The 230,686-nt window shown below is 69.2% G+C and carries 200 protein-coding genes, 1 pseudogene and 1 riboswitch (1 of these 202 running past the window's edge); of the genes and pseudogenes, 115 read left to right on the top strand and 86 right to left on the bottom strand.

Annotated features, from left to right (window positions below):
- Both ACFYRH_RS21575 and ACFYRH_RS21570 read left to right on the top strand, forming a co-directional pair.
- On the top strand, positions 1-140 hold the final stretch of the coding sequence (locus tag ACFYRH_RS21575) for a hypothetical protein (RefSeq protein ID WP_387777822.1). 1,573 nt of this gene lie to the left of the window's left edge; only the last 140 of its 1,713 coding nucleotides appear in the window; its start codon lies beyond the left edge, outside the window; it ends in the stop codon at positions 138-140.
- Complete coding sequence (locus tag ACFYRH_RS21570; RefSeq protein ID WP_387777819.1) at positions 137-2,851, top strand: family 78 glycoside hydrolase catalytic domain; 2,715 nt, start codon at positions 137-139, stop codon at positions 2,849-2,851. Before ACFYRH_RS21575 ends, ACFYRH_RS21570 begins: the two co-directional genes overlap by 4 nt.
- Before the next feature lie 334 nt (positions 2,852-3,185).
- On the opposite strand, the gene ACFYRH_RS21565 is transcribed toward ACFYRH_RS21570, so the two are convergent.
- Positions 3,186-4,208: a LacI family DNA-binding transcriptional regulator gene (locus ACFYRH_RS21565; RefSeq protein ID WP_387777816.1), complete on the bottom strand. Its 1,023-nt coding sequence runs from the start codon at positions 4,206-4,208 to the stop codon at positions 3,186-3,188.
- A 190-nt stretch (positions 4,209-4,398) separates the two neighbouring features.
- On the opposite strand from ACFYRH_RS21565, the gene ACFYRH_RS21560 reads away from it, so the two are divergent.
- Together ACFYRH_RS21560 and ACFYRH_RS21555 are read left to right on the top strand one after the other, a co-directional pair.
- Complete coding sequence (locus ACFYRH_RS21560; protein ID WP_387777813.1) at positions 4,399-6,828, top strand: pectinesterase family protein; 2,430 nt, start codon at positions 4,399-4,401, stop codon at positions 6,826-6,828.
- 6 nt (positions 6,829-6,834) lie between these two features.
- The gene (locus ACFYRH_RS21555; RefSeq protein WP_387777810.1) at positions 6,835-8,058 is read left to right on the top strand and encodes a hypothetical protein; all 1,224 of its coding nucleotides are present in this window, start codon (positions 6,835-6,837) and stop codon (positions 8,056-8,058) included.
- A 3-nt stretch (positions 8,059-8,061) separates the two neighbouring features.
- On the opposite strand, the gene ACFYRH_RS21550 is transcribed toward ACFYRH_RS21555, so the two are convergent.
- Genes ACFYRH_RS21550 through ACFYRH_RS21540 form a run of 3 tightly spaced genes read right to left on the bottom strand, consistent with a single transcriptional unit; the run spans position 8,062 to position 12,226 of the window.
- Positions 8,062-9,342, bottom strand: a complete 1,281-nt coding sequence (locus ACFYRH_RS21550) for a glycoside hydrolase family 28 protein (RefSeq protein ID WP_387777807.1) — start codon at positions 9,340-9,342, stop codon at positions 8,062-8,064.
- Positions 9,339-10,778 carry a glycoside hydrolase family 28 protein gene (locus ACFYRH_RS21545; RefSeq protein ID WP_387777804.1) on the bottom strand — a complete coding sequence of 480 codons (1,440 nt, stop codon included), beginning with the start codon at positions 10,776-10,778 and terminating at the stop codon, positions 9,339-9,341. The genes ACFYRH_RS21550 and ACFYRH_RS21545 overlap by 4 nt, the downstream gene beginning before the upstream one ends.
- 11 nt (positions 10,779-10,789) lie before the next feature.
- On the bottom strand, positions 10,790-12,226 hold the full coding sequence (locus ACFYRH_RS21540) for a glycoside hydrolase family 28 protein (RefSeq protein WP_387777801.1): 1,437 nt from the start codon (positions 12,224-12,226) through the stop codon (positions 10,790-10,792).
- A 157-nt stretch (positions 12,227-12,383) separates the two neighbouring features.
- Between ACFYRH_RS21540 and ACFYRH_RS21535 the strand changes: the two genes are divergently transcribed.
- The 5 genes from ACFYRH_RS21535 to ACFYRH_RS21515 all read left to right on the top strand — a co-directional run bounded on the left by ACFYRH_RS21535 (position 12,384) and on the right by ACFYRH_RS21515 (position 22,525).
- Positions 12,384-13,772, top strand: a complete 1,389-nt coding sequence (locus tag ACFYRH_RS21535) for a glycoside hydrolase family 28 protein (protein WP_387777798.1) — start codon at positions 12,384-12,386, stop codon at positions 13,770-13,772.
- Between the two features lie 25 nt (positions 13,773-13,797).
- The gene (locus ACFYRH_RS21530; RefSeq protein WP_387777795.1) at positions 13,798-14,805 is read left to right on the top strand and encodes a LacI family DNA-binding transcriptional regulator; all 1,008 of its coding nucleotides are present in this window, start codon (positions 13,798-13,800) and stop codon (positions 14,803-14,805) included.
- A 393-nt stretch (positions 14,806-15,198) separates the two neighbouring features.
- Entirely contained in the window at positions 15,199-17,325 is a 2,127-nt protein-coding gene (locus tag ACFYRH_RS21525; RefSeq protein ID WP_387777792.1) for a beta-galactosidase, read from the top strand.
- Positions 17,322-20,189 (top strand): glycoside hydrolase family 2 TIM barrel-domain containing protein, encoded by a 2,868-nt coding sequence (locus tag ACFYRH_RS21520; protein WP_387777789.1) that lies wholly within the window; start codon positions 17,322-17,324, stop codon positions 20,187-20,189. The genes ACFYRH_RS21525 and ACFYRH_RS21520 overlap by 4 nt, the downstream gene beginning before the upstream one ends.
- 65 nt (positions 20,190-20,254) lie before the next feature.
- Positions 20,255-22,525, top strand: a complete 2,271-nt coding sequence (locus tag ACFYRH_RS21515) for a DUF222 domain-containing protein (RefSeq protein ID WP_387777786.1) — start codon at positions 20,255-20,257, stop codon at positions 22,523-22,525.
- Positions 22,526-23,273: 748 nt separating this feature from the next.
- Here the strand turns inward: ACFYRH_RS21515 and ACFYRH_RS21510 are convergent.
- The 5 genes from ACFYRH_RS21510 to ACFYRH_RS21490 form a co-directional block, all read right to left on the bottom strand.
- Positions 23,274-23,750 carry an HIT family protein gene (locus ACFYRH_RS21510; RefSeq protein ID WP_387777783.1) on the bottom strand — a complete coding sequence of 159 codons (477 nt, stop codon included), beginning with the start codon at positions 23,748-23,750 and terminating at the stop codon, positions 23,274-23,276.
- Between the two features lie 2 nt (positions 23,751-23,752).
- A complete protein-coding gene (locus ACFYRH_RS21505; RefSeq protein ID WP_387777780.1) occupies positions 23,753-26,356 on the bottom strand; it encodes a hypothetical protein in 2,604 nt (867 codons plus the stop codon).
- A 159-nt stretch (positions 26,357-26,515) separates the two neighbouring features.
- Positions 26,516-28,957: a glycoside hydrolase N-terminal domain-containing protein gene (locus tag ACFYRH_RS21500; protein WP_387777777.1), complete on the bottom strand. Its 2,442-nt coding sequence runs from the start codon at positions 28,955-28,957 to the stop codon at positions 26,516-26,518.
- Positions 28,926-29,963: an amidohydrolase family protein gene (locus tag ACFYRH_RS21495; RefSeq protein ID WP_387778329.1), complete on the bottom strand. Its 1,038-nt coding sequence runs from the start codon at positions 29,961-29,963 to the stop codon at positions 28,926-28,928. The genes ACFYRH_RS21500 and ACFYRH_RS21495 overlap by 32 nt, the downstream gene beginning before the upstream one ends.
- Positions 29,964-29,970: 7 nt before the next feature.
- Complete coding sequence (locus ACFYRH_RS21490; protein WP_387777774.1) at positions 29,971-31,083, bottom strand: GntR family transcriptional regulator; 1,113 nt, start codon at positions 31,081-31,083, stop codon at positions 29,971-29,973.
- A gap of 177 nt (positions 31,084-31,260) precedes the next feature.
- On the opposite strand from ACFYRH_RS21490, the gene ACFYRH_RS21485 reads away from it, so the two are divergent.
- From ACFYRH_RS21485 to ACFYRH_RS21415, 15 genes are all read left to right on the top strand, one after another.
- Positions 31,261-32,529 (top strand): ABC transporter substrate-binding protein, encoded by a 1,269-nt coding sequence (locus ACFYRH_RS21485; protein WP_387777771.1) that lies wholly within the window; start codon positions 31,261-31,263, stop codon positions 32,527-32,529.
- Positions 32,526-33,395: a carbohydrate ABC transporter permease gene (locus ACFYRH_RS21480; RefSeq protein ID WP_387777768.1), complete on the top strand. Its 870-nt coding sequence runs from the start codon at positions 32,526-32,528 to the stop codon at positions 33,393-33,395. The genes ACFYRH_RS21485 and ACFYRH_RS21480 overlap by 4 nt, the downstream gene beginning before the upstream one ends.
- Entirely contained in the window at positions 33,392-34,270 is an 879-nt protein-coding gene (locus tag ACFYRH_RS21475) for a carbohydrate ABC transporter permease (RefSeq protein ID WP_387777765.1), read from the top strand. The genes ACFYRH_RS21480 and ACFYRH_RS21475 overlap by 4 nt, the downstream gene beginning before the upstream one ends.
- Entirely contained in the window at positions 34,267-36,195 is a 1,929-nt protein-coding gene (locus ACFYRH_RS21470) for a hypothetical protein (protein WP_387777762.1), read from the top strand. The genes ACFYRH_RS21475 and ACFYRH_RS21470 overlap by 4 nt, the downstream gene beginning before the upstream one ends.
- A gap of 8 nt (positions 36,196-36,203) precedes the next feature.
- Positions 36,204-36,998, top strand: coding sequence for a hypothetical protein (locus ACFYRH_RS21465; RefSeq protein ID WP_387777759.1), 795 nt, complete (start codon positions 36,204-36,206; stop codon positions 36,996-36,998).
- Between the two features lie 27 nt (positions 36,999-37,025).
- The gene (locus tag ACFYRH_RS21460) at positions 37,026-38,885 is read left to right on the top strand and encodes a right-handed parallel beta-helix repeat-containing protein (protein WP_387777756.1); all 1,860 of its coding nucleotides are present in this window, start codon (positions 37,026-37,028) and stop codon (positions 38,883-38,885) included.
- A 5-nt stretch (positions 38,886-38,890) separates the two neighbouring features.
- Entirely contained in the window at positions 38,891-40,723 is a 1,833-nt protein-coding gene (locus ACFYRH_RS21455) for a right-handed parallel beta-helix repeat-containing protein (protein ID WP_387777753.1), read from the top strand.
- A 7-nt stretch (positions 40,724-40,730) separates the two neighbouring features.
- Complete coding sequence (locus ACFYRH_RS21450; protein WP_387777750.1) at positions 40,731-41,477, top strand: SDR family NAD(P)-dependent oxidoreductase; 747 nt, start codon at positions 40,731-40,733, stop codon at positions 41,475-41,477.
- Entirely contained in the window at positions 41,474-42,661 is a 1,188-nt protein-coding gene (locus tag ACFYRH_RS21445) for a CaiB/BaiF CoA transferase family protein (protein WP_387777747.1), read from the top strand. Before ACFYRH_RS21450 ends, ACFYRH_RS21445 begins: the two co-directional genes overlap by 4 nt.
- Positions 42,658-43,749: an extracellular solute-binding protein gene (locus ACFYRH_RS21440; protein ID WP_387777744.1), complete on the top strand. Its 1,092-nt coding sequence runs from the start codon at positions 42,658-42,660 to the stop codon at positions 43,747-43,749. The genes ACFYRH_RS21445 and ACFYRH_RS21440 overlap by 4 nt, the downstream gene beginning before the upstream one ends.
- The gene (locus ACFYRH_RS21435) at positions 43,742-44,527 is read left to right on the top strand and encodes an enoyl-CoA hydratase/isomerase family protein (RefSeq protein WP_387777741.1); all 786 of its coding nucleotides are present in this window, start codon (positions 43,742-43,744) and stop codon (positions 44,525-44,527) included. Before ACFYRH_RS21440 ends, ACFYRH_RS21435 begins: the two co-directional genes overlap by 8 nt.
- Positions 44,528-44,531: 4 nt before the next feature.
- Positions 44,532-45,470, top strand: a complete 939-nt coding sequence (locus ACFYRH_RS21430; protein ID WP_387777738.1) for an MBL fold metallo-hydrolase — start codon at positions 44,532-44,534, stop codon at positions 45,468-45,470.
- Between the two features lie 389 nt (positions 45,471-45,859).
- Complete coding sequence (locus ACFYRH_RS21425) at positions 45,860-46,723, top strand: ABC transporter permease (protein ID WP_387777735.1); 864 nt, start codon at positions 45,860-45,862, stop codon at positions 46,721-46,723.
- 121 nt (positions 46,724-46,844) lie between these two features.
- A complete protein-coding gene (locus ACFYRH_RS21420; RefSeq protein ID WP_387777732.1) occupies positions 46,845-47,765 on the top strand; it encodes a carbohydrate ABC transporter permease in 921 nt (306 codons plus the stop codon).
- Positions 47,762-49,372, top strand: a complete 1,611-nt coding sequence (locus ACFYRH_RS21415) for an ABC transporter substrate-binding protein (RefSeq protein ID WP_387777729.1) — start codon at positions 47,762-47,764, stop codon at positions 49,370-49,372. Before ACFYRH_RS21420 ends, ACFYRH_RS21415 begins: the two co-directional genes overlap by 4 nt.
- 45 nt (positions 49,373-49,417) lie before the next feature.
- Here the strand turns inward: ACFYRH_RS21415 and ACFYRH_RS21410 are convergent, their stop codons facing one another.
- A complete protein-coding gene (locus ACFYRH_RS21410; protein WP_387777726.1) occupies positions 49,418-50,650 on the bottom strand; it encodes an SGNH/GDSL hydrolase family protein in 1,233 nt (410 codons plus the stop codon).
- Between the two features lie 143 nt (positions 50,651-50,793).
- On the opposite strand from ACFYRH_RS21410, the gene ACFYRH_RS21405 reads away from it, so the two are divergent.
- Entirely contained in the window at positions 50,794-53,295 is a 2,502-nt protein-coding gene (locus tag ACFYRH_RS21405) for a DEAD/DEAH box helicase (protein WP_387777723.1), read from the top strand.
- Here the strand turns inward: ACFYRH_RS21405 and fabV are convergent.
- Both fabV and murA read right to left on the bottom strand, forming a co-directional pair.
- On the bottom strand, positions 53,282-54,454 hold the full coding sequence (gene fabV / locus ACFYRH_RS21400; protein ID WP_387777720.1) for an enoyl-[acyl-carrier-protein] reductase FabV: 1,173 nt from the start codon (positions 54,452-54,454) through the stop codon (positions 53,282-53,284). The two genes, ACFYRH_RS21405 and fabV, sit on opposite strands and share 14 nt — an antisense overlap.
- A gap of 93 nt (positions 54,455-54,547) precedes the next feature.
- Positions 54,548-55,834: a UDP-N-acetylglucosamine 1-carboxyvinyltransferase gene (gene murA / locus ACFYRH_RS21395; protein WP_387777717.1), complete on the bottom strand. Its 1,287-nt coding sequence runs from the start codon at positions 55,832-55,834 to the stop codon at positions 54,548-54,550.
- 49 nt (positions 55,835-55,883) lie between these two features.
- Between murA and ACFYRH_RS21390 the strand changes: the two genes are divergently transcribed.
- Positions 55,884-56,480, top strand: a complete 597-nt coding sequence (locus ACFYRH_RS21390) for a cob(I)yrinic acid a,c-diamide adenosyltransferase (RefSeq protein WP_387777714.1) — start codon at positions 55,884-55,886, stop codon at positions 56,478-56,480.
- A 53-nt stretch (positions 56,481-56,533) separates the two neighbouring features.
- Here ACFYRH_RS21390 and sppA read toward each other — a convergent pair whose 3' ends face one another.
- The 4 genes from sppA to ACFYRH_RS21370 all read right to left on the bottom strand — a co-directional run bounded on the left by sppA (position 56,534) and on the right by ACFYRH_RS21370 (position 60,441).
- Positions 56,534-58,186: a signal peptide peptidase SppA gene (gene sppA, locus ACFYRH_RS21385; RefSeq protein WP_387777711.1), complete on the bottom strand. Its 1,653-nt coding sequence runs from the start codon at positions 58,184-58,186 to the stop codon at positions 56,534-56,536.
- 39 nt (positions 58,187-58,225) lie between these two features.
- Positions 58,226-59,341, bottom strand: a complete 1,116-nt coding sequence (locus tag ACFYRH_RS21380; RefSeq protein WP_387777708.1) for a CU044_5270 family protein — start codon at positions 59,339-59,341, stop codon at positions 58,226-58,228.
- Positions 59,338-59,976 (bottom strand): RNA polymerase sigma factor, encoded by a 639-nt coding sequence (locus ACFYRH_RS21375; protein ID WP_387777705.1) that lies wholly within the window; start codon positions 59,974-59,976, stop codon positions 59,338-59,340. The genes ACFYRH_RS21380 and ACFYRH_RS21375 overlap by 4 nt, the downstream gene beginning before the upstream one ends.
- Positions 59,977-60,108: 132 nt before the next feature.
- The gene (locus ACFYRH_RS21370; RefSeq protein WP_387777702.1) at positions 60,109-60,441 is read right to left on the bottom strand and encodes a hypothetical protein; all 333 of its coding nucleotides are present in this window, start codon (positions 60,439-60,441) and stop codon (positions 60,109-60,111) included.
- 128 nt (positions 60,442-60,569) lie between these two features.
- Here ACFYRH_RS21370 and ACFYRH_RS21365 point away from each other — a divergent pair, with 128 nt between their 5' ends.
- From ACFYRH_RS21365 to ACFYRH_RS21345, 5 genes are all read left to right on the top strand, one after another.
- Positions 60,570-60,893: an STAS domain-containing protein gene (locus ACFYRH_RS21365; RefSeq protein WP_387777699.1), complete on the top strand. Its 324-nt coding sequence runs from the start codon at positions 60,570-60,572 to the stop codon at positions 60,891-60,893.
- A 174-nt stretch (positions 60,894-61,067) separates the two neighbouring features.
- Entirely contained in the window at positions 61,068-63,050 is a 1,983-nt protein-coding gene (locus ACFYRH_RS21360; protein WP_387777696.1) for a protein meaA, read from the top strand.
- 30 nt (positions 63,051-63,080) lie between these two features.
- Entirely contained in the window at positions 63,081-63,911 is an 831-nt protein-coding gene (locus ACFYRH_RS21355; RefSeq protein WP_387777693.1) for an aldo/keto reductase, read from the top strand.
- Between the two features lie 31 nt (positions 63,912-63,942).
- A complete protein-coding gene (locus ACFYRH_RS21350; RefSeq protein WP_387777690.1) occupies positions 63,943-64,971 on the top strand; it encodes a Dyp-type peroxidase in 1,029 nt (342 codons plus the stop codon).
- Positions 64,968-65,771 (top strand): family 1 encapsulin nanocompartment shell protein, encoded by an 804-nt coding sequence (locus ACFYRH_RS21345; RefSeq protein WP_387777687.1) that lies wholly within the window; start codon positions 64,968-64,970, stop codon positions 65,769-65,771. Before ACFYRH_RS21350 ends, ACFYRH_RS21345 begins: the two co-directional genes overlap by 4 nt.
- A 2-nt stretch (positions 65,772-65,773) precedes the next feature.
- Here ACFYRH_RS21345 and ACFYRH_RS21340 read toward each other — a convergent pair whose 3' ends face one another.
- The 6 genes from ACFYRH_RS21340 to ACFYRH_RS21315 all read right to left on the bottom strand — a co-directional run bounded on the left by ACFYRH_RS21340 (position 65,774) and on the right by ACFYRH_RS21315 (position 71,191).
- Entirely contained in the window at positions 65,774-66,634 is an 861-nt protein-coding gene (locus ACFYRH_RS21340) for a hypothetical protein (protein ID WP_387777684.1), read from the bottom strand.
- Positions 66,631-67,242, bottom strand: coding sequence for an RNA polymerase sigma factor (locus tag ACFYRH_RS21335; protein WP_387777681.1), 612 nt, complete (start codon positions 67,240-67,242; stop codon positions 66,631-66,633). The genes ACFYRH_RS21340 and ACFYRH_RS21335 overlap by 4 nt, the downstream gene beginning before the upstream one ends.
- A 189-nt stretch (positions 67,243-67,431) precedes the next feature.
- A complete protein-coding gene (locus tag ACFYRH_RS21330) occupies positions 67,432-68,673 on the bottom strand; it encodes an MFS transporter (RefSeq protein ID WP_387777678.1) in 1,242 nt (413 codons plus the stop codon).
- Positions 68,670-69,872, bottom strand: coding sequence for an amidohydrolase (locus tag ACFYRH_RS21325; protein ID WP_387777675.1), 1,203 nt, complete (start codon positions 69,870-69,872; stop codon positions 68,670-68,672). The genes ACFYRH_RS21330 and ACFYRH_RS21325 overlap by 4 nt, the downstream gene beginning before the upstream one ends.
- Before the next feature lie 96 nt (positions 69,873-69,968).
- Positions 69,969-70,607 (bottom strand): GntR family transcriptional regulator, encoded by a 639-nt coding sequence (locus ACFYRH_RS21320; protein ID WP_387777672.1) that lies wholly within the window; start codon positions 70,605-70,607, stop codon positions 69,969-69,971.
- Positions 70,608-70,699: 92 nt separating this feature from the next.
- A complete protein-coding gene (locus tag ACFYRH_RS21315) occupies positions 70,700-71,191 on the bottom strand; it encodes a pyridoxamine 5'-phosphate oxidase family protein (protein WP_387777669.1) in 492 nt (163 codons plus the stop codon).
- 107 nt (positions 71,192-71,298) lie between these two features.
- On the opposite strand from ACFYRH_RS21315, the gene ACFYRH_RS21310 reads away from it, so the two are divergent.
- The gene (locus tag ACFYRH_RS21310) at positions 71,299-73,200 is read left to right on the top strand and encodes a hypothetical protein (RefSeq protein ID WP_387777666.1); all 1,902 of its coding nucleotides are present in this window, start codon (positions 71,299-71,301) and stop codon (positions 73,198-73,200) included.
- On the opposite strand, the gene ACFYRH_RS21305 is transcribed toward ACFYRH_RS21310, so the two are convergent.
- Together ACFYRH_RS21305 and ACFYRH_RS21300 are read right to left on the bottom strand one after the other, a co-directional pair.
- On the bottom strand, positions 73,155-73,889 hold the full coding sequence (locus ACFYRH_RS21305) for an isocitrate lyase/phosphoenolpyruvate mutase family protein (RefSeq protein ID WP_387777663.1): 735 nt from the start codon (positions 73,887-73,889) through the stop codon (positions 73,155-73,157). The two genes, ACFYRH_RS21310 and ACFYRH_RS21305, sit on opposite strands and share 46 nt — an antisense overlap.
- Positions 73,886-74,350: a carboxymuconolactone decarboxylase family protein gene (locus ACFYRH_RS21300; protein ID WP_387777660.1), complete on the bottom strand. Its 465-nt coding sequence runs from the start codon at positions 74,348-74,350 to the stop codon at positions 73,886-73,888. The genes ACFYRH_RS21305 and ACFYRH_RS21300 overlap by 4 nt, the downstream gene beginning before the upstream one ends.
- Before the next feature lie 46 nt (positions 74,351-74,396).
- Here ACFYRH_RS21300 and ACFYRH_RS21295 point away from each other — a divergent pair, with 46 nt between their 5' ends.
- Positions 74,397-75,779, top strand: coding sequence for a PLP-dependent aminotransferase family protein (locus ACFYRH_RS21295; protein WP_387777657.1), 1,383 nt, complete (start codon positions 74,397-74,399; stop codon positions 75,777-75,779).
- On the opposite strand, the gene mmuM is transcribed toward ACFYRH_RS21295, so the two are convergent.
- The 9 genes from mmuM to ACFYRH_RS21250 all read right to left on the bottom strand — a co-directional run bounded on the left by mmuM (position 75,747) and on the right by ACFYRH_RS21250 (position 84,923).
- Positions 75,747-76,634 carry a homocysteine S-methyltransferase gene (mmuM, locus tag ACFYRH_RS21290; RefSeq protein WP_387777654.1) on the bottom strand — a complete coding sequence of 296 codons (888 nt, stop codon included), beginning with the start codon at positions 76,632-76,634 and terminating at the stop codon, positions 75,747-75,749. The two genes, ACFYRH_RS21295 and mmuM, sit on opposite strands and share 33 nt — an antisense overlap.
- Positions 76,618-77,544 (bottom strand): FAD-dependent oxidoreductase, encoded by a 927-nt coding sequence (locus ACFYRH_RS21285; RefSeq protein ID WP_387777651.1) that lies wholly within the window; start codon positions 77,542-77,544, stop codon positions 76,618-76,620. Before ACFYRH_RS21285 ends, mmuM begins: the two co-directional genes overlap by 17 nt.
- Before the next feature lie 263 nt (positions 77,545-77,807).
- The gene (locus tag ACFYRH_RS21280; RefSeq protein WP_387777648.1) at positions 77,808-78,890 is read right to left on the bottom strand and encodes an esterase-like activity of phytase family protein; all 1,083 of its coding nucleotides are present in this window, start codon (positions 78,888-78,890) and stop codon (positions 77,808-77,810) included.
- Positions 78,891-78,962: 72 nt separating this feature from the next.
- Positions 78,963-79,787: a M55 family metallopeptidase gene (locus ACFYRH_RS21275; protein WP_387777645.1), complete on the bottom strand. Its 825-nt coding sequence runs from the start codon at positions 79,785-79,787 to the stop codon at positions 78,963-78,965.
- Positions 79,787-81,121, bottom strand: a complete 1,335-nt coding sequence (locus tag ACFYRH_RS21270) for an enolase C-terminal domain-like protein (RefSeq protein WP_387777642.1) — start codon at positions 81,119-81,121, stop codon at positions 79,787-79,789. The genes ACFYRH_RS21275 and ACFYRH_RS21270 overlap by 1 nt, the downstream gene beginning before the upstream one ends.
- On the bottom strand, positions 81,118-82,032 hold the full coding sequence (gene kdgD, locus ACFYRH_RS21265) for a 5-dehydro-4-deoxyglucarate dehydratase (RefSeq protein ID WP_387777639.1): 915 nt from the start codon (positions 82,030-82,032) through the stop codon (positions 81,118-81,120). Before kdgD ends, ACFYRH_RS21270 begins: the two co-directional genes overlap by 4 nt.
- Before the next feature lie 52 nt (positions 82,033-82,084).
- Positions 82,085-82,963: a LysR substrate-binding domain-containing protein gene (locus ACFYRH_RS21260; RefSeq protein ID WP_387777636.1), complete on the bottom strand. Its 879-nt coding sequence runs from the start codon at positions 82,961-82,963 to the stop codon at positions 82,085-82,087.
- 161 nt (positions 82,964-83,124) lie between these two features.
- On the bottom strand, positions 83,125-83,823 hold the full coding sequence (locus ACFYRH_RS21255; protein WP_387777633.1) for a FadR/GntR family transcriptional regulator: 699 nt from the start codon (positions 83,821-83,823) through the stop codon (positions 83,125-83,127).
- Positions 83,808-84,923 carry a mandelate racemase/muconate lactonizing enzyme family protein gene (locus ACFYRH_RS21250; RefSeq protein WP_387777630.1) on the bottom strand — a complete coding sequence of 372 codons (1,116 nt, stop codon included), beginning with the start codon at positions 84,921-84,923 and terminating at the stop codon, positions 83,808-83,810. The genes ACFYRH_RS21255 and ACFYRH_RS21250 overlap by 16 nt, the downstream gene beginning before the upstream one ends.
- Before the next feature lie 185 nt (positions 84,924-85,108).
- Between ACFYRH_RS21250 and glsA the strand changes: the two genes are divergently transcribed.
- Together glsA and ACFYRH_RS21240 are read left to right on the top strand one after the other, a co-directional pair.
- Positions 85,109-86,545, top strand: coding sequence for a glutaminase A (glsA, locus tag ACFYRH_RS21245; RefSeq protein ID WP_387777627.1), 1,437 nt, complete (start codon positions 85,109-85,111; stop codon positions 86,543-86,545).
- 107 nt (positions 86,546-86,652) lie between these two features.
- Complete coding sequence (locus tag ACFYRH_RS21240) at positions 86,653-87,228, top strand: nucleotidyl transferase AbiEii/AbiGii toxin family protein (protein WP_387777624.1); 576 nt, start codon at positions 86,653-86,655, stop codon at positions 87,226-87,228.
- A 96-nt stretch (positions 87,229-87,324) separates the two neighbouring features.
- Here the strand turns inward: ACFYRH_RS21240 and glmS are convergent, their stop codons facing one another.
- The 3 genes from glmS to nucS form a co-directional block, all read right to left on the bottom strand.
- Positions 87,325-89,145 carry a glutamine--fructose-6-phosphate transaminase (isomerizing) gene (glmS, locus tag ACFYRH_RS21235; RefSeq protein WP_387777621.1) on the bottom strand — a complete coding sequence of 607 codons (1,821 nt, stop codon included), beginning with the start codon at positions 89,143-89,145 and terminating at the stop codon, positions 87,325-87,327.
- Between the two features lie 39 nt (positions 89,146-89,184).
- The gene (locus ACFYRH_RS21230) at positions 89,185-89,466 is read right to left on the bottom strand and encodes a hypothetical protein (protein ID WP_387778326.1); all 282 of its coding nucleotides are present in this window, start codon (positions 89,464-89,466) and stop codon (positions 89,185-89,187) included.
- Between the two features lie 118 nt (positions 89,467-89,584).
- The gene (gene nucS / locus ACFYRH_RS21225; RefSeq protein WP_387777618.1) at positions 89,585-90,244 is read right to left on the bottom strand and encodes an endonuclease NucS; all 660 of its coding nucleotides are present in this window, start codon (positions 90,242-90,244) and stop codon (positions 89,585-89,587) included.
- A 49-nt stretch (positions 90,245-90,293) separates the two neighbouring features.
- Here nucS and ACFYRH_RS21220 point away from each other — a divergent pair, with 49 nt between their 5' ends.
- The 5 genes from ACFYRH_RS21220 to ACFYRH_RS21200 all read left to right on the top strand — a co-directional run bounded on the left by ACFYRH_RS21220 (position 90,294) and on the right by ACFYRH_RS21200 (position 94,550).
- The gene (locus tag ACFYRH_RS21220; protein WP_387777615.1) at positions 90,294-90,617 is read left to right on the top strand and encodes a hypothetical protein; all 324 of its coding nucleotides are present in this window, start codon (positions 90,294-90,296) and stop codon (positions 90,615-90,617) included.
- Positions 90,614-91,495 (top strand): class I SAM-dependent methyltransferase, encoded by an 882-nt coding sequence (locus ACFYRH_RS21215; RefSeq protein WP_387777612.1) that lies wholly within the window; start codon positions 90,614-90,616, stop codon positions 91,493-91,495. Before ACFYRH_RS21220 ends, ACFYRH_RS21215 begins: the two co-directional genes overlap by 4 nt.
- A complete protein-coding gene (locus tag ACFYRH_RS21210; RefSeq protein ID WP_387777609.1) occupies positions 91,492-91,947 on the top strand; it encodes an NUDIX domain-containing protein in 456 nt (151 codons plus the stop codon). The genes ACFYRH_RS21215 and ACFYRH_RS21210 overlap by 4 nt, the downstream gene beginning before the upstream one ends.
- A 64-nt stretch (positions 91,948-92,011) precedes the next feature.
- Complete coding sequence (locus tag ACFYRH_RS21205; RefSeq protein ID WP_387777606.1) at positions 92,012-93,787, top strand: 3-hydroxyacyl-CoA dehydrogenase family protein; 1,776 nt, start codon at positions 92,012-92,014, stop codon at positions 93,785-93,787.
- A 70-nt stretch (positions 93,788-93,857) separates the two neighbouring features.
- A complete protein-coding gene (locus ACFYRH_RS21200; RefSeq protein ID WP_387777602.1) occupies positions 93,858-94,550 on the top strand; it encodes an ROK family protein in 693 nt (230 codons plus the stop codon).
- On the opposite strand, the gene ACFYRH_RS21195 is transcribed toward ACFYRH_RS21200, so the two are convergent.
- Entirely contained in the window at positions 94,529-95,311 is a 783-nt protein-coding gene (locus ACFYRH_RS21195; RefSeq protein WP_387777599.1) for a phytanoyl-CoA dioxygenase family protein, read from the bottom strand. The genes ACFYRH_RS21200 and ACFYRH_RS21195 overlap by 22 nt on opposite strands.
- An 88-nt stretch (positions 95,312-95,399) precedes the next feature.
- Between ACFYRH_RS21195 and ACFYRH_RS21190 the strand changes: the two genes are divergently transcribed.
- The 4 genes from ACFYRH_RS21190 to ACFYRH_RS21175 all read left to right on the top strand — a co-directional run bounded on the left by ACFYRH_RS21190 (position 95,400) and on the right by ACFYRH_RS21175 (position 98,712).
- A complete protein-coding gene (locus ACFYRH_RS21190; RefSeq protein ID WP_387777596.1) occupies positions 95,400-96,158 on the top strand; it encodes a helix-turn-helix domain-containing protein in 759 nt (252 codons plus the stop codon).
- Between the two features lie 10 nt (positions 96,159-96,168).
- Positions 96,169-97,026: an ABC transporter substrate-binding protein gene (locus ACFYRH_RS21185; protein ID WP_387777593.1), complete on the top strand. Its 858-nt coding sequence runs from the start codon at positions 96,169-96,171 to the stop codon at positions 97,024-97,026.
- A gap of 73 nt (positions 97,027-97,099) precedes the next feature.
- Positions 97,100-97,984: an amino acid ABC transporter permease gene (locus ACFYRH_RS21180; protein WP_387777590.1), complete on the top strand. Its 885-nt coding sequence runs from the start codon at positions 97,100-97,102 to the stop codon at positions 97,982-97,984.
- Positions 97,981-98,712, top strand: a complete 732-nt coding sequence (locus ACFYRH_RS21175) for an amino acid ABC transporter ATP-binding protein (RefSeq protein WP_387777587.1) — start codon at positions 97,981-97,983, stop codon at positions 98,710-98,712. The genes ACFYRH_RS21180 and ACFYRH_RS21175 overlap by 4 nt, the downstream gene beginning before the upstream one ends.
- A 4-nt stretch (positions 98,713-98,716) precedes the next feature.
- Here the strand turns inward: ACFYRH_RS21175 and ACFYRH_RS21170 are convergent, their stop codons facing one another.
- Complete coding sequence (locus ACFYRH_RS21170) at positions 98,717-99,364, bottom strand: response regulator (protein ID WP_387777584.1); 648 nt, start codon at positions 99,362-99,364, stop codon at positions 98,717-98,719.
- Positions 99,316-100,617, bottom strand: coding sequence for a sensor histidine kinase (locus ACFYRH_RS21165; protein WP_387777581.1), 1,302 nt, complete (start codon positions 100,615-100,617; stop codon positions 99,316-99,318). Before ACFYRH_RS21165 ends, ACFYRH_RS21170 begins: the two co-directional genes overlap by 49 nt.
- A 191-nt stretch (positions 100,618-100,808) precedes the next feature.
- On the opposite strand from ACFYRH_RS21165, the gene ACFYRH_RS21160 reads away from it, so the two are divergent.
- From ACFYRH_RS21160 to ACFYRH_RS21110, 11 genes are all read left to right on the top strand, one after another.
- Complete coding sequence (locus tag ACFYRH_RS21160; RefSeq protein WP_387777578.1) at positions 100,809-101,834, top strand: fatty acid desaturase family protein; 1,026 nt, start codon at positions 100,809-100,811, stop codon at positions 101,832-101,834.
- A gap of 89 nt (positions 101,835-101,923) precedes the next feature.
- Positions 101,924-103,315 carry a M28 family metallopeptidase gene (locus ACFYRH_RS21155; protein ID WP_387777575.1) on the top strand — a complete coding sequence of 464 codons (1,392 nt, stop codon included), beginning with the start codon at positions 101,924-101,926 and terminating at the stop codon, positions 103,313-103,315.
- A gap of 55 nt (positions 103,316-103,370) precedes the next feature.
- Positions 103,371-103,664, top strand: a complete 294-nt coding sequence (locus ACFYRH_RS21150) for a hypothetical protein (RefSeq protein ID WP_387777572.1) — start codon at positions 103,371-103,373, stop codon at positions 103,662-103,664.
- A gap of 11 nt (positions 103,665-103,675) precedes the next feature.
- Positions 103,676-104,443 carry an alpha/beta fold hydrolase gene (locus tag ACFYRH_RS21145; protein ID WP_387777569.1) on the top strand — a complete coding sequence of 256 codons (768 nt, stop codon included), beginning with the start codon at positions 103,676-103,678 and terminating at the stop codon, positions 104,441-104,443.
- A gap of 103 nt (positions 104,444-104,546) precedes the next feature.
- Entirely contained in the window at positions 104,547-105,650 is a 1,104-nt protein-coding gene (locus tag ACFYRH_RS21140) for an exo-beta-N-acetylmuramidase NamZ domain-containing protein (protein WP_387777566.1), read from the top strand.
- Positions 105,650-106,639 carry a GNAT family N-acetyltransferase gene (locus ACFYRH_RS21135; protein ID WP_387777563.1) on the top strand — a complete coding sequence of 330 codons (990 nt, stop codon included), beginning with the start codon at positions 105,650-105,652 and terminating at the stop codon, positions 106,637-106,639. The genes ACFYRH_RS21140 and ACFYRH_RS21135 overlap by 1 nt, the downstream gene beginning before the upstream one ends.
- Position 106,640: 1 nt before the next feature.
- Complete coding sequence (locus tag ACFYRH_RS21130; RefSeq protein ID WP_387777560.1) at positions 106,641-107,924, top strand: ABC transporter substrate-binding protein; 1,284 nt, start codon at positions 106,641-106,643, stop codon at positions 107,922-107,924.
- Positions 107,921-108,859 carry a carbohydrate ABC transporter permease gene (locus ACFYRH_RS21125; RefSeq protein WP_387777557.1) on the top strand — a complete coding sequence of 313 codons (939 nt, stop codon included), beginning with the start codon at positions 107,921-107,923 and terminating at the stop codon, positions 108,857-108,859. Before ACFYRH_RS21130 ends, ACFYRH_RS21125 begins: the two co-directional genes overlap by 4 nt.
- On the top strand, positions 108,856-109,731 hold the full coding sequence (locus ACFYRH_RS21120; protein ID WP_387777554.1) for a carbohydrate ABC transporter permease: 876 nt from the start codon (positions 108,856-108,858) through the stop codon (positions 109,729-109,731). Before ACFYRH_RS21125 ends, ACFYRH_RS21120 begins: the two co-directional genes overlap by 4 nt.
- A 10-nt stretch (positions 109,732-109,741) precedes the next feature.
- Positions 109,742-110,488 carry a PIG-L deacetylase family protein gene (locus tag ACFYRH_RS21115; protein WP_387777551.1) on the top strand — a complete coding sequence of 249 codons (747 nt, stop codon included), beginning with the start codon at positions 109,742-109,744 and terminating at the stop codon, positions 110,486-110,488.
- Positions 110,489-110,548: 60 nt separating this feature from the next.
- Positions 110,549-111,310, top strand: coding sequence for a carbohydrate deacetylase (locus ACFYRH_RS21110; RefSeq protein WP_387777548.1), 762 nt, complete (start codon positions 110,549-110,551; stop codon positions 111,308-111,310).
- A gap of 38 nt (positions 111,311-111,348) precedes the next feature.
- On the opposite strand, the gene ACFYRH_RS21105 is transcribed toward ACFYRH_RS21110, so the two are convergent.
- Together ACFYRH_RS21105 and ACFYRH_RS21100 are read right to left on the bottom strand one after the other, a co-directional pair.
- Positions 111,349-111,759, bottom strand: a complete 411-nt coding sequence (locus ACFYRH_RS21105; RefSeq protein ID WP_387777545.1) for a VOC family protein — start codon at positions 111,757-111,759, stop codon at positions 111,349-111,351.
- Between the two features lie 132 nt (positions 111,760-111,891).
- Entirely contained in the window at positions 111,892-112,662 is a 771-nt protein-coding gene (locus ACFYRH_RS21100) for a thioesterase family protein (RefSeq protein WP_387777542.1), read from the bottom strand.
- A gap of 77 nt (positions 112,663-112,739) precedes the next feature.
- Here ACFYRH_RS21100 and ACFYRH_RS21095 point away from each other — a divergent pair, with 77 nt between their 5' ends.
- Positions 112,740-113,261, top strand: coding sequence for a GNAT family N-acetyltransferase (locus tag ACFYRH_RS21095; RefSeq protein WP_387777539.1), 522 nt, complete (start codon positions 112,740-112,742; stop codon positions 113,259-113,261).
- On the opposite strand, the gene ACFYRH_RS21090 is transcribed toward ACFYRH_RS21095, so the two are convergent.
- Complete coding sequence (locus ACFYRH_RS21090; protein WP_387777536.1) at positions 113,258-113,992, bottom strand: helix-turn-helix domain-containing protein; 735 nt, start codon at positions 113,990-113,992, stop codon at positions 113,258-113,260. The two genes, ACFYRH_RS21095 and ACFYRH_RS21090, sit on opposite strands and share 4 nt — an antisense overlap.
- 85 nt (positions 113,993-114,077) lie before the next feature.
- Here ACFYRH_RS21090 and ACFYRH_RS21085 point away from each other — a divergent pair, with 85 nt between their 5' ends.
- A complete protein-coding gene (locus tag ACFYRH_RS21085) occupies positions 114,078-114,839 on the top strand; it encodes a phytanoyl-CoA dioxygenase family protein (protein ID WP_387777533.1) in 762 nt (253 codons plus the stop codon).
- Positions 114,840-114,911: 72 nt separating this feature from the next.
- Here ACFYRH_RS21085 and ACFYRH_RS21080 read toward each other — a convergent pair whose 3' ends face one another.
- From ACFYRH_RS21080 to mce, 5 genes are all read right to left on the bottom strand, one after another.
- Positions 114,912-116,474 carry an AI-2E family transporter gene (locus ACFYRH_RS21080; protein WP_387777530.1) on the bottom strand — a complete coding sequence of 521 codons (1,563 nt, stop codon included), beginning with the start codon at positions 116,472-116,474 and terminating at the stop codon, positions 114,912-114,914.
- Entirely contained in the window at positions 116,471-118,651 is a 2,181-nt protein-coding gene (locus tag ACFYRH_RS21075; RefSeq protein ID WP_387777527.1) for a transposase, read from the bottom strand. The genes ACFYRH_RS21080 and ACFYRH_RS21075 overlap by 4 nt, the downstream gene beginning before the upstream one ends.
- Before the next feature lie 87 nt (positions 118,652-118,738).
- A complete protein-coding gene (gene ccrA / locus ACFYRH_RS21070) occupies positions 118,739-120,070 on the bottom strand; it encodes a crotonyl-CoA carboxylase/reductase (RefSeq protein WP_387777524.1) in 1,332 nt (443 codons plus the stop codon).
- Positions 120,071-120,211: 141 nt separating this feature from the next.
- A complete protein-coding gene (locus ACFYRH_RS21065; protein WP_387777521.1) occupies positions 120,212-121,114 on the bottom strand; it encodes an anti-sigma factor RsbA family regulatory protein in 903 nt (300 codons plus the stop codon).
- A gap of 87 nt (positions 121,115-121,201) precedes the next feature.
- Positions 121,202-121,621, bottom strand: coding sequence for a methylmalonyl-CoA epimerase (mce, locus tag ACFYRH_RS21060; RefSeq protein WP_387777518.1), 420 nt, complete (start codon positions 121,619-121,621; stop codon positions 121,202-121,204).
- A gap of 136 nt (positions 121,622-121,757) precedes the next feature.
- Between mce and ACFYRH_RS21055 the strand changes: the two genes are divergently transcribed.
- From ACFYRH_RS21055 to ACFYRH_RS21040, 4 genes are all read left to right on the top strand, one after another.
- Complete coding sequence (locus ACFYRH_RS21055; RefSeq protein ID WP_387777515.1) at positions 121,758-122,960, top strand: acetyl-CoA C-acetyltransferase; 1,203 nt, start codon at positions 121,758-121,760, stop codon at positions 122,958-122,960.
- A gap of 46 nt (positions 122,961-123,006) precedes the next feature.
- Complete coding sequence (meaB, locus tag ACFYRH_RS21050) at positions 123,007-123,963, top strand: methylmalonyl Co-A mutase-associated GTPase MeaB (RefSeq protein WP_387777512.1); 957 nt, start codon at positions 123,007-123,009, stop codon at positions 123,961-123,963.
- Between the two features lie 296 nt (positions 123,964-124,259).
- Positions 124,260-124,418 (top strand): hypothetical protein, encoded by a 159-nt coding sequence (locus ACFYRH_RS21045; RefSeq protein WP_166678426.1) that lies wholly within the window; start codon positions 124,260-124,262, stop codon positions 124,416-124,418.
- A gap of 87 nt (positions 124,419-124,505) precedes the next feature.
- Positions 124,506-125,228 carry a PH domain-containing protein gene (locus ACFYRH_RS21040; protein WP_387777508.1) on the top strand — a complete coding sequence of 241 codons (723 nt, stop codon included), beginning with the start codon at positions 124,506-124,508 and terminating at the stop codon, positions 125,226-125,228.
- A gap of 18 nt (positions 125,229-125,246) precedes the next feature.
- Here ACFYRH_RS21040 and ACFYRH_RS21035 read toward each other — a convergent pair whose 3' ends face one another.
- From ACFYRH_RS21035 to ACFYRH_RS21020, 4 genes are all read right to left on the bottom strand, one after another.
- Complete coding sequence (locus ACFYRH_RS21035) at positions 125,247-126,515, bottom strand: RNA polymerase sigma factor (RefSeq protein WP_387777505.1); 1,269 nt, start codon at positions 126,513-126,515, stop codon at positions 125,247-125,249.
- A 15-nt stretch (positions 126,516-126,530) separates the two neighbouring features.
- Positions 126,531-126,878, bottom strand: a complete 348-nt coding sequence (locus ACFYRH_RS21030; RefSeq protein ID WP_387777502.1) for a YciI family protein — start codon at positions 126,876-126,878, stop codon at positions 126,531-126,533.
- Between the two features lie 89 nt (positions 126,879-126,967).
- On the bottom strand, positions 126,968-127,690 hold the full coding sequence (locus tag ACFYRH_RS21025; protein WP_387777499.1) for a maleylpyruvate isomerase family mycothiol-dependent enzyme: 723 nt from the start codon (positions 127,688-127,690) through the stop codon (positions 126,968-126,970).
- Between the two features lie 31 nt (positions 127,691-127,721).
- Positions 127,722-128,168: a DUF4231 domain-containing protein gene (locus ACFYRH_RS21020; protein ID WP_387777496.1), complete on the bottom strand. Its 447-nt coding sequence runs from the start codon at positions 128,166-128,168 to the stop codon at positions 127,722-127,724.
- A gap of 31 nt (positions 128,169-128,199) precedes the next feature.
- On the opposite strand from ACFYRH_RS21020, the gene ACFYRH_RS21015 reads away from it, so the two are divergent.
- The 11 genes from ACFYRH_RS21015 (at position 128,200) to ACFYRH_RS20965 (ending at position 141,721) form a co-directional block, all read left to right on the top strand.
- On the top strand, positions 128,200-128,703 hold the full coding sequence (locus tag ACFYRH_RS21015) for a MarR family winged helix-turn-helix transcriptional regulator (RefSeq protein WP_387777493.1): 504 nt from the start codon (positions 128,200-128,202) through the stop codon (positions 128,701-128,703).
- Positions 128,704-128,859: 156 nt separating this feature from the next.
- Entirely contained in the window at positions 128,860-130,449 is a 1,590-nt protein-coding gene (locus ACFYRH_RS21010; RefSeq protein ID WP_387777490.1) for an ABC transporter substrate-binding protein, read from the top strand.
- A 48-nt stretch (positions 130,450-130,497) separates the two neighbouring features.
- Positions 130,498-131,871 (top strand): M14 family zinc carboxypeptidase, encoded by a 1,374-nt coding sequence (locus tag ACFYRH_RS21005; protein WP_387777487.1) that lies wholly within the window; start codon positions 130,498-130,500, stop codon positions 131,869-131,871.
- Positions 131,871-132,797 carry an ABC transporter permease gene (locus ACFYRH_RS21000; protein WP_387777484.1) on the top strand — a complete coding sequence of 309 codons (927 nt, stop codon included), beginning with the start codon at positions 131,871-131,873 and terminating at the stop codon, positions 132,795-132,797. The genes ACFYRH_RS21005 and ACFYRH_RS21000 overlap by 1 nt, the downstream gene beginning before the upstream one ends.
- The gene (locus ACFYRH_RS20995) at positions 132,790-133,671 is read left to right on the top strand and encodes an ABC transporter permease (protein WP_387777481.1); all 882 of its coding nucleotides are present in this window, start codon (positions 132,790-132,792) and stop codon (positions 133,669-133,671) included. The genes ACFYRH_RS21000 and ACFYRH_RS20995 overlap by 8 nt, the downstream gene beginning before the upstream one ends.
- Positions 133,672-135,117 carry a serine hydrolase domain-containing protein gene (locus ACFYRH_RS20990; RefSeq protein ID WP_387777478.1) on the top strand — a complete coding sequence of 482 codons (1,446 nt, stop codon included), beginning with the start codon at positions 133,672-133,674 and terminating at the stop codon, positions 135,115-135,117. It begins immediately after the preceding gene.
- Positions 135,117-135,635, top strand: a complete 519-nt coding sequence (locus tag ACFYRH_RS20985; protein WP_387777475.1) for a GbsR/MarR family transcriptional regulator — start codon at positions 135,117-135,119, stop codon at positions 135,633-135,635. The genes ACFYRH_RS20990 and ACFYRH_RS20985 overlap by 1 nt, the downstream gene beginning before the upstream one ends.
- Positions 135,632-137,263, top strand: a complete 1,632-nt coding sequence (locus ACFYRH_RS20980; protein ID WP_387777472.1) for a dipeptide ABC transporter ATP-binding protein — start codon at positions 135,632-135,634, stop codon at positions 137,261-137,263. Before ACFYRH_RS20985 ends, ACFYRH_RS20980 begins: the two co-directional genes overlap by 4 nt.
- A gap of 73 nt (positions 137,264-137,336) precedes the next feature.
- Positions 137,337-139,010: a methylmalonyl-CoA mutase gene (locus tag ACFYRH_RS20975; protein WP_387777469.1), complete on the top strand. Its 1,674-nt coding sequence runs from the start codon at positions 137,337-137,339 to the stop codon at positions 139,008-139,010.
- Positions 138,931-140,733: an NAD-binding protein gene (locus ACFYRH_RS20970; RefSeq protein WP_387777466.1), complete on the top strand. Its 1,803-nt coding sequence runs from the start codon at positions 138,931-138,933 to the stop codon at positions 140,731-140,733. The genes ACFYRH_RS20975 and ACFYRH_RS20970 overlap by 80 nt, the downstream gene beginning before the upstream one ends.
- 49 nt (positions 140,734-140,782) lie before the next feature.
- Entirely contained in the window at positions 140,783-141,721 is a 939-nt protein-coding gene (locus ACFYRH_RS20965; protein ID WP_387777463.1) for a tetratricopeptide repeat protein, read from the top strand.
- Here ACFYRH_RS20965 and ACFYRH_RS20960 read toward each other — a convergent pair.
- Positions 141,718-142,164 carry a MarR family winged helix-turn-helix transcriptional regulator gene (locus tag ACFYRH_RS20960; RefSeq protein ID WP_387777460.1) on the bottom strand — a complete coding sequence of 149 codons (447 nt, stop codon included), beginning with the start codon at positions 142,162-142,164 and terminating at the stop codon, positions 141,718-141,720. The two genes, ACFYRH_RS20965 and ACFYRH_RS20960, sit on opposite strands and share 4 nt — an antisense overlap.
- Before the next feature lie 98 nt (positions 142,165-142,262).
- Here ACFYRH_RS20960 and ACFYRH_RS20955 point away from each other — a divergent pair, with 98 nt between their 5' ends.
- From ACFYRH_RS20955 to ACFYRH_RS20945, 3 genes are all read left to right on the top strand, one after another.
- Complete coding sequence (locus tag ACFYRH_RS20955) at positions 142,263-143,297, top strand: hypothetical protein (protein ID WP_387777457.1); 1,035 nt, start codon at positions 142,263-142,265, stop codon at positions 143,295-143,297.
- Positions 143,298-143,362: 65 nt separating this feature from the next.
- On the top strand, positions 143,363-144,244 hold the full coding sequence (locus ACFYRH_RS20950) for a MurR/RpiR family transcriptional regulator (protein WP_387777454.1): 882 nt from the start codon (positions 143,363-143,365) through the stop codon (positions 144,242-144,244).
- An 80-nt stretch (positions 144,245-144,324) separates the two neighbouring features.
- Positions 144,325-145,728, top strand: a complete 1,404-nt coding sequence (locus ACFYRH_RS20945) for a hypothetical protein (protein WP_387777451.1) — start codon at positions 144,325-144,327, stop codon at positions 145,726-145,728.
- 29 nt (positions 145,729-145,757) lie between these two features.
- Here ACFYRH_RS20945 and ACFYRH_RS20940 read toward each other — a convergent pair whose 3' ends face one another.
- The gene (locus ACFYRH_RS20940) at positions 145,758-146,942 is read right to left on the bottom strand and encodes a citrate/2-methylcitrate synthase (protein ID WP_387777448.1); all 1,185 of its coding nucleotides are present in this window, start codon (positions 146,940-146,942) and stop codon (positions 145,758-145,760) included.
- Between the two features lie 73 nt (positions 146,943-147,015).
- Between ACFYRH_RS20940 and ACFYRH_RS20935 the strand changes: the two genes are divergently transcribed.
- Positions 147,016-148,155 (top strand): citrate/2-methylcitrate synthase, encoded by a 1,140-nt coding sequence (locus ACFYRH_RS20935; RefSeq protein WP_387777445.1) that lies wholly within the window; start codon positions 147,016-147,018, stop codon positions 148,153-148,155.
- A gap of 133 nt (positions 148,156-148,288) precedes the next feature.
- Here the strand turns inward: ACFYRH_RS20935 and ACFYRH_RS20930 are convergent, their stop codons facing one another.
- The gene (locus ACFYRH_RS20930; protein WP_387777442.1) at positions 148,289-149,725 is read right to left on the bottom strand and encodes a flavin-containing monooxygenase; all 1,437 of its coding nucleotides are present in this window, start codon (positions 149,723-149,725) and stop codon (positions 148,289-148,291) included.
- A 125-nt stretch (positions 149,726-149,850) separates the two neighbouring features.
- Here ACFYRH_RS20930 and ACFYRH_RS20925 point away from each other — a divergent pair, with 125 nt between their 5' ends.
- Both ACFYRH_RS20925 and ACFYRH_RS20920 read left to right on the top strand, forming a co-directional pair.
- On the top strand, positions 149,851-150,219 hold the full coding sequence (locus ACFYRH_RS20925; RefSeq protein ID WP_387777439.1) for a YciI family protein: 369 nt from the start codon (positions 149,851-149,853) through the stop codon (positions 150,217-150,219).
- A gap of 106 nt (positions 150,220-150,325) precedes the next feature.
- Positions 150,326-151,540 (top strand): RNA polymerase sigma factor, encoded by a 1,215-nt coding sequence (locus tag ACFYRH_RS20920; RefSeq protein WP_387777436.1) that lies wholly within the window; start codon positions 150,326-150,328, stop codon positions 151,538-151,540.
- Here the strand turns inward: ACFYRH_RS20920 and ACFYRH_RS20915 are convergent.
- On the bottom strand, positions 151,516-151,932 hold the full coding sequence (locus ACFYRH_RS20915) for a MerR family transcriptional regulator (RefSeq protein ID WP_387777433.1): 417 nt from the start codon (positions 151,930-151,932) through the stop codon (positions 151,516-151,518). The two genes, ACFYRH_RS20920 and ACFYRH_RS20915, sit on opposite strands and share 25 nt — an antisense overlap.
- Before the next feature lie 24 nt (positions 151,933-151,956).
- On the opposite strand from ACFYRH_RS20915, the gene ACFYRH_RS20910 reads away from it, so the two are divergent.
- On the top strand, positions 151,957-153,360 hold the full coding sequence (locus ACFYRH_RS20910; RefSeq protein WP_387777430.1) for an MFS transporter: 1,404 nt from the start codon (positions 151,957-151,959) through the stop codon (positions 153,358-153,360).
- Here the strand turns inward: ACFYRH_RS20910 and ACFYRH_RS20905 are convergent.
- Both ACFYRH_RS20905 and ACFYRH_RS20900 read right to left on the bottom strand, forming a co-directional pair.
- Complete coding sequence (locus tag ACFYRH_RS20905; RefSeq protein ID WP_387777427.1) at positions 153,341-154,267, bottom strand: RNA polymerase subunit sigma-70; 927 nt, start codon at positions 154,265-154,267, stop codon at positions 153,341-153,343. The two genes, ACFYRH_RS20910 and ACFYRH_RS20905, sit on opposite strands and share 20 nt — an antisense overlap.
- 17 nt (positions 154,268-154,284) lie before the next feature.
- The gene (locus ACFYRH_RS20900; RefSeq protein ID WP_387777424.1) at positions 154,285-155,169 is read right to left on the bottom strand and encodes an alpha/beta hydrolase; all 885 of its coding nucleotides are present in this window, start codon (positions 155,167-155,169) and stop codon (positions 154,285-154,287) included.
- 75 nt (positions 155,170-155,244) lie between these two features.
- On the opposite strand from ACFYRH_RS20900, the gene ACFYRH_RS20895 reads away from it, so the two are divergent.
- Both ACFYRH_RS20895 and ACFYRH_RS20890 read left to right on the top strand, forming a co-directional pair.
- Positions 155,245-155,643 carry a DUF4870 domain-containing protein gene (locus ACFYRH_RS20895; RefSeq protein ID WP_387777421.1) on the top strand — a complete coding sequence of 133 codons (399 nt, stop codon included), beginning with the start codon at positions 155,245-155,247 and terminating at the stop codon, positions 155,641-155,643.
- Positions 155,644-155,652: 9 nt separating this feature from the next.
- Positions 155,653-156,468, top strand: a complete 816-nt coding sequence (locus ACFYRH_RS20890) for a phosphotransferase (RefSeq protein ID WP_387777418.1) — start codon at positions 155,653-155,655, stop codon at positions 156,466-156,468.
- Here the strand turns inward: ACFYRH_RS20890 and ACFYRH_RS20885 are convergent.
- From ACFYRH_RS20885 to ACFYRH_RS20850, 8 genes are all read right to left on the bottom strand, one after another.
- Positions 156,461-157,336 (bottom strand): GNAT family N-acetyltransferase, encoded by an 876-nt coding sequence (locus ACFYRH_RS20885; protein ID WP_387777415.1) that lies wholly within the window; start codon positions 157,334-157,336, stop codon positions 156,461-156,463. The two genes, ACFYRH_RS20890 and ACFYRH_RS20885, sit on opposite strands and share 8 nt — an antisense overlap.
- A 10-nt stretch (positions 157,337-157,346) precedes the next feature.
- Entirely contained in the window at positions 157,347-159,575 is a 2,229-nt protein-coding gene (glgB, locus tag ACFYRH_RS20880) for a 1,4-alpha-glucan branching protein GlgB (RefSeq protein ID WP_387777412.1), read from the bottom strand.
- Between the two features lie 15 nt (positions 159,576-159,590).
- The gene (locus ACFYRH_RS20875; RefSeq protein WP_387777409.1) at positions 159,591-161,003 is read right to left on the bottom strand and encodes an aminoglycoside phosphotransferase; all 1,413 of its coding nucleotides are present in this window, start codon (positions 161,001-161,003) and stop codon (positions 159,591-159,593) included.
- Positions 161,004-162,725 (bottom strand): maltose alpha-D-glucosyltransferase, encoded by a 1,722-nt coding sequence (gene treS / locus ACFYRH_RS20870; RefSeq protein WP_387777406.1) that lies wholly within the window; start codon positions 162,723-162,725, stop codon positions 161,004-161,006. It lies immediately after the preceding gene.
- Positions 162,726-163,010: 285 nt separating this feature from the next.
- Complete coding sequence (locus ACFYRH_RS20865; RefSeq protein ID WP_387777403.1) at positions 163,011-163,226, bottom strand: hypothetical protein; 216 nt, start codon at positions 163,224-163,226, stop codon at positions 163,011-163,013.
- Positions 163,227-163,337: 111 nt separating this feature from the next.
- Positions 163,338-163,547, bottom strand: coding sequence for a type II toxin-antitoxin system HicB family antitoxin (locus ACFYRH_RS20860; protein WP_387777400.1), 210 nt, complete (start codon positions 163,545-163,547; stop codon positions 163,338-163,340).
- 15 nt (positions 163,548-163,562) lie between these two features.
- The gene (locus tag ACFYRH_RS20855) at positions 163,563-164,192 is read right to left on the bottom strand and encodes a hypothetical protein (RefSeq protein ID WP_387777397.1); all 630 of its coding nucleotides are present in this window, start codon (positions 164,190-164,192) and stop codon (positions 163,563-163,565) included.
- 249 nt (positions 164,193-164,441) lie between these two features.
- Positions 164,442-165,581, bottom strand: coding sequence for an OmpA family protein (locus tag ACFYRH_RS20850; protein ID WP_387777394.1), 1,140 nt, complete (start codon positions 165,579-165,581; stop codon positions 164,442-164,444).
- A 229-nt stretch (positions 165,582-165,810) separates the two neighbouring features.
- Between ACFYRH_RS20850 and ACFYRH_RS20845 the strand changes: the two genes are divergently transcribed.
- Positions 165,811-166,446 (top strand): winged helix-turn-helix domain-containing protein, encoded by a 636-nt coding sequence (locus ACFYRH_RS20845; protein WP_387777391.1) that lies wholly within the window; start codon positions 165,811-165,813, stop codon positions 166,444-166,446.
- A 12-nt stretch (positions 166,447-166,458) separates the two neighbouring features.
- Here the strand turns inward: ACFYRH_RS20845 and ACFYRH_RS20840 are convergent, their stop codons facing one another.
- The 3 genes from ACFYRH_RS20840 to ACFYRH_RS20830 all read right to left on the bottom strand — a co-directional run bounded on the left by ACFYRH_RS20840 (position 166,459) and on the right by ACFYRH_RS20830 (position 172,062).
- On the bottom strand, positions 166,459-167,025 hold the full coding sequence (locus tag ACFYRH_RS20840; RefSeq protein ID WP_387777388.1) for a hypothetical protein: 567 nt from the start codon (positions 167,023-167,025) through the stop codon (positions 166,459-166,461).
- Positions 166,955-167,506: a type IV toxin-antitoxin system AbiEi family antitoxin domain-containing protein gene (locus ACFYRH_RS20835; protein ID WP_387777385.1), complete on the bottom strand. Its 552-nt coding sequence runs from the start codon at positions 167,504-167,506 to the stop codon at positions 166,955-166,957. Before ACFYRH_RS20835 ends, ACFYRH_RS20840 begins: the two co-directional genes overlap by 71 nt.
- Positions 167,507-167,688: 182 nt before the next feature.
- The gene (locus tag ACFYRH_RS20830; RefSeq protein WP_387777382.1) at positions 167,689-172,062 is read right to left on the bottom strand and encodes a S8 family serine peptidase; all 4,374 of its coding nucleotides are present in this window, start codon (positions 172,060-172,062) and stop codon (positions 167,689-167,691) included.
- Between the two features lie 299 nt (positions 172,063-172,361).
- Between ACFYRH_RS20830 and ACFYRH_RS20825 the strand changes: the two genes are divergently transcribed.
- Positions 172,362-172,976, top strand: coding sequence for a winged helix-turn-helix domain-containing protein (locus tag ACFYRH_RS20825; RefSeq protein ID WP_387777379.1), 615 nt, complete (start codon positions 172,362-172,364; stop codon positions 172,974-172,976).
- An 11-nt stretch (positions 172,977-172,987) separates the two neighbouring features.
- Positions 172,988-174,139 carry a threonine synthase gene (locus tag ACFYRH_RS20820; protein WP_387777376.1) on the top strand — a complete coding sequence of 384 codons (1,152 nt, stop codon included), beginning with the start codon at positions 172,988-172,990 and terminating at the stop codon, positions 174,137-174,139.
- Between the two features lie 175 nt (positions 174,140-174,314).
- Here ACFYRH_RS20820 and ACFYRH_RS20815 read toward each other — a convergent pair whose 3' ends face one another.
- Complete coding sequence (locus tag ACFYRH_RS20815) at positions 174,315-174,518, bottom strand: hypothetical protein (RefSeq protein WP_387778319.1); 204 nt, start codon at positions 174,516-174,518, stop codon at positions 174,315-174,317.
- A 194-nt stretch (positions 174,519-174,712) separates the two neighbouring features.
- Positions 174,713-176,701 carry an alpha-1,4-glucan--maltose-1-phosphate maltosyltransferase gene (locus ACFYRH_RS20810; protein ID WP_387777373.1) on the bottom strand — a complete coding sequence of 663 codons (1,989 nt, stop codon included), beginning with the start codon at positions 176,699-176,701 and terminating at the stop codon, positions 174,713-174,715.
- A 201-nt stretch (positions 176,702-176,902) separates the two neighbouring features.
- On the opposite strand from ACFYRH_RS20810, the gene glgP reads away from it, so the two are divergent.
- Positions 176,903-179,497, top strand: a complete 2,595-nt coding sequence (glgP, locus tag ACFYRH_RS20805; RefSeq protein ID WP_387777370.1) for an alpha-glucan family phosphorylase — start codon at positions 176,903-176,905, stop codon at positions 179,495-179,497.
- Positions 179,498-179,751: 254 nt separating this feature from the next.
- Here glgP and ACFYRH_RS20800 read toward each other — a convergent pair whose 3' ends face one another.
- Both ACFYRH_RS20800 and ACFYRH_RS20795 read right to left on the bottom strand, forming a co-directional pair.
- Positions 179,752-180,618 (bottom strand): transglutaminase domain-containing protein, encoded by an 867-nt coding sequence (locus ACFYRH_RS20800; RefSeq protein ID WP_387777367.1) that lies wholly within the window; start codon positions 180,616-180,618, stop codon positions 179,752-179,754.
- Positions 180,618-181,442: a MerR family transcriptional regulator gene (locus ACFYRH_RS20795; RefSeq protein WP_387777364.1), complete on the bottom strand. Its 825-nt coding sequence runs from the start codon at positions 181,440-181,442 to the stop codon at positions 180,618-180,620. Before ACFYRH_RS20795 ends, ACFYRH_RS20800 begins: the two co-directional genes overlap by 1 nt.
- 142 nt (positions 181,443-181,584) lie before the next feature.
- On the opposite strand from ACFYRH_RS20795, the gene ACFYRH_RS20790 reads away from it, so the two are divergent.
- From ACFYRH_RS20790 to ACFYRH_RS20775, 4 genes are all read left to right on the top strand, one after another.
- Complete coding sequence (locus ACFYRH_RS20790) at positions 181,585-182,229, top strand: PadR family transcriptional regulator (protein WP_387777361.1); 645 nt, start codon at positions 181,585-181,587, stop codon at positions 182,227-182,229.
- Between the two features lie 79 nt (positions 182,230-182,308).
- The gene (locus ACFYRH_RS20785; RefSeq protein WP_387777358.1) at positions 182,309-183,610 is read left to right on the top strand and encodes an alpha/beta fold hydrolase; all 1,302 of its coding nucleotides are present in this window, start codon (positions 182,309-182,311) and stop codon (positions 183,608-183,610) included.
- Positions 183,607-184,098 (top strand): RNA polymerase sigma factor, encoded by a 492-nt coding sequence (locus ACFYRH_RS20780; protein ID WP_387777354.1) that lies wholly within the window; start codon positions 183,607-183,609, stop codon positions 184,096-184,098. The genes ACFYRH_RS20785 and ACFYRH_RS20780 overlap by 4 nt, the downstream gene beginning before the upstream one ends.
- Entirely contained in the window at positions 184,095-184,547 is a 453-nt protein-coding gene (locus ACFYRH_RS20775; RefSeq protein ID WP_387777351.1) for a hypothetical protein, read from the top strand. Before ACFYRH_RS20780 ends, ACFYRH_RS20775 begins: the two co-directional genes overlap by 4 nt.
- On the opposite strand, the gene ACFYRH_RS20770 is transcribed toward ACFYRH_RS20775, so the two are convergent.
- Together ACFYRH_RS20770 and glgX are read right to left on the bottom strand one after the other, a co-directional pair.
- The gene (locus ACFYRH_RS20770) at positions 184,537-185,304 is read right to left on the bottom strand and encodes an SGNH/GDSL hydrolase family protein (RefSeq protein ID WP_387777348.1); all 768 of its coding nucleotides are present in this window, start codon (positions 185,302-185,304) and stop codon (positions 184,537-184,539) included. The genes ACFYRH_RS20775 and ACFYRH_RS20770 overlap by 11 nt on opposite strands.
- A gap of 61 nt (positions 185,305-185,365) precedes the next feature.
- Positions 185,366-187,393, bottom strand: coding sequence for a glycogen debranching protein GlgX (gene glgX, locus ACFYRH_RS20765; protein ID WP_387778316.1), 2,028 nt, complete (start codon positions 187,391-187,393; stop codon positions 185,366-185,368).
- 206 nt (positions 187,394-187,599) lie between these two features.
- Between glgX and ACFYRH_RS20760 the strand changes: the two genes are divergently transcribed.
- The 6 genes from ACFYRH_RS20760 (at position 187,600) to ACFYRH_RS20735 (ending at position 193,489) form a co-directional block, all read left to right on the top strand.
- Entirely contained in the window at positions 187,600-188,622 is a 1,023-nt protein-coding gene (locus tag ACFYRH_RS20760) for a Gfo/Idh/MocA family protein (protein WP_387777345.1), read from the top strand.
- A complete protein-coding gene (locus tag ACFYRH_RS20755) occupies positions 188,619-189,662 on the top strand; it encodes a Gfo/Idh/MocA family protein (RefSeq protein ID WP_387777342.1) in 1,044 nt (347 codons plus the stop codon). The genes ACFYRH_RS20760 and ACFYRH_RS20755 overlap by 4 nt, the downstream gene beginning before the upstream one ends.
- 156 nt (positions 189,663-189,818) lie before the next feature.
- Positions 189,819-190,598 (top strand): enoyl-CoA hydratase/isomerase family protein, encoded by a 780-nt coding sequence (locus tag ACFYRH_RS20750; RefSeq protein WP_387777339.1) that lies wholly within the window; start codon positions 189,819-189,821, stop codon positions 190,596-190,598.
- Entirely contained in the window at positions 190,598-191,542 is a 945-nt protein-coding gene (locus ACFYRH_RS20745; RefSeq protein ID WP_387777336.1) for a class I SAM-dependent methyltransferase, read from the top strand. The genes ACFYRH_RS20750 and ACFYRH_RS20745 overlap by 1 nt, the downstream gene beginning before the upstream one ends.
- Positions 191,543-191,551: 9 nt before the next feature.
- Positions 191,552-192,454 carry an acyltransferase gene (locus ACFYRH_RS20740; protein WP_387777333.1) on the top strand — a complete coding sequence of 301 codons (903 nt, stop codon included), beginning with the start codon at positions 191,552-191,554 and terminating at the stop codon, positions 192,452-192,454.
- Positions 192,455-192,757: 303 nt separating this feature from the next.
- Complete coding sequence (locus tag ACFYRH_RS20735) at positions 192,758-193,489, top strand: hypothetical protein (protein ID WP_387777330.1); 732 nt, start codon at positions 192,758-192,760, stop codon at positions 193,487-193,489.
- On the opposite strand, the gene ACFYRH_RS20730 is transcribed toward ACFYRH_RS20735, so the two are convergent.
- Positions 193,476-194,210, bottom strand: a complete 735-nt coding sequence (locus ACFYRH_RS20730; RefSeq protein WP_387777327.1) for a class I SAM-dependent methyltransferase — start codon at positions 194,208-194,210, stop codon at positions 193,476-193,478. The genes ACFYRH_RS20735 and ACFYRH_RS20730 overlap by 14 nt on opposite strands.
- 151 nt (positions 194,211-194,361) lie before the next feature.
- Here ACFYRH_RS20730 and ACFYRH_RS20725 point away from each other — a divergent pair, with 151 nt between their 5' ends.
- From ACFYRH_RS20725 to ACFYRH_RS20715, 3 genes are all read left to right on the top strand, one after another.
- A complete protein-coding gene (locus tag ACFYRH_RS20725; RefSeq protein ID WP_387777324.1) occupies positions 194,362-195,144 on the top strand; it encodes an electron transfer flavoprotein subunit beta/FixA family protein in 783 nt (260 codons plus the stop codon).
- A gap of 14 nt (positions 195,145-195,158) precedes the next feature.
- On the top strand, positions 195,159-196,127 hold the full coding sequence (locus ACFYRH_RS20720) for an electron transfer flavoprotein subunit alpha/FixB family protein (RefSeq protein WP_387777321.1): 969 nt from the start codon (positions 195,159-195,161) through the stop codon (positions 196,125-196,127).
- A 101-nt stretch (positions 196,128-196,228) separates the two neighbouring features.
- Complete coding sequence (locus tag ACFYRH_RS20715; RefSeq protein ID WP_387777318.1) at positions 196,229-197,047, top strand: NAD-dependent epimerase/dehydratase family protein; 819 nt, start codon at positions 196,229-196,231, stop codon at positions 197,045-197,047.
- Here ACFYRH_RS20715 and ACFYRH_RS20710 read toward each other — a convergent pair.
- The 3 genes from ACFYRH_RS20710 to ACFYRH_RS20700 form a co-directional block, all read right to left on the bottom strand.
- Positions 197,037-198,650 (bottom strand): hypothetical protein, encoded by a 1,614-nt coding sequence (locus ACFYRH_RS20710; protein ID WP_387777315.1) that lies wholly within the window; start codon positions 198,648-198,650, stop codon positions 197,037-197,039. The two genes, ACFYRH_RS20715 and ACFYRH_RS20710, sit on opposite strands and share 11 nt — an antisense overlap.
- 77 nt (positions 198,651-198,727) lie before the next feature.
- Positions 198,728-199,198: a pyridoxamine 5'-phosphate oxidase family protein gene (locus tag ACFYRH_RS20705; protein WP_387777312.1), complete on the bottom strand. Its 471-nt coding sequence runs from the start codon at positions 199,196-199,198 to the stop codon at positions 198,728-198,730.
- Positions 199,198-199,791, bottom strand: a complete 594-nt coding sequence (locus tag ACFYRH_RS20700) for a dihydrofolate reductase family protein (protein ID WP_387777309.1) — start codon at positions 199,789-199,791, stop codon at positions 199,198-199,200. Before ACFYRH_RS20700 ends, ACFYRH_RS20705 begins: the two co-directional genes overlap by 1 nt.
- 107 nt (positions 199,792-199,898) lie before the next feature.
- Here ACFYRH_RS20700 and ACFYRH_RS20695 point away from each other — a divergent pair, with 107 nt between their 5' ends.
- The 7 genes from ACFYRH_RS20695 (at position 199,899) to ACFYRH_RS20665 (ending at position 209,767) form a co-directional block, all read left to right on the top strand.
- Positions 199,899-202,469 (top strand): ATP-binding protein, encoded by a 2,571-nt coding sequence (locus ACFYRH_RS20695; RefSeq protein WP_387777306.1) that lies wholly within the window; start codon positions 199,899-199,901, stop codon positions 202,467-202,469.
- A gap of 48 nt (positions 202,470-202,517) precedes the next feature.
- Positions 202,518-203,720: a cysteine desulfurase family protein gene (locus ACFYRH_RS20690; RefSeq protein ID WP_387777303.1), complete on the top strand. Its 1,203-nt coding sequence runs from the start codon at positions 202,518-202,520 to the stop codon at positions 203,718-203,720.
- The gene (gene mnmA / locus ACFYRH_RS20685) at positions 203,720-204,808 is read left to right on the top strand and encodes a tRNA 2-thiouridine(34) synthase MnmA (RefSeq protein ID WP_387777300.1); all 1,089 of its coding nucleotides are present in this window, start codon (positions 203,720-203,722) and stop codon (positions 204,806-204,808) included. Before ACFYRH_RS20690 ends, mnmA begins: the two co-directional genes overlap by 1 nt.
- Positions 204,805-205,782, top strand: a complete 978-nt coding sequence (locus ACFYRH_RS20680) for a methionine synthase vitamin-B12 independent (protein WP_387777297.1) — start codon at positions 204,805-204,807, stop codon at positions 205,780-205,782. The genes mnmA and ACFYRH_RS20680 overlap by 4 nt, the downstream gene beginning before the upstream one ends.
- 35 nt (positions 205,783-205,817) lie before the next feature.
- Entirely contained in the window at positions 205,818-207,923 is a 2,106-nt protein-coding gene (gene ligA, locus ACFYRH_RS20675) for an NAD-dependent DNA ligase LigA (RefSeq protein ID WP_387777294.1), read from the top strand.
- Between the two features lie 105 nt (positions 207,924-208,028).
- Positions 208,029-209,525: a hypothetical protein gene (locus tag ACFYRH_RS20670; RefSeq protein WP_387777291.1), complete on the top strand. Its 1,497-nt coding sequence runs from the start codon at positions 208,029-208,031 to the stop codon at positions 209,523-209,525.
- A gap of 17 nt (positions 209,526-209,542) precedes the next feature.
- Positions 209,543-209,767 carry a hypothetical protein gene (locus tag ACFYRH_RS20665; RefSeq protein WP_387777288.1) on the top strand — a complete coding sequence of 75 codons (225 nt, stop codon included), beginning with the start codon at positions 209,543-209,545 and terminating at the stop codon, positions 209,765-209,767.
- Positions 209,768-210,092: 325 nt separating this feature from the next.
- On the opposite strand, the gene ACFYRH_RS20660 is transcribed toward ACFYRH_RS20665, so the two are convergent.
- A complete protein-coding gene (locus tag ACFYRH_RS20660) occupies positions 210,093-210,737 on the bottom strand; it encodes an amino acid-binding protein (RefSeq protein WP_387777285.1) in 645 nt (214 codons plus the stop codon).
- A 209-nt stretch (positions 210,738-210,946) separates the two neighbouring features.
- Here ACFYRH_RS20660 and gatC point away from each other — a divergent pair, with 209 nt between their 5' ends.
- Genes gatC through gatB form a run of 3 tightly spaced genes read left to right on the top strand, consistent with a single transcriptional unit; the run spans position 210,947 to position 214,244 of the window.
- Positions 210,947-211,243: an Asp-tRNA(Asn)/Glu-tRNA(Gln) amidotransferase subunit GatC gene (gene gatC, locus ACFYRH_RS20655; RefSeq protein WP_387777282.1), complete on the top strand. Its 297-nt coding sequence runs from the start codon at positions 210,947-210,949 to the stop codon at positions 211,241-211,243.
- A 2-nt stretch (positions 211,244-211,245) separates the two neighbouring features.
- Positions 211,246-212,751 carry an Asp-tRNA(Asn)/Glu-tRNA(Gln) amidotransferase subunit GatA gene (gene gatA, locus ACFYRH_RS20650; protein WP_387777279.1) on the top strand — a complete coding sequence of 502 codons (1,506 nt, stop codon included), beginning with the start codon at positions 211,246-211,248 and terminating at the stop codon, positions 212,749-212,751.
- The gene (gatB, locus tag ACFYRH_RS20645) at positions 212,748-214,244 is read left to right on the top strand and encodes an Asp-tRNA(Asn)/Glu-tRNA(Gln) amidotransferase subunit GatB (protein WP_387777276.1); all 1,497 of its coding nucleotides are present in this window, start codon (positions 212,748-212,750) and stop codon (positions 214,242-214,244) included. Before gatA ends, gatB begins: the two co-directional genes overlap by 4 nt.
- 167 nt (positions 214,245-214,411) lie before the next feature.
- On the opposite strand, the gene ACFYRH_RS20640 is transcribed toward gatB, so the two are convergent.
- From ACFYRH_RS20640 to ACFYRH_RS20625, 4 genes are all read right to left on the bottom strand, one after another.
- Positions 214,412-214,945 carry a general stress protein gene (locus ACFYRH_RS20640; protein ID WP_387777273.1) on the bottom strand — a complete coding sequence of 178 codons (534 nt, stop codon included), beginning with the start codon at positions 214,943-214,945 and terminating at the stop codon, positions 214,412-214,414.
- Between the two features lie 73 nt (positions 214,946-215,018).
- The gene (locus tag ACFYRH_RS20635; RefSeq protein ID WP_387777270.1) at positions 215,019-216,116 is read right to left on the bottom strand and encodes a PQQ-dependent sugar dehydrogenase; all 1,098 of its coding nucleotides are present in this window, start codon (positions 216,114-216,116) and stop codon (positions 215,019-215,021) included.
- 42 nt (positions 216,117-216,158) lie between these two features.
- The gene (locus ACFYRH_RS20630; protein ID WP_387777267.1) at positions 216,159-217,445 is read right to left on the bottom strand and encodes a class I SAM-dependent methyltransferase; all 1,287 of its coding nucleotides are present in this window, start codon (positions 217,443-217,445) and stop codon (positions 216,159-216,161) included.
- Positions 217,442-218,821, bottom strand: coding sequence for an FAD-binding oxidoreductase (locus tag ACFYRH_RS20625; protein ID WP_387777264.1), 1,380 nt, complete (start codon positions 218,819-218,821; stop codon positions 217,442-217,444). The genes ACFYRH_RS20630 and ACFYRH_RS20625 overlap by 4 nt, the downstream gene beginning before the upstream one ends.
- 76 nt (positions 218,822-218,897) lie before the next feature.
- Between ACFYRH_RS20625 and ACFYRH_RS20620 the strand changes: the two genes are divergently transcribed.
- From ACFYRH_RS20620 to ACFYRH_RS20600, 5 genes are all read left to right on the top strand, one after another.
- Positions 218,898-219,830 carry a 2-hydroxyacid dehydrogenase gene (locus ACFYRH_RS20620; RefSeq protein WP_387777261.1) on the top strand — a complete coding sequence of 311 codons (933 nt, stop codon included), beginning with the start codon at positions 218,898-218,900 and terminating at the stop codon, positions 219,828-219,830.
- 14 nt (positions 219,831-219,844) lie between these two features.
- Positions 219,845-220,939 (top strand): WD40/YVTN/BNR-like repeat-containing protein, encoded by a 1,095-nt coding sequence (locus ACFYRH_RS20615; RefSeq protein WP_387777258.1) that lies wholly within the window; start codon positions 219,845-219,847, stop codon positions 220,937-220,939.
- Entirely contained in the window at positions 220,936-221,217 is a 282-nt protein-coding gene (locus tag ACFYRH_RS20610; protein WP_387777255.1) for a ubiquitin-like small modifier protein 1, read from the top strand. Before ACFYRH_RS20615 ends, ACFYRH_RS20610 begins: the two co-directional genes overlap by 4 nt.
- 18 nt (positions 221,218-221,235) lie before the next feature.
- Positions 221,236-221,781, top strand: a complete 546-nt coding sequence (locus ACFYRH_RS20605) for an AAA family ATPase (protein WP_387777252.1) — start codon at positions 221,236-221,238, stop codon at positions 221,779-221,781.
- 119 nt (positions 221,782-221,900) lie between these two features.
- Positions 221,901-224,159 (top strand): MMPL family transporter, encoded by a 2,259-nt coding sequence (locus ACFYRH_RS20600; RefSeq protein WP_387777249.1) that lies wholly within the window; start codon positions 221,901-221,903, stop codon positions 224,157-224,159.
- 38 nt (positions 224,160-224,197) lie between these two features.
- On the opposite strand, the gene ACFYRH_RS20595 is transcribed toward ACFYRH_RS20600, so the two are convergent.
- The 3 genes from ACFYRH_RS20595 to ACFYRH_RS20585 all read right to left on the bottom strand — a co-directional run bounded on the left by ACFYRH_RS20595 (position 224,198) and on the right by ACFYRH_RS20585 (position 227,838).
- Entirely contained in the window at positions 224,198-225,076 is an 879-nt protein-coding gene (locus ACFYRH_RS20595) for a 5-aminoimidazole-4-carboxamide ribonucleotide transformylase (RefSeq protein WP_387777246.1), read from the bottom strand.
- A gap of 18 nt (positions 225,077-225,094) precedes the next feature.
- Positions 225,095-225,172: riboswitch (ZMP/ZTP riboswitch) on the bottom strand.
- 2 nt (positions 225,173-225,174) lie between these two features.
- A complete protein-coding gene (locus tag ACFYRH_RS20590; RefSeq protein WP_387777243.1) occupies positions 225,175-225,861 on the bottom strand; it encodes a class I SAM-dependent methyltransferase in 687 nt (228 codons plus the stop codon).
- Between the two features lie 1,452 nt (positions 225,862-227,313).
- Positions 227,314-227,838, bottom strand: coding sequence for a CHAP domain-containing protein (locus ACFYRH_RS20585; protein WP_387777240.1), 525 nt, complete (start codon positions 227,836-227,838; stop codon positions 227,314-227,316).
- Between the two features lie 408 nt (positions 227,839-228,246).
- Between ACFYRH_RS20585 and ACFYRH_RS20580 the strand changes: the two genes are divergently transcribed.
- Together ACFYRH_RS20580 and ilvN are read left to right on the top strand one after the other, a co-directional pair.
- Positions 228,247-229,995 (top strand): acetolactate synthase large subunit, encoded by a 1,749-nt coding sequence (locus ACFYRH_RS20580; RefSeq protein WP_387777237.1) that lies wholly within the window; start codon positions 228,247-228,249, stop codon positions 229,993-229,995.
- A 79-nt stretch (positions 229,996-230,074) separates the two neighbouring features.
- Positions 230,075-230,578: pseudogene (ilvN, locus tag ACFYRH_RS20575) on the top strand (acetolactate synthase small subunit); the annotation flags it as partial.
- Positions 230,579-230,686 lie beyond the last annotated feature (108 nt).

The following is a 230,686-nucleotide window of genomic DNA, read 5'->3' as shown; positions in this document are numbered from 1 at the left end:
GGACCACCTGGCGCGGCGACGACGTGGTCGCGATCGACCCGCCGGGCACGTCCCGCCCGATGTACGGCGACCGCCCGGAGCACGCCGGCGGCCTGCGTGAGTTCGAGCTCCACCGACCCGAGACGGAGTGGTCCTGGTGACAACTGGCTGGGTGCTGTCCGAAGCACAGACCGTGACCGCGCTGACGGCGTACGACCTGCGATGTGAGCACCGCGTCGACCCGCTCGGGATCGGTACGGCGCGGCCGCGACTGAGCTGGCGGCTGGCCTCAGCGACCCGTGGCGACCGCCAGGACGCGTTCCGGGTGCAGGTGTTGCGCAGCGGCGTACCGGTGTGGGACAGCGGGTGGCGGAGCGAGCGGACGACGTACGTCGACCACGGTGGCGCTCCGCTGACCTCACAGACCGACTACGTGTGGCAGCTCGAGGTCCGCGACGCGGCCGGTGACGTGTCGACGGCAGAGGCGACGTTCGCCACCGGCCTGTTCCACGACGACGAGTGGGCGGCGCACTGGATCGAGCACGACTACGAGACCGACCCATACTTCGAGCCGCCGGTGGACCGCGCGGAGCCGCGGACCGTTCGGCAGGCAACCATCGCCCCACCGCGGTACTACCGCCGGTCCTTCGAGCTCACGCAACCCGTGAGGCGGGCGCGCGTCTACGCGACGGCTCACGGTCTCTACCAACTCAGTGCGAACGGGCAACGCGTCGGAAACGACGAGCTGACCCCGGGCTGGACGGACTACCGCGAGCGCGTCGCCTACCAGACGTACGACGTCACGGACCTCCTCCACGAGGGCGAGAACGTGATCGGCGCGGTGCTCGGTGAGGGCTGGTGGTCCGGGTACGTCGGGTGGGACACGCGCAGTCACGCGCACCACTACGGCAAGAAGCCGCAACTGCTCGCGCAACTGGTCGTCGACCACCCGGACGGCTCGCGCACCGTGGTGGCGACGGACGGTCGATGGGTGGAGCGCGTCGGCTCGATCCGGTTCGCCGATCTGCTGATGGGGGAGTCGCACGACGCCCGGCACGAGCTGGGTGACTGGTCGAGCCCGGGGTACGACGCCGACGGATGGGCACCGGCCGGTGACCTCGGTGGTGACGTGTCGACGGTGATCGCGACGACGACCGATCCGGTGCGCGTGACCGAGGACGTCGCGGCGATCGCCGTCACGGCGCGGGAACCCGGGCGGTTCATCGTCGACCTCGGGCAGAACCTCGCCGGCCGGGTTCGGCTCCGGGTGCGTGGCGCCCAGGCCGGCGATCGGATCCGCCTGCGCCACGGCGAGATGCTCCAGGCGGACGGCGAGCTGTACACCGCGAACCTGCGGACGGCCGACGCGACGGACTACTTCGTCAGCGCCGGCGCCGCGGAGGAGTTCTTCGAGCCGATCTTCACCGTGCACGGCTTCCGGTACGTCGAGGTCGACGGGTACCCGGGTGAGTTGACGGCCGCGGACGTGACGGGCCGGGTGCTGCACTCGGACACGCCGGTCGCGGGGCGGTTCGACTGCTCCGACTCTGGAGTCAATCAGCTGCTCAGCAACATCAGGTGGGGTCAGCGCGGCAACTTCGTCAGCGTCCCGACCGACTGTCCGCAGCGTGACGAGCGACTCGGGTGGACGGCCGATGCGCAGATCTTCCTGCCGACGGCCGCGTACCAGGCCGACGTCCTGACGTTCTTCGAGAACTGGTTCGCCGACCTCGCCGTCGCGCAGACGGACGAGGGCGCGATCCCGGATGTGATCCCGCACGTCATCACCGGTCGGCACGGGACGCCGGCCTGGGCGGACGCGGCGACGATCGTGCCGTGGACGCTCTACCGGATCTACGGTGACGAGCGGGTGCTGCGGACGGCCTGGCCGGTGATGCGGCGCTGGGTCGACTACGTGCACCGCGCCAACCCGGACCTCATCTGGCGGAATCGCACGAGCGGTCACTACGGCGACTGGCTGCAGGTCGGCGTCCAGACCGACCGCGACGTGCTCGCGACGGCGTACTTCGCGCGCAGTGTGGAGTTCACGGCCGCGACCGCTCGGGTGCTTGGGCTGGCGGACGAGGCAGCGGCGTACGGCGAGCTGCGGGACCGGATCGCGGCGGCGTTCGTCGCGGAGTTCGTCGATGCCGAGGGCAAGGTCCGTGGGGAGACCCAGACCGGGTACCTGTTGCCGCTGGCGTTCGGGTTGCTGCCGGAGCAGGCCGAACAGGCGGCGGTGAAGCATCTCGTCGCGGACCTCGAGCGGCGCGGGCGATCGCTGACCACCGGGTTCGCCGGGGTCGCGCTGCTCTGCCCGATCCTGACCAAGTACGGGTACGCCGAGTTGGCGTACGAACTGCTGCACGACGATCGCTACCCGTCCTGGGGGTACTCGATCAAGCACGGCGCCACGACGATCTGGGAGCGCTGGGACGGCTGGACCGAGGAAAACGGCTTCGGCCCGGTCGCGATGAACTCCTTCAACCACTACTCGCTCGGCTCGGTCGGCGAGTGGCTGTACGCCGACGTGGCCGGCATCAGCCAGGCACCGGACTCGATCGGCTTCCGCGACCTGATCATCCACCCGCGGCCGGGTGGGCGGCTGACCTGGGCCGAAGCGTCGTACGACACCCCGACGGGCCGGGTCTCCACCCGCTGGCAGCTGACCGACGGCGAACTCGAACTCACCGTCACGGTGCCCCCGGGCGCCGAGGCAACAATCCACATCCCCACCGCCGACCCTGACACAGTCCAAGAATCCGGCCACCCCCTGGCGGAGGCGCAGGCCGTAACCCCGCTGACCCCCACCGCCGAAGCCGCCCGCTGCAGAACCCCTTCCGGCACCTACCGCTTCACCGCCCGCGCCTAACCCGCGCGCCCAGGCACAACCCACCACCCACCACCCGGCTCCCGCGATCCAGCCGCCCGGCATTCACCCGCCCACACGCCGCCCGTCCGCCCGCGCGCCGACCTCACAGGAACGGATGACCCCGCGTGTTGGGGGTTGTGCGTTGGTATGCGAGCAGAGAACCCCTCACGCGAGGGGATAACCGTGAGCGGGGTGGCCGGCACCGCGCGGCTGGTCTTGCGGGAACGGATGACCCCGCGTGTTGGGGGTTGTGCGTTGGTATGCGAGCAGAGAACCCCTCACGCCAGGGGATAACCGTCCGCGGGCGGCTGCTGGCGGGTTGCGGCCACGGGGACTAGCGGGGTGGGCGAGCTGTGGAGGCGCGGATCGTGAGCGTGCCTTGGATGTGGGTGGTGGCGGTGGTGGGGGTGGGAGCGAAGCGTTGCCAGGCTTGGCGGCCTAGCTCGACCGTGGAGACGGCGTACGTCGTCAGGCCGGGGTCGGTGTGGGCACTCATGGGGGCGTCATCGATGCCGGCGACCGAGATGTCGGCGGGGACGGAGAGGCCGAGTTCGCGGAGGCGGCTGAGGACGCCGACGGCTACGTGGTCGTTGAAGCAGATGATCGCGGTCGGCTTGTAGGTGAGCGCCTCGTCAACCGCCTCGCGCCCGTCGACGAGCGTCGAGCCGCAGGGGACGCGGATGATGGTGAGCCCGGAGGCTTCGGGGGAGCGGAAGCCGCGTTGCCGTTGCTGGTCGGACCACGCCGCGGTCGGGCCCTGCAGATACACGATCCGCTTGTGCCCGAGCGACGCCAGGTGTTCGCACAGAGCGCGGACGCCGAGGTGGTAGTCGACCACCACGGAGCCGACCGCGGGATGACGCAGTACCCGGTTGATCAGGACCAGCCGGCGGGCGGCTTCGGCGACTTCGCGGAGGCGGGGTGTACTCATGCGTGGCGCGCACAGCAGCAGGCCGTCGACCCAGCGAGCGAGCTCGAGCGCGGAGCGGTACTCCTGTTCCGGGTCTTCTTCGGTGCCGGCCACCAGCGTGTGGTGCTCGTCTGCGGCGGCTTCGGCGGCGACGCCCTTGAGGATCTCGGCGAAGTACGGGTTGCCGAGGTCCGGTACGACGACGCCGACCGTGCGACTGCTGCCGCGCAGAAGGGTTTGGGCCGCCGGGTTCGGCCGGTAGCCGACGTCGCGGGCGGCGGCGCGGACCCGGTCGGAGACCTCGGGCGACACGGCCTTGCCGCCGCTCAGCACCCGGGACACGGTCGCGGTCGACACCTCGGCAAGGCGGGCGACGTCATGGATCGTGGCGCGGGCGGCGGTCCCGGCGCGGTCCCCGGCCGGCTCTGCTGATTTGCGCGGTCTCACCGGGCCATTGGACCACGACCAGACCGGAAATCGCTGCCGATCCGGCCGGATCCACAGGTATGTAAAGCTTTTCCCGCTTTCTCGCCGCGAGCTCTTGACGCGACCGCGGCACGCTGCGACGGTAGCCAGGAAAAGGATTACCCGCCCACCGCCCCGGGCTTCTGTGCGGCGGTCCGCGCCAGGAGACGCCGTGCGAAATCGTCTGATCAGTCTGTGTCTGGTCGTGCTGGCAGGAGCCGGCTTGCTGACCGTGTCGGCGGGCACGGCGACCGCTGCGAACCCCGCGACGTACGGCCCGTTCGACCCGCGGATCGAGCTCGACGGGCACTGGGGGCGTGACGACGACGTCGCGATCACGGTGAACTCAGGCTCCTCGGTGCGCTTCCGGTTCACCGGCTCGCACCTCGGCGCCCTGTTCGACACCGCGTCGATCACCGTCCCGGCCCAGTTGTACGTCGCGATCGACGGCGGTACGCCCGCCGTGCAGAAGGTCGACGCGGACCACAAGGTCTTCGCCGACGATCTCGACCCGACGGTCGCGCACACCGCGGAGATCGGTGTCAAGGACGTCGACGAGTACGAGAACCGCTGGAACGTCCCGCTGCAGACCGGCGTCGTGCTGAAGAAGATCGAGCTCGCTCCGGACGCCAAGCTGATCCCGCTGCCGACGACCGCGGAGCACCGCATCGAGTTCTACGGTGACTCGATCACCCAGGGCGTGATGGCGCTCTGCCCGCAGCTCGGCACCGATTGCGCGGACGGCACGAAAGCGTACCCGCACCTCGTCGGTGAAGCGTTCGGCGCGGACACCAACCAGGTCGGGTTCGGCAAGCAGGGCATTCTGCAGCCCGGCCACGGCAACGTCGGTACGGCGATCGACTCCTTCGGCTGGAACCTCGCCGGCTTCCCGGCCACACCGTCCGACCCCGGCGTGATCGTCGTCAACTTCGGCACCAACGACGCCGCCTACGACAGCGCGCAGTTCACCCCGGCGTACCGCGCCTACCTCGGCAAGATCCGCGCGACCGACCCGAACGCGCTGATCGTTGCTCTCCGCCCGTTCAACGGCACCCACGCCGAGGACATCAAGGCAGCCGTCGCCGCGGCGAAGGACCGCAAGATCGTGTACGTCGACACGACCGGCTGGCTCGGCCCGGACGACTTCAACGGAAGCACCCACCCGAACGTCCAAGGCCACCAGGTCGCTGCCACCAAACTCACCTCGGTTCTCAAGCACCTCACCGGCTGGTCCACCGGCCCGATCGGTACGCCGAAACTCGCGCCGCAAGGCCCCGAGGACGCGACCTGTTCCGACACACCCCTCAGCCTCACGTTCCAGGGACCCGTGCGACTCGGTGTCACCGGCAAGCTCCAGATCCACAAGGCGAACGGTGACGTCGTCGACACGATCGACCTCGCGAGCCTCGCGTCGTACCAGCGGACCGTCGGTGGCGCGCGGACGGACTTCGATCAGGTCCACACCTGGGCGTACCAGGCCGTCGTGGTCGACGGGCGCACGGTCACCGTCTACCCGCACCAGCGACTGGCGGCCGGGCAGGTGTATTTCGTGACGGTCGATCCAGGATTCGTGGTCGGCGACCCCGGTGTCGGCAACTGGCGGTTCCGGACGCGGCAGGACCCGGAGAGCGACGGCAACCTGACGGTCGGGCGCGGCAAGGACTTCTGCACCGTGCAGAGCGCGATCGACTTCGTTGCTGAGGGCCACAAATCGACAATTGACGTCGCCCCCGGTCGGTACCGGGAGCTCGTCTGGGTGCCGCCGACCAAGCCCGGCCTCACGATCAGTGGCGCCGGCGCCGGCAAGACCGTCATCGGTTACCCGAACAACAACCTGCTGAACGGTGACTCCGCGATGGGCAGCGTCCCGCAGGAGCAGTCGTACTGTCAGCGCCGCGTGATCCCGCAGTCGGACCGGTTCAACTGCTGGCGCTCCGCGATGGCCGTCTTCGCCGACGACTTCACGATGACGGACGTGACGGTGCAGAACCTCACGCCGTACCGCGGGTCGCAGGCCGAGGCGTTCTTCGGGAACGGGAGCCGGATGGTGCTGGCGCGGGTGCGCATCCTCGGGTACCAGGACAGCCTGCGGTTGCAGGGCCAGGCCTTCGTGACGAACAGCTACGTCGAAGGTGACGTCGACTTCGTCTGGGGGACCGGCGGCGTCTTCCTGCAGGACTCCGAGCTGAAGGCGCTGCACGAGGGCTACTACAACCAGGTCCGGAACATCGACGACGGCCCCGGCAACATCTTCGTCCGCGTCCGGCTGACCGGCGGTCCCGAGGTGCCTGACGACAGCGTGTTCCTCGCGCGGGCCGAGCTCAGCCGGTTCCCGACCAGCCAGGTGGTCTTCATCGACTCCGCGATGGGCCCGCAGGTGAAGACGACCGGCTGGCAGATCACCAGCCCCAACGACTGCGCGGCCGCCGGTCAGCTCCGGTTCTGGGAGTACCACAGCACCGACCTGGCCGGCCGCCGGCTCGACACCACCGCACGACTGGCGTGCTCCCGGCAGCTCGGCGACGAGGAGGCCGCGCGGCTGCGCGACCCGGCGTCGGTGTTCGGCGGATGGCACCCGGTTGTTCCCCGCCCCGAAAGGTGATCCAAGATGAAGAACGTCAACCGTCGGACCGTCCTCGGAGGTGCCCTCGCCGTGAGCGCGACCGGATGGCCCCTGACAGCGTCCGCCACTGACACGCCGGCCGGCGGAGTGCAGCCACATCCGGCACCGCGCCCCGTCGCACCGGTGAACGCCGAGATCGCGGCCGCCCACGCCGCGACGTACAAGACCCTGCCGCAGGTTGTCGTCGGGGTCGACGTCGAGGATCTGATGAAGATCCACACGGCGGCCGACGCCGACGCGCTGCGGCCGCAGCTCGTCGCGCAGGTGTTCAAGGACACCGGCGTGCTGCCGACCGGCCTGCCGACGGTACGGCGGGATGTCGGGGTGCCGGTTGAGCTGCCCGCGTTCACCGGCGTACGGCGGTACGACAAGCTCGAGGTGGCGATGCGGTTCGGGTACGTCTCGACCGTCTTCGTGCTGGAGCCGACCCAGAGCACGCACCGGCGGGTCGCGTTCTACCACAACGGTCATGGTGAGGGTCTGGACACGATGCAGCGGGTCGCGCAGGGATTGCTCGACCACGGATACACGGTGCTGCTGTTCGCGATGCCGTTCTACCACTGGAACCCGAAGACGCTGCAGGACCCGGCCGACCCGAGCAAGCAGCTGCAGCCGTCGCACAACGACCTGCCACAGTGGGCCTCGGACACGTACTCGCCGCTCGCGCTGTTCCTGGAGCCGCTGTCCGTGGCGATGAACTACGTGCAGGCGACGTACCGGCCGTCGTCGGTGCAGATGGTCGGGCTGTCCGGCGGCGGCTGGGCGACGACGGTGTACCCCGCCCTGGACACGCGGATCACGCGCTCGTACCCGACGGCCGGGTCGCTGCCGTTCTTCGTGCGGCCGGGGTCGCCGAAGCCGAGCCCGACGCGCGGTGACTGGGAGCAGCGACTGGACATGCAGCCCGGGTTCTACGGGCCGGCGGATTTCCCGGACTTCTACGCGCTGGCGTCGGTCGGGAAGAACCGCCGGCAGATGCAGATCCTCAACCGGTTCGACGACTGCTGTTTCAACGGCGTCGGGCATCGGTCGTACGAGGCGGTGGTACGGCAGCGGATCGCGGTGATCGGGACGGATGCGGTCAGCAACGAGTCGAACGGGCACTGGGAGCTGCTCGAGGACGCCACCCATCAGGAGCACACGATCAGCCCGTACGCGCTGTCGGTGATCCTGTGGGACCTCGACGTACACTGCGCGCACCTGCCGTGACGATCAGCGGATCTGGTGGACGTCCTTCACCGGATGCCCGTTGACCGTGACGCCGTCGAAGCTCAGCGCCGTGTGCTGCACGGTGCTGGGCTGGGCGACCGTGAAGTCACAGTCCACCAGACGGAAGTCCTCGATCCGTGAGCGACGGTAACCGCGGAGCAGCAGCGCGTTCCGGGCCTGCTCGACCTTGACGTCGCGCAGTTCGACGTTGCGGACCCGCGGGGTGAGCGGGCCGGTGTCGCCCTCGCCGCGATGGAAGTTGCACTGGACAACTTCCTTCAGCACGTTCGTGACGGTGACGTCGCGGAGATACACGTTCTCCACGAATCCGCCGCGCACCGAGTTCGTCTTGATGTACAGGGCGAAGTACGGACCGCCGATCCGGCAGTTGCGCACGTAGACGTTCCGGATCCCGCCGGTCAGGTCCGAGCCGAGCGTGATCGCGCCGTACTTGACCCGCAGCTCGCAGTCCTCGATCAGCACGTCCTCCGTGGGTACGTCGACCCGCAGACCGTCGGCCTCGCGCCCGGACTTGAGCGCGATGCAGTCGTCGCCGGCGTCGATCACGCACCCGCTGACCACGACCGAACGGCACGACTCGAGGTCGATGCCGTCGTTGTTCGGGCCCTGGGAGTCGATCACGACGTCGCGGATGGTGACGTTGCGGCACAGCACCGGATGGATCTGCCAGAACGGCGAGCGGACGACGGTGACGCCCTCGATCAGCACGTTCGTGCAGTTGAACGGCTGGACGAAGCTCGAGCGCAGCCGCCGGCCGGCGATGCGGTCCGCGAGTGGTACGCCGAAGAAGCTCTGCTCCCGCAGGACCTTGAACTCCTCGTCGCACTCGTGGAACCACTGCCACCAGCTGTCCCACGAGCCCTGCCCGTCGAGCGTGCCGGTCCCGGTGATCGCGATGTCGGTGCAGCCGTCCGCGTAGATCATCGGGGAGTGGTTGAGGACTTCGAGCCCCTCGTAGCGGGTCTCGACCACCGGGAGGTAGTCCGCCGGATCGGTACTGAAGAGGAGCGTCGCACCCTCGGAGACATGGAGTTCGACAGACGATCGCAGGCGGATCGCGCCGGTATGCCAAGAACCCGGAGGCACGACGACACGGCCACCACCGGACGCGTTGCACGCTTCGACGGCGGCCGCGATCCCTGGACCGGCGTCGGCCGAGGTCGCGCCGTACGACGTGATCGGGAAGTCGACGGCGGGGAAGACAGGTGGCCGGACGTCGGCCCGGATACGGTCGGCGTCCGGCCAGCCGGGCGTATCCGTCACGTGAGCTGGCTCGCGTCGGTGATGACCTTGCCGTTGACGGTGAAGTTCCGGAACGTCAGGTCGGTGTCCTGGATCGAGCTGGCCGCGTCGATGCTGGTGTACGTGCAGTCGATCAGCCGGAAGTCCTGGATCGGTGAGCGCGGGTACCCGAAGATCGAGAACGCGTTCCGGGCGTGCCCGACGTTGACGTTCCGGAGCTCGACGTTCCGCACCCGCGGCGTCAGCGGCCCGACGTCACCCTCGCTGCGGTAGAAGTTGCAGGACACGACTTCCTTCGTGAGGTTCGAGATCTCCAGGTCACGGAGGTAGATGTTCTCCGCGAACCCGCCGCGCACCGAGTTCGTCTTGATGTACAGGCCGAAGTACAGGTTCGGGCTGCCGATCGTGCAGTTGCGGACGAACACGTTCCGGACACCGCCGGTCATCTCGCTGCCGATGGTGATCGCGCCGTACCGGATGTTCAGCGTGCAGTTCTCGATCAGGATGTTCTCCGACGGCACGTTGATCCGCAGGCCGTCGGCGCCGCGCCCGGACTTGATCGCGATGCAGTCGTCGCCGCAGTCCAGCGTGCAGTCCTGGATGTGCACGTACTGCGAGCTCTCGGGATCGATGCCGTCGTTGTTCGGCCCGCGGCTGTCGATGTGGATCCCGCGGACGGTGATGTTGCGGGACAGCACCGGGTGGATCTCCCAGAACGGCGACCGCAGGATCGTGACGTCCTCGATCAGCACGTTGCGGCAGGACTGGGTCTCGATGAACGCCGCACGCAGGTGGTGCCCGGCGCCGAATACTCGCTCGGTCACCGGTACGCCGTCGGCCGCCATCTGCTGCAGCGCCTGCGCGTCCGGGCCGGACGGGGTGACCCAGGACCACCAGTTGTCCCAGGTCGCGCCGCCGTCGAGGGTCCCGGAGCCGGTGACGGCGATGTTCTCGCAGTCGCGGGCGTAGATGAGCGGCGAGTAGTTCATGCACTCGGCGCCTTCGAACCGGGTCAGCACGACCGGGAGGAAGTCGTCGGGATTCGTGCTGAACAGCAGCGTCGCGCCGGCCGAGACGAACAGGTTGACGTTCGACTCGAGGTGGATCGCGCCGGTCAGGAAGGTTCCCGCCGGTACGACGACCCGCCCGCCGCCGGCGCGGTGACACGCGTCGATGGCCTTCGCGATCGCGTCGGTCGCCAGGGTCTTGCCGTCGGCGACCGCGCCGAAGCTGGTGATGGAGAAGTCGCGCGGGCGGAACTGCGGTGGGCGGGTGTTCGCGAGGATGTCACCGACCTTGCCCCAGCCCGGACCCGGATCGCCTGGCGCGGCCTCGGCCCAGGCGGTTTCGGCCGAGGTGACCGCCGAGGCGGTTTCGGGGAGCAGGGACGCGGCGGTCGGGGCGAGGGCGGCGCCGGCGCCGAGGCGCAGGAAGTTCTTGCGGCTCAGGTGGTCCATGACAGGCTCCTTCAGTTGTCGACGCGCGCGCCGTTGATCCAGACCTGGTCCAGGCGCAGACCCTCGACGTTCTGGATCACGTTGTCGTCGGTGATCGCGTCGAAGCGGCACTGGTGCAGCTGGATGTCGCGCAGCGGGTCGTCGGCGAGGCCGAGCAGGTTCAGGGCGCGTGGCGCGGACGCCACGGTGAGCTGGCTGATCGTGATGCCGTGCACGTCCGGCGGGTACGGGCCGGTCGTGACGTTGGCGTAGTTGAGCACGATCTCGATCGCCGAGTCCGCGGCCTGCCCGACCGTGACCCGGCGTACGTCGATGTTCGCGATCGTGCCGCCGCGGTCCGGGTTGGACTTGATCCGGATCGCCCGCTCGAGGTGCGGACTGCTCATCGTGCAGTCCCGGACGAAGATGTCCGTCACACCGCCGCTGGTCTCGCTGCCGGCCGTCACGCCGCCGTTCCCGTCGGCCATCTCGCAGTTCCGCACGACGGCGTACCGCGCGGGAACGTTCACCCGGCGGCCGTCCGCATCCTTGCCGGACTTGAACGCGATGCAGTCGTCACCGGTCGAGATCGTGCAGTTCTCGATCAGCACGTCGGTGCACGACTCCGGGTCGATGCCGTCGTTGTTCGGCCCGTCCGGGCTGTCGACGGTGACACCGCGGATCGTGACGTTTCGGCACAGCACCGGGTGGATGTTCCACATCGGCGAGTCCTTCACGGTCACACCGTCGAGCAGCACGTTCTCGCAGCGGTTGAACTGGAGCAGGTTCGGCCGCAGGTAGTGTCCGTCACCGAACACCCGCTCCTCGACCGGCACACCCGACGCGGCCATCTGGATCAGCAGCGTCTTGTCGGGGCCTTCGTTCGGCGGCGGTCCGCCGGTCCAGTCCCACCAGTGCGTCGCATCGGCCCTGCCGTCGAGCACTCCGGCGCCTGTGACCGCGATGTCGCGCTGACCGTACGCGTACACGAAAGCGGAGTAGTTGTAGCACTCCGTCCCCTCGTACCGCGTCGGCACGACCGGCAGGTACGCCGACGGCTCCTGACTGAACGCCAGCCGCGCACCGTCCTCGAGATGCAGGTCGACCTGGCTCAGCAGGTGTACCGCGCCAGTCCGGTAGTCACCCGCCGGTACGACGACATGCCCGCCGCCACGCCGGTGACAGGTCTCGATCGCTGCGCGGATGGCCGCCGTACAGTCCGTCGCGTCGTCGCCGACGGCACCGAAGTCGGTGATGTCGAACCAGCGGTCCGGGAACCGTGGCGGTGTGATCCGGCGGAGGATCGCTGCCACTTGCGCATCCGGGGCGGCGCTCGGAGCGGGGCCTGTCGCAGGGTCCGGTTCAGCGCCCGGCGCAGGGCCGGCGGCGGCCGGGGCGGTGCCGCCGCCGATCAGGGCGAGCGCTCCGCCGGCGAACAGGACAGTACGGCGACGAACAGGGGCGGTCATCCGCGACCTCCTAGCGTGCAAACGATTGCAACCGATCGTGCCCGCCGTGCGCCGGTGTGTCAACGGCTGATGCGGGCGAACTCTTGACCGGCCCGGAATCTCTTGGATACTTGCGGGCAAAGGTTTACCCAATCGTCCTCAGGAAGGGGCCCCGCCCATGCGTCCCAGCCGTCGTCTCCTGCTCGGTGCCGGCCTCGGTGGAGTGGTTGCTGCAGGCATCGGCCTGCCGGCGGCCGCCGATCCGGGTGCTGAAGGTTTGGTGCGGTCCCGGATCCGGCCGCCGCGGTTCCGCGACGCCTGGTTCCCGATCACCGCGTACGGCGCCACGCCCGACGACGCGACCGCTGGGATCGCGGCTGCGGTCGCTGCCTGCCACGACGCCGGCGGCGGGCATGTCGTCGTACCGGCCGGGCTGTGGCAGACCGGTGCGATCAACCTGCTGAGTCACGTCGATCTGCACCTGGAGGAGGGGGCGACGCTGCGGTTCAGCACCGACCCCGCGGCGTACCTGCCGGTGGTGCGAACGCGCTGGCAGAGCGTGGAGGTGTACAACTACTCCTCGCTGATCCGCGCCGAGGGCCAGACCGACATCGGCATCACCGGCAAGGGCGTGCTCGACGGTGCCGGCGACAACGAGCACTGGTGGTACCTCATCGGCAGCGGTCAGTACGGCTGGCACTCCGGTCTGCCGAACCAGCGCGCCGACTGGGCCGAACTCGAACGTCTGAACAACGAGCAGGTCCCGGTCGAGCAGCGGGTGTTCGGCGAGGGGCACTACCTGCGCCCGAGCTTCATCCAGCCGTTCCGCTGCACGAACGTGCTGATCGAGGGTGTGACCGTCAAGGACTCGCCGATGTGGACGATCCACCCGCTCGAGTGCCGCAACGTCACCGTGCAGGGCGTGACCGTGCACAACCTCGGCCCGAACGGTGACGGCTGCGACCCGGAGTCCTGCACCGACGTGCTGATCCGGGACTGCACCTTCGCGACGCACGACGACTGCATCGCGATCAAGTCCGGCCGGGACGCCGACGGCCGCCGGCTCGGACTGCCGTCGAAGGGGATCATCGTCGAGGACTGCACGTTCGTCAGCGGCGGTGCTGCGGTCGCGGTCGGCAGCGAGTTGAGCGGCGGTGTCGAGGACGTGTTCGTCCGCCGGTTGCGCGCGCCGGCCGACCCGGTGGCGGAGGAGGCGTACCTGCAGTGGCTGCTGTGTGTGAAGTCCACGTCGACACGCGGTGGCTATGTGCACAATGTCGATGTCCGCGACGTGGATTCGGGCGCCTGGATGTATCGTCCTTTGGAAATCACCTTCAGCTACCAGGGTGGTGGCGACCAGACGTTGTTCCCCGATGTGCGCGACATCCGTTTCGACCGGGTCCGGGTGGCCCGGGCCGAGCGGGCGTACCGCGTCGTGGGGGCGGAGACGCAGCATATTCGGGCCGTGGCGATCACCAACAGCCGGTTCGACGAGGTGGCGGCGGAAGCTGTCGTACAGTACGCCGACGACGTCACGGTCCGGAACGTGCGGATCGGCCAGACCTAGAGAAAATCGGGCTTAGGGGACGACAGTGGCGGAACGCGTTCGGTTGATCGACGTGGCGAAGCAGGCCGGCACCTCGGTCTCCACGGTGTCGCGAGCGCTGAACGGGTCCGACCTGATCTCGCCCGAGGTGGTCGCGCATGTGCGGGCCGTGGCCGGCCAGCTCGGGTACCGGGCGGACAAGCGCGCGCAGGAGTTCAAACTCGGCCGTCCGCTGACGGTCGGCGTCACGGTGCCCGACCTCACGAACCCGTTCTTCTCCGAGGTGCTGAAGGGGCTGAACGCGGCGGCGCGGGCGGGTGGTTACCGGCTGCTGATCGGTGAGAGCAGCGAGGATCCGGCGGAGGAGCTGCGGCTCGTCGACGAGCTCGTCGACTACTCAGGCGCGCTGGTGCTCTGCAGTTCGCGGCTCACCCGCGCCGGTCTGGAGAAGGCGCTCGCGCAGCCGGTGCCGGTGGTGTGCATCAACCGCACCGTGAAGAACGCGGGTGTGGTCGCGATCGACTACCGCGCCGCGAGCCGCCTGCTGCTGGAACACCTCACCGGTCTAGGCCACCGACGGGTGTTGTACGTCGGTGGTCCCGCGACCTCCTGGTCCGACGGCGAGCGGCGCCGGACCTTGCGGCGTACCGCGCGCTCGCTCGATGTCACGCTCGACGAGATCGACGGCGGCTGGTCCGGGAACCACGGGTACGATGCCGGGCCGACCGTGCTGCGCAGCCGGGCGACCGCCGTCATCACGTTCAACGACCTGGTGGGGATCGGACTGCTGAGCTGGATGTACGACAACGGCGTCGAGGTGCCGGCCGAGCTGTCGGTCGCGTCGTACGACGACATCCCGATCGCGGCGTACTCGCGGCCGCCGTTGACCTCCTTGCGGAACGAGCGCGCGAGGCTGGGCGAGCTGGCGTGGGAGCAGCTCACCGCGCGGCTCGGTGGTGCGGAGTGGCCGGCGCCCGATCTGCTCACACCGGAGCTGGTGCTGCGGGCGAGCACCGGGCCGGTCCGACGACGCGCACGCATCCGCGCCAGCTGAAGCCGCACACCAAAGAACCCACGCCGGCCACCCCGCGCCCCGACTCCACCACGAGCAGGTGTCCGCTTGTCTCCGCCATGAGCGGGTGTGCGCGTGTCTCGACCACGAGCGGGCGTGCGCCTCTACCACGAGAGGCCGTGCATCTGTCTCGACCACGAGCGGGTGTGCGCGGGTCTCGACCGCGAGCGGGTGTGCGCGTGTCTCCACCACCAACGGCCGTGCACCTGTCTCCACCACGAGCGGGTGTGTGCCTGTCTCCACCGCGAGCGGGCGTCCACCTCTCCACCACGAGCGGGCGTGCACCTCTCCACCACCAACGGAGCTGACTCGCGGTGAGAAGTCTCTGCGTGCAAACGATTGCACGAGTGATGTGGTGTCGGTTAGCGTTGGCGCATGCTGCCGCCACATGTCGTGCTGGGGACGGCCTACTACCCGGAGTACCTGCCGCGCCCGCTCGGTGACCGGACCAAGACCGACCTGGATCTGATGGTCGCGGCAGGGATCACCGCGATCCGTGTCGGTGAATCGGTCTGGTCGACCTGGGAACCGCGGGACGGTGTCTTCGACCTCGAGTGGATCCGCCCGGTACTCGATGGTGCGAAGGACCGCGGGATCGGCGTGCTCCTCGGGACCCCGACGTACGCCGTACCGCCGTGGCTGCAACGGGCACATCCCGAGATCGCCGCCGAGCGACGGACCGGTATACCAGTGCCGTGGGGGATCCGTCAGGAGATCGACTACGGTCAGCCCGCCTTCCGGTTCCACGCGGAGCGGGTGGTGCGGCGGATCGTGGAGCGGTACCGCGACCATCCGGCCGTCATCGGGTACCAGGTCGACAACGAGCCGGGTGTGCTGCTCGCGCACAACGCCGCTGCCTTCGGGTCTTTCGTTGCCGGTCTGCGACGTGAGTACGGCGATGTCGAGGCGCTGAACGAAGCGTGGGGGCTGACGTACTGGTCGCATCGGTTGAGCGACTGGTCGGAGTTGTGGCGGCCGGACGGGAACAGTACGCCGTCGTACGACCTGGCCTGGCGACGCTTCCAGGCCTCGCGGACCACCGAGTTCATCGGGTGGCAGGCGGAACTGGTGCGGACGTTGCAGCGGCCGGGGCAGTTCGTGACAACCTGTCTCGCGTACGACCGGCCCGCGGTGACCGACGTACCGCTGACATCCGGGTTGGACGTTGCGGCTGGCAACATTTATGTGGACGTGCAGGACGGACTGGCGCGGCCGGCGGCACCGTCGCGGTTGACGCACGGGTGGATCGGGCGGTCGGTGGCCGAGCTGTTCCTCGCGGCGGATCGGATGTACGGGTCGCGGGGCGAGCCGTTCCTGGTGACCGAGACGAATGCCACGTCGATCGGCGGATCCCACGAGAACCGGCCGCCGTACGACGGTCAGCTCCGGCAGCTCGCGTGGGCGATGGTCTCGCGGGGCGCGCGGATGGTCGAGTACTGGCACTGGCATTCGATTCACCACGGGGCGGAGACGTTCTGGGGCGGCATCCTCGGGCACGGTCTGCAGCCGGGGCGGGTATACCAAGAGATCGCCGGTCTCGGGGCTGAGCTGGCCGCGGCGGGGGACTCGATTGCCGGGTTGACGCCTGATGTCGACGTCGCGGTGCTGTGGTCGAACGAGAGCGACTGGGCGATGCAGTTCCAGCCGCCGCTGGCGACCGCGGGTGGTATACCGGACAAGGCGTCGTACCGGACGATCGTTGGTGCTTTCTACGCGGGGATTCTGGACGCCGGGTTACGACCTGCGGTGGTGCCGGTCGAGCGGCTCGAGGCGGCGTTGGATGCTCCGGTCGTTGTTGCCGCTGGGCTGTACGTCGCCTCGGATGCGGTGCTGGATCGGCTGGTCGAGTACGCGCGGGCAGGTGGGCACCTGATCGTCGGGCCGCGGACGGGATACGCCGACTTGGAGGCGCGGCCGCGCGTCGAGGACGGGCCGCCGCGCCTGCGGGAGGCGGCTGGATTGGTATACCAGGAATTCGAGAACCTGGGCGCGGATCTGCCGGTGAGCGGTTTGGCCGGCCGAGCGACCCGATGGGCCGAGACGCTCCTGGTCGACGACGCCGAGGTCCTCGCCAACTACGACCATCCCGGCGGCGAACAACGCCCGATCGTCACCACCAAGCCCTGCGGCGCCGGCCGGGTCACGTACGTCGGCACTGTCCCAGACGCGGAGCTCGCCGGAGCTCTGTACGGAGAATCCCGCCCTTGGTCTCCGTCGGTCACCGCCCTCTCAGCGGTCAACCCGGCGGGCGAACGCCTCTGGTTCCTCCATAACTGGTCCGCCATTCCGGTCTCGTTCACTCCGCCGATACCTCTCGAGCCACCGCAGGAGGCGGCGGCCGGTGCGCTTGGTGCAGTGGGTGCGATTGGTGCAGTGGGTGCAGTGGGTGCAGTGGGTGCAGTGGGCGAGGTGGGTGCGGTTGGTGCGGTGGGCGAGGTGGGTGAGGTGGGCGAGGTCGAGCTGGGGCCGTGGGATGTTCGGGTGTTCAAGGAGGCGCAGTGAGGTATTTCGAGGATCTGACGCCGAGCACCGGGGCGCGGGAGCCACGGGCCTGGTTGCGGTCGTCGCGGCCGCGGATCAGCCTGAATGGTCGCTGGAACTTCAAGCTCTGGGACAGCGCGCCGGATGGTATACCGGAGGCCGGCGATGATTGGGTCGACCTACAGGTTCCCGGGCACTGGGTCCTGCAGAGCCACGAGCGGCCCCGGTATACCAACACCGCGTTCCCGTTCCCGATCGATCCGCCGCACACCCCGGACGCGAATCCGACGGGCGATCACGTGCGCTGGTTCGACGTACCGGAGGACTGGCCGCGGGACGGCGCCGTACTGCGGTTCGAGGGTGTCGACTCGTGTTTCAAGGTATGGGTGAACGGGGTCGAGGCGGGGACTGCGAAGGGCAGCCGACTGCCGAGCGAGTTCGTGATCGGTGACCTGCTCCGCCCAGGACGCAATTCGCTGGCCGTGCGCGTACATCAGTGGTCTTCCGGTTCGTACCTCGAGGACCAGGACATGTGGTGGCTCCCGGGCATCTTCCGCGACGTGACGCTACTTGCCCGACCGCTGATCGACGACGTGTACGTGCACGCGTCGTACGACCACCGCACCGGATCCGGCACACTGCGGGTCGAGACGGTGCCGGACGCCGTGATCCGCGTGCCCGAGCTCGGGATCGTCGCGGAGCCCGAGGTGACCGTTCCGATCGCCGCGGTCGAGCCGTGGTCGGCCGAGGTACCTCGCCTGTACGACGCGACGGTCGAGGTGCCGGGGGAGACGGTCGAGCTGCGGATCGGGTTCCGGACCGTCGAGCTCGTGGACGGAGTGTTCACCGCGAACGGGCAACCGCTGTTCTTCCGCGGGGTGAACCGTCACGAGCACGACGAGCGCCGCGGCCGCGCGATGACGGTCGAGGCGATGCGGCAGGACGTCGTACTGATGAAGCAGTACAACATCAACGCCGTACGCACAGCCCACTATCCACCGCATCCGGCGTTCCTGGATCTCTGCGACGAGTTCGGGCTGTGGGTCATCGACGAGTGCGACATCGAGACCCACGGCTTCATCTACACCGACTGGCGCGGCAACCCGGCCGACGACCCGGACTGGGCGCCGATGATGCTGGACCGGATGCAGCGGATGGTCGAACGCGACAAGAACCATCCGAGTGTGGTCATCTGGTCGCTGGCCAACGAGAGCCACCGCGGGCAGAACTTCGGCCCGCTGGCAGCCTGGACGCGGCAGCGCGATCCGGAGCGGGCGGTGTTCTACGAGCGCGACCGGACGTACGAGTTCTCCGACTTCTACAGCCTGATGTATCCGCCGCTCGAGGACCTGGAGGCGATCGGGACCCGCACCGAGGACGTGCCGGAGGAGACCGCCGAGCACCCCGAGCTGGAGGCGCGCCGGCGGGCCTTGCCGTTCATCCTCGCCGAGTACGCGCATGCCATGGGCAACGGTCCCGGCGGGCTGGCGGAGTACCAGCGTGTGCTGGAGCACTATCCGCGGCTGCAGGGCGGTTTCCTCTGGGAGTGGATCGACCACGGCCTGCTGTTGCCCGGCGCAACGGATCACGTGTACGGCGGCGACTTCGGGGAGCGCCTGCACGGGACCAACTTCTGCATCGACGGCCTCCTCTTCCCCGATCGCACTCCGTCGCCCGGTCTGCTCGAGTACAAGAAGGTCCTGGAACCTGTCCGCATCACCGGACCCAGCCCGCTCACCATTCAGAACCGCAGAACCTTCGCCGGCCTGGACGACCTGGAGTTCCTCTGGTCGGTCACGGCCGACGGTGTCGAGGTGGAGTCCGGGCGGTTGGAGGTCCCTGCGCTGGCCCCGGAGCAGTCTGTCGAGCTGCCGTCACCAACAGACGAGACTGTTTCCACCTTTGAGCGGCTGTTGACTGTGCGCGCGGTGCTGGCGAAGGACACCGCCTGGGCAGTCGCGGGACATGAGGTGGCGTGGGGCCAGTTTGTGCTGTCGTCGCCCGCTGACTGTGCAGACGGCCCAGTGGACGTTGTGGTTGAGAACGGGGATGCGGTGCGACTAGGTGGCGCTGAGTTCGAGCGACGTACCGGCCGGCTGACTCAACTGTTCGGACAACCAGTGGACGGTCTACGGCTGGACCTCTGGCGCGCGCCCACAGACAATGACAACGGACAGGGCGGCCGCAACGGAGTCACCCAGGAGTGGCGCGCTGCCGGGCTGGACCGCTTGCTGGAACGTGTTGACGGCGTGGAGCTCACCGACAGCTCGGTGGTGGTGCACACGCGGGTCGCTCCTGAAGGCCTGGGCGTCAGCGTGCGCACGACGTACCGCTGGACTGCTGTCGACGCCGGCCTGCGCTTGACGGTCGACGTAGTGCCAGAGGGGGAATGGGGCGGTACGGCAGTCACTCCGCGATGCGGCAGCTGGCCGCGAGTCGGCGTACGGATGGTTCTGCCGAAGGCGCTGGAGAACGTGCAGTGGTACGGCGGCGGTCCGGGCGAGGCGTACTCCGACAGTCGGGAAGCTGCCCGGGTCGGCCGCTACGAACGCACCGTCGACGAACTGCAGACGCCGTACGTGGTCCCGCAGGAGAACGGCTCCCGCGCTGACGTCCGCTGGGCCGAGCTGACCGATGCTGAAGGCAACGGCCTACGCGTGACAGGTACGCCGTACTTCCAGCTCACCGCCCGCCGCTGGAGCACCGAGGACCTCGAACATGCCCGCCACCGCTCGGACCTCACCCCCCGCAACCATATCTATCTCAACCTCGATCTTGCCCAGAATGGCCTGGGGTCCGCCTCCTGCGGCCCCGCCGCCACCGCAGCGCACACGCTGGAAGTCGCGCCCTACACCTTTGGTCTGACCTTCCAGCAGGCGAAGTAATCCCTTTGGCTATAAGGGTTTCCCGTCCGTGAAAACTGTCGGTGGTGACGTCTACTGTTGTGGGTATGGATGATCTGGGTGTGCGGCCGACATGGTCGATGGGAGGCAGCGACCTCCTGTCGACCCTCGATGCGCTCGACACCCAGATCACCCAGCTCCAGACCTACCGTCTACAAGTAATAGCCCGCATAGAAGACACCGGCTACGCCGAGGAACTAGGCGCCCGCGACGCCGTGGACCTCCTAGCCTTCCGCTACCGCCTGGACCGCACCGAAGCCTGGCGAGACGTCCACCTCTCCCGAGCTCTCCCGAAGTACCCCACCCTCACCAACGCTCTACAAGGCGGCATCCCAACCCCTGCCGCACCGGACAACAACACCACCGACACCGACGGAGCTGCGGACACTTCCGCTGTCCCCGACACATCCGCCGACTCCGACGCAGGTGCCGGGCACGGTGTTCGACTAATGCGTCCGGCGCAGGCGGCCGCGATAGTCTCCGCACTGGAGCGAGTGCGATCGCGAGTGCCCGTCGAGGACCTGGACGTAGCCGAGCAGCAACTGGTATCCCTGGCCGGCCACCTCTCAGCCCGCGAACTTCGCACCGCAGCCCGAAAGATCTGCGACCTCCTGGACTCAGACGGCCCCGAACCCGAAGAACACAGGGCCTACGCGCGCGAGTCCCTCAGCCTCTCCACCGCCGACAACGGAGTGAAGTTCCGCGGCTACCTGGCCAACGAGAACGCCGAACTCCTCCGCGCGATCATCCACGCCGGCGCCCGCCCTCACAAAACCACCGACGGCGAACAAGACCCTCGCCCCCGCGAAAAGCGCCAAGCCGACGCCCTGACCACAGCCCTAACCACCGCCGCCACAACCTGGGACACCGGAACCCCACCGCCCCGCACCGCACCACCCGCCGGAACCGGCGCTGCACTCAACCGCACCAGCACTTCACAGATCCGACCCACGACCAACACCTTGCCGTACGACACCGATGTGCCGTCGACCGCAGCGCTCGGTGCATCGTCGGACGCGATGTCCAATCTGCCGTCCAACGCAGCGTCCGGTGCGTCGTCGCGTGGTGATGTGGCCCAGGTATCGTGCAGTACCGGTGGGCCGGGCCGCCGAGTGCCGGGGTACGGCGCAAAAGCCAACATCACCGTGACGATCGACCTCGAGGACCTGAAGGCCGCCACCGCGGGCGCCGTTGGTGATCTCGTGTACGGCGACGGGCTGTCGGCCGCCACGATTCGGCGCCTGGCCTGCGACGCCAACATCATTCCCCTGGTCCTCGGATCGAACTCCGAACCCCTGGACGTCGGCCGCTCGGAACGCCTGGTCACCCGATCCATGCGCAAAGCCCTGAACGCCCGCGACAAAGGCTGCGTAGTCTGCGGCTCCCCGCCGATCCAGTGCGACGCACACCACCTGCTCTCGTGGATCGACGGCGGCGAAACCAGCATCTCGAACCTGGCCCTCCTCTGCCGTCGCCACCACACAGACCTCCACGCCGGCCGCTGGACCATCACCATCACCAACGGCCAAGTAACCGTCACCCGCCCACCCTGGGCCACCCCACCACCCATCCACCCCGCCACCCGAACCACCCCACCCCCAACACGCCCCACCCCCTCACCCGCTACCGACCCACTCGCCAACCCAGCCCCCGCCCCACCCGCCAACCCAGCCACCGAGTCACGCGCCAACCCAGGCAACGAGTCACGCGCCTACCCAGGCAACGAGTCACGCGCCAATCCAGGCAACGAGTCACGCGCCAACGCACGGACGGGTCTGTGCGCGAACCCACCTACCGGTCTAGCCGCCGAGTCGCACGCCGACTCAGGCACCGACCCACGCCCCAATCCGGCCGCCGAGTCACGCGCCAACCCAGGCAACGAGTCACGCGCCAACACACGGACCGGTCTGTGCGCGGACTTGTGCGCCAACCCAGCCGCCGACTCAGCCGCCGACTCAGCCGCCGACTCAGCCGCCGACTCAGCCGCCGACTCAGGCACCGACCCACGCGCCAACCCGTGGACCGAGCCATGGGCGGACTCGTGCGCCAACGCACCCACCGATCCAAGCGCCGAGCCGTGCGCCGGGCCGTGCGTCGAGCCAGCTCTCGGCGCGTCTCCTGCCAGGCAGAACGAAGCGACGACCTCGGGTCGCACGAACGAACAGGTTGTGCGGACCGGCCGATGGTGTGCCGACGATGCGACCCGCGCGGAAGCAGCACGGTTTGCCTTGTGGGGTCCCACCCAACGTGCGTCGGGTGCACTGAATGCCGACCTAGCACGGTCTGCCGCAGATCCACCGCCCTTCGCAACAATCTGATCCGTCGCCGTGCGCCTGATGCGGGACCGGGCGGCCAGCACATCCACGATCCGCCAAGCGCCGCCGTACTCGCGCCTCCACAGGCGCGCGTACGGCGGCATGCGGTGAATGCCACGTCAGCGGTCAGGTGCCCGGATCAGGAGACACGCAGCTCGATCGACCGTGAGTTCCCGGGTTCTTGCGCCCGAACGGCGGGCTATCTGCCGCGCGCGATCGGCTGTGCCATTCGCCATGCACCACAGGCTGTGCCACCTGCTGTGCCACCGGCTGTGCGATGTGCTGTGCGGCCTGCTGTGCGAGGTGGGGTGCCACCTGTTGTGCGGCGCTGGGTTCTTGTGGCGCGGGGTTGGGGGCGGCCAGTGGTATTGGGGTGCTGCCACTGGGCTTCCCGCCGCGTGTCTGGGTCTACGTTCCCGCGACGCCTGCCAGGCGGTCGTGTGTGCGAGGGTGGGCTGGCCGGTTGCGGCGTGTTGGCGGGGTGCTCGGGTGGAGCGGTTGGGGCTGACTTGGGGTTTCTGCCGCTGGGCTTCCTGCCGCGTGTCTGGGTCTACGTTCCGCGAGGCCTGCCAGGCGGTTGTGTGTGCGTGGGGTGGGCTGGCTGGTTGCGGCGTGTTGGCGGGGTGCTCGGGTGGAGCGGTTGCGGCTGACGTGGGGCGGGACGGGGCGGTGGTGCGGGGTGGTGGTGCGGGGTGGTGGTGCGGGGTGGTGGTGCGGGGTGGTGGTTGTGCGGTGGATTGGTGGGTGGCTGTTATTGGGGTTTGGGGGTGGTGAAGTAGTTGAGTAGTTGGTGGATGTAGGGGGTTCGGGACTCGGGGGTGGCGGGGGTTGGGAGGGGGAGGTTGTTGTAGAGGTTGTCGGACTCGTAGCGGGGGAAGACGTGGACGTGGTAGTGCCACGCGTCTTGGTAGCCGGCGGGTTCGTTGTGTTGGCGGGTGGAGGTACCGGTGCAACCGTCATAGGTGGTGCGGATGGCTATGGCGATCTCGCGGACCAGGTCCTGTACGGCGTGACCGGATTCGGCGGTCAGGTCGTACAGATTCTCGTGGTGGGCGGTTGGCACGACCAGGACGTGACCCTGGTTGTTGGGCCACCACCGCGAGGCAACGAACGCGAGGGCGCCGTCGGTGCGGCGTACGACGTCGCGTTGCCTCGTCAGGTGGTCCTCTCCGCCGGCGGCGAGCCGGCAGAAGGGGCAGTCGTAGTCCTGGGGTGCGTGGTTGAACATGCTTAGCGTGGTATCACGAAGGTGATGTAGGTGGAGTTGCCCTTGCCTGGGACGCCGGAGTTGGGGCCGAGGGGTAGTTGGCCTGGGGGGACGTCGCGTTTGAAGAGGAGTAGGCGCTGGTCTGTGGTGCCTACGGTTTCGCCGGTTCGGGTGAAGGTGGACAGCCAGTTGGGCCACCAGACGTTCTCGCCGCGGGGGTCGAAGGCTACGTAGACGGTTGCCGGGCGGGTGAGGTTCAGCGTCAGGTAGTCGGCTGGAGTGGTTGCCTTGGAGTCGTCGTTCGCGCCCTGGACCAGGGCCTGTCCGTTCAACTGGTCAGGCAGGTCCGTGATCTTGTAGCTGCGGTCCACGTACGTTTGTGCGCCGGTCTGCGCCTTCGCCAGGTTGGACAGCTTGTCCGGCGACTGCACCGACACCAGATCGCTCACCAGCGGCGGCTCGCTCCGGGTGATCCCCAGCACTCGGTTGCCGACCGTCTTGACCGCAGACGCCGGCTGCCCGGTCAGCGGTGCGAAGTCGAACGACGACAGCGGTACGGCGACCCGCTCGAGCGTGTACGACGTATTCGGCGTCACCGCAACCGAGACGACATCGCTGGAGGTCGGTGGGACGACCACGCGACCGTGAGAGTCCACCACTCGCACCTGCTGACCAGGCCACGGGTTGGCGACCTTCAACGTCTCTCGGCTCCCGGCCTGGATCCCGACAACACTTGGTACGCCGTTGTGAACCTCAGTGCTGACCCGATGACCACCCTCGATCTGCACCGATCCAGAGACGTCCCAGTTCTTCGGCCACGCCGGCGCGACGCGCACGACCCCGTCGTACGACTGCACCAGCGCCTCCTGCAGCCCGGTTGTCAGTACTCCGCCCCACTCGTTGTAGAAGCTGTGGTTGCGGACCGCCTCCTGGCCGGTGCGGTGCACGGTGAACCCGTTGGGGTAGATCTGGAAGTCGGCGATCCCCTTGAGCAGCAGGCGTTTCACCTCGTCGGACAGCCCGAGCCGCGCGGCCCAGGTGGTGTCCATACCCCAGTCCTTGTCCTGCGGGTACACGCGCTGCCGGTACGTCGCCTGCATCAGCTCGGAGGTCTTGTCGAAGACGCCCCAGGGCCAGAGCGCCTCCATCTCCGGGTTCTGTGTGTTGTGTGACGCCTCGTCGGTACCGGACCACGCCAGCACCTCCTCGCCGCCACGCTGCACGGTCCGGAACGGTGGCAGCTTGGTGACGGCCTCGTGCAGTTGCTTGGCGAGCACAGTGTCGCCGTGCGACGTCGCCAGGTCGGCAACGAGCGGGAAGATGACCCGGATGGCTGCCATGTCCGGCACTGGGTCGCTGGTGTCCCACTGCACCTCCAGCGCGTTGACGTGCTCGAGATGCAGGTAGCCGTCGGTCCCAAGGGTCATCGCCGACAGGTAGAACCGAGCGACGTCCCGCATCAGCGGATAGCTGCGGTTCAGCAGCGCCGTGTCGCCGGTGTAGCGGTACTGCTGCCAGATGTTGTTCACCAACTCCGGACCGCTAGTCAGAATGCGTCTGGTCCAGCTGGGCTCGTTGATGTTGTCACAGCCGTCACCAGTCCCGTCGTACCGCATGAACTCTGGCAGGCAGAGTCCCTCGCCGCCGGTCCAGTGTGTCCGCGTCCACTCGCGCATCAGCTCGGCTCTGTCGAGGTAGAACTTGAAGTACGGCGCATTCAGCTCGCCGACGCCCGCACCGAGGTTCGCGGACACCAGCATGCGCAGGTTGAAGTGCCAGTACGAGTCCTGCGCCCAGTCCGCCTGGTCCCCGGACGAGGAGAACATCCGGACCACCGCGCCATGGGTACTAGGTACGTCGCCACGCATCGACGCGGCCATCGTGTAGAGCTGCAGCGTCCGCAGGTTCTCCACGTACTCACCCGAGCCGTCTGCCGACGTGATCCGCATCGGGGCCGCCTTGGCCCAGTACGAGTGCCACCACTGCAGATGGTGACTCGGCGTCTCAGCCACGGCCTTGCGAGCCGCAGTACGGAGCTCGCCGCCGCGGTACGACGGTACGCCGACCACCAACCGGAAACTCCCGTCAGCCCGAGGCCGGAACGACAACCGGACCGTCAGCGGGTCCACGACAGACGCAGTCACGCCAGCGGCCTGTGCGGTCAACGCGGCGACCGCACCGGTGATACTGCCGGACGCCTGGTCGTGGAACGTCTCCGCCAACGCAGCGATGCCATCTGCCGCATTGGCAGCCGGCGTGCGGCCGGCCCACAACTCGAGGTCAGCTGTCTGAGTCTTCGAAGGATCCGCGCCCGTCACCTCGAGCACGAACTGGTCAGCATCAGCTCGCACATAAGAGCGTGCGGTCATCCCACCGCCACTCTGCACGAGCTGACCGTCGTACAGCGCCAACCGCCCGCTGTAGTCGTCAGCACGCATCATCGAGTCCAGACCGGGTACGACGAGCCGCCCGGCGGACTTGAGATCGGGAAAGGTGTCAACGCGGTTCAGCTGGGCGCTGTAACCCTTCTCAGCCCAGACTGCGGCACCAAGCACGCCGTTCCCCAACGGCATCGCCTGATAGGTCTGCCACGCCGGCCCTTCCTGGACCAGGTCCGACCGCGACACCAGTCCGGCCGTGTCAGCTTGTAACGCGCCGTCGTGCCACGCAGTAGTTCCAGAATCGCCAACGTCAGCGCCGACAGCAGGCAACGCAGACGCGCCGACAGTCATCAGCGTTACTAGTAGAGGTAAGGCAAGTCGAAGCATTCGATGAACCTTTCGGAATCACGCGCGCGGCTCGATGAAGTAGTCGACGCCGGGACGGGTGCGGAACTCGACGACGCCGTCCTCCGGCCTGCCGAACGCCACCGGACCGGCAGACGAGTTCACGTCGACCGCGGTACCGGTCCGCAACCGCAGCCGGTTGCCCAGGAGCGATTTGATCCGCGCCTTCGACAGCTTCCCGTCCGACCAGGAGAACTCCAGGTCGAAGCCACCCCGCGCCCGCAGACCACGCACACTTCCGGTCGGGAAGGCCGAAGGCAGACACGGCAGCAGTGCGACCTCGCCGGAGTGGCTCTGCATGATCATCTCGGTGATCCCGGAGATGCCGCCGAAGTTGCCGTCGATCTGGAACGGCGGGTGCAGGTCGAACAGGTTGGGCGCCGTCCGGCCCGGGCCGAGCAGCTGCGTCAGGTGCTTGTACGCGTTGTCCGGCTCGAGCAGACGGGCCCGCAGGTTCAGCTTCCAGGCCAGTGACCAGCCGGCGGTCACGGCCGGACCACGCAGCTCCAGCGACTTCCGCGCCGCGTCCGCGAGGTCCGGCGTACTGCGCGGTGTCACCTGGTCGCTCGGGAAGACGGCCCACAGGTGCGAGACATGTCGACTCGTCTCCAGAGCGGCCTCCTCCCAGTCGATCAGCCACTCCTGGATCTGACCGAGGTATCCGATCTGGATCGGCGCCAGCTTGGACCGTGCCTCGGCCGCCTGGGCTGCCATCGCGGAGTCCTCGCCCAGCAGCGCGGCCGCCTGTCCGAATACCTTGAACAGGTCGTGCAGGATCTCGGTGTCCATCGTCGGCCCGGCACACATGCTCACACCGACGTTGTCGTAGTCGTGGTGCTTGACCTCGGGGGAGTGCGAAGGGCTGGTCACCAGCCAGCCCGTCTTGGCGTCGGTCTGCAGCTGGTCGAGGAAGAACTCCACCGAACCGCGCAGCACCGGGTAGTACTTGCGCAGCATCGCGACGTCGCCGGTGTAGTCGTACCGCTCCCAGAACAGCAGCGAGAGCCACGCGCCACCAGTCGGCCAGACACCGTAGTACGCGAAGTCCACCGGTGCGCTGCCGCGCCAGCCGTCGGTGTTGTGGTGCGCTACCCAGCCAGGTGCGTCGTACATGGTGGCTGCAGTGCGGGCACCGGACTCCGACAGTTCACCGATCATCTGGAACAGCGGGTCCCAGCACTCGGCCAGGTTGGCCGGACCGGCCGGCCAGTAGTTCATTTCGCAGTTGATGTTCAGTGTGAACTTGGACTGCCACTCCGGCAGCATCTTGTAGCTCCAGATGCCTTGCAGGTTCGCAGGCTGGCCCGGCGTGCGGGAGCTGGAGATCAGCAGGTAGCGGCCGAACTGGTAGTACAGCGCGGCCAGCTGCGGGTCGCCGCCGTTGCGGAACGCTGTGATGCGCTGGTCTGTCGGGAGCGCGATGGAGTCCGACGTACCGAGGTCCAGGTCCACGCGGCCGAACAGGCGCTGGTAATCCTCGACATGCTCGTGCCGCAGCTTGCCGTACGCCGGGCGACCGACCGCGGTCAGCGGCGCGACGGCCCGAGCGACCTGGTCAGCGCTGACATCGAGGTAGTTGCGGTAGCTCGTGCCGACCGAGTAGACCAGGGTGACCTCGTCCGCACCGGCGACCGACAGCTTGCCGTCAGCAACCGTAGTGGTGCCACCCTCGGCAAAGGCGCGGAGCAGCGCGGTGAACTTGACCGAACCGTTAAGCCCCTCCGCGTCGCCGCTGATGCCGTTCAGCGCCAGCGTCTTGTCGTCGAAGCGGGCGGGCGTCGCGGCCTGCTCAGTGCTGTACGTCGCGTCGAAGGTCAGCGCCCCACGCCGGCTAGCGGTCAGCCGCATCACCAGCACCTGCGCAGGGTGGCTGACGAACACCTCCCGGGTGTACCGCACGCCGGCGTGCTCGTAGCTGACCGACGTGATCGCCGTGGTCAGGTCCAGCTCCCGCCGGTACGCCGTGACTGCGGCCGCGTCGATGCCGGGAAAGGCCAGCGAGAGGTACCCGACCGGCTGGTACTGCATCTGCTCGGTCGGACGGCCCATGAAGTGCTCGTCCGCGAGGTTCTGCGCGTCGAGGTACTTCTCCTCGGCGATCAGCCGGCGGATCTCGGGTAGTACGTCCTTGCCGACCGGGTCGTCGTACTGGTGTGGGCCACCGGCCCAGATCGAGTCCTCGTTGAGTTGCAGTTGCTCGGTGGCGGTCCCGCCGTACACCATGGCGCCGAGCCGGCCGTTGCCGATGGCAAGCGCCTGCAGCCACTCGGTGGCGGGCTGGGTGTACCAGAGTTTCAGGGGGTTGGTGTCGCTGCCCGGGGGCGGGACGGCAGCGGCGGTGGTGGCAGCGGAAGGATTGAGAGCGAGCGAGCCGGCGACGGCTGCGGTGCCGGCCGCGGCGCCTGCGGTCCTAAGGACCTGGCGGCGGGTGTACTCGTTCATGGGCGGTCTCCCTGGGGCGGTAGATGCGCTGGGCGGTGCCGCGGAACACGTCGTTGTGGGCGGCAGGAGGCAGCAGTGCGGTGGTACGGCGGAGTACCTCGGCGCGGGTCGCGGCCGGCGTGCACACGGGCCAGTCCGAGCCGAACAGCAACCGTTCACTGCCGAAGAGTTCGAGGGCGGCGTCGACCATCGCGCGGAGGTCGTCGGTCGCGAGGTGGGCGGTGCCGGAGAGCTTGACCGAGACGTTCGGGCACTCGGCGAGCGCCCGCAGTCCGGCGAGCCAGTCGGGGGTGACAGCAGCGGGGTTGCCGAGGTGGTCGAGGACCAGGCGCGCGTCGGGTACGGCGGACGCGAGCCGGGCGGCACCGATCAGGGCGGAGGGGCGGAGGAGGAGGTCGATCGCGAGGCCGGCTTCGGTGGCGGCCCGCACGCCGCGGATGTGCGCGGGGGTGGTCAGGGCGTCGGGGTCGGTCTGGTCCGCGGGTGGGCTGCGGACGCCGACCAGTCGCGGGTCGTCGGGCAAGCGGTCCGGGAAGTCGAGCAGGTCGAACCACCCGACCACGCCGACCACGGACGGCGCCTCTCGAGCCAGCGCGAGTAGGTCGTCGACCTCGGTCGGGTCCGCGTCGGCCTGCACCAGCACTAACCGCTCGCCCACGCCCCCCGGCCCAGCACCGGCCTGCGCCCGCACCGGTTCGGGGGTTGCCCCCTGAGCTAGCCCGTTAGCCTCTCGCATGCGGGGGGTAGAAGGGGTCATCCCAGGGGGTAACCCCTCAAATGGCATGGGGGGCAGGTCGGTGAGGCGGAAGGTGCGGCGGAGGGGGTGGCCCGGGCGGAGCCACGGGAGCGCCCGACGGGCCAGGTCCCAGACGTGAACGTGAGCGTCGAGCAGCCGGACGCGGGCGTCGGGCAGCGGGGCGCGGGTGTCGGGCAGCGGGGCGCGGGTGTCGGGCAGCGGGGTGTGGGTGTCGGGGCCGGGTAGCGGGCTGGGGGCGGGGTGGGGCATGTGGGGGTCAGTCATGGTGGCCGGCTGGTCTGGTGATGGAGCTTTCGCCGCGGGCGTGGGCGGCGAAGAGGCGGGCGGAGTCCTCGGGGTCGGTGCCGGTCAGGACCTCGATCAGGTCCACGTGCCGGCGCGCCATCAGGCCCCAGTCACCGGCGTACATCGCGTTCGACACCACCTGCAGGCTCCACAGCGCCGGCTCCAGCGTCCGCCACACACGCAGCAGCATCGAGTTGCCGCTGGTCGCGAGCACCTGCCGATGGAACCGCAGGTCGGACTCCCGGAACGCACCGATGTCGTGATGCTCGGCCGCCTCGGACATCCGCTGGACCTCGATCCGCAGCAGATCCAGCTCCTCGGGAGGCACGTGCCCGGTCGCCCGGCGCGCCGCCGCGGCCTCGAGCAGCACCCGGACCTCCCGCGCCTCGCGGGCCTCGACCTGCGAGATCTCGGTGACGAAGTTCCCGAGCCGGGGCCGGTAGGTGACGAGTCCCTCGTGCGCCAGGCGGCGTACCGCCTCGCGGGCCGGAGTCTGGCTGGTGCCGAGGACCCGGGCGATCTCGGACTCGACCACCCGCATCCCAGGGGCGAGCTCGCCGGACAGTATCCAGCCCCGGATCGCTTCGTAGACCCGGTCGGACAGCAACTCGGGATCACCGGCCGGCGGTGGCGGTGGATGACCGGCGCCGACGCTCGCTCCGGCGGAGCGATAGTGCTGCGCCTCCTCCCGGCGCCGCCGCGAGACGGTCGACTGCGAGACGCCGTACGCCGCCGCCAGCTCCCGCGTCGACAGGCGATGTCCGGTATCGGCCATCGATGTTGTCGCCGTTCCGCCGAGCTGGACCCGGTCCACCATCCGCGGGCGTCCGCTGCGCATCCCGTCGTCGAGGCCGGCCATCCCCATCCGGAGGAACCGCCGGCGCCACTTGCCGACTGTGCCCGGGGTGACCTCGAGCAGGTCCGCGACCGCCTTGTTCGAGCGTCCTTCCGCGCTGGCCAGCACGATCCGGGCCCGCAGCCGCATCGCGTCGGTGGTCCGCGCGGCGGCCGCGAGCTGGCTGAGCGCGGTCCGCTCGGCCACCGACAGGGTCAGCGGTGACTTGGGTCTTCCGGCATCGGGCATGGCTGCATGGTGACCCCGTTCACAGCGTTCTGCCAACCCTATATGGCAGGGACTTCTGACTCGGAACGTCCACTTTGCCGCGTATTCGTTGACACTTGGGCGCCGCGCTCTGCATCGTCACTCGATAACGACGCCCGGCCGCCCCCGACGCCGGGACGATCTGAGGAGGACCCCGAAATGGCTCGTTCGGTACGCCGCAAGCTCGGCCTGCTGACATCCGTTGTGATCCTGGTGGGCGCGGCGGGTTGTGGTGGTGGCTTCAGCGACACCAAGGGTGCTGCCGGTGACAGCACCGGCGAAGTACGGATGCTCGTCAACATCACCCCCAACCTCACGAAGAGCTATTGGGAGGGCCTGGTCAAGCCCTTCGAGGATGCCAACCCGGGCGTCGACGTGAAGATCGAGGCGCCGACCGGTTCCGGCGTGAAGGACACGTTGCCGCAGCTGCTCGCGGCCGGCAACGCGCCGGATGTCGTCGAGACGCTGATGGCCGACAAGGTGCTGGCGCCGCAGATGCTGGACCTGACCGACCAGGCGTGGACCAAGGACACGCCGCTGGCCGAGCAGGCCGCAGTCGACGGCAAGGTCTACACCGTCGGCGTCGGCCAGCAGGCGCAGTCGCTGGTGTTCTACAACAAGGACGCGTTCGCCAAGGCCGGTATCACCGCGCCGCCGAAGGACCTGGACGAGCTGACCGCCGCCATGGGCAAGCTGAAGGCCGCCGGCTACCTGCCGCTGCAGACCGCCGGCGACTACGTGACCGGCCTGCAGTTGCTGGAGCTCAGCGACCCGTCGATCGCGACCGAGCACCCGGACTGGTACCAGAAGGTCAACGCCAAGCAGCTGAAGATCGGCGACACCATGCTGCCGCTGCTGGAGCGCTACGAGTCCTGGATCAAGAACGGGTACGTAGACAAGAACGCGCTGGGTCTGAAGGATGTCGGCGCGCAGACCAACTTCCTGTCCGGCAAGGCCGGCCTGTACATCATGGGCAGCTGGTTCGTCCGGACCGCCGACGACGCGAAGCCGAAGTTCGACCTCGGGGTGTTCGCGGCGCCGCCGGCCGCCGGTCAGCCGTCACCCGGTCCGCAGGGCGTCACGATGGCCGCGCCGTACATGGTGCTGAAGTCGACCAAGCAGCGGGACCTCTCGGTGAAGCTGGTGCAGTGGCTGGTCACCGACAAGGGTGCGGTGCAGAGTCAGCTCGCCCAGGACGGCAACTTCCGCAAGGGCTACACCGACAAGCTGTCGCCGCTCGGCAAGCAGGTGCAGGACATCCTCGACCAGGCGCCGAAGCAGGTCGCCCAGGGCGAGGGGTACGGCGCGAACACGCTGCCGCAGGGCTTCAACGGTGAGTGGAACAAGGCGGTCCAGAGCCTCTACACGGGGAAGAGCGCGAAGGACGTCGCCACTCGCATCGACAGCTGGATGGGCTCGAAATCGTGAGAGCCCGTCTGACGACCCTCAGTATGGTCGGCCCGGCCCTGGTGCTGTTCGTCGTCATGCTGGTCGTCCCGGTCTGTCTGTCGCTCTACCTCAGCCTGACCGACTGGGACGGCTACAGCGCGAATCCGGCGTTCGTGGGGCTCAAGAACTACGTGAACCTGACGCACAGCGCCGAGGCGATCAGGGCGGGCTGGGTGACGCTTCTGATCGCCGCGGTCGGCACCGTCCTGCTCAGCGTGCTGGGACTCGGGTTTGCCCTGCTGGTGAACGGTGCGTCCCGGCTGAATGCACTGTTCCGCATCGTGCTCTTCTACCCGCACGTGCTCAGCGCACTGGTCGTCGGCTTCCTGTGGAGCGCCGTCCTGGGTACGTCGGGAGTCGTCAACGGCTGGCTGACGTCAAAGGGTGCCGACGTACTGCCGTTCCTGTCTGATCCGAAGTGGGCGCTGGCGAGTCTGATCGCCGTACTGGTGTGGGCCGGGTTCGGTGTGAACGTGGTGCTGTACCTGGCGGGGCTGCAGACGGTGTCGAAGGACCTGCTCGAGGCGGCGCGGATCGACGGCGCCTCCAAGCGGCAGACGTTCTTCAACGTGACGTTGCCGGCGCTGGCGCCGGTGGTGACGGTGAATCTGGTGCTGTCGCTGGTGACGCTGCTGAAGACGTACGACCTGGTGGTGTCGCTGACAGGTGGTGGACCGGCCGGGTCCACGCAGACGGCGGCGTACCTGATCCTGTGGGATTCGTTCCACAACAACGCACTCGGGTTCGGCTCGGCGCAGAGCGTCGTACTGATGGTCATCACGGCCGGACTCGCCCTGACCGTCGCGCGGCTGCGAGCGCGCGCTGACCAAGGAGTGCAGGTATGAGCGCGCTCCGGATGCCCAGAGTGGCGACTCTGCAGTTGAAACCGCTGAAGAGCAAGGGCTGGGGACGCATCGCGTTCATGGTCGTCGTCAGCGTGCTGATGCTGGTGCCGATGTACCTGCTGGTCGTCAGCGCGTTCAAGTCGCAGCAGGACATCCTGGCGCACCCGTTCTCGCTCTCGCCGGACCAGCTGACCACGGAGTACCTGAAGAAGGCCGCGACCAACCCCGACTTCAACATCGGAAAGGGGTACGCCGTCACGATCCTGTTCGTGGTCTCGGTGAACGTACTGTCCGTGGCGCTCGCCGGCCCGGTGTCGTACGTGATCGCGCGGCGCAGCGAACGCCGGTACCGGATGCTCCTGCTGTTGTTCGTGGCCGGGACGTTCATCCCCAGCCAGGTGCTGGTGATCCCGGTGGTCTACACGCTGAAGTTCCTCGGCCTGATGGGCACGATCCCCGGGTTCGTGCTGTTCGAGACCACGCTGACGCTGCCGTTCTCGATCTTCCTGTACGCCGGGTACATCATGACGGTCCCGGCCAGCCTGGACGAGGCGGCGGCGGTCGACGGAGCCGGGAAGCACCGGGTGTTCTGGTCGATCGTGTTCCCGCTGATGAAGCCGGCCGTGGTGACGATGGTCATCCTGAACACGTTCTCGGTCTGGAACGACTTCGTGAACCCGCAGATCATCCTCGGCCCGGGCAGCGGTCTCTACACGGTCACCACCGGCGTGTACGCCGCGGTGAGCCAGTACTCCACCGACTACACGGTGGTCTTCCCGACGCTGCTGCTCGCGGTGGCTCCGTTGCTGGTGCTCTTCGTGCTGCTCCAGAAGCACGTGATCAGCGGCCTGACCGCAGGAGCGACCAAGGGATGAACCAACCGATCATTGCGGAAACTCCGGTCGGCAAGCCGCCCGCCTGGGCGATCATGCAGCGCCGCCTGTTCGACGTGATGGACGAGGGCTGGTGGCTGTTCCGCGAGCGCTACTGCCTCCCGGACGGCAGCCTGCGGTACGCCGGTCCGATGCAGAGCCGCGACGGCGCGGACGACTTCTACGAGGCCTTCGTGAACTGGCCGGTGCTGTACCAGCTCGGCGGCGCGGACGACCTGATCGACGTGTCGAAGTGGCACTGGGAAGGCGTCACACGGCAGCTCACCGAGATGGGCTTCCTGGTCGACGAGTTCGAGCGTGGGTACGACTGGTTCCACATCGGCGAGTCGATGATCTTCTTCTACTCGCTGTGCGCGGCCGACCCGGCCGACGAGGTGTTCCGCGACCGCGCCTACCGGTTCGCCGAGCTCTACCTGCCGGGTTCACCGGCCGGCAACTACGATCCGGCGACCCGGACGATCCGCGCACCGCACAACGGCGCGGGCGGTCCGCGTTGGGGGATCAACGACGAGTGGCGCACGTTCGGCGCCAACCAGGCGAAGATGTCGATCTTCGGGCTGCCGCTGTCCGGCGTGCCCGGCATCAACAGCTGGGACGATCTGAAGGATCCCGCGAACGCCGACCTGATGGGCGCGGAGATGATCCGCCGACTCGGTGCTGGTGACACCGCAGTCAACCTCGCGGCGACCAGTCTGACCGCGAACGCCTGGCTCTACGACCACAGCGACCGGTTCGCCGCCTGGACGCTGGAGTACCTGGACGCGTGGCAGGAGCGGGCCGAGGCGAACGGCGGTCTGCTGCCGGACAACGTCGGCCCGAACGGCATCGTCGGCGAGCTGCATGACGGACGCTGGTACGGCGGCAACTACGGCTGGAACTGGCCGCACGGTGTGTACAGCGTCGGTTCGGCCGCGTGCGTCGCGGCGCTGAACGGCGTCGTACTGACCGGTGACTCGAAGCGGCTGGACTTCGCACGGCGATTGCTGGACCACCTGTACGAGCGCGGCATCAGTGGTGCCGTCGACGAGACAGAGCTGAGCATCCGGGACCGTTGGGAGGCTGAGCTCGGCGAGGACTGCGCCAACCCGACTCTGCTGATCCCGAACCGGCACAACGACGAGGGCTGGTTCGACTACCAGCCACCGCAGCTCGGACTGCCGATGTGGTTGTGGCAGGCAGCCTTCGACTCCGCGGACCGCGACCGCTTGACCAAGCTGCGGGAGCGCAGTGGCTACGACTGGCGTACGGTCCGCGACTTCCGCAACAAAGAGGACGCCGGCCACGAGGCCCCGTGGCTCGCCTACCTGGCCGGGGACAACCCCAGCTACCCGGAGGAGATGCTGGGCGTCGCACTGTCGCAGGTACAGCGACGGATGGACCTGATGGCCGTCGACACCGTCGACCCGGCCGAGATGAACATCCACCACTGGCAACGGCACAACCCGGTCGCCACCGAGGCCCTGCTCCAGCTGACCACGGGCACGCCGCAGCTGCTGTACAACGGCGGTCTGCTGCCGATGCGCGTCCTGTACCTCGACGCGGACCGCGGCCGTCCCGGTCTGCCACCTGACGTCGCCGCACTGGTCGACACCGTGGAGCCGGACCGGACCGGACTGCAGCTGGTCAACCTGTCCGCGACGCAGACCCGCCGCGTGATCGTCCAGGCCGGCAGCTTCGGCACGGACCGCATCGACGAGGCCACCGTGACCACCGCGAGCGGCGAGTACCCCGGACCGTCACCGGCGTACACATCGGCGCCGACCACGCCGGGGAGCCGGACGGTGGTTGTCGACAGCAACAGACTCGAAGTGACGATGCCGCCCGGCCGGACCATCCGACTGGACCTGCGACTGACCAGAAACACCTATCGCGCCGCCCATCTGGCGCTTGGCCACAACAGTTACTGAGGAGACATATGAGCAGCACGGAACAAGCCCCGGTGACGCCGGTCTGGGATCTCCCGGTGCGTGGCGAGAACCCGCCCGCATCGGATCCCGGTCTGGTCGAGCGGCTGTCCGCGATCGGGTCGGCCACCGCCTGCGCCCGGTTGCACAACCAGGGCATCCGCCGGACCTTCGTCGACGGTCCGACCAGCATGTTCCCCGGCAAGAAGGTGGTCGGCCGTGCGCTGACCCTGCAGTTCATGCCGCAACGTGAGGACATCGCCGACGGGCAGACCCAGGAGTACATCGAGCGCAGTACGGCGCTGTGGGCCGTGCTCGACGAGATCCAGCCCGGCGACGTCCTGGTGGTCCAGGCCTACGGCAGCCACACCACCGGCTGCTTCGGGGACATGCTGGTCCGCTACTTCAAGCTCCGCGGCGGCGCGGGCATCGTGGTCGACGGCCGGATCCGCGACGTACCCCGGGTGTCCGAGCTCGACGTACCGATCTGGTCGACCGGCGCCACCCCGCACTACGCGTCCCAGTCCGAGCTGTTCCCGTGGGCGTACAACGTCCCGGTGGCGGTGGGCGGCGTCCTGACGCTGCCCGGTGACCTGGTGCTCGCCGACGACGACGGCGCCGTCGTCGTCCCCAGGCAGCGTGCGCAGTCCGTCGTCGACGCGGCGGCCGAGCACGACGCCTGGGAGAAGTTCAGCCGGCGGCGGATCGACGAGGGCGCCCCGCTGCGTGACTACTACCCCCTGACCGAGAAGACCCGTCTCGAGTACGAGCGCTGGCGCAGCCAGAACGGCAACGCCGGCGACTGACCTCCCCGAGAGAGGACCCCGCCCGAAATGTCCAACAGAACCAGGCGTACGGCGTTCAGCGTCGGCGCCGGGGTGGTCGCGGCTGCCCTGGTGACCGTCGCGGCCGTCCAGCTCAACGCCCAGCCCGCAGGTGCCGTCGACTGCCAGACCTTCTGGGTCGCGACGAGCGGTGACGACGCCGCCAAGGGCACCGAGAAGGACCCGTGGAAGACCGTCACCCGGGCCCGCGACGAGATCCGGGACAAGCACCTCAACGACCGGATGAACTGTGACATCACCGTCAACCTGAAGGCCGGCGACTACCCGGTCTCGTCGACCATCGACCTCGACCAGCGCGACTCCGGGAAGAACGGCCACCGGGTCATCTACCGCAGTGTCGACGGCCCCGGCAAGGCGAACCTCCAGGGTGCCGAGGAGATCACCGACTGGGAGCCGTACAAGGACGGTATCTACAAGGCCAAGGTGGACGCGTCGAAGCCGTTCTACACGCTGTTCGAGGACGGCAAGCGCGCCACCAACGCCCGCTACCCGAATCGGGCGGCCGCCGACACGTGGTCGCCGTACCTGACGTCGATCCTCTACGAAGAGGACAAGATGGACGTCCACAACTGGCTGTGGGGCAAGCCTGGTGACTGGGATCCCAGCTGGGACATGAGCCAGGCGTCGGTGACGATCTGGTCTGGTGGCTCCTGGTCGTGGTTCACCGACACCATTCCGCTGCTCGACACCAACTTCAAGAAGACCCAGACCACGCTGAAGTACTGGACCCGCTATGCGATGGTCAACAGCCGTGGCGGCTCGCGCTACTACTTCCAGAACTCACTGAGCTTCCTGGACCAGCCGGGGGAGTACTACCTCGACTACAAGGCCGGTGAGGTCTACTACAAGCCGCTGGCCGGCACGATGGACGGCATCAAGGTACTGCGCCCCACGGTGAAGACCGTGCTCAACCTGGCCGGCAAGTCGCCTGAGGACCGGCTGAAGGACGTGACGTTCGACGGCATCGGTGTCCAGTACTCCGACTTCGTCAGCTGGTACCGCAACGGCTGGGTGGCCGGTGGCGACGCGGGTGACGAGCACAAGTACCCGGAGTACGACCGGCAGATCGAGATGCCGCGGAACCGGTTCGGTGCGATCACGCTGACCAACACGAGCAACATCGACCTGAGCCGGCTGCACCTGTCGGACACCGGCTTCACCGGCGTCTACCTGCTGTTCGCGAACGACCACACCAAGATCACCGACAGCCTGCTGGAGAACATCGGTGCCGACGGCATCAAGGTCGAGGGCGGGTGGCCGGGTGAAGGCGACCTGAGCAACCACCACACGATCTCGAACGTGTTCATCGACCACATCGGTGAGCTGGTCCCGGGTGACGCGTCCGGCGTCGAGCTGATGGACACCGGCAACAACACGGTCACCAACGTCGAGGTCAAGCACAGCGCCCGCTACGGCATCAGCCTGGAGTCGCGGCCGGAGGTCAAGGACGGCGACCAGTACGCGAGCGGCAACACGTTCAAGTACATCAAGCTCGAGCAGATGGGCCTGGACAGCGGCGACATGGGTGCGTTCTACACCTACGGCGTCGACAACCAGGAGCCGCACCCGGTCACGAACACCGTCGACCAGTTGGTGATCGGTGACGTCATCCCGGACCCGTCGATGCCGGACGCCGGCGGTACGCGGGGCGTGCACATGGACTCGGGTGGCTGCGGGTTCGCGTTCAGCAACGTGCAGGTCGGCCAGGTGACCGACCAGAAGTACCAGTCCTACAAGTGCAACGCGGTCAGCAACGTCGACTGGGAGACCGGCTTCGACAGCTCGAAGATGGAGTACGACAAGATCGGCGTCCTGCCCACCTTCCCGTACGACGTGACGGGCCGGTGACGCGGATGAAGCTCCTCGGCGGAGTGGTCATCGGAGTCGCGCTGGCAGTAGTAGGTGCGGGCACCGCCCTCGGCGCGGGACCGAAGAACGATGCCACCCGGTGTGACGCGTTGTGGGTCGCACCGGACGGCAGCGACCAGAGTCCGGGTACGGAGAAGAAGCCCTGGAAGACGGTCGAGCACGCCCGCGACACACTGCGGGTGCGCGGCCACGCCGGGTGCACCGCGGTGGTGAACCTGAAGGCCGGCACCTATCAGGTCGACCAGACGATCACCTTCGACGACCGCGACTCCGACGTGACCTACCGGAGCGTGGACGGGCCAGGCAAGGCCGTGTTCGAGGCGGGGCGGGAGGTGACCGGCTGGACGCCGTACAAGGACGGCATCTTCAAGACGCCGGTCGACGTCAGCCGGCCCTTCTACAGCCTGTACGCCGAAGGCAAGCGCGCCACCACCGCCCGGTACCCGAACCGGGCGTCCGACGAGAAGTGGGCGCCGTACCTGAAGTCGGTCCTGTTCGACTCGACCAAGGAGGCGGTGCACGACCAGCTCGGGTTCAACACCGGCGACATCGACCCGTCCTGGGACCTCCGCCTGGGTACGGCGTGGCCGGCGCAGGTGACCGTCTGGTCAGGCGGCTCGTGGTCCTGGTTCACCGACACGATCCCGATGCTCGACATCAACTTCACCAAGAAGCGGACCACGCTGGTCTACCCGGCGCGGTACGGCTTCATCAACTCCGGTGGCGGCTCGCGGTACTACGTACAGAACTCGCTGAGCCTGCTCGACCAGGCCGGTGAGTACTACCTCGACTACCCGGCGAAGACGCTGTACTACAAGCCGGCCGGCGGCACGATGGACGGTGTGAAGGTCTACCGGCCGACACAGACGCAGGTGTTCTCGATCGAGGGCGCATCGGTGAACCGGCGCGTGGAGAACCTGACCCTCGACGGCTTGACCATCCAGCACACCGACTTCATGGACTGGTACCGGTACGGCTGGAACGGGACCGGTGACTCGGGTGTCAAGCACAAGTACCCGAAGTACGACACCCAGATCGAGATGCCGCGCAACCAGTGGGGTGCGATCACCCTGACCAACACCCGCGGGGTGAAGCTGACCGGACTGCACCTGCAGCAGACCGGGTTCACCGCGATCGAGCTGCTGTTCGCGAACGAGCAGACCAAGGTCTCGGACAGCCTGCTCGAGCACATCGGCAACGACGGCATCAAGGTCGAGGGCGGGTATCCGGGTGAGGGTGACGTTGCCCATGGCAACACGTTCACGAACAACTACATCCACCACATCGGCGAGTTGGTGCCGGGTGACTCCGCAGGCGTCGAGATCATGAACAGCGGCGGCAACGAGGTCAGTCACACCGTGGTCGAACACGGCGCGCGGTACGGCATCAGCATCGAGTCCCGCCCGGAGATCCCGAACGCGGACAACTACACCGGCGGCAACACCGTGCACCATGTGCGGCTGTCGCACCTGGCGCAGGACAGCGGTGACACGGGTCCGTTCTACGCGTACGGCGTCCGCAACGAGCCGCCGTACACGCCGGACGCGCAGGTGTCGCAGCTGATCATCGACGACGCGAACGCCGACCCGTCGATGCCGGACGCGAAGCCATACGGGGTGCACATGGACTTCGGTGGCTGTGGCTTCGCGTTCTCGAATATCAAGGTGACGAACACCGAGAGCGATCCGTACCACGGGCCGTCCGCCGGACCGTGCGACACCTTCGCGAACGTCAGCTGGGAAGCCGGGTTCGACGACTCCAAGATGCAGTACGACCAGATCGGCGTGCTGCCTTCGTTCCCCTACGAGAAGCCCTAGAGAGTTCATGGATACCGAAAGGTTCAAGGGCAAGGTCGCGCTGATCACCGGAGCTGCCTCCGGGATCGGCGCGGCCGGCGCCCGCAGGATCGCCGCCGAGGGCGGCAGTGTGATCGTCTGTGACCGTTCCTTCGCCGCGGCCGAGCAGGTCGCGGCGGAGGTCGGTGGCCAGGCCTACGAACTGGACGTCACCGACCTGGACCGGACGCTCGAGGTCGTCAACGAGCTGGAGCGTGTCGACGTCCTGGTCAGTGCGGCCGGCGTGGACGTCTGTGACACCGTGCCGAACACGTCGCCGGACGAGTGGCGGACGATCCTCGACGTCGACCTGACCGGCGTCTACCACTCGTGCCGAGCCGTCCTGCCGCGGTTCCTCGCGCAGGGCGGCGGCGCGATCGTGACGATCTCGTCCGCGATCGGCACGGTCGGGGAGCGGAACAGATCGGCGTACTGCGCGGCGAAGGCCGGCGTGGAGAACCTGACCCGGGCGATGGCGCTCGACCACGGCCGGGCCGGCGTCCGGGCGAACTGTGTGGCACCGGGCCTCATCGACACGCCGCTGATCCGCAACGGCAAGGTCGGCGGCGCGGACGATCCGGGCGCGATGCAGGCGATGGTCGACCGGCACCACGCGCTCGGCCGGATCGGGCAGCCGGAGGAGGTCGCGGCCGCGATCGCGTTCCTGGCCAGTGACGATGCGTCGTTCATCACCGGCGCGGTGCTGCCGGTCGACGCGGGATGGACGGCGCAATGAGGATCCTCGGCGGTTACCGGGTGCTGGACCTGTCCGTGGCGATGGCCGGGCCGCTGGCGGCGATGCGACTCGGCGACCTCGGCGCGGACGTGGTCAAGGTCGAGCCGGTGTCGGGCGAGTGGCAGCGACACACGTCCGCGGGTGGTGCTGTCGGCAACGAGGTCAACGCGTCGTTCCTGTCGCTGAACCGCAACAAGCGCAGTCTGGCCGTGGACCTCAAGTCCGACGAGGGCCGTGAGCTCCTGTACGAGCTGGTGCGCACAGCGGATGTGTTCTTGCAGAACTACCGTCCTGGCGTGGCTGCCCGGCTGGGCGTCGACTACGAGACCCTGCGCGCACTGAAGCCGTCGCTGGTCTATGTCTCGATCTCCGGGTACGGCGAGAGTGGTCCGTACTCCGACTGGCCCGGACAGGACCTGTTGGTCCAGGCCATGAGCGGTGCGCTGTTCAGCTCCGGTCGACCGGACGAGCCGCCGGTCGCTGCGCCGTACTTCCTGGCCGACGCGGTTACGGCGTACAGCGCGTTCGAAGGGGTGTTAGCAGCTCTGCTGCACCGTGAGCGGACCGGTGAAGGACAGCTGGTCCAGGTGAACATGCTGGATGCGGTGATCGCCCTGCAGATGCAGGAGCTATCGGTACACACTGTTGGTGGTGTGCCGCAGACGCGGTCCGAGGAGGTCCACGCGCACAGCTACATCAGAGCGCCGTACGGGATCTTCACGACGTCCGACGGGTACATCTCGCTGGCGTTCGCAAACCTGCCGGTGCTGGCCGAGGTGCTGGACGCTCCGCAGCTCGCCGGACTGGACGCTGAGCGGGACGGGTTCGCACGGCGCGACGAGATTGCCGCAGCGGTGTCCACGGCGCTGCTGCGGGAGACGACCGAGCACTGGCTGCTCAAGCTGCGCGAACGTGGTGTCTGGTGCGGCCCGGTGCTCTCGTACGACGATCTGCGCACGGACCCGCAGGTGGTGCACAACGAGTCTTTCGTGACGTACGAGCACCCGACCGAAGGTACAGTGACAACGCCCGGGTTCCCGTACCGCTTCAGCCGGACGCCGGCCGAGGTGGACCGACCGGCGCCGCTGATCGGTGAGCACACCGATGAGCTGCTGGCCGAGCTCGGACTGTCGCCGGCGAAACGACAGGCCCTGTTCGACCGGGGCGCGGTGGTAGCGCCGTGACCGTGCTCTTACGGGGCCTGACGTGGGATCACCCGCGGGGTTATCGGCCGCTGCAGGAGTTCTCGCACCCGGATGTCGAGGTGGAGTGGGACCGGCAGCCGTTGTCAGGCTTTGAGTCCACACCGCTCGAGGAGCTGGCCGGCCGCTACGACCTGCTCGTCATCGACCACCCGGGGCTGGGCGCGGCGATCGAGGCCGGGGCGTTGCTCCCGGTCGAGGATGTGTTCTCTGCGGACGACCTGGCGACCTGGCGGGCGCGGGCGGTGCCGCCGACGTGGGAGAGCTATCAGCTGGAGGGGCACGGGTGGGCGCTCCCACTCGACGCTGCGACGCAGACGTGCATCTACCGGCCGGACCGGTTGGCTACGCCGCCGGCGTCCTGGTCCGACGTGTTGGAGCTGCCCGGGGTGGTGCTGTGCGTCGCCGGACCGCACGCCGGTCTGATGCTGCTGGGCATGGCGGGAGACCGCACCGGTACGCGACTCCTCGACCGGGAGCGTGCTGTCGCCGCACTGGAGGTGCTGCGTGCGGTCTGGTCTTCCAGTGAGCAGTCGTTCGCAGAGCTTGACCCGATCGGCATCCACGAGCTGTTGGGTACGGGGGAACTCAAGTGCTGCCCGCTGGTCTACAGCTACGCCTACTACGGCCGGCCGGCCGATGACCGGGCCGCGCTGGCGTGGTCCGCTGCGCCTCGGCTGCTCGCTCGAGACTCCGTCGGCAACGGCACCCTCGGTGGGACCGGTCTGGCGGTGACGCCGCGGGCCTACTCGAAGGTCCTGGCGGTGACGAAGTACACGCGCGGTCTGCTCGATGTACGGACGCAGCTGGAGTTGGTGTCCGCGGTCGGTGGGCAGTCCGCGACCACGGCGGTCTGGGAGTCGCCGGCGGTCGACGACGCGTGGAACGGGCACTACTCCGCGACGCTCGGGACCGTGCGGGCGTCGTACGTCCGGCCGCGGTTCGACGGGTGGATCGGGTTCCAGGACGAGCTGTCCGAGCGGGTGCGGGAGTTGCTGGACGACGACGAAGATCCGGCCGCCGCGGTGGACCGGATCGAGGACGACTACCGGAAGGTGCGCGATGGCTGACGACGCTGGGGAGGGGCGGATCCGCTTCGAGCAGGACGGGTACGTCGGCCTGCTGATCCTCGACCGTCCCGCGAAACTGAACGCGGCCACCCGGTCGATGAGTACCGAACTGCTCGAGCTGATTCCCCGTATCGACGAGGACCCGTCGATCCGCGCGGTCGTGGTGACCGGCGCCGGCGAGCGCGCGTTCTCGGTCGGCAGCGACATCGGCGAACTCGACCGGTACGACGGCCCGTGGCACTTCCGGAACCGGCGCGACTACTGCGACGCCCTGCGCTCGCTACGCACTCCCGTGATCGCCGCGGTCAACGGTTACGCGTACGGCGGCGGGCTGGAGTTGGCGTTGTCGTGTGACATCCGGCTGGCCTCGTCGACGGCGAGTTTCGCGGCCGCGGAGATCAAGCTCGGCTGGATCGGCGGCGGGGGAGTGACGGCGCTGCTCGCGGCCTCGGTACCGGCGAGTGACGCGGCGACGATGCTGCTGACCGGGGACCCGATCGATGCCGTCGAGGCGTTGCGGATCGGGTTGGTCAGCAAGATCGTGGGCGCCGGCGAGTTGTTGCCCGCCGCAACCGAGATCGCACACCGGATCGCCGCCCGCCCGCCGGTCGCGGCCGCCGCGGCCAAGGCGAACCTGCGAGCGGCCTGGTCGATGGGGCTGGAGGCGGCCATCCAGTACGAGCGCGAGCTGCAGGCCGTTGCCCTGGGCACCCGTGACGCCGCCGAGGGACGAGCGGCCTTCGCGGAACGGCGTACCGGAAACTTCGAAGGACGGTGAGGACGTGCCGGTCGAGATCGCACCCGGGATCCACCAGCTCGCGACGGACTATCCGCACGTGTGCGGACTGCCGCTCTGGCTGCACGTGATCGACGCGGGATCCGAACTGGTGCTGCTGGACGCGGGCATCGCGTCGACCCCGGAGTCCACGACCGCGCCGGAGTTGGCGGCCCTCGGACTCGGGCTGCCGGATCTGACGTTGGTGGTGAACAGTCACGCGCATCCCGATCACATGGGCGGGAACGCCGTACTGCAGAAGCACAGCGGGGCGCGGTTCGCGGCGCCGGCGTTGGAGGCCGGGTGGCTCGAGGACAACGATCGGTTGCTGGCCGAGCTGTGGGGCTCGGACCCGGACGCGCTGGAGCTGACCGAGGCCGAGCGGTCGGAGTTGCTCGAGATGCTCGACGACCGGGTCCGCATCGACGTGATGCTGCGGGACGGGGACCGGCTGCCGGGTGATCGGCCGCTGCAGGTGATCACGACGAGCGGCCACAGCCCGGGGCACATCGCCGTACTGGACGAACCTTCGCGAACACTTTTCACTTTCGACGACGTGCAGGGGCGTGGACGCCCGTACCTCGACAGCTCGGTGTGGCTCGCGCCGCTGTACACCGATGTCGTTCGGTATACCAACGGACTGCGCAGGCTGCTCGACCTGGACTTCGACGCGCTCGTGCCGTCGCACGGCGACGCGCTGGACGCGACCGCCGGGCGCCAGCAGATCGAGGACAGCCTGGCCTGGGTCGACGACGTGAACACCCTGACCGCGGACCTGCTCCGCGCGAGAGGTTCGCTGACTGTCCGTGACCTGGCCGGTGCCATCGGCACCGACCTCGGGGCGTACGGCGGCGTCAATCTGCAGACCGTCCGGATGGCCCGGGCGCACCTCGAACACCTCGCCCAGCGGGGTGCTGCCGAGCCCCGCTGGCATCACCGCGGCTGATCCCGACGCCTCTCGACCAGCTCTGCCGAACCTATCGATTTCCTGTCGAACCGGGCCGAATCAGGCGAACTTCCGGAGGACACTACCGATTCCCGCGAGACGCACCGCTTGGAGCTGCGCGACCCCCCAAGACGCGACAATATCGAACAAAGGGGAACGGAAAGCGCTCTCCATTGGAGGGCGTCGGCAACCATTCGAGGGAGTCTCACGTGGCTCGAACAGATGCAATTTCCGGTCTCCGGACCGGCCGGTCCACATCGACGGAAGACGCCGCCCGGCCGGGGTCCGGTCCACCGGGTTCGGCTACGGACAGTAGGTCCGGCAGCCGTTCGGGCGGGAAGCCGCTGTCCTGGTGGGCGCGTGCCCGCCGGGACAAGGTGTTGCTGCTGATGGCCCTGCCCGGGCTGGTGCTGCTGCTGGTGTTCCACTACCTGCCGCTGCTCGGGAACCTGATCGCGTTCCAGGAGTACCTGCCGTTCGTGCCGCTCGGCCGCAGCGCGTGGGTCGGGCTGGACAACTTCTCGGTCATCTTCAACGGGGACCCCGAGTTCCTCAACGCGCTGAAGAACACGCTGCTGATCACCATCGTCCAGGTGATCTTCGTGTTCCCGGCGCCGATCGCGCTCGCGCTGCTGCTGAACAGCTTGCTGTCGGAGCGGATCAAGCGCGTCGTGCAGTCGGTGCTGTACCTGCCGCACTTCCTCTCCTGGGTGATCGTGATCGCGATCTTCCAGCAGATCCTCGGCGGCAGCGGACTGATCAACAACTTCCTGCGCTCGCACGGGATGAACACGATCGACTTCCTCGGGAACCCGGACGGGTTCATCGCGCTGCTCACGAGTCAGGTGATCTGGAAGGACACCGGGTGGGGGACGATCCTGTTCCTGGCCGCGCTGACGCAGATCGATCCGGGGCTGTACGAAGCTGCTCGCGTCGATGGTGCGTCGCGGTGGCGCCAGCTGTGGCACGTCACGGTGCCGGGTATCCGCAGCCTGATCATCCTGCTGCTGATCCTGCGGCTCGGCGACTCGCTGACCGTCGGGTTCGAGCAGATCATCCTGCAGCAGAACCTGGTCGGCAGACCTGCCAGTGAGGTTCTCGACACCTACGTCTACAACAACGGTGTCCTAGCAGGTCAATGGGGAGTCTCAGCAGCAGTCGGGTTGGTCAAGGGGCTTGTTGCCGTCGTCCTGGTGATCGGCGCCAACAAGGTCGCACACATCTTCGGTGAGTCTGGGGTGTACCAGAAATGAGTGCTGTACTTTTGGCCGGGCCTTCGGCGCCGGCAGGGTCATCGGGCTGTGACTCCCGACCTTCCCTCGTCGCTCCAGTCGCTTCGCTCCCTACGCTCCTCAGTCCAGGTCGGGAGGCCCGATGACCACGTCGACGAATGTCTTGCGCGGAACTGAACCGAAGGGCATCGACGACGCTCCCGCGATGTCGTCGCGGGTGCTCAAGGCCGTCGTACTGCTGGTGTGTTGTGCGGTGGTGATCATCCCGTTCATCGGGGTGATCTCGACCAGCATCGCGAGCCAGGAGCACGTCACGAACTCCGGTGGGTTCGTGCTCTGGCCGGACGCGTTCAACCTGGACGCGTACAAGTCCATCTTCAACGGTGGCGTGGTGCAGCGGGCCCTGGTGGTCAGTGTCGTGATCGCGGCCGGCGGCACGCTGATCAGCCTCGCCGGGTCCACGATGCTGGCGTACGCGCTCAGCCGGTCCGGCTCGTTCGGGCAGCGGCCGATCCTGCTGATCGTGCTGTTCAGCCTGTTGTTCAGCCCGGGCCTGATCCCGAACTACCTGGTGGTGAAGGAGTTCGGGCTGCTCGACTCGCTGCTGGCGCTGATCCTGCCGACGGCGATCAGCGGCTTCAACGTGATCGTGCTGCGCTCCTTCTTCATGAGCATCCCGGACTCGGTGCTGGACTCCGCCCGGATCGACGGGGCCGGCGACTTCCGGATCTTCTGGTCGGTCGTGCTGCCGCTGTCCAAGGCCGTGCTCGCGGTCGTCGGCCTGTTCTACGCGGTCGGCTACTGGAACGCGTTCTTCAACGCGATGCTCTACATCAACGACACGGCGAAGTGGCCGTTGCAGCTGGTACTGCGGACCTACGTCATCAACAACACCGAGCTGAGCAGTGGTGACCTCGGTGGCGCCGGGGCGGACCAGCTGCCGCCGCAGGAGTCGATCCAGATGGCGATCCTGGTCGTGTCGCTGGTACCGATCCTGATCGTCTACCCGTTCCTGCAGCGGCACTTCGCGAAGGGCATGATGACCGGGGCGGTGAAGGGATGACGTTCAGCAGAAGGACGTTCCTCGGCGGATCGCTGGCGGCTGCCGCCGTCAGTGTGACCGGATGCTCGACGGTGACCCGGTCGACCGACATCGCGGCGCTGAACAAGCCGGTCGCGTTGCCGACGTACAAGAGGTTCGAGGGACCGAAGCCGGACCTGCCGCGGAGCCATCCGTTGATGCCGGACTGCTTCTACAGGTTCCCGGCGGATCCGGCGAAGGTGACCGACGGGCCACCGGGCAACGGCGTCGCCGTCAGCGGATCGGCGCCGACGTCGAACCCGATCCCGCCGACCGCGGACCGCAACCCCTACTGGCAGGAGCTGAACAAGCGGCTCGGAGCGCCGCTGGACCTGAACATCACCTCGGCGGCCGACTACTCGAACAAGTTCGCCACCGCGGTCGCGGGTGACACGCTGGGCGACCTGTTCAACGTCGACGGTGGGTTCGCGTACCTGCCGCAGTTCCTCGAGGCCCGGGCGCAGGACCTAACGGAGTACCTGTCCGGCGACGCGATCCTCGAGTACCCGTTCCTGGCGAACGCGCCGGCGGACTCGTGGCGGGGCTGCGTGTTCTCCGGCGGTATCCGGGCGGTGCCGATCCAGCGTGGCGTGATGTCGTCGAACACGCTGCTCGCCCGCCAGGACCTGCTCGACCAGCTCGGCGTCGAACTCGAGACGGCGACGGTCGACGAGCTGATGAAGGTGGCCGCGGCGGTCACCGACGGGAAGAAGAACCGGTGGGCCTTCGCCGTCCCGCCGACCGCGGCGCTGAGCGCGATGCTCGGGCTGCCGAACGGCTGGGAGGTCCGCGACGGGCGGCTGGTGCACAGCCGGGAGGTGCCCGAGCACAAGCAGATGCTCTCGATCACCAAGCAGATGCAGGCTCAGGGACTGATCCATCCGGACGGCATCGCGAAGGCCAACCAGAAGGTCTGGTTCACCCAGGGCTCCGCGGTGCTGACGCAGGACACCTACTCGTCGATCCAGAGCTTCTACCGGCGGGCGACGAACAAGGAGTTCAGCATCTCGATCCCGGTGCCGCGCAGTCAGGACGGCAAGGTCGGGCGGGTGCTGCTCGGGTCCCCGAACAACTCGATCGCGGCGATCCGGCCGAGCTCGCCGGAGCGGATCAAGACGCTGCTCGGGGTGCTGAACTGGTTCGCGGCGCCGTTCGGGACCGAGGAGTACCTGTTCCGCAAGTTCGGTCTGCCCGGCCGGCACTACACGCTGAACGGGACCGATCCGCAGCTGACCAAGGACGGCGGGAGCGAGGTGTGCCTGGGTGAGTTCCCGATCCAGTACCTCGCCGACGGTCCGTACCCGCTCTACTTCCCCGGTCACCCCGAGGCAGTGGACATGGCCCACAAACACCTGCAGGAGGTGCTCCCGACCGCGATCCTGCCGCCGACGTACGGTCTCTACTCGTCGACGCAGTCCACCAAGGGCAAGATCCTCGACACCCGGATGGATGCCCTGACCAAGGACATCCAGCTCGGTCGCAAGGACATCAACTCCTGGGACGAGGCGGTGGCCGACTGGCGCAAGTCCGGTGGCGACGCCATCCGGGGCGAGCTGGAGCAGGCCCTGTCGGTCCAAGGGCGGAAATGACGTGACCGTGTGCACCGCCTCTCGGGGCGGTGCACACGGCCAGTACTACTTGCAGCGGAGGGTGTCGAGGTTCGCCGCGGCACCCATCGCCGCGTTGCCGGCGTCGTTGGGGTGCAGACCGTCTCCACCGTCGTACGCCGCGGCGAGGCGCGACGGGTCGGCGGGATCGCGGGTCGCCGCGTCGAAATCGACCACGCCGTCGAAGTCAGGACTGCTGCGGATGAAGGTGTTGACCGCCTGGCGGATCGCCTCCTTCTCGGGCGTGTAGACGAACGAGCTGCCCATCGGTGTCAGCGTCCCGCCGACGATGCACCGCCCGGACGCGTGCACCCGCTCGATCAGCTGGCGGTACCCCGCGAGCAGCTGCTCAGTGGTGGCGCCGGCGTAGATGTCGTTGATGCCTTCCAGCACCAGCACCGTCCGTACGCCGGGCTTCGTCAGCACGTCCTTGTCCAGCCGGGCCAGCGCGCTCGCGCCGGCGCTCCCGGCCTTCGCGACGCCGCCGAGCACGCGGTTGCCCGAGATGCCCTCGTTGGAGATCGCCAGGCGGCGCGGCTCGGGCAGTTGCGCGTACCGGTCGGCGAGGACGTCCGGCCAGCGGCGGTTGGTGTCGATCGTGGTCCCGACCGAGGACGTGATCGAGTCGCCGAGGGTGGCGACCGTCTCCACCTGCTGTTGCGCGTCGACGATCGCGGCGTTGAGGAAGTACCAGGCTGAGGACTCGGTCTGGTACGCCGTACTCGCCTCGTCGGCGGCATGATCGCCGGAAGTGGACTTGTAGCTGTGCTGCATGGAGCGGTTGTGGGCGGTGATGATGCCGGTGGTGCCGACCACGTGCAGGCTCACGGTCAGGTTCGTCGTCGCCGGGACGGTCCCCGGGAGCGCGTCGCTGATCGCCATCGCGCCGGGCGGGATGGTCACCGTCGTACTCCCGCTGAAGGTGAGGCGGCGGCTCGACCCCGGGACGACGCTCGCACCGGTGTCCTGCTTGCCGACATAGATCGAGTCGGACACCAGCGGCTGGTCGCCGTTGGCGTTGGAGATCCGGATCCGCAGATCCTGGCCGCCGACGGAGGTCCGTACGACGTTCCGCACGGTCACGTCGCTCAGCGTCCCGCCGGCGATGTCGTCGGCCGCGCCCCACGTCGTCACCTGCCGCATGCCACCTCCCGACGGGGCCTCGTCCGGGGTCGCAGCGCCCACCAGGCCCGCCGCACCCATCGCCGTCACCAGCACACTCGCGCCCAATCGGCGCCACGCGAAGGAAGTCATGCCCATCAAATCACCGCTGAAAGGATATGCATGCAATCGTTTGCAGAGAGTCGAGCGACGAACGGTGGGTTTGCCGAGCCGAACGGTCGCGCTGCCGGACGGCACCCGGCAGAGTTGGTGGATTGCCTGTTCGGGGACAATGGACAGCGATGACGCTGACTGAGGAACTTCCCGGGACCACTGAGCCCGACGACCTGTTCGACGCCTTCCAACGGTGGGTGGGGGAGCAGGGGATCTCGCTGTACCCGGCTCAGGAAGAGGCGTTGATCGAGGTGATGACGGGGTCGAACGTGATCCTGTCGACGCCGACCGGGTCGGGCAAGAGCCTGGTGGCGACCGGCGCGCACTTCGCCGCGCTGGCGAACGGGCAGCGGACGTTCTACACCGCGCCGATCAAGGCCCTGGTCTCGGAGAAGTTCTTCGCGCTGTGTGACGTGTTCGGGGCCGACAAGGTCGGCATGCTGACCGGCGACGCCTCCGTCAACGCCGGCGCCCCGATCATCTGCTGTACGGCGGAAGTCCTCGCCAACGTCGCCCTGCGCGAAGGGGACGCCGCCGACGTCGGTCAGGTGGTGATGGACGAGTTCCACTTCTACTCCGAGCCGGACCGCGGCTGGGCCTGGCAGGTGCCGCTGCTGGAGCTCCCGAAGGCGCAGTTCGTCCTGATGTCCGCGACCCTCGGCGACGTCGAGCGCTTCAAGATCGACCTGTCGAGAAGGACCGGCCGCCCGACCGCGATCGTCGCGTCCGGCGAACGCCCGGTCCCGCTGATCTACAAGTACGTCACGACCGCGCTGCACGAGACCCTCGAGGAACTCCTCACCACCCACCAGGCTCCGGTGTACGTCGTGCACTTCACCCAGGCCGCCGCGCTCGAACGCGCCCAGGCGCTGATGAGTATCAACGTCTCCTCGAAGGAGGAGAAGGAGAAGATCAAAGAGCTGATCGGACATTTCCGGTTCAGCAAGGGGTTCGGGCGGACGCTGCAGCGGTTGGTGCAGCACGGGATCGGTGTCCACCACGCCGGCATGCTCCCGAAGTACCGGCGGCTCGTCGAGCAGCTCGCGCAGGCCGGTCTGCTGAAGGTCATCTGCGGCACCGACACCCTCGGCGTCGGCATCAACGTCCCGATCCGCACCGTCGTCCTGACCGCGCTGAGCAAGTACGACGGACGCCGGCAGCGGATCCTGAAGGCTCGGGAGTTCCACCAGATCGCCGGTCGCGCGGGCCGCGCCGGGTACGACACCTCGGGCACCGTCGTCGTCCAGGCACCGGACCACGTGGTCGAGAACGTGAAGGCCCTGGCCAAGGCCGGTGACGACCCGAAGAAGCAACGCAAGGTGCAGCGGAAGAAGCCGCCCGAGGGGTTCGTCACCTGGGGCGAGGAGACCTTCGACCGGCTGGTCGCGGCCGAGCCCGAGGCGCTGCAGTCCCGGATGCGGGTCAGCCACGCGATGCTGCTGAACGTCATCGCGCGGGACGGCAACGCCTTCGAGAGCATGCGGCAGCTGCTCCGCGACAACCACGAGGACTCCCGCGCACAGGTCCGGCTGATCCGCCGCGCGATCCAGATCTACCGCACGCTCGTCACCGCCGGCGTCGTCGAGCGTCTGGACGAACCGGACGAGAACGGCCGGATCCTCCGCCTGACGGTCGACCTGCAGAAGGACTTCAGCCTGAACCAGCCGCTGTCGACGTTCGCGCTGGCCGCGCTCGACCTGCTCGACCCGGACGACCCGGCGTACGCGCTCGACGTGGTCTCGATCATCGAGGCGACGCTGGAGGACCCGCGGGCGGTGCTCTGGGCGCAGGAGCACCACGCCAAGGGCGAGGCCGTGAACGCGATGAAGGCCGAGGGCATCGAGTACGAGGAGCGGATGGAGCTGCTCGAGGACGTCAGCTGGCCGAAGCCGCTCGAGGAGTTGCTCGAGGCAACGTTCGAGATGTACCGGCAGACGCATCCGTGGATCGCGGACACCGGGCTGTCGCCGAAGTCCGTGGTCCGGGACATGTTCGAGCGGGCGATGACGTTCGGCGAGTTCATCGGGTACTACGGGCTCGCGCGGTCCGAAGGCATCGTCCTGCGGTACCTCAGCGACGCGTACAAGGCGCTGCGGCAGACGGTCCCGCCGGACAAGGCGAACGAGGATCTCGAGGACCTGATCGAGTGGCTCGGCGAGGTCGTGCGGCAGACGGACTCCAGCCTGCTCGACGAGTGGGAGGAGCTCACCAACCCGGCCACCGAGGAGACCGTCGAGGTGGTGCCGGCGGGCCCGCGCCGGATCACGGTGAACACCAGGGCGTTCCGCGTCCTGGTCCGGAACGCGATGTTCCGCCGCGTCGAGTTGCTCGCACTACACCGCTGGGCCGAGCTCGGTCAGCTCGACGGCGAATCCGGCTGGGACGCCGCCCGCTGGGCCGAGGCCGGTACGGCGTACTACGCCGAGCACGACGTCGTCGGCACCGGCCCGGCCGCCCGCGGCCCCGCCCTGTTCCTGGTCGAGGAACACCCGGGCTTCTGGGAGGTCCAGCAGATCATCGACGACCCCGAAGGCAACCACGACTGGCGCATCACCGCCACCGTGGACCTGGCCGCCTCCGACGAAGCCGCCGAGCTGGTCCTGGAGCTGGTGTCGTTCAAGCCGTTGTAGGCCACTCCACGTCGACCTCGGTCTCGGCGGTGTAGTCCACGCCCGGTACGTCGAAGCCGTAGAGCCGGCGTACCTCGGCGAGGAACCAAGCCGCGTCCGCGACCTCGGCGATGTTGTCCTGTGTCGCCGACTCCCACTGGGCGCGTACGGCGGACTGGACGTCGTCCGTCAGTTCCCAGCGGTCCAGGCGGATCCGGCCCTCGTCATCGAGGTCGAGAGGGGTCTCGCCGGTGAGTTGGTCCCACAGCGCGATCGACTGCTCGACGGGGGTCTGCAGGGCGGTCACCTTGTGCAGCAGGCTGACGTAGAGCCCGATGCCGGGGATCGCGGACGACGCCTGGGTGACCGCGGCGCCGTTGACCGAGGTCATCGCGGTCACGCCGTCCTTGGCGAGGTTCAGCGCGGTCTGCTCGAGGTCAGCCTTGGCGGCACCGATCGAGCCCTGGCGGTACAGCGGACCGGTCAGCTCCGAGCCGATGTAGGTCAGCGCCACCGTGCTGAAGCCGGGCTCGAGCAGGTCGCGGTCCTGCAGCGCGGTGATCCACCGGGCCCAGTCCTCGCCGCCCATCACCTTCACGGTCTGCGCGATCTCGTCGTCGGTCGCGACGTCGATCCCGACCTCCTGCAGCACCGGCACACCGTCGTCGAACGCCAGGCTCTTCGTGGTGTGCGGGGCACCGATCGCCTTCAACGCCGACTGGTACGTCTCGCCGTTGCGCGGGTCGACCCGGCGTGGCGCGGCGACGCTGTAGATCAGGTGGTCGATCTTGCCGAGCTTCCCGGCGATCAGGTCGAGTACGTCGTCCTTCGTGGTGTCCGCGTACGCGTCGGCGTTCACGAACGTCCACGACCGCCCGAGTTCGGTGGCGAGCGCGGCGGTCTCCGCGGTGCGGTACCACCCGGCGGTCGCCGTACGGCGGGCCGTCGCGGCCTTCTCGAACGAGACACCGATGCCGTCGACGCCGTACCGGGCGAGGCCGGCGATCGTCGCGGCGAGCCCGTAGCCCGAGCTGGACCCGACCACGAGTGCGGTCCGGCGCTCCGGCGTACGCGGCTCGACTTCCGCCGCCATCCTCCGGACCACCGCGGCACACCCCGCCGGATGCGAGTCGAGAAACAGAAAGCCCCGTCCAACCGGCCGCACCACGCGCTCACTCATGCGTCAGACCCTAACCTGCCGCCCCACTGGCGGGTTATGTGATCGCTACCGCGCTTCAGCGCGCCAGCGGGCAAACAAACCGCCGGCGGGCCGTCAGTTCCAGTACATCTCGGGGTCGTCGGCCTCGACGACGACATCGGCACCGAGGCGCCGCAGGTTCCCGGCGAAGTCGGTGTAGCCGCGGTGCACATGGTGTGCCGCGGACACCCGGGTCTCACCTTCGGCGGCGAGCCCGGCCAGTACCAGCGCGGCGCCCGCGCGGATGTCGGAGGCGACCACGGGCGCACCGGACAGCCGCGGTACGCCGCGCACGACCGCGTGATGCCCGTCGGTCTGGATCTGCGCACCCAGCCGGGTCAGCTCCTGCGCGAACGTGAACCGGCCCTCGAACAGGTTCTCGGTGACCATCGCCGCGCCGTCACTCAGCGCGTTCAGCGCGATCACGAACGCCTGCAGGTCGGTGGCGAACCCGGGGTACGGCAACGTGACCACGTCCACCGGCTTCGGCCGGTCGTGCATCCGGACCCGGAAGCCCGGGTTCAGCACGGTGATCTCGGCGCCGGCCTTGTGCAGCTTGTCGAGCGGCAGTTCCAGGTGCTCGGCGTGCCCGTTCACCACGGTGATGTCACCCTTGGTGATCGCGGCCGCGAACGCCCAGCTGCCGGAGACGATCCGGTCGGGAACCACGACGTGGTCCACCGGGTTCAGCAGCCCGTCCACGCCGGTGATCTCGATCCGGGGCGAGCCGGCGCCGTCGATCTGGGCGCCCATCTCGACCAGCATCACCGCGATGTCCTGGATCTCCGGTTCACGGGCGGCGTTCTCGATGATCGTCGTACCCTTCGCGAGCACCGCGGCCATCATCAGCGTCTCGGTCGCGCCGACGCTCGGGAAGTCCAGCCAGACCTCGGCGCCGTGCAGGCCCTGTGGGGCCTCGGCGATCACGAAGCCGTGCTCGATGTGCACCTTCGCACCCATCGCCTCCAGACCGGCGACGTGCATGTTCAGCCCGCGGGAGCCGATGTTGTCGCCGCCCGGCAGCGCGACCTCTGCCTGCCCGCAGCGGGCCAGCAGCGGCCCGAGCACCGAGATCGACGCCCGCAGCTTGCGCACCAGGTCGTAGTCGCACTGGTGCTTGACCGTCCCCGGTACGGCGATCGTCGCGAGCTGGTGGTCCGCGTCCACCTTCACCGAGCACCCGAGGGTGTCGAGCAGTTGCGCCATGAACGTGACGTCCAGAATGCCCGGCACCTGCCGCAGCGTCGTCGTGCCTTCCGCCAGCAGCGCAGCCGCCATCAGCTTGAGCACACTGTTCTTCGCCCCGGCCACCTCGACAGTGCCGTCGAGCCGTGCCTCACCCGCGATCCGAAACCGTTCCACCGGTCGACTGTAGGCCATGCCGGGACTGAGCTTTGCGTAGAGTCCTGGCATGGCTGTGAACTTGACGCGGATCTACACCCGCACCGGTGACGCCGGCGAGACCCGCCTCGGCGACAACTCGACGACCTCGAAGACCGATCCGCGCCTGGCGGCGTACGGCGAGGTCGACGAGGCGAACTCCGCGATCGGGGTGGCCATCGCGGCCGGGCACCTGAACAGCGCGATCGTGGTGTTGCTGACCCGGATCCAGAACGACCTGTTCGACGTCGGCGCCGACCTGTGCAACCCGATCTCCCAGAACCCGGAGACTGAGCAACCCAAATACGTGCCGCTGCGGATCACGCAGGACTACATCGACCGGCTCGAGGGCTGGTGCGACGACTACAACGGGCGGTTGACCAAGCTCCGGTCGTTCATCCTGCCGGGCGGCACCGAGGGCGCGGCGTACCTGAACGTCGCCCGCGCGGTGGTCCGGCGCGCCGAGCGGGCCGGCTGGGCCGCTGTCGAGACGCACGGCCCGTCCGTCAACCTGCTCGCGATCACGTACCTGAACCGCCTGTCCGACCTGCTCTTCATCCTCGGCCGCGTCGCGAACCTGTCCTCCGGCGGAGACGTCCTCTGGGTCCCGGGCGGCGAGCGCGACTAGCCGATCTCCCAGCTACTAGCCGATTCCCCAGCTACTAGCCGATTCCCCAGCTACTAGCCGATTTCCCAGCTGAAGGGCATCCGCAGTACGCCGGCCGGCGGCAGCCCCAGTGCGCTGTAGAGACCGGTGGTCAGGCCGTCGAGTGTCAACGGTGCCACGGTGACCGCCAGATCATCGGTCGTCGTGGGCGCCCGCAGCTGACTGAGCAGGTTCCGGTGTGGGACGGAGGTCACACCGATCTCCTCGCGGTCCAGACCGGCTCGGGCGCAGGCGAGCGTCAATGCGTGCTGGAAGCCGCCGAGTTCGTCGACGAGTTTGTGGCTGTGCGCGTCGGCACCGGTCCAGACTCGTCCACGGGCCAGTGACTCCAGGCGGTCCTCGGCGAGTCCGCGGTCCTGCGCGGCCTTCGCGACGAAGTCCTTGTAGATGCGGTCGAGGGTCTCCTCCAGCCGTGCCCACTGCTCGTCGGTGAACTCCTCCTGCGCCGAGTACATCTGCGCGTTCGTTCCCTCGGACACCGTCTCCCGCGAGATCCCGATCCGGCCCAGAGCGTCGCGTACGACGCCCTTACCGGTCAGCACGCCGATGGAGCCGGTGATGGTGCCGGGCTGCGCGACGATCACGTCGGCCGGCATCGCCACGAAGTACCCGCCGGACGCTGCCACGCCGCCCATCGACGCGACCACCGGCCGGCCGGTCGAGCGGAGGCGCAGTACTTCGTTGCGGATCGCGTCCGAGGCGACGTACGAGCCGCCTGGGCTGTCGACTCGCAGTACGACGGCTTTGACGCGATCGTTGGCGGCGACGGCGCGGAGTGCCGCGCCGACAGTGTCCGAACCGGAGCCAGGGCCACCCATCGGGCTGTTGGAGTTGCGGCCGACCGAAATACCGCCGGTCACTCTCACGACCGCCACCAGCGGCTTCTGCGGCCACGGGAGGGTCTTGCGAAGTTCGTCGAGGGTTCGCGGGCCACGCCGGATGTAGCGCTCGGCGAGCAGCCTGTCGTCGTACTGCAGTTGCTTCTCGAGTTCGTCGTACACATCTGACCGGTAGCCGAGTCGATCGACCAGTCCGGCATCCAGACCGTCCTGCGCGGGCAGGGGGGCGGTGTCGACGAGCTCCCGGACCCGTGCGGTGTCCAGACGCCGCCGTACGGCGATGCCCTCGACGATCTGCTCGTACGCCGACTCCGCGAGCCGGGACGCCATCTCGCGCGCCGGCCCGGTCATCTCCTTCTCGGTGAACGTGTCGGCCGCGGTCTTGTACTCACGCCGCTTGCCGAACTGCGGGATCACACCGGCCTTGTCGAGCGCACCGCGGACGAAAACAGCCTGCACGGACACACCGGTGATGGCCAGGTCACCGGAGGGCTGCACCCAGATCTCGTCGAACGCCGTGGCCAGGTAGTAGGGCACGGTGCCCTGACCGGTCTCCCCGAACGACTCCGTCCAGGCGACGGCCGGTTTGCCCGACGTGCGGAAGTCGGTCACCGCCTCGCGCAGCTCCTGCACCTGTGCGAGTGACAACCGGTGTCCGCCGAGGTGGGCGACCACGCCGACCACCGCGTCGTCACGCGCTCCCTTCCGGAGCGCGCCCACCAGCTCGCGCAACGTCGGCAGGTGCCGCGCGCGGAACGCGGCCACCGGGGAGGCAGGCGGCGTCTCGAGTACGCCACGGGTCAGATCGAGCTCGAGCAGTGTCCCCATACCCCGACCCTAGACCGTGCCGGCAAGCCAACTCCCCAGTTATCGGACGGCTGCCGACGGTGGTGTCGGGTGCTCGTCGGTCCAGCCGGACTCGAGAACGACGGTGGAGCCAGGTTTCGGGCCATTGATGCTGGAGCTGAGCAGACGCCCGGTGGCGGGGTCGATGATGTACGTCGCTCCGCTCCAGAACAGGCTGGTCCGGGAACCGCCGGGTTTGGTCAGCGGTGCGGTGATGCTGACCTCCGTGCCGGTGCGGCCGAGCGGGTCCCTGGCGCCCGTGCGGATGTGCGTGCCAGGGAGGGCAGCGAGGACGCGGAGTGCCGCACCACGGAGCTTGGGAGGCGACGGCATCTCGAAGAGCAGCCGTCCGGCCGCAGCGAACACGGTGTAGTCCCGGTCCGCAGCGGTCTGCCCTGCGCCAACCGCGCTCGTCAGTACTTTGCGGAGCATCTGCGGGTCAGTGGGCAGCTCCGCGATCTGCTGGGCGCTCAGTGGTTTGTCACCGGTCAGGTAGTACCCCGGCGGCACGTCGCGGAACGACATCTTGTTGACCACCGGTTCCCCGTCCTCGGTGCTGATCGGGGTGCGCTCGTAGGAGAGCTGCCACGAGGTCGGCGACCCTTGCGCCCGCCACTTCGCCGCATCGGCCGCGGTGGCCGGCCGGTACCCGAGCTCCACCCAGCCGAACCAGGACTGCACACCGGGCTTCATCGGCATCCAGCTCTCCGTGATCGACCGCCGTTCGAGTGTGTACTTCGGACTGCCCACCCGCGTATGCGCAGTCAGCTGGAGACTCCGGACCCGGAAGTACTTCCCGGACACCTTCTCGTCCTTCTCCTGCCGCACCGCGGTCGCAAGCAACGCCTCCGCCGCCGAGGTCAGTCGCGGCGCAGTAGTAGTCGCCGGTCCACTCGGCCCTGCCGCGTCACTCCCGCCACGCCCCGCCACGAGAGCCCCGCCCAGTCCCACCACGGCCACCAGCGCCGTAGCTGCCGTGACAGCAGTGCCCAGCCACCCGGTGCGGACGAAACTCCGCTTCGGCGCCCGGGCCTCCTGGATGGCCAGCTCCACCCGCCGGCGAGCGGCGTCCGTCGCCGCAGGCGTCGGCGCGTCGGTCTCCGGGAACGCCTTCCGAAGGTGATCGAACTCGTTCACGACGGATCCTCCTCCGACTCCGCGGACGAGGGATTCTGGACCGCGGCCCGGATCATCCGGCGAGCGCGCGACAGCCGCGAGCAGACCGTCCCGTACGCGATCCCGAGCGCCGCCGCGACCTCGTCGTACGTGAGCTGGCCGAGCGCCACCAGGAGCAGCACCTCGCGGTCCTTCGCGTTCAGCTTCGCCAGCGCGGCCGCCAGTTCGCCGGACGCGCCCTGCGCGGTCACCTGCGCTGCGACCCGGTCCTCGTGTGCGTCCGCCGGCTCCGGCAGGGGCAGTTTCGCCGCCGCCCGCCACGCGCGCAGCTCGTCCCGCCGGTGCCGCCGGATCAGGTTCGTCGCGATCCCGTACAACCACGCCCGTACGACGCCGCTGTGCCGGTCGAACCGGTCCCGCTGCCGGAACGCGATCAGGAACGTCTCGGCCGCCAGATCGTCCGCGACATCACGGCCCAACCGGCGGGCGACGTACGAGTGCACCTGGCCGAAGTACCGGTCGAAGATCACCGCGAACCGCTCCGGCTCGCGCACCGACGCCTCCAGCAGCCGCCCGTCCTCGTCGGCTCCGGGTACGGCGGAACGGCGTACCCCACCGGGCAGCGGGACGGCGGCGAGGGCCAGATCAGGCGTCATGTCACCCTGTTCTTGTCCGATGTCCCCAGACCCCTTCTCGCGCTCCCGACGCCCCCCGTTGATGCCCGGTTGACCACTGACAGGACGCGCGAGAGCGCTTTCCGGTGGACGCGGCGACGCGACGAATTCAGGTCAGGAGTGGTCGAGCAGGCCGCGCGCCGCGGCCTCGTCCCGCGGCCAGACGTAGATCGTCCAGCCATCCTTGGTGCGCGCCGCGGTCGCCTTGATCCCGAAGGTCTTCAGCTTCGACACCAGCACCCGGGCCTCGTTGTAGTTCGGCACCGTGCGGATGTCGGTGAGCAGGCCGAACGCGTCCCGGTCGGCCGGTCGGGTGTCGACGCGGCGGACCAGCGAGCCGCCCTTCGCCTTCGAGAACGCCCAGCGGCACAGCAGCACCATCACACCGGCGAGGGCGATGGCCACCACCGGGAACAGGAAGTACTGCTCGGCGTACACAAGATCCATTGTCTCGCGAAACAAAAAGTTCGTAGGGTCTTGGCAACCTTCCGTGTCTCCAGGGAGTCTTTACCAGCACAGAACGCTGTCACGCGGCCGAAGTCTCGGGGGCCGCCGGAAGAGCGGAGGGCACGGACATGTTGGCACCGACCCACAGCAAGCCCGACAACGTGGTACACCTGACCGGCATCCTGGACGTGCGCACCGTGGGGGACGTCCGCCAAACGCTCAACCAGCTGATCGATACCTCCGACGGTGACGTGATCGTCGACCTCGAGGAGCTGGACGCGGTCGACGCGACCGGTCTCGGCCTGCTGGTCGCGACCCATCGGCGGACCCAGTTGCTCGGCCGTCAGCTGGTGCTCTGGCACCCGATGCCGGCGGTCGTCCGGATCCTCGCGGTCACCCGGCTGCATCGGGTCCTGCACGTCGAGCGCACCCCACTGCCGATCAGCGCGTAGGCCCGGCTCTCCAGCCCATCACAATCGCCGGTCCGCCGGCGGCTCCCGGCTGCGTCCCCGCAGCCGGGCCGATCGTGATGGGCTGGAGGGCCGGGCTGCGTGTGATCCACACCCCTGGTGACACCGGTCACGAGGTGCGGACTCACAAGGGCACAGAGTCCTACTCTCGGGTACATGGCGACCCCCGAGAAGGACCGGCCGTGGGTGATGCGAACGTACGCGGGCCACTCGTCCGCGGCGGAGTCCAACACGTTGTTCCGCCGGAACCTGGCCAAGGGCCAGACCGGTCTGTCGGTCGCGTTCGACCTGCCCACCCAGACCGGGTACGACGCGGATCACCCGCTGGCGAAGGGGGAGGTCGGGAAGGTCGGCGTACCGGTCGCGCATCTCGGCGACGTCCGGGCGTTGTTCGACCAGATCCCGCTGGCGCAGATGAACACGTCGATGACGATCAACGCGACCGCGATGTGGTTGCTGGCGCTGTACCAGGTCGCGGCGCAGGAGCAGGGCGCGCTGCCCGACGAGCTCACGGGGACGACGCAGAACGACATCGTCAAGGAGTACTTGTCCCGCGGGACGTACGCGTTCCCGCCGGACGCGTCGCTGCGGCTCACGACGGACGTGATCGCCTACACGGTCGCGAACGTGCCGAAGTGGAATCCGATCAACATCTGCAGTTACCACCTGCAGGAGGCGGGTGCGACACCGGTGCAGGAGCTCGCGTTCGCGCTCTCGACCGCGATCGCGGTGCTCGATCGGGTCCGTGACGGTGGGCAGGTGCCGCCGGAGCGGTTCGGGGACGTCGTCCAGCGGATCTCGTTCTTCGTGAACGCCGGTGTGCGATTCATCGAGGAAACGTGCAAGATGCGCGCGTTCGTGCGGCTCTGGGACGAGCTGACGCTGCAGCGGTACGGCGTGACCGATCCGAAGGCGCGCCGGCTGCGGTACGGCGTACAGGTGAACTCGCTCGGGTTGACCGAGGCGCAGCCGGAGAACAACGTGCAGCGCATCGTGCTCGAGATGCTCGGCGTCACGCTGTCGAAGAACGCCCGGGCGCGGGCGGTGCAGCTGCCGGCCTGGAACGAGGCGCTCGGTCTGCCGCGACCGTGGGACCAGCAATGGTCGCTGCGCATGCAGCAGGTGCTGGCCTACGAGTCCGACCTGCTCGAGTACGACGACATCTTCGACGGATCGCACGTGATCGAGGCGAAGGTGTCCGAGTTGGTCGAGGGCGCTCGCGAGGAGATCGACCGGGTGCAGGCGATGGGTGGTGCGGTCGCCGCCGTCGAGAGCGGGTACCTCAAGCAGGCGCTGGTCGCGTCGCATGCCGAGCGCCGGCAGCGGATCGAGTCCGGCGAGCAGGTCGTCGTCGGGGTCAACCGCTTCGAGAACACCGAGCCGTCGCCCCTGACCGCCGACCTCGACACCGCGATCCAGACCGTGGACCCCGCGGCGGAGGCGGCGGCCCTGGAATCGTTGACGAAGTGGCGCGCCGGGCGCGACGCCGACGCGGTCGAGGCGGCGCTGTCCAAGCTGCGTGCCGCCGCCAAGACGACCGGCAACCTGATGCCGGTCACCCTCGAGTGCGCGCGGGCGGGCGTGACCACGGGGGAGTGGGCCGGCGTACTGCGGGAGATGTACGGCGAGTACCGCGCACCCACCGGCGTCTCGGGCTCGGTCGGGGTCTCGGCCGCCGGCGCGGAGATCGCCGCCGTCCGCGACAAGGTCACCGCCACCTCGGACGAACTGGGCGGCCGCTTGCGGCTGCTGGTCGGGAAACCCGGACTCGACGGTCACTCCAACGGTGCGGAACAGGTCGCGGTCCGCGCCCGCGACGTCGGCTTCGAGGTCATCTACCAGGGCATCCGGCTGACTCCGGAGCAGATCGTCGCGGCAGCAGTCGCCGAGGACGTGCACTGCGTCGGCCTCTCGATCCTGTCCGGTTCACACATGGAGCTCGTCCCGCAGGTGGTCGAAGGACTGCGCGAGGCCGGTCTCGAAGACGTGCCCGTGGTGGTCGGCGGCATCGTCCCGGACGCCGACGCCCGATCGCTGCTGGCAGCAGGTGTAGCCGCCGTCTACACCCCGAAGGACTACGACCTGACCGGCATGATGGCCGACGTGGTCGACGTGATCCGGCAGGCCAACAAGCTGTAGTCACCCATCACCGCGTGGTAGAAGGAGTACATGACAGCGAACTCGTCCCAGCCGACTCGCACGCTCTCCAACGGAACGGCCATCCCCGTGCTCGGGCTCGGGGTCTGGCAGGTCGACGACGGGCAGGAGTGTGAGCGCGCCGTCGCGTGGGCGCTGGAGACCGGGTACCGGCTGATCGACACGGCTCAGGCCTACGGCAACGAGGCCAGCGTCGGGAAGGCGATCCGCGAGAGCGGGGTGCCGCGGGAGGAGATCTTCCTGACCACGAAGTTCTACCCGGGCGGCAAGGACGCGCGGGTAGAGGCCGAGAAGAGCCTCCAGCGGCTCGGGACCGACTACCTCGACCTCTACCTGATCCACTGGCCGCAAGGCGGCCCGACCTGGGCCTGGCCGGGGATGGAGGCCGCGGTGGAAGCCGGGCTCACCAAGGGCATCGGCGTCTCCAACTTCAGCGCGGCCGAGATCGCGGAGCTGGGGAAGGTCGCCCGGATCCAGCCGGTGGTGAACCAGGTCCTGTTCAGCCCGTTCGACTACCGCCGGGCGCTGCTCGAGGCCAGCGAGGCGGCGAACATCGTCCTCCAGGCCTACAGCCCGCTCGGCACCGGCCGGCACCTCGGCGACCCGGCCGTCGCCCGCGTGGCCGAGTCGGTCGGACGCACCCCCGCGCAGGTCCTGATCCGGTGGGCGATCCAGAAGGGCCTGTCGGTGATCCCGAAGTCGACCCACCAGAACCGGATCAAGGAGAACTTCGACGTCTTCGGCTTCGAGCTCGACGACGCCGCGGTGGCCGCTCTCGATGCCCTGGACACGACGAACCAGACCGCGGAGGCGCTGTCCCGCAGTGGCAAATGGTGGTCCTGACAACAGCCGGTGACACGCGAAGGGGGCGGGGATGGTCCAGGAGGTACTGCGGCAACCGGCGAAAGCCGCGATCTTCCTGGTGGTCGACGTCCGTCCCGGATCCGAGGACACCGCCCGTGACCTGCTCGCCGACTTCGCCGGGCTGACCCGCTCGGTCGGGTTCCGCGCGCCGGACGACGACCTCACCGGCATCGTCGGGATCGGTGCGGCGATGTGGCGCCGGCTCTACCGGCTCCCGGTCCCGCGTGAGCTGCACCCTTTCCGGTCGGTCTCCGGTGCCAGACACACGGCCCCGGCGACGCACGGCGATCTGCTGTTCCACCTGCGGGCCCGCCGGCTCGATCTGTGCTTCGAGCTCGCCCGGCAGGTGATGTCCCGGCTCGCCGGCCACGTCACGGTCCTCGACGAGGTCCAGGGCTTCAAGTACTTCGACGAGCGCGACCTGCTCGGTTTCGTCGACGGCACCGAGAACCCGACCGGCCCGGAGGCGGTCGCCGCCATCACGGTCGGCGCCGAGGATCCGGCGTACGCCGGGGGTAGTTATGTGATCGTCCAGAAGTACCTGCACGACCTCGACGCCTGGCAGGCACTGCCGGTCGCCGAGCAGGAACGCGTGATCGGCCGCTCGAAGATCAGCGACATCGAACTGCCGGACGCGGAGAAACCGGCGAACTCGCACGTCGCGGTGAACACGATCGTCGACCCGGACGGCACCGAACGGCAGATCGTCCGCGAGAACATGGTCTTCGGCTCGCCCAGCGCCGCCGAGTTCGGCACCTACTTCATCGGGTACGCCGCGACGCCCGGCGTGATCGAAAGGATGCTGCAGCGGATGTTCGTCGGCGAACCGCCCGGGAACCACGACCGGATCCTCGACTTCTCGACCGCGGTCACCGGCAGCCTGTTCTTCGTCCCGACCGCGGCGTTCCTCGAGAAGCCGGCACCCACAACCTCCGTAACCACACCCGCGACCACACCTGCGACGCCCGGGCCGGACGGCACGGACGGATCGCTCGGCATCGGCAGCCTGAGAAGGAGCCTGAGAAGGAGTCCGACATGACCAACAACCTGCACCGCGAGCTGGCCCCGGTCTCGGATGCCGCGTGGGGCGAGATCGAGGAGGAGGCCCGGCGTACCTTCACCCGGGACATCGCCGGACGGCGGGTGGTCGACCTGGTCGGCCCGGCCGGACCGGGGCTGTCCTCGGTCGGCACCGGGCACGTCGAGCCGGTCGAGGCGCCGGGCGACGGCGTGACCGCGCTCCGGCGGTTGTCGCAGCCGATCATCGAGCTGCGGGTGCCGTTCACGGTGACCCGGCAGGCCGTCGACGACGTCGAGCGGGGCGCCAAGGACTCGGACTGGCAGCCGGTCAAGGACGCCGCGAAGCAGATCGCGCGCGCGGAGGACCACCTGGTCTTCCACGGCTCCGGCCCGGCAGGGATCCTCGGCCTCGCGCCGAGCACCTCGAATCCTGTGCTCGGGCTGCCGTCCGAGGCCCGGGAGTTCCCGGACACCGTCGCGCAGGCGTTGCGCGCGCTGCGACTGGCAGGCGTTTCCGGACCGTACAGCCTGTTGCTCTCGGCCGACGCGTACACGGCGGTCGCCGAGACCACGGACCACGGCTACCCGATCCGGGACCACCTCGCCCGGCTGATCGGTGACGGCGAGATCATCTGGGCGCCGGCGCTCGAGGGGGCGCTGCTCGTGTCCACGCGGGGCGGGGACTACGAGCTGCACCTCGGTCAGGACCTCTCGATCGGGTACCTGTCCCACGACGCCGAGAACGTCGAGCTGTACCTCCAGGAGTCGCTCACGTTCCTCGCGCTCACCTCGGAGTCGAGCGTCGTCCTGCACGCCTGAGCTCAGTTCGGTCCGTAGTTCCAGAAGTAGCCCTGGCGGCAGGTCTTGAGGTCGGGATGCGGGTTGTCGCTCTGCCAGACGACCAGCTTGCCGTCGGGGTTGAGGTAGCACGACTCGCTGAGCGCGCGGGCCTCGCCGTTGGTCTTCGGGCTCGTGTACACGAGCTTGCCCGCGGCGTCGTACCCGCGGACGACGTACACCCGGCGTACCGCATCGGTCTGCGGACCACGGGTCCGGATGTACGGCGTGGCGGTGTAGAAGTAGCCGTTGCGCAGTACGGCCTCGACCGGCTGCTGGTCGCCGACGGTCACGGTGATGCGCTTGATGTGGGCAGCGTAAGCGCCGGCGCCGATCATCCGGGTCTCGACCGCGCGGTACAGGTCCTGATTCGCGCCCTGCCGTAGCATTTGCCGTACGGCGTCGTGGGCGTCGAAGCCACAGGTCGTCCACAGGCCGAGCGCCTTGATCACCACCCAGGTCGGCGAGTAGGCGTCCGCGGGGCCGTTGGTGATCCGGAACCCGTCGAGCACCTGGTAGCGCTGCGATGCCTGCCTCGGGAGTGGCAGCCCGGCGCGATCGAAGCAGAGCCTGGCCAGCCGGTTCTTGTCCGCCTCGCTGAGGGGTGTGACGGCCGTCTGCTGGGCTGTGGTGTCGGCGCTCGCCGCCGGCGGCTCGGTCTGGTGCCGCAGAGCGGGTACGCCGATCGCGAGGCCGGCCGCGACGGCCAGCACAGCCGCTGCGGCGAGCAGTGGGACGAGCCGGTGTCGCGGTGTGGAGGCGGACTCGTGGGCGACGATCGCGGTGAGCTCGGCGCGCTGCCGGGCGCGGGCCTCGGCCCGGAGCTCAGGGGGAGAGGTGATCATGCGGGCGACTCCACACTGGTCAGAAGGTTCAGTTCGCGCAGATGCTTGCGGGCCCGGGACAGCCGGGACTTGACGGTGCCGAGCGGTACGTCGAGCGCGACGGCGGCCGCCTGCTGATCCAGGCCGGCCCAGATACACAGCTCGACGATCTGGCGTTCCTGCTTCGGCAGCTGCTTCAGCGACGCCCGGGCCTGCTGGATCCGGCGGTCGTCGTCGAGCCGTCCCGCGACTTCGTCGGCGTGATCGCGGACGGTGTCGACGAGGACGTGCGCGGCCGCGACCGCCCGGCGGTAGCGGAGCTTTGCCCGCCACTCGTTCCGGACGGTGTAGTCGGCGGTCCGCAACAGCCACGGGAGCGCCGAGTCCCGGTCGAGGACGACCTCCGCGCGCCGTCGCCAGGCGTGCAGGAACACCGTCGAGGTGAGGTCCTCGGCGTCGCTCCAGGATCCTGTGCGCCGGTACAGGAACGCATAGATCGCCTGGGCGTGCCGGTCGTGCAGCTGGCCGAATGCCTCGGAGTCGCCCTCGGTGGCACGGTCCCAGAGGTTCCGGTCGGGCACTGCTGCCGCTACGGTCGGGCCCTGGTCCACGGCCGCGGGGCCGCTCACGAACTGGTTCCCGGGTTGGTGTCGCGCATCCACGCTCCGATCTCGATCCGCCTTGCACTCCTCTCGTGTCCGGCCCCGGACCAAGGTTCCCATTTTCCGCGCACCACATCCCTGCGCCGACAGTTCGGGGACCTCGACGTCAACGTCTGCGCGGCCGTGCAGATCACCCGGTTCTGGGGGATCTCCTGATCAGCGGTCGCCGCCGTAGCGGAGCAGCGGTGGTGTCCAGATCCCCAGTGCCACGACGAGAGTGACCAGGAGCAGCGCGCTGACGAACGTGGTGATGTCGACGCCGTAGTGCTGCGCGAACGCGCCCAGGACCAGGGACGCCACCGGCATGATGCCGATGGCAAGCTCCTGGACGCCGAGCGCGCGCCCGTGCAGGGACTCGTGCGTCGTCATCAGCAGCAGCGTGGTCTGGAGTACGCCGAACGCCGCGCTCATCACGCCGATCGCGGTCATCACGACGAACGACACCAGCACCGTGTGCGACAGTGCGAACAGTGACCACAGTGCGCCCCAGATCGCCGTACCGACGACGAACATGCCGCCCTTGAAGCGGAAGTCGCCGAGCCACGCGATCACCAGGGAACCGGCCAGGCCGCCGACTCCGGCACAGGTCAGCAACCAGCCGAGGCCGGCCGCGTCGAGTCCGAGGGACTCCTGCGCGAACACCGGCATGAACGACTGGGCGACCGGCCAGAGCAGGGTGTTGGCGGCCAGCGTCACCAGCAGGACTGTGGACGCCAGCCGGTTCGCCGCGATCTCGCGGAGTCCGCTGGTGACCATCCGGACCGCTGACCCGGTGTGCGCGCCGACGACGCGGCCGTATTCGCGCAGCGGCAGCAGCATGACGAGCGAAATGGCATACCAGAACGTCGACACCCACAACGCGGCCGGTGCGCCGAGCCCGTTGATCATCAGCCCGCCGATCGCCGGCCCGACCACCTGCGTCATGTTCAGCGCCATCGAGTTCAGGGCGTTGGCGTTGCTGAGGTTCCGCCGCCCGACCAGGTCGAGCACCAGCGACGCGCGGGCGGGTTGCGACGGCGACTGTGCCAGCCCGATCGCCAGCCCGCCGACGACCAGCACCCAGTACGACGCCTTGCCGAGCGACGTCAGCGTGGCGACGGTGGTCACGGCCACCAGTGCCCACGAGGCCGCGATGATCAGCAGCCGCACCCGGTTGTGGCGGTCCGCGACGGCGCCCGCGAACGGCCCGAGCAGCAGCGGCGCCAGCCGGACCGCGGTGTACACGGCGACCAGGAACTCCGAGTGCGTGGTCTCGTAGGCGAGCCACCCGAGGACGAGGGTCTGCGTCCACACTCCGCCGAAGAAGAACAGGTTCGAGAACCAGAACAGCCGGAAAGCCCGGTTGACCCGCAGTGCGCCCAGCGTCCGGCCGACGAAGATGGCAGCCGGCGTACTCACGCCTGGAGTTCGCCGTCGCGCACGACGACCTGCCCGCCGGCGATCACCAGTTCGCGGCGCGGCGCGCGCACCAGCACGTCCGGCACGTTCTCGGCGTCGAGCAGCACGATGTCCGCGCGGGCCCCCGGCGTCAGGCCGTGGTTCTCCCGGTGCACGAACGGCGCGGCGTGGGTGGTCGCGAGCTCGATCGCGTACGTGAGGTCCTCGTCGGCGCGCAGCCCGTGCAGCCGGGCGAACTGACGCGCGACCTGCAGGAGGTCGCCGTCGCCGTACGGCGACCAGAGGTCCCGGATGCCGTCGGTGCCAAGACCGATCGCGACACCGGCCGTCCGCATCTCACGCCACGGCAGGGGAGCGGAGTTGACCGGAGCGACCGTCGTCCACGAGATCCCGGCCGCGCCGAGCTGGTCTACCATTTCGGCCCGCCGGGCCGGCGGCAGCTCACCGAGGGCGAAACCGTGCGACACGTTCACCTTGCCGTGCAGGCCGGCCTGCACCGTGCGCTCGGCGATCAGCTCGTACTGGAACGCGCCGAGGTCGCCGCGGTCGTGCAGGTGGATGTCGATCCCGACCCCGCGCCGGGCCGCGATCTCGAACAGCGCGTCCAGCTGACCGACCGGGTCGCGGTCGATCGAGGCCGGGTCGAGACCGCCGATGCTGGTCGCACCTTCGGCCGCGGCCTGGTCCAGCAGTTCGAGGACGCCGGGCCGCCGCAGTACGCCGTCCTGCGGGAACGCCACGATCTCGATGTCGACCGCGCCGTCGAGAGCGGCGGCGGCCTCGTGCACGTTGGCGATCCCGCGCAGACCGACGCCGAGGTCGACGTCGACGTGCGTCCGGGTGGCCGTGGTGCCGTGCCGGAGGAACTCGCGGAGCACCGCCTGTGTACCGGCGACGCTGGGGATGCCGTACTTGTCCCGCTCGGCGCGCTCGTGGGCGATCCGGCCCTGCGTCGTCGCCTCACCGCCGTACGAGACCCAGGGCTGGCCCCACCAGCTCTTGTCCACGTGCGCGTGCGCGTTGACGAAGCCGGGGAGGGCGAGCAGACCGCGACCGTCGATCCGCTGCTGGTCCGCCGCGACCCCGGAACCGCCCGCCGGGCCGGTCGGGGTGATGTCGGAGATGGCGCCGTCGACGACCCTGATGTCGACCGCGGCACCTCCCCACGGGCGCACGTCAGCAAGGAGGAAGGAGGTCATGAGCATAATGGTATACCAAATTTCAGGCGCCCCGACCGGCGCGAACAGCGCTGGTATACCGGTCACGAAGCCGGCCGACTGGAGGGTGGAAGCGCCTCAGTCCATCCCGCGGCTGCCCCGGAACAGGGCCTGTGACTGGGCCAGGTGTTCGCCCGCGAGCCGCCCCGCCTGCTCGATGTCCCGGTTGGCGATCGCGGTGAACAGTTCGAGGTGCTGGCCGGCCACGGCGAGCAGGTCGTCGTGCTGGGTCAGCAGCCAGCGCATCCGGCTGCGCAGCGGCCGCTCGATCTCGATCAGCAGTTCGTTGGAGGCGAGCTCGGTGACGACCTCGTGGAAGTCGGCGGCCTTCCGCCGGGCGACCACCGCGTCGTTCGCCCGAGCAGCGGCGAGCTGTTCGTCCAGGATCGCTCGCAAGCGGTCCAGCCCTTCCCGGGTACGCCGATCCGCCGCCAGCCGGAACGTCAGCGGCTCGAAGGCGGACCGTACCTCGGTGAGGTCCGCGATGTCGGAGTCGGTGAACTTCCGCACCACCGCCCACGAACGCGGTCGCAACGTCACCAGCCCTTCGCTCACCAGGGCCTTCAGCGCCTCGCGGATCGGCACCCGGCTGACGTCGAGCGCGGCCGCGAGCTCCCGCTCGACCAGCCGCTCGCCGGGCGGCCGGACACCGTCCAGGATCTCGCCCCGCAGCCGGCGCGTGACCCGCTCGGTCTCGGATTCTCGACTCTCGTGCATCGACCTCTCCAGCGTTTGGTATACCAATTCAAGCATGCCGTCCGCTGGAGTCCAGCCGTTCGTCCACAGGCGCTGATCGGCCGGGGATCCGCTCAGCCCGCCGCCTTCGCCTGGATCAGGTCGTCGACGGCCTTCGGGATCGTGGTCTCGAAGTCGAGGAGCTTCGCCCAGGTCAGTGTGACAGTGATGACGACCATCTCGTCGTACAGGCCCCGGACGCCGGCCAGCCAACCGGCGTACTGCTCCTCGTCGGCCATCACCTTGCGGCCGGCCGTCAGGTAGCCCTCGGGGATGCCGTCGAAGAGAGCGACCTCGGCGGTGCCGCGCAGCAGCAGGACCTTCGGCGGGAAGGCGCCGGTGTCGATGGTCAGCGCGACCTTCGGGTTCTTGCGGAGCGCGGCCACCTTGGCGGCCTTCGGGACGGTGGCCATCACGAGCTTCTCGCACTCCATCCAGAACCCGATCGGGATCACCCGCGGGTCGCCGTCGAGGCCGTCGTAGGCGAACCGGGCCGGCTCGGGACCGTTCAGGAGCTGCTGGGCGTAGGGCTTGGCGAGGATCTCGGCGATCTGCTGCTGGTTCATCTCGGTTCCCGTCTGTCGAAGTGGTGCCCGGAAGTCGTGCCCGGAGGTGTTCTCAGATGGGGGACGGAGCCCGTCGGCGGTTCTCGACATCGATAGGTTGACCGATCGTGGAAAGTTTTGAGCTCGGTCGCGGACAGGTCCAGGTCGCCGACGACGGCGCGGTCGCGCAGGTGCTGCACCCCGACGGCCGCCGGTTGCTGCTTGACGAGGGCGTCGTGCATGACAGCCTGCATGCCTGGGGCAAGGGGTTCGTGATCACCGACCAGGGCGCGTACCGGTTCGACAGCCCGGCGTTCTCCCGGTGGCGGAGCAGTGGCATCGATCTGATGTACCGGTTCGGCGACCTCGAACTGCGGGCCGGCCGCCGCTTCGGTGCGCAGTGGACCGAGACCTACGAGCTTCGCAACATCGGCCCCGGTCCCGTCGAGATCGGTTCGCTCGCGATCAGTACGCCGTACCGCGATGTCTACACGTCGAGTCGGGAGAGTCTCACCGGCTCCGTGCATGCCCACGTCTGGACGGGCGGCGCGGATGCCTGGGTCTGGGCGGTCCCGATGGACGGCCGCGGCCCGGGCCTCGGTCTGCAGCTCGAGGAGGGTGAGCTCTGGGCGTACTCCGTCGAGTCCCGCGAACCCGGCACCAGCAGCAACATCCGCGGACACCTCTATCTGCACGTCACCGATCGCGCCCGTGCACCGCACGCGATGGGCGGTCAGCCGGCCATCACGCTCGCGCCCGGAGCGTCGTACCGCTGGACCTGGCAGCTGGCCTGGTACGACGACCTGCCGGCCTTCCACGCCGACCGGCAACCCCTGATCGACGCCCCGCGCCTCGCCGCCGAGGTAGGCGAAACCCTCGAGCTGACCGGGATCGACCCACGTGAGCTGACCAGTGACGAGCCCGGCGTCCGGTACGCCGAGGCGACCGACGGCACGCGGACCGCCCGGATCTCGCTGCTGTTCCACGAGCCGCTCCGGGTGATCGCGGAGCGCCGCGCCCGCTTCGTCCTCGATCACCAGCGCCGCCCCGAGCTCCCCGACAGCCGCAAGTACGCGTTCGTGCCGTACGACAACGACAGCGGCCTGACCGTCCTCTCCAGCGCGTGGCGGGACTGGTCCGACGCCAGGGAACGGATCGGCATGGCCATCCTCCTGCAGGAGGTCCGCAACCGCGGCTGGGGCGATCGCGCCGAACTCGACGAGGCCCTGGCCGGGTACGAGCAGTTCGTCCGCGAGCACCTGATGGACGACTCCGGCACGATCCAGGACGACAGCATCCACCAGAACGCCGTACGCCTCTACAACTTCCCGTGGTTCGCGCGCTTCCTGCTCGGTCAGGGCGACCGCGACGGCGCGACCCGCGTCCTCGATCGGTACTACGAACTCGGCGGCGACCACTTCCTCGCCTTCGACCTCGGCCCGCTGCTGACCGAGCTCGGCCTGCGCGAGCACCTCGTCCGGCACGCGAAGACCTTCATCTCGTACGGCGACGAGCTGCCGCCGCACGAGGTCAACTACGAGCAGTCGATGGTCGCCCCACTCCTCGAGCTGCTCGTTTCGGCATACCAGATGGCGCCCGACGAGATCGACGGCGCCGAGCTGACCCGCCGCCTGCCCTGGCTGACCGCCTTCGCCGCCGACCAGCCCGACGTACGGCTGCGGCATGTGCCGATCCGGCACTGGGACGGCTACTGGTTCGGCCGGCTCAGATTGTGGGGCGACGTCTTCCCGCACTACTGGTCCGCGCTCAGCGCAGTCGTGTACGCCGCTTGGCCGCGCGAACTCGTGACGCCCGAGCAGGCCGCCTGGCTGGATCGGGCGGAGGACGCGATCCTCCGCTCGAACCTGGTCAGCTTCGCCGCGGACGGATCGGCGACCTGCGCGTTCGTCTACCCGAGCTGTGTCAACGGGCAACCCGCACATGTCGCCGACCCGCTCGCCAATGACCAGGACTGGGCCCTCGTCTATGCGCTACGCAGCTCCATGGTCAGCCTCGGCAGCAACTCCTGAAGCCGGTCCATCACGTACTGGTGCACGTCGGTCCCGTAGGAGATCCGGGTCGCGCCGGCCGCCGCCAGCTCGGCCGGCGTCGGCCCGGCGGTCTTCGCGTGCCCGTTGATCGGTCCGCCGACGCCTTCGACCACCTCGGCCAGCTGCGCGAGCGGCGCCAGGATGGGGTAGACGCAGTCGGCCCCGGCGCGGCGGTACTCGCGCCCGCGGCGTACCGCCTCGGCGACCGGATCCTCGACGGGCCGGATGAAGGTGTCGACGCGAGCGTTGATCACCAGCTCCGCACCTGCGGCCGCGCGGACTTCGGCCAGGTAGTCCGCCTGCCGCGCCACGTCGACGAGCGCCCCGCCGACCGAGTCCTCCAGGTTGCAGCCGACCGCACCGGTCTCCAGCAACCGCTCCGCGAACTCCTTGGCCGGCAACCCGTACCCGGCTTCCATGTCAGCCGTCACCGGTACGTCGACCGCGCGGGCGATCCGCGTCACGGCGGTGAACATCTCCGCGGGTGGGGTGAGCTGCCCGTCGTCGTACCCGAGGACGCGGGCGACCGCCCCGCTGCTCGTCGCGACAGCGGGGTAGCCGGCGTCGGCGACCAGCCGTGCACTCACCGGATCCCACGCGTTGGGCAGGATCAGCGGAGTGCCGCCATGCTGAAGATGATGCAGGGCCCTGAACTCCGCGGCCGTCATGGCTTGTAGTGGCCGGGCTCCATCTTCCCGGTGACGCCGACGCGGGTCCACATGTTGATCGTGATGATCAGCGCGATCAGCCGGGCCAGGTCCTTCTCGTCGAAGGCCTGCGCCGCGACCTCGTACACGTCGTCCGGGACGTGGTCGACGCTCACCAGCGTGATCGCCTCGGCCAGTTGCAGGGCGGCCCGCTCCTGGTCGGTGTAGAAGTTCTTCGCCTCCCGCCAGACCGGCAGCAGGGCGATCCGCTGCCGCTGGTCCTCGCCGAACTCGGCCAGGTCGAGGGAGTGCATGTCGGTGCAGTACGCGCAGCCGTTGATCTGCGAGGCGCGGATCCGGACCAGGTGCGCGAGCTTCGGGTCCAGCCCGGTGTCGGACACCCGGTCCAGCTCGATCATCGCCTGGTAGAAGTCCGGGGCCAGGTTGGCCAGCTTCACTCGTCGCGTCGTCGATGTGCTCATGTGTCCAACTTAGGCGGGAATCGGCCCAGGTGTATGGTCCACTTCCATGGAGGATCGAGGGGCCAATTCCACGGGCGCGGACCTGCACCTGGAGCTCGGCGCGACCCGCGGGCGCAGCGACCTGGTGCAGGCGCTGCACGCGTCGATCCGGACCGGACGGTTGCCGGCCGGGACCCGGTTGCCGTCGTCGCGGTCGCTGGCGAAGGATCTCGGGATCGCCCGGAACACGGTCGCGGACGCCTACGGCCAGCTGGTCGCCGAGGGATGGCTGACGGCACGGCAGGGTTCCGGGACGGTGGTGGCGAACCGGGCCGCCGTACCGCCGGCGCCGGCCGTGTCGTTGCCGGAGGCCCGCAGTTTCCGGTACGACCTGACGCCGGGGACGCCGGATGTCGCGACGTTCCCGCGGACCGAGTGGCTGGCGGCGGCGCGGAAGGCGTTGACCGCGGCGCCGAACGAGGCGTTCGGGCTGGGCGATCCGCGGGGCCGGATCGAGCTGCGCCGGATGCTCGCTGACTATCTGGCCCGGGCACGTGGCGTGCGGGCGGATCCGGAGCGGATCCTGATCTGCTCCGGGTACGTGCAGGCGCTGAGTCTGCTCGGCGAGGTGGTCAAGAACCTCGGCGGTACGACGATGGCGGTCGAGGAGTTCGGGTACGGGCTGCACCGCGACGTGATCCGGGCGCGCGGCCTGGAGGCGGTAGCCGTACCGGTGGACGAACTGGGCGCACAGACCTCGCGGCTGACCGGGCAGGGTGTGCTGCTGACACCGGCACACCAGATGCCGACGGGCGTGCCGTTGGCGCCGGAGCGGCGTACGGCTGCTGTCGAGTGGGCGCGGGAGTCGGGGGCGGTGCTGATCGAGGACGACTACGACGGCGAGTTTCGGTACGACCGGCAGGCGGTCGGTGCGTTGCAGGCGCTCGATCCGGAGCGTGTCGTCTACACCGGTACGGCGAGCAAGAGCCTCGCGCCCGGCCTGCGACTCGCGTGGATGGTGCTGCCGCAGCGCCTGATCGAGCCGGTCGTCGCCGCGAAGCGCACGGCCGACTTCCAGACCGCCACCCTGGAACAACTCGTCCTCGCCGAATTCATTGCCTCCGGCCACTACGACCGGCATGTCCGGCGTTCCCGTCTGCATTACCGCCGCCGCCGGGACCGCCTGGTCGAACTCCTCGCGGTTCGGGCACCGACCGTCGAGGTGGCGGGCATCTCCGCCGGCCTGCACGTTCTGCTCGATGTTCCCGGTGACGCTGAGGACATCGTTGCCCGGGCCGCCCGGCAAGGCCTCGGCCTGGCCACGCTGACGACGTACCACTTCAACCCGACGCCGGCGACCCGCCAAGCCGTCATCGTCGGGTACGGCACGCCGCCGGATCACGCCTACCCGGGTGCGCTAGATCTGCTCTGCCAGGTGCTGGGCGTGTAGCCGGCGAATGTCGTCGGGCCCGACCCGGCAGCAGCCGCCGATGTACGCCGCCCCGGCTGCATGCCAGTCGCGCGCGAACCGCACCGGCCCGGCACCGTCTCCGACCCACTCCCGCTGCACCGCGTCCCACGACTCGCCACGGTTGGGATAAGCGATCGCCGGCTTCCCGGTGACCGCCACCGCCGTCTCCACCGCGGCCTGCACGTCAGCCGGCGCGCAACAGTTGACGCCGACGGCAATCACCTGGTCGATGCTCGGGATGGCGAACGCGTCGGCAAGAGGTTGACCGGCGCGGGTGTGCAGACCTTCGACGGAGTAAGAGAACCACGCGCGGACGTCGAGTTCGGCGAGGAGGTTCACCAGCACCTCGGCCTCGACGGCGTCCGGGATCGTCTCGACAGCGAGCAGGTCGGGACCGGCGGCCGCCAGCAGCTCGAGCCGCGGGCCGTGGAAGTCGCGGAGGACCGAGGCCGGTACGCCGTAGTTCCCGCGGTATTCGGAGCCGTCGGCAAGCATCGCGCCGTACGGGCCGACCGAGGCGGCGACCAGCCGGCCGGGGAACTCCAAGTCGCGGACGCCGCGCGCGATCCGCACGCTGCTCGCGATCAGGCGCTCCGCCTCGGCCCGCTCGACGCCGGCCCGTTCGAAGCCGTCGGCACTCGCCTGGTAGCTGGCAGTGGTCGCGACCATCGCGCCGGCCTCGTAGTACGCCCGATGCACCGCCGCGATCTCGGCCGGATCGTCGCGTAGCAGGCGAGCAGACCACAGCGCATCGGACAGGTCGTGGCCGCGGTCCTCGAGGGCGTTCGACAGGCCGCCGTCCAGGATGACCAGCTGGTCAGACGCTGCGGACAAGTTCGAGGACCTCGTCCGCGCAACCCCAGGACAGGGTGACGCCCGAGCCGCCGTGGCCGTAGCAATGGATGACTGGCTCGCCGGTCCGGGTCCGGACGAGCTCGCAACGGATCGCCGGCCGCGCCGGGCGGAGACCGACGCGCTGCCGGATGATCTTCGCCTTGCGCAGCTGCGGAACCAGCTCCGCCGCCCGCTCCAGGATCTCCTCGGTGGTCTTCGGGTCGACGGTCAGGTTCCAGTCACCCGGTTGGCTGGTGCCGCCAACGACCACGTCGTTGCGCCGGGGGATCACGTAGGTCAACTCGTCCGGCGACCGATCCGCGAGCAGCCATTCGGTCAGCCCGCACGGCTCGACGGTCAGCACCTGGCCACGGACCGGCGTCACGGTCGGGTCGCCCGCCGTCAGCCGCGCGCCCAGCCCCGCGCAGTTCACGACCAGGTCGGCCTCGGTCGGCAGCGCGGACAGCGCGGCCCGCGTCAGCGTCCCACCGGCCGCCTCGAGCCGTTTCACCAACGCCGGCAGGTACGCCGGCATGTCGATCACCGGCGCCGTGAACGACCACCCGTCGACGAAACCTTCCGGCTGCGAGCCCACCCGGGTGAGATCCGGCAGTACGTCGGCCCACCGCGGATCCGGCGTCGGCTCCACCAGGAACTCCCGGCCGCGGCGCATCTGCACCGAAGGCTCGACCTCCGCCAGCTTCGCGAGCTCCTCGTACGTCGTCCGCGACCAGCCGGCCACCCGGTCCTCGGGGGCCGACAGGTACGGGTACCAGATCGCGGCGGCCACCGACGACGTCGTCTCCAGCGGCAGGTCGCGGGCGAACACGGCCACGTCGTACCCGCTCTCGGCGAGCCGGATGGCACAGCTCAGCCCGATCACGCCCGCACCCACCACGATCACGCGCATTCACAGATTGTTACGCGTCAACGCCGATCCCGCCACCGCCGCCCGCCCGCCGAGGCCCGTTCCACCGGACCTGTACCACTCACCAAGCGCGCCGAACAACCGCTTGCCGAGCGCAGCCGACCGTGCCGATGCCGGCCCCGCGCCACTTGATGAGTGGTGGGGGTCCGGACACCCAGGCCATCACAATCGGCGGGCAGGGCCGGACTCGCGCTTGACGGGTGGCTGGGGGGCGGATTGCTATGGCCTGGCGGTTCGTCACCAACTCACTGCAGGTCGACCGCGAGCGAGTAGAAACGGGTGATCTGCGTGGCGTTGTTGTTGTCGTCCGAGAGCAGGTACAGCTGGCGCCGTCCATCCGGCAGGTAGCCACCGACCGCGAGCGCCTCGACGTTGTCCAGCAACGGGTTCGGCTGCGGCTGTTTCGCGACCGCGCCCGACGGCGGGCAGTTCACCAGGTCGAACAGCAGCTTCTTCTGCAGGAACACCGATTCCGGCGCAGCTGCCAGCGACGCCACCTTGGTCACGTCGGTCGCACGGCGCAGCGAGACCGTGAACACCCGGATCGTGTTCCCGACTCCCGGGGTGAACGTCCGCTCCATCGAGACGAGCTCCGTCGGGCTCACCCAGCCGAGGTCGTCGAGCGCGAGCCCCGGATCGGGCCTGTACGCGTACTGCGCGACCGGCCGATATCCGTGACCGGGAAGACCGAAGTACCGGATGATGCGGTTCCGGGTGCGGTTGTTCGCGTCGGTCCCGTCGGAGGCGAGCGGGCCTTCCATACCGGCGTACAGAGAGAGGCCGTCGCGGCTGGCCGCCAGCGACTCGAAGGTCGCGTTGTTCGTCGCCTCGCCGGCCGGCGCGACCTGGAACCGGGCCGGGACCGGCAGTTCGCCGATCTGCAGACCGTCCGAGAGCCGGAAGCGCCGGATCGAAGGCTCCCGCTCCGACGTGGCCAGGATGGTGTGGTTGCCACGCTCGACGACGAGTCCCTCGCCGTCGAAGTCACCACCGGTGTACGGCGTACCGTCGGGCCGCTTGAGGATCGTCATCCCGTCGACGCCGACCGTGGTGGGCTTGCTGTGCACCGTCAGGTCGAACACCCGGGCCGGCGTGGTCCCGACGTTGTCGACCAGCGCGATCGCACTGTGCGGCCCGGTGAGGTTCATCGCGGACAGGCCGGCCACCGGCTGCCCGTCGAACGTGGTCTTGTCCAGCGCGTCACTGAATCCGAGGAACGTCGCGTCCGGTGAGCAGACACCGCCGCCACTACTGGTTGCCGATGCGGTCAGTGAGGTGGTGAGGGCGGTCAGGACAACTGCTGCGGCCAGCGGCTTCTGCCAACGCATACCCAGGCTCCTACGAGAGAGACGACAGCTGGGATCCAAACCTATCCTGCGCGACAGCAGCTGGACGGCCGGTTACTCGAGGACTCCGCGGGTCAGGAAGACCATCGCGATGAAGGTCCGGTACAGCTGCAGCGGATCGTCATTGCGCAGGGCAACGAGTTTCTCCTCGCGCCGGTCGGCGCCGCGCAGCTCGGCGGCCAGTTCCGCGTACGCGCGACTGTGGAACCGGACCGTCAGCTCGGCCGGCAACGTGATGCTCGGGACCCGGATGTCGCTCAGCCGGGCGAGTGCCCGCCGGGCGCCGTCGTGGATCAGTTCGCGGGCCCGCTCCGGATGCACCGACAGCGCCGCGTTGTGCGAGACCGGGTCCTTGACGACGACCGACTCGATCTCCGGGCAGAACGGCTGCGCCTCCTCGATCGTCACCCGGTCGCCCGAGATCAGGACGACGGGGACGCCGTGCGCGAGCGCCACCAGGGCGTTGATCCCGGCCTCGCCGGTGATCACGCCGTTCAGCCGCACTTCGGCGATCGCGCGCGGGTTGTACGTGTGGTGCAGCACGGATCCGGTCGACCCGGCGGAGCCGTGGTACGAGACGAAGAAGACCGCGTCGAAAGAGTCGTCCAGGCCCTGCATCATGTACAGCGGCTTGTGCTTGCCGGACAGGTAACTCGCGTGACCGGTGAGCGCGTCCGGGCGCAGGTTCTGCATCGTCGAGTGCGAGTCGTTGACCAGGAACTCGGTCCCACCCGCGGCCAGCGCACCGTCGATCGCGGCGTTCACCTCGGCCTGCAACTGACCGCGGTAGTACTCGTACTCCGTGGCAGGCCCGCGTACCTGACCCCAGTCGACGACGCCCGCCGTACCCTCCATGTCCGTGGACAAGTAGACCTTCATCACCGCACCATACAAGGCCGTTTCGGGTCGAAGGCCCAGTCCTCGATCAGGTATTGCATCGCGATCGCGTCGTTCCGTGCGCCGAGTCCGTGCTTCAGGTAGAGCTCGTGCGCGGCGGCCAGTGCCTCGCGGTCGAGCTCGATCCCGAGTCCCGGAGACGTCGGTACGGCGATCTCGCCGCCGGTGATCCGCAACGGGTCCTTGGTCAGGGCCTGTCCGTCCTGCCAGATCCAGTGCGTGTCGAGCGCGGTGATCTCGCCGGGCGCCGCCGCGCCGACGTGGGTGAACATCGCCAGCGAGATGTCGAAGTGGTTGTTCGAGTGCGAGCCCCAGGTCAGCCCGAAGTCGTGGCACAGCTGGGCGACCCGGACCGATCCGGCCATCGTCCAGAAGTGCGGGTCCGCGAGCGGGATGTCGACCGCGTCGGTCCGCACGGCATGCGCCAGCTCACGCCAGTCGGTCGCGATCATGTTGGTCGCCGTCCGGAGGCCCGTCTGCCGCTTGAACTCCGCCATCGTCTCCCGCCCGGAGAACCCGGCCTCGGCGCCGCACGGGTCCTCGACGTACGCGAGGACGTCGTCCAGACCTTCGCAGACCGCAACGGCTTCGCGGAGCAGCCACGCGCCGTTCGGGTCCACGGTGATCCGTGCGGACGGGAAGCGCTGGTGCAACGCCCGTACCGCGTCGATCTCGACGTGCGGATCGAAGACACCGCCCTTGAGCTTGAAGTCCGCGAACCCGTACCGCTCCTGCGCCGCCTCGGCCAGCGCCACCACGGCCTCGGCGGTCAGTGCCGGTTGCCGCCGCAGCTGCGTCCACCGGTCGTCACCGGTGTCCATCGCGTACGGGAGATCGGTGCGCGTGGTGTCGCCGACAGAGAACAGATAACCGAGCACGGGTACGGCGGCACGCTGCTGCCCCTCGCCGAGCAACTCCGCGACGGGAACCCCGAGGTACTGACCGAGCAGGTCGAGCAACGCCGACTCGAGTCCGGTCACCGCGTGCACCGTCGTCCGCAGGTCGAAGGTCTGCAGCCCACGGCCGCCCGCGTCGCGGTCCGCGAACGTGGACGCGATCGCGCGGAGCAGTTGGCGGTACCGCGACAGCGGCTCGCCGATCAGGGAAGCGCCGGCTTCGCGGAGCGTCGTCGCGATCTTCTCGCCGCCCGGGACCTCGCCGAGCCCGGTGTTGCCCGAGCTGTCGGTGACGATCACGACGTTGCGGGTGAAGAACGGCCCGTGTGCGCCACTCAGGTTGAGCAGCATGCTGTCGTACCCGGCGACCGGCACGACCTCGACGGCGGTGACGGCCGGTGTCTTGGCCGGCGCTGTCATTTGACCTTGCCGATCAGCTCGGTGAGTTGCGCGACCTCGTCCGCGGTCAGGTCCTGCAGCGGCGGGCGGACCGGCCCGGCGGAGCGTCCGATCACGGTGACGCCGGCCTTGACGATCGAGACGGCGTACCCCTTGGTCTTGTCGCGGATGTCGAGATAAGGGAGCACGAACTCGTTGAGCTTTTGGTATACCGCCGTCCGGTCCTGCGCGAGGACGTCGGCGTGGAAGCCGAGCGCGAACTCGGGGACGAAGTTGAAGATCGCCGACGAATAGGTGCTGTAGCCGAGCTGCAGCAGTGGCAGCGCGAACGTCTCGGCCGTGGGCAACCCGCCGATGTACGTGAGCCGCTCGCCGACCCGGGCGTAGGTCCGCGTCATCATCTCGACGTTGCCGACGCCGTCCTTCAGGCAGACCAGGTTCGGGTTCCGGTCCGCGAGCTCGGCGACCGACACGTCGTCGAGGATCGCGTTCGCCCGGCTGTAGACCGTCACGCCGAGGCTCGTACTGCGGCATACCGCCGACACGTGCTCGATCAGACCACGCTGCCCCGCCTCGGTCAGGTACGGCGGCAGCAGCAGGATCCCGTCCGCGCCGGCCGCCTCGGCCGCCTGCGCCCCCGCGATCGCCGAGGCTGTCCCGCCGGTCGCCGGCGCGATCACCGGGACCCGCCCGTTCACCTCCGAGACGGCGACGCGGACGACCGTGTCGATCTCGGCAAGCGTCAGCGAGAAGCCCTCGCCGGTCCCGCCCGCGGCGAAGAGCCCGGCGACGTCGTACTGACTCAGCCAGGACAGGTGCTCCCGGTACCCGGCCTCGTGGAAGCTCAGGTCCGGGTGGAAGTGCGTCACGGGGAACGAGAGCAGCCCGGTCTTCAGCTGCGCGGCCAGTTCGGTGGGGGAGTAATGGGTCACGCCAGTCAGCGTAGGAACACTCGTGAATACCTGTCCAAGATCGTTTTTGGATCTAGTGATGCTCTGGGAGCATCGTGAGGACGCGCTGCAGTACTGGGCTGGTCGCGTCCCGCCTCCAGATCGCGTGCAGCTCGACCGGTTCGCCGGCGCCGTCCAGGTCGCAGTACGTGACACCCTCGACGCCCAGCCCGCGGGCGGCGGCCGGGACCAGCGCGACGCCGCGGCCCGCCGCGACCAGCAGGATCACGGTGAGTATCTGCTGGACCCGCTGCTCGATCCGCGGATGCGACTCGGCGAGGAACCGGACGGTCAGCTCATGGAAGTACCGGGCCTGGGTCGGTGAGTAGCTGATCACCTGCTCGCCCGCGAAATCGGCCGCCCGCAACGGGCGGCCGAGCATCGCGAGCCGATGGTTGCCAGGGACAACGGAACACAACGGCTCCCGGAACACGATCCGGGAGTCCAGGATCTCGGAGTCGAACGGCGGCCGCCCGAGTCCGAGATCGAGCTCGCCGCGCAGCAGGCCGTCGATCTGCCCCGGCGTGACCCGCTCGTGCAGGATCACGTCGACGTCCGGCAGTTCCTCGGACATCCGCCGCAGCAGCGGACCGAGCGTGCGGATCGCGGAGGTGGCGGTGAACCCGAGCCGGAGCGTCCCGGCTGCGCCCTGGTCGACCCGGCGGGCGAGATCGCCCGCGGTCTCGACGAGGGCGAGCAACCGCCGGGCCTCGGTGAGGAACGCCTGCCCGGCCTCGGTCAGCTCGACCTTGCGGTTGTCGCGTTCGAGTAGCCGGGCGCCGACGGCGCGTTCGAGTTTCTGCACCTGGCGGCTGAGCGGCGGCTGGGTCATGTTCAGCCGCTCGGCGGCGCGGCCGAAGTGCAGCTCCTCGGCGACGGCGACGAACGCGCTCAGTTGGTCGAGCGAAAACATGATTCCCGAAAGGTATCACTCGAGGCCTTATCGGCCTTGGACACGCATGATCGCGGTGTCCTGCGCTCACGCAATCCCACTCTCAGGCGACCGAGCAGTACCTCGCGTGTGGGCTGCGCACGCGCGACGACACGGCGTACCGGCGGACGGTCGATGCGGGTTCAGCCCGAATAGCGCCCGCTGGTGAGGCGGTGGCGGGTGTTGGCCAGATGCACCCGCGCCGCCGCCCGGGCCGCCTCGGGATCGGCGCGCTCGATCGCGGCGTGGATGTTCTCGTGCTCGTGGATCACCCGGGTGAGGTGGCCGGGATCGGACATCTCGTACGCCGGGTCCAGCTGAGTACGCGGCAGCATGATCATCATCGGCCCGAGTTCGCCGATCAGGTCGCTGTAGAACCGGTTGCCGGAGGCAACGGCAACCTTGAGGTGGAACGCGAAGTCGGCCGCCACCGAACGGCTCGGGTCGGCACCGACCCGCCGGAAGCCGTCGAGCGCCCGCTCGATCGCCTTCAGCTGATGAGCGGTACGCCGGCTCGCGGCCAGCCCGGCCGCCTCGCTCTCGACGCCGATCCGGAAGTCCATCAGGTCGAGCACGTCCCGGTGCGAGCGCACCTCGCGCAGTCCCGGCGTACGGTCCGGGACCTCGAGGACGAACGAACCGCGCCCCTGGAAGGTCTCCACCAGACCGGCCGCCTGCAGTCGCGAGACGGCTTCGCGGACGACGGTCCGGCTGACGCCGAACTCCTCGACCAGGCTGTTCTCACCCGGGAGCTTCTCGCCCGGCACGATCTGGCCGCCGAGGATCCGCTGCTTCAGGTCCTCGACGACCTGCTGGGCCAGACCGCTCACCGGAACTCGCACTTGTCGACGGTCCAGCGCGCGCACTGCTCGCTGGTGGTGAACCCGAGACCCGGCCGGTCCGGCACCAGCATCCGCCCGTCGACGGTCTCCAGGCGCTCATTGAACAACGGGTTCAGCCATTCGAAGTGCTCGACCCACGGCTCCCGCGGGTACGCCGCCGCGAGGTGCAGGTGGATCTCCATCGCGAAGTGCGGCGCCAACTGAAGACCGTGGTGATCGGCAAGCGTCGCGAGCCGGAGGAACGGCGTGATGCCACCGATCCGCGGTGCGTCGGGCTGGATGACGTCGGCGGCCCGTGTCTCGATCAGCCGCACGTGCTCGCCGACACTCGACAGCATCTCGCCGGTGGCGATCGGGGTGTCGAGCGCGGCCGCGAGCTGCGCGTGTCCCGCCGCGTCGTACGCGTCCAGCGGCTCCTCGATCCACACCAGGTCGAACTGCTCCAGCACCCGCCCGAGCCGCAACGCTGTCGGCCGGTCCCACTGCTGGTTCGCATCCACCATCAGCGGTACGCCGTCCCCGAGGTGTTCCCGCACCGCGTCGACCCGGTCCAGATCGATCCGCGGGTCGGGCTGGCCGACCTTGATCTTGATACCGCCGATGCCGTCGGCCAGTGACTTGGAGGCACGCTCCTTGACCTCCTCGATCGGTGCGTGCAGGAAACCACCGGAGGTGTTGTAGGCGCGGACCGAGTCCCGGTGCGCGCCGAGCAGCTTCGCCAGCGGGAGACCGGCGCGCTTGGCCTTCAGATCCCACAGTGCGATGTCGATCGCCGCGATCGCCTGCGTCGCGACGCCGGACCGGCCGACCGAGGCACCGGCCCAGAGCAGCTTGTCGTACACCTTCGCGATGTCCGACGGGTCCTCGCCGATCAGGTTCGCCGCGACCTCCTTCGCATGCGCGTACTGCGCCGGTCCGCCGGCCCGTTTGGAGTAGCTGAAGCCGATGCCGTGCTGGTCCTGCTCGGTCGCGATCTCCGCGAACAGGAAGACGATCTCGGTCATCGGGCGCTGGCGACCGGTCAGCACCTTGGCGTCACTGATCGGCTGGTCGAGCGGGAGGACGACGGAGGAGAGCTGCACGTGGCGGATGCGGTCCATGGCGAGTGATCGTACAAGTGCCCAGCTTGTCTGACAACGATGAGGGTTGACACCGCCGTAACACCAGGTGACCGTCCCGGAAACACCCAGCCGGGAAGCTGCTGCCCGCCGACAGCGTGGTCGTGCGCGACCTGCCGCCACTGGACTAGTCATCTGGGCGCCGTCATCTGGGGAAGGAAGCAGCCATGGACCTGTCGGAGCAACAGCTCCGGGCGTTCGCGTCGATCGACACGGACGCCGACTCCCGCATCTGGACCTGGGAGCTGCTCAGCCGGCTCGGGCAGAGCGGGATCCAGCCGAGTGATCCGCGCGTCCGGGCCGCGCTGGCCGATGTCGTCGACACCGGCGACCGCCTGGCCGGGCTCGGCATCCAGCCGGTGCAGATCGACCTCGACCAGTTCGCCGAGATCGCGCAGCACGGCGACGGGATGATCGGCCGGGCGCTGACCGGCGACCTGGCCGTCTCACCAGAGGAGTTCCAGGAGTTCGCCCGCGGCGTCGAGGCGGTGTACGCCGACCTGCTGCCGAACCGCGACGGCAACGTCGCCGACTACATCCCGACGCTGCGGGACGCCGATCCGGAGAAGTTCGGGATCGCGATCTGCACGGCCGACGGCCAGGTGTTCACGATCGGCGATGCCGACCAGGGGTTCAGCGTGCAGTCGACGTCGAAACCGTTCAGCTACGCGATGGCGCTCGAGCAGCTCGGTCCGACCGAGGTCCACCAGTGGGTCGGCCAGGAGCAGAGCGGCGGGACGTTCAACGACTACCGGCTGTCCCTCGGCGAGGGACGCAGGCCGCACAACCCGATGATCAACGCCGGCGCGATGGCAACGCTCGCACTCGTTGACCACGGCAAGCAGACCAGCGACCGGTTCCGCACGGTGCGCGACACCTGGACCAAGATGATGGGGCAGGCGCCGGGCTTCGATCAGGAGACGTACCTGGCCGAGAAGGCCACCGGTGACGGAAACCGTGGGCTGGCGAGCCTGATGAAGGCCGCGGACATGCTGAAGGCGGAGCCGGGGGAGGACGGCGCCGCCCGGACGGCCGACTTCTACTTCCAGATCTGTTCGCTGGAGGTGGACGCGCAACGGCTGGCCGCCGCCGGCGCCACGCTCGCGAACGGCGGCGTCGCACCGTACTCCGGTGAGCGGGTGTTCTCTCGCGAGACCGCCGGGCGGGTGCTGTCGGTGATGGGCCACAGCGGGATGTACAACGACTCCGGGACGTTCTCCGACCAGGTCGGACTGCCGGCCAAGAGCGGCGTGTCTGGCAACGTGATGATGGTGGTGCCGTCGAAGCGGCTGGCCGTGGTCACCTTCTCGCCGCGCCTGGACGGGGCCGGCAACTCGGTCCGCGGCGTCGAGGTCTGCAAACGGCTGGCCAACGACTTCGGCCTCCACCCGTACCGCGGCCTTGGCGCGGATCGTCAACTCGCCGGCGGCCTGAACACCGCCGACCGCCGGGCCGAAGTAGTAGGCGCCGCGCACCACGCACTGAGCGGCATGACCAGACCCGGCACCCGAACCACCACCGAGGCCACCGCAGACGGCTCCTCCGCCGACCGCACCACCACACCGGCGGCCAAGCGCAACGCCCCAACCGGTCGCCAGATCTGAGCAGGATCAGCTCGGCCGCGTTCTCCGGGGCGATCTTCGTTGCGACTCCGTCCGCTACACCATGAGGCTCTTGCTGTGTCCGACCCCTGGGTGAATCCTTAGGGGCCATGATCGAAGAGGCTCTCCCGCGCGTCGTTGGCGATCTTCAGGACCTGGGGACGCCTTGGGCGCTGGTCGGTGGTCTTGCTCTTTGCGTTCGGGCGGAGCCGCGACCCACGGCGGATATCGACATCGCCGTCGCCGTGCCCGACGACGCGACGGCGAAGGCGTGTGTCGATGACTTGCTCGCCGCCGGCTACCGGTTGAGCGAGGAGATCGTGCACGACCAGACCGGACGGCTTGCGACCGTGCGGCTGGATTGCCCTGCCGTTCACGAGGACGTGGGCCTCGACTTGTTCTTCGCGAGTTGCGGCGTCGAAGCCGAGGTTGTGGGAGCAGCGGAACCCCTGCAAGTTCCACCGGGCCTGAGCATCCCGGTCGCTCGCGTCGGGCACCTGATCGCGGTCAAGTTGCTCTGGCGGTCCGGTGAGAAAAGGGACCGAGACCTCCGCACGCTGCTCCGGCATGCCAACGCTGAGGATCTGGAGGAGGCACGTCACCTCATGGCTTTGATCGCCCAGCGCGGCCATCATCGCGGACGGGATCTCGGCGCAGCATTGGAGAACTGGCTGAGCGTTCCTTGAGGTCTGCGGATCCCCAGGCCATCACAATCCAGCGGCCCCCACCACGACGAGCGTGGCGGGGGCCGCTGGGTGCTGATTGTGATGGCCTGGCGGTACTTACTCGACCGTGACCGACTTGGCCAGGTTGCGGGGCTTGTCGACGTCGTGGCCGAGGGCGACCGCCGCGTAGTACGCGATGATCTGCAGCGGGATCGTCAGCAGGATCGGGTCCAGCTCCGCCTCGTTCTTCGGTACGACGATCTTCGCCGCGACCCCGTCCGGTACGTCGACGCCCGGGTGCGTGACGACGTACAGCGGGCCGCTCCGCGCGCCGATCTCGTGCAGCGCGCCGATGTTGCGGTCGAGCAGCTCGTCGTCGGGGACGATCGCGACGCTCGGAACGTCCGGCGAGATCAGCGCGAGCGGGCCGTGCTTCAGCTCGGAGGTCTGGTACGCCTCGGCGTGCCGGTACGAGATCTCCTTCAGCTTCTGCGCACCCTCGCGGGCGACCGGGTACCCACGCGTCCGGCCGACGAAGAAGAGCGATTCGTGCTGGGCGAGCCGGCCGGCGATCTTGGCCAGCTCCTCCTCCTGCGCGACGATCGCGGCGATGTCCTCGGGGAGCTTCTTCAGGCCGTCGATCAGCCGCCGGCCGTCGGCCGGGGAGACGTCCCGGATCCGGCCGAGGTGGATGCCGAGCATCGCGAACCCGACGGCCATGTTGGTCAGCGCCTTCGTGGACGCGACCGAGACCTCCGGGCCGGCGTGCAGGTACACGCCGCCGTCGACCTCGCGGGCGATGCTGGAACCGACCGCGTTCACCAGGCCGATCACGCGACCGCCCTTGCGCTTCAGCTCCTGCACCGCGACCAGGGTGTCCAGGGTCTCACCGGACTGCGAGACCGCGACGTACAACGTGTCCCGCTCGACGACCGGGTTGCGGTAGCGGAACTCCGACGCCGGCTCGGCGTCGGCGGGGATCCGGGCGACCTCCTCGATGAACTGCGCGCCCATCTGACCGGCGTAGTACGCCGAGCCGCAGCCGAGGATCTTGACCCGCTTGATCTCGCGCGCCTCGCGGGCATCCATGTTCAGGCCGCCGAGGTGCACGGTGTGGAAGCGCTCGTCCAGGCGGCCGCGGATGACCCGGCCGACGGCGTCCGGCTGCTCGTGGATCTCCTTCATCATGAAGTGCTCGTGCAGGCCGCGCTCGAACTCCTCGGCCTCCCACTCGACCGTCTTCGCGGTCTTGTTGGTGGGCGAGGCGTCCTGGGTGAAGGTGCGGTAGCCGTCGGCGCGGACGGTGGCCAGCTCGCCGTCGTCCAGGTAGACGACCTGGCGGGTGTAGCGGATCAGCGCGGCCGCGTCGGAGGCGACGTGCATCTCGCCGTCGCCGATGCCGAGGATCAGCGGGCTGCCGTTGCGGGCGACGACGATCCGGTCCGGGAAGTCGAGGTCGACGACGGCGATGCCGTAGGTGCCCTCGATCCGGCGCAGCGCGGCGAGCACCTTCTCCTCGAGGGTGGCGCCGTCGGACTGCTCGATCAGGTGCGCGAGCACCTCGGTGTCGGTCTCCGAGCGCAGCTTGACGCCGGCGTCCTCGAGCTGGGTGCGGAGCGCGCCGGCGTTGTCGAAGATGCCGTTGTGCACCACCGCGATCCGCTCGTTGCCGCTCGCGTGCGGGTGCGCGTTGTCCTTGCTCGGACCGCCGTGGGTGGCCCACCGGGTGTGGCCGATGCCGAGCTTGCCGCCGAACCGCTTGGGCAGTGACGCCTCCAGCTCGCGGACCCGGCCGGCGTCCTTGTGCACCTTCAGCTCACTCGATCCGAGGACGGCGACCCCGGCGGAGTCGTAGCCGCGGTACTCGAGCCGAGCCAGTCCGTCCACCAGGATGGGCGCGGCCGGCTTGGTGCCGACGTACCCGACGATTCCGCACATGTAATGGTGCCCCTTCGTAGGTTTTGCGGGAGAGGCCCGTCAGCCGTAGACGATCCGTCGCAGCTGCCGGGCGGAGAGTTCGGGTGAGCGAACCGGCCACTGCCGGAGCTCGGTGCCGAGGCGCGCGAAGATCTCGTCGTTGCGGGCGCCGTAGGTCTGCAGCTCACGGTGCCGGCGCCGGACGTACTCCTCGGTCGTCTCGGTGAAGTAGGCCAGTACGTCGGCGACCACGCGCCGCGCGACATCCGCCGACAGACCCGTCGTCCGGCTGACCTGGTCGGCCAGCTCGTCGACCGGCTCCACGGCCGCCGCCTCACTGATCACCCGTCAACCATGCAGTGTTTCCCGGGTCAGCGCAAAGCTTCTGCCCGAAATCGGGCAAATTCACTGCTTTGTCAGTAGTTAGAACAAGCCCGGTAGTTCAGAAGAGGTCCGGTGGTCAGAACAGGCGCAGTACGTCGGACTCCATGCCGCGGAGGACGTCGTAGTCGACCGTCAGGCACTCCAGGCCGCGGTCGGTGGCCAGGAACTGGGCCTGGGGCTTGATCAGCTGCGCGGCGAAGATCCCGCGGACCGGGGCGAGCAGCGGGTCGCGGTTGAGCAGCTCGACGTACCGGGTCAGCTGCTCGACGCCGTCGATCTCGCCGCGGCGCTTGATCTCGACCGCGACGTGCTTGCCGTCGGCGTCCCGGAGCAGCAGGTCGACCGGGCCGATCGCGGTCGGGTACTCCCGGCGTACCAGCGTCCAGCCCTCGCCGAAGGTGGTGACGTGTTCGGCGAGCAGTTCCTGCAGGTGCGCCTCGACACCGTCCTTGATCAGCCCCGGATCGGTGCCGAGCTCGTAGGCGGTGTCGCTGTGCACCTCCTCGATGGTGATCCGGAGCTCCTCACCAGCCTTGTTGGTGACGCTCCAGACGTTGTCCTCCTCGACCAGCTTGCACGGCGGCGACATCCAGTTCAGCGGCTTGTACGACCCGCCGTCGGCGTGGATCAGCACCGATCCGTCCGCCTTCACCATCAGTAGCCGCGGCGCCATCGGCAAATGAGCCGTCAGCCGCCCCGAGTAGTCGACAGAACACGTAGCAATCACCAAGCGCACGAGAAAGCACCGTAGTGCACGGACCGCTTCGGGTGGGAGGGTGGTGAGCATGATGCCGAAGGTGAGCGAGCGGGCGATCGCCGAGTACGACGCGGTCGCGGCGGGACTGGAGTCGGCCGGCGTGCTCCGGGGAAGCATGTTCGGTATGCCCTGTCTCAAGGTTGGCAAGAAGGTGCTCGCCGGGATGTTCGGCGACGCGATGACCTTCAAACTCCCGCCCGCGAAGCGTGCGCAGGCGCTCGCGCTGCCGGGCGTCGAGCAGTTCGATCCCGGCATGGGCCGCCCGATGAAGGAGTGGGTGAAGATCCCGCTCGACCAGTCGGTGGTCTGGCCCGACTACGCCGCCGACGCCCTGGAGTACGTCGGCCGATGAACCTCATGTGCCCGGCCCGGATCCTGCTGCTGCCCGGAGACACCCAGGACGCGGCCGTCGCGGAACGTGTCGCCCAGGTGTACGCCGGTCCGTTCGAGGCGGCCGCCGGTTCGCGACTGGCGGAGCGCCTCGGTGTCCAGCTGACCGTCGTACCGGAACTCACCCGGCACCCGGACGCGGAACTGCAGTCGATCGCGGACCTGCACCGCGGCGAGACGGTGGTCGTCCTCGGCCTGAACCTCGGCTTCAAACTCCCGGCGATCGTCGAGCACACCGGTGACGGCTGGACGCGGGTTCCTTCGGACAACGAGGTCACGCTCGCGGCGTACGAGCGGGCCGCGGACAAGTTCCGTGCCACGATCCCGGAGGATCCCAACCACGACCTGATCGACCTGCTCGCCGCCCGGGTCGGCCCGGGGGCGCGGGTACTGGAGCTCGGTAGCGGGACCGGCCGCGACGCCGCGGAACTGGAGCGACGCGGTTACGTCGTCCGGCGTACCGACGCGGCGCAGGCGTTCGTGGAGATGATGCGGGCGGACGGGTACGGCGCCGATCGGCTGGACGCCATCACCGGCGAGTACGGCGGTCCCTATGACGCGGTGTACTCCAGCGCGGTGTTCCTGCATTTCGACCGGGCGCAACTTGCCGGCGTACTGCGGAAGTCGGCGCGGGCCGCGAAGGTGCTCGCCTTCGCCACTCGCGAGGGCAAGGGGGAGGAGTGGTCGAACCGGCACCTCGACCTGCCGCGGCACTTCGTCCTGTGGCAGGAGGAGCCGTTGCGAGAGCTGCTGACCTCGACCGGCTGGACCGTCGAGCGCCTGGAGCGGACCGACTCCCGGATCGGCACGTGGTTCCAGGTCCTGGCGGTGCGGTCGTGATCCGGGCCGGGGTCGTGCTGCTGTCCGCGGACGGGATCGCGGCGATCGAGCGGGTGCGCGACGGCCGGACGTACCACGTGCTGCCCGGCGGTCAGGTGGAGGACGGGGAGAGCCCGGCCGAGGCCGCGCGCCGCGAGACGCACGAGGAGCTCGGGCTGCTGGTGAAGATCCGTGGCGAGGTCGCGGTCGTGCACTTCGGCGACAGCACGCAGCACTACTTCCTCGCCGAGCGGATCGGCGGCGAGTTCGGCACCGGTGACGGTCCGGAGATGGACAGCCCTGCCGACTCCGAGAGCGGCAGCTACCGCGCGGTGTGGCTGCCGCTGACCGGGCTCGCCGAGCGGCACCTCAAACCCCGCCCGGTCGCGGCCGCGCTGGAGGCCGCGCCGGATCCGCTCTGGCTCCTGGAGGGCTGGATGGAGACGCCGGTCGTGTACGACGAGGGCGTGTGAGCTTGACCTCCCCGGTGACGCAACTCATGGGCGGACCACCAGCAGGACTGGCATAGTGCACAGCATGGCTCGGGAACTGACGACAGTGGGTGTGGTAGGCCTCGGCACGATGGGCGCCGGGATCGCCGAGGTGTTCGCGCGCAACGGGCTGACCGTGGTCGGCGTCGAGCGTGACGAGGAAGCCGCGAGCCGCGGCCGCGGTCACATCCAGCACTCCACCGACCGGGCCGTGAAGCGCGGCAAGCTGTCCGTCGAGGACCAGCAGGCGCTGTTCGACCGGGTCACGTTCGCCACCTCGCTCGAGGCGCTCGCGGACTGCGACCTGGTGATCGAGGCAGTCGTCGAGCGGCTCGAGCTGAAGCGCGAGATCTTCGGCGCGCTGGACAAGATCGTCCGCGAGGACGCGATCCTCGCCACCAACACCTCGTCGTTGTCGGTCACCGAGATCTCGGTCGCGACCCAGCGTCCGCGGCGCGTCGTCGGCATGCACTTCTTCAACCCGGCGCCCGTGCAGGAGTTCGTCGAGGTGATCAAGACCGTCGTCACCGAGCCGGACGTGGTCGACGACGTGCAGGCGCTGGCCCGCCGCCTCGACAAGGTGCCGGTGGTCGCGGCCGACCGGGCCGGCTTCATCGCCAACGCGCTGCTCTTCGGGTACCTGAACCACGCGGTGTCCATGGTCGAGTCGAAGTACGCGACCCGGGAGGACGTCGACGCGGCGATGCGGCTCGGCTGCGGTTACCCGATGGGCCCGCTGGCGCTGCTCGACCTGATCGGCCTGGACACGGCGTACGAGATCCTCGACACGATGTACAAGCAGGGTCGCAACCGGCTGCACGCGCCGGCGCCGATCCTCAAGCAGATGGTCACCGCCGGGCTGCTCGGGCGGAAGACCGGCCGCGGCTTCTACACCTACGAGGCGCCGGACTCGCCGGTCGTCGTGGACGACGAGCACACGCCGTCGGTCTCGGCCGAGGGGCCGAGGACCCGGCCGATCAAGCAGGTCGGCGTGGTCGGATCCGGCACGATGGCGGTCGGCATCGTCGAGGTCCTCGCCAAGGCCGGGTACGACGTCCGGTACGTCGCCCGCGGTACCGAGAAGGTCGACAAGGTTCGCGCCGTGCTGGAGCGCTCGCTGGAGAAGGGCGTGCAGCGCGGCAAGCTCTCGTCGGAGGAGCGCGACGCGGCGCTGCGCCGGGTGACCGGTACGGCGAAGCTCGACGACCTCGCGAGTGTCGACCTGGTGATCGAGGCCGTGGTCGAGGAGCTCAGCGTCAAGCAGGCACTGTTCGAGACGTTCGACGAGATCTGCAAGCCGGGCGCGATCCTCGCGACCACCACCTCCTCGCTGCCGGTGATCGACCTGGCGATGGCGACCAAGCGGCCGGCCGACGTGGTCGGGCTGCACTTCTTCAACCCGGCGCCGGTGATGCAGCTGGTCGAGGTGGTCAGCACGGTCAGCACGTCGCCGGAGGTCGCCGACACGGTCGCCGGCGTGGCTGTTGCCGCCGGCAAGCACCCGGTGCGCTGCGGTGACCGGGCCGGCTTCATCGTGAACGCGCTGCTGTTCCCGTACCTGAACGACGCGGTCCGGATGCTCGAGGCGCACTACGCCGGGGTCGACGACATCGACGCCGCGATGAAGCTCGGCTGCCGCCTGCCGATGGGCCCGTTCGCGCTGCTTGACGTGGTCGGCCTGGACGTCTCGCTCGCCATCCAGCGCACGCTGTACCTGGAGTTCCGCGAGCCCGGCTTCGCCCCGGCCCCCCTCCTCGAACACCTGGTCACCGCCGGCTACCTCGGCCGCAAAACCGGTCGCGGCTTCCGCGACTACAGCTGACCCCAACTGGGGAGTCCTACCGCTCATATCCGGTGGATAGAGCTCCCCGGTCGCGGCTAGGGTGGCGGGGATGTTGACGGTTGAGGTGGGGGGCTCGTCGGTGCAGGCGCTGCTGGTCAGCGAAGGCGAGCCGCCGCGCGAGGTTCGGCTGGAGGAGCACCGGGATCTGCCCTGGCTCGTCGCGGCACCCGGGCTGGTGGAGGGCGATCGGGTTCGGGGTGCCCATCACCTCGGGTGGATGGACGTGTGCATCAGCCGCGAACTCGGCATGCCGTCACCGCCGGCGCTGTCGATGAACGATGCCGAGGCGGCTGGGACGGGGGAGTGGCTGCTGCTTGGGCAGCCCTCCGGGACCACGGTGTACGTCGGGATCGGTACGGGCGTCGGCGCGGTCGGGATCCGCGACGGCGAGGTTGTCGCGGTCGAGTTCGGCCACCGGACGTCGTACGGCGACAAGGTATGTGGCGGGTGTGGCCGGCGCGGCTGCCTCGATGCGCAGATCGGCGGCCATGCATTGCCGACACCGCTGCGGGCGGACGAGGCCGAGTTGGTCAGCACGTCCGTGGTTGACGCGCTGCGCGGTCAGGAGATCGCGATCGACCGGGTGGTCCTGGGTGGCGGCCTGTTGCGCGCGTACCCCGAGATCGTCGGCGCTGTCGAAGCCGCCGCCGATCTCGAGGTGGTCGGTTCGCGGTGCGCTCCGGAGTACAAGTCCGCCGCCTACCTGGGATTGCTCGCCGCTTACGGCTCCATCTCGGCGTAGTCGCCGCAGGGGCCGCCGCCGATGGCCTCCGCGAGGACGGTCTCCCGGCGGTCCGGCCGGATGAGCGGGTTGTAGAAGGCTGCGATCTCGACGCTGTCCTCCGGGACGTAGTGGAAGATCAGTGAGCGGCGGAAGCGGTCCGCGGTGCTGTTCGGCTTGGAGCCGTGCACGACGCTGCCGTGGAAGAACAGCACGTCACCGGCCGTCATCTTGGTCTGCACGTGGCTCAGGCCATCGGGTACCGGGACCTGTGCGGTGCTGAACGACTCGCTCAGGTCGGCCGGCTCGGGGCAGACCAGCTCGGTCCGGTGCGAGCCGGGGACGACCTTCAGGCCGCCGTTCGCCGAGTCGACATCGTCGATCGCGATCCAGGCGGCGAGGCAGGTCTCCGGTTCGGCGCGCAGGAACGTGTTGTCCTGGTGCAGCGCCTGGCCGCGAGCGCCCGGCGGCTTGAAGTAGAACATCGACTGCGCGGCCAGCGCCGGGCCGATCAGCGCCTGGACGACATCGATGATCCGGTCGTCGAGCATCAGCTCGAGCGCGATCCGGCCGGCCTCGGTGTCGGTCCGCCGGTGCGGGTGCACGAACCGGGGGTACTTCTTCAGCGGGTCGTCGTCGGGGACGCCGTCGTCGTGGCCGAGCGAGAGGTCCGCCTCGACCTGCTCCATGTAGACCTGCTTGATGCGCTCGACCTCAGCGGGTTCGAGCAGCTGGGGAACCTGGACGATGCCGTCCCGCTGGTAGATCTCGGTCACTGTCATGTCTTCAGAATGCGGCGGCCGGGCCCGGCCAGCGATAGTCTATCGAGCTGTGAACCTTCGATATCCTGCTGAGTCGCCACATCCGGCCGTGCGCCGGCTTGTGACCGGCGAGTTCGACGAAGGCCCTGAGTACGCCACGTTTCGGCGTCGCGGTACGACGGACTGGCTGCTGGTGCAGACGCTCGACGGCCGGGGACGATTCGGTCACGTCGCGGCCGAGCCCGGCACCGTCACACTGGTCCGGCCGGGGACCCTGCACGACTACGCCACGGTCGGGGACCGGTGGCGGTTCCGGTACGCGCACCTGAACCCGAAACCGGACTGGCTGCCGCTGCTCGACTGGCCGGAAGTTGCTCCCGGCATCGTTCAGCTGCGGCCCGCGACCGCCACCTTCGAGCGGATCGCCGAGCACCTGCGCGACGCCGTACGGCATCAGCACAGCGTGTTGCCGCAGGCCGAGCAGCTCAGCGCCAACTCGCTCGAAGCGGCGCTGTTGTGGTGCGACACCCAGAACCCGAAGGCGGTCCAGATCGACGACCGGCTGCTCCGCGCGATCGAACTCGTCGACCAGGACCTGACCGCGAACCTCGACGTACCCCGGCTGGCGCGCGCGGTGAATCTGTCGGTGTCCCGGTTCGCGCACCTGTTCCGCGACCAGCTCGGCGTCAGCCCGCAGCAGTTCGTCGAACGCCGCCGCCTGGACGCGGCCGCCCGCCTCCTCGAACTCACCAGCCGCTCCGTTGCCTCCGTCGCCGCGCAGGTCGGCTACGCGGACCCGTTGTATTTCGCCACCCGCTTCCGTCTACACACTGGATCAAGCCCCACGGAGTACCGCCGGAGGTCTTAGAGTTCTGCGCATGAGAACGCGTGCAGTGGTGGGGCTGGCGGTACTGGCCGTCGTGGGGCTGGGGGCGTGCGCGCCGGAGGACGACTCGTCCGCGTCGTCGACGCCGTCGGGAGCGGATGCCTGCGGCAAGGACAAGCTGGCGGTCACCACCGCCGGGAAACTGACGGTCGGGACCGACAAGCCGGCGTACGAGCCGTGGTTCAGCGACAACGACCCGAGCAACGGCAAGGGGTACGAGTCGGCCGTCACCTACGCGGTGGCGAAGAAGCTCGGGTTCGAGCAGGCCGACGTGAAGTGGCAGACGGTCCAGTTCAACACCGCCTTCGCGCCCGGACCGAAGGCCTTCGACCTGGACGTGAACCAGGTGTCGATCTCCGAGGACCGCCGCAAGGCCGTCGACTTCTCCTCCGGGTACTACGACGTGCGGCAGACCGTGATCACCACCGCAGGGAGCAAGATCGCGAACGCCAAGTCCGTCGCCGAGCTCGCCGGCGCCAAACTCGGTGCCCAGGTCGGTACGACGAGCTACACGGCGCTGCGGGACCAGGTGAAACCGCAGCAGACGCCGGCCGTCTTCGACACCAACGACCTGGCGGTCCAGGCGCTGAAGAACAAGCAGATCGACGGCATCGTGGTGGATCTGCCGACCGCGTTCTACATGACCGGGGCGCAGCTCGACGACGGCAAGATCGTCGGTCAGCTGCCGTCGTCGAGCGGGCAGGCCGAGCAGTTCGGCTTCGTGCTCGCGAAGGGGTCGAAGCTGACCGGCTGCGTGACCCAGGCGGTCGACGCGCTGAAGGCCGACGGCACGCTGGCGAACCTGCAGAAGCAGTACCTCACCGAGTCGGGCGCCCCCGAGCTCTCGTGACCGAGCGCAGCGAGCGAACAAAAAAACCCAGCAGCATCGCTCATGCCGGAGGCGAGCGGAGCGAGGTGGAGGCGTGAGCGAGCGCAGCGAGCGAACTATTCAGCACCGCGTCGACTGGCGGCCGTCGGCGCTGCAGTTGGAGCGGATCGCGTACCGCCGCGGGCAGGCCCGGCGCTCGACCCTGATCGCCGTGGTCAGCTCGGTGGTGCTGCTCGCACTGGTTGTCGTCGGCATCGGTTCGACGCCCGGCTGGCCGCGGGTCCGGGCGACGTTCTTCGACGTGCACCGCGGCTGGGAGGCGCTCCCGGTCGTTGCCCAGGGCCTCTGGCTGAACATCCGGGTGATGCTGGTCTGCGCGGTCCTGATCGTCGTCTTCGGTCTGACGCTGGCGGTCCTGCGGACGCTGCGGGGCCCGATCTTCTTCCCGTTGCGGGTGTTCGCGGCGGCGTACACGGACGTCTTTCGTGGGCTGCCGCTGCTGTTGGTGATCTTCCTGCTCGGCTTCGGCGTACCGGCGCTGCAGTTGCGCGGCCTGCCGAACCAGGCGGTGATCTGGGGCGGCGCCGCGCTGGTGCTGACCTATTCGTCGTACGTCGCCGAGGTGTTCCGGGCCGGCATTGAGTCGGTGCACCCGTCGCAACGGGCGGCCGCTCGCTCGCTCGGTCTGTCCCACCGCCAGACGCTGCGGTTCGTCGTCCTCCCGCAAGCGGTCCGGCGCGTGCTGCCGCCGCTGCTGAACGACTTCGTGAGTCTGCAGAAGGACTCCGGCCTGATCGCGGTGCTCGGGGTGATCGACGCGATCCGCGCCGCCCAGTTGGAGACGGCCGAGGACTTCAACTTCACGCCGTACGTCGTCGCCGGGCTGCTGTTCGTCGCGCTGACCATCCCGCTGACCCGGCTGACCGATTACGTCGCGCGCCGCCAGGGCTGGTACGGCGGGGGAGGTGGACCGGTGTGACCCTGCTCAATCTCCGTGGAGTGCGCAAGGCGTACGGCGAGAACGTCGTACTGGACGGGTTCGACCTGGACGTCGAGGCGGGGGAGTGCGTCGTGCTGATCGGCGCCTCGGGGTCCGGGAAGTCGACGCTGCTGCGGTGTGTGAACCTGCTCGAGACCGTGGACGACGGTGTCGTCGAGCTGGCCGGCGTGGACATCACGGATCCGCGGGCCGACGCGGACAAGGTGCGGTCCGGGATCGGGATCGTGTTCCAGTCGTACAACCTGTTCCCGCACCTGACCGTGCTGGACAACATCACGCTCGCCCCGATCCGGGTGCACCGGGTACCGCGGGACGTGGCCCGGTCCCGCGCGCTCCAGATGCTCGCGCGGGTCGGACTCGCCGACAAGGCGGGCGCGAAACCCGACGAGCTGTCCGGCGGGCAGCAGCAACGCGCCGCCATCGCCCGGGCGATGGTGAACTCGCCGCAGCTGATGCTGCTCGACGAGGTCACCTCGGCGCTCGACCCGGAACTCGTCGGCGAGGTCCTCGACCTGCTCCGCGAGCTGAAGTCCGAGGGGATGACGATGCTCGTCTGCACCCACGAGATGGCCTTCGCCCGCGAGGTCGCCGATCGGGTCTGCTTCCTGCACCACGGCCGCCCACTGGAAGTCGGCCCGCCCGCGCAGGTCCTGGAGGATCCGCGCGAGCCCCGTACCCGCGAGTTCCTCAGCCGGATCCGGACCTAACGCGTCAACGCGACGACAGGTAGGTGAGGACGGCCATCACGCGGCGGTTGTCGTCCTCGGACGGCGGCAGGTCGAGCTTGGCGAAGATGTTGTTGGTGTGCTTGCTGACCGCCTTCTCGGTGACGAAGAGCGCGCCGGCGATCGCGGCGTTCGAGCGTCCTTCGGCCATCAGCCCGAGGACCTCGGACTCCCGCGGGGTCAGCCGGCTGATCGGTTCGTCGCGGGTGTTGCGGGCCAGCAGCTGACCGATCACGTCCGGGTCCATCGCGGTGCCGCCGGCCGCGACCCGGCGTACGGCATCGAGGAACTCGGCGACATTCGAGACCCGGTCCTTCAGCAGGTACCCGACGCCGCCGCCGCCACCGGTGAGGAGCTCGCGCGCGTAGAGCTGCTCGACGTACTGCGACAGCACCAGGATCGGCAGGCCCGGGACCTGGCTGCGGGCCTCGATCGCGGCCCGCAGGCCCTCGTCGGTGAACGTCGGCGGCAGCCGTACGTCGACCACCGCGACGTCCGGGCGGTGTTCCACCAGCGCGGGCACCAGCCGGGGTCCGTTGTCGACCGCCTCGACCACCTCGAAGTCGTGCGCCTCCAGCAGGCGGATCAGGCCGTCCCGGAGGAGGGCGTGGTCTTCAGCGATGAGGACTCGCAAGGCAGCTCCATGATCACGGTGGTCGGCCCGGCGTTCGGGCTCACCACGGTCAACGTACCGTCGAAGGCGGCCAGCCGCCGCTCGATACCGTACAGACCGCCGCCGGGCTTGACGACCGCGCCACCCACGCCGTCGTCGCCGACGATCATGTGCAGCTTCTCGTCCTCGTGGGTGATCTGGATCCAGGCGTTCGTGGCGGCCGAGTACTTGACCGCGTTGGCGAGGCATTCGGCGACCGCGAAGTACGCCGCGGACTCCACCGGCGCCGGCGGCCGGCCCGGGACGTCGAAGGTGACGTCGACCTTGAACGGGCAGGTCAGCGCGAGCGCCTTGACCGCGCCTTCGAGCCCGCGGTCGGCGAGCACCGGCGGGTGGATCCCGCGGACCAGGTCACGCAGCTCGGACAGCGCCGTACTCGCGGACTCCCGGGCCTCGGTGAGCAGCGCCGCGGCCTGGGCCGGATCGCGGGCCACCATCTCCTCGGCCATGCCGAGGTTCATGCTGAGGGCGGCCAGGCGGGCCTGGGCGCCGTCGTGCAGGTCACGCTCGATCCGGCGCAGCTCGGCCGCCTGGGTGTCGACGGTCTCGGCGCGGGACTCGGCCAGCTCGCGGACCCGCATCGCCAGCTTGGCGCTCTCGGTCGGGCCGAGCAGCGACCGGGCCAGGAACGCGTTCGCCTTGAGCAGCCGCTCGCCGGCCGCCTGCCAGATCAGGAACGCGATCAGCGCGACCGGCATCAGCAGGAAGCTGGACCAGAAGTTGACCGTGAAGAGGCCACCGAACGGCTCGGTGAAGACGCCCTCCGGGGTGACGCCGACGAGCAGCGGGTAGACCAGGTAGAACGCCATCGCGAAGAACAGCACGGCGCTCAGCAGGCAGAGCGTGAACCCGAAGACGGCGTTCACCAGCAGCCAGACGATGTCCCGCCAGGTCTGCGGGTCGGTCATGATGGTCCGGATCCGCATCAGCGTGCCGGGCATCGGGGGCTGCTTGTACGGCCGGGGAATGCGCTCGCCGAGGAAGCCGGACAGCATCGTGCGGTGGCAGTTCGCGAACCAGCGGGTCGCCGGGACGAACACCAGCAGCATCGGGATGCCGACCCAGACCACGATCAGTGGCACGGACACCACGGACAGCACGAAGAACGCGATCCCGACCTCGGCCAGGATCGCGAGGAACAACGCGACCCAGGGCTGGGCGAGCTTCGGGTACCGCATCGGCGGCGGTGCCTCGGTGACGGCGACGGTGGTCATGCCTCCATCATGACCGAGCGTGAGGCCCGGAGCAGTGGAGTTATCCCCCCAATGTCCCGGGGCCCTGAGACCCCGGCGGATCCGGGTAGTAGCACTCGTGTGCGGAGCCGTTATGCGATCGAGACTTGATGCTGTACGTTGGCCGCGGCTGTACGCCCAGGCCTCCCCCCGCACCCGAAGAAGAGGACCTGATGGCTCAGCCGATCGTGTCACCTGTTGCTACCCGCCGCTCCGATTTCTCCCCGCTCTTACGCGAGATCAAGGCCGCGGGCCTGCTGGAGCGCCGTACTGCGGCGTACGCGATGGCCATCGGCATCAACATCGGCCTGACGGCTCTGACCTGGGCGGCGATCGCGACCGTCGGGGCGTCGTGGTGGGTGGTGCTGCTCGCCCTGCCGCTCGGGATCCTGACCACGCGGGCGGCGTTCTTCGGGCACGACGCCGGTCACCAGCAGATCGCCGGCTCGCGCAAGCTGCACGACTGGATCGGCATGCTGCACGGCAACCTCCTGCTCGGCATGAGCTACGCCTGGTGGAACGACAAGCACAACCGCCACCACGCGAACCCGAACCACACCGACAAGGACCCGGACGTCGGCGAGGGCGTACTGGTCTGGACCCTCGAACAGGCGTCGGGCCGCAAGGGTCTCGAGGGCTGGCTGACCCGCAACCAGGCGCGGATCTTCTTCCCGCTGCTCACCCTGGAGGGCTTCAACCTGAAGGTCTCGAGCATCCGGTTCCTGCTCGCCCGGCGCCGCGAGCAGCGCGTCGAGCTCGGGCTGATGGCCGCGCACCTGGCCATCTACCTCACCGCGCTGTTCCTGATCATGTCGCCGGCCCAGGCGCTGGTGTTCGCGCTCGTGCACCACATGATCTTCGGGCTGCACCTCGGCAGCGTGTTCGCGCCGAACCACAAGGGCATGGAGATGCCCGATGCCGACAGCAACTGGGGTCACCTGGAAAAGCAGGTGCTGACGTCGCGCAACGTGAACGGCGGTCTGGTGACCGACTGGATGATGGGCGGGCTCAACTACCAGATCGAGCACCACCTCTTCCCGAGCATGCCGCGCGCCAACCTGCGGTTCGCCCAGCCGATCGTCCGGGCGTACTGCGAGAAGGTCGGAATGCCCTACGTTTCAACGGGTTTGATCGATTCGTACCGAATGGGGTTGCGCCATATGCACGCCGTCGGTGAGGAACTTCGAAGCAATGCCTGACAACCGCTAGCGACCCCTAGGCGACTCAGTCGCACGTCGGTTACGGTCTCCCCTCTCGGGGCCGCCCACTCTTTGTGAGGAGACCTTTCATGGCCGATAGATCCGGTCTGAGTCGCCGCGGTTTGTTAGGCGCTGTCGCCGGCGTGACCGCTGCCTCCGCACTGACCGCCGCGCCCGCGTGGGGCGCCGACGACCTTCGGCCGGGTGCGGTGACCCGGCCGAAGCTGGACAGGTACGACCGGCAGATCGTGTCCGGCCTGTCCTCCGATCGTGCCCTCGAGCACCTCCAGGTGCTGTCCGAGCACATCGGTCCACGCATCGGCGGTACGGCGAGCGAGAAGCGTGCCGCGGACTACATCGCCAGTCAGCTCGACAAGTTCGGCTACCGGACCCGGCTCGAACCGTTCCCGGTCGCGGACAAGTTCCTCGCCCAGATCACCGACGTCCGTGGCCTGCTGCCGGACGACCTGTGCTGGCAGGCCGGCGCCGCGCCTGGCGGCAAGCTCGACGTCACCGTCCAAGGCCCGGTGCGGGACGTCGGGCCGGCGACCGCGCCGGTCTGGCCGGCCGATGTCGCCGGCTCCGTCGTGATCGCCGACGACACGGCCGCGGCCCGGCCGGCCCTGGTCGCGGAGGCCGCCGCGCGTGGTGCCGTCGGCGTGATCCTGCTGCCGGCCGACCAGGTGTACCCGCGCCGCGCGTCGGCGTTCTCCCCGAGCGGCCTCACCGACGCCCCGATCCCGGTGATCGGCGTCGCCCAGGTCCAGAAGCGCCTGATCCGCGAGGCCCTCGCCGTGGTCACCTCGTTGCCGTTGAAGATCAGTACGACGGCACATCGCGGACTGATCTCGAACAACGTGATCGGCGAGCGCCGCGGCAAGTCCGGCGCGAACGGGCCGATCGTGATGGTCAGCGGCCACTACGACACCGTCCCGGGCGCACCCGGCGCGAACGACGACGGCTCCGGGACCGTGCTCACGATGGAGTTGGCGCGCGTCTTCAGCCGGATCCCCACCGACGCGACCTTGCGATTCGCCCTCTGGGGCTCGGAGGAGCAAGGCCTGATCGGCTCCCGGTACCACGTCGCGCAGCTCGCCCAGGACCAGCGCGACCGCTACGCCGCCGTCTTCCAGAACGACATGGTCGCCACGAGTTGGGACCCGGCCGTCACCTACTGGCTGTTGTCGTTCACCGGACTCGCCAACACCGCGACCGACGCCGTACGGGCCGCCGGGCAACGGCTCGGGTACGACGCTCAGCTCGTCGGACCCGTGCAGCGTGGGGCGTCCGATCACCAGTCGTTCCAGGAGGTCGGGATCGCGTCCGCCAACTTCTCGTGGCGTGGCGAGCTGGCGCCGTCGTACCTCGAGCCGCCGTACCACTCGCCGGAGGACACCATCGCGAAGAACGTCAGCCTGGAGCGTCTTCAGGTGTCGATGGAGCTGATCGGCTGCGCGACGTACGAGGTCGCGCGCGGCTGAGCCCGGGGCGAGCAACGCAGGGTGACCTGGGTCATAGGACTAGCCTTGAGGGGCTATGTCGCGCAGGAAGCCTTCCAAGTGGCAGCGGCCGGTCAGCGACCGGCCGCTGCTCGGCGGTACCCAGAGCCGTGAGGTGAAGGCCGGCGGTGAGTGGATCGTCCGGCGGGTGTCCGGGTCCGCGTCCGCGAAGTCTTACCGCTGCCCGGGCTGCGACCAGCAGATCCCGCCGGCCACGCCGCATGTCGTCGTGTGGCCGGAGAACCCCAGCCTGCTCGGTGCGATCGGCGGTGCGCAGTCGCTGGACGAGCGGCGCCACTGGCACACCGCGTGCTGGCAACGGAGCCGTTGAAAGGTGTCTGCATGAAGCTCCCGGTGACGTCGTACGGCGAAACTGGTACGCCGGTCGTGGTGATGCACGGGCTGTTCGGCTCGAGCCGGAACTGGATGACCGCGGCCCGGCGGCTCGCGGACCGGCACCGGGTGTTCGCCTTCGACCTGCGCAACCACGGCACCTCGCCGCACGTCGACACGATGAGCTACCCGGAGATGGCCGACGACGTCCGGGAGACGATCGAGTCGCTCGGGGTCGGGCCGGTCGCGCTGGTCGGGCACTCGATGGGCGGCAAGACGGCGATGCTGACGGCGCTGCGGCACCCGGCGGTGGTGGAGCGGCTCGTGGTCGTCGACGCGGCGCCGGTCGCGTACCCGCCGGCGTTCGTGGAGTACGCGCGGGCGATGCGGGACGCGGATCTGTCGTCGGTGACCCGGCGCGCCGACGTCGACGCGCAGCTCGTGGACGCCGTACCGACGCCGGGGACGCGGGCGTTCCTGCTGCAGAACCTGATCCTCGACGACGCGGGCGCGCGCTGGCGGCCGAACCTGCCGGTGATCGAGGCCGCGCTGCCGGCCATCTCCGGCTGGCCCGCCGACACGGCCGGCCTGGTGTACGACGGGCCGACCCTGTTCATCTACGGCGGCAAGTCGGACTACGTCCAGCAGGACCACCGTGCGACGATCGCGGAGTACTTCCCGCAGGTCCGGTACGCCGAGGTTCCGGAGGCGGGCCATTGGGTCCACGCCGAGCGCCTCGACGACTTCCTGGACGCGCTCGTGCCGTTCCTTCCGTGAGGTTGGTAAACGTTTGTTCGTAATCCATTGACCTCCGACTGAAGTCGTCGGTAAGTTTTCAACCCAGTTCCTGCAGGATCCACGATCTGGGTTGGTGGTAGCGATGGTGGTCCGGACCGGCGCACAGCGGCTGGCCGACGACCCGGGGTTGGTGCCCGACGGGCGCCTGGGACTGATCACGAACTTCACCGGCGTGCTGCCGGACCTCACGCCGACCTCGGTCGCGTTGCGTGCGGCCGGTCTGCCGGTGACGGCGTTGTTCGGTCCCGAGCACGGCCTCCGGGGTACGGCGCAAGCGGGTGCGAGCGAGGGCGAGGGAGTGGATCCCGACACCGGGCTCCCGGTGTTCGACACGTACCGGCGGCAAGGTCGTGAGCTCGACGACCTGTTCTCCGGTGTCGACGTCCTGCTCTTCGACATCCAGGACATCGGGACACGGTTCTACACCTACGTCTGGACGATGTACGACTGTCAGCAGGCCGCCGCGCGGCTCGGCAAGCCGTTCGTCGTCCTGGATCGGCCGAACCCGCTCGGCGGTGTCCGGGTCGAAGGGCCGGTGCTGCAGCCCGGGTTCGAGAGTTTCGTCGGCCGGGCGCCGATCCCGCTCCGGCACGGGCTGACGGCGGGCGAACTGGCCCTGCAGCTGGGCCCGGCGACGGTGGTCGAGCTCGAGGGCTGGACGCGGGACGCGCGTGGCGTCGAGCCGTGGGTGCCGCCGTCGCCGAACATGCCGACCCCGGACACCGCTTTGGTATACCCCGGCACCGGCCTCTTCGAGGGCACGAACCTCAGCGAGGGCCGCGGGACCACGCGGCCGTTCGAGACGATCGGTGCGCCGTACGTCGACGATCGGCTGGCGCCGGCGTTGCGGGACTGCGGGTTGCCGGGCGTGATGTTCCGGCGGACCTGGTTCGAGCCGGTGTTCAGCAAGTACGCCGGACAGGCGGTGTCCGGCGTACAACTGCACGTCGTGGACCGGGACGCGTTCGAGCCGGTGCGGACCGCGCTGGTGATGCTCCGGGTGCTGAACGAGTTGTACGCCGACGACTTCGGGTTGCTGCCGTCACTCGACAAGCTGTGGGGCTCGGACTCGCTGCGGAAGACCCTCGAGGCGGGCGAGGACCCCGTCGAGCTCTTGCCTGCGGCAACCACACCGGCCGGGTGGGTACGACCCGGCGTACTGCGCTACGAAGGGACCCCTGCCTGATGATCCGTTCGTTCCAGGTCGGCGACGGGCCGGCGCTGGCCGCGGCCTGGACGGCCGCCGCGCCGGCCGACCCGATCAGCTACCAGCGCTTCCGCGACCTGTTCCTGCTCGACCGCAACTTCGACGCGGCCGGTCTGCAGGTGGCCGTGATCAATGATCAGATCGTCGGCGCCGCGTACGCCGTCCGCCGGCTGATCGCCGCCGACGGCGACGATCTCGAACCGGAATCCGGCTGGATCCCGTTCTTCTTCGTGCACCCGGACCACCGGCGGCAGGGTGTCGGTCGCGCGCTGTTGACGGCGGCAACGGACTGGCTCCGCTCCGAGGGGCGGTCGGAGGTCTACTTCTCGTCGTACACGCCGAACTACTTCCTTCCCGGCCTCGACGCGGACCGCTACCCGGAAGCCGCCCGGCTGCTCGGCGCGATGGGCTTCGAGCGCCGGTACGACGCCGTCGCGATGGACCGCGGACTGGTGGGGTATGCCATTCCGGGCGACGTGCGCAAGCGCATCGACGCGCTGACGGCCGAGGGCTACAGCTTTGGTACACCGTCCGACGACGAGCTGACCGCACTGATCGCGATCGCCGGCGCGGAGTTCAATCCGGACTGGGCCCGCGCCATTCGCGAGGGCGTCGTCGCCGGTCTACCACTGGATCGGATCGTGGTGGCACGCCAACCCGATCGAGCACCTCGAGCACGGTCTGGCGGGGCGATCCTCGGCTGGGCGATGCACGGGACCTATGAAGGCGTGATCGACCGCTTCGGTCCGTTCGGGGTGCTGCCGGCATCCCGCGGAACCGGCCTCGGCAACGTGCTGCTGCACCTGACGCTCGAGCGGATGGTCGCCGCCGGCGCCCACAGCGCCTGGTTCCTGTGGACCGGGGAGAAGTCCGCGGCCGGGCAGCTGTACCTGAAGACGGGTTTCGAGATCACCCGCACGTTCACCATCCTCCGGGCGCCGTTGCTCCCGGCTGGCGGGAAGGAATGACATGAGGATTGCCAAGGGTTTGCGGCTGGCCGTGGCGCTGGGCGTGCTCGCCACGGGCGCTGCCGCGTGTGGCGGCGGCAGCGGTTCGGGCGGAGGTGGCGACAAGGTCGAGCTGACCCTGCTCAGCCACTACAGCGACGGGCCGTCCAAGGACGGGCTGGACAAGATGATCCAGCAGTGGAACAAGGAGAACCCGAAGATCCAGGTGAAGGCACAGGTGGTCAAGTTCGACGACCTGCTGACCACGCTCACCGTCCGCCAGACCGGCGGCCGCGGCGCGGACATCGTCAGCGCCTACGGCCTGTGGGGCGGCCAGCTGATGAAGGCGAACGTCGTCGCGAAGGTGCCTGACGACATCGCCGGCAAGATCAAGGCGGAGTACAGCCCGGCGGCACTCGGCGCGGTGACCACCGGCGACACGCTGCTCGGCTACCCGACCGAGCTGAACACCTACGTGCTGTTTTACAACAAGAAGATCCTCGCCGCGGCCGGCGTGACCAAGCCGCCGACGACCTGGGCCGAGCTCGCGGACGCGGCCAAGAAGACCGTCAAGCGGGATGCCAAGGGCAACATCCAGGTCGAGGGTCTGAGCCTGATCCAGGACGGCGACAACAAGTCCGTGCATCCGTTCCTGTCGCTGCTCGACTCGGCCGGCGGGAAGTTCCTCGGCGCCGACGGTACGCCGGAGTTCGACAACGCCGCCGGGAAGTCGGCGCTGAAGTTCGAGGCCGACCTGGCCGCGGCCAAGGCGACCAACCCGTCGATCATGCCGACCAAGCAGTTCCGCAGCGGCGGCGTCGCGATGGCGATCCAGGCCGGCTGGTGGATCGGCAGCCTGAAGACCCAGATGAAGGACAAGTACTCCGACGTCGGCGTGACCGCGATCCCGGGGCCGACCGCGGGTAGCAAGGGCTCGCTGGCGTACGGGTTCTTCATGGGTGTCAACCAGCGCAGCAAGCACGCCGACGAGGCGTGGAAGTTCCTGACCTGGATGAACGAGCACAAGGCCGACAGCGGGAACGTCACGGAAACCGGGAAGTGGCTGGCCGACCAGGGCCTGATCCCGCCGCGCACCGCGGACCAGGCGGAGTACAAGAAGACGTTGTCGGACCCGAACCTGGCGCCGATCTACGACGCGGCGACGTACGCGATGCCGGAGCCGAACCAGCCGGGGGCGTACGAGGCGAAGACGGCGCTGCACAACGCGATCATGGGCGTGCTTGCCGACGGCAAGAACCCTGACGACGCACTGGCGCAGGCCGCGAAGGCGGTCAAGCCGCAATGACGACCGCGGTCGGGAGGGTCGGTGCCGTCACGGCACCGGCCCGCCAGGTCGGAAAGCTGCATCGCGAGGGGCGTGCGGCGTACCTGTTCCTGTCGCCGGCGCTGGTGTTCTTCACGATTTTCCTGATCCTGCCGTTCATCTTCGCGATCGTGCTGGCGTTCTCGGACTGGGGCGGGTTCGACCTCGGCACGATGAAGTGGGCCGGGTTCAAGAACTTCGGCGACGTCCTGAGCTTCGACGGGACGTTCGTGAAACCGATCCTGGTGAACACCCTGCTGTTCGCGTTCGGTTCCGTGTTCCTGGCGACGTTCGGGTCGGTGCTGGTTGCCTACTGCATCGACCGGCTGTCGTTCCAGGGGTTCTGGCGGGTGCTCTACTTCCTGCCGGTGGTCGCCACGGTGGTGGCGATCGGCAACGTCTGGAAGATGATGTACCAGCCGGCCGGACTGATCAACGGGGTGCTGAACAAGCTCGGCGTGAACAGCATCGGTTTCCTGTCCGACTCGTCGTACGCGCTGCCCTCGGTGACGGTCGTGCACGCCTGGGCGTCGATCGGGGGCGCTGTCCTGATCCTGACCGCCGGTTTGAAGGCGATCCCGGAGATGTACTACGAGGCGGCCGAGGTCGACGGGGCGAACTCCTGGAACATGTTCTGGTCGATCACGTTGCCGCTGCTGCGGCCGGCGCTGCTGTTCGTGCTGATCACCCAGTTCATCGGCGGTTTGCAGTCGTTCGCGCTGATCATCGTGATGACGGGTGACGGCGGGCCGGTGAACGCGACCAACGTGGCGGCCTTCGAGATGTACCAGCGGGCCTTCAAGTACGGCGCCTGGGGGACGGCGAGCGCGATGGCGATGGTGCTGTTCGTGATCATCCTCGCGATCACCCTGCTGCAGCTGTGGATCGCCCGGCGGCGCGGAGAGGAGACCTCGTGAAACGGCGCGGAAAGTTTCCGTGGTTCGCGTACCTGGTGGTGATCCTCGGCGCCGTCGCGATGGTGATGCCGTTCCTGGACATGGTGATGAGCTCGTTCAAGGGCCCGGGGGAGTACGGCGTGATTCCGTACCGGCTGCTCCCCTCGCACTGGGACTTCTCGAACTACCGGGAGGCGTTCTCCCAGCTCGAACTGCCGCGGTTGTTCCGGAACAGCGTCATCGTCACGGTCAGCGTGACGATTTCCGTGCTGGTCACGTCCGGGATGGCCGGGTACGCGCTGGCGAAACTGCGGTTCCGCGGCCGCGCGGTGATTTTCCGTTTCATCCTCGCGACGATGATGCTGCCGCCGTTCCTGCTGCTGATCCCGACGTTCCTGATCATGCTCAACTGGCCGTTGGCCGGCGGCAACGACATCCTCGGGCGTGGTGGCGACGGCGGGCTGACGACCAGCCTGATCTCGCTGATCCTGCCGTTCACGGTCAGCGGTTTCGGGATTTTCCTGATGCGCCAGTTCATGGTGTCGCTGCCGGACGAGATGCTCGAGGCCGCCAAGATCGACGGCGCCAACCAGTGGCAGACCTGGCGGCTGATCGTGCTGCCGCAGACCAAACCGGTCGCGATCACGCTCGGACTGATCACCTTCATCGGGACCTGGAACGAGTACATCTGGACGTTGCTGATCTCGTCGTCCGATCCCGATCTGCAGACCTTGCCGGTGGGCATCCAGTTGCTGCAGAGCTTCCTCGACCCGGACCGCACGATGCCGATCGTGATGGCCGGTCTGGTGATCAGCACGCTCCCCGTGCTGGTCGTGTTCCTGATCTTCCAGAAGTACTACGTGCGTGGCGTCGTACTCAGTGGCCTGAAATGAGGAGACCCTTGTGACCAGAACAGTGCTCGCCATCGGCGCCCACATCGGCGACATGGACCTGACCGCCGGGCCGACGCTGGCCAAGCTCGCGCTGGAGGGCGCGGCCACCACGATCGTCGCCCTGACCCCGGGCGAGCGCGGTCACCCGCGGCTGTCGCCCGCCGAGTACAAGAAGCAGAAGATCACCGAGGGCACGGCGTTCGCGGAGGCGATCGGTGCGGACTTCGCGGTCCTGGACCACAGCGACGGTTTCCTGCCCGACACCGACGACGTCGCGCTGCAGCTGGCCCGGATCATCCGCGAGAAGCAGCCCGACACGATCATCACCCACTGGAAACACTCCATCCACCGCGACCACGAGCACACCTCCGTCCTGGCCGAGCGCGCTCGTTTCCTGGCTGGCCTCCCGATCGAGTCCACGGACGACTTCGCCGCGATGACGCCGTACGCCGAACTGGCCGCGCAACTCGCCGAGCTCCCGCGGCACGGCGTACGCACGATCATGCACGCGGAGAACTGGGAGGACATGGAGGGCTTCAAGCCGACCTTGTACGTCCCGATCTCCGACGAGGCGTTCTACCGCTGGGTCTCCGCCATCCGCCACCAGGCCTTCGCCCGTGGCGAGACCTACGGCTTCCGCTACATCGACTACTACACGGCGCTGATGACCACCCGAGGCTGCCTGGCCTCCTACCCCCGGGCCTGTGCCTTCCACACCAACCAGTCCCCGGAGGTCACCAAACTCGCCGGTCCGTAGATCTGCCGCGCGGGTGACGTACGGTCGTAGTCGGTCTGTTGCCGGAGGAGTGGAGTGGGCGTGGCTGAGGTTCGGTTGGTGGTGCAGGGCGACGACTTCGGGATGTGTCATGCCGTGAACGTGGGGACGGTCGAGGCGTTCCGGCACGGGATCGTGACGCAGGCGTCGACCATGGCGGCTTGTCCGTGGTTCACGGAGGCGGCGGCGCTGGCGCGGGAGTTCGGCATTCCGCTCGGCGTGCATCAGACGTTGACGTGCGAGTGGGACTTCCTGCGCTGGCGGCCGTTGACGGACGGGGTGTCGCTGGTGGGCGAGGACGGTACGTTCCGGCGTACTGTGGCCGAGGCCGAGGCGGCCATCACCCTGGACGACGCGGTGCGGGAGTTGACAGCTCAGGTGGGGAAGTTCGCGGCGGAAGGCGTGGAGGTCGAGTACCTGGATCTTCACATGGGGTCGTCCGTGCCGGCGGCGTACGAGGTCGTGTCGGAGCAGCTCGGGAAGCCGTTCATCTACGGGCCGGTCGAATCGCGGCGGTTCGCGTCGATCGAGACCTTGAGCGACCGGGACACGGCGCAGAAGAAGCCGTGGGTCCTCGAGTACCTCGACAAGCTGACGCCCGGCGTGCACCTGCTCGTGACCCACTGCGCCGCGGCCCACCCGGAACTCGGTGCGATCCACCGACCAGGATCAGACACCTATCGGTGGGCCGAGGAGTACCGGTTGTCGGATCAGGCGATCGTCATCGACCCGGAGATTCGGCAGGCGATCGAGGATCGCGGGATCGAGCTCACGACGGTCGGTACGGCGTTCGCCGCCGCCTGACCGAGATCGGCGGTGGCGACCGCGTCCGCGGTGAGCTGTCAGTCGTGCGTGGGGGAGGCGCCCCACACGAAGCAGAACTCGTTGCCTTCGGGATCACGCATGCATTGCCAGCGGCCGCCGTCGTAGATGTCGTCGGCCCGGGTGGCGCCGAGGCGGAGGGCGTTGGCGATGGCCGCGTCCTTCGTCTCCGGAGGCACGTACAGGTCGAGGTGCACGCGGTTCTTGCGGACCTGCTTGCCCTCGGGCACCTGTGCGAAGTCCAGCCGCACCCGCCCGCCGCGCAGCTCGGTCACTCCGTGCTGATCAGGACGCAGGTCACCCCCGAGCAAGGCCTGCCAGAATCCACCCAGCCCATCGGGATCGGCACAGTCGAACGCAACCGCGTCAATCACCGGCACCGGCGCGTACGGCGTCCCGCCGGCGACCTCCTGCCCCGCTCCATCGCTCATCGCCCCACCCTAGTTCAGCGACGGCCACGCCTCCGCGGCCGTCGAGTCGTGACAAACGGCTGCCGAAACACCGCCGCGATCCACGACTCGGGCTTCGGCACACCAACCATTCACCACGACTCGGCGAGTCGGTCAGCTCGGGCGGAGGGTGAGGATCTGGGTGAGCGTGCCGACGGGGCCTCGGTGGTCGTGGAGGGTGCTGCTGGTGAGGCCGATGCCGGCCGGGCCGAACGAGACGGTGGTGTCGAAGCCGAGCCAATCACCCTCGGGCACGTCGAACAGGTGCGCCGTCAGATCGATGTTGGGGAAGGCAACGGTTTTCGGTTCGGCGCGCACCGTCATCCCGTTCGCGATGTCGAACAGGCTGGCGGCGCGGGCGAGACCGCTGACCTCTTCGCCGGCGATCAACCGGATCGGCGTACGCACCCAGAACGCGGCTCGTCCCGGTTCGGTCTGCTCGCGCCGTACCTCGGCCGAGGCGATGAACCCACCCGGCCACACCGTCGTCGGGTCCCACTCCGGCATGTCGTCGACCGGTGTGATGGCCGGAAACGCGGTCCCGGCCAGACGAGCTGTGTCGCCGGGCTGCATCAGCCAGGCGCGCAGCAGTACGGCGTCCCGCCCGTTGTGGCTCAGCGTCGCCTCGACCAGCTCGACCGTCCGCCCCGGCCGCACGACCCGGACCGCCACCTCCACCACGTCGACCGGCAGCGTCCCGAGGATGTCGTACGAGAGCCGCCCGATCAGCAGCCCGTCCGTGCGCCGTGCGTCGCGATCCCGTTCGACCACGTGCGCGAGCAGTCCGAGCGCGGGCGCGATGTGCTGCGTCGCGGTGTCCCAGGCGCCACCGACCTGGCTCGTCGCGCGGTACGTGGACTCGTCCACCCGTTCGAAGTAGGCCATTGCGCTGGGCTCCTCGGTGTACGGCGATCGCTGGCCGGCTCACGGTACCTGTCGGCGCGTGCTGGCATCATCGGCGCATGGACGACATCATCGCGACCGATCGATTCGTCGTGCGGCCGTTCACGATCGAGGACATCGAGTGGGTGTTCGAGGTGTCGCAGGATCCTGCGGTGCAGCAGTTCGTGCAGGTGCCGTCGCCGTACCTGATGGAGCATGCGCGGTACTTCGTCGAGCAGCTCGCGATCGCGCAACGGGAAAGCGGCGAGCGGGCCGAGTTCGTGGTCGAGGACGCGGCGACGGGGGAGCGGCTCGCGCGTGTCGGGCTGGGGTTGCGCGGCGACGGTACGGCGGAAGTCGGGTACTGGACCGCGCCGGCGGCTCGTGGGCGGGGCGTCGCGCCCGAGGCGGTGCGGGCGGTGTGTCGCTGGGGGTTCGACGTACGCGGGCTGGAACTGATCGAGTGGCGGGCGGAGGTCGGCAATCACGCGTCGCGGCGGGTCGCGCAGAAGGCCGGATTCCTGATGGAGGGGCAACTGCGGAAGCGGCTCGTGCATCGCGGGCAGCGGGTCGATGCGTGGATCGGGTCGCTGGTGAGTTAGGCGCCACGGTGCGCGCCTGGTGGTTGGCCGGTCGCCGCTTTGATGTGGCGGGAGAGGTGGCTGACCGAGTGGTACCCGGTCAGCTCGGCGACGGCCTGCAGCGGCAGCGTCGAGTTGCGGATGTGGGCGAGCGCGTGGCGGAGACGAACGGCCTGCAGCGCCGCCTGCGGGCTGGTGCCGCGGAGCCGGGTGAACGCGGCGCGGAGGCCAGACGGCGAGATGCCGAGGTCGGCGGCGACGGCTGCGATCCGCAGACCTGTGGCGAAGCGTTCCTCGAACAGTTGCTCCGCCTGCGTGACCAGTTGCTCGGTGGGAGTCGGGGGCGGGGACGCCGCGCGGCGGAGGCGAAGATCGAGCTCGGCGAGGAGCAGTGCACGGAGCTCGTCGTTGCCGGGCTGGGTGCTTTCGCGGACGAGCGCATCGAAGACGCGGCCGAGCGTGTGGTCGGCGTCGTCGTAGCAGAGTCGCGGCCACGGCTGCGTGGGGTTCGCGTCGACCTGGAGGAAGCGATTCGCGTACCCGGTACGGCTCTGTTCGGCGTGCCAGGTGTGCGGTGGCGTGAGCAGCACCGTGCCGGGCGTGGCGTCGTACGACGTGTCGCCGACGGGGCAGGTGATGCGGCCGCGGACGTAGTACACGAGCTCCCAGGACGTGTGCGCGTGCGACGGGTAGTCCTTGCCGGGCGGGGCGACATGGATGCCGGCGCCGAGCAGCCGTGGCGATGTGTGCATAACCGGAGTCGCCTTCTGCATTGTTTCTCGGGTACGTCGCAACGATGCTGGCATCGATTCGTGCATCTGTGAAGGAGAGCTCGGAATGGATATGGCGACCGCACTACGCGACCTCGGCGTGACCGACGACGTCCTCACGCAGGAGGAGAAGGACCAGCTCGACCGCGACGGGTTCCTGCCGCTCGAAGGGATCCTGGCGCCGGAGGAGGTGGCCGAACTCAACAAACGCCTCGCCGAACTGACCGCCGCCGAGGGCGACCGGGCCGGCCTGGAGGTCCATCAGGAGAAGGGCACGGACCGGCTCGCGGACCTGGTGAACAAGGACCCGATCTTCGAGGTCTGCTTCAGCCATCCGCGGGTGCTGGCCGCGATGCGGCATGTGCTCGGCGAGTTCAGGCTGTCGTCACTGAACAGCCGGGCGGCCCTGCCCGGCGAGGGGCATCAAGGCCTGCACGCGGACTTCGGTCACCCCGTCCAGCCGGGGGAGTACGAGGTCTGCAACTCGATCTGGCTCCTCGACGACTTCACCCCCGAGAACGGCGCCACTCGCGTCGTCCCCGGCTCCCACCGCCGCGGCACCATGCCCGCCGACGAGATGCCCGACCCCGCCGCCGCCCACCCCGACCAGATCCAGCTCACCGCCCCCGCCGGCACCGTAGTCATCTTCAACAGCCACCTCTGGCACGGCGGCACCCAGAACCACACCGGCAAACCCCGCCGAGCCCTCCACTCCTACTTCGCCCGCCGCCACCTCCCCCAACAACTGGACCAGCAGAAGTACATCCGCCTGGAGACCTACAAACGCCTGACCCCCGCCCAACACTTCATCCTCGACGTCACCACCTGACTAACGCGCGATGGTCTGATCCATAGCCAGTGGATGCACTGACGACAAACCCCTGGTGGGCCGGGCTCTGGGTCAGGAGGCGTCGGCTTTGCGGACCCAGACTTCTCGGATGATGAGGAGGATGGCGGCGGCGGAGGGGATGGCTAGGAGGGCGCCTACGACGCCGAGGAGGGCGCCGCCGAGGAGGGCAGCGATGACGGTGACGGCGCCGGGGATGTCGACGGCGCGGCGCATGATGCGGGGGGCGACGACGTAGTTCTCGATCTGCTGGTAGATGACGCCGTAGATCAGGCAGGCGATACCGGTCCACAGACCGCCGGTGAAGCCGATCAACGCGACCACGACGACGCCGATCAGGCCACCGACCATCGGGATGAAGTCGCAGAACATCACCACGATCGCCAACGCCACGGCGTAGTCCCGCAGGCCGACGATCTCCAGGAAGATGAACATGCAGACGCCGGCGCACAGCGCGACCATGAACTGACCGCTGACGTAGCCGCCGACCCGCCCCAGCACCTCGTCGCCGAGGATCGAGACCCGCCGGCGACGGGTCTTCGGGACCAGGCTGTACGCCGCCCGCTTCACCGACGGCAGCGACGCGAGGAAGTACAGCGTCAGGATCAGGATCGTGAACGTGTTGAACAGCGCGTTCGCGACCACCTTGCCGACGCCGAGGATGCCGCCGAACGCGCGTTGCGCGAGCGCCGGGTCCTGGATGTACTCCTGCGCCTTCTGGATGAAGTGGTACTTCGTGTTCAGGTTGTTGAGCGTCTTCGACTTCTCGAGCAGGTCGAGGTACCCCGGAGCGTTCTTGATCAGGCTGTCGATCTGGTCGGTGACGACCGGCACGATCGCGAACCCGACGCCGACGACCGCGAGAATCATCAGCAGGAACACCACGCCGACCGACAGGCCGCGCTTCAGGCCGCGGCGCATGAACCACTCGACGAGCGGGTTCAGACCGACTGCGATGAACATCGAGACCAGCAGCAGGATGAGCACCGAGCGGGCCTGCCCGAGCGCGTTCCACAGACCCCAGGCGACGAGTACGCCGAGTGCCGCGAAGAACCCGAACGTGAACGGGTTCGAACGCCGCAACGGCGGACCGGGCTGGCCCATGCCTTCGGAGGGGTGCCGCTCATCCATCAACAGTTCGGTGGCGATGCTCTCGTCATCCTCTACAGCTCGCGCCGCGGCAGCGTCCGCCTGCGCGACAGCCACGTCAGCTTCCTCCGCGGCAGCCTCCGCCTTATCCGCGGCCGCATCGGCCTTGCCCGCAGACTCATTCGCCTTGTCCGCGGACTGATCCGCCTTGTCCGCGGACTGATCCGCCTTGCCCGCGGACTCATCCGCCTGCTCGGCGGCCGAGTCGGCACGCTCCGCAGAAACCTCGGCCTGCTGAGCCGCCGCATCCGCCGCCACATCAGACGCCTGTGTCGCGGCTTCCGTGCCGGAACCGTCGGCGCGGGTTGCGGCGCCGTCTGCCTCGGCGGCGGAGGTGGTGCTGGTTTCTGCTTGGTGGTTCTTGTCGGCGGCGGACTCGGCCTGGGCGGCGGCGGTCTTCGCTTCGCGGGTGGCTTCGGCGAGGTCCGCGTCGGTGGCTGTCGAGGTGTCGTCGCCGGGTGGCGTCACATCTTGTCCTTCGGGGATCGCGCGCTCGAGGGGGCCGCATCGGTCGTGTCGTCGGCGGCCGGCTTCGGGCCGGCAGACTTCGCCGCGGCGGCCGATCGCTGGACCCGAGTCTCCTCGTTCGCGAGGTCATCGAGACGGAACTCGTCGACCTTCGTCGCGTCCTTCGGCTCGTCCTCGTCGTCGAACGCGTTCGATCCCACACCCGAACCAGCCGCACCCGAAGCTGCGGAGCCGGAGGACGCACCCGCGCCGGCCGAACCCGTGGAGCCCGCCGCCGTCGCGTTCGCCGCGGTAGAACCGTTCGCGCCGGAATCACCGCCGGTCGAGCCGGAGCCCTTCGCGCCCGAGGCGCCGCCGCTCGTGCCGGCGCCGGTCGAACCGGAGCCACCCGCGCTGGATCCGGCAGCGCCCGATCCGGCTGCGCCGGAGTTGCCTGCGCTGGAGTTGCCTGCGCTGGAGTTGCCTGCGCCGGAGCCGAGCGAGCTGGAACCTGCCGAGCCCGTTCCGGTCGTGGAGGAGGTGGTGGAGGAATCTGCGGGGCCGCCGGCGGACTTGCTGGTGGTCTTGTCGGCGAGGTCGTCGGTGTCCTGAGGGGCGACGCGCAGGTTGGTGTCGATCCTGGTCTCGTCGACGCGGGCGTCACCGGCGTCGAGGCCGACGAACGGGCTCGCGCCCGTGAACGGCCCGCCGTCGTCGTTCGGCGTGTCCGCCGAACCCGCGCGAGACGAGCCCGCACCCGAGTCCGGCGTACCGAACGGCGCAGCGGCCGGCGTCGCTCCAGCGAACGGGTTGTCAGCCGGCGTCGCCGCCGGGTACGCACCGTCGCCAGAACCCGCCGCGAACGGGCTGTCGGCGGAAGCCGCCGGCGAAACGTTGCTGCTGGACCCCGTCGGGAAGCCGTTGTCGCGCGAAGCCGCAGGGGAGCTGGACGCCGGGAAAGGCGTGTCAGCCGGCGTCGTTGGTGCGAAAGGGCTGTCGTCGGCCGCCTTGGCTGCGGAGGTGAACGGGCTGCCCTCGCCCGACCCCGGCGTGCTGCCGAACGAACGACCGCCGGCCGAACCCTCCGCCGCGCCGCCGCCGGACTCAGCGGGACGGGCGAAAGGGTTGACGTACGGCCCCGCCGCCGTCTCGGAGTCGAGCTCCGCCGCCTGCCGCGCGATGTTGCTGGCGATCTCGTTCAGCCCGGCGATCTGGGTCAGGATCCCGTCCCGGCGCTTCGCCAGCCGCTCGGTCTCGCGCGCGACGACCGTCCGTGACCGCTCCGCCTCGTCAGCAGAGTTGGCGAGCTCGGACTCGGCCCGCGTGCGCGCAGTGCTCAGCAGCTGCTCGGCTTCGCGCCGCGCCCGCGTCAGCGTCCGCTCCGCCGACTCCTCGGCCTCGGCCCGGATCTTCCGCGCCTGCTCGGTCGCCTCCGCCACCCGGCGCTCGGACGCCTCGGCGGCCTCCTTCATCTGGGTGGTCAGGCTCTCGGTGTCGGCCGCGATCTGCTGGTGCTTGTCGGCGAGCTCCTTGGCCTGCTGTTCCCGCTCGTCGGCCAGTCGCGCGCGCAGCGCCGCCGACTCGCGCTGGATCGCGGTCCGGATCTTCTCGGCCTCGTGCAGCGCACCGTTCTTCAGCGTGCTCGCCTGCGACTCGGCGGTCAGCGTCAGCTGGTCGGCCTTGCGCTGCGCCGCGGCCAGGACCTCGGCCGCCTCGGTCTCCGCCGTACGCCGCAGCTCGGCCGCGTCACCCTCCGCGGTGCGACGCATGCTGTCCGCCTCGTTCAGCGCGACCGTGCGGATGTCCTCGGCCTCCCGCTCGCCGGTCGCCCGCGCGGCGGCGGCCTCCTTGCGGGCGTTCGCGCGCAGCTCGTCGGCCTCGCGCTTGGCCTCCTCGAGCGCCTCGGAGGCCTGGTCCTGGGCCAGCCGGAGGATCTGGGCGGCCCGGTCGCCGAGTCCGGCGTACGACGGGTTCGCGCTGGCCTCGAGCTGGCGCCGGGTCTCCTCGAGCTGGCGCTGCATCGGCGCGACACTCTGCTGCAGCTCGTCGGCGCGGTTGCGTGCCTCGACGAGTTGCATCTCCAGCGCGCGGACATAGTCGTCCACGGCCTGCTTGTCGTACCCACGGCGGCTGACCGGGAAGCCCCCGGCAGCGGTGGCCGTGCGGTCGAAGAACGGCAGGCTCGACTCGTCAGGCATTCCCGAGATTCCCTTCTGGCGGCTCAGCGTGAATCCCCCACCTTAAGCCTGTCAGAATCGGGCTGAAACGCCCAAACGGATGATCTGTTACCTGTTACGGAAGCGATTGATCGCGTCCACGTGCCGCTCGCGCAGCTCCGGGTCCCGGACACCGAGGCCCTCGGAGGGGGCCAGCGTGAGTACGCCGACCTTGCCCTGGTGCAGGTTCCGGTGCACGTCGTACGCCGCCTGCGCGGTCTCCTCGAGCGGGTAGACCTTGCTGACGGTCGGGTGCACCATGCCCTTCGCGATCAGCCGGTTGGCCTCCCAGGCCTCCCGGTAGTTCGCGAAGTGAGAGCCGATGATCCGCTTCAGGTTCATCCACAGGTACCGGTTGTCGTACTCGTGCATGAATCCCGACGTCGACGCACACGTCACGATCGTCCCGCCCCGCCGGGCGACGTACACGGACGCGCCGAACGTCTCCCGCCCCGGGTGCTCGAAGACGATGTCGGGATCGTCCCCGCCGGTCAGCTCGCGGATCCGGGCCCCGAACCGCTTCCACTCCTTCGGGTCCTGGGTGGTCTCGTCCTTCCAGAACTTGTACCCCTCGGCGGACCGGTCGATGATCAGCTCCGCGCCCATCGCTCGGCAGATCTCCGCCTTCTCCGGCGAGGACACCACGCACACCGGGATCGCCCCGCCGTTCAGCGCGAACTGGGTCGCATAGGACCCGAGGCCGCCGGAGGCCCCCCAGACCAGCACCACGTCGCCCTGCTTCATGTTGGCGCCGTTGGCCGACACCAGCTGCCGGTACGCCGTACTGTTCACCAGCCCCGGCGACGCGGCCTCCTCCCAGGTGAGGTGGTCCGGCTTCGGCATCAGCTGGTTCGACTTCACCAGCGCGAGCTCGGCGAGACCGCCGAAGTTCGTCTCGAAACCCCAGATCCGCTGCTCGGAGTCGAGCATCGTGTCGTTGTGCCCGTCCGGCGACTCCAGCTCGACCGACAGGCAGTGCGCGACCACCTCGTCACCCGGCTTCCAGGCGTTCACGCCGGGCCCGGTCCGCAGGACGACGCCGGCCAGGTCGGAGCCGACCACGTGGTACGGCAGGTCGTGGCGAGCGGTCAGCGGTGACAGCTTCCCGTACCGCTTCAGGAACGAGAACGTCGAGACCGGCTCGAAGATCGACGTCCAGACGGTGTTGTAGTTGATCGCGCTCGCCATCACCGCGACCAGCGCCTCACCCGGCCCGAGCTCGGGTGTCGGTACGTCGTCGAGGTGCAGACTCTTGCGCGGGTCCTTCTCCTTGGCGTCCAGTCCCTCGAACATGGTCGCCTCGTCGGCGTGCACGGTGATCCCGCGGTAATGGTCCGGTACGTCGAGTTCTCCGACAGCGGCGCTGTCGCCGGAGAGGATCGCCTCAAGGATCTGCTTCACGGGAGTACCTCCTGCAGCGGCGGTCAATCGAGTGAGCGGAACTTACCGCTGAGTATGCGCCCGTGGCTGTGCCTTGTGACACAGCCCGGCGCAGGTGAGACGACCGTCACTTTTGCAGTCCACCGTTGTCAGTGGTCTTACTCATCTCAGGCGCGTGTGCAGCCGTACCTCGGTGAAGTCGTCACCCGATCGCAGCTGGACCAGATCGCAGAGCTGGTTCGCCAGCCAGACGCCCCGCCCGCCGAGCCCGTCCAGCGGCGGCAAGACCCGCCCGACCAGCAGGTTGTCGATCCGTCCGTGGTCGGTCACGTCGCAGAGCAGCGTGCCGTCGGCGATCCACACCGCGAGCGTCCCGCGGCCGCCGCCGAACCGGATGCTGTTCGTGCAGATCTCGTGCAGCGCCAGCGACAGGTCCTCGAGCCGGTCCCGCGAGACGCCGTGCGACGCGGCGTGCCCACTCACCCACTGCCGCACCTGCCCGAGCTCGGCCGGCCCGAACTCCCACCGCTCGGCCCGATCCGGTACGCCGGCCAGCGCGGTCCGGAACGCCTTCTCCGCAAGGGCTTCCGCGCCGGAATGCGTGGCGGTCGGATCGATCCCGACGGCGGCGTCGTACCCACAGAGCAGCCGGAACGACGAGTCCCGGGCGAAGGCGATGTCGGACAGCGCCTCGTGCAGCAGTACCTCGTCGTACGCCGCGCTGTCGCGGCCCGGGTACGCCGCCTCGGCGAGCCCGCGGACGCGACGGCCGGAATGTTTCTCGAGCACCTCACGCCAGAACGGGATCAACCGCGCCGGGTTGCCACCGGCAACGGTCATGTCGGCGAACAGGACGCTGTCGCGGTCCGGTGCGAGGGCGTCGCGCAGCACCGCGATCCGCTCGGGCGGCAGCACGGCCACGATCTCGTCCCCAGCCGCCAGCCCCTCGCGAACGAACGCGTCCGCGCGCCGCACGAAGTCCTCGTCCGTCGCATGGACGAACCCCTCGTGCAGGAACCCGGCCGGCGCACCGTGCAAGGAGTCGGTGGCGCTGTCCTTCAGCACCCGAACAGGGTAGTCCGCCGAAGCGGCAAGAGGGCAGCATCAGCGCGTGCCGTCACCCCCTGTCGGTACGCCGTGACGCTCGGCGGATCAGGCGGCGGGTTCAACGAGTTCGACCAGGACGCCGCCGGCCGACTTCGGGTGGACGAAGTTGACGCGGGAGTTGGCGGTGCCGCGCTTCGGTTCGTCGTACAGGAGGCGGGCGCCGCGTTCGCGCAGGGTCGCGCAGACCGCGTCGAGGTCGGTGACCCGGTACGCGAGCTGCTGGATGCCGGGGCCGCGCTGGTCGAGGAACTTCGCGATCGGCGACGCGTCAGACAGCGGGGCCAGCAACTGGATCGACGAACCCGAGTCGCCGACCGAGAGCATCGCCTCGCGCACGCCCTGTTCCTCGTTGATCTCCTCGTGCGCCACGGTCATGCCGAACACGTCCGCGTAGTACCGGACGGCCTCGTCGAAGTCGGCGACCGCGATTCCGACATGGTCGATCGCGTCGAACAGCTGATCCATGGCGCCAGCCTGGCGCAGACCAGCCCGGCAGGCCATCGAAAGTGGCCCAGGCGACATGCCCGGGCGGGTCTGCGTGTGACCCGTCTGACGCGGTCGAGCAGCGGCGTACCAGTGCCTCCGCAGGTATCGTGACAGCATGTCTGACACGCGAAACCGAAGCGTCATCGTCGCCGGTGCACGGACCCCGATCGGGCGGTTGCTGGGTGGCCTCAAGGGCTTTACCGGCGCCGAGCTCGGCGGGTTCGCGATCAAGGGCGCGCTGGAGAAGGCCGGCGTCACGCCGGACCAGGTCGAGTACGTGATCATGGGCCAGGTACTGCAGGCCGGCGGCGGTCAGATCACCGCCCGCCAGGCCGCGGTCAAGGGCGGTATCGGGATGGACGTCCCGGCGATCACCATCAACAAGGTCTGCCTGTCCGGGCTGAACGCGATCGCGCTCGCCGACCAGCTGATCCGCGCCGGTGAGTACGACGTCGTGGTGGCCGGCGGCATGGAGTCGATGACGAACGCGCCGCACCTGCTGCCGAAGTCCCGCGAGGGCTTCAAGTACGGCGACACCACACTCGTCGACTCGATGGCCTACGACGGCCTGTGGGACGCGTTCACCGACCAGGCCATGGGCGCCCTGACGGATCAGGCCAACACCGGCGGGCTGAAGCTGACGCGCGAGGAGCAGGACGAGTTCAGCGCTCGTTCGCACCAGCGCGCCGCGGAGGCGTGGAAGAACGGGCTGTTCGCCGACGAGGTCGTGCCGGTCGAGGTTCCGCAGCGTAAGGGCGACCCGCTCGTGGTCGACGCCGACGAAGGCGTCCGTGGCGACACCTCGGTCGAGGCGCTCGCGAAGCTGCGTCCTGCGTTCGGCAAGGACGGAACGATCACCGCCGGCTCCGCGTCGCAGATCTCCGACGGCGGCTGCGCGGTCGTGGTGATGAGCAAGGCGAAGGCCGAGGAACTCGGGCTCAGCTGGATCGCCGAGATCGGCGCGCACGGCTCGGTCGCGGGCCCGGACTCGACGCTGCAGAGCCAGCCGGCGAACGCGATCGCGAAGGCCTGCGCCAAGGAAGGCATCGCGCCCGGCGAACTCGACCTGATCGAGATCAACGAGGCGTTCGCCGCGGTCGGGATCGCGTCCGCGCGCGAGCTGCAGGTCGGCGACGACAAGGTCAACGTGAACGGCGGCGCGATCGCGCTCGGCCACCCGATCGGCATGTCCGGCGCGCGGCTCGTGCTGCACCTGGCGCTCGAGCTCGGCCGGCGCGGCGGTGGCGTCGGCGCGGCCGCCCTGTGCGGCGGCGGTGGCCAGGGCGACGCGTTGATCGTCCGAGTTCCGAAGAGCTGAACACAGAGCCGACGCAGAGCTGAACACAGAGCTGACACGAGAGCCGATGCCACGTCGTACACCGCCGGTCGGTGAGCTGGTCGCGCGGGCCCGGGAGGGTGACTCCCGGGCCGTCGCGCGACTGATCTCGCTGGTCGAGGACGAGTCCCCACTGCTGCGCGAGGTGATGGCCGCGCTGGCGCCGCATGCCGGGAACGCGCATATCGTCGGCATCACCGGCTCGCCCGGCGTCGGCAAGTCCACGTCGACGTCCGCGCTCGTCTCGGCGTACCGCGAGACCGGTCAGCGGGTCGGCGTACTCGCGGTGGACCCGTCGTCGCCCTTCTCCGGCGGTGCGCTGCTGGGGGATCGGGTGCGGATGCAGGATCACGCGACCGACCGCGGCGTGTTCATCCGGTCGATGGCGTCCCGCGGGCACCTTGGTGGGCTGGCCTGGTCCACGCCGCAGGCTCTCCGGGTGCTGGACGCGGCCGGGTTCGACGTGGTGCTGGTCGAGACCGTCGGCGTCGGGCAGTCCGAGGTCGAGATCGCCGGGATGGCGGACACGACCCTGGTGCTGCTGGCGCCGGGGATGGGCGACGGCATCCAGGCGGCCAAGGCCGGAATCCTGGAGGTCGGCGACATCTACGTGGTGAACAAGGCGGACCGGGACGGCGTCCAGTCGGTCACCCGGGACCTCCGGGCGATGCTGGCGCTGGCCGATCGCTCCGAGGGCGCCTGGACGCCGCCGATCCTGAAGACGGTCGCGTCCCGCAACGAGGGAGTCGCCGAGGTGGTGCAGGCGATCGAGGACCGGCTGGCGTGGATGCGCGGGAACGGCGTACTGACCGATCGCCGGCGGAGTCGCGCGCGGGACGAGATCGAGGCGATCGCGACGACCGCGCTGCGGGCCCGGTTCGCGCACCTGCACGGCGACGCCCGGCTGGACGTGCTGGCGGCCAAGGTCGCGGACGGCGGGACCGACCCGTATTCTGCGGCGGACGAGTTGATCGCCGCGTTGTGACGATTGTCTCCTCGTGGAACAATCGACCACGCAGTGTCACATTGTGTCTTTGCTTTCCGTTCATCGGAAGTTGTTCCGATTTCGGGCAAATACCGCGGGATTTCCGCGGCGCCTGGCGTTCTCCGTCTCAGGGCGGCGCGCCGGTGGCTGCCGTGCCCCCGGATCCGTTACAGAATGGATCTTGTAGCTGGTGAGCATTGTGCGGTGGGCTGTGTTCAGTCAGTGACAATTGGTGACCGTCCGTGATACAAATTCCCACACAGTCGACCGAGTGGTTAGGAACAAGGAGTGGCGACATGCCGAAGAAGCTGTTGATCTGGTCGCTCATCGCCTTTGCCGGCTTCTATCTGTTCACTCAGCCGGCCAACGCCGCCAACGCGGTGGGTGGCGCGTTCTCGGCCGTTGGTGACGCGTTCGGAAGCGTCATCACCTTCCTGACCGCGCTGTTCAGCTGATCTGCTGCCTCTGTGTCCCGTCGCGAGCGATCGTGCGGGACACTTGGCATACGGGGTCACACAACAGCGTGACAGGGGAGTGAGCGGATGGCCGGAATAGGCCTGTTCCGGATCTTCGACCCGAAGGTCCGGCGCCATCTGATCTCGGACGAGGGCGAAGTCGTCATCGACGAGGTCCGGCACCACTGGGTGGTGTTCACGGTGCCGATGCTCGAGGTGGTCCTCGCGGCGGCACTGCTGCTCACGATGGCCACCACGTCGATCGGTGGGCAGCCCGTGCTGCTGGCGATCGTGCTGGTGCTGCTCGCGCATGCGTTCTGGCAATTCCTCACCCAGCATCGGGACCGGTTCGTGGTCACGAACATGCGGGTGATGCGGATCCGCGGCGTCTTCTCGCAGACCGTCGCGACCACCCCGATCGCCCGGGTCCTCGACATCACCCTGCAGAAGCCGATCATCGGGCGGATGCTCGGTTACGGCCACTTCGTCTTCGAGTCGGCCGCGCAGGACCAGGGCTTCCGCGAGATCAAATGGGTCAGCCGGCCCGACGACCGGGACCTGACCATCCAGCGCGTCATCCAGCGGACCGGCCTGCGGGCGTCCGCGAGTGTCGACGTACTGCAGGGGGACGAGGACTCCGACGACGACGGCACCGGTCCGATCGGGATGGACTCCGCGCAGGAGGTCACGACGGCGGCTCCGGCCGCGGCCTCCGCACCCGCGCAACAGTCCCGCCCCGGCCCGACGGGCTCGTCCGGCGCCAAGTCCATCTTCAACAGCGAACGCGGCAACTGGACCGACGAGAGCTAGCGTCCCGTAAGCGGGACACTAGGGCCCTGCGTGCGCCGCGGCCTGTCGGGTGAAATGGTCGCGGCGGTTCTCGCGATGGGATCGCTCGGGGTGGCTCGGGGGAGCGGTGGCCAACGCCCGGTCCAGTTCGGCGACGGCTTCGGCGTAGTCGTGGCGGCGGGCCAGGAGTTCGGCGCGGATGGCGTGCCAGCGTGAGTCGCGCGGAATCGCGTCGAGAAGCGTGAGCGCGTCCGTCAGCCCGCCGGTCTCGGCGATCGCGACAGCGCGGGCCAGTTCGGCCGCTGGGCTGGGCGAGACCTCGACCAGCAGGTCGTACAGCCGGACGATCTCGCGCCAGTCGGTCGCCGCATAGCTCGGCACGCGCGCATGCTCGGCCGCGATCGCTGCCTGCAGCTGGTACGCGTCGGCCTTCCGAGCGGACCGTTCCAGCGAGTCGTTGAGCAGTACCACGCCGCGCGCGATCAGGTCCTGATCCCACAGCGAACGGTCCTGCAGATCGAGCGTCACCACGTCTCCGGCCGCGTCGACACGCGCCGGCCGGCGGGCCTCGGTGAGCAGCAGCAACGCCAGAACCGCGGTCGGCATCGGCTGGTCGGGCAACAGGGTGTGCAGCAGCTCGGCCAGGCGGATCGCCTCGGCACACAGATCGACGTCGTACGCCGCATCGCCCTCGGACGGCGCATGTCCCGCGGTATAGAGGCTGTGGATCACCGCGCAGACAGCCGGCAGCCGGTCGGGGAGCTCGGCCTCGGCGGGAACGCGGTACGGGATGCGGGCGGCGCTGATCTTCTGGCGGGCGCGGACCAGCCGCTTCGTCGCGGCGACCTCGGTGGTGAGCAGTACGCCGGCGATCTGCCCGGGCGAGAGCCCGCACAGCGTCCGGAGCGCGAGCGCGACCCGGGTCGGCGGGGACAGCGAGGGATGGCAGCAGGTGAAGATCAGCCGGAGCAGATCGTCCTGAACCACGTCATCGGATTCCAGCGCGCCCGCCGGATCGGGCTCCCGGTGGGTCAGCGAGATCAGGTCCGAACCGGCCTGTTCCTTGCCGGCCCGGGCCTGCTCGCGGCGGATGATGTCGATCGCCTTCCGGCGCGCGGTCACCGTGAGCCAGGCCCGCGGCTCCGGCGGTACGCCGGTCACCGGCCAGGCGCCGAGGGCCGCCAGGGCAGCTTCCTGGACGGCGTCCTCGGCGAGCTGGACGTCGCCGACGGTCCGGACCAGGGTCGCGAGAATCCGCGTGCCCTCGATCCGGATCGTCTCGGCGACCGCGTCGTACCGCTGGTTCACCGGATCGATCCCGGCTTACTTGGCCACGATGACCGGGCGGACCTCGACCGCGCCGCCCCACGCGGCCGGGATCTCGGCGGCGATCCTGACCGCCTCCTCGAGGTCGTCCGCCTCGATCAGGTAGTACCCGGTCAGTGCTTCCTTGGTCTCCGCGTACGGACCGTCGGTGGTGATCACCGGTCCGCCGCGGGCGCCTTCGACCCGGACGACGGTCGCCGTCGCGGTCGGGTGCAAGACGGCGCTCGCCTTGATCTGCCCGGCGAAGTCCACCCCGAACTTCCGGTACTCGGCCAGTTCCTCGGCCTGCTCAGGCGCCCACCAGTCGACATCCGCGGTGTAGGTCAGTGCAAGGTACTGCGACATCAGAGTCCTCCCTCTCCCTGAGACCACTGTGGTCCCTCACCAAGAGAACGAACAGTCACGCCGCCAGAGGACATATCCCAGAGGACATATCACTGCGTGGCTTCCGAGACCCGCCCCCGGAACGCCTTGACCACATCCGCGTCCCCAGCCGTCCGGATCACGTCGTCCCCGGCCCGCCCCCAGAGCCACAGGTACAGCGCCCCGGCGGCACCGAAGATCTCCGCCGCCACCTCTCCCTCGGCCCCTTGCCGTACGTCGACACTCGTCGCGTCGGCGTGAACGGTCCAGGACCGGCCGTCCGCGGTCAGCCGCACGGCGGCGTCGACGGGAAACGCGGTGTCGCCCTCCTCCCACCAAGGGCCGCCGAGACTCGGGTAGAGCACCTCGTCGATCCCGTCGAGCGCCAGCTCGGGGTCGATCGGTGTCACCGCGCCCTGCGCGAGCTCCACGTCGATCCGGTGCACGGCCGTCTCGTGCGCCATCCGCCGGTGCCAGAACGCGGAGGTGGTGTCCTGAGGATTGAAGGTCCACGTCTCCAGACCGGTGCCGGCCTTCTCCAACGCGTTGACGATCGCGGCCCGCGCGGCGTCGTACCACTCCAGCGAGTCGCGCCCCGTGGTGTCCGGCGGCCAGGGGTCGGGGCGCGCGCCCAGGCGCAGGACCTCGACCTTGTGGTCGTAGACCTGTGCCACGTGCCGCACCACGGACTCGACCGTCCATCCGGGACAGCTCGGCACGGGCGCGTCCAACCCGGTCCGCGCCACGTCGGACAGGCGTGCGGCGTCGGCCCGCACATGCTCCAGATACTCCATGGCCGAACCCTGCCAGGGGCCTCGGACAGTTTCAGGCATTCCGGGCCTTGAGGGCTGCTTCCCAGTCGGTGGTCTCGGTGCGGCTGATCTCCACGACGCGCTCGGCGAGGAGTTTCACGGGCTCGTGCGCATCCGCGTACCGGCCGGCGCGTTGCGCGTACAGCCAGGCCTCGTTGCGCAGGTCCTGCGCGGTGCGGGTGTAGGTCGGATAGGAGTCCTTGAAGCCGAACAACGTCCGGACTCCTTCGGCCAGCGCGATCACGCCACCGAGCGACGGCGCGAGCCAGGTCGGGGCGTTGATCGCGACCGAGATCGCGATCACCAGCGCCGCGACGAGCTGGACGGTTCCGAGCGCGCGGTAGGCGACACGGGCGTTCCTGGCCTGGTGGGCATACCAGCGGAAGCGGATGGTGATCAGCTGCTCGGAGGGGTTGTCGGTTCCGAGGGCGGGGAAGTCGGAATCTCTGAGTGTCGACATGGTCAGACCAGTGTCGGGCTAATGTTCGGCCATGGCGAGGAAGAGGGCGTTGCCGTTCGACCCGATCGACGAGGCGTCGCGGCAATGGGGCCGGCGCTGGGGTGCGGTCGAGCAGATGCGGGCCGTCACGTCGCTGATGCGCGCCCAGCAGATCGTGATCAACGAGCTCGACGAGATCCTCCGTAAGCACGGTCTGACCTTCGCCCGGTTCGAGGCGCTGGTGCTGCTCACGTTCTCCCGGCGCGGGTCGCTGCCGCTCGGCAAGATGGGCGAGCGGCTGCAGGTGCACCCGACATCGGTGACGTCGATCGTCCGCAGGCTGGAGGCAGCCGGTCTGGTGACCAGGACGCCGCATCCCGACGACGGCCGCGCAGTGCTCTGCGAGATCACCCCAGAGGGCCGTGACCTGGTCGAACGCGCCACCGCGGACCTGGTCGCCGCCGACTTCGCGCTCCGTGGCCTGACCGAGGACCAGCTCGCCATGCTCTGGTCCGTCCTGGAGCCGCTCCGCCGCAACGCCGGCGACTTCTCCTGACCTCTCGCAGCCGGGTGTGACGTGTTACGCCCGTGCTAAAAGTTCATTTCTTACTGAAACTTCCCAAGTTTCCCTATTGACCGGCATGCAGACGAGGTCCAGGATCGGTGGGCAACCGGCCCATCCCTGCGGGCCGCGAGTCAGGTGGAGGACTTGATGAAGCGTGCTGCTGCCGTTCTCCTGGTCGGCGCCGTGGCGCTGGTGGGCTGTTCCGGAGGCGGGTCGGGAGGCTCGGCCGCCGACGGGATCAAGACGATCTCGTACGCCGTCGACGACCCGGTGACGCTGAACCCGGGCCGGCAGACGATCGCCTTCGCCCAGGACCGGGTGCTGTTCTCGTCGCTCACGTTCGTCGACAAGGACGGCAAGCTCAGCTACCTGAACGCGGAGTCGGTGACGTCGGCCGACGCCGTGCACTGGACGATCAAGCTCCGCCCGAACTGGACCTTCCACAACGGCGAGAAGGTCACCGCCGAGAGCTACGTGAAGGCCTGGAACACCGTTGCCTACGGCCCGAATGCGTGGGAGAACAGCGGCCAGTTGGTGAACATCGCCGGGTACGACGCCCTGAACCCGGCGAAGGGCAAGCCGGCGACCACGCAGCTGTCCGGTCTGAAGGTCGTCGACGACCTGACCTTCACCGTCACGCTGAAGGCTCCGGACGGGCAGTTCCCGACCCAGCTGTCGCAGGCGCAGACCGGGTTCTTCCCGCTGCCCGAGGCGGCGTACAAGGATCTCGACGGGTTCGGCAAGAAGCCGATCGGCAACGGGCCGTTCAAGATGACGGATCCGTACCAGGAGAACGAGCCGGTGACCGTCACGAAGTACGACGGGTACCAGGGGCCGAAGCCGGCGGTCGACGAGATCACGTTCAAGCCGTACACGGACATGACCACCGCCTACACCGACGTCCAGGCGGGGAACACCGACATCCTGTTCGTCCCGGCGGCCCGGATGGCGCAGGTGAAGAAGGACTTCGGCGACCACGCGTACGTCTTCCAGGGTCTCGGCATGAACTACCTCGGCCTGCCGCTGTGGGACAAGCGCTACCAGGACATCCGGGTCCGCGAGGCGATCTCGATGGCCATCGACCGCCAGGCCGTCAGCAACGTCATCTACGGCGGCATCTGGGAACCCGCGACCGCGCTGACCCCGCCGGGTGAACCCGGTACGCCGGTTGGCCTGTGTGGTGACCTGTGCAAGTTCGACCCGGCGAAGGCCAAGCAGCTGCTCGCCGAGGCCGGCGGCTTCAGCGGCACGATGGAGATCCGCTACCCGGGCGGCGCGGGCCTCGACGACCTGTACAACGCCTACGCCAACCAGCTCCGGCAGAACCTCGGGATCAAGGACGTCACCGCGACGCCGACCACCGACTTCCCGGAGTTCCAGAAGCTGCGCACGGGCGGGAACCTGAGCGGCCCGTACTTCTCCCGCTGGGGTGCTCTCTACGCCAGCCAGCAGAACACGTTGCGCTCCTTCTACACCAAGTCCGGCGGCTGCACGAACTGCATCCCGTACTACACCCCGCAGGTCGAGCAGCTGCTCGCGAAGGCCGACGCCGAGGTCGACCCGGAGAAGGCGATCCAGGGGTACGTCGACGTACAGAAGGCGATCATGAAGGACTTCCCGGCGCCGCCGATGTTCTTCGAGAAGTACGCGTACGCGACCTCGGACCGGATCGCCGGCCTGGCCGAGGGCGCCGGCGCGATCAACCTCGAGCAGACCACGCTGGCGGCGGACAACTGACGACGGCAGCCAACTGATGGCGGCAGACAACTGATGACGGTGGACAACATGACGGCGACGAACGGCCCGCTCCGGGAGATCCTGGAGCGGGCCCACCGGGTCCCCGACCTGGCCCATTTCCCTGGTGTCGACGAGATCAACCAGCGTCTCGACGACCTCACCGAGCAGCATCCCGACCTGGTCACCCGGCGCCGGATCGGTACGTCGCGACTCGGCGACCCGATCACGATGTACTCGATCGGCGACGGCCCCGAGCAGGCCCTCGTGTACGCCGGTGTGCACCCGAACGAACCGATCGGCTTCTGGACCGCGATCCGCCTCGCCGAGGACCTGTGCGCGGACGCGTCGTTCCGCGCGGGCTGCCGGTGGCACATCATCGGCAACATCGACCCCGACGGCACCCGCCTGAACGAGGGCTGGTTCGACGGCCCGTTCAACCGCGTCCACTACACGGCGAACTTCTACCGCCCGGCCCCGCAGGAGCAGGTCGAGTGGACGTTCCCCTTCCAGTACAAGGATGCGTACTTCGACCGCGTGCTGCCGGAGACGCTCGCGCTGATGCAGGTCATCGACGAGGTCAAGCCGACGATCGCCGTCTCGTTGCACAACACCGAGCTGGGCGGCGTCTACTACTACGTCTCGCGAGAGCTCACCGGCTTCGTCGACGAGCTGCACGCGATCGCGGCCTCGTTCGACCTGCCGCTCGATCTCGGCGAGCCCGAGACCCCGGTCGTGGAGCCGTACGGTCCGGCCGTCTACGAGATGATCTCGTCGAAGGCGGTGTACGACTACGTCGAGGCGCTCGGCATGCCGACCCCGAACGACTCGGGCAGCTCGTCCTCGGCGTACGCCGCCCGGCACGGCACGGTCAGCCTGGTCGCCGAGCTGCCGTACTGGACGCACCCGTCGATCGACGATCAGACGCCGACGGAATCGCCGTACCAGCAGGTTCTCGCTGCGGCGGCGGACGAGCTCGAGAGCAACCTGCGGACGCTCGACGAGATCTTCCGGGCGGCGCGGCCGTACCTGTCCGACGATTCGCAGCTGGTCCGCGGCGTCGCGGCGTTCCTGCCGTACCTGCTCAAGCGGCCGGAGCGCGAGCGGCGCCGCGCCGCCGAGATCGATCCGGAGCGCCGCGCGACGGTCGCCGAGGTCTTCGGGCTCGGCGACATCAACCGCTCCTTCCGCCTGCGGTACGGCGGGATGCTGCTGCGCTCGCTCGACGGTGAGATCGCCCGCGGCAGCGCGTCCGCCGCGCTGTACCCGCCGGCCAAGCGGCTGCGCGCGGTCTACGCCGAGTGGCAGGCCGAGGCGCGGAGCCTCGACGAGCAGCTGCACACCGTCCCGATCAAGCACCTGGTCGGGGTTCAGTACGCCGCCACGCTGGCCCTGCTCGCCGCGGTACGGCGGGAGGCGCCCTGATGATGCGCTTCACGATCCGGCGACTGATCGAGCTCGTCCTGGTGTTCTTCGGGGTCACGTTCGCGATCTACGCCGCCGTGTTCGCGCTGCCCGGCGACCCGATCTCGAGTCTCGGCGGCGACCAGCCGTTGTCGCCGGCGGTCGTCGAGCGGATCCGCGAGCTGTACCACCTCAACGATCCGCTGTGGTCGCAGTACCTGCGCTATCTCGGTCACCTGGTGACCGGTGATCTCGGAGTCGACTTCCGGGGCCGGCCGGTGGCCGAGCGGCTGGCGGCGCGTTGGCCGGTGACCATCCGGCTCGCGCTGACCGCCTGGGTGATCCAGGTGGTGATCGGGGTCGGTCTCGGTCTGGTCGCCGGGCTGCGGAAGAACACCTGGATCGACCGCGGCGTGCTGATCCTGACCATCCTGATCGCGTCGGTACCGATCTTCGTGATGGCGGTGACCGCGCAGCTGGTGTTCGGTGTGAAGCTGTCGATCTTCCCGATCGCGGGCGTGACCGACGGCTGGCCGACGTCGTACTTGCTGCCGGCAACGACTCTGGCGATCTACGGGCTGGCCGCGGTCGCCCGGCTGACCCGGGGGAGTGTGGTCGACACGATGAGCTCGGACTTCGTCCGCGCGCTCTGGGCGAAGGGCCTGACCCGCCGCCGGGTGATCGGCATCCACGTACTGCGGAACTCGGCGATCCCCGTGCTCACCTACCTCGCGGTCGACCTCGGCGCGCTGCTCGGCGGTGCCGTGGTGACCGAGGGGATCTTCAACCTGCCTGGGGTCGGCCAGCTGCTGTTCCAGTCGATCCGGGTGCACGAAGGGCCGACGGTGGTCGGGATCGCGACCGCGCTGATCCTGATCTTCCTGGTCACCAGCGTGATCGTCGACCTGCTCAACTCGCTCCTCGACCCGAGGATCCGTCATGACTGATGCCGTACTCGCACAGCCTCTGGACGAGGACGTCCTGGCCCGGCGGGGAGTCTGGGCGACCGTTCGCCGCCGGGTGCTGTTCTGGCTGCCACTCGTCGTCCTCGCCGTGCTGGTGTTGATGGCGGTGCTCCCGCAGCTGTTCACCAGCGCCGACCCCCGCGCGTGCGACATCTCGGCGAGTGCGCGGCCGTCGTCGCCGGGTCATCCGTTCGGGCAGGACCTCCAGGGCTGCGACGTCTACGCGAGCGTCGTCCACGGCGCCCGCGCGTCGCTCTCGGTCGGCCTGTTCTGCACGCTGGTCGCGCTCGGGATCGCGGTCCTCGTCGGGACGATCGCCGGGTACGTCGGCGGTTGGGCCGACTCGGTCCTCGCGCGGCTCACCGACGTGTTCCTCGGCTTCCCGTTCCTGCTCGGCGCGATCGTCGTCCTGAACAGCCTCGGCAAGCGGTCGGTGCTGTCGGTGTCACTCGTCCTCGCGCTGTTCTCCTGGCCGGCGCTGGCCCGGATGGTGCGTACGACGGTCCGCGCGACCCGGGACGCGGAGTACGTGCAGGCCGCGAAGGCGATGGGGTTCCCGACCGCGCGGATCCTCACGCACTACGTGCTGCCGAACGCGATCGGCCCGGTGCTCGCGGTCGCGACCCTCACCGTCGGCGGCGTGATCGTCGCCGAGTCCACGCTCACGTTCCTCGGCCTCGGACTCCGGGCGCCGTCGATCTCGTGGGGCCTGCAACTGGCGACCGCACAGTCGCGTTTCCAGCAGGCGCCGCACACACTGATCTACCCGGGGATCTTCCTCGCCGCCACCGTACTGAGCCTGATCACCCTCGGCGACGTACTGCGCGACGCGGTGAACCCGAAGGGACGCTCCTGAATGACCACCACTCACAGAACGGACGCCGCCTTGTCCTTTGATCTCGCCACTGCCCGAGAAGCCGCCCCCGCGATCGAGAGCTGGTTGGAGTACCAGCGCCGCTACCTGCGGACGCCGGGAGTCCAGGCCGCGATCAGGGTCGGGGACGAACTGGTCCTGTCGGCCGCGCTCGGGAACAGCGACGACGTCGCCGGTACGCCGCTGCGCACGGACCACCTGTTCCGGATCGCTTCGCACAGCAAGACGTTCACCGCGACGTCGATCTTGCAGCTGGTCGAGCAGGGCAAGGTCCGGCTCGACGACCGGATCGAGACCTACGTCCCGGAGCTCGCGGGCACCGAGCTCGCGGCGGTCAGCGTGCGGGAGCTGCTCGGTCACCAGGCCGGGGTGATCCGCGACGGTGTGGACAAGGACTACTGGCAGCTGATGGACCCGTTCCCGGACCGCGCCGCCCTGATCGAGCTGTGCCGCTCGCACGGCCGGGTGTTCGAACCGAACGAGTTCTTCAAGTACACGAACATCGGTTACTCGCTGCTCGGCCTGGTGATCGAGTCGGCGAGCGGATCGACGTACGGCGAGTACGTCGCGACCGAGATCGTGCAGCGGCTCGGGCTGAAGAACACCGGCGCTGAGTGGGACCCGCGGCGGGCCGACGAGTACGCCGGGGGACACACCGGGCTGCTCGACGGGCACGACGTACGCGAGGTGATCCCGCACGTCGACACCCAGGCGATGGCGGCGGCGACCGGGTTCTACTCGACGGCCGAGGACCTGACTGTGTACGGCGCCGCGCACTACTTCGGCGCCACCGAGTTGCTGACCGACGCGAGCAAGCGGGTGCTGCAGCGCGAGGAGAGCCTGGTGAATGCCCACGGCAAGGAAATCGGGCGGTACGGGCTCGGGATGGACATCGTCAAGGTCGGCGAGCGACGGCTGGTAGGGCACAGCGGCGGGTATCCGGGGCACATCACCCGGACCTTCATCGACCCGGTCGACCAGATCGTCGTGTCGGTGCTGACGAACTGCATCGGTGGGCCGGCCGGCGGTCTCGCGACCGGAGTGGTGAAGCTGCTGGACCTGGCGGCGAACGCGCCGGCCGGTACGCAGGTCCCGAGCGACATCGACGCGAGCCGGTTCTGCGGGAACTTCGCGAACCTGATGGGTGTCATGAGCGTCGCGCTGCTCGGAGGCCGGCTGGTGGCGTTCTTCCCGGCGGCACCCGACCCGGTGGAGAGCTACGAGGAGCTCCAGGTCGTCGACGAGAACACGCTGTCCGTCGTACCCGCGGCGGGGTTCGGGTCGATCGGCGAGAAGGTGGAGTACACCTGGGACGCCGACGGACAGCCGTCGGTGGTGCGGTACGGCGGGAGCTCGCGCTGGCCGGTCGAGGCGTTCCGGGCCCGGCGGTCGGAGCAGATTGCCGCAGCGGTACTGGGGAGGTCGTGATGACGGACGAGAAGCCGATCGAGGACGAGGCGTGGGAGGACGACTCCCGGCGCGCGGACTTCGTCGAGCAGTTCGCGCTGATCCGCGAGCTGGCCGGCTCGCCCCGGATGGAGGGGCGGGTGCTCGGCTACCTGATCGTGAGCAACAAGCCGTACGTGTCCTCGGCGGAGCTGGCGCGGGCGCTGTCGGCGAGCGCCGGTTCGATCTCGAGCACGACGCGCCGGTTGATCGACCTGGGGTTCGTCGCGCGGCACGCGGTACCGGGGGACCGGAACCACTACTTCAAGGTCGACGACGACATCTGGGGGAGTTTCCTGGCCGGGGAGCGGCGCTCGCTGCACAAGCAGCGGCAGCTCTTCGCCGACATGCTCGAGGAGCTGCCGGACGGGATGCCGGGCCCGCGGAAACGGTTGCGGAACGCGCGGAACTACTTCGAGTGGCTGGCGAGCTACCACCGCAAGATGCTCGCCGACTGGGAAGAGTACCGGGACAAACTCGACGCCGAGGAGGGCTCGTGAGCGACGAGGTCCTGACCTTCGAAGACCTGACGATCGACTTCACCGTCGGCGGTACGACGCAGCGCGCGGTGGACCGCGTCAGCTTCGGCGTGCGGCCGGGTGAGGTACTCGCGGTCGTCGGCGAATCGGGGTCCGGGAAAAGCGTGACCGCGCTCGCGGCGCTCGGGCTGCTGCCGTCGAACGCGACCGTCGGCGGGCGCATCGTGTTCGGTGGCGCGGACGTGCTGCCGATGTCGCGCGCCGAACTGACCGCGTTGCGCGGGCGGCGGATCGCGATGATCTTCCAGGATCCCGTCGGCGCGCTGGACCCGGTGTTCACGATCGGGACGCAGCTGATGGAGATGGTCCGGGCGCATCAGCCCGAGCTGTCCCGGGGGCAGGTGCGGGAGCGGGCGCTCGAGCTGCTGCGGATGGTGGAGATCCCGGAGGCGCGGTTCAAGTACTACCCGCATCAGCTGTCCGGCGGTCAGTGCCAGCGGGTGATGATCGCGATCGCGGTCGCGTGCGATCCGGAGCTGTTGATCGCGGACGAGCCGACCACCGCGCTGGACGTGACGGTCCAGCAGGAGGTTCTCGACGTACTGCTGGCGATGCGGTCGAAGATCTCCGGGGCGATCATGATCATCACCCACGACATGGGCGTCGTCGCCGATGTCGCGGACCGGGTGGTGGTGATGCGCAAGGGCGCGGTCGTCGAGACGGCCGGCGTTCACGAGCTGTTCGACCGGCCGGAGGAGGAGTACACCCGCGCGCTGCTGGCGGCGGTGCCACGCGGTGGCCTGCGGGACCAGGCTGCGCCGGACGCCGCGGACGATGTGGCGTCCGCGCTGGCGGTGAACGATCTGGTCGTCGAGTACCGCTCCCGGCGGGGCAGGATCATTCGCGCCGTCGACGGGGTGTCGCTGACGCTGACGCCTGGCCAGATCACCGGCGTGGTGGGTGAGTCCGGTTCCGGCAAGTCGACCATCGGCAAGGCCGTCCTCGGGCTGGCTCCGCTGACCTCGGGCGAGATCAAGGTCGCCGGCGTCTCGCTCGGTGACGCGTCGTCGTCGGCGCTGCGCAAGGTCCGGGCGGGGATCGGCGTCGTGTTCCAGAACCCGGCCGGGTCGCTCAACCCGCGGGCGACGATCGGGCAGTCGATCGGCGAACCACTCGCCGTACACCGTGGTGTCCGCGGCGCCCAGCTCCGGGGTCGCGTCGAGGAGCTGCTGGACAGCGTGGAGCTCCCGCGCGCCTGGGCCGGCCGCTACCCGCACGAACTGTCCGGCGGCCAGCGTCAGCGGGTCTCGATCGCGCGGGCGATCTCGCTGGACCCGGCGCTGCTGATCGCCGACGAACCGACCTCCGCCCTCGACGTCTCCGTCCAGGCGACGGTGCTGGAACTGTTCCGGTCGATCCAGGAGCGGCTCGACTTCGCCTGCCTGTTCATCAGCCACGACCTCGCCGTGGTCGACCAGCTCTGCGACCGGGTGGCGGTCCTGAGCCAAGGCCGGATCGTCGAACACGGCCCGCGCGAGTCCGTGCTGCGCGACCCGCAGGACCCGTACACGATCCGTCTCCTGGAGGCCGCGCCCGTTCCCGATCCGGCCGAGCAGTCCCGCCGCCGGAAGCTGCGTCTGGCGGGCTGAAACGGCTCCGTGCGGTTGGAAATAGTTGGACGTCCTAGTAGTTTGGGAGACCAGTTCTCTAGGAGGTCCGACGATGGATGCCGAGCAGATCGCGGCCGGGCGTGACCGGTGGCAGCAGCGGTACGACGCCGCGCGGAAGCGGGAGGCGGATTTCACCACGCTGTCCGGCACCGAGGTCGAGCCGGTCTACGGGCCGCCCGAGGGCGTCGCCGACCCGCGGATGGAGCGGATCGGCTGGCCGGGGGAGTTCCCGTTCACTCGCGGGCTGTACGCGACCGGCTACCGCGGCCGGACCTGGACGATCCGGCAGTTCGCCGGATTCGGGAACGCCGAGCAGACCAACGAGCGGTACCGGATGATCCTGAACGGCGGTGGCGGCGGCCTGTCGGTCGCGTTCGACATGCCGACGCTGATGGGACGCGACTCCGACGACCCGAAGTCGCTCGGTGAGGTCGGCCACTGCGGCGTCGCGATCGACTCCGCCGCCGACATGGACCGGCTGTTCAAGGACATCCCGCTCACCGACGTCACCACCTCCATGACGATCTCCGGCCCGGCCGTGCCCGCCTTCTGCATGTACCTGGTCGCCGCCGAGCGCCAGGGCGCCGACATCACCAAGCTCAACGGCACCCTGCAGACCGACATCTTCAAGGAGTACATCGCGCAGAAGGAGTGGCTGTTCCCGCCCGAGCCACACCTGCGCCTGATCGGCGACCTGATGGAGTACTGCGCCACCACGATCCCGGCGTACAAGCCGCTCAGCGTCTCCGGGTACCACATCCGCGAGGCCGGCTCGACGGCCGGGCAGGAGCTGGCGTACACGCTCGCCGACGGCTTCGGGTACGTCGAGCTCGGGCTGTCCCGCGGGCTCGACGTCGACGTGTTCGCGCCCGGCCTGTCGTTCTTCTTCGACAGCCACCTGGACTTCTTCGAGGAGATCGCCAAGTTCCGCGCCGCCCGCCGGATCTGGGCCCGCTGGCTGCGCGACGAGTACGGCGCGAAGACCGACAAGGCGCAGTGGCTGCGGTTCCACACCCAGACCGCGGGCGTGTCGCTGACCGCGCAGCAGCCGTACAACAACGTCGTACGGACGGCTGTCGAGGCGCTGGCCGCCGTCCTCGGGGGCACGAACTCGCTGCACACCAACGCGCTCGACGAGACGCTCGCGCTGCCGTCGGAGGAGTCGGCCGAGATCGCGCTGCGGACCCAGTCGGTGCTGATGGAGGAGGTCGGCGTCACGAACGTCGCCGACCCGCTCGGCGGCTCCTGGTACGTCGAGGCGCTGACCGACCGGATCGAGGCCGAGGCCGAGCAGATCTTCGCCCGGATCAAGGAGATGAGCCCGGACGAGTCGATGACCGGCGGCATCCTGCGCGGCATCGAGGACGGCTGGTTCATGGCCGAGATCGCCGACGCCGCGTTCGAGTACCAGCAGAAACTCGAGAAGGGCGAGAAGAAGATCGTCGGCGTGAACACGCTGACCGACACCGTCTCCGGGGACCTGGAGATCCTCCGGGTGTCGCACGAGGTCGAGGTCGAGCAGTGCCGGGTGCTGGCCGAACGCAAGTCCCACCGCGAGGAGGACCGGGTACGTCGTACGCTGTCGGCTCTGGTGGAGGCGGCCAGCGGCACTGGCAACCTGATCGAGCCCATGCTGGAGGCGGTGCGTGCGGAGGCCACGATGGGGGAAATCTGTCACGTTCTTCGGGAACAGTGGGGAGAGTACCGAGAGCCCGCCCGGTTCTGATCCGCCGCCACCGCCCGGGAAGTCCACGGGTGTCGCCGGCGCGATCGGGCCGCCCGACGGGCGCCGGGTCGTGGTCTGCGGCTCGGACCGCACGATGCTGCGGGTGGTCACCGAGCTGGTGAGCTCGGGCGAGCGGGTGACCGCGATCGTCAACCCCGCGTCGCGGCACTACGACCGGATCGGCGAGCTCGGCGCGACCGTGATGGGCGCCCGGGTGATCAGCGAGTCACTGCTCCGGCGAGCCGGCGTCGACGCGGCCGACGACGGTACGCCGTCCACCGCGCGGGCTCTGGTCCTGCTGGACACCGACGACGTCCACAACGTGCACACCGCGCTGACCGCCCGCGACATGGATCCGGAGCTGCGGATCGTCGTACAGATGGTGAACCCGCGGCTCGGCAAGCAGATGAACAGCCTGCTCGGGGACTGCGTGGTGATCAACGGGCCGTCGCTGGCCGCGCCCGCGTTCGTCTCGGACGCGCTCGAGGACGACGAACTGACCTGGCTCGAGCTCGGCGGCCGGCGGCTCGTGGTGGGGCAGGCCGACCTGATCCGGGAACCGCACCTGACCGTGCTCGCGGACACCACGTCGTCCGCGACACCCGACCTGCTGCCGCTGTCGAGCTCCGATCCCGAGGGTGACATCGTGCTCGGTACCGGAGTGCGGGAGGTGTGGCGCAGTCGCGACGTCCGGCCGGCCGGCTGGCTGATGGCGATGCGGGACATCCTCGACAGCCGGGTCCGCAAGATCGCCGCGCTGATGGCGTTGCTGATCGCGATCGGGACCGGCGTGATCCATTTCTTCGGCGACATCGAGTGGTGGCGGGCGCTGTACCTCGCGGCCGGCGTGGTGACCTCGGCCGGGATCGACGACGACAAGTTCAACGATGCGCAGCCGTGGGTGAAGGTGTCCGCGGTGATGGTGCAGCTGACCGGAATCGTGCTGATGGCGTTGCTGACCGCGGTCGTGGTCGACTCCCTGATCGGGGCGCGGCTGTCGCGGATCATCGGCGGGGTGCGCGGCCGGCCGCGGAACCACGTCGTGGTGTGCGGCCTCGGTACGGTCGGTGCTCGGGTGCTCGAGATCCTCACCGAGCGCGGCGTCGCGGTGGTCGGCGTGGACATGGACGAGGACGCGCCCGGCATCCAGGTCGCGCACCGGTTGCGGATCCCGGTCGTGATCGGGGACAGCAGCAACGAGGAGACGCTGCGGTCGGCCGGCGTCCAGCGCTGCCAGTCGGTGCTCGCGATCACCGACGGCGACATCACCAACCTGGAATCGGCGATGGTGGTCCGGGACCTGAACCCCGAGGCCCGGATCACGATGCGGATGTTCGACCACGACCTGGCGCAGCGGGTCGAGCGGCGGCTGGGCCTCGGCCACAGCCGGTCGGTGTCGATGCTGGTCGCGCCGGCGGTCGCCGCCGCGGTGGCGAACCGGCGCAGTCAGGTGACGGTGCCGGCCGGTCGCCGCGTGCTGCTGCTGACGGAGGTGACGGTCGAGGCCGGGTCGGTCGCGGGTGGGCTGCGGCTCGGTGAACTGGACGAGGCGGGCGGCCTGCGGGTGCTGGCCCGGCAGGATGTCGGAGGCGCCTGGGACTGGAGCCCGAAGCCCGACAGGGAGCTGCAGGCAGGGGACCGGGTGGCGGTCGCGGGCACGCGGAGCGGGCTGGCGCGGCTACTGATGGCGACCCGGGGGCAGCGCGGTTCGGTAGCGTCGTAGAGGATGGACCTGTGAACGTACGGAGTGCGCACGGAATGCGAGGACAGTGGTGAGCCAGTCCAACTTCTCCCGTCCCGGGGCGATCGACCTGTCGTCCCTCCGCAAGCCGGCCGGTGCGCCGGCCGGTCCGGGCGCGCCCGCGGGCGGTGGCCAGGGCGGTGGCGCCGCGGGCGCTTACGTGCTGAACGTGACCGAGGCGAACTTCCAGGCCGATGTGATCGAGCGGTCCATCCAGGCCCCGGTCGTGGTCGAGCTGTGGTCACCGCGAGCGCCGGGCGCGACCGAGCTCGGCGCGGTGCTGGCCAAGCTGTCGACCGAGTACGCCGGGAAGTTCCTGCTGGCCCGGATCGACGTCGACGCCAGCCCGCAGGTCGCCCAGGCGTTCGGCGTGCAGTCGGTGCCGGTCGTGATCGCCATCCTGCGGGGTCAGCCGGTCCCGCTGTTCCAGGGCGTCCTCGGCGAGCCCGAGGTCCGGCAGTACCTTGACCAGCTGCTCACCGTGGCGGTTGCCAACGGCATTACCGGGCGGGCCGACCCGGTCGGCGGTCCGGCGCCCGAGCCCGTCGAGGAGGACGCGCCGAACCCGCGGTACGAGAAGGCCGAGAACGCTGTCGGCGCGGGCGATCTCGACGGCGCGATCGCGGCGTACGAGGAGCTGCTGAAGGAGACGCCGGGCGACGCCGAGGCGAAGTCCGGGCTGGCCCGGGTGCAGCTGGTGAAGCGTACGCAGGACGTCCCGGCCGACATCCGGACCCGCGCGGCCGACGACCCGACCGACGTCGAGGCGCAGTTGCTGGTCGCCGACGTCGACCTGATGGGCGGGCACGTGGACGACGCGTTCGCGCGCCTGATCAGCACGGTCCAGGCGACCTCCGGGGACGAGCGGAACGCGGTCCGGCTGCACCTGCTGGAGCTGTTCGACGTCGTCGGCGCGGACGACGACCGGGTGATGAAGGCCCGCCGCCGGCTGATGTCCGCGCTGTTCTAACCGTTCAAGATCGGGTCAGTGGTCAGAGTTTCGGAGACCCGGGCCAGGAGGTTGCGGAGGGTTTCCGCCTCCGTCTCTGTGAAAGCCGCCGCCAGTCGACGTTCGACGGCGGCGGCTCTTTCGTCCGCCTGATCGAGAGCCTTGCGTCCGGTCGCGGTCGGACGCGTCTCGATCACGTGCCGGTGCAGTGGATGTGGTGTGCGCTCGATCAGGCCGGCCGCCTCCAAGTTGCGCAGAATCGTCGTCATCGTCTGCGGCGTGACCAGGCACCGGCGCGCCAGTTCGGCGGCCGAGATCCCCGGCTGTTCGTCGAGCACGAACAGAGCGGCGTACTGCGGAACGGTCAGCCCGGCCGGTTTCACGGCGGCCGCCTTCGCCGCCTGAAGTTCCTGCTCCACCCGCTTGAGATGACTACCGAGCCGCTCGTCGAAGGACATCCGCATAGGAACCATCGTACGAACTGCGCTTGCAATATATGCATTGACGACCATCAGACCTCTGATTAGTCTCTGTGTTCGTATCCATCAGAGAGAGGTTCTCCATGAAGTTCCGTCCACTCGGTGCGGCGCTGCTGACGCTGACCGCTCCACTGGCAACCATCACCGCTACCACCGCCACCACCATCACCGCCACCGCCGCGCCCGTCCTCGTCGAGGCGCCGGCGGCGCGGGCAGTTGCGCCGCTTCCGGAGCGGATCGACGGCTCGACCGCCGATCGGTATCCGGAGGGGATCGCCTGGGATCCGACCCGGCGTGCGTTCCTCGTCGGCTCGTTGGCGACCGGGCGGATCTCCGTGGTCGGCCGCGACGGCGTACCGCACCCGTTCGGCGTCGCGCCTGGCGTCTCCACCTTCGGGTTGCATGTCGACGCCGCCCGCAACCGGGTGCTCGTCACCTACGCCGACATCGGCAACGGCGAGCGATCCTCCGACGCCACCACCTACAAACAGTCCGGCATCGCGATCTACAACCTGCGGACCGGCCGTCTCCAGCGACGGATCGACCTGAACACCCCGCGCCTGAACCCGGCCGGCGGCCGCCACGGCGTGAACGACCTGGCAATCGATGCCGCAGGCAACGCCTACGTCACCGACCCCGCATCCGACGCGATCTACCAGGTCACCCCGTCCGGCGCAGCCTCCGTCTTCGTCCGCGACGACCGCCTGCGCAGCGACACGATCGGGGCTAACGGCATCGTCTGGAACCCGGCCGGCTACCTGCTGACGGTCCGCTACGACACCGGCACGCTGTTCCGGATCTCGTCACGCGGCGAACTGAGTGTCACTGGTCTGGCCGGTGCGCTGGTGGGCGGAGATGGCTTGGCGGTGGCCCGCGACGGTCGGCTGATCGCGATCACCAACAAGCTGGGCGCGGCAGGCGTCGAGCAGATGACCCTCCTGACCAGCCGCGACAACTACCGGACCGCGCAGGTCCAGTCGGTCGAACCATGGCCGGTCTCCGGTCCGACCACGGCAGCGGTCACGCCCTACGGCACCTACGTGCTGAGCGGGCGGATCGACGTACTGCTCGCCGGCGGGCAGTCGGACGAGTTCACGATCCGGCGGGCGAGTCACTGAGCTGGCCGGAATCGGTCAGTGTGAATTCTTGCAATTGTGTCTGAAGTACTCTGAGAATTCTTTACATGAGCGTTGTCGAGTCACCGCCGCCGAGTCTCGAGGCGCGCATCAACGGCCTGCTGCCGGCGCTCAGCCCGGCGCAGGCCCGGATCGCGGCCGAGGTACTCCGGGATCCGGTGGCGGTCGCCTCGTCGACCATCGGCCAGCTGGCGGCCCGCTGCGGGACGTCGCTGCCGAGCGTCACCCGGTTCTGCCTCGCGCTCGGACTGTCCGGGTACGCCGAGCTTCGCCTCGCGCTCGCGGCGGAGGCCGGCCGGACCAGTCCGAGCTGGGAACGTGGGACCGGCTCCGAGGTCGGTCCGGACGACTCGCTGGACGACGTACTGCGGACCCTCTTGCGCGCCGACACCCGCGCGCTCGAGGACACTGTCGCGGCGCTCGACGTGCACGCGCTCGGCCGGGCGGTGGCGGCCATCTCGGACGCGCGCCGGATCGACCTGTACGCCGTGGCGGGATCGGCCGCGGTGGCTGAGGACCTACGGTTGCGGCTGCATCGGATCGGGCGCGGCGCCAGTACGTGGAGCGACGTGCACACGGCGCTCGCCAGCTCGGCGCTGCTCGGGACCGGGGACGTCGCGGTCGGGATCTCGCACAGCGGCGAGACGATCGAGGTCCTGGAGCCGCTGGCGCGAGCCGGGCGGCAAGGTGCGACGACTGTTGCCATCACCAACTATCCGCGGTCGCCGTTGGCGCAGGCGACGGACATCGTGCTGGTCACCTCGGCTCGCGACGTCACGTTCCGGACCGGGGGACTGTCCGGGCGGCACGCCCAGATGATCGTGCTGGACGCGCTCTACCTCGGCGTCGCGCAACGCGACTACCCGCTGGCCGAACAAGCCTTCGACGCCACCGCCGACGCGGTCGCCGACCACCGCCGCCGCTCCTGAAGCCCTGCCGTCACACGTTTCCATACACGTTTCCGCACACGTTTCTGCCACTCCGTTCGACCGCCTTCCGAAGGAGCATCATGCAGAGTCCGCACCAATCCCTCGGCCCGTCCCGTCGCGCCCTCCTGCTCGGCGCCGGCGCCACCGCCCTCACCGCAGCCTCCGCCACGACCGCCTCCGCCACGACCGCCTCCGCCACGACCGCCTCCGCCTTGACCGGTTCGACCGCGGGAGCAGTCGCGCAGGCCGCCGTACCGTCGCCTGATCAATTGCCGCTGACGGGCGGAACGGAGTTTCCGATCGGGCTGTTCTGGCCGCCGCACCCGTTCGCGAGTACGGCCGAGCGATTCACGGAGATCAAGGACGCCGGCTTCGACTTCGTCATCTCCGGCAACTACGCCGGTGACGGCAACATCTTCCAGTACCAGCTCGGCCTCGCCCGCGACGCCGGTCTGCAGATGCTGATCTCCGACGACATCCAGATCCGCAACATGTCCCGCTGGTTCTCGATCTCCGACACCACGACGGATTTCCTCAGCGTGACCCCGGCGGAGGCCCGCGAGCTGTACACCCGGGCGCGCAACGCCTACGGGCCGTACTCCTCCCTCGCCGGCTTCAACTTCTACGACGAGCCGGGAGCCGGCTGGTTCGCGACGCTGGCGAAGGCCTTGGCGATCTCCCGGGAGCTGGCACCGCAACTGTTGCCGTACATCAACCTGCTTCCGTCCGACGACGCGTCGTACTACCGCAACTTCGTCGACGTGGTGCGACCGTCGCTGATCTCGTTCGACCGGTACCCGCTGCTGTCCGAGGGTCGCGAGGACACGAACTACTTCCACAACTGGGCGATCGTCCGCGACGCCGCGCTGCACGGCGACATCCCGTCCTGGGTGTTCATCCAGACGCTTGCCTACAACAACCATCGGGAGCCGACGCCGGCCGAGCTGCTGTGGCAGATCAACATCAGCCTCGCGTACGGCGCGAAGGGCATCCAGTACTTCACGTACTGGACCCCGGAGGCCGCGCGCGGCGAGGGCTTCGGCCCGGCGCTGATCACGGTCGACGGCCTGCGCACCTCGCGGTACTACGCCGCGCAGCAGATCAACACCACCTGGCTGCATCCGGTCGGCCGTGAACTCAAGCCACTCGTCTCCGAAACCGTCGAACACGCCAACGAATCACCGTTGCCGAACGGGGCCGTCGGGTTCACGCCGACCAACCTGGTCTCGGGTGTCACCGGCAGCCCGGTCGTCGTCGGCACGTTCCGCTCACGCGACGCTGCATCGGGCGACCGCTGGCTGCTGGTCACCAACCGCTCCCACAGCGACCGAGCCCGCGCGGTGGTTTCTCTGAACGAGTCGACCGTAGGTTCCGTCGGTCTCTTCCAGCCGGCGCGCCAGAAGTACACCTCCCAGCGCGTCGGCCCGGTACAGATCTCGCTGGCCCCGGGCGCGGCAACCCTCCTGAAGCTGACCACCAGGTAGCCAAGCCGACGGCAGGTGGTTGGTGCGGGTCAGGTGGTTCGGCCGGTGTAGATGCCCAAGGTGCGGAAGCGGAGGGCTGGGGCCGCGTACTCCTCGAGGGCGTGGGCGGTCCAGCCGATCATGCGGGCGAGGGCGAACAGGGCGTCGCCGGCGTCCGGACGGAAGTCGTAGGCGTGCATGATCGCGGCGATCGCGAGGTCGCTGTTCGGGAGCTTCGGGGTGCGCTCGGCGAGCGCCGCGATCGTGTCGACGACGGGGTGGTCGCCGAGGAGCTCCAGCAGTACGTCGGCGCGCGGGTCGTGCTGCTGGTAGATCTTGTGGCCGAAACCCGGGACGGGTTCGCCGGAACGTAGTTGGTCCGAGAGCGCTGTGAGCGGGTCGTCCATCGCTCGGGCGAGGAACTCGTACGCGAGAGTCGGTGCGGCCCCGTGGTACTGCCCGTCGAGTGCGCCGAGCCCGGCGGAGATGACGGCGTACAGGTTGGCTCGGGCGCTCGCGGCGACGCGGGCGGCGACGGTGGACACCGCGAGGCCGTGGTCGGCGAGGAGGATGAGGGTGGCGTCGAGGAGCTCCGGGCGGGGCTCGTGGTCGGACAGCTTCGGCCAGAGCCGGCCGCCCAGGGTGGTACGGGCGGCCGTGGGCCCTGGGAGTGCGGCGACCAGGGTTTCGATCAAGGTGCCGGCCGCCGCGGTCACCGCCGGTGTCGACAGGTCGAACCGCAACGGATCGGCCGCCCCCAGCACCGCGACCGCCACCCGCAACCGATCCGTCAACCGAGCCCCGTCCGGCACCACCTCCATAGCCCGCCGGGCCAACAGCACCCCCTCCCGCCCGACCACGAACCCGTCGACCGCCTCGGGCTGCCCCGGCTGGCCGGATGGGATTGGCTGGCCGGTCCAGAGGAAGTGGGCTACTTGTTCGACGGTGGCGGTGGTGGCCAGGGAACGGGCGGGGTGGCCCCGGTAGTAGAGCTCGTCGTCTTGCAGGAGGGTCAGTTGGGACTCGATGCGTTCGACGACGCCGGAGTGTTCGACTGAGCGGCTGGCCAGGCGTTCGACCTCGCCGGCGGCGAACAGGCTGCCGCGGCGACCGCGGGCGCGGACGCTGGTGAGCATGCCGCGGCTGACGTACGCGTAGACCGTCTCGGGTTTCACCTGGAGCCGGCGCGCCACCTCGGCGGTCGTCAGGTAATTCTCGTCACCTTCGGCCGTCATCCCCGCTCCTCGCACGTTTCATGTTGACTGGATCAATATTGACAATACTTGATTGCCTGTCAACGCTGAAGATATGTCAACAACGATCAATGTTCCGCCGGGCCTGCGCAATGTCGTCGTCACCGAGACAACCCTCGGCGACGTCCGGGGTGACGAGGGGTTCTACCACTACCGGCAGTACTCGGCGATCGATCTCGCCAAGTCCAGGACACTCGAAGACGTCTGGTACCTGATGTTCGAGGGTCACCTCCCGAGCCCCGCCGAGCGCGATCGGTTCGTCGCCGAACTGGCGCCTTTGCGCGTGCTGCCGGACGAGGTCCGTGCCGTACTGCCGGCGATCGCCACCGCAGGAGAAACGTTCAACCCGCTCGCCGGTCTCCGCACCGCTCTGTCGCTGCTCGCCGCAGTGCGCGGTCTCCCGCCGCTCTGGGACGCCGACCCGGCCCGCCGTAAGGCCGACGCGATGCTGGTCTGCGCGGTCACCCCGACGATCCTCGCCGCGCTCTACCGGCTCCGCGAAGGACAAGAGCCACTGGAGCCGCGCGCCGACCTGACGGCGGCCCAGAACTGGCTCTACCTCGTCACCGGCACCGAGCCGTCCGCCGTGCACGCGACCGCGATCGAGCACTACCTGGTCTCGACGGTCGACCACGGCTTCAACGCGTCCACGTTCACCGCGCGCGTCATCGCCTCCACCGGAGCCGACGTGGTCGCTGCCGTCGCGGGCGCGATCGGTGCGTTCTCCGGCCCGCTGCACGGCGGCGCCCCGGATCGCGCCCTCGCCAGCCTCGACGAGATCGGTACGCCGGACCGCATCGACGACTGGGTCCGCGCGAAGGTCTCGGCCGGCGATCGGATCATGGGCTTCGGTCACGCGGTGTACCGCACCGAGGACCCGCGCTCGCTGATGCTCCGCGACATCGCCCGCGGGATCGGCGGCGACCTGGTCGACTTCGCCACCACGGTAGAGCAGCGCATCGTCGACGTCCTCGCGGAGCTGAAGCCGGGCCGCAACCTGTACGCGAACGTCGAGTTCTACGCCGGTGTGGTGATGGAGCTGTGCGGTATCCCGCGCGCGATGTTCACCCCGACCTTCGCCGTCAGCCGCATCATCGGCTGGTCCGCCAACGTCCTCGAACAGGCCACCGACCCGAAGATCATCCGCCCGATCGCGACGTACGTCGGCCCTCAGCCCCCGGCCCCCATCCCCTGATCCCCACCGCCGCACCCGCCGTCTCGCGGGTTGTCCCCTGAGTTGGAGGGTTGTCCCCTGAGTTGGAGGGTTGCCCCCTGCATTGGAGGGTTGCCCTCCGAAATTCCGAGGGGGCAACCCTTCAGCTCGCGGGTCAACCGCTGAAGTGCATGACGCCGTCGGTGACTGGCGTCAGACGGAGGCGCAGCAGGTCCCGGGGATAGTTCTGCCGAAGCCGCCAAGGGCCCTGGGTTCCTTGGCGGGGAAGGATGGCCGCGGCCCGGCGGATGTACCCCGAGGACAGATCGACGACCGGCCGCGGCGGGGCGTCGTACTCTGCCGGGTCGACCTGGGGAGTGCAGATCCGGGTGCCGGTGGCGGAAAGGTGGTTCAGCAACCGGCAGACGTACTGCGAGGTGAGGTCGGACCGCAGTGTCCAGGAGTTGTTGGTGTAACCAATGCACCACGCCAGGTTGGGTACGCCGCTGAGCATCATGCCCTGGTAGACGAACGTGTCGTGCGGCGCGACCGGCCGCCCGTCGACGGTGAGCTGGATGTTGCCTAGCGCAACCATGCGGAGGCCGGTCGCGGTGACCACCAGGTCGGCCTCCAGTTCCCGCCCGGAACGCAGCCGTAGACCTGTCGGCGTGAATCGCTCGATCTCGTCGGTGACCACCGAGGCCGACCCGTTCCGCAGCGCCTTGAACAGGTCGGCGTCCGGCACTAGGCAGAGCCGCTGGTCCCACGGCTTGTACTTCGGTGTGAAGTGCGGATCGACCGGGATCGACTCGGGCAGCTGCTTGGCCACCCCGGCGTTCAGCAGCCAGGCCGCATGCGCGGGCCAGCGCCGGAACGCGCTGTAGATCGCCGAGCTCAGCACGACGTTCTTACCGCGGATCACCCGGTGCGCGAGCTTCTCCGGCAGTACGGCGCGGATGCGGTCGGACATCGCGTCATGGGCCGGGCGGGAGGCGACGTAGCTCGGGGACCGCTGCAGCATCGTCACGTGTTCCGCCGTACCGGCCATGGCGGGGACGAGCGTCACCGCGGTCGCACCGCTGCCGATCACGACCACGCGCTGACCTGCGTAGTCCAGGTCGGCAGGCCAGTGCTGCGGATGCACGACCCGCCCCTGGAACTCGCTCTGGTCGTCGAAGTCGACCACGTGGCCCGAGTCGTAGTCGTAGTACCCGCTGCACACGTAGAAGAACGAGCAGGTGTACGTCGCTTCCGCCGTCTCCACCGTCCACAGTGCGTCGGCGGTCGACCACGAGGCGCGGACGACGCGCTGCCCGTAGCGGATGTGCTTGTCGATCCCGTACGCCGCCGCCGTCTCGTGCAGGTAGTCGAGGATCGACGGTCCGTCCGCGATCGCCTTCGCCGCCTTCCACGGGTGGAACGGGAAGCCGAGCGTGAACATGTCGGAGTCCGACCGCACCCCTGGGTACCGGAACAGGTCCCAGGTGCCGCCGAGCGTGTCACGCGCCTCCAGTACGGCGTACGTGCGGTCCGGGCAGCGGGTCTGCAGGCGGTACGCCGCCCCGATCCCGGACAGGCCCGCGCCGACGATCAGGACGTCGAAGTGCTCCATAGCGGCCACGGTACTCAACAGTAAGGAAGATTCTCACCCGGCGTTGTCGATTCCGTGTCGCGGCATTCGTCAGCAAGATGTCCATGAAGAACGACGACGTACGCAGTACGCGAGGGGAGCCTGAGATGGCGCAGTACATGTTCCTGCTGTTCGACAGCGAGGAGTGGTACGACAAGCTGACGCGGGACGAGTGGCAGCAGGCGATGAAGCTGCACGGTGAGTTCGCGGCAGCGGTGGAGAAGGCCGGGGCGCGGATCCTCGGTGGCGAGGCGCTCGAGCGGTCGAGTACGGCGAGCACGGTCAAGCAGCGTGAGGGCGCGGAGCCGCTGGTCACCGACGGGCCGTTCATCGAGACCCGGGAGGCGCTCGGTGGGTTCTACGTCATCGAGGCCCGTGACCTGGACCAGGCGCTGGAGCTGGCGAAGATCTGCCCGTCCGGCAACGTCGAGGTGCGCCCGGTGATGGACACGTCACCCGAAGCGGCGCCGGCCTGATCATGAGGCGCGGCCTGGGTACGCCGGTGCTCCCGGCGTACCCATGGGCCTGGCGTGCACGGGTCTGGCGTGCACGGATCTGGGGGGAGAGGTGAAGGTGGAAGCGGTGCAGGTGACCCGGGAGCTGGCCCGGGTGCACCGGGAGAGCTGGTCGACGGTGCTCGCGTCGGTGGTCCGGCTGACGCGCGACCTGGACCTCGCCGAGGACTGCACGCAGGACGCTTTCGTGCAGGCGCTGCGCACCTGGCCGGAGGGGATCCCGGACAACCCCGGGGGCTGGCTGACGACGGTCGCGCGGCGGCTGGCGCTGGATCGGCTGCGGCGCGAGACCAACCTGCGGCGGAAGCTGCCGCTGCTGGTGGAGGAGCCTGGCGAGGTCGAGCAGCCGACGGATCCGTTGCGGCTGGTCTTCACCTGCTGTCACCCCGCGCTGGCGCGGGAGTCGCAGGTGGCGTTGACGCTGCGGCTGATCTGCGGACTGACCACGCGTGAGGTCGCGGCGGTGCTGCTGATCAGCGAGCCGACGGCGGCCGCGCGGATCACCCGCGCGAAGAAGAAGATCGCCGCGGCGGGGATCCCCTACCGGATCCCGGCGGATCACGAGCTGCCCGCCCGGATGGACGTCGTGCTGACCGTCGTCCACCTGGTCTACACGGCCGGGTACGTCGCGGCGGGGGCGGAGCTGACCCGGTCCGATCTGACCGGGAGGGCGATCGAGCTGTCGCGGATGCTGGTGCGGTTGATGCCCGACGAGCCGGAACCGCAGGCGCTGCTCGGCCTGCTGCTGATGACCGAGGCGCGCGGTGATGCGCGGGTCAGCGCGGACGGCGAGCTGGTGCTGCTCGCCGACCAGGACCGGTCGCGGTGGGATGTCCAGTTGCTGGCGGAAGGGGTGTCGCGGGCGACCGCCGCGCTGCAGCAGGGCCACGGCCGTTTCGCCTTACAGGCAGCGGTCGCGGGCCTGCACGTGACCGCGCCGTCGTGGGAGCAGACGGACTGGCGCCAGGTGGTCCGGATGTACGACGCGATGATGGTGAGCTGGCCGACTCCGATCGTCGCGCTGAACCGAGCGGCCGCGCACAGCCTGGTCCCGGGTGCGGATCTGGAAGCGGTCCTCGCCGAGCTCGAGGCCCTCGGCAAGGAATCCGCGCTGGCCGGGTACGCCTACCTGCCGGCGACGCGCGCCGACGTACTCACCCGGCTCGGCCGCACGCGACAGGCGGCCGAGGCCTATGAGCAGGCGATCGAGCAGACCGCCAACGAGACCGAGCGGCGGTTTCTGGCGAACCGGTTGGCTCAGGGCCGCGGCGCCCACAGCTGATCGGCGTCGCCGGCCTCGAGCCGGCCCCGGTACACGTCGATCTTGTGGTCGATCAGCTCCAGACTCTCGGAGAGTTCGGCGAGTTTCGAGAGGATCTCCGCCCGGTGTGTCTCGAGCAGTTCCAGGCGGTCCTTCTCGTTGCCGCGCCCGGCCAGCACGAGTTCGGCGTACTGCCGGATCGTGCGGATCGGCATCCCGGTGGCGCGGAACTTGGTGCAGATCTTGATCCAGTCCAGGTCCCGCTGCCGGTAGCGACGGCGCCCGCCGGCGGTCCGGTCGACGGTGGTGACGACCAGGCCGGCGCGCTCGTAGTACCGCAGGGTGTGGACACTGACGCCGGTGCGTTCGGCGGCTTCGGCGATACTGATCCCGCGTTCATTGACTTCGAGCACGCTCTAAATCCTAGCGTCGTACCCATGACCCTTCCAGCGCTCGAGGCCCCCGCCCGGACCCGCCCGTACGTCGTGCTCGCGATCTGCTGCGCCAGCATCCTCGTCTCGGTGATGGACATCTCGATCGTCACCATGGCCCTGCCCGCGATCCGGGACGGTCTCGGCGCCTCGACGGCCGGCCTGCAATGGACCGTCGACGCCTACACCCTGGTGCTCGCGAGTTTCCTGCTGCTCGCCGGCTCCACCGCGGACCGGTTCGGCCGGAAGAAGATGTTCCGGCTCGGCCTGATCGTGTTCGGGATCGGCTCGCTGCTGTGCAGTCTGGCGCCCGGCATCGGCTGGCTGATCGCCGCCCGCGCCGTGCAGGCGGTCGGCGGCACGATGCTCAACCCGGTCGCGATGGCGATCGTGGTGACGGTGTTCCCGGACCGCGCCGAACGCGCCCGGGCGATCGGCATCTTCGGCGCCACCGCCGGCCTGTCGCTGGTGCTCGGCCCGATCCTCGGCGGCGCGCTCGTCGACGGCCTCGGCTGGCGCTCGATCTTCTGGGTGAACCTGCCGATCGTCGTCCTCGCCGTGCTGTTCACCAGCCACTACGTGCCCGAATCCCGCGCCGACCACGGCCGTCGCTTCGACCCGATCGGCCAGCTCTTGGTGATCCTCGTCCTCGGTGGCGTCGTCTCGGCGATCATCGAGTCCGGGAAGCACGAGAAACTTATGGTCGCTACGCCGCTGGTGATCGCCGCCGTGTCAGCCGCCGCACTGATCGCCTACGAACGCCGCCGTACCGAACCGTTGCTCGAACTCCGGCTGTTCCGCAGCGTCCCGTTCAGCTCGGCGGTCCTGATCGCGATGGTCGCCTACAGCGGGTTCGGCGCGTTCCTCTTCGTCACCACGCTCTACCTGCAGAGCGTCCGCAACCTGTCCGCGCTGCACGCCGGCCTGTGTCTCCTCCCGATCGGTCTGCTGATCTGCGTGCTGTCGCCGGTGACCGGCCGTATCGTCGGCTCGCGCGGTCCGCGCACACCGCTCGTGATCGCGGGTACTGCGCTCACGCTCGGAGCAGTAGCCTCGCTCACCATCGGAGCAGCCACGCCACTTGCCGCCGTACTCGCGGTCTTCCTGCTGTTCGGCGTGTTCCTCGGCACGATCAATCCGCCGATCGCGAACTCGGCGGTCTCCGGCATGCCCGGTTCGATGGCCGGCCTGGCGGCCTCCCTTGCCTCGGTAGGCCGCCAGACCGGTACGTCACTCGGTATCGCGGTCGCCGGATCGGTCGTCGGCGCCACCGCGACGACCGATCCCCAGCGATTCGTCCGGGCCGAGCACGCGGTGTGGTGGCCGATGGTCGTGGTGGGGCTCGTAGTCGTGGCGCTTGCCCTGGTGAGTACGAGTCGGTGGGCTCGCCTTACCGTCCGGGAGGTGTGACCGGCAGACCGAAGTCCGTGACCAGGCTCGGCGTGCTGAACACGTGGATGTGCGTGATCCCGGTCGCGGTCGGCGTCAGTACGGCGACGCCGTACGGCTCGCCCTTGAGATAGGCGCCGACCGCCGGCTGGCCGTTGGCCACGACCGGGATCATCCTCCAGTCGCCAGGATCGCCGACCGCGGACGCCAGCAACTGCAGGCACAGCACGCGACCGTTGAACCAGGTCGTCGTACCGACCATCTCGATCGCGGCGTCAGCGCGCAAGGCGCGTTCGAGGGCGGCGGTGTCGGCGTTCTCGAAGCCGGTGATGTACTCCGCGAGCAGGGCCCGCGCCCGGGGATCGTCCGGTTCGACCAGCTCGTCCTGCGCGGGAGCCGTCTCGTCGAGGCGGGCACGCGCCCGCTGCAGCGTGCTCTTCACCGCGGCGACCGACGTGTCGAGCATCGTCGCGACCTCGGCCGCCGGGAACGCGAGCACCTCCCGCAGGATCAGTACGGCGCGCTGCTTCGCCGGCAGGTACTGCAACGCCGCGATCAGCGCCAGTCGCAGACTCTCCCGGCCCGCCACGATCGATGCGGGATCGGAAGTGATCAGCGGCTCGACCCAGCCGATGCCCTCCGGCGCCGGCGGGGGAGCAGCGGTCAGCTCCGCGCTCGGGGCGACGATCCCGGACGGCAACGCGCGCCGGCCGCGTTGCTCCAGCGCGGTCAGGCAGACGTTGGTCGCGATCCGGTACAGCCAGACCCGCACCGACGAGCGGCCCTCGAACTCCGGCCACGCCCGCCACGCCCGCAGATACGTCTCCTGTACGGCGTCCTCGGCCTCGTGCACCGACGCGAGCATCCGGTAGCAGTGCGCGAGCAGCTCCTTGCGGAACGGTTCGCTCGACTGGGCGAAGTCGCTCACCACTACTCCCTCGATCGTCACAGTCCCAGCACCTTCCGGGCCCAGACTGCCATCCGCTGGATCGCGTCGTCCGCCTCCGGCGCGCGACCCGCCGCCATCTGGAACGTGTGCTGCATCTCCGGGAACACGTCCAGCCGCACCTCGACCCCGGCCTTCTCCGCGGCGGCCGCGAGATCCTGCGCATCGCCCAGCAGTACTTCGTCCCCGCCGACCTGGATGTACAGCGGACCGAGCCCGCTCAGATCGCCGTACGACGGATTCACGAACGGGTCCCGCGGTGAGCCCTCCGAGCCGAGGAACACGAACGAGAGGCCACGCACCACGTCCCGGTCGAAGAAGGCGTCGCGCTCCCGATTGGCGTCGTACGACGCTCCGTTCGCCTCGAAATCCACCCATGGTGAGAACGGCATCGCGCCGGCCGGCAACGGTAGCCCGACCGAGGCGGCGCGGAGCTGGGTGGTGACCGCCATCCCGCCACCTGCGGAGTCGCCCGTGAACACGATGTGCTCGGGCGCGATGCCTTGGTCGAGCAGCCAGCGGTAGGTGTCCACCGCGTCGTCGATCTGCGCCGGATGGATCTGCTCGGGCGCCAGCGGGTAGTCGAACACCAGCGCCCGTACGCCGGCCGCGCGGGCCAGGTGGGCGAACATCTTGCGATGCGAGTACCTCGATCCGCTGATGTACCCGCCACCGTGCAGGCAGAGCAGCACCCGGTCCGTGGCGGCCTCGTGCGGCACGATCCAGAGCGCGGGACGTCCCGGCACCGCCAAGTAGTCCACGTCCGCGGGCTCGGCCGTCAGCTCGGCCCAGCGATGGTCCGCCTGCTCCCGATCGAGCTGCCCGTACGACGCCTTCGCCGCCGCCCAGTGCCGCCGGACCGCTGCTGACTCGTTGCTGGCCATGTCATTCCTTTCGTGGCTGTTTCGTGGCTGTTCTGTCACCGGTATTGACCGGCGAACCCCGCAAAAGGAATCGGCGTGCTTGACTGGAGTATGAGTACGCCGAACTCCGGGCCACCGTTGTCGGCCTCGGAAGAGCGCACGTGGGCGATGGTCGCGCACGTCGGGGTGTTCGTCGCGGCGTGGATCGCGATGGGGTTCCTCTGCCCGCTGATCGTCTGGCTGGTGCTCCGCGGGCGCTCGGAGTTCGTCCGCCGGCACTCGGTGGAGTCGCTGAACTTCCAGATCTCGCTGCTGATCTACACCGCGATCGCCGTGGTGCTGATCCTGATCACGTTCGGTCTCGGGGTGCTGATCATCGTGCCGCTGATCGTGATCGGTGCGATCGCGGCGGTCGTGTTCATCATCCTGGCGACGATCGCCGCCTCGAACGGCCGCGAGTACCGGTATCCGCTGACGCTCCGGCTGGTTCGCTAACCTCACCCGGTGGAGCTCATCGGGCAGGGTATGGAAGGCGCGGTCTACGACCTCGGCGACGGGACGGTCCGCAAGATCTGGTTCGACCGCCGTCCGGACGACGTCCGGCCGCTGAAGGCGTTCCTCGACGAGCTGCCGGAGCTGCCGTTCCGGACGCCGCGGATCCGTGAGATCACCACGGGTGCGAACGGGCTGGCGATCAGCGTCGAGGACAAGCTGACCGGCGTACCTCTGAACGAGGCCGGTCTGCCCGAGGAGCACGCGCTGGACGCGTTCGTCACGGTCGTCGAAGCACTCCGATCTGTTCACCCCGGTCCGGCGAGCAATGCGCTCCCTGTGATCAGTCAGCCCTTCTGGCAGGACACCTGGGGACGGAGCCTCGCCGCGCTGGTACGCCGACGCGCGGCGGCCGCACGCAAGCACTTCGAGCGCGACGTGCCGGACTTCGACGACAGGCTCGACCACATCACCACACAGCTCGACCAGCTGCAGATCGGCGAGCTGAGCGTCGTACACGGCGACATTTGTCCGCCCAATGTGCTGATGGACGGTTCTCGGGTCGCAGCGGTACTGGACTGGGGTTTCCTGTCAACGGCCGGCGACAGCACGTTCGAGGCCTCGCTGGCGGCCGGGTTCTTCGACATGTACGGGCCTGACGCCCGGCGGCTCGACGACCTGCTCGTCGACCGGTTCGAGAAGCTCGGGCACGACCGCGAGCGGATGCGGCTCTACCGGCAGGCGTACGCGATCGTCACCGCGACGATCTACGACGAGAACGCCGGCGACGGGCACTACGTCTGGTGCGTCAACCAGCTCATCAGGTGATCGGCGAGCCGTTGCTCAGGTTGTACAGCCGATCCGGTGCGGCCAGGACCATCGGCAGCCGCCGGGCGTTCAGCGGCGACACCAGTCCGGCGAGCTCCTCCGGGGCGTGCCACTGGATGTCGCGGATCTCGAACCCGTCCGGCCGCAGGCTGTCGATCAGCGACGGGTCGTGGACGCCACCGTCGTACAGGATCTCGACGGCGTCGCCCCAGCCCTCCCAGCGCGGCAGCCAGTCGATGGCGAGGACCCCGAGCAGCGGCAGCGCCGTACCGAGTTCTTCTTCCATCTCGCGGGAGGCACCGGTCGCCGGGTCCTCGTCCGGCTCGACGACACCACCCGGTAGCTCCAGGTCCTTCTTGTAGCTGACCTGGCACAGCAGCACCCGCCCGCCGGTGTCCCGTACGACGACGTGCGCGATCACCCGCTTCTTCGGCAGCGCGGAGTCCATCAACGCGGTCCAGCCCGTCACGGTGTCCGGACGCGGATCATCGACCCGTCGTCCGTAGATCGCGACGTCCCGACGCTCACCCTCGATCAGCACGGCGCCCCGCAGCACCCCTTCACGCCGGAAACCGGAGCGGATCGCGACCCGCGCCGACGAATGCAGCTCCGGGTCCACCTCGACCTGCAGCCGCTCCAGCCCGAGCTGGCCGAATGCGTACTCCGACACCAGCCGGAGCGCCTGCTGAGCCACGCCAGGACCGCCCTCGAGCGCCCAGCTGACCAGAGCGACACCCGGTGAGGTCCGGCGCAGCTCGACCGTCCCCAGTGCCTCGCCGTGGTCGACAGCGAAGCTGGTCACCTCACCGTTCGGCGGTGAGGGGCGCAGCGTCAGGTCACCATCGGACAGAGGATCTACGGCGGTCACGCCGTGAACGCTACCCGGTGAAGCGCAGGTACACGGTTGCCAGGGGTGGTACGGACAGCTCCGCACTGGTGGACATGCCGTGCCACTCCGGTCCGTCCGCGACCACCGCGCCGTAGTTGCCCACACCGGAGCCGCCGTAGGAGTTGGCATCGGTGTTGACAACCTCCTCCCAGCGCCCGGCGTACGGGAGGCCGAGGCGGTAGCCGTGGTGCGGGAGCGCGGAGAAGTTCGCGATACAGGCGACGGTCGGTTCGCCGTCGTCGCCGTACCGGACGAAGGAGAAGACGTTGTTGCCGGCGTCGTTGGCGTCGATCCAGCTGAACTTCTCGGCGTCGTGATCGGTCCGCCAGAACGCCGGGTTGTCCTTGTAGACCCGGTTCAGGTCGCGGACGAGATCCTGCAGGCCCTGGTGGTCGCTGTGGTCCAGCAGCCACCAGTCCAGCTCGCCCTTCTCCGACCACTCCGACTCCTGACCGAACTCACAGCCCATGAACAGCAGCTGCTTGCCCGGGTGCGCCCACATCATCGCCAGGTACGCGCGCAGGTTCGCCAGCTGCTGCCAACGGTCGCCCGGCATCTTGCGCAGCAGTGAGCCCTTGCCGTGCACGACCTCGTCGTGCGACAGCGGGAGGACGAAGTTCTCGGAGTACGCGTACATCATCGAGAACGTCAGCTCGTGGTGGTGGTACTGCCGGTGCACCGGCTCGTGCTCCAGATAGTGGAGCGAGTCGTTCATCCAGCCCATGTTCCACTTGAAGCCGAACCCGAGCCCGCCGAGGTGCGTGGCCCGGGTGACGCCCGGCCAGGACGTCGACTCCTCGGCGACCGTGATCACGCCCGGGACCCGCTTGTAGAGCGTCGCGTTCATCTCCTGGAGGAACGACACCGCCTCCAGGTTCTCGCGGCCGCCGTACTGGTTCGGGACCCACTGGCCCTCGGCGCGCGAGTAGTCGAGGTACAGCATCGAGGCGACCGCGTCGACCCGCAGGCCGTCGATGTGGAACTCCTCGGCCCAGTAGATCGCGTTCGCGACCAGGAAGTTCCGCACCTGGGGACGGCCGAAGTCGAAGACCAGCGTGCCCCAGTCGGGCTGCTCGCCGCGGCGCGGGTCCGGGTGCTCGTAGAGCGGCGTACCGTCGAAGCGGGCCAGCGCCCAGGCGTCCTTCGGGAAGTGCGCCGGCACCCAGTCCACGATCACGCCGATACCGGACTGGTGCAGCTTGTCGACCAGGAAACGGAAGTCGTCCGGGTCACCGAAGCGCGACGTCGGAGCGAAGTACGACGTCACCTGGTAGCCCCAGGAGCCACCGAACGGGTGCTCCATCACCGGCATGAACTCGACGTGCGTGAAACCCATCTCGTTGACATAGGCAACGAGCTCGTCGGCCAGCTCGCGGTAGGACCTGCCCTTCCGCCAGGAGCCGAGATGCACCTCGTAGACGCTCATCGGCGCGGCGTACGCCGCGGTCGCGGCCCGCCGCTCCAGCCAGGCGGCGTCGTCCCACTCGTACTGCGTCTCGTGGACGACCGACGCGTTCGCCGGGGGAGTCTCGGCGAGGTTGGCCATCGGGTCGGCCTTCTGCCGCCAGACACCGTCGCGGCCGCAGATGTCGAACTTGTACCGCGTGCCCGGACCGACACCCGGGACGAACAGTTCCCAGACGCCGGAGCCGCCGAGCGAACGCAGCGGGTGCGCGCGGCCGTCCCAGAAGTTGAAGTCGGCGGTCAGCCGGATGCCCTGCGCGTTCGGGGCCCAGACCGCGAACGACGTACCGGTGACGACACCGGAGGGGCCGTCGTAACGGCGGACATGTGCGCCGAGCACGGTCCACAGCTGCTCGTGCCGGCCCTCGCCGATCAGGTGCAGGTCGACCTCGCCGAGCGACGGCAGATAGCGGTACGGGTCGTCGATCTCGGTGGCCGGCCCGTCGGTGTAACTCACCTCGAGGCGGTAGTCCGGGACCTTGTCGGTGTCCAGGACACCGACCCAGACGCCGTCGTGCTCGTGCCGGAGTTCGAGGCGCTGGCCGTCGTGTAGCACGGTGACGCTGTTCGCGAACGGGCGCAGCGCGCGCACCGTGACCCCGTGCTCGCCGAGGTGCGGGCCGAGCACCTGATGAGGATCGTGGTACGTCCCGGCGACCAGTCGTTCCAGTACGGTCCGGTCCACCGGGACCGCCGTCACCACCGGCTTGTCGGCCGACACCTGCGGCTCCTCGAAAGCTTCACGCTCTCCCATCAGGAAAACCTCCTACTACTGCTCGGCCAGGTGGGCTGCTGCGGAGAGGGGGATCTGGAGCCACGTGGGGCGGTTGCGGGCCTCGTAGAGGACCTCGTAGATGACCTTGTCGGCCAGGAACGCGTTCATCAGCACCTGCTGCTGCCGCGGATCGCTGCCCGCGACCTCGGCGTACCCGTCGCAGAAGGCCTGCTGGTTGCGAGTCGCCCACTCGGCCGCGCGGTACGCGATCTGCTGGTCGCCCTCGTGGTCCTGCAGCAACGACCGGGCCGCGTAGTCGAACGAGCGCAGCATCCCGGCGATGTCCTTCACCGGGGTGTCCAGCGCGCGCCGCTCGATCAGCGACTTGGCCGGCTCGCCCTCGAAGTCGATCAGCTTCCAGCCGTCGATCGTGCGCAGCACCTGGCCGAGGTGGAAGTCACCGTGGATCCGCTGCACCGTGACCGGCTGCCCGTACGCCGCCAGCGCGTCGAACGCCCGCGCCAGACCACCGGCGTACGGCTGCAGCTCCGGGATCGCGGCGGCCGCGGTGTCCAGCCGGCGGCGCATCGCGTTCGCGTGCTCGACCAGCTTGGCCGGCTCCCAGACGTCGGTGCCGAGCGCCTTCGCCAGCTCCGAGTGCACCTGCGCGGTGCTCGCTCCGAGCCGGTGCGACTCGGCGGCGAAGTCACCGCCGACCTCCTCGGCGTGCAGATCCGCCTCGGCGTACAGGTCCCGCACCGACGACGTCGCGAACGACCAGCCGTCGGTGGCGTTCTTCTGGAACGCGGTCAGCATCGCCAGCTCACCCGAGTCGGTGCCGCCGCCCGCGCGCGGCCACCGACCGCGTGCGGACCCCAGCACCGCCGGGACCAGGTCGGAGCCGGCCTCGGTGAGCGCCGACTCGATCTCGACCCCGGGGTTGCTCCCGGGCTCGAGCCGGCGGAACACCTTCAGCAGCGCCACGTCACCGAACACCAGCGACGTGTTGCTCTGCTCCACGGTCAGGACCAGCGACTGCGCGTCCTCCGGCACGGTGATCGTCCGGTCCGGCGCCTGCACCGGGTGGAACTCCAGCCCGTCCAGTTGCCGTCCGTGCGTGATCCCGTCCAGCCAGAGCGGCGTCGCCTCCTTGTCGTGCAGAGCGTCGTACACCCAGACCTCGGTGTCGCCGAGATCCGGCTCGACCCACTCACCGACCAGCGCGTGGCCGAGGTTCTCGACCGGTGCGGGGTGGTAGCTGAGCGGCAGCTGGTACACCCGGATCGGGTTCTCCGCCCCGGGTGGACCCGCACAGTAGACGAACCCGATCCGGACCGCGGGCCAGGCGTCCTCGTCCGACAGCCAGACCGAGGTGGCCATGGCTTCGACGTGGACGTCGTGTCCCTTCTCGCCGAACCACCTCTGGCTCGCACAGAAGGACTGGACCTGGTCCAGATGGGAAGTCACTTAAATGCTCTCCTCGTGGTCTTCCGGCTTCGCCACCGGCAGCCGGAACCAGTAGAAACCGTGGGCACCGAGGGTCAGAAGGTAAGGCAACTCGCCGATGGTCGGGAAGTGCACGCCGCCGAGCAACTCGATCGGCTCGACGCCCTGCCACTGCCGCAGGTCCAGCTCGATCGGCTGCGGGAACCGGGACAGGTTGTTGACGCACAGCACGACGTCGTCGCCGAACTCCCGGACGTAGGACAGCACGCTCGGGTTGGAGCCGCCCAGGTCCGTGAAGGTACCCATCCCGAAGCAGGGGTGCTGCTTACGGGTCTGGATCATCCGCCGGGTCCAGTGCAGCAGCGAGGAGGCGTTCTCCATCTCGGCCTCGACGTTCACCGCCTGGTAGCCGTAGACCGGGTCCATGATCACCGGCAGGCTGAGCTTGCCCGGAGTCGCGGTGGAGAACGAGGCGTTGCGGTCCGGGGACCACTGCATCGGGGTCCGGACGCCGTCCCGGTCGCCCAGCCAGATGTTGTCGCCCATGCCGATCTCGTCGCCGTAGTACAGGATCGGGGAGCCGGGCAGGCTGAGCAGCATCGCGGTGAACAACTCCATCTTGTTGACGTCGTTGTCCAGCAGCGGTGCGAGCCGGCGGCGGATGCCGATGTTCGCCTTCATCCGCGGGTCCTGCGCGTACTCGCCCCACATGTAGTCGCGGTCCTCGTCGCTGACCATCTCGAGCGTCAGCTCGTCGTGGTTGCGCAGGAAGATGCCCCACTGGCAGGTGTCCGGGATCGCCGGCGTCTGCGCCAGGATCTCCGAGATCGGGAACCGCGACTCCCGGCGTACCCCCATGAAGATGCGCGGCATCACCGGGAAGTGGAACGCCATCTGGCACTCGTCGCCGCCCGAGTCGCGGTCGCCGAAGTACTCGACCACGTCGGCCGGCCACTGGTTCGCCTCGCAGAGCAGGACGCGGTCCTCGTAGTTCGCGTCCACCTCCTTGCGGACCCGCTTCAGGAACTCGTGGGTCCGGGGCAGGTTCTCGCAGTTCGTGCCGTCGGTCTCGAACAGGTACGGCACCGCGTCCAGCCGGAAACCGTCGACGCCGAGGTCGAGCCAGAACTTCAGCGCCTCGATCATCGCGTCGCCGACGGCCGGGTTCTCGAAGTTCAGGTCGGGCTGGTTCGAGTAGAACCGGTGCCAGAAGTACTGGCCGCGGACCGGGTCCCAGGTCCAGTTCGAGGACTCGGTGTCGACGAAGATGATCCGCGCGTCGGCGTACTTGTCGTCGGTGTCGGACCACACGTAGAAGTCGCCGTACGGGCCCTCGGGGTCCTCCCGCGACGCCTGGAACCAGGGGTGCTGGTCGGAGGTGTGGTTCATCACGAAGTCGACGATCACCCGGATGCCGCGCGCGTGCGCCTGCTCCAGGAACTGGGCGAAGTCCGCGACCGTGCCGATCTCCGGCATCACCTCGGTGTAGTGCGAGATGTCGTAGCCGCCGTCGCGCAGCGGCGACGGATAGAACGGCGGCAACCAGAGACAGTCGACCCCGAGCCATTCGAGATAGTCGAGTTTCTCGGTCAGGCCCTGCAGGTCGCCGATGCCGTCGGCGTTCGAGTCCTTGAAGGACCGCACGAGGACCTCGTAGAAGACGGCCCGCTTGAACCACAGCGGGTCACTCTTCGTCAGTCCGTGGTGCTGCTCCGGCAGCATGTCGGTCACGCTCACCTCCATCGGGTGTCTCCAAACCTAGCGGTACTACGGCTTGCCGCCACGACGTGACGACGGTGTGTGGACCCGCCCGGGCGTGCACTGGTTCCCGTACCCCGTTACGGCGTACCTAAAAGGGGAGGCAGTGCACGAATCCGGAGCGACTCCGGTGCTGTGGTGACGCCGTCGGTGGACGGTTCCGCAAGGCGTTCCGCACAGTCTGACGGCCCTTTGCCAGTACAAGCAAATGGGGCTCGCGGATGGATCCGCACCCGCGTTCCCGAGCAGCTTCGGACCCGGTCAGGTCGCTCAGTTGCGCGGTTCGCGGCCGTTGTTCTGCCGCTCGGCCGACCCCGGTCTGCGCACCCCGCCGCGACCGCGCCAGGACCGCGGACGGCGCAGTACGGCGCCGCGCGCGTCCGCGACGCCCGCACGCGGATCGGTGTGTTCCTCGCCGGGCATGATGATCCTGGTCGGCTCCACCGGTTCCGGCCGGTCGGCGGGTTCGGACACCTCGCCCGCCATCACGCCACCTCGACGGTCACGACGACCTGTTCGGGAACGCCCACCTGTTCGGCCTCCTTGCGGACTGCACGCTCTCGTCGCGATCGTAGGTCCGCGCCGGGGTCAGAACGGCTACGGAATCTCCACGTCGACGACCAGTTGTTCGGGCAGCCCCGCGTCGTTCACGGCTTCGAGGATCGCCTCCCGGAGATCCTCGAGGGCCGCCTCGCGGGTCCGGCCGTTGGCGTGCAGGAACGAGTCCGGCGTGAGGGCCGCCTCGGCGGTCCAGATGCCGTCGTCGTCCTGCTCGACGACGTACGGGACGTGAAGCTGATGGCGCACGGCGTCTCCTGGAGATCAGTCGCGGGGATCGGCGGCCTTGCGGGGCCGGCGGACGTACTTCGTGAAGCCGGCGCGTTCGGCGTCGGCCTCGCTACGGAACCAGACCTCGGGTTTGGTCCGGCCGTAGTACGGCGAGTCGGGGGTGTGGAACAGCATCGACTGGGCGTTGCCCTTGATGGTGAACCCGTCCGGCGGACCCTGGTGCGGTACCGCGTCGGCCGACCCCTCACCGTAGCGTCCGGGGGCGGCCACGGCCGGGATGCCGGGCCGGCTCCGCGGCGGTGTCGCATCCGGCTCGACGTCGAACAACGTCGGCTCCATCGGCTGCACCGACTGCGCCGGCTCCATCGACTGCGTCGGCTCCATCGACTGCGCCGGCTCCATCGGCTCGGCGAACTGCACGGGTTCGGACGCCTGCGGCGGCTCCATCGGCTCCATCGGCCGGGAGAAGACCGGCTCGGCGCGTCGCTCCTCGACGGTCGCCACACCGACGGGGACCGGCTCCTTCTCCTGCTCCTCCACCACCGCGGCAGGGACGAGAGCAGTTGCAGGCCGGCGCCGGTCCAGCAGGACCCACGTGATCGCCGCACCGATGAGGAACGCGAGCAGGGCCCCGAGCCAGTTGTCCCGCAGCAGCCAGCCCATCAGCGAACGCCACCCGACGGCCGGAGCCGGTGCACCAGCCAGGCGGCCGCGCTGCCGAGGACGAACGCGACCAGCAGCAGGATCCAGACCTGTGCGATCAGCCAACTCATGTAATCCCCTACGAAAGCTGTGGACCACCGATCTCGACAGTCCGTGACCCTACTCCGTTGTGCACCGTCACCGCACTCCAACCCGGCGGAATCCGATACAGCACAGGCATCAACGCCTCGGTCGGTCTCGTGGCCGGTGTCAGCGGGGGCGGATTTCGACGCGGCGGTTGGCGATCCGGCCGGTGCCGGTGGAGTTGGACGCGATCGGGAAGGATTCGCCGTACCCGTTCGCGAGGAGGCGGTCGGCGCTGACACCGAGCTTGACGAGTTGCGTCTTCACCGCGGCCGCCCGGCGCTCGGACAGCGGCAGGCTGGTGGCCGACGAACCCAGGTCGTCGGTGTGACCGGCGAGTTCGACGCGTGCCGTCGTACAGGACTTGAGGAGTGCGGCCGCCCGGATCACGGACGGCTTCGAGGCGTCGTTGACGATCGACGTACCGGACAGGAAGTTGATCTTGTACTGCCGGCTGAACTCGGCCAGACGGCTCGGGAACGTGCGGCACGGCTCGCTCACCGCGGCCTTCGGCGGCGTCGGCAGCTTGAGCTGGTCCGCTACCACCGCGCCCGGGACGGCCTTCGCCGCGGCCCGTCCGACCGTCGCCTTCGTCGCTTGGTCGGGCACCTGGCCGGACAACGTGATGGTGTCGCCGTCGTACCGGACCGAGGCGTCGCCGGTGCCGATCGCGAGCGCCCGGAGCAGCGCGGACACGGCCGATGCGTCGGCGATCCCGTTGGCCGGGTCGATCGTCGTACGGTCGTCGTACTCACGGTCCTCGCCACGCACCTGGTCGACCTCGGCGGCGATCGCGTCCTTGACCGCCTGGCTCCGCACCGGGGCCTGCACCCGGATCGCCTGGTTCGTCCGCCCGACCTCGAACGGCGGTACGTCGGACTGTTCGACGGGCACCGTCGACGGAGTGATCGGCGGGGTCGACTCGGTCGGTGCGGTGGATGCCGATGCCGTCGGAGTGCCGCCGGTCGCCGCACCGGACAAGCCGTTCACGATCTGGACCGAGCGCACGCCGTCCACGCCGGCGACGATCTCGCGGACCTTGCCCGGATCCACTCCCGGCGGGAGGGCGACCCTGGCGTCGCGGCCGTCGAAGTCGACCGAACGGCTCTCGATGCCGCGCGCCTGCAGGGCGGCCAGAGTGCGGTCGCGCAGGTCGTCCTCGGTGGTGCCGGCCCGCGCCGGAACCAGCACAGCGGTCAGCAGCACAGGTACTGCGAGTGCGGCGAGCAACCAGATGACGAGTGGCCGCCGAACCAGACCGGGCACTGTTCCTCCGTGGATGCGGTCAGAGTGGCGTGCGCGAGGAGACTACTCCGCCGCGCAGGTTGAGCGCACACCTGTCGCGGGAGCGTCGCGATCTTCGTCCGGGTTTTCCTGTCCTGTCTCGGACAGGACGCATATGTGCCAGCCGGGGGCGCGTGGAATCCCTTGACTTAGTTCGTGCCGTGAACCGTACTTGTGGCGGGCCGGTTTCGACTGGGAGGGGCTTGCTGTGATGTCGCTGGAGAGGTCGTCCGATTCGTCATTGATCATCGGCGTGGCCGCGTCCACGGCCGAACGGGTGCACCTGGCCCGCCTGCTCGGCGAGGCCGACGCACTGTTGCTGGTGTCGAGCGCCGACCAGGCACGCGCGTTTCTCGAGCTGACCGGCGTGAGCGTGGCACCCAGCCCGTCCGTCAGCATGCTGCAGACCGCCGACCGCGCTACCAAGATCAAGGCAGTCCCAGCAGTCTCGACAACGACGGTCTCGACAACCGCTGTCTCGACAGCTGCGATGTCGAGTGCGGGAGCGCCGGAAACTGCGGTGTCCGGAGCTGCGGCCTCGGGAGCTGCGCCGGAGCCGGTGGGGGAGTTGCAGCTGGACGTGGACCGCCGCGTCGTCCGCTGGAAGGACCGCGAGATGCCACTCACCAGGCTGGAGCACGACTTCCTGCACTGCCTGGTCGCGGAACCTGGCCGGGTCTGGACCTATCAGCGCCTGCACCACGCCGTCTGGGGCAACGAACACCTCGGCCACGGTTCCCACATCCACTCGGTCGTCAAGCGCCTCCGCCAAAAACTCACCCACCTCGGCGCCACCGTCACCATCCACGCCGTCCGCGGCGTAGGTTTCCACCTCCTCCCCGCCTAACTCCCCTTCCGCCTAACTCTCCTTCCGCCTACCGGGACCGGGGAATTCTGCTGGTCGATTCAGGTGCACAGAACTCCCCAAACCAACCGGGCAGCTGGGGGAGCAAGGTGTGGGGGAGGCGGGCCAGCCTCGGGAACGGAGAACCGTCGCGACCTGGATCGCGGCGGCGCAGGGGTCGCTCACGATCTGATAGCCGAACCGGAGCGTCGCCTTGTCCGCCAGCAGCGCGGCGTTGTCCCTCGTCATGTCACGCCACCGGGAACGGGCGTCCTCGTGCCCGGCGCGCCCGTCCAGCTCGACGATCAGGTTGTAGTCGTACTCCGTGTCGCGGTAAACGACGCCGCGTTCGCCGGCCACGCGAACCTGTCGGCGCGCGATCGGAAGCCCGTGCGCCCGCTCGACCCGCCGCAAGTACACGAGCTCCAGGAACGACTCCGTGCCCTCGGCGGCATCACGTAGTACCTCCGCCAGCAGACCGCGCCGCGGCAGGCGATGCAGCCTGTCCAGTTCACTCAGCAGCCGGGCGGGGGGTCGTACGACGCTGTCGGCAGACGTCGAGCACCAGCGCAGCCGCGCCATCTGGCGTCGCCCGCCGGCTCGCAACCGTCAACACGGCAACCTCGACCCGCACGATCGGCGGCTCCCGCGACGCGACCACCCGCTGCGCGAACCCCCGCGCCCGGGTAATCACAACACCACTCTCACCCCGCACCCGCCGCCCATGCGGCACCTCCAGCCAAACTACGTCCCCCCGCCCCACCCCACCCCCGCCACTCCGAGCCACATCGCCCCGAGTTACACCGCCCCAAGCGGGAGCGATCCCGTGGTGGCGGAGTGCGGTCTCGCCTGCGAGTGCGGCATCGGGACCGTAGGCGAGCCACGCGGCCCACACCCGTGTCTCCCACGGCACCGGGCCCGAGAAGTCGGCGTACGCGCCTCGATACACCCGCTGGATCCGCCCGGCCCGGCACCGCACGGCTAGCGATCGATCCGAGATCCCCCACGCCCGGGCCTGTCCCCGGCTGAACGCTCCCTCTTGTCTCGCAAGCAGCTCATGCATGCTCCTTTCCACACCCAAGAACATGCACCGTTCCGCGCCCCCGCCGTACGCCGACTTCGCGCCTGTGGACAACCCCGCGACAAACGGGGAGTCCTGCATGTCGTTCCAGGTGCACAGACCTCCCCGAACAAAGGGCTCGGCCCCGGACCGAGAGCGGTCCGGGGCCGAGCTTCGTTACTTGGTTACTTGATCGACTTCAGGGCGAAGTCTTCGGTGACGGGGGTACCGGCGACCAGCTTGGTGGTGCGGGTCTGGGGCTTGTAGCCGTCCTTCGCGGCGATCAGGGTGAGCGGGTTGTTGCGACGGTCGAGCCAGTACGCGTACTTGCCGTCCTTGTCGGTGATGAACGTGTAGGACTGCGCCCACGAGTCCACCTCGACGATCGCGCCCGGGAGCGGGGCCGAGGCGCCGGCCGAGCTGACGCCCGTGACGGTGCCCATCAGCTTGCTCCAGGTGGTCGGCGGCGTGACGTTCATCGTCACCCCGACGGCCGGGACGGAGTACGGCGTGTTCTCGCCGATCGTCACGGCACCGGTGTACGTCCCCGGCTGGTCGACGCTGGCGTTCAGCGTCACCTTGACGGTCGTCGACTGTCCCGGGGCCAGGGTGGCCTCGGTCTGGTCGAGCGACAGCCAGCTCACGTCGGCCGACGACTCGGTGCAGTCCTCGAGACCCGGCAGGGCCTCACTGTCCGCGGTCGCGTTGAAGCTGCCGGACGAGCCACCGATCTTGTAGAAGCCACACGCCGCGCCACCGCGGTACCGCGGCAGGTTGGCGTTCGGCAGCGCGGACCAGGTCTCCGCCGACGGGTCGTACGCGAACCCGGCGTTGGTGACCGCACCGGCCTGGACACCGCCGACGATCAGCAGCTTGCCACCCGCGACGGCGTACGACGCCGCCCAGTGGTCGGCCGGAGCGTCCGCGATCGCGGTCCAGGAGTCCGCTCCCGGGTCGTAGACGTACGCGTTCTTCAGCGAGTTCGTGCCGTCGTTACCGCCGGCGCAGTACAGCTTGCCGTCGATGGCACCGCAGGACGCGAACGCGACCGACTTCGGGTAGTTCGCCAGCGTCTCCCACGCGTTGGCCGTCGGGTCGTAGCGGACGACCGTGTTGCTCATCGGCGTGCAGTTGGCGGTGGTGCACCCGCCGACGGCGTACAGCTTGCCGTCGAGCACGGCCTGGCCGGCCGCGGCCCGCGGGGCCGGGTTGGCGGCCAATGCGGACCAGGCGTTGGTGGCCGGGTCGTAGCCCCAGGTCTCCGCCGCCGGGCCGGAGGCGCCCCAGCCGGAGCTGGCGATGATCTTGCCGCCGACGACACCCACGGTGATCGCGTTGCGGGCGCCGGGCAGCGGGGCGATCGCGGTCCAGGCGAGCGTGGCCGGGTCGTACACGTAGCTGTTCCCGGTCGACGCACTACCGTTGCCACCGGCAATCGAGTAGGTCTTGCCCTCGAGGCTGACGACCCGGTTGTCCATCACGGTGGCCGGGTAGTCGGCGATGTCGGTCCACGGAGCCGCCTGCGGCTTCGCGGCGACCGGCGCGGCGCCGGTCTTGCCGGACAGCATCCGGGCGAACGAGGTATTCACCGCGAGCCGCTGCAGCGGGGCACCGGCCCCGTTCTCCACCTCGGCCTTGGTGGTCTTGGTGCCGTTCGCGTTCTCCAGGACGAAACCGCTGTCCTTCTCACCGAACTTCACGTCGACGTCGGCGCCGCCGGTGTTCTTGACGGTGAACGACTTGGTGACCTTGCCCGACGGGAGCTTCAGGCTGCCGGAGATGCTGCCCGGCGTGACGGTCAGCTGACCGGCCTTCAGGGTGTAGTCGGCGGTCGTGGTCCAGTCCGCCTCGACCCCGACGGTCGCGGTCGAGCTGACGTAGTTGCCGGCCTTGGCGGTGAAGCCCTGGTTGCCGTCCGTGGACGAGTACAGCCAGTAGAAGCCGTCGTTCAGACCGGTGTCCTCGGGCGTCGCCACGGTGGTCGCGCTCTCGGTGGTGCCGTCATGGGTGACGACCGCACCGTTCACGAAACCGTTCGTGTTGGCGTCCTTGACGTTGCCGACGACGATGCCGCCGCCGGTCGGCTCACAGGTGACCTGGCTGCCGATCAGGACGTTGTCGACCTGCCACCACCACTCGTACGACGCGTCGTAGTAGTGGAACCGCACCTGGACCGCGGACTGACCGGCCGCCTGCGGAATGGCGATCTCCTTGACACCCCGGAGGTCGGCGGCCTGGGCGGCCACGGTGCTCCAGGTGGCGCCACCGTCGATCGACAGGTCGACGTCGGCCTTCTCACCGCTGAGGTAGTTCAGGTCCTGGTTGAACCGGATCACCGGAGCGGTCACCGAGCTCAGGTCCACGACCGGGCTGACCAGCGACGTGTCCTGCGACCCGCTGCCGCCGTACCTGTCGCTGTCCACGATCGCGAACTTGCCGCTGCCGCCGGACAGGTTGCCCCGGTTGCCCGGGTCGTCGAACTTCCAGACCTGACCGTTGCCCTTACCGTCGACCACGGTCCAGCCGCTCGGCGCGGCACCGGAGTCGAAGGTCTCGTAGACGCCGTCCGAACCCCACTTGTAACCGGGCGCGGTGGTGCACGAGTTCGCGTCGGCCGGGACGGCGATGTTCTTGGTCAGGTTGCTGCTGCCGACCGTGATCGGCTGGCTGACCGTCGTGTAGCCCGGGTACTTCGACTCGACCTTGAGCGAGTACGCCGCACCGGACGGCACCTTCAGGCTGTAGCGGCCGTTGCTCGGCGTGGTGTAGTCGAACACGCCACCCGGACCCTCGACAGACACCTTCGCGTACAGCGGCCAGCCGTGGCCGGAACCGTCCGTGACGGTGCCACCGACGCTCACCTGCGGAGTGCTCTCCAGAGCGAAGTTCTTGGTGGTGGTCTGACCGGTCGTGATGGTCGCGGTGGCTGTGGCGGTCTTGTACCCGAAGGACGCGACCGTCAGGTCGTAGTCGCCGGCCGGGAGCACCGACGAGAACGTGCCGTTGCTGCTGGTGGTCAGCGTCTTGTCGGGCTGACCGGCGGCCTTGATCGTCACGCTGGCGCCGGCGAGCGCGGCGCCACCGGTGGCGGCGGTGACGGTGCCGGACAGCGTGCCGGTGTCGCCGATCGGCGCGGCGCCCACCAGCGCCAGCGCGTCCAGGCGGCCCTGGCCGAAGACGTTGTTGTTCGCGTCGGTGCCGCCGCACTGGCTGTCCGGCGTGTCGATCGCGGTCTGGTTCAGCAGCGCGCGGGTGGCGGCCACGTCACCCTTCAGCGCCGGCGAGGCGGACCACAACAGGGCCACGGTGGCCGTCAGGTGTGGCGTCGCCATCGACGTACCGTTGAACGCGCCGTAGGTGTTGCCCGGCAGGCTGGACCGGACGTTGACACCGGGGGCCGAGATGTTCGGCTTGATGGTGCCGTCCTGACCCGCACCGCGGCCGGAGAACGACGCGATGTTGTTGTTGATGTCGTAGGCGCCGGCCGAGTAGTTGCTGGTCAGGCTGCCCGGCGAACCGGAGCTCTGACAGGCCGAGCCGCTGTTGCCGTTGGCGAACGCACCGAAGATCCCGGACGCGGTCCAGGCCAGGGTGATGTCCTCCATGAACGGGTCGTTCGACGGCAGCGTGGAGCCCCAGGAGTTGTTGATGACGTTCGGGCGCTTGCTCGCGTCCGGGTTCTGACCCTGGAGGTCGGTCGGCTCGAGCATCCACTGGCCGGACGAGATCAGCGCGGCGTCGCTCGGGCAGCAGCCGTTCGCGGCGATCCACTTCACGCCCGGGGCGACACCGATCTGGTTGCCCGCGCCGTCGTCGCCGACCATGGTGCCCATCGTGTGGGTGCCGTGGCCGTTGCCGTCGGACGGTGCGTTCGGCGAGGTGCCGGCCGCGTCGAACCAGTTGTAGTTGTGGTTGAAGGTGCCGTCACCGTTGTTACCGCGGTACTGGTTGACCAGCGCCGGGTGGTCGTACTGCACACCGGTGTCGATGCTGGCGACGACGATGCCCTCGCCCTTGTCGCCGTACTGCGACCAGACCTGGTTCGCCTTGATGTTCGCGACGCCCCACTCGACGGACTGGATCGCCTTCTCCTGCTGGCCGGGCGTGACCTTCGGTACCTCGATCTGCACCGGCGCGTACAGGCCTTCGACCTCGCTGTGGGTGGCCAGGTCCTGGGCCAGCGCCAGCGATCCGCTCTCGATACGGATCGCGTTCGTGCCCCAGAACGCCTGGTATTTCACGTGTTGCGCGTCCAGGTCGGCGCGGATCTTCGCCTGGCTGTCCGCGGCGGCCTTCTTCAGCGCGGCGGCGACCGCCGTACCGCGCTCGTTCCAGTTGGTGATCTTGCTCGCGGCGGTCAGGTCGGCCTTGGCGCCGAAGCGGACCCAGTAGTCCGTCGCGGCCTTGGCGTCCTTGCCGTCCAGTTTCGCCATCAGTTCCGGCTTGATCTTGGCGGCCGGCGACGGCGTGGCTTCGGGTTTGGTGGGTGGAGTCGCCTGGGCCTGGCCGGCGGCGGCCATCCCGGTGGCGACGACGGCTACTGCCGCCAGGGCACTCACCAGTGATCTGGTGCGTCCCCTTCGTCGTTGATCTGACATCTCTGCAGCCCCTCACTTGAAACGACCCCGAGTCGACTCCCCCGAGTCATCTGCTGCAGGAGGGCGTGAACACACTGCGTGCCCCCCGGGCTGCGGCATGTGACACCGCGAGCCTGACGTGGACCTTATGTGTCAGAACAACGTGGTAACAAGCACAGTTGGTGAGCAAGATGTGACTAGCTGTCGCGCCGATCGAGGCAATGTGGGCAAACGTTGGCATTCCGTTGACGATCCGAGGCAGATGTTGACATCGTGATCAGATGGTCACCGCCCGTGTCCCCGCCCCTGCGGACGTCGATCTGACCAGCACCGGACGTGAGTCGTTCCCGCTCCTGATCGCGGTCGCGGCCTCGGCTGAGCAACGCGTCCAGCTGGCCGAACTCGTCGACGACGTCGCCCCGTTGCTGCTGGTCTCCAACCTCGACGAACTGCGCAAGCTGCTGGTTCCCGCCCACCAGCCACCACCGGCCGCTCCCGGGCAACCCGATCCGTCGGAGCCCGACGCGGTCGACGCCGCCACGGTCCAGGCACCCGCCGCGGGCGACGACCCCGGGGCCGACGTACTCGCGATCGACCGCGGCCGCTCGGTCGCCCGGTGGCAGGACCGGGAGATCCCGCTGACCGACCTCGAGCAGGACCTGCTCACCCGGCTGATGTCGGTCCCGCTCCGTGTCTGGTCGTACGACGCCCTGCACCAGACCGTCTGGCGGGACCGGAACGTCCGCGGCACCGCCGACGTGCACTCGGTCGTCAAACGTTTGCGCCGCAAACTCGACGAGCTCGGTACGACGGTCACCATCGACGCCGTCCGCGGGATCGGCTTCCGGCTCACCGATCGCCAGCGCCCGGCGATCACCGATCTGCGCGCGGGGTAGTTTCTCCGGATGTGACCTTCTCTGCGCTGAGCCATCTCGAGTGCCCTCGTTGTGGAGCCACCCACGACGCCGACCAGATCATCGGCCTGTGTCCCTGCGGATCACCGTTGCTCGCGCGCTACGGCGTACCCGAGGTGACGAAGGCGGAGGTGGCCGCGCGACCGCCGGACCTGTGGCGGTACCACGAGCTGCTGCCGGTGCGGTCGCCGGAGAACGTGGTGACGCTGGGGGAGGGGATGACCCCGCTGCTGCCGATGCCGCGGTACGGCGCCGAGCTCGGTGTCGACCGGCTGCTGATGAAGGACGAGGGGCTGATCCCGACCGGGACGTTCAAGGCCCGCGGTGCGGCCGTCGGGGTGTCTCGCGCGTACGAGGTCGGGGTCCGGCGGATCGCGATGCCGACGAACGGGAACGCCGGCTCCGCGTGGGCGGCGTACGCGGCCCGGGCCGGAATGGAGGCGCTGATCGCGATGCCGATCGCGGCGCCCGAGATCTGCCGGCGCGAGGTGACCGCGGTCGGGGCGCGGCTGCAGCTGATCGACGGGCTGATCGGCGACGCGGCGGCGTACATCCGCTCGCAGGCCGGGTACTTCGACGCGTCGACGCTGAAGGAGCCGTACCGGATCGAGGGCAAGAAGACGATGGGCCTGGAGATCGCCGAGCAGCTGAACTGGCAGCTGCCCGACGTGATCGTGTACCCGACCGGTGGCGGCGTCGGCATCATCGGGATCTGGAAGGCGCTGAACGAACTCCGCGACCTCGGCTGGATCGAGGGCCCGCTGCCGCGGCTGGTCGCGGTGCAGTCCACCGGCTGCGCGCCGATCGTCCGCGCGTGGGAGAAGGGCCTGCCGGAGAGCGAGCCCTGGGTGGATGCGCAGACCGTGGCCTTCGGCATCACCGTTCCCAAGGCGCTCGGCGACTTCCTGGTGCTGCAGGCGATCGCGGAGACCGGCGGCTGCGCGATCGCGGTCGACGACGCCGACATCCTCACCGAACTCCACAACGTCGCACGCGCCGAAGGCACCTTCATCTGCCCGGAAGGCGCCGCCAACTTCGCCGCCATCCGCCGGCTGCGCGAGTCCGGCTGGATCAGCGCCGACGACCAGGTGATCGCGCTCAACACCGGCGCCGGCCTCAAGTACCCGGAAACCGTCCCGCTCTGACGCCGCAGCTGCCCCGGCGCGGCTTGCTCCCGGGACCGGGCCCTCGTGTCGGGGACCTTGAACAGGTTATTTCGGGGTTTCCCCCACCAGATCCTGTGCACACCCACGCGACGTGTCAGGTGGGGGGCAGGTGGCTGGGTCAGGTGGCGGCGGTCGTGTGTTGGAGGCCGATGGTTCAAAGGAGGGCCAGTTTGCTCCTGGCTTCGGCGTCGCGTGGGGTGTCCACGATGATGCGGAGGTTGGTGTTCTGGGTGGTGAGGACGTTGGAGTCGACGGCGATGTCGCCGACTTCGGGGTGCTCGACGATCTTCTGGGTGTGTCCCGAGGTTGAGCGAGCGCGGTGACTGAGGACCCTTCGCGGGGACTGCGCACAGGTTATTACCCGTCCTCACTCCCCAGAACCTGTCCGAGCCTCCGCGAGTCCCCGCGCGTGGCGCCCGCAGGAACGGGTGCTGTTGCTCGCGCGGGCGTCGCCCGCGCCGGGGAGTTGACCGGCGTAGCGTGCGTGCCGCTTCCGTCGCTCGCGCGGGGGAGTTGACCGGCGTAGCGTGCCGGGCGCTCCTCGCGCGGGTGTCAGGCTTGGCCGCGGCGGACGGCGAGGATGTGGGCTGGTTCGGCGTTGGGGTCGAGTTTGATGTAGTTGCTCTGGCCCCAGCGCCAGGTGGCGCCGCTGATCTCGTCGTAGACGGTGAAGGTGTCCTCGGGGCGCATGCCGAGGGCGGCCATGTCGAGGTGCACCATCGACTCGCGGACCGAGTGCGGGTCGGTGTTCACGACCACGATCACGGTGTCGGTGTGGCCGTCCGGTGCGGTCGAGCGCTTCGAGAAGCACATGATCGCCTCGTCGTCGACGGAGTGCAGGCTGAGGTTGCGCAGCTGCTGCAGCGACGGGTGCCGGCGGCGGATGTTGTTCAGCAGCGTCAGGTACGGCGCCAGCGAGCGCCCCTCGGCCTCGGCGGCGGCCCAGTCGCGCGGGCGGAGCTGGAACTTCTCGGTGTCCAGGTACTCCTCCGAGCCGGGCCGCAGCGCGACGTGCTCGAACAGCTCGTACCCGGCGTACACACCCCAGGCAGGCGAAGACGTGGACGCGATCGCGGCGCGGATCTTGAACGCGCCCGGTCCGCCGTACTGCAGGTACGCCGTGAGGATGTCCGGGGTGTTCACGAAGAAATTCGGCCGCAGGTAGTGCGCGCTCTCCTGGGTGAGCTCCTGCAGGTACTCCTCGAGTTCCCACTTCTCGTTGCGCCAGGTGAAGTACGTGTACGACTGGTGGAACCCGACCTTCGCCAGCTCGCGCATCATCGGCCGCCGGGTGAACGCCTCGGACAGGAACACCACGTCCGGGTCGGTCTTGCGGATCTCGCCGAGCAGGTACTCCCAGAAGTTCACCGGCTTGGTGTGCGGGTTGTCGACCCGGAACACCGTGACGCCCTTGGAGATCCACAGCCGGACGATCCGCAGCACCTCGGCGTAGATGCCTTCGGGGTCGTTGTCGAAGTTGATCGGGTAGATGTCCTGGTACTTCTTCGGCGGGTTCTCGGCGTACGCGATCGAGCCGTCGGCGCGGACCGAGAACCACTTCGGGTGCTCCTTGACCCACGGGTGGTCCGGCGAGGCCTGCAGGGCCAGGTCGATGGCGATCTCGAGACCCACCTCGCGGGCCCGGCCGACGAAGTACTCGAAGTCCTCGAAGGTGCCGAGCTCGGGGTGGATCGCGTCGTGCCCGCCGTCCTCGGAGCCGATCGCCCACGGCGAACCCGGGTCGCCCGGCTTCGGGTCGAGGGTGTTGTTCGGGCCCTTGCGGAACGAGTGGCCGATCGGGTGGATCGGCGGCAGGTAGAGGATGTCGAAGCCCATCTTCGCGACGGCCTCGAGCCGGTTCGCCGCGGTCCGGAACGTGCCGGACTTCCACGCACCGGCTTGTTCGTCGTACTCCGCGCCCTCGGAGCGCGGGAAGAACTCGTACCAGCTGCCGTACAGCGCGCGGGTCCGGTCGACCCATACCGGGTACGTCTCCGACGAGGTGATCAGCTCGCGCACCGGGTACCGGCCGAGGGCTGACCGTACCTGCGGGGAGATGCCCGCGGCCAGCCGTGCCTCCGGTGGCAGCGCGCCGTTCGCCAGGGCGTGCGCGGCATCGCTCAGCGTCGCGCGGTCCGCCCGGACGGCGGGCGGTACGCCGGCGGCCGCACGGTCGAAGAACGCGGCGCCCTCGGCGAACATCAGGTCGACGTCGATCCCGGCCGGCACCTTGATCTCGGCGTTGTGCCGCCAGGTCCCGTACGGGTCGCTCCAGCCCTCGACCGCGAACGTCCACGCACCCTGTTCCTGCAGCGTCACGTCGACGGTCCAGCGGTCGGAGCCCTGGCCGACCGGCGTCATCAGCATCCGTCTGGTCTGTCCCGACGGCGAGGTCAGGACGACGTTCGCGTTCACCGCGTCGTGGCCTTCGCGGAAGACCGTGGCCGCGATGGTGAACGTCTCGCCGACCGCCGCCTTCGCCGGATACGCTCCGGCGTCGACTGTGGGGGTGACGTCGGTGATCGGGATGCGACCGGTCATGGCGTGGATGAACTCCCTGGCTGATGTGATCTGCGCGATTGCGGATCCGGCGGACGGGTACGTAGGTCGAGGTCTACAGCACTGACGTTATCGGTTCCCAGTACCTGTCAGTGACATGCAGCACTGCAAAATCTTGCTCGCGTTGCAAGATCGATGCATGCCAAGGGTGTTCTCCGCCCCCGGGGCCGGTACGGTGTCCCGGTGCGAGCGATACGACGATTCTCCGTCCGCCCTGTCCTGCCCGAGCCGCTGACCGGTCTGGGCACCCTGGTGAACAACCTCCGCTGGGCCTGGCACCCGGAGACGCAGGACGTCTTCGAGGCCGTCGACCCGCAGTTGTGGCGGAGCACCGGCGGTGACCCGGTCAAGCTGCTCGGCGAGGTACCGGCGGCCCGGCTCGACGAGCTGGCCCACGACCACGCTTTCCTGCGCCGGCTGGAACTGGCAGTAGCCGACCTGGACAGCTACGTGACCGAAGACCGGTGGTTCCAGACCGCGGGCGGTTCGCCGCTCGACGCGGTCGCGTACTTCTCCCCGGAATTCGGGATCACCCATGTGCTGCCGCAGTACTCCGGCGGTCTCGGCATCCTCGCCGGTGACCACCTGAAGGCCGCGAGCGACCTCGGCGTCCCGCTGATCGGTGTCGGTCTGCTGTACCGGCACGGCTACTTCGCGCAGTCGCTGAACCGCGAGGGCTGGCAGCAGGAGCGTTACCCCCTGGTGGACCCGGACGGGCTGCCGATCAGCCTGCTGCGGGATGGTGACGCTCCCGCGACCGTGACGCTGACCCTGCCCGGGAACCGGCAGCTGCACGCGCAGATCTGGGTCGCCCAGGTCGGCCGGGTGCCGCTGCTGATGCTCGACTCCGACATCGAGGAGAACGAGCCCTCCGAGCGCGAGGTCACCGACCGGCTGTACGGCGGTTCGACCGAGCACCGTCTGCTCCAGGAGCTGCTGCTCGGCGTCGGCGGTGTCCGCGCGGTCCGCACGTACTGCCGGATCACCGGGCACGCGGCGCCCGAGGTGTTCCACACCAACGAGGGTCACGCCGGGTTCCTCGGCGTCGAGCGGATCCGCGAGCTGGCCGCCGAGAAGGGTCTCGACTTCGACACCGCGCTCGAGGTCAACCGCGGTGGCACCGTGTTCACCACGCACACCCCGGTGCCGGCCGGTATCGACCGGTTCCCGGTCGAGCTGATCCAGCAGCACTTCTCGCCGGACGTGTTCGGCCCGGAGGTCCCGATCGACCGGATCCTCGAGCTCGGTGCCGAGGACTTCGAGGGCGGCGACCCGGCGCTGTTCAACATGGCGATCATGGGTCTGCGGCTGGCGCAGCGCGCCAACGGCGTGTCCAAGCTGCACGGCGTGGTCAGCCGCGGGATGTTCGCCGGGCTGTGGCCGAGCTTCGACTCGATCGACGTCCCGATCACCTCGATCACCAACGGCGTGCACGCGCCGACCTGGGTGGCGCGGGAGATCCACGACCTCACCTACGCGAACTACACCGCCGACGGCGACTCGGTGTTCGAGGGTCTGGACAAGACCACCGACGCGCAGATCTGGGAGACCAAGCGGCTGCTCCGGCAGCGGTTCATCGACGACACCCGGGCGCGAGTCCGGCAGTCCTGGCTGAACCGCGGGGCCAGCGACGCCGAGCTCGGCTGGGTCGACTCGATCCTGGACCCGGACGTGCTGACGATGGGGTTCGCGCGGCGCGTTCCGTCGTACAAGCGGCTGACGCTGATGCTGCGCGACCCGGAGCGGCTGAAGGCGCTGCTGCTGCACCCGCAGCGTCCGGTGCAGATCGTCATCGCCGGTAAGGCGCACCCGCACGACGAGGGTGGCAAGAAGCTCATCCAGGAGATGGTGCGGTTCGCCGACGACCCGGAGGTCCGGCACCGGATCGTGTTCGTGCCCGACTACGACATCGCGCTCGCGCAGCCGATGTACCCCGGGTGCGACGTCTGGCTGAACAACCCGCTGCGTCCGTACGAGGCGTGCGGCACGTCCGGCATGAAGGCCGCGCTGAACGGTGCGCTGAACCTGTCCATCCGCGACGGCTGGTGGGACGAGTGGTACGACGACGAGTTCGGCTGGCCGATCCCGTCGGCCGAAGGGATCGAGGACACCGACCGGCGTGACGACCTCGAGGCGCACGCGATGTACGACCTGATCGAGAAGCAGGTCGCGCCGCGGTTCTACGACGGTGAGGTGCCGGGCCGCTGGATCGAGATGCTCCGGCACACCATCAAGGAGCTCGGGCCGAAGGTGCTCGCGACCCGGATGGTGAAGGACTACGTCGAGCAGCTGTACGCGCCGGCGGCGCAGTCGTCGCGGTCGCTGAACTCGACGTACGAGGGTGCTCGCGAGCTGGCCGCGTGGAAGCACAAGGTCCGCGCCGCGTGGCCGCAGATCCGCGTCGACCACGTGGAGCTGCAGGGTCTGGGCGACGTACCGCAGCTCGGTACGACGGTCGGGATCCGGGCCTTCGCCGCGCTCGGTGACCTGGCGCCGTCGGACATCTGCGTCGAGGTCCTGCACGGGCGCGTCGACACCAACGACGAGATCACGGACCCGGTCCGCGCGTCGCTGGCGCTGGCGGAGACCTACGAGGGCAACCGGCACCGGTACGAGGGCGAACTGAAGCTGGACCGTACCGGCCCGTTCGGCTACACCGTCCGCGTCGTCCCGAACCACACCGGCCTCGCCAGCGCCGCCGAACTCGGCCTCGCCGCCGGCCCGTCCGACCCCGAGGACCCGGAGTCCCCCGACCTTCCCGCCGGCTCGGAGTTCTGAGCCACCCCCAGAAAAGACACGCCCCCGCCTGCCTCACCAGGCGGGGGCGTTTTGCTCCTTCCGGTACGTCGGGGCGCGCGCAACCGCCGCGGGGCAGGCGGAGGTGGCAGTCGACCCACGCGCCCGCGGACGAGTTGGCGGCCGACCATCGCGCCCACGTCGAGCCAGTCTTCGATGCCCTCCGGCACGGGTTCGGCGGCTGATCTTCGGAAACAATGTGGCGCCCGGCGGCGAAAATGTTCCGCGAACCGCGACTACACGTCCAGCCAGGCGAACGGGCCGCCGGCGGGGGAGGTGACGAAGGAGCGGCCGGCGAAGGTCAGTCGCTCGTCGGTCCGGTAGAGGTCGTTGACCTCCTTGGTCGCCGTCTCGTCTCCGTTGTCGGAGGCAACCATCAGCTCGGCGATCCGGTCGATCAGGTCGAGGTCGCCGTCCAGCTTGTCGGACATCGCGCCCCAGTTGTCCCACAGCAGCAGTTCGTCGCCGTTCAGGTGCGCCAACTGGTAGCAGACGTAGTTACGGACGAACCAGCCGCCGTGCAGCCGCAGGGGCGCATCCGGGTTCGGGTCGGCACCGAACTTGTCCGCGTCGAGCTCACCGGACCGGTATCCCAGCCAGACCTCGGCCGCCGACCGGAACGGCCCGGCCGGCATGTCCGCGACGTCGAAGGTCCGCTGCGGGTCGGCCGGGTCCAGCTCGGCGTCGATCATCACCCATCGGTCGCCGTTCCAGTACTCCGCGACGACGTGATCGTGGTCGAAGCCCTCGGCGAAGTAGTTCCCGAAGCCGACCCGGCTGCGCGCCGGGATCCCCTTGTGCCGCAGGATCGACACGAACAGCAAGGTGTAGTCCCGGCAGCAGCCGACCACGTGGTCGACCGGTTCCCGCGGTACGGCGAGCGCCGTACCGTTGCGCTTCTGGTCCGTGTCCAGGATCGCCGTGACGTAGCGGTTGTCGATCTCAGCCAGTCGTTCGCCGGTGAACTCGATGCCGCCGCCGCGGTAGTGGATCAGCAGGTTCCGCACCACGGCGGCGATCGCCGGGATGTCGTCCGGCAGGGCGTCGAACAGCGCCGCATGGACGCCGGGATCGCTGAACCGGGTCTGCAGTGTGTAGTCCATCAGGGCTTCCTCTCGAGAATGGGCAGGGCGACGTCCATCGCCGGTTCGTCGCGGGGGATGAGCTGACAGTCCGGGCGGTACACCTCGCGCGGCGGACCCGCGTCGGGGAGACCGGCGGCCCGGGCCCAGTCGAAGACCAGGTCGTAGGCGAGCATGATCCGCGGGTAGGCGCATTCGTTCATCGAGAGCGTGCAGTACGCCTCGCGATGGGCCGGCTCGACCCGGATCCCGATCCGCCCGGACGGGTCCACCAGCCCGTCGAACGGAACGCACACCTCGACCGTCGCCTCACCCTCGGGCGTGACGGCGCCGTGGTAGATCACCCAGGAACCCGTGTCCGCGGTCGCCCCGGCGGCCCGCAGGTACGTCGTGATCTCGTCGGTGCACGTCACGATGATCCCGACCAGCGTCTGCTGGTTGGTGTCGGTCCGGATCGATGCGATCTTCGTCGCCGGTACGTCGCGCGTCAGCACCGGGCGTGGCGCGAGTCCCGACGTACCGGATCGGGACATGCGGTCCCGGAGGTAGTCGAGGGTGGACCGGCGTGCCGCGGTGGTCGCCTCCTCGGCGGCCCACCAACGGTCGAGCCGGATCAGCCCTTCCTCGTCCGTGCCTGCCAGTACCTCGGCGATCGTGGTCAGCGGCATGTCGAGCTGGCGCAGCACGCTGATCCGCCGCGCCCGCTCCAGCTGCGCCTCGTCGTAGAACCGGTACCCGTTCGCCGGATCGACCTGAGCCGGCGCGAGCAACCCCGATACGTCGTACAACCGCAACGCCTTGTGCGAGAGCCCGGCCCGCTTCCCGAACTCACTGATCGTCAACACGCGCCCATCAAACCCTCTGCCCCAGGGGCAAGGTAAAGCCCAACCTCGTCAGACCGGGAACGGACGGACGTCGGGCGCGACCCAGCACCAGGTTTCAGCGGAAGACTTGCGTTAGTGACAGTAGCGATATATCGTTAGTGTTATGAAGAATATCGAGGAGGAAACCATGAACACCCCGAACGAACTCCGAGGCCGCCGAGGCGGTCACCATCACCCCCGTCGCGGTGGACCGCGGATGGGAGAAGGCATGCCGATGCACGGCGGTCCGCGTGGCCGCGGTGGCCGGGGAGCAGGGCGCGGCGGAGGCCGCGGCCGGGCACCCCGCGGTGATGTCCGCACGGCCGTCCTGATGCTGCTCGCCGAGGAGCCGATGCACGGCTACCAGCTGATGCAGGCCATCGCCGACCGCAGCGGCGGGCGCTGGACCCCCAGCCCCGGCGCGATCTACCCGACCATCAACCAGCTCGAGGACGAGGGCCTGGTCACCGTGACCGCGGAGGCCGGCCGCAAGCTCGTCACGCTCACCGACACCGGTCGCGAGTACGTCGAAGGGCGCCGTGAGACGTCGCTCGACCCGTTCGCCGGGTTCGCGGCCGCTCAGCCCGGTGCCGACCTGCGCGGACTGCTCGAGGAGTTGCACGCGGCCACTCGGCAGGTCGCACGCAGCGGCTCCGAGGAGCAGCGCGCCGCAGCCGCGAAGATCCTGGCCGAGGCTCGCCGCTCGCTCTACCTGCTGCTCGCGGACGCGCCGGTCACCCCCGAGACCCCGCAGGTGCCCGAAGCCTGAGACCTGCGTCACGCTGCGGAACGTCTCGACCGAACGACTCCTCTTCGCAGATGTCCAACACATCTGAGGAGGGGTCGGGATGGGGTCTCGAAGGATCGCCGCAGGCGCGCACGTCCTGCTCGCGGCAGTGCACATCTACTGGGCGACGGGCGCGGTCTGGCCCGCGTCCACCGAGCGATCGCTCTCCCGAGCCGTCCTCGGCTGGGACGTGTCGTTCGCTCCCCAAGTGGTTCTAGCGCTGGCAGCGCTACATCTGCTGCTCGCGTTCGCAGTACTCCGGTCCGATCGATCCGCTCTCGCCAGAGTCGTCGTAGCCGGCCTCGCAGCGGGCCTGGCCGCCAGGGCAGCACTCGGCCTGGCCTGGGCCTTCACCGACACCGGTACTGCGTTCTACTGGCTCAACCTGTTCCTCTACACACCGGCCTGCATCGCTCTCTGCGTTACAGACCTCAGGATGCTGCGAGCACGCTGGCTGAAAGTCAGCCTGGTCACGGCGCCAGTAGTAGGTGTTGTCGCCCTCTCGCTGATCGCCTACGTCTACCAGCCGACCGAGCACGCCAGCCCCGCCGCCACAGCCGACGACAGGTACGTCGACACTCCACTGGCGCGGGTGCACTACCTGCAACGCGGCACCGGTTCACCAGTCGTGCTCCTGTCACCAGGCGCCGCCCCAGCCTCGGCCTGGAACACCGAGTTCACGGCGCTCGCGCAAAACCACACTGTCTATGTCGTCGACCTGCCGGGCCAAGGTGAGACCCGTCTGCACGACGAGCGCTTCACCTTCGACCTGAACGGCATGACCGATGCCCTCGGCCAGTTCCTCGACGCCGTGCACCTCCGGACCGTCGCGCTCGGCGGCAACTCCTGGAGCGGCGGCTGGGGCCTCGCCTACGCGCAGCGGCACCCGGAACGGGTCAGCAAGCTCGTGCTGCTCGCTCCGTCCGGTCTGGACGGGCGGGACGTGTGGAGCTGGGAGATCCTCAAACAACCACTCATCGGGGAGGCCTTCGCCAAACTCGCCACGAATCGCGGCATGGTCGACGTCGCGGTTCGTGGCCTGTTCGTGCATCAGGACCTGGTCACGCCGCAGCTCGTCGACGCGATGTGGATCCCCGGCACGTATCGTGACAACGTGCGGTCCATGTACGCGCTGGAACGTGGCCTCGACTGGAGCGCGACCGAGAAGGCCCTCCCTTTGACCCGCCAACCCGCGCTCGTGCTCTGGGGTGATCACGACACCGTGCTACCGGTCGCCCAGGCCGCGCGTTTCGGGAAGTTGTTGCCCAACGCAACCGTGCACGTACTGCCCGGCTGCGGGCACGCGCTCACCGTCGACTGCGCGGACCAGGCGACCCCCCTCGTGGCGGCCTTCCTCGGATGATCGAGGAACACCTGGTCCGGGCGGCCCAGCACGGTGACACCGTCGCGATGAACGAGCTGCTCGACGAGCTCACGCCGTACGTCGGGAAGATCTGCGGGCCGATCGCGCTGGCCGACGGGCCCGATGCGGCGCAGGAGGCGCTGATCGCGATCTTCCGTGGACTGCGTGGTCTCGAGAACCCGGCGGCGGTGTTCGGCTGGGCGCGTGCGATCGCCGTCCGCGAGGCGGTTCGGGTCGCGCGCCGTGGGCAGCGGCAGCAGCCGGCCGAGCTCGCGGAGCTTCCGGCCGCGGACGACCCGCAGCTCGCGGTCGACGTACAGGACGTGCTCCGGCGGCTCTCGCCGGAGCACCGCGCGGTGCTGGTGCTGCGGGATCTCGAGGGAATGGACGAACAAGCGGCAGCCGCGGTGCTCGACGTCCCGGCGGGTACGGCGAAGTCGCGGCTGCACCGGGCCCGGGCGAGCTTCCGGAAGGCGTGGAGATCATGAACTGGCCACAGACCGAGCTGACGGATGTCGAGCGGTTCCGTGCTCTCGCGGCGGGCGTGCCGGGCGCTGCGGTCACCGAGCGGGTGCTGCGTGCCGAACCCGATCGGGTGAAGGCGATGCTGGCGGACTTCGAGGTCTTCGCCGAGGTCCAGGCGGACTTCGTCTCGGCGACTGTGCTGGAACGCGACGGCGACCGTGTCGTCGTGCTGGCGAAGGGAAAGCGCGGACAACGCGCGCGACTGACCGGTCAGTTCCGACCGGGCTGGTGCTGGCTGCAGAGCCGCTTCCTGATCATCGGGATGGCGGTGGCTGCGGAACCGGGTGGGGGCACACGTGTCGCTCTCACCGGCGGTATCCGCGTACTGGGCCGGGCCGCGATCGTGCCGATCGGAGTCCGGCGGGAGAGCATGAAGACACTGGACCGCGTCGAGGGTCTACTCAGGCCGTGAGTACGCCGCTCGGCATTGCGGCGAGCAGAGCGTCCGCGTGGCGCCGGTAGCCGAGGTTGTTGGGGTGGAACGCGTCCGGCGCGAGCATGCCGCGCCATGGCGGACGCGCGTACCGCGAGACCTCGGCGACCGGCAGTCCACGGGCTGCGGCGGTGTTGCTGATCATCTGGTTGATGCTGGACACGTACGGGCTGACGGCACCGCCGACTCGCCAGAGACGGTCCGGAACGGTCAGGTCCATGACGACCGAGGAGGAGGGGAGCCGACCGATCACCTCACTGAGGTGGCCGCGGAAACGCTTCGGTGGCGTGGCGAGGATGTCGTTGTTGCCGATGCCGCAGGTGACCAGCGCCGGGGTCAGACCGTCGAGTAGAGGGAGCTGGTCCTCCAGCACGTGCCGCGTCTGCGCACCGGACCGGGACAGGTTCAGTACTCGCCAGGGCGTGCCCTTTCGGCGCAGTGCGTTCAGCACCTGGCCGACGTACCCGTGAAGAGGGGACGATGCCCCCAGACCTTGTGCGGTCGAGTCGCCGAGGACGACCCAGAGCGGTCCGTCGGCGGTGAGGGCATCCGAGTTCTGACGGGTCCAATAGTCGGCGTACGTGCGCGCCTGGACGTCGACGTACGCGACGCCGTCGACCCAGCGCTGGATCGCCAGCCGGGAGCTGGTCCGCTCGGCTTCGCCCCAGCGCATGATCGCGCGGTGCAGCGCACCGATCGGTGTGGTCCGTTCACGCCCACGCTGCAGCAGAAACATCGGTCCCCCCGGAAATGAACAGAAGGTGACCGCCGAATGTACAGGCGAAAGGTTAACGACCTCAGAGCGCGCGCAGCAGCACCAGGCAGCGCGGTGCGAGCGGCACGGTCGCACCGGCCTCCACCTCGGTCACCATGCTGTTGCTGGTGTCCAGCACGACTTCGTACGCCGGTGCCCACGAAGCATCCGGTACGACGACGTTCCGCGTCTCCGGCGTGGCGTTGAGCGCGAGCAGGAACGAGCTGTCGGTCAGCGCGTTGCCTTCCTCGTCGGTGGCCCGCAACGTGCCACCGTGCAGGAACATCCCGATCGTCCGCAGGTTCCCGTCGAACCAATCCGCGTCAGTCATCTCCCCACCGTGCGGTGCGATCCAGGACAGGTCCTTGCGGCCGCCGGGAACGACAGGCTGCCCGGAAAAGTAGTGCCACTGCCGTAGCGCCGGGTGTGCGGCCCGCAGCGCCAGCAGCTTCTTGGTCAGGCCCAGATGCTCGGACCAGACGGCCGGCAACGACCAGTCGAACCAGGAGATCTCGTTGTCCTGGCAGTACGCGTTGTTGTTGCCGTGCTGCGTTCGCCCGCACTCGTCCCCGGCGGTAATCATCGGCACGCCGGTCGACAGGATCAGCGTCGACATCAAGTTCGCCATCTGACGTCTGCGCAACGCGATGACACCGGCATCGTCGGTCTCACCTTCGGCGCCGCAGTTCCAGGACCGGTTGTCGTCGGTGCCGTCCCGGTTGTCCTCGTGGTTCGCCTCGTTGTGTTTGTGGTCGTAACTGACCAGATCGCGCAGGGTGAACCCGTCGTGTGCGGTGACGAAGTTGATCGACGCGTACGGGTAGCGCCCGTCGTCGCCGTACAGGTCACTCGATCCGGACAGGCGGTAGGCGAGGTCCTTGACGCCGTCGGACATGTTTCGCCAGATGTCCCGCACGCTGTCGCGGAACTTGCCGTTCCACTCCGACCACGGCGGTCCGAAGTTGCCTACCTGGTAGCCGAACGGGCCGACGTCCCACGGCTCCGCGATCAGCTTCACCCGGCCGAGCACCGGGTCGGCCGCGACCTCGGCGAGGAACGGATGACCGGGGATGTCGACCTCGTGCCGCTCGTTGCGTACCAACGTGACGGCCAGGTCGAACCGGAACCCGTCGACGCCCATCTCCTCGACCCAGTAGCGCAGTGAGTCCATCACGAGCCGGCGTACCTGCGGGTGTGAGGTGTCGACCGAGTTGCCGGTCCCCGTCACGTCGTACATCGAGGCGCCGTGAGCGAGCCGGTAGTACGCGCGGTTGTCGATACCGCGGAAGCTCAGCGTCGGGCCGTCGAACCCGCCCTCGGCGGTGTGGTTGTAGACCACGTCGAGGATCACCTCGATGCCCGCGGCATGGAACGCGGCGACCATCGCCTTGAACTCGGCCACCTGCTCACCGCGCGAACCCGACGAGGAGTACGCCGAGTGCGGCGCGAAGAACCCGAGCGTGTTGTAGCCCCAGTAGTTCGGCAGGCCGCGCGCCGCGATCGACGGCTCGGTGAGGAACTCGTGGATCGGCAACAGTTCGACCGAAGTGACGCCGAGCTCGGTCAGATACCTGATCACCGACGGATGCGCGAGCCCGGCGTACGTCCCGCGTTGGTGCTCGGGTACGTCGGGGTGCAGCTTCGTGAACCCCTTCGTGTGCAGCTCGTAGACGACCGTCTCGCCCCAGTGCACCGGCCTGCTGATCGGGGGCGGCGGCTCGGACTCCGCGACCACCACGCCGACCGGGACGTGGCCCGCGGAGTCGGCGTCGGAGGAGTCGTAGATCGCCGGACTGCCGAAGTCGAGCGCGCCGTCGACGGCGCGCGCGTACGGGTCGAGCACCAGCTTCGACGGGTTGAAGCGCAAGCCGTGTGACGGGTCGAACGGGCCGTGCACGCGGTACCCGTACCGCTGGCCGGCCGTCACGCCCGGGACGAACCCGGTCCAGAACTCGCCGGTGTGGCTGAGGTCCAGGTTCCGCTGGCTGCCGTCGTCGGCGATCAGCGCGAGCTCGACCCGCTCGGCGGCCGGGGCCCAGAGCGTGAAAGTGGTCCCATCGGTCTGGGCCACTGCGCCCGGACGCGGGCCTGTCGCGCCGGACGGGCCGGGAGCGCTCGGGGCGGCGGTCGCTTCTTTCACCGGCACATTCTGCACAGGTCGGCCGGAGTTCACGATAGTGAGGTGGTTGTGTTCGTGAGACGGTAGTTGTGAACGCCTGTGCGCAATGATAGGCAAGGATCGTTCATAATTTACCCATCCCTGGTCATGGGGGACACATGTCGGAAGAGCTGGCCGGTCTGACCGTAGGTCTGATCGGCGCGGGCAACATCGCCCGCATCCACGCCCAGTCGTGGAAGGCCCTCGGTGCCCGCATCCTGGTGTACTCGCTCGAGGGTGCGCAGGAGCTGTCGGAACAGTACGGACTGGAGGTCGCGCCGTCGCTGGACGCGCTGCTGGCCGAGGTCGAGTTCGTCGACATCGTCACGCCGTCGGCGACCCACAAGGACATCACGCTGGCCGCGATCAAGGCCGGCAAGAACGTGATCTGCGAGAAGCCGCTGACGCTGACGGCGGCCGACTCGCACGAGGTGATCGATGCCGCGGCCGCGGCCGGCGTGCGGCTGTACCCGGCCCACGTGGTGCGGTACTTCCCGGCGTACAAGGCGGCCTACGACGCCATCCAGGCCGGGCGGGTCGGGGACGTGGCGGTCGCGCGGTTCTACCGTCAGGCCTCGTCGCCGGCCGGCGCGGGCTGGTACCGGGACGTGGCCCGCTCCGGTGGCGTGATCATGGACCTGATGGTTCATGACCTCGACCAGGCCAGGTGGCTGTGCGGCGAGGTCACCACGGTGTACGCCGCCCAGAACCCGCCGACCGTCGACGGCGTCAGCCCGGTCAACGTGGCTGCGCATGTCACGCTCACCCACGAGAGCGGCGCGATCAGCCACTGTCGCGCGACCTGGGGTGCGACCGGTACGACGTTCCAGACCGGCTTCTCGGTGGCGGGGTCGAGCGGCGTACTCAAGTTCACGTCCGACAGCGGCAGCGGTTACAAGGAGGAGCTGCAGAACGGTGCGGCCGCCGGTGACCTGCTGATCCCGGAGTCGTCGCTGGGTGAGAGCCCGTACCTGGCGCAGCTGCGTGAGCTCGCGATCGGTCTGCGCGGCGGACCGGAGCCGCGGGTGCTGGCGTCGGACGGCGCAGCCGCGGTGTACCTGGCCGAGGCGGCGCGCGCGTCGATGGAGTCCGGTCAGCCGATCGACATGAAGACCTTCGTCTCGACGGGAGCAGTGGCATGACGCTCAAGGTTGCACTCGCCTCGTTCGCGCACGTCCACGCCGGGTCGTACGCCCACCTGCTCGCGTCGATGCCGGAGATCGAGGTCCTGGCAGCGGATCCTGACGGTGCGTCGGCGCCGGAGGCCCACCCGCGCGGCGCCGAGCTCGCGGAGCGCTTCGGTGTCCCGTACGTCGATACGTACGACGAACTGTTCGCCTGGGGGCCCGACGCGGTCATCGTGACCTCGGAGAACGCGGGGCACCGCGAGCTCGTCGAGCGGGCGGCTGCTGTCGGTGCGCACGTGTTGTGCGAGAAGCCGCTGGCCACCGAGGTCGCCGACGGCGAGGCGATGCTCGCCGCGTGCGAGGCGGCCGGGACGATCCTGATGATCGCGTACCCGGTGCGGTTCGCGCCGTCGTACGCGCAGCTGCGGGCGAATGTCGAGGCGGGTCGTCTCGGCGAGGTGTTCGCGATCCTCGGCACGAACAACGGGAAGATCCCGTACGACGCGCGCCAGTGGTTCACCGACGCGAAGCTGGCCGGTGGGGGAGCGCTGGTCGACCACACCGTGCACTGCGCGGACCTGATCGACGGCCTGACCGGCGGCGCGTCCGCCACGCGCGTGTACGCCGCGTCGAACCGGATCCTGCATCAGGACAAGAACGTCGAGGTCGAGACCGGCGGACTGGTCACCATCGCGTACGACAACGGGCTGATGGCAACGATCGACTGCTCCTGGAGCGTTCCGGACAACGGTCCGACGTGGGGCGGCGTGTCGCTGCAGGTGACCGGCACGAACGGGTCGGTGGAGATCGAGCCGTTCCTGCCGCACGTCGGTGGCACTGATGCCTCCGGCGAGGTCTTCCTGCCGATCGGCGGCAACCTGGACGCGTCGATGCTCGACACGTTCCTGGACGCGGTCCGCACGTCGGGCCCGGCACAGGCCGGTCAGCCGCCGGCCGTCGTACCGCAACCCGACGGAGCCGTCGGCCTCCGCACCCTGAAGATCGTCGACGCCGCCCGCCGCTCCGCGGCCTCGGGCCAGGCAGTGGACGTGTAGCACTCACCAACCTCTCCCCAACCTCTCCGGACGGCCGTCGCGCACGCTCAGCGGCGGCCGTCCGGACGGGTTGCGCCGGGTTTGGTGAGTGGTGGACGTCCGCATCCGGTACCGTTCCCAGGGTTGTGACCCGTGGGTAGCAGAAGGAGCGGCGTGATGGGTGAGTTCGTCAACCTGACCGTGAGCGACGGGGTCGGCACGATCCGGCTGGACCGGCCGAAGATGAACGCGCTCAACGTGCAGGTCCAGGAGGAGATCCGGGCCGCCGCCCTCGAGGCGACCGCGAACGACGACGTCCGCGCGGTGGTGATCTACGGCGGCGAGCGGGTGTTCGCGGCCGGCGCGGACATCAAGGAGATGGCGGACATGTCGTACGCCGACATGGCCAAGCGCTCTGGCCCGCTGCAGTCCTCGCTGTCCGCGGTCGCCGCGATCCCGAAGCCGACCGTCGCCGCGATCACCGGGTACGCGCTCGGTGGCGGCTGCGAGCTCGCGCTCTGCGCCGACTACCGGATCGCCGCCGACGACGCCAAGCTCGGTCAGCCGGAGATCCTGCTCGGCATCATCCCGGGCGCCGGCGGCACCCAGCGGCTGTCCCGCCTGGTCGGCCCGTCCAAGGCCAAGGACCTGATCTACAGCGGCCGCTTCGTCGAGGCCGAGGAATCGCTCCGGATCGGTCTCGTCGACAAGGTGGTCCCGGCCGCCGAGGTGTACGACGCCGCCGTCGCCTGGGCCTCGCAGTTCGCCAAGGGTGCCGCGATGGCACTGCGCGCGGCCAAGGAGGCGATCGACTCCGGACTCGGCGTCGACCTGGCCACCGGGCTGGAGATCGAGCGCGCCCAGTTCGCCGCACTGTTCGCCACCGAGGACCGCACGATCGGGATGAAGTCCTTCGTCGAGAACGGCCCCGGAAAAGCCGAGTTCAAGGGAATCTGATGTCTGCAACCGAGAAGCCGGCCGCGACCGCCGAAGAGGTCGAGGCGGCCTGGAACGACAACAAGCTCGCCCAGGTGCTGTACCACGACTGGGAAGCGTCGACCTACGACGAGAAGTGGTCGATCTCGTACGACGAACGCTGCGTCGACTACGCCCGCGACCGCTTCACCGCGGTCGCCGGATCGCGCGGCTGGCCGTACGGCAAGACCCTCGAGATCGGTGCCGGCACCGGCTTCTTCACGCTGAACCTCAAGCTGGCCGGCGTCCTCGACGAGGCGCACGTCACCGACCTCTCGCCGGGCATGGTCGAGGCCGCGAAGAAGAACGCGAAGACGCTGGGGTTCGCGATCGAGGGCAAGGTCGCCGACGCCGAGAAGCTGCCGTACGACGACGACACCTTCGACCTCGTCATCGGGCACGCGGTGATTCACCACATCCCGGACGTCGAGCTGGCGTTCCGCGAGATGCTCCGCGTCCTCAAGCCCGGTGGCCGCTTCGTGATCTGCGGCGAACCCACGCGGTACGGCGACTTCGTGGCCCGGCGACTGTCCCGGTTCACCTGGTGGGCGACCACCAACGTGACCAAGCTCCCGGCGCTGGCGCACTGGCGGCGACCGCAGGAGGAGCTGGACGAGTCGTCCCGGGCGGCCGCGCTGGAAGCGGTCGTCGACCTGCACACGTTCGACCCGGACACGCTGGCGCGGATGGCGTCGCGGGCGGGCGCGACCGACGTACGAACCGTCACGGAGGAGTTGCTGGCGGCGTGGGTCGGCTGGCCGATCCGGACGTTCGAGGCCGCCGTACCGGAGCAGAAGCTCGGGTTCGGGTGGCGGATGTTCGCGTACAAGTCGTGGCTGCAGCTGTCCAAGGTGGACAAGGCGCTGTCGGCCGTCGTCCCTGATGAGCTCTACTACAACGTCTCGATCACGGGTGTCGCGCAGTAAGGTGTGCTGATGCGGTTGCTGTCCGTGGCGAATCTGCGCTGGGTGGTGCGCCATCGGGCGTGGACGCCGTACTACCTGAAGCGCTACTGGCGGTTCGCCTGGTTCAAGCTGCGCCACCCGACCGTGATCACCGAGGGATTCGTGTTCCTCGGCAAGCACCTGGAGATCGTGGCGCGCCCCGGTCACGGCCGGATCGTGCTCGGCAAGTGGGTGCACCTCGGTGACGAGACCCGGCTACGCGCGCACGAAGGCACGCTGCGGATCGGTGACAAGGTGGTGTTCGCCCGCGACGTCACGGTGAACTGCTACCTGGACGTGGAGATCGGTGCGTCGACGCTGATCGCGGACTGGACCTACATCTGCGACTTCGACCACAAGACCGAGGACCTCGACCTGCCGATCAAGGACCAGGGGCTGGTGAAGTCGCCGGTCCGGATCGGCCCGGACTGCTGGCTGGCCACCAAGGTCACCGTCACTCGCGGTGCCGACATCGGCCGAGGTGCGGTGATCGGCGCCAACAGCGTTGCCCGGGGCAACATTCCGGCGTACGCCGTGGCCGCCGGCGTACCCGCGGTCGTGGTCGCGGATCGCACCGCCCGCTACGCCGCGACGGCCGAACGCCGCAAGTACCTGGCTGGCCTGGCCGCGGCCAACGACCGCGCCACCGACCTCCTGCACTCCGGTGCCGTTCCGGCCCCCGAGCCGGCGGAAACCGAGGGTTCGGACGCGGTTTCTTCGGCACCTTCGGCGCCTCGGAGCGTCGCGTCGGGGGATGCGGCTGGTGATGAGGTAGAAGCAGATGGTGAAAAAGAGAGCCCTGAGGGGTTCTCAAGTTACTCACCAGTCGGGCACTATGGCCCCCACGTCAGGTCGGACGCCCACGACCCGATGCGAGTCGGAGAGGAGCAGTAGCGTGGCCGACCGGCCCGGACGCCCGCGGCACCCGGCGGCGCTACGTTGGAACCAGTGCTTGAAACGAACGAACCAGACATGGGCGTGAAGCGAAGCATGAACCCTGACCCAGAAGCAGATACAGAGCCAGGCACAGAAGCAGCAGACGGCAGTACGGCAGCGGCACCGGTAGCGGGCGCCCGCCGCCGCTTGTCGCCACGCCCGGTCCCGGTCAGCCGGCGTAGGAGACCGCCGGCCGAACCGGAGCGGGCGACCGTGGTGGCCACGGACGACGAACGGACCCCGGCTGAGGAGATGGACCACGTGGGTACGCAGGACGACAAGGCGACGGCCGCCGAAGCCGCGAAGGCCGGCGCGACACCGGACGCCGCCAGCACCGGCGCGGCTTCGGGTACGGCGGCTTCGAGTACGACGGGTACGGGGACCGCGACGAAGGCCGCCCGGCCGAAGACCGCGGCGGAGATCGTGGCGGAGCAGCGGGCCAGGGAACAGGCGGCCGCGGAGCCGGCGTCGGGTGCGGCCGGCTCGGAGGATGCCGCAACACCGAAGACGGACGCCGCGCACAAGGACGCCGCGGCCGGTAAGAATGCCACCGGCAACAGTCCGGCGGCCACCACCGGGACGGCGGGCAAGCCGGTCGCCAAGGCCGGTGGTACGTCCGGTGCCTCGGGCAACAAACCGCCGACGGCCAGGGGCGGCGCGCCGGGCTCGTCCGGCAAGGGCAAGCAGGCGCTGAGCTCGGTCGGCTCCGGTGTCCGCAAGCTGCGCAACCTGATCGCTTCGCTGATCTGGCTGGTCGCGGTGCTCGCGGCCGCCGTACTGGCGCTCGGCGCGCTGTTCACGGCGCTCGACCAGACCAACCAGAGCAACGAGATCGTGCGCTGGATCCTGGAGCGCGGGCACGACCTGGTGGGCCCGTTCAAGGACCTGTTCCGGCTGCAGACCGCGAAGAACACCCTGCTGGTGAACTGGGGGATCGCCGCGCTGGTCTACCTGATCGCCGGCAAGATCGTCGAGAAGATCATCCGCCCGTAGGGGTCCCGACCAGGATCAGGTCGAGAGATCCGTCCAGGTCTCCTGGGCGGATCTCGAAGTCCTCGTACGTCGTCATTCGCACCAGCGCGGCCAGGTTCTCGTCCCACTGGTCGTGCTCGGCGCCGAGCTGCGCATCCACGCACGACCCGAACTCGTCCTCCCAGGCCGTCAGCCGGACGCCGTGATGGAGTCCGAGCGCCTGCGTGATCTCGAAGTGCGGCTCGAGCAGCTCGGCGAACTCGGCGGCCGTCAGTTCGCGGGTGTGGTACCAGTTCCCGCTCGGGAACGTCAGGCGGTTCGGCGTACTCAGGACCAGCGTTCCGCCCGGGGCGAGGATGCGGGCGCATTCGGCGACGAAGCGCGGTTGTTCCCAGAGGTGCTCGATCGTCTGCAGTGACGTGACGACCGCGAACGCGTCGTCGGTGAAGGGCGTCTGGACCAGATTGCCGCGCACGACCTCGAGCTGTGGATAAACCCGGCGGACGTGCCGCAACGTCGTATCTTCGTAGTCGAGACCGGTCACGCGGCCCGTCCCCGCCCGGCGGAGCTGCTCCGCGCCGTACCCCTCGCCGCAGCCGGCGTCGAGGATCCGGCCGGTCCGGTGGATCGGCAGAGTGGCCGTGATCCAGCGGTAGGCGGCGTCGTGGCGCGCGAACCAATAGTTCTCGTGCCAGATCCCGGGCGCTGTTCTCTCGCCGGTGAGCGGTAACGTCTCGGTCACCTGGGTCAGACTAGTGCCGTCCGCGTGCCTGACCGTGCCCGAGAGGGTGCCGGGCGGACTGTGATAGGACTCGCACCGGAGTTATGTTTCTCGCGAGTAACATCCGTGGCAGGCTTGGAGAGACCGTTAACCAGAAGGGGTCCCACACGCTATGAAGATCGTCGTCTGCGCGAAATTCGTGCCGGATGCCACCGCGGACCGCCGCTTCCGTTCGGAGGACAACACGGTGGACCGGGCCGGTGTCGACGGGCTGCTGTCCGAGCTGGACGAGTACGCCGTCGAGACCGCGCTGACCGTGAAGGAGGCCGGTGATGCCGAGGTGACCGTTCTCACCGTCGGCCCCGAGCAGGCTTCCGACGCGGTGAAGAAGGGGCTGCAGATGGGGGCCGACGCCGGCGTCCACGTGGTCGACGACGCGATCCACGGTTCGGACGCGGTGGCCACCTCGCTGATCCTGTCGAAGGCGCTGGCCAAGCTCGAGGCGGACCTGGTCGTGTTCGGCATGAGCTCGACCGACGGTGGGATGGGTGTCGTGCCGGCGATGGTGTCGGAGCGGCTCGGGCTGCCGGCCGTGACGCTGGGCTCGGAGGTGACCGTCGACGGGCAGACCGTCCGGATCCGCCGCGACGGCGACACCGCGAGCGAGACGATCGAGGGCACGCTGCCGCTGGTGCTGTCGGTGTCCGACCAGGCCAATGAGCCGCGGTACCCGTCGTTCAAGGGCATCATGGCCGCGAAGAAGAAGCCGGTGGAGACCTGGTCGCTGGCCGACCTGGAGCTGACCGCCGACCAGGTGGGCGGGTCGAGCGCGTGGACCGAGGTGGTCGAGGTGACCGCCCGTCCGCCGCGGACCGCCGGCACGATCGTCACCGACGAGGACGGCAGCGGTGCCGCCGGACTTGTCGAGTTCCTGTCCACGAACAAGTTCCTCTGAGGGGCGGCTGAGCTATGTCGAACGTTCTGGTTCTCGTTGACCACACCGCGGGCGCGGTCCGCAAGACGACCGCCGAGCTCCTCACCATCGCGCGCCGGCTCGGCGAGCCGGTCGCGGTCTTCATCGGCGGTGCAGATGGCGGGAGCGTGCAGGACGCGCTGCCGGCGCTCGGGCAGTACGGCGCGACCAAGGTCGTCGCGCTGACCGACGCCGACCTCACGCAGTACCTGGTCGCGCCGAAGGCCGAGGCGCTGCAGCAGGTCGCGGCGAAGGTCGAGCCGGCGGCGATCCTGATCTCGTCGAACGCGGAGGGCAAGGAGATCGCCGCCCGTCTCGCGGTCAAGCTCGACTCCGGCCTGATCACCGACGCCGTCGACGTCCAAGCCGGCGACGGGGGCCCGGTGACCACGCAGTCGGTGTTCGCGGGCAACTTCACCGTGCAGTCGAAGGTCACCCACGGCACGCCGATCATCACGGTCAAGCCGAACGCCGCCACCCCCGAGGCCGCTGAGACCTCGCCGGAGGTGGAGGAGTTCGACGTGTCGGTCTCCGACGCCGCGAAGACCGCGAAGATCACCGACTCCAAGCCGCGTGAGGCGACCGGTCGTCCGGAGCTGACCGAGGCCGCGATCATCGTGTCCGGTGGCCGCGGGACCGGTGGTGACTTCGGCCCGATCGAGGCGTTCGCCGACTCGCTCGGTGCCGCGGTCGGTGCGTCCCGCGCCGCGGTCGACTCGGGCTGGTACCCGCACGCCTACCAGGTCGGCCAGACCGGCAAGACCGTGTCCCCGCAGCTGTACGTCGCGGCCGGGATCTCGGGTGCGATCCAGCACCGCGCCGGGATGCAGACCTCGAAGACGATCGTTGCCGTGAACAAGGACCCCGAGGCCCCGATCTTCGAGCTGGTCGACTTCGGCGTCGTCGGCGACCTGCACAAGGTGCTGCCGACCGCCACCGAAGAGGTCACCAAGCGCAAGGCCTGATCCGCACGCGGTCCCATGCCGGCCCGGCTCGGTTCCCCTCCCGAGCCGGGCTTTCACCTTCCCTGGAGCTGGTGACTGGAACTGGTGGCTAGGGTTGCCCGATGCGGATCTGGGTGAGTGGGGCGCGCGGGAAGCTCGGGGCTGAGGTCTGCCGGCAGCTGATGGCTGCCGGCCACGACGTGATCGAGGCGGATCTCGCGGGACCCGAGCCCGTCGATCTGATGGACCGCGACGCGGTCGCCCGGTCGATGCGGGGTGCGGAGGCGATCGTGCACTGCGCGGGTATCGCGAGCCCCGAGAACATCGAGCCGGTCCGGCTGCTCGAGCTCAACGCGATCACGACGTTCAACGCGCTCGAGGAAGCGTGGAAGCTCGGGATCCGCACTGCGGTGATCGCGTCCAGCGGGTCGATCTACGGCACCGCGTGGTCCCCGGAGGAGATCGGTACGCCGATCGTCCCCGTCGACGAGAACACCGAGCTGCGGTACGTCGACCCGTACGGGCTGACCAAGGACATTCTCGAGACGGCGGGCCGGATGTACGCGCGTCGCGGCGTACAGGTCACTGCTCTGCGGTTCCACTGGATCCTCACGCCGGACGAGGTCCGCGAATTCATCACGGACGCACCGCCCGAGGAGAACCGCCGCAACCTCTGGGGGTACGTCGACCTCGCCGAACCGGCGCGTGCCTGTCGGCTGTCCCTCCAACCGCGTACGCACGATCGGTACGCCGCGCTGGTGATCGCCGCTGAGGACACCGGTCGCCACGAGCCGACCGCCGACCTGCTCGCCGAGTACTCACCCGAGACGACGATCCGCACCGAGCTCGAAGGCAACGCATCGCTCTTCGACTGCCGACGAGCCGCCGAAGTGATCGGCTGGACCCACACCAGCACGTGGCGCGGCCCAGTCAGCTGGTGAGGTGCTCCCGGATCGCGGCGAGGTCGGCTGCGACGCCGGCCTGCCGGGAGCCGGTGGCGTTCGTGTAGGCGGCCAGCCCGGCCACGGCCGCGGTGCAGCGTTCGTTGAGGCGGGTCGCTCGATCCTCCGCCGCGATCTTCTCGTTCTTGCTTTCGACGAGCAGCTTCCAGTAGCGGTACGCACCGATGGCGACCAGCACGAGACCGGCCACGATCCAGGCCCCGTGCACGAAGCCGAGGCCGACCGCGACCAGCGCGCCGGCCACGGCGAGCACCACCGGAACCGCGATCTTGCCCGGGGTGATGCCGCCGGCGGTGGCCTTGATCGACGCCATCGCCGTCCCGAGTTCGAGCTGGTCGGGGCCGTCCGGGCGGATGGTGATCGTGCGCGCCTCACCGGCGACCGTGACTTGGGCTGGGCTCGGGCGGCCCGCGACCTCGGCGAGGGCCTCGGTGGCAGGCAACACTGTCGGCGCGATCACCCGCAGCGCGGCCGCCGGCAGGTGCGGGTCGTCGGTCTGCGCCAGGTCGTCGCCGAGCAGCTTCTCGACAGTGCCGACCGGGTCTTCGAGTCCGTCAGCCTTGGCCTCGCCCGACCCGCTGATCTGCGCCCGCAGTACGGCGGCCCGCGCCAGCGGCTCACGCTCCGGCTCGCTGCCCTCAGAGATCAGCAGCCGCAGCAGGGCGGGCGCACTGTCCCGCTCGGCCCGCGCTTTCGCGTCGGCGTTCCCTCGCCCCGACCGTCGCCGGGCGCCGGCAGCGTCTGCGCCTTCCTCCTTGGCCGCAGTCTTCTTGGCCGCCGTCTCCTCGTAGCCGAGTGCCGGGTCGGGCTCGCGGGCCGCGGTGTTGCCGGCGATCGTCTCGACCGCGTTGCGCAGCCGGCCCAGCCGGACCCGCGCGGTGTCCTGCTCCTTCATGGCGTCGAACGGCGCGCGGGTAGTGCGCGGAGCCTCGCCGCGCTTCTCCAACTGCGCCAGCCAGCCATCGGCAGGCGGAGCGACCGACTGGAGCCGCTTCACCACCAATTCAAGGCCGTCCGCGCCGAACCCGCCCCGCGCCGCCGTGGCCCACAGCACCCGCTGCGTCCGCGTCACCGTCCCATCCGCCGCAGGTACGCCGAACGCCACGTCCAGCCACTCGCTCCGCACCTGGTGCCGCAGCCCGAGCGTCGCCAACGCCAGCGCGAGGTAGGTCGACGTACGACGTTGGTCGAGTTCGAGCGCGGTGCTCAGCGCCTGGTCGTTCGGCTCGGACGAGTGCAGTGCGATCAGCGCCTGCGTGGCCGGGCCGAGCCAGTACTGCGGAACTGCTTCGGCGACCGGCGGGAGCGCCGTACCGGAAGCCATCGCGGAGAGGACGCGGCTGGCGTACCGGCGGAGCTCGGCGGCGTCGAGGAAGCCGGCCATCTCGTACCGGAGGTCGGACAGCTCGACGAAGGCGTCGAAGGCGGTCGACAGCCGGTTGACGCGGTCCTGGAGTCCGCCCTGGATCCGGGACAGCTGGGACTGCAGTCGTGAGGTCTCCTGGCGCGCGTACGACATCTCGCTCTGCAGTTGCTCGAGCTGCTCGTTCTGCTGCCGTTCGGCCCACCAGTCGTTGCTCATGTCCCCGCCCTGTCCTCGGCTCCGAAGATCTCGTTCACCGGAAGGATGACCGGTCAGTGGGTCATCTCAGTGGGTCATCACGTCCAAACCGCCCGCCGTCCGTCGATCCCCGTGCCGCAGTCCGGGTCGCTGCCGCGGACCAGCACCCAGTGCGCCGTGGCGCGGGCGCGGTACAGGCGCAGGTCGCTGAGCAGTTCGTCGGCGGAGTACGCGCGCAGTTCGGGGTACCGCGAGGCATACAGGGTCGCGCAGTCGTCCAGCTCGTCGTCAGGGACCAGGCCGGCCTCGGCGCGGAAGTAGACCGCCGACGCACCGCCGATCGGCACGCTCGAGTCGAAGATCGCGATGCTGACGACCGACTGGTGAGCGAGGTTGCGGGAATGCAGCGCGTCCGGCGAGGACGCCCAGTAGAACGTGTCGTTGCCGTCCGGGGTGAAGTAGACCGGCGTGACCCAGGGCAGCCCGTCGGCATCCACCGTGCCGAGCGTCAGGTACTTGTTCGCTTCGACGACTGCCGCGGCGCGCTGGTCGAGGATCTCTTGTGACATCACGGCTCCTGAGGGGTCACGGCGTACGTGAGGTGGGTGGCGTTCGGCGTACCCACGGCATCCCGGAGGGTCAGGCGGATCGGCGTCAGCCTGGTGCGCTCGAACAACGGGGTGCCGTCACCGAGCACGATCGGCGCGACGTGGATTCGCAGTTCGTCGACGAGACCGGCGTACAGGTACTGCCTGCACAGGTGGCCGCCGCCCATGATCATCACGTCCTTCGCGCCCGCGGCGTCCCGAGCGAGCTTCAGGGCCGGTCGGAGGCCGTCGGTGACGAACTCGAACCAGCCGTCCATCCGGACCCGGCTCGGCGGGTTCGACGTGACGACGAAGATCGCCGGTCGCTCGGCACTCGTCGCGTCCGCGTTCCAGCCCTGCGGACCGTCGATGACGTCGAACGTCCGCCGTCCCATCAGGACGGCGCCGATGTCGGTCATCGTCAGCGCGAACGCCTCCTGGTCCGCGGCGTCCCCGCCGGAGAGCCAGTCGTGCAGCGGTTCGCCGCCGATCCCGAGCCCGTGCGCGAGGTCCGCGCCGGGCCCGGTGACGAAGCCGTCGAGCGACATCGTGATGTCCAGCAGTACTCGTCCCATGGTCTTCTCCTGGTTCTGAGAGGTGATGTCTCCACCTTCGGAGCCGGGACCACGCAATGTCGTCCGTGGCGACCACGGAAGCACCACTGATCGCGGATGATGGGCGGGTGACTGGCCCGAAGGACGTGTCGGCGCGCGAGGCCGAGGTACTCGCGGCGCTCGCCGGGGACCGCTCGAACGCGCAGATCGCCCACCGGCTGCACATCAGCGTCCGGACCGTCGAGAGCCACATCTCGTCGCTGCTCCGCAAGTACGGCGTCGCGGACCGGCGCGAACTCGCCGCGCTCGCCGGTGCACAGCCGGCGGGCTTCAGTGTGCCGACCGGTCCCAGCACGAGCTTCATCGGCCGTGAGCAGGACCGCGCGGACCTGACCCGGGCCCTGGGGAGCAACCGTCTCGTCAGCCTCCTCGGACCAGGCGGTGTCGGAAAGACCCGTCTCGCCCTGCGCGTGGCAGCCGACGTCGCGGACAGCTATCCGTATGGCGGTGCGGTCGTCGATCTGGTTCCGGTGCGTCCGGGCTTCGTCGTCACGGCGGTCGCTGAAGCACTCCAGGTCAGCGAGCAACCACCCCAGCCCCTGGCGGACGCAGTGGTCGAAAGACTCAGGCGCGGACGCACGCTGCTCGTGCTGGACAACTGCGAGCACCTACTGGACGACGTGGCCGCGCTGGTGTCCCGCATTCTCACCGAAGCGCCTGAGACCGCAGTACTGGCGACGAGTCGGGAGCGGCTCGGTGTGGCGGGGGAGCGGCCGGTACAGCTCGGTCCGCTGAGTGAGGCGGTGCAGCTGTTCCGCGAGCGTGCTGCGTTGGTCGCACCAGAGTTGGCTGAAGACGGTCAGTTGGCAGAGAAGGTGTGCGCCGAGCTGGACGGCGTACCGCTGGCTATCGAGTTGGCCGCGGCGCGGGCCGGTTCGCTGGGAGCTGATGGGTTGCTGGCCGCGCTGGACGATCGGCTGCGCTTGCTGTCGGGCGGGCGGGGTGCTGACGGTCGGCACAGCTCGCTGGCGCAGGTGATGGGGTGGAGTTACGACCTGCTGGATGAGGACGAGAGACAGCTGTTCCGGCGGCTGGGTGTGTTCGTTGGTGGGTTCGATCTGACCGCTGCGGCCGGTGTGACGCCGGACAGCACCATGAGCAAGCTCAGCGACCTGCTCGGTCGCCTGACCGACAAGAGCCTGCTCCACCGCAGCCAGCACGCTGGGACGAGCCGGTGGCGAATGCTCGAGACAGTGCGCGTCTTCGCCCTCGAACAGCTCAAGGACGAGTACGACGAGGTCGCCGCACTGCATGTGGCGTGGGCCGACCGGTCCGCCACCCGCCTGGAACAGCGACTGGTGGACGAGCAGGACTGGCGCCAGGAGTTCGACCTGATCGCTCCGGACCTCCGGGCGGCGGGCAGCGCCACCCGAGATCTCGCGCGCAAGCTCGCGCACCTGACCTTCGCCCGCAGGCGATTCCTCGAAGCGCACGATCACTACCTCAGCGCCGCCTCGCAGGCCACCAACGCGACCGAGTTGTACGCCGACCTGCGCGACGCGGCCGACGCGACGCAGGTGATCGCAGACGGCACGGAGTCGTACCACCTGATGCTCCGAGCCGCCGAACGCGCGGCCGCCGAGGGCAACGAAGCGGTACGGCGAGAGGCGCTGGCGACCGCTGTGATGATCGTGAACCGCTACGAGGTCGCCGTACCGCCGCCGGCTGATGGTGGCGAGAGTCTGCTCGCCGGGGACACGGCCGCGGTCCGGGTGGCCCGGGCGTGGGTGCATCGGCCGGATCTCCCGCTGGCCGAGGCGGCGGTCGCGGCGGCTCGGGAGTCCGGTGATCCGTTGACGATCCTGAACGCGCTCGATGTCTACGGGACGGCGCTCGCCGCGGCCGGACGGTTCCGCGACGCGCGGACCGCGGCCGCGGAGCGGATGGTGCTGGCCGAGACCTTGCCCGAGCACGATCCACGGGCGGTCGCGGAGATCGTGGACGCGTTCCACGTCGCCTCGACCACCGCGGTCGCGGTCGGGGACGTGGCCGAGGCCGTTCGGCTGGCGCGGTTGACGGTGGATCCGGCGCAGTCGCAACCGTTCATCACGGCGCCGCGCAAGGTCCGGGCGTTCGCGCTCGCCGGCCTCTTCGACGAGGCGATCAGGACGGCGGACGCGATGTGGGCCGGCTGGCGCGCCGCCGGCTGCCCGCCGCACGCGTGGATGGCGTCCGGCGCGTCCTGTGCGGCGCTCGCCCACGGACTGCTCGGGACCGGGCTCGCCGAGGTCTGGCAGGCGCGGGCGCTGGAGATGGCGCGGGTGTCCGACGCTGCGGACTCGCCCAGCCTGGCGGCCAACGCGGCGTTCGTCGCGGCCCGCCTGGCGCTGCACGAGTACCCGGGCGAGGCCGACCGGCCCGTCGAGCGGGCCACCGCGTCGTTCCCGGAGCCGTGGTGGGAAGGCTACGCACATGCCGCGGGGGCCGAGTTGGCCGTCGTTGCCGGTCACCCCGACGCCGCCGATCACCTCGAACGCGCCGCGCGCGGCGCGGACCAGAACGCCTGGGTAGGCGCCGCGGTGCAGCGGGGCCGGGGCCGGCTCACCGGGGACCGGAAGCTGCTGCGGGAGGCTGCCGAGCGGTTCGGGACGCTCGGAGCCCGGTTCGAGGCCGAGCACACGCTCGATCTGTGCAGATGAGTCCCGGCAAGCGGGAACAACGGCGGCGGACATACCCTTGAAGTCGTTATGGCTACTTCCGACCGTCGCACGGTGTACCTGGACCACGCGGCGACGACCCCGATGCTCCCGGCCGCGATCGAGGCGATGACCCATCACCTCACGCGCACCGGCAACGCGTCGTCCCTGCACGGCTCCGGCCGCTGCGGCCGGCGGACGGTCGAGGAGGCCCGCGAGTCGATCGCGGCAGGCCTGGGAGCGCAGCCGAGCGAGATCGTCTTCACCTCCGGCGGTACGGAGGCCGACAACCTCGCGCTGAAGGGGCTGTGGTGGGCCCGCCTGGCCGAGGACCCGCGGCGCCGCCGGATCCTGCTGAGCGGTATCGAGCACCACGCTGTCCTCGACCCGGCGATCTGGCTGGCCCAGCACGAGAAGGCCGAGATCGAGTGGCTCCCGGTCGACGAGCTCGGCCGGGTCGCGCCGGACGACGTCCGCCGGGCGATCGAGAGCGACCCGGAGTCCGTGTCGTTCGTCACAGTGATGATGGCGAACAACGAGGTCGGCACGCTCCAGCCGGTCCGCGAGATCGCGGCGATCGCGCAGGAGTACGGCGTACCCGTGCACACCGATGCCGTGCAGGCGATCGGGCAGGTGCCGGTGGACTTCACCGAGCTCGGTGTGGACGCGATGACGGTGTCCGCGCACAAGCTCGGCGGTCCGTACGGGATCGGGGCGCTGGTCGTGCACAAGGAGACCAAGCTGACGCCGATCCTGCACGGCGGGGGACAGGAGCGCGACGTGCGCTCCGGCACGCTCGACGTACCCGCGACGGCCGGGTTCGCGGTCGCGGCCGAGCACGCGATCAAGCACCAGGCGGACGAGGCACGGCGGCTCACCGAGCTGCGCGACGCGCTGATCCACGGCATCACCGGCACGGTCGAGGGCGCGCAGCTGTCCGGCGACCCGACCGGCCGCTTGCCCGGTAACGCACACTTGTCCTTCAGCGACTGCGAGGGCGACTCGCTGTTGTTGCTGCTCGACGCGCGCGGGATCGAGGTGTCCACCGGGTCCGCGTGCAACGCCGGGGTGGCCGAGCCGAGCCACGTCCTGCTGGCGATGGGGTACGACGACCAGCGGGCCCGCGGCTCGCTGCGGTTCACCTTCGGGCACACGAGTACGCGCGCCGACGTCGACGCCGTACTGGAGAACATCGGGCCGGTCGTGGAGCGGGCGAAGTCCGCCGGCCTGCAGAACGTGGGAAGGAACAGCTGATGCGGGTACTCGCCGCCATGTCCGGCGGGGTCGACTCGGCGGTCGCGGCCGCCCGGATGGCCGAGGCCGGGCACGACGTGACCGGAGTGCACCTGGCGCTCAGCCGGAACCCGCAGTCGTACCGCAGCGGCGCGCGCGGCTGCTGCACGATCGAGGACTCCCGCGACGCCCGCCGGGCCGCGGACGTGATCGGCATCCCGTTCTACGTCTGGGACCTGGCCGAGCGGTTCCACGCCGACGTGGTCGAGGACTTCGTCAGTGAGTACGCCGCCGGGCGCACGCCGAACCCGTGCCTGCGGTGCAACGAGAAGGTCAAGTTCAGCGCCGTCCTGGAGCGGGCGCTGGCGCTCGGCTTCGACGCGGTGGTGACCGGGCACTACGCGCGGATCGTGGACACGGCCGAGGGCCGGGAGCTGCACCGGGCGGTCGATCCGGCGAAGGACCAGTCGTACGTGCTCGGCGTCCTGACCCAGGAGCAGCTCGCGCACGCGTTCTTCCCGCTCGGCGACACGGTCAAGACCGAGATCCGTGAGGAGGCCGCCCGGCGCGGGCTGTCGGTGGCGGCCAAGCCGGACAGCCACGACATCTGCTTCATTGCCGACGGCAACACCGCCGGGTTCCTCGGCGCGCAGCTCGGCGAGTCGCCGGGTGACATCGTCGATGCGCAGGGCAACAAGCTCGGCGAGCACCAGGGCACGCACGGATTCACCATCGGGCAGCGCAAGGGCCTCCGGATCGGTACGCCGGCCGCGGACGGCAAGCCGCGGTTCGTGCTGGACATCTCGCCGGTCGACCGGACCGTCACGGTCGGGTCGCGCGAGGAGCTCGCGGTGTCGCAGTTGACGGCGTCCAAGCCTCGCTGGTGCGGTCCCGCGCCGACCGAGGAGTTGCACGTGAAGGCGCAGCTGCGCGCGCACGGCGAGGAGGTTGCCGTGACCGCCCGCGTCGAGGACGGCCTGGTCCAGGTCACCTTCACCGAGCCGACGTCCGCCGTCGCGCCGGGCCAGGCAGTCGTCCTGTACGACGGCACACGCGTCATCGGCTCCGCCACCATCGACACCGTCCAGCGCGCCACCGCTGCCGTATGAGCACGACCGGTCTGGGATCTGTCCCGGGCGACGACATTCGCGAGTGGATGCGCGCCGTGCTCGAGCTGGTGGACATCCCGTTCCTCCCGGAGTTGGCCGCGCGTCCGTACGGCGACATGCTGAGCCGGACTGTCGCCGTACTGACCGAGCTGGCTGCGGATCTGCAGCCGGTCGGGTGGCGGCTGACGGGTGGTGGGGACGCGCGGGCCAGTCTGGACCAGCGGCGGGCAAGGGCGCTGCTGAAGGAAGACCTGGACGTGCTGGAGGAGTACGGCGACGGGTACGAGGGTCCGCTGAAGGTGCAGGTCACCGGGCCCTGGACGCTCGCTGCGGCGATCGAGCGGCCGCGTGGCGACAAGGTGCTCGCGGACTACGGCGCGCGGCGTGATCTGGCGCAGGCACTCGCGGATGGCGTGCAGCAGCACCTGGCCGAGGTCCGCAAGCGGGTGCCGGGCGCTGACGTCGTCTTGCAGCTGGACGAGCCCGGACTGCCCGCCGTACTTGCCGGCGCGGTGCCGACGGCGTCCGGTTGGGGCAAACATCGGTCGGTCGACGGGCCGGGGGCTGTTGAGCTGCTCAGCCTGTTCACCGCGGACGCGCCCACTGTCGTCCACTGCTGCGCCGCCCGTCCGCCGATCGAGGTCTTCACGAAGGCCGGCGCCTCGGGCGTCGCGGTCGACGTCTCGCTGTTGAACACCGCCGCGTGGGACCAGATCGCCGCCGCCGTCGAGGCCGGGACCACGCTGTACGCCGGCCTGGTGCCGACGACCGGCGCCGTACCCGACCCGAGGAAGGCGGCCGCGCCACTCGTCCGCCGCTGGCGCGAACTCGGCCTCGACCCCGAACGGATGAAGGACGTCGTCGTCACCCCCGCCTGTGGGTTGGCTGCCGCTCCGTCACCGGCCGATGCCAGAGCGCGGCTGACAGTCCTCCGGGACATCGTCGACGTGATCGGCGAAGCGGCCGACGCCTGAGCGGAATTGTCGGAGCCCAGCGGTAAATTCTCCTCATGAGCACGGAGGAGACACCTGCGCCCGCGGAGGTTCTGGAGCGTCACGCGGCCCTGAGCAAGGAGATCGAGGACCATCGCGCGCGGTATTACCTGGCCACCCCGATCATCTCGGACGCCGACTTCGACGCGCTGATGCACGAGCTGCAGGACCTCGAGGAGCAGTATCCCGAGCTCCGCACGCCGGACTCGCCGACCCAGAAGGTCGGCGCACCGATCTCCACCCTGTTCACCCCGGTCGAGCACCCGCAGCGGATGGAGAGCCTCGCCAACGCGTTCTCCGCGGAGCAGATGGAGGCATGGGCCAAGCGGCTGGAGCGGGAGGTGACGCTCCAGCAGATCCACGACAGCGGGTTCCTCTGCGAGCTCAAGGTCGACGGCCTCGCCCTCGACCTGGTGTACGAGAACGGCACGCTGGTCAGCGGCGCCACCCGCGGCGACGGCCGCACCGGCGAGGACGTCACCCCCAACGTCCGCACGATCAAGAGCATCCCGAACAAGCTGGACGGCAAGGACCACCCGGCGTTCCTGGAGGTCCGCGGCGAGGTCTACTTCCGCGTCGAGGACTTCGAGGAGCTCAATGCCCAGCTCGTCGAGGCCGGCAAGGACGTCTTCTCCAACCCGCGGAACAGTGCCGCCGGATCGCTGCGCCAGAAGGACCCGCGGGTCTCGGCCAGTCGCCCGCTGCGGTTCGTCGTGCACGGCCTCGGCAAGGTGGACGGCCATCACATCGGCCGGCTGTCCGAGGCGTACGAGCAGCTGAAGGCGTGGGGCCTGCCGACCAGCGACCGCGCCCGAAGGGTCGGCACGCTCGACGAGGTCAACGACTTCATCGCGTACTACGGCGAGAACCGGCACTCGGTCGACCACGAGATCGACGGCGTCGTGGTGAAGGTCGACGAGGTGGACCTGCAGCGCGCCCTCGGCTCCACGTCGAGCGCGCCGCGCTGGGCGATCGCGTTCAAGTACCCGCCGGAAGAGGTCAACACCAAGCTCATCGAGATCGAGGTGAACGTCGGCCGCACCGGCCGGGTCACCCCGTTCGCGCACATGGAGCCGGTCCGCGTCGCCGGGTCGACGGTCGAGTACGCGACGCTCCACAACGCCAAGGAGGTCGCCCGCAAGGACGTCCGCCCGGGCGACACCGTCGTACTGCGGAAGGCGGGTGACGTGATCCCGGAGGTGCTCGGGCCGGTCGTCGACCTGCGTCCGAAGGACCTGCCGGCCTGGGAGATGCCGACGCACTGCCCGTGGTGCAACACGAAGCTGGCGCCGGCGAAGGAGTCCGACGTCGACATCCGCTGCCCGAATTCGCAGTACTGCCAGGGGCAACTGCGGGAGCGATTGTTCTACCTGGCGGGGCGGTCCGCCTTCGACATCGAGGGGCTGGGCTTCAAGGCGGCTGACGCCCTGATCAGCGGTGGACTGCTGGCGGACGAGGGCGACCTGTTCGCGCTCACCGAGGAGAAGCTGGCCGAGAGCCCCTTCTTCACCACCAAGGCCGGTGCGTTGTCGGCGAACGCGCGCAAACTGCTCGCGAACCTCGAGGAGGCCAAGGCCAAGCCGTTGTCCCGGGTGCTGGTGGCGCTGTCGATCCGGCACGTCGGGCCGACCGCGGCGGTGGCGCTGACCGAGGTGTTCGACAACATCGACGACGTCCGGGCGGCGAGCGAGCAGCAGTTGGCCGAGATCGAGGGCGTCGGGCCGACCATCGCGCAGGCGATGATCGAGTGGTTCCAGGTGCCGTGGCACCAGGCGATCGTGGACAAGTGGCAGGCCTCCGGCGTGGTGATGCGCGAGGAGCGCACCGGCCCGACGCTCCCGCAGACGCTGACCGGGCTGTCGGTCGTGGTGACCGGGACGGTCGAGGGCTTCAGCCGGGACGAGGCGACCGAGGCGATCGTCGGGCGCGGCGGGAAGGTCGCGAGCTCGGTGTCGAAGAAGACGTCCTTCGTGGTCGTGGGCGACTCGCCGGGGTCGAAGTACGACAAGGCGGTCCAGCTCGGCGTACCGATCCTGGACGCGGCCGGGTTCCGGGTGCTGCTCGACGACGGTGCGGAGGCGGCGGCCGCGGTGGCGACCACCCCGGCGCCAGGCGAGGGCTGAGCACCCTTCGGAGCACAGCATTTCGAACCCGACGGATCCGGCGGCCGGCCTGAGCCGTCGGACTGTTAGCTTTGCACGTCGGAACGTGGGTCCAAAGGAGCAAATATGACGACGCCGCCGCAGGGACCGTGGGGTCCTGGGCAGCCGGGGGGCCAGCCAGGCGGGCAGCACGGGGGACAAGGCGGCCAGCAGCCGCCGCAGCAAGGTGGCGGCTGGGGACAGCAGCCACCGGGGCAGGGCGGCGGGTGGGGACAACGTCCACAGCAGCCGCAGCAGCCCCCGCAGCAGGGTCAGCCCCCGCAGCAGCCGCAGCAAAATCAGCCGCCGCAGCAGGGCCGGCCTCCGCAGCAGGGTGGCGGCTGGGGACAGCAGGCTGGGCGCCAGCAGGACCAGCCCGGCCAGAACCAGCCCGGTCAGCAGGGGCAGTCCGCGGGTGGTTGGGGCCAGCAGCAAGGCGGCGCCTACCAGCAGCAGTCGTGGGGTCAGCGCTCGCAGCAGCAACAGCAGCAGAGCGGTTGGCACCAGCAGCAGGGCGGACAGCCCGGGCAGCCGCAGTGGCAGCCGGACGGTCCGGGCGGCTCCAAGGGCCCGGGAGGCATCAGCAAGGAGAAGCTGCCGCTGGTCGTCGGCGGCGGTGTGGTCGGCCTCGTGGTGATCGGCCTGCTGATCTTCCTCGGCGTGCGTTTCCTCGGCGGTGACGACACCCCGGAATCGAACCCGACCACGACCACGCAGCCGAGCGGCAACGGCAGCCCGACCACCGGTAACAACCAGAACGGTGAGCTCGGCAACGCGACCGGTCAGGCCAAGGCTGCGACCGACAAGCTGCAGAGCAACGGTTTCGGCTGCAGCGACCTGTTCAACACCGGCCAGGGCGCGCACCGCGGCTGCTTCAAGTACGACGGCACCGCGCAGGCCGAGGCGGTCTTCCAGTTCAAGCCGGACGGCACCATCATCGCGGTGCGCTTCGAATCGGCGAACGAAGACAACCTGAACAACGCCAAGGTGGTCTTCGACCAGGTGCTGCAGGCGGTCGGCAACGACACGTTCGGCGGCGACCAGGTGAAGAAGATCCAGGACGCGGTCACCACCGGGCAGAAGTCGGAGAAGGTCGGCAGCACCTGGGGTGAGTTCCAGCTGCGCAACGACGGCGACTCCCTCGAGCTGTCCGGCGGGAAGTCCGGCGAGGACGCGCTGGACCTGCCGCAGAAGACCTTCGACACCACCGAGGCGCAGATGGTCGCGGCGCTGAAGGCGAAGCAGTACGTCTGCACCAGCTCCTGCACCAAGGAGATCGGCAAGTTCGGCTACCAGCGGGTGTACCTGTACGCCAGCGAGGGCGAGGGCATCAAGGACCTCCAGGTGAGCGCCTCCGGCGACGCCGGGGACGTCAAGAAGGCCCTGAACGCCGGCCTGAACGACGCGTTCGGTGCCCTGAAGGGCGGCGATCTCGGGGCGCTGAAGGCGTACGTCCAGGCGCACAGCGACGGGAAGTCGTACGCTTCTTATGTCGCCGGTTGGCGGGTCGAGATCAGAGGGAACAGCTCGGACAGCTACTCCTCGCAGCAGGTCGAGATCAAGTACGAGACGTTCTACGTCTGAGCGCGCGCGGAGGCTGGATGAAGTTCCCCCGGGAGAAGCGGGAGTCACGGACGGTGGTCAGTCCACCGCCGGAGGCCCTGAAGCGTGTCGACGGCGGTGGGGCCTGGGGCCCCACCCAGTTCGACCTCCCGGACAAGAACGGCAGTAACAGCCAGGCGATCCTGATCGTCGTCCTGGTCGGCGTGGTGGTCCTGCTGATCATCGCGGCCCTGTGGATGCTGGCCTACTTCCAGTTCACCTGAGCAGCACCTGAAGACCCCCGCCCACCAGCGGGGGTCTTCCCACACCCACCCCGAACCGCCAAGCGCGGGCCACTTCACGTGCGCGTGCACAGGTAATGGGGCCCTGGAGCCCGGAATGACCTGTCCGCAGCACCCAAAGACAGTCCCCAGCCCCGCTCGCCACCCACTCGACGCCCCCGGCCTGCCCGCTTGCCGCCTCGCGCCCGCGGGCGGCGTGGTTCGGGGAGCGCCATGCACCCGAATCGACCAGCAGAAGTCCCCAAAGGCGGCGGTCGGTGGGGGCGGGGGCGGGGCGGAGGGGGCGGAGGGGGGTGTCTGTGGGGTGTCAGGAAGTGGCGCGGATGGTCACTGCCAGTGAGGCGAGGTACGACAGACGTGCGACCTCGGAGCCCAGGAACTCGGGACCGCCGCGACGGCCGATGACCAGCACACGGCGCTCGGACTCCAGCGGGGCGGCAACCAGCACCGACTCCGCGAGTCCCTTGTGGTCAGGGGCTTCCAGCGTGCTCGCCTTCTCCATCGGCAGCCAGCGTCCCGCCACGTCGCCGAACTCCGGCGTCGCGCTGGTCTCCAGTGCGACCTTCACCTCGCTGCCGGTGCCGTCCAGCAGCGCTGCCCAGTCCGCGTGCAGCACGGCCGGCGCCTGCTCGACCAGGATGTCGATCGCGTCCGTGGGCGCGGACGTCATCTGCTCGACTGCTTCCAGGTCCATGTGCAGTCCGCCACCGGCGCCGTACCGCGAGAACCAGATGACCTCGACGTCCGGGACGCTGTTGCAGGCGGAGACCAGGCGGTCGGGCAGCACACCCGGCGGCAGGTCGACCACGATGTCGTCGACGGCGGTGCCGTTCTCACGACGGTGCTCGACGATCTCGATCGCGTGGATGTCGGCGTTCACCTCACCGAGGGCCGTCGAGACAACCCCGAGCGACCCCGGCCGGTCGGGGATGATCAAGCGCAGCAGGAACACCGAACGATCATCTCCCAGCCGATCACGTTGCGTGTAACGCCCTGTCGCCGCCCATGTTACAGAGCGGTAGGTGGGACACGCCCGGGCCTCCGGCAGATGAACGTCAGGGGGCGCGGAAAACGGTGGTGCGGGCCCACTAAGCTGTGACCAGTCGTGTCTCCACGACTGTCACCACTGTCACCACCGGCAACGACCCATTGGATCAGTTCATGCCATCGATTACCCGCGAAGAGGTCGCGCACCTGGCGCGACTGGCGCGGATCGAGCTCTCCGACGACGAGCTCGACCACCTTGCGCCGCAGCTCGACCAGATCATCGGACTGGTCGGGCAGGTCAGCCAGGTGGCGGCGGACGACATCCCGCCGACCTCGCACGCCCTGCCGCTGACCAACGTGATGCGCGCCGACGAGAACGTCCCGTGCCTCACGCCCGAGCAGGCGCTCTCCGGCGCGCCCGCCCAGGAGGACCAGCGCTTCCGGGTGCCGCGGATCCTGGAGGAGGACTGACCATGAGCGACCTCACCAGGAAGACCGCGGCGGAGCTCTCGGAGCTGATGACGTCCGGGCAGGCCAGTTCGGTGGAGATCACCCAGGCGCACCTGGACCGGATCGCCGCCGTCGACGGTGACGTCCGCGCGTTCCTGCACGTCGACACCGACGGTGCGCTCGCGCAGGCGAAGGCGGTCGACGACAAGCGCGCCGCGGGCGAGCAGCTGTCCCCGCTGGCCGGCGTACCGCTGGCGCTGAAGGACGTGCTCACCCAGGAGGGTGTGCCGACCACCGCCGGCTCGAAGATCCTCGAGGGCTGGAAGCCGCCGTACGACGCGACCGTCGTGCAGCGGTTGAAGGCGGCCGGGATCGTCATTCTCGGCAAGACCAACATGGACGAGTTCGCGATGGGTTCCTCCACCGAGAACTCGGCGTACGGCACCACGCACAACCCGTGGGACCTGAGCCGGATCCCGGGTGGTTCGGGCGGTGGATCGTCCGCGGCCATCGCGGCGTACGAGGCGCCGCTGGCGATCGGCACCGACACCGGCGGCTCGATCCGCCAGCCCGGTGCCTTCACCGGAACGGTCGGGGTCAAGCCGACGTACGGCGGAACCTCGCGGTACGGACTGATCGCGCTGGCCTCGAGTCTGGACACGCCCGGTCCGTGTGCGCGGACGACGCTCGACGCGGCGCTGCTGCACGAGGTGATCGCCGGTCACGACCCGATGGACTCGACCTCGATCGACCAGCCGGTGCCGGCGGTCGTCGAGGCCGCGCGCAACGGTGACGTCGCCGGTCTGCGGATCGGTGTCGTGAAGGAGCTCGGTGGCGAGGGCTATCAGCCGGGTGTCGAGGCCCGCTTCCACGAGGCGGTCGAGCTGCTCACCAAGCTCGGCGCCGAGGTGGTCGAGGTCTCCTGCCCGCACTTCCAGTACGCGCTGCCGGCGTACTACCTGATCCTGCCGAGCGAGGCCTCGTCCAACCTGGCCAAGTTCGACGCGATGCGGTACGGCCTGCGGGTCGGCGACGACGGCACGAACAGCGCCGAGACGGTGACCAGCCTGAGCCGCGAGGCCGGCTTCGGCGCCGAGGTGAAGCGCCGCATCATCCTCGGTACGCACGCGCTCTCGAGCGGGTACTACGACGCGTACTACGGCCAGGCGCAGAAGGTGCGGACGCTGATCGCCCGCGACTTCGCCAGCGCCTACGAGCAGGTCGACGTCCTGGTCTCGCCGGCCACCCCGACGACCGCGTTCGCGATCGGCGACCGGATCGACGACCCGATCGCGATGTACAAGAACGACCTCTGCACGATCCCGTCCAACCTGGCCGGCAACGCGGCCGCGTCGTTCCCGTGCGGCCTGGCCGACGAGGACAACCTGCCGGTCGGCTTCCACGTGATGGCGCCGGTGATGCGCGACGACCTGCTGTACAAGGTCGGCGGCGCGCTCGAGTCCGCGCTGGCCGAGCAGTGGGGCGGCGTACTGATGACCAAGGCTCCGGAGCTGGGGGTGACCCGATGACTGCAGAGGTTCTCGAGATCGACGACGCGCTGGCGCAGTACGACCCCGTGCTGGGGCTCGAGGTGCACGTCGAGCTGAACACCCGGTCGAAGATGTTCTGCGGCTGCCCGACCGAGTTCGGCGCGCCGCCGAACACCCAGACCTGCCCGGTCTGCCTCGGTCTGCCGGGCGCCCTGCCGGTGGTGAACGCGCGGGCCGTCGAGTCCGCGATCAAGATCGGCCTGGCGCTGAACTGCGAGATCGCCGAGTGGTGCCGGTTCGCCCGGAAGAACTACTTCTACCCGGACATGCCGAAGAACTTCCAGACCTCGCAGTACGACGAGCCGATCGCGTACAACGGCTGGACCGAGGTCGTCGTCGACGGCGAGACGTACCGGATCGACATCGAGCGCGCGCACATGGAGGAGGACACCGGCAAGTCCACCCACATCGGTGGCGCGACCGGACGGATCCACGGCGCCTCGCACTCGCTGGTCGACTACAACCGGGCCGGCATCCCGCTGATCGAGATCGTCACCAAGACGATCGAGGTGCCGCCGGCCAAGGCCGCGGCGGTCGCGCGGGCGTACGTGAGCATGCTGCGCGATCTGCTGCTCTCGCTGGGCGTTTCGGACGTCCGGATGGACCAGGGCTCGCTGCGCTGCGACGCGAACGTCTCGCTGAAGCCGCACGGATCCACGGTCCTCGGCACCCGGACCGAGACCAAGAACGTGAACTCGTTCCGCTCGGTCGAGCGCGCGATCACCTACGAGATCACCCGGCAGGCGGCGATCCTGTCGTCCGGCGGCAAGATCCTGCAGGAGACCCGGCACTGGCACGAGGACACCGGCATCACCACCTCCGGCCGGGAGAAGTCCGACGCCGACGACTACCGGTACTTCCCGGAGCCCGACCTGGTCCCGGTCGCCCCGTCCCGCGAGTGGGTCGAGGAACTCCGCGCGACTCTGCCCGAGGCTCCTTCGGTACGCCGGGCGCGGCTGCAGGAGGACTGGGGGTTCACCGATCTCGAGATGCGCGACGTGGTCAACGGCAACGCGCTCGAGCCGATCGTGGCGACCGTCGAGCTCGGCGTCACCCCGGCGGCCGCGAAGAAGTGGTGGCTCGGTGAACTGGCCCGCTCGGCGAACGAGTCCGGTCAGGAGCTGGACGCGCTCGGCGTCGGTCCGGAGCAGGTCGCCGAGGTGCAGAAGCTGGTCGACGACGGCACGCTGAACGACAAGCTCGCGCGGCAGGTCTTCGAGGGTCTGCTCGCCGGCGAGGGGACGCCGGCGGAGATCATCGAGAAGCGTGGGCTGGCGCTGGTGTCGGACGACTCGGCGCTGATCGAGGCGATCGACCGCGCGATCGCCGCCAACCCGGACGTGGTCGAGAAGGTCAACTCCGGGAAGCCGGCCGCGGCCGGTGCGCTGATCGGCGCGGTGATGAAGGACATGCGCGGCCAGGCGGACGCCGCCAAGGTCCGCCAACTGCTGAACCAGAAACTCGGTATCTGACCCCAACCCTGACGACCGGCCATTTCAGTGGTGAACCGCTGAAATGGCCGGTTCGCATGCGGCCTGCCGCGGGGTAACGGACCACCGGCCGGGTTAACCCCTCAAACGGTCAGGCGGACGGGCGGTCGGGCGGTCGGGCGAGCGGTCGGGCGGTCGGGGGCGAGCGGTCAGGCGGCGTCGCGATGTTGCTCGGGTGGGTGTGGGGCGTCGGCGATCACGCCGCGCTCGACGCGGCCGTCGTCGACGTCGGCCGCGTCCGCGAGCAACGTCTGCGCGACGCTGAGCTCGTCGCTCGGGCAGCGCACCTCGTAGTGCGTCGGCAGGATCTCGGTGCTGACGAGGTCCGGACGGTTGCGGACGAGCCCCCGGAACAGACCCCAGAGCGTCCCGACGAGTACGCCGTACACGAAGCCCCAGACGACAACGGCGAGCCCGGTCAGGGTGGTCTCGGCGACCAGCGTGATGAACACCGCGGTCAGTACGCCGAGAAGGGCGCCTTGCAAGGCACCCAGTGCGGTCAGCTTCACGACCGGGACCGGCCTGCGTCTGCTGACCTGCCGGAGACCGGCGCCGACGACTTCCAGGCTCCTCGCGTCCATCCCGAAGCTTCTCAAGTAGTCGACTGTTCGCTGAGCATCGTCGTATCTGCTCACCGCTGCGATCACGCTGTTGGGGACGCCAGACGCCTGGCCGGTCGGCATACCGATCTCCTCCTCAGGTCATGGGTTTGTTCAACAAGTACCAGACGCCCGAAGAGCTGAAACGGTTGACTGCTCAGGACGTGCTGATCGTCACCCGGAGGATCCGGTCGTCGCCGTCGCGTGGCTGACCGCGGCCGTCGGTGTTGGAGGTGGTGACCCACAACGATCCGTCCGGTGCGGCCTCGACCGTGCGCAAACGCCCGTACTTGTTGGTGAAGAATGCCTGCGGCTCGCCGGTTCGCTTGCCTCCGGCAACAGGTATCGCCCAGAGTCGCCGGCCGCGCAGCCCCGCCATGAAGATGTACCCATGCGCAAACGCGATCCCCGACGGTGAGGCCTCCGACGTCGGCCACTGGGCGATCGGGTCGGTCATGCCGTCCAGGTGGCTGATGCCTTCGGCGGCGGGCCAGCCGTAGTTCGCGCCGGGAGTGATCGCGTTCAGCTCGTCCCAGGTGTTCTGCCCGAACTCCGCGGCGTACAGCTGGTTCCCGTCGAAGGCGAGACCCTGGACGTTGCGGTGGCCCTTGGTGATCCAGACCCGGCCGTCCGGGTTGCCGGGCGCGGCCTTGCCGTCGGTGGTGATCCGCAGGATCTTGCCACCGAGCGAGTTGTCGTCCTGCGAGTTCGGGCGATCCGAGCCGTCGCCCGTCCCGGCGTACAGGTACCCGTCCGGCCCGAACCGCAGCCGGCCGCCGTTGTGGATCGCCGCCTGCGGGATCCCGTCGAGAATCACCTGCTGGCCGGACAGCTTCCCGTTCTGGTACGTGATCCGCGCGATCCGGTTGTCGTCGCCGCTGGAGTAGTACGCGTAGATGTACGGCTTCCCCGGATACCCCGGATCCACCGCGAGCCCGAGCAGCCCACCCTCGGACGACGCCTTGACGCCGTCCACGGCCCCGACATCGCTCACTCGCCCGTCGGCGATCCGCTTGATCTTGCCCGCGTCCCGCTCAGCCACCAACGCACTCTTGTCCGGCAGGAACGTCAACCCCCACGGCACCTGGATCCCCGTAGCCACAGTCGACGCCACCGTCAACGACACCGCCGCACCCGACGCCGCCGTACCGGAAGCAACCGGCGCCGAAGCCGACCCGCTGCTACTCGGAGTCGCCTCCGAACACCCACTCACCAACGCCAACGCAGCCACCACCACCGCCGCCCGACCGCCCACGCCAGTCTCCTCCGCTCGCCTGCCCCCAAAGTAGCGCTCGGTTCAGCTGCCCCAGGTGGGGCGAAGGGGGAAGTGGGAGTTGCCGCGGGCGTCGGGCTTCACGGCCAGGACCTGGTGGAGTTGGATGGTGTTGTGTTCGAAGCCGGCTCGGCTGGCGGCCAGGTAGAGGCCCCAGATCTTGGCGGTGGCGGGACCCACCTCGGCGACGGCCTCGTCCCAGTGGGCGACGAGGTTGCGGTTCCAGGCGGCCAGGGTGAGGGCGTAGTGCTCGCGGAGGTTCTCCTCGTGGCGGACTTCGAAGCCGGCGTCCTGGGCCTCGGAGATGATGCGGCCGGAGCCGATCAGCTCGCCGTCGGGGAAGATGTAGCGGTCGATGAAGGCGCCGGTGTTGCGGAAACGGTTGTCGGGCCGCGTGATGCAGTGGTTGAGCAGGCGGCCGCCGGGGCGTAGGCGGTCGAGCAGGAAACCGAAGTACGACGGGTAGTTGCGCACCCCGATGTGTTCGGTCAGGCCGATCGAGCTGATCGCGTCGAAGTCCCGCTCGGGGACGTCGCGGTAGTCCAGGTACCGCACCTCGGCCAGGTCCTCCAGACCCTCGGACTTGATCGCGGCGGACGCCCACTCGGCCTGCGCCGCGGACAGCGTGACGCCGAGCGCCTGGACGCCGTACTCGCGGGCCGCGTGCCGGACCATCCCGCCCCAGCCGCAGCCGACGTCGAGCAGGCGCATGCCGGGCTTCAGGTCGAGTTTGCGCGCGACCAGGTCGTACTTCTCGAACTGCGCCTCTTCCAGCGTCGCGTCCGGCGACGGGTACACCGCGCAGGTGTAGGTCATCGACGGCCCCAGCACCCACTCGTAGAACGTGTTCGACACGTCGTAGTGGTGGTGGATCGCGGACCGGTCCCGCGCCTTCGAGTGCCGCAGCCCTTCGAACGTACGGCGCCACTTCGGCAGGTGCTCCTGCGGCGGCGGAGGCGGCGGCTTCAGGTGGCTCCAGCCGAGCCCGCGGAGGATGCGGAGGGCCTCGGCCGCCTTCGGCCGCTGGAAATGGAACTGGTCGAGGATCAGCCGCATCAGCTCGTACGGGTCGCCCGGGTGGACGCCGGTGATCTCCAGATCGCCCATCACGTACGCGCGGACCAGTCCGAGGTCACCCGGCGCGGTCAGGATGTAGGACAGCCCGCGCTCGGTGGCCAGGTGCATGTGGATCGGCGAGTCGTCGGGGCCGGCCCCGCTGCCGTCGTACGCCGTGAACCGGAACGGCAGCCCGTCCGGGAGCACGGTCGTGAGGGCTTCGGCGATCGAAACCTGGGTCGCAAGCGTCGTCATCGGCGCGTCACCGCCTTTTCGTAGAGCCCGGTGAGCCGGGCGTTCGGGTCGTAGCGTTGTTTCACCGTGGTCAGGGCCGGCACGTTGTAGAGCCGGTCGAAGGTCTCCCGGTCGTAGTAGGCGTCGGAGTACAGCGATTTGTGGCCGCCGAAGTCCGCGACGGCCTGCTCGATCCGGCGGTTGACGTCGCCGTCCGCGGCGCCGGGCGCGATCGGCACGGTGCCCCAGAAGCCGACGTTCACGTAGATCTCGCCGGGGCGCAGCGGGTACAGCGGCCAGGACTCGGATCCGCGCAGGCGCAGCGGGCAGAGCCAGACCGGGCGCATCCCGACGTTCGCGTCGAACCAGCGCAGGAATCCGGCCAGCTCGCCGACCGGGATCTCCACGTCCTGGACCACCCGCTCGCGGTCCGGGCGGCCGCGCCTCCGGTTCAGCTTGGCCGCGAACTGGTGCCGGTTCTCGAAGCCGACGATCTTGTGGAACACGTCGCTGCGCCGCCAGCGCCGCGGCCACAGCCGCCGTACGACGGGCTGCTGGGCACCGAAGGCGGCCGAGCACCAGAACCAGTCGGTGTCCCAGCGCCACAGGTAGTCGTGCGCGGTGAGGACGTCCTTCGGGCGTTGCTGGATCGAGCGGTAGTAGATCTGCCGGCCGGTGTAGTCGCTGGTCCGGGTCGCGGCGTCGCTGTTCCGCCCGAGCGTGAGATAGACCTCGGACGGGCTGAACGCGACCCCGTCGAGGAAGTGCACCGGCTCGCCGCCGTAGGTGCCGTCAGCAACGATCGCGGAGATCACCGCGGCCAGGTCGTCGAGCCCGGCGCGGACATGCCGTAGGGCGACGTACGGCGAGATCCGGTCGAGCTCGATCCGCAGCCGGGTCGCGTACCCGAGGGTGCCGTAGGAGTTCGGGAACATCCGGAACAGGTCCGCGTGCTCGCCGGTCGGGCGGGCGGTCACGACCTCACCGGCGCCGGTGAGGATGTCGAGCTCGAGCACCGACTCGTGCGGCAGCCCGGCCCGGAACGACGACGACTCGATCCCGAGTCCGGTCACCGCGCCGCCGAGCGTGATCGTCTTCAGCTGCGGCACGACCATCGGCGTCAGCCCGTGCGGCAGGGTCGCCGCGACCAGGTCCTCGTAGGTGCACATGCCCTGGACGTCGGCGGTCCGCGCGGCCGGATCGACGCTGATCACGCCGGTGAGCCTCGACACGTCCAGCCCCGGTCGGTCGAGCTCGGTTCGCGGGCGGAACAGGTTCGAGCTGCGCTTCGCCAGCCGGACCGGCTCGCCCCGCGGGATCCGCTGGTACGACTCCCGGAGCCGCCCGACGGCTTGATCGTGTGCGACCGTCCCCGTCACATCCGATGTCGAAGGCACCGATCCATGCTACGACGGTGTTCGCCCGCCGGCACGGGAGTTCAAACTGTCCGGCGGGCCGAGTAGGTTCGTGGTCATGGCTGAGTTGGTGAAGACATGGCTGCCGTGGGAGGACCCGGATGCGTTCCTCGGCGGCGTCCCGGACGGGTTCGACGTCGATTTCTACTCCGGTGCGGAGCGGCCGAAGTCGCTCGCCGAGGTGGAGTTCTACGTGCCCAGTTACATGGGCGGCGGGGACGTGTTCGACGTCATCCGGGAAATGCCTTCGCTGAAGGTCGTGCAACTGCAGACGGCCGGGTTCGAGCACGCGCAGTCGCGGATCGGCGACGGCGTGACCTTGTGCAACGCACGCGGCGTGCACGACGCGTCCACGGCCGAGCTGGCGGTCGGGCTGATCCTCGCGTCGTACCGGCGGCTGCCGCGGGCGGTCCGCGACCAGGAGCGGCAGATCTGGCCGTCGTCGTACGACGAGGTCGACGACTCCCTTGCGGACCGGACGGTGCTGATTCTCGGATACGGCGCGATCGGCGAGGCGCTCGAGCGGCGGCTGACCGGTTTCGAGTGCGACGTGATCCGGGTCGCGCGGCGCCCGCGGGACGGCGTACACCCGATCTCGGAGCTGCCGGAGTTGTTGCCACGGGCGGACGTCGTGGTGCTGTTGACGCCGGCGACGCCGGAGACCACGCGGATGGTCGACGCGAGTTTCCTGGCCCGGATGAAGGACGGCGCCCTGCTGGTGAACGTCGCGCGCGGTGTCGTGGTGGACACCGACGCGTTGCTGGCCGAGCTCGGGACCCGGCGGATCAGCGCCGCGCTGGACGTCACGGATCCCGAGCCGTTGCCCACCGGACATCCGCTGTGGTCTGCTCCGAACGTACTGATCAATCCGCACCGGGGCGGTGCCTCGACGGCGTTCGCGCCGCGGGTGGCCCGGCTGGTGCGCGCGCAGCTGCAGCGCTACGCGTCCGGGGAGCCGCTGATCAATGTGGTGGCGGGGCCGCCACGGTAGAGGGAGGGACGACGATGTCCGAGGCCGTGCTGCTGATCGGGACCAAGAAAGGGCTCTGGATCGGCCGGAGTGACGCGGGCCGCCGCGAGTGGCGGCTCGACGGTCCGGTGCCGGAGTTCGAGATGCAGAGCGTGTACGCCGTGGGCGTCGACACCCGCGGCGACCAGCCGCGCCTGTTCGTCGGTGGCACCAGCGAGCACTGGGGCCCGGCCGTCTTCCATTCCGACGACCTCGGCGCGACCTGGGCCGAGCCGCCCGAGGGCTCGATCGGGTTCCCGGCCGACGCCGGCGCGTCCCTCGAGCGGGTCTGGCAGATCCAGCCCGCGCCACCCGGGCAACCCGGCGTGGTGTACGCCGGGACGCAGCCGTCGGCGTTGTGGAAATCGACTGACGGGGGAGTGACGTTCGAGCTCGTCCGCGGCCTCTGGGACCACCCGCACCGGTCCGAATGGGGCGCCGGGTTCGGTGGCCAGGCGGTGCACACGGTCCTGCCGCATCCGACCGATCCGGAGCGGATGAGTGTCGCGATGTCGACCGGCGGCGTGTACCGGACCGCGGACGGCGGCCGGTCGTGGGAGCCCGCGAACCAGGGCATCCAGGCGAAGTTCTTCCCGGACCCGTATCCCGAGTTCGGTCAGTGCGTCCACAAGCTGGCGGCGCATCCCGACGTACCGGAGCGGATGTTCGCGCAGAATCACCACGGGGTGTACCGGTCGGACGACGGCGGGGCGATCTGGAAGTCGATCGCGGACGGCCTGCCTTCGGACTTCGGGTTCCCGATCGTGGTGCACCCGCACGAGCCGGAGACCGTGTACGTGTTCCCGCTGGTCGCGGACGCGAACCGGATCCCGACCGAGGCGAAGTGCCGCGTCTACCGGTCCCGCGACGCGGGTTCCACCTGGGAGCCGCTGTCCGTCGGGCTGCCCGACGTGTCGTACGTGCCGGTCCTGCGGGACGCGATGAGCACCGACACCGCGGACCCGGCCGGCGTGTACGTCGGGACGCGGGACGGCTGCGTCTACGCGAGCGCCGACGCCGGTGACAGCTGGGTCGAGGTCGCGCGGCACCTGCCCGACGTCCTCACCGTGCGAGCTGCGGTGCTGGGGTGATCGCGGTCCGGCTGCCCACCGTGTTGCGGCCGTTCGCCGGCGGTGCCGAGCGCGTCGAGGTCGAGGTCGCCTCGCCGCCGACGGTGGCTGCGGTCTTCACCGCGCTCGAGGCCGAGCACCCGGCGCTCCGCCGTCGGCTCACCGACGAGCAGGGCGCCGTCCGGCGGCATGTGAACATCTACCTCGGCAACGACAACATCCGCGACCTCGCCGGCCTCCAGACCCCGCTCGCCGAAGGCGACGAACTGCTGATACTCCCGAGCGTCGCCGGCGGATAACCCGTAGCGTCGGTCGGCATGAGCACCGTCCTCCTGCTGACCGGCCCGTCGGGCTCCGGCAAGACCACCATCGCCCGCCTCGTCGCCACCGACGCGGCGCGCCCGACCATGCACCTCACCACCGACGAGTTCTACCGCGGCATCCGCACCGGCTTCGTCGCGCCGTACCTGCCGGGGTCCCAGCGGCAGAACGAGGTCGTGATCGAGGCGATCGTCGCGACCGTCGAGGTGTATGCCCGCGGCGGGTACGACGTGGTGGTCGACGGGGTCATCGGGCCGTGGTTCCTGCAGCCGTTCCGCGACGCGGCCGCGAAAGCCGACTGGACGATGTCGTACGTCGTCCTGCGCCCGGACCTCGGGACGACGCTGCAGCGTGGACAGGCGCGGCCCGTTCCCGAACTGACCGACCCCGAAGCGCTCACCGGATTGCACGGTGCGTTCGCGGATCTCGGCGTCCTGGAGCGGCACGCGCTCGACACCACGCGGCTCGACGCGGACGCGACGGCTGCCGAGGTCCGGGAAGCTGTTGCCTCGGGCTCCCACCTGCTCAGCGCCAACGGCTGAGGACACCCTGTCACCATCCGCGCCGGGGGGTTGTGGGCCCGGTCCGCGCCGACCTACATTCGCCGGAGGGGCCGACGGCAGGGCCGTCACCTGGGGGGTGCCCGGGGGAGGGGCACCCAATGCACGCATTCCTGCAGCGGCTCGGGCGCGGCGCGGCACGGTTCCACTGGTTCGTGATCGCCGGCTGGCTGGTCGTGGTCGTCGGGCTGTTCGTGCTGAAGGCGGCGTTCGGCGGCACCTATGTCAACAACTACGCGGTGCCCGGCAGCCAGTCATCCAACGGTTTGAACATCCTGAACAAGGACTTCACGACCGCCGGCGGGTACTCGGGCTCGATCGTTTTCCACGCGAAGTCCGGCACCGTCGCCCAGCAGTCGACCGCGGTCCAGCAGTCGATGACGGCGGTCGGCAAACTGCCCGACGTGGTCAACGCGGTGGATCCGCTGGCGACCTCGCAGACGGCGTACATCTCCAAGGACGGCACCATCGTCAACGCGCCGGTCTCGTTCTCGGTGGTCCCGGCGTCCCTCGACAGCTCCTACCTCGACAAACTCGACGCGGCCGTCCAACCGGCTCGCACGGCCGGGCTGCAGGTCGAGTACGGCGGCGGCGCCGGCCAGATCGGGAAGCAGGCCAACGACCTCCCGTCGGAGGCGATCGGTCTCGGCCTCGCGCTGGTGCTGCTGTTCCTGATGTTCCGCTCGATCGTCGCGTCCGCGCTCCCGCTGGTGTCGGCGGTCTTCAGCGTCGGCGGCGGGCTGGCGATCCTCGGTCTGCTCGCGGCCGCCAAGGAGTTCCCGACCTCCGCGCCGACCGTGGCGACTCTGCTGGGGCTAGGAGTCGCGATCGACTACGGGCTCTTCCTGGTGTCCCGCCATCGGGAACAGCTCGACGACGGGATGGGTGTCGAGGAGTCGGCGGGTCGCGCCGAGTCGACGTCCGGCGCGGCGATCCTGGTCGCCGGCGGGACGGTCGTGATCGCGATCCTCGGGCTGTACGTGTCCGGCGTACCGTTCGTCGGCGCGCTCGGTCTGTCGTCGGCGATCGTGGTCGCGGTGACGGTGCTGGCCGCGCTGACCCTGATCCCGGCGCTGCTCGGGCTCTCGAAGCTGTTGATCCTGAACCGCAAGGACCGCAAGCACCTGGCCGCGGAACGCGAACTCGAGGACGAGCTCCCGGACCAGGCCGCGGTCGCCGAACACCGCGCGGAGGAACACGAACGCCGCGACGCCAAGCACGAGCAGAGCGCGTTCGCCCGCTGGGGGCGCCGGGTCAGCGCCCGGCCGTGGCCGTACGGCATCGCCGCAACCGTCGTACTGCTGGTGCTGGCGATCCCGCTGCTGTCGATGAACCTCGGCCAGCTCGATGCCGGCACCGATCCCGCGCAGGACTCCAGCCGGAAGGCGTACGACCTGATCGCGCAGGGCTTCGGTCCGGGCGCCAACGGTCCGCTGACGGTCGTCGTACAGCTGCAGTCGGTGAGTCCGAGCGACAAGCAGTCGGTGCTCAACGGGCTCGCCTCGACGCTGCAGAAGCAGCCCGGCGTGGCGGCCGTCCAGACGCCGACCACGAACAGCGCGGGGACGACCGCGATCATCAACGTCATCCCGACCACGTCGCCGTCGGCGGCGGCGACGGAGGATCTGGTGAACCGGATCCGCGACGACGTCCTGCCAAGCCAGCAGGAACCGACATTCGTCGTCGGCACCACCGCGGGGTACGTCGACTTCACCGAGAAGGTCGGCGGCCGGATGATCTGGCTGATCGGCGCCGTGGTGCTGCTCGCGTTCCTGCTGCTCACGGTCGCGTTCCGCTCGCTGCTGATCGGGGTGAAGGCCGCGATCCTGAACCTGCTGTCGGTCGGGGCAGCGTACGGGGTGATCGTCGCGGTCTTCCAGTGGGGCTGGGGGTCCTCGCTGGTCGGGATCGACGAGAAGGTGCCGATCCCGTCGTTCGTGCCGATGCTGATGTTCGCAATCGTGTTCGGGTTGTCGATGGACTACGAGGTGTTTCTGTTGTCCCGGGTGCACGAGGCATGGATCGCGACCAAGGACAGCCACCGCGCGGTGGCGATCGGGATCGGCGCGACCGCGCGCGTGATCACCACCGCGGCCGCGATCATGGTCGTGGTGTTCCTGAGCTTCGTGCTGGACGACGACCCGACGGTGAAGATGCTGGCGGTCGGCATGGCCGTCGCCGTGCTGATCGACGCCAGCATCGTCCGGATGATCCTGGTTCCGTCCGTGATGACGCTGCTCGGCCCGCAGGCCTGGTGGCTGCCGCGCTGGCTGGACCGGATCGTCCCCGACATCCAGCTCGAAGGCGGCGAGCCACCGGCACCGCCGGCACCGCGGGAGAAGGTCGGCTCCGCCTCCTGACCAGTGCCGGAGATCCGCCTCGGGATCGCGGCCGGAGATCAGTGCCGGAACAGGCGTACGCCGGTCGCGGACCAACGGATCCCGCGCTCGGCGCACGCGGCCGCGACCTCGCCCGACCGGATCGACCCACCGGGCTCCGCGATGTGCGTGACGCCGTACCGCTGTGCCTCCTCGACGTTGTCGCTGAAGGGCAGGGCGCCGTCGGACACCATCGTGACGCCGGTGAGCGGTTCGTCCGAACAGCGTGACCACCAGAGCGCGGCCTTCTCGCCGGCCAGCCGCGTGCAGTCCACACGCGACTGCTGACCGGCACCGATCCCGATCGCCATGCCGTCCTTCACCATCACCACGGTGTTCGATTGGGTGTACCGGGCAACGATCATGCCGAGGACGGCGTCGTCGGGGAGGTCGGCCGGGATCGGCAGTGCGTCGCGCTCCTGCGTCAGCCGTACGCCGAAGATCTCGCGCGCCTCTTCAGCCGGTGGCTCGAACTCCGGGTCGATCTCCAGCACGAGATAGGTCCCGCGCTTCTTCGCCGCCAGGATCTCGATGACGCCCTCGTCGTACCCGGGCGCGATGATCCCGTCCGACACCACCCGCTTCAGTACGCCGGCCAACTCCAGGTCGACCGGGTGCGAGACCGCGACGAAATCGCCGTACGACGACTTCGGATCGGCGTCCCGAGCCCTGCTGTACGCCTCCGCGACGGTCGCGCCGAGCGCCGCACCGGCGGGGGACACGTGCTTGTACGACGCCGCCGCGGGCCTGCCGAACCTTCGCGCGGCCTCCCGCACCAACTGCCAGCCGGTCAGGGCGTCGAGGATGTTGATGTACGACGGTTCGCCGGCCAGCACCGTGAACGGCGCGTGCTCCAGAGCGGCCGCTTGATGAGGATTCATGCCGTACCGCAGACGCATCGGGACCTCCGAGTCGATCGGAGGCGCCCAGGCGGACGACGCCTTGCTACTTCGCTCCCTGGTGGTGATCCACCCTCGCCAGTCGCGGTGCCGCCAGCCTACTTCGTAGCGCGGACAACCAGCAGCCGCGAGTCCTCGGCGAGCGGCTCGCCGTGCCATCCGCCGTCGATGGTCACGCCCGTGAAACCGGCGATCCGGAGATCGGCCAGGAGTTCGTCGGCCGACCGGAAGTACAAGACGTTGCGGTAGACCGCGTCGTGGCCGTCGGGGAACACGTTGTGCGCGTCGAACACCACCCGGCCGTCCGCGATCTCGATCAGCTCGAGCCACTCCTTCAAATGCCCGACCGCGGTGTCGCGTTCGCCGTACGTCGCCTCGCTCGTCCACTGCTCCCACGCGCGCATCGCCGGGTTGCGGGACTCGAACGCGAACACCCCGCCGGAACGCAACGCGGCGGCGATCGCGCTCACCGACGCCTGGTGTTCGGCGACATGCATCATCGTGTTGCCGCTGCTCACCACGAGATCGACATCGCCCGTCGGCCGCACCACGTGGTGGTCCCCGTCGATCCAGGTGACGCCGTCGGCTCCCGGCTGCCGGCGCGCATACCCGAGCATCGTCGTACTCGGGTCAATGCCGATCACCACCCGGCCCGGCGCGACCAGCGATCGGGTCAGCATGCCGGTGCCACACCCGAAGTCGATGACCTTCGCTGCACCCTCCGCCAATGACCGGTAATACGCATGGTCGTCACCCGGCGGGTTGTCCAGGTCATAAAGCTCCACCAACGACTCATCGCCATACGGGTCACCAGTCACGCCCCGCATGCTAGGCACCCCCATCCCCCCGAACCAGCCAATAACCACCCCGGCGCGCCACCCCGCCCCAGCCAACGGCGCCCTACCCCAGCCAACGGCGCCCTACCCCAGCCAACGGCGCCCCGCCCCACCCAACGGTGCCCCGCCCCACCCAACGGTGCCCCGCCCCACCCAACGGTGCCCTGGCACAGGCAACGGTGCCCGGGCACAGGCTACGGTGACTGGGCCAGGCAACGGTGCCCTTGCACAGGAAATAACAGGCCTTCACGCACCACGTCCTGTGCAAGCCACCGCCCGGTGGCACCCACAGCCGCCGCACAGCACTGGCCCGTGCGGCGCCACCGCCCGGTCCGCACGGCCCACCCAGTTCGCCCAGCCAACGGTGCCGTGCCCCAGCTAACGGTGCTGTGACCCAGCTAACGGTGCCCTGGCACAGGAAATAACAGGCCTCCACGCACCACGTCCTGTGCAAGCCCCGGCCCCGTCCGGTGGCACCCACAGCCGCCGCACAGCACTGGCCCCGTGCGGCGCCCCCCGCCCGGTCCGCCCAGCCTGGGCGCCCGTGTGTCATCTCGTGGGTTGCCCCCTGAGGTGGTGGGTTGCCGCCCGGAAATTCAAGGGGGCAACCCACCGCTTCAGTGGGCATCCGCTCGGTGAGCTCTGCGCTGCGGGGCGTGCCGCGCGCGGGTCACAGAGAGGATGGGCTGTGGGTATGCCGAGCGCGGGGCCGGCGGGTATACCGATCGCCGGTGTGCTGACGTGGAGCACGCTCGGCGCGGGTACGTCGCCGCTCGTGTACTGAGTCGGACCGGCGGACGGGGACGGAGGACGGGCGCCCAGCCGCGTGGGGAGCGCCGCACGAGGAACGTTGGTGTTGGGGGAGTGCCTCGCGTGAGCGGCGCAGATGGGGCGGGCTACGGATGGGGGAGCGCTGGAGGCGGGGGTGTGCCGCGGGAAGGTGGGACGTGGGGGTGTGCCGCGCGGGAAGGTGGGAGGTGGGGGGTGTGCCGCGCGGGAAGGTGGGAGGTGGGGGGTGTGCCGCCCGGGAACGTGGGATGTGCGGGTGTGCCGCGCGGGGACGTTTGAGGTGGGGGGCCGCGTGGGAGCGCCGCACGAGGAACGTCGGGGCTGGGGGAGTGCCTCGCGTGAACGCCGGAGGTGGAGCGGGCTACGTACAGGGAGCGCCGGGGGTGGAGCGAGCTACGTACGGGGAGCGTTGCAGGTGGGGAGTGCCGTGCGGGGAACGCGGGAGGCAGGGGAGTGCCGCGCGGGGAGGTCGGACCTGCGGGTGTGCCGCGCGGGGACGTGGGAGGTGGGGGTGGCGTGTGGGGAGCGTGGGTGGGGAGAGCCGGTGCGGGGGACGAGCGCCGCACCGGCTCGTTCGGGGGGATCTGCTGGGCGAAGCCCGCCAGGCTGGGATCAGACGGCGGACACCCAGGCGTAGATGTCGGCCGGGCGGCCGGCGGCCGCGGCGTGCGTCGGGTCGAACGGGCCGTGTTTGCTGACCTGGTTGTTCGAGTTGCCCTCGACCGTGGTGATCTTCCCGTCGGTGCCGACGGCAACGACCACGCCGGTGTGCACGCTGGTGTCGGTGTTGTCCGGGCCGGTGCCGTAGAGCACGATGTCGCCCGGCTGCATGCCGGTGTCGCCGTCGTGGGTGCGGCCCTTGCCCTGGCCCCAGGTGTAGATGTCACCCGTGAAGCCGTAGTTGGGGATGTCGATGCCGGCCTGCCGCCAGGTCCAGGTGGCGAAGTGCGCACACCAGGCCTCGCACGGGCCGTACGGGTTGCAGTTGCTACCGGGCGGTGTCTCCTGCTGGCCGACTTCGCCGTTCGCCGCGTTCACGATCGTGGTCCGGGTGTCGGCCGCGGACGCCGTCAGCGACAGCGATCCGAACAGTGCGACCAGCACGGATGCCACGAGCAGTCGTATCGAGAGGCGCATGAGTCACTCCGATCTGGAGAGGGGGCGGTAAAAACCTTGCGGTCTCGCCAGATCAGTATGTGACTAACCTACTTCACAGAGCCATTACGGCGTCATCAAGTTACGAACACGCCATTCCTAAGACAGGTGTCTCAGGCAATGAGACACCGTGGCGCTGAACTTGACCCGGTCGCGGTCGGTCGGCGAATGTTGCCACATGCGATCGATTCTCCTCGTACTTGTGCGGCGCGCCGACTGACGCGACCACTGAGTCGAGCGCGCCCCTTCAGCCAACCCGGCGGAAGGGGTTTTTTGTTGCCAGGGCGACTATCTGAGACCCAGTAGCACCCGGACAACGGCCACAAGCGAGGATGGATCGGTCGCGAAAAGCCAAACAGCCACAGCGTGACAGGACTAGGGAAGGCACTCATGAGTGAGCAGCTGACCGGGGCACAGGCTCTGATCCGTGCACTGGAACATGCCGGAGTCGACACCGTCTTCGGCATCCCGGGTGGCGCGATCCTCCCGGCGTACGACCCGATGCTCGACTCGACCCAGATCCGCCACATCCTGGTACGTCACGAGCAGGGCGCCGGTCACGCCGCCCAGGGGTACGCCGCCGCGTCGGGCAAGGTCGGCGTGTGTATGGCGACCTCCGGACCGGGCGCGACCAACCTGGTGACGCCGATCGCCGACGCTTACATGGACTCGGTGCCGATCGTCGCGATCACCGGCCAGGTCGCCAGCGCCGCGATCGGTACGGACGCCTTCCAGGAGGCGGACATCCGCGGCATCACGATGCCGATCACCAAGCACAACTTCCTGGTGAACGACCCGAACGACATCGCCACCACGATCGCCGAGGCGTTCCACATCGCCGCCACCGGCCGGCCCGGTCCGGTCCTGGTGGACGTGACCAAGGACGCGATGCAGGCGATGGTCGACTTCCAGTGGCCGACCGAGCTCTCGCTGCCCGGGTACCGGCCGGTGACCCGCCCGCACCCCAAGCAGGTGCGCGAGGCGGCCCGGCTGATCGCCGCCGCCGAGAAGCCGGTGCTGTACGTCGGCGGCGGTGTGATCCGCGCGCAGGCCAGCGCCGAGCTGAAGGAGCTCGCCGAGCTGCTCGGCATCCCGGTCATCACCACGCTGATGGCCCGCGGCGCCCTGCCTGACACCCACGAGCTGCACTTCGGCATGCCCGGCATGCATGGCTCGGTGTCCGCGGTCGGCGCGCTGCAGCGCTCGGACCTGCTGATCGCGCTCGGCGCCCGCTTCGACGACCGGGTGACCGGCCGGCTCGACTCGTTCGCGCCGGACGCGAAGGTCATCCACGCCGACATCGACCCGGCCGAGATCGGCAAGAACCGCGCCGCCGACGTGCCGATCGTGGGGGACTGCAAGGAGGTCATCACCGACCTGCTGGCCGCCCTCCGCGCCGAGATCGCGAGCGCCGGCCGCACCCCGTCGTACGACGCCTGGCGCAAGCAGCTCGAGGCGGTCCGGGCCCGCTACCCGCTCGGGTACGACGAGCCCGAGGACGGCACGCTCTCGCCGCAGCACGTGATTCAGCGGATCGGTGAGATCGCCGGCCCGGACGCCGTGTACACCGCGGGCGTCGGCCAGCACCAGATGTGGTCCGCGCACTTCCTGCCGTTCGAGAAGCCCGGTCACTGGCTGAACTCCGGCGGCCTCGGCACCATGGGGTACGCCGTGCCGGCCGCGATGGGCGCCAAGGTCGCGCGGCCGGACAAGACCGTGTGGGCGATCGACGGCGACGGCTGCTTCCAGATGACGAATCAGGAGCTCGTCACCTGCGCGCTGGAGGGCATCCCGATCAAGGTCGCGGTGATCAACAACCAGTCGCTGGGCATGGTCCGGCAGTGGCAGACGCTGTTCTACGACAAGCGCTACTCGAACACCGACCTGCACTCGACCCAGATCCCGGACTTCGCGAAGCTGGCCGAGGCGATGGGCGGCGTCGGGATGCGCTGCTCCGACAAGGACTCGCTGGACGCCACCATCGAGAAGGCGATGGCGGTCACCGACGCGCCGGTCGTCGTGGACTTCGTCGTGCACCGCGACGCGATGGTGTGGCCGATGGTCGCGGCCGGCGTCAGCAACGACGAGATCCAGATCGCCCGCGACATGGCCCCGACGTGGGAAGGCGAGGAGCTCTAGTGAGAGAGCGAAGCGAACGAACAAATCCAACACAGCCTACTCGTGCCTCATCGGCGCCCGGAGCGAAGCGAGGACGTCGATGAGTAAGCACACACTGTCGATCCTGGTCGAGAACAAGCACGGTGTGCTGGCCCGGGTGGCCGCACTGATCTCCCGCCGTGGGTTCAACATCGACTCGCTCGCGGTCGGTCCGACCGAGCACCCCGAGGTGTCCCGGATGACCATCGCGGTCAGCGTGGACGAGCAGCCGCTGGAGCAGATCACCAAGCAGCTCAACAAGCTGGTGAACGTGATCAAGATCGTCGAACTCGAACCCACCCAGACGGTGCAGCGCGAGCTGCTGCTGGTGAAGGTGAAGGCGGACACCCTGACCCGCGGACAGGTGCTGGAGACCGTCCAGCTGTTCCGTGCGAAGGTGGTGGACGTGGCACCGGACGCGATCACGATCGAGGCGACCGGCAATCCCGAGAAGCTCGAGGCCATGCTCCGGGTGCTGGAACCCTTCGGCGTCCGCGAGCTGGTGCAGTCCGGCATGGTGGCGATCGGCCGGGGCAGTCGCTCCATCTCCGACCGCACGCTGCGGCCGGTCCCGGTGCCGCCGCCGCACGTCCAGACGGGGCCTCCGACGGTGCAGGCGCGACCCGCCGACCGGGCGCCGCACCCCGCCCCTCCGCACCACCCGGTGCCGGCG

The sequence above is a fragment of the Kribbella sp. NPDC004875 genome (assembly GCF_042873375.1).
GTDB lineage: Bacteria > Actinomycetota > Actinomycetes > Propionibacteriales > Kribbellaceae > Kribbella.
Note: the sequence above shows the minus strand (reverse complement) of the source record. Positions and strands in the feature narration are given on the sequence as shown.

Coding starts and splice junctions, on each gene's coding strand:
- ACFYRH_RS20995 (WP_387777481.1), top strand. CDS start 132,790: ATGACTGATGCCGTACTCGCACAGCCTCTGGACGAGGACGTCCTGGCC.
- ACFYRH_RS20750 (WP_387777339.1), top strand. CDS start 189,819: ATGGGTGAGTTCGTCAACCTGACCGTGAGCGACGGGGTCGGCACGATC.
- ACFYRH_RS21300 (WP_387777660.1), bottom strand. CDS start 74,350: ATGAGCACATCGACGACGCGACGAGTGAAGCTGGCCAACCTGGCCCCG.
- ACFYRH_RS21155 (WP_387777575.1), top strand. CDS start 101,924: ATGGCCGATAGATCCGGTCTGAGTCGCCGCGGTTTGTTAGGCGCTGTC.
- ACFYRH_RS21010 (WP_387777490.1), top strand. CDS start 128,860: ATGAAGCGTGCTGCTGCCGTTCTCCTGGTCGGCGCCGTGGCGCTGGTG.
- ACFYRH_RS21420 (WP_387777732.1), top strand. CDS start 46,845: ATGACCACGTCGACGAATGTCTTGCGCGGAACTGAACCGAAGGGCATC.
- ACFYRH_RS21150 (WP_387777572.1), top strand. CDS start 103,371: ATGTCGCGCAGGAAGCCTTCCAAGTGGCAGCGGCCGGTCAGCGACCGG.
- ACFYRH_RS21350 (WP_387777690.1), top strand. CDS start 63,943: ATGGTCCAGGAGGTACTGCGGCAACCGGCGAAAGCCGCGATCTTCCTG.
- ACFYRH_RS21005 (WP_387777487.1), top strand. CDS start 130,498: ATGACGGCGACGAACGGCCCGCTCCGGGAGATCCTGGAGCGGGCCCAC.
- ACFYRH_RS21375 (WP_387777705.1), bottom strand. CDS start 59,976: ATGACGCCTGATCTGGCCCTCGCCGCCGTCCCGCTGCCCGGTGGGGTA.
- ACFYRH_RS20705 (WP_387777312.1), bottom strand. CDS start 199,198: ATGTCACAAGAGATCCTCGACCAGCGCGCCGCGGCAGTCGTCGAAGCG.
- ACFYRH_RS20580 (WP_387777237.1), top strand. CDS start 228,247: ATGAGTGAGCAGCTGACCGGGGCACAGGCTCTGATCCGTGCACTGGAA.
- ACFYRH_RS21295 (WP_387777657.1), top strand. CDS start 74,397: ATGGAGGATCGAGGGGCCAATTCCACGGGCGCGGACCTGCACCTGGAG.
- ACFYRH_RS20715 (WP_387777318.1), top strand. CDS start 196,229: ATGCGGATCTGGGTGAGTGGGGCGCGCGGGAAGCTCGGGGCTGAGGTC.
- ACFYRH_RS20945 (WP_387777451.1), top strand. CDS start 144,325: ATGCAGAGTCCGCACCAATCCCTCGGCCCGTCCCGTCGCGCCCTCCTG.
- ACFYRH_RS21325 (WP_387777675.1), bottom strand. CDS start 69,872: ATGACCTCCTTCCTCCTTGCTGACGTGCGCCCGTGGGGAGGTGCCGCG.
- ACFYRH_RS21555 (WP_387777810.1), top strand. CDS start 6,835: ATGAAGAACGTCAACCGTCGGACCGTCCTCGGAGGTGCCCTCGCCGTG.
- ACFYRH_RS20620 (WP_387777261.1), top strand. CDS start 218,898: ATGGCTGAGTTGGTGAAGACATGGCTGCCGTGGGAGGACCCGGATGCG.
- ACFYRH_RS20770 (WP_387777348.1), bottom strand. CDS start 185,304: ATGTTTCTGCTGCAGCGTGGGCGTGAACGGACCACACCGATCGGTGCG.
- ACFYRH_RS21130 (WP_387777560.1), top strand. CDS start 106,641: ATGAGGATTGCCAAGGGTTTGCGGCTGGCCGTGGCGCTGGGCGTGCTC.
- ACFYRH_RS20800 (WP_387777367.1), bottom strand. CDS start 180,618: ATGGACTACACACTGCAGACCCGGTTCAGCGATCCCGGCGTCCATGCG.
- ACFYRH_RS21320 (WP_387777672.1), bottom strand. CDS start 70,607: ATGCACGAGAGTCGAGAATCCGAGACCGAGCGGGTCACGCGCCGGCTG.
- ACFYRH_RS20955 (WP_387777457.1), top strand. CDS start 142,263: ATGAAGTTCCGTCCACTCGGTGCGGCGCTGCTGACGCTGACCGCTCCA.
- ACFYRH_RS20845 (WP_387777391.1), top strand. CDS start 165,811: ATGTCGCTGGAGAGGTCGTCCGATTCGTCATTGATCATCGGCGTGGCC.
- ACFYRH_RS21510 (WP_387777783.1), bottom strand. CDS start 23,750: ATGTTCAACCACGCACCCCAGGACTACGACTGCCCCTTCTGCCGGCTC.
- ACFYRH_RS20755 (WP_387777342.1), top strand. CDS start 188,619: ATGACGCTCAAGGTTGCACTCGCCTCGTTCGCGCACGTCCACGCCGGG.
- ACFYRH_RS20700 (WP_387777309.1), bottom strand. CDS start 199,791: ATGGGACGAGTACTGCTGGACATCACGATGTCGCTCGACGGCTTCGTC.
- ACFYRH_RS21280 (WP_387777648.1), bottom strand. CDS start 78,890: ATGCGTTGGCAGAAGCCGCTGGCCGCAGCAGTTGTCCTGACCGCCCTC.
- ACFYRH_RS21240 (WP_387777624.1), top strand. CDS start 86,653: ATGATCGAAGAGGCTCTCCCGCGCGTCGTTGGCGATCTTCAGGACCTG.
- ACFYRH_RS20840 (WP_387777388.1), bottom strand. CDS start 167,025: ATGGCGCGGCTGCGCTGGTGCTCGACGTCTGCCGACAGCGTCGTACGA.
- ACFYRH_RS21315 (WP_387777669.1), bottom strand. CDS start 71,191: ATGAACCAGCAGCAGATCGCCGAGATCCTCGCCAAGCCCTACGCCCAG.
- mnmA (WP_387777300.1), top strand. CDS start 203,720: ATGCGGGTACTCGCCGCCATGTCCGGCGGGGTCGACTCGGCGGTCGCG.
- ACFYRH_RS21470 (WP_387777762.1), top strand. CDS start 34,267: ATGAACCAACCGATCATTGCGGAAACTCCGGTCGGCAAGCCGCCCGCC.
- ACFYRH_RS21250 (WP_387777630.1), bottom strand. CDS start 84,923: ATGGACCGCATCCGCCACGTGCAGCTCTCCTCCGTCGTCCTCCCGCTC.
- ACFYRH_RS20950 (WP_387777454.1), top strand. CDS start 143,363: ATGAGCGTTGTCGAGTCACCGCCGCCGAGTCTCGAGGCGCGCATCAAC.
- ACFYRH_RS20780 (WP_387777354.1), top strand. CDS start 183,607: ATGATCGAGGAACACCTGGTCCGGGCGGCCCAGCACGGTGACACCGTC.
- ACFYRH_RS21490 (WP_387777774.1), bottom strand. CDS start 31,083: ATGCCCGATGCCGGAAGACCCAAGTCACCGCTGACCCTGTCGGTGGCC.
- ACFYRH_RS21545 (WP_387777804.1), bottom strand. CDS start 10,778: ATGGACCACCTGAGCCGCAAGAACTTCCTGCGCCTCGGCGCCGGCGCC.
- ACFYRH_RS21540 (WP_387777801.1), bottom strand. CDS start 12,226: ATGACCGCCCCTGTTCGTCGCCGTACTGTCCTGTTCGCCGGCGGAGCG.
- fabV (WP_387777720.1), bottom strand. CDS start 54,454: ATGAGTGAGCGCGTGGTGCGGCCGGTTGGACGGGGCTTTCTGTTTCTC.
- ACFYRH_RS20740 (WP_387777333.1), top strand. CDS start 191,552: ATGCGGTTGCTGTCCGTGGCGAATCTGCGCTGGGTGGTGCGCCATCGG.
- ACFYRH_RS21045 (WP_166678426.1), top strand. CDS start 124,260: ATGCCGAAGAAGCTGTTGATCTGGTCGCTCATCGCCTTTGCCGGCTTC.
- ACFYRH_RS20760 (WP_387777345.1), top strand. CDS start 187,600: ATGTCGGAAGAGCTGGCCGGTCTGACCGTAGGTCTGATCGGCGCGGGC.
- ACFYRH_RS20835 (WP_387777385.1), bottom strand. CDS start 167,506: ATGCATGAGCTGCTTGCGAGACAAGAGGGAGCGTTCAGCCGGGGACAG.
- ACFYRH_RS21305 (WP_387777663.1), bottom strand. CDS start 73,889: ATGACGGCCGCGGAGTTCAGGGCCCTGCATCATCTTCAGCATGGCGGC.
- ACFYRH_RS21220 (WP_387777615.1), top strand. CDS start 90,294: ATGATGCCGAAGGTGAGCGAGCGGGCGATCGCCGAGTACGACGCGGTC.
- ACFYRH_RS21095 (WP_387777539.1), top strand. CDS start 112,740: ATGGACGACATCATCGCGACCGATCGATTCGTCGTGCGGCCGTTCACG.
- ACFYRH_RS20665 (WP_387777288.1), top strand. CDS start 209,543: ATGAAGTTCCCCCGGGAGAAGCGGGAGTCACGGACGGTGGTCAGTCCA.
- ACFYRH_RS20670 (WP_387777291.1), top strand. CDS start 208,029: ATGACGACGCCGCCGCAGGGACCGTGGGGTCCTGGGCAGCCGGGGGGC.
- ACFYRH_RS21495 (WP_387778329.1), bottom strand. CDS start 29,963: ATGCCCCACCCCGCCCCCAGCCCGCTACCCGGCCCCGACACCCACACC.
- ACFYRH_RS20810 (WP_387777373.1), bottom strand. CDS start 176,701: ATGACCGGTCGCATCCCGATCACCGACGTCACCCCCACAGTCGACGCC.
- ACFYRH_RS20790 (WP_387777361.1), top strand. CDS start 181,585: ATGAAGAATATCGAGGAGGAAACCATGAACACCCCGAACGAACTCCGA.
- treS (WP_387777406.1), bottom strand. CDS start 162,725: ATGGAGGTGAGCGTGACCGACATGCTGCCGGAGCAGCACCACGGACTG.
- ACFYRH_RS21140 (WP_387777566.1), top strand. CDS start 104,547: ATGGTGGTCCGGACCGGCGCACAGCGGCTGGCCGACGACCCGGGGTTG.
- ACFYRH_RS21535 (WP_387777798.1), top strand. CDS start 12,384: ATGCGTCCCAGCCGTCGTCTCCTGCTCGGTGCCGGCCTCGGTGGAGTG.
- ACFYRH_RS21340 (WP_387777684.1), bottom strand. CDS start 66,634: ATGATCACCTCTCCCCCTGAGCTCCGGGCCGAGGCCCGCGCCCGGCAG.
- ACFYRH_RS21410 (WP_387777726.1), bottom strand. CDS start 50,650: ATGGGCATGACTTCCTTCGCGTGGCGCCGATTGGGCGCGAGTGTGCTG.
- ACFYRH_RS21025 (WP_387777499.1), bottom strand. CDS start 127,690: ATGGAGTATCTGGAGCATGTGCGGGCCGACGCCGCACGCCTGTCCGAC.
- ACFYRH_RS21160 (WP_387777578.1), top strand. CDS start 100,809: ATGGCTCAGCCGATCGTGTCACCTGTTGCTACCCGCCGCTCCGATTTC.
- ACFYRH_RS21055 (WP_387777515.1), top strand. CDS start 121,758: ATGTCTGACACGCGAAACCGAAGCGTCATCGTCGCCGGTGCACGGACC.
- glsA (WP_387777627.1), top strand. CDS start 85,109: ATGGACCTGTCGGAGCAACAGCTCCGGGCGTTCGCGTCGATCGACACG.
- ACFYRH_RS20640 (WP_387777273.1), bottom strand. CDS start 214,945: ATGCCGACCGGCCAGGCGTCTGGCGTCCCCAACAGCGTGATCGCAGCG.
- ACFYRH_RS20745 (WP_387777336.1), top strand. CDS start 190,598: ATGTCTGCAACCGAGAAGCCGGCCGCGACCGCCGAAGAGGTCGAGGCG.
- ACFYRH_RS20900 (WP_387777424.1), bottom strand. CDS start 155,169: ATGGCCAGCAACGAGTCAGCAGCGGTCCGGCGGCACTGGGCGGCGGCG.
- ACFYRH_RS21200 (WP_387777602.1), top strand. CDS start 93,858: ATGTTGACGGTTGAGGTGGGGGGCTCGTCGGTGCAGGCGCTGCTGGTC.
- ACFYRH_RS21460 (WP_387777756.1), top strand. CDS start 37,026: ATGTCCAACAGAACCAGGCGTACGGCGTTCAGCGTCGGCGCCGGGGTG.
- ACFYRH_RS20925 (WP_387777439.1), top strand. CDS start 149,851: ATGGCGCAGTACATGTTCCTGCTGTTCGACAGCGAGGAGTGGTACGAC.
- ACFYRH_RS21370 (WP_387777702.1), bottom strand. CDS start 60,441: ATGGATCTTGTGTACGCCGAGCAGTACTTCCTGTTCCCGGTGGTGGCC.
- ACFYRH_RS21275 (WP_387777645.1), bottom strand. CDS start 79,787: ATGAAGGTCTACTTGTCCACGGACATGGAGGGTACGGCGGGCGTCGTC.
- ACFYRH_RS20710 (WP_387777315.1), bottom strand. CDS start 198,650: ATGAGCAACGACTGGTGGGCCGAACGGCAGCAGAACGAGCAGCTCGAG.
- ACFYRH_RS21085 (WP_387777533.1), top strand. CDS start 114,078: ATGGATATGGCGACCGCACTACGCGACCTCGGCGTGACCGACGACGTC.
- ACFYRH_RS21260 (WP_387777636.1), bottom strand. CDS start 82,963: ATGTTTTCGCTCGACCAACTGAGCGCGTTCGTCGCCGTCGCCGAGGAG.
- ACFYRH_RS20940 (WP_387777448.1), bottom strand. CDS start 146,942: ATGACGGCCGAAGGTGACGAGAATTACCTGACGACCGCCGAGGTGGCG.
- ACFYRH_RS20985 (WP_387777475.1), top strand. CDS start 135,117: ATGACGGACGAGAAGCCGATCGAGGACGAGGCGTGGGAGGACGACTCC.
- ACFYRH_RS21205 (WP_387777606.1), top strand. CDS start 92,012: ATGGCTCGGGAACTGACGACAGTGGGTGTGGTAGGCCTCGGCACGATG.
- ACFYRH_RS21015 (WP_387777493.1), top strand. CDS start 128,200: ATGGCGAGGAAGAGGGCGTTGCCGTTCGACCCGATCGACGAGGCGTCG.
- ACFYRH_RS21405 (WP_387777723.1), top strand. CDS start 50,794: ATGACGCTGACTGAGGAACTTCCCGGGACCACTGAGCCCGACGACCTG.
- ACFYRH_RS20725 (WP_387777324.1), top strand. CDS start 194,362: ATGAAGATCGTCGTCTGCGCGAAATTCGTGCCGGATGCCACCGCGGAC.
- ACFYRH_RS21270 (WP_387777642.1), bottom strand. CDS start 81,121: ATGACAGCGCCGGCCAAGACACCGGCCGTCACCGCCGTCGAGGTCGTG.
- ACFYRH_RS20855 (WP_387777397.1), bottom strand. CDS start 164,192: ATGGGCTGGCTGCTGCGGGACAACTGGCTCGGGGCCCTGCTCGCGTTC.
- ACFYRH_RS21075 (WP_387777527.1), bottom strand. CDS start 118,651: ATGCCTGACGAGTCGAGCCTGCCGTTCTTCGACCGCACGGCCACCGCT.
- ACFYRH_RS21135 (WP_387777563.1), top strand. CDS start 105,650: ATGATCCGTTCGTTCCAGGTCGGCGACGGGCCGGCGCTGGCCGCGGCC.
- ACFYRH_RS20605 (WP_387777252.1), top strand. CDS start 221,236: ATGAGCACCGTCCTCCTGCTGACCGGCCCGTCGGGCTCCGGCAAGACC.
- ACFYRH_RS21345 (WP_387777687.1), top strand. CDS start 64,968: ATGACCAACAACCTGCACCGCGAGCTGGCCCCGGTCTCGGATGCCGCG.
- ACFYRH_RS20910 (WP_387777430.1), top strand. CDS start 151,957: ATGACCCTTCCAGCGCTCGAGGCCCCCGCCCGGACCCGCCCGTACGTC.
- ACFYRH_RS21020 (WP_387777496.1), bottom strand. CDS start 128,168: ATGTCGACACTCAGAGATTCCGACTTCCCCGCCCTCGGAACCGACAAC.
- ACFYRH_RS21455 (WP_387777753.1), top strand. CDS start 38,891: ATGAAGCTCCTCGGCGGAGTGGTCATCGGAGTCGCGCTGGCAGTAGTA.
- glmS (WP_387777621.1), bottom strand. CDS start 89,145: ATGTGCGGAATCGTCGGGTACGTCGGCACCAAGCCGGCCGCGCCCATC.
- ACFYRH_RS20720 (WP_387777321.1), top strand. CDS start 195,159: ATGTCGAACGTTCTGGTTCTCGTTGACCACACCGCGGGCGCGGTCCGC.
- ACFYRH_RS20960 (WP_387777460.1), bottom strand. CDS start 142,164: ATGCGGATGTCCTTCGACGAGCGGCTCGGTAGTCATCTCAAGCGGGTG.
- ACFYRH_RS21435 (WP_387777741.1), top strand. CDS start 43,742: ATGGCTGACGACGCTGGGGAGGGGCGGATCCGCTTCGAGCAGGACGGG.
- ACFYRH_RS21215 (WP_387777612.1), top strand. CDS start 90,614: ATGAACCTCATGTGCCCGGCCCGGATCCTGCTGCTGCCCGGAGACACC.
- ACFYRH_RS21185 (WP_387777593.1), top strand. CDS start 96,169: ATGAGAACGCGTGCAGTGGTGGGGCTGGCGGTACTGGCCGTCGTGGGG.
- glgB (WP_387777412.1), bottom strand. CDS start 159,575: ATGGGAGAGCGTGAAGCTTTCGAGGAGCCGCAGGTGTCGGCCGACAAG.
- ACFYRH_RS21500 (WP_387777777.1), bottom strand. CDS start 28,957: ATGAACGAGTACACCCGCCGCCAGGTCCTTAGGACCGCAGGCGCCGCG.
- ACFYRH_RS21100 (WP_387777542.1), bottom strand. CDS start 112,662: ATGGCCTACTTCGAACGGGTGGACGAGTCCACGTACCGCGCGACGAGC.
- ACFYRH_RS20975 (WP_387777469.1), top strand. CDS start 137,337: ATGGATGCCGAGCAGATCGCGGCCGGGCGTGACCGGTGGCAGCAGCGG.
- ACFYRH_RS21465 (WP_387777759.1), top strand. CDS start 36,204: ATGAGCAGCACGGAACAAGCCCCGGTGACGCCGGTCTGGGATCTCCCG.
- gatC (WP_387777282.1), top strand. CDS start 210,947: ATGCCATCGATTACCCGCGAAGAGGTCGCGCACCTGGCGCGACTGGCG.
- gatB (WP_387777276.1), top strand. CDS start 212,748: ATGACTGCAGAGGTTCTCGAGATCGACGACGCGCTGGCGCAGTACGAC.
- ACFYRH_RS21450 (WP_387777750.1), top strand. CDS start 40,731: ATGGATACCGAAAGGTTCAAGGGCAAGGTCGCGCTGATCACCGGAGCT.
- ACFYRH_RS21105 (WP_387777545.1), bottom strand. CDS start 111,759: ATGAGCGATGGAGCGGGGCAGGAGGTCGCCGGCGGGACGCCGTACGCG.
- mce (WP_387777518.1), bottom strand. CDS start 121,621: ATGGATCAGCTGTTCGACGCGATCGACCATGTCGGAATCGCGGTCGCC.
- ACFYRH_RS21165 (WP_387777581.1), bottom strand. CDS start 100,617: ATGACCACCGTCGCCGTCACCGAGGCACCGCCGCCGATGCGGTACCCG.
- ACFYRH_RS21040 (WP_387777508.1), top strand. CDS start 124,506: ATGGCCGGAATAGGCCTGTTCCGGATCTTCGACCCGAAGGTCCGGCGC.
- ACFYRH_RS21365 (WP_387777699.1), top strand. CDS start 60,570: ATGTTGGCACCGACCCACAGCAAGCCCGACAACGTGGTACACCTGACC.
- ACFYRH_RS20690 (WP_387777303.1), top strand. CDS start 202,518: ATGGCTACTTCCGACCGTCGCACGGTGTACCTGGACCACGCGGCGACG.
- ACFYRH_RS21475 (WP_387777765.1), top strand. CDS start 33,392: ATGAGCGCGCTCCGGATGCCCAGAGTGGCGACTCTGCAGTTGAAACCG.
- ACFYRH_RS20595 (WP_387777246.1), bottom strand. CDS start 225,076: ATGCGTCTGCGGTACGGCATGAATCCTCATCAAGCGGCCGCTCTGGAG.
- ACFYRH_RS21360 (WP_387777696.1), top strand. CDS start 61,068: ATGGCGACCCCCGAGAAGGACCGGCCGTGGGTGATGCGAACGTACGCG.
- ACFYRH_RS21285 (WP_387777651.1), bottom strand. CDS start 77,544: ATGCGCGTGATCGTGGTGGGTGCGGGCGTGATCGGGCTGAGCTGTGCC.
- ACFYRH_RS21145 (WP_387777569.1), top strand. CDS start 103,676: ATGAAGCTCCCGGTGACGTCGTACGGCGAAACTGGTACGCCGGTCGTG.
- ACFYRH_RS20865 (WP_387777403.1), bottom strand. CDS start 163,226: ATGGCGGGCGAGGTGTCCGAACCCGCCGACCGGCCGGAACCGGTGGAG.
- ACFYRH_RS20630 (WP_387777267.1), bottom strand. CDS start 217,445: ATGACGACGCTTGCGACCCAGGTTTCGATCGCCGAAGCCCTCACGACC.
- ACFYRH_RS20615 (WP_387777258.1), top strand. CDS start 219,845: ATGTCCGAGGCCGTGCTGCTGATCGGGACCAAGAAAGGGCTCTGGATC.
- sppA (WP_387777711.1), bottom strand. CDS start 58,186: ATGGGGACACTGCTCGAGCTCGATCTGACCCGTGGCGTACTCGAGACG.
- ACFYRH_RS21030 (WP_387777502.1), bottom strand. CDS start 126,878: ATGTCGCAGTACCTTGCACTGACCTACACCGCGGATGTCGACTGGTGG.
- ACFYRH_RS21485 (WP_387777771.1), top strand. CDS start 31,261: ATGGCTCGTTCGGTACGCCGCAAGCTCGGCCTGCTGACATCCGTTGTG.
- ACFYRH_RS20825 (WP_387777379.1), top strand. CDS start 172,362: ATGGTCACCGCCCGTGTCCCCGCCCCTGCGGACGTCGATCTGACCAGC.
- ACFYRH_RS21525 (WP_387777792.1), top strand. CDS start 15,199: ATGCTGCCGCCACATGTCGTGCTGGGGACGGCCTACTACCCGGAGTAC.
- ACFYRH_RS20935 (WP_387777445.1), top strand. CDS start 147,016: ATGTCAACAACGATCAATGTTCCGCCGGGCCTGCGCAATGTCGTCGTC.
- ACFYRH_RS21125 (WP_387777557.1), top strand. CDS start 107,921: ATGACGACCGCGGTCGGGAGGGTCGGTGCCGTCACGGCACCGGCCCGC.
- ACFYRH_RS21355 (WP_387777693.1), top strand. CDS start 63,081: ATGACAGCGAACTCGTCCCAGCCGACTCGCACGCTCTCCAACGGAACG.
- ligA (WP_387777294.1), top strand. CDS start 205,818: ATGAGCACGGAGGAGACACCTGCGCCCGCGGAGGTTCTGGAGCGTCAC.
- ACFYRH_RS21090 (WP_387777536.1), bottom strand. CDS start 113,992: ATGCACACATCGCCACGGCTGCTCGGCGCCGGCATCCATGTCGCCCCG.
- ACFYRH_RS21515 (WP_387777786.1), top strand. CDS start 20,255: ATGGATGATCTGGGTGTGCGGCCGACATGGTCGATGGGAGGCAGCGAC.
- ACFYRH_RS21415 (WP_387777729.1), top strand. CDS start 47,762: ATGACGTTCAGCAGAAGGACGTTCCTCGGCGGATCGCTGGCGGCTGCC.
- gatA (WP_387777279.1), top strand. CDS start 211,246: ATGAGCGACCTCACCAGGAAGACCGCGGCGGAGCTCTCGGAGCTGATG.
- ACFYRH_RS20680 (WP_387777297.1), top strand. CDS start 204,805: ATGAGCACGACCGGTCTGGGATCTGTCCCGGGCGACGACATTCGCGAG.
- ACFYRH_RS21445 (WP_387777747.1), top strand. CDS start 41,474: ATGAGGATCCTCGGCGGTTACCGGGTGCTGGACCTGTCCGTGGCGATG.
- ACFYRH_RS20930 (WP_387777442.1), bottom strand. CDS start 149,725: ATGGAGCACTTCGACGTCCTGATCGTCGGCGCGGGCCTGTCCGGGATC.
- ACFYRH_RS21000 (WP_387777484.1), top strand. CDS start 131,871: ATGATGCGCTTCACGATCCGGCGACTGATCGAGCTCGTCCTGGTGTTC.
- ACFYRH_RS21390 (WP_387777714.1), top strand. CDS start 55,884: ATGGCTGTGAACTTGACGCGGATCTACACCCGCACCGGTGACGCCGGC.
- ACFYRH_RS21425 (WP_387777735.1), top strand. CDS start 45,860: ATGGCCCTGCCCGGGCTGGTGCTGCTGCTGGTGTTCCACTACCTGCCG.
- ACFYRH_RS20990 (WP_387777478.1), top strand. CDS start 133,672: ATGACCACCACTCACAGAACGGACGCCGCCTTGTCCTTTGATCTCGCC.
- meaB (WP_387777512.1), top strand. CDS start 123,007: ATGCCACGTCGTACACCGCCGGTCGGTGAGCTGGTCGCGCGGGCCCGG.
- ACFYRH_RS21195 (WP_387777599.1), bottom strand. CDS start 95,311: ATGACAGTGACCGAGATCTACCAGCGGGACGGCATCGTCCAGGTTCCC.
- ACFYRH_RS20775 (WP_387777351.1), top strand. CDS start 184,095: ATGAACTGGCCACAGACCGAGCTGACGGATGTCGAGCGGTTCCGTGCT.
- ACFYRH_RS20585 (WP_387777240.1), bottom strand. CDS start 227,838: ATGCGCCTCTCGATACGACTGCTCGTGGCATCCGTGCTGGTCGCACTG.
- ACFYRH_RS20785 (WP_387777358.1), top strand. CDS start 182,309: ATGGGGTCTCGAAGGATCGCCGCAGGCGCGCACGTCCTGCTCGCGGCA.
- ACFYRH_RS20600 (WP_387777249.1), top strand. CDS start 221,901: ATGCACGCATTCCTGCAGCGGCTCGGGCGCGGCGCGGCACGGTTCCAC.